230 protein-coding genes, 2 tRNA genes and 1 pseudogene (2 of these 233 running past the window's edge) are annotated in these 218236 nt (G+C 69.0%); 127 read left to right on the top strand and 106 right to left on the bottom strand.

Translation table 11 applies throughout. From position 1 onward, the window contains the following. Nucleotides 1-665 carry the 3' end of a sulfatase gene (locus tag HWV07_RS08235; protein WP_178333840.1) on the top strand. Its footprint begins 829 nt before the window's first position, so only the last 665 of its 1494 coding nucleotides appear in the window; its start codon lies beyond the left edge, outside the window; its stop codon occupies nucleotides 663-665. Between the two features lie 7 nt (nucleotides 666-672). Here HWV07_RS08235 and HWV07_RS08230 read toward each other — a convergent pair whose 3' ends face one another. The 7 genes and pseudogenes from HWV07_RS08230 to sufU all read right to left on the bottom strand — a co-directional run bounded on the left by HWV07_RS08230 (nucleotide 673) and on the right by sufU (nucleotide 4605). Then, nucleotides 673-1029, bottom strand: a complete 357-nt coding sequence (locus tag HWV07_RS08230) for a DUF7344 domain-containing protein (RefSeq protein WP_178333839.1) — start codon at nucleotides 1027-1029, stop codon at nucleotides 673-675. A 62-nt stretch (nucleotides 1030-1091) separates the two neighbouring features. Next, a complete protein-coding gene (locus HWV07_RS20090) occupies nucleotides 1092-1337 on the bottom strand; it encodes a helix-turn-helix domain-containing protein (protein ID WP_425487804.1) in 246 nt (81 codons plus the stop codon). A gap of 22 nt (nucleotides 1338-1359) precedes the next feature. Next, a pseudogene (locus tag HWV07_RS20085) lies at nucleotides 1360-1800 on the bottom strand (bacterio-opsin activator domain-containing protein); the annotation flags it as partial. Beyond that, nucleotides 1797-2696, bottom strand: a complete 900-nt coding sequence (locus HWV07_RS08220; protein ID WP_178333837.1) for a PAS domain S-box protein — start codon at nucleotides 2694-2696, stop codon at nucleotides 1797-1799. The pseudogene HWV07_RS20085 and the gene HWV07_RS08220, both read right to left, overlap by 4 nt. A gap of 205 nt (nucleotides 2697-2901) precedes the next feature. Beyond that, a complete protein-coding gene (locus tag HWV07_RS08215; protein WP_178333836.1) occupies nucleotides 2902-3804 on the bottom strand; it encodes a ketopantoate reductase family protein in 903 nt (300 codons plus the stop codon). Nucleotides 3805-3849: 45 nt separating this feature from the next. Continuing rightward, on the bottom strand, nucleotides 3850-4134 hold the full coding sequence (locus tag HWV07_RS08210) for a DUF7130 family rubredoxin-like protein (RefSeq protein ID WP_178333835.1): 285 nt from the start codon (nucleotides 4132-4134) through the stop codon (nucleotides 3850-3852). A gap of 54 nt (nucleotides 4135-4188) precedes the next feature. Continuing rightward, nucleotides 4189-4605 carry a Fe-S cluster assembly sulfur transfer protein SufU gene (gene sufU, locus HWV07_RS08205; protein ID WP_178333834.1) on the bottom strand — a complete coding sequence of 139 codons (417 nt, stop codon included), beginning with the start codon at nucleotides 4603-4605 and terminating at the stop codon, nucleotides 4189-4191. Nucleotides 4606-4712: 107 nt separating this feature from the next. On the opposite strand from sufU, the gene HWV07_RS08200 reads away from it, so the two are divergent. Next, nucleotides 4713-5132 carry a hypothetical protein gene (locus HWV07_RS08200; RefSeq protein ID WP_178333833.1) on the top strand — a complete coding sequence of 140 codons (420 nt, stop codon included), beginning with the start codon at nucleotides 4713-4715 and terminating at the stop codon, nucleotides 5130-5132. A gap of 111 nt (nucleotides 5133-5243) precedes the next feature. Next, on the top strand, nucleotides 5244-6620 hold the full coding sequence (locus tag HWV07_RS08195; RefSeq protein WP_178333832.1) for a winged helix-turn-helix transcriptional regulator: 1377 nt from the start codon (nucleotides 5244-5246) through the stop codon (nucleotides 6618-6620). Between the two features lie 24 nt (nucleotides 6621-6644). Here HWV07_RS08195 and HWV07_RS08190 read toward each other — a convergent pair whose 3' ends face one another. Both HWV07_RS08190 and HWV07_RS08185 read right to left on the bottom strand, forming a co-directional pair. Continuing rightward, the gene (locus tag HWV07_RS08190) at nucleotides 6645-7484 is read right to left on the bottom strand and encodes a hypothetical protein (RefSeq protein ID WP_178333831.1); all 840 of its coding nucleotides are present in this window, start codon (nucleotides 7482-7484) and stop codon (nucleotides 6645-6647) included. Nucleotides 7485-7556: 72 nt separating this feature from the next. Then, nucleotides 7557-8795, bottom strand: a complete 1239-nt coding sequence (locus HWV07_RS08185) for an aminotransferase class V-fold PLP-dependent enzyme (RefSeq protein ID WP_178333830.1) — start codon at nucleotides 8793-8795, stop codon at nucleotides 7557-7559. Nucleotides 8796-8951: 156 nt separating this feature from the next. On the opposite strand from HWV07_RS08185, the gene HWV07_RS08180 reads away from it, so the two are divergent. From HWV07_RS08180 to HWV07_RS08165, 4 genes are all read left to right on the top strand, one after another. Next, nucleotides 8952-10052, top strand: coding sequence for a tRNA (guanine(26)-N(2))-dimethyltransferase (locus HWV07_RS08180; RefSeq protein ID WP_178333829.1), 1101 nt, complete (start codon nucleotides 8952-8954; stop codon nucleotides 10050-10052). Nucleotides 10053-10136: 84 nt separating this feature from the next. Beyond that, nucleotides 10137-10934: a YihY/virulence factor BrkB family protein gene (locus HWV07_RS08175; RefSeq protein ID WP_178333828.1), complete on the top strand. Its 798-nt coding sequence runs from the start codon at nucleotides 10137-10139 to the stop codon at nucleotides 10932-10934. A gap of 21 nt (nucleotides 10935-10955) precedes the next feature. Further along, a complete protein-coding gene (locus HWV07_RS08170; RefSeq protein ID WP_178333827.1) occupies nucleotides 10956-12218 on the top strand; it encodes a YihY/virulence factor BrkB family protein in 1263 nt (420 codons plus the stop codon). Between the two features lie 35 nt (nucleotides 12219-12253). Then, the gene (locus HWV07_RS08165) at nucleotides 12254-13180 is read left to right on the top strand and encodes a phosphatase PAP2 family protein (protein ID WP_178333826.1); all 927 of its coding nucleotides are present in this window, start codon (nucleotides 12254-12256) and stop codon (nucleotides 13178-13180) included. 200 nt (nucleotides 13181-13380) lie between these two features. Here HWV07_RS08165 and HWV07_RS08160 read toward each other — a convergent pair whose 3' ends face one another. Further along, the gene (locus HWV07_RS08160; protein WP_178333825.1) at nucleotides 13381-14337 is read right to left on the bottom strand and encodes a succinylglutamate desuccinylase/aspartoacylase family protein; all 957 of its coding nucleotides are present in this window, start codon (nucleotides 14335-14337) and stop codon (nucleotides 13381-13383) included. A 133-nt stretch (nucleotides 14338-14470) separates the two neighbouring features. Here HWV07_RS08160 and HWV07_RS08155 point away from each other — a divergent pair, with 133 nt between their 5' ends. From HWV07_RS08155 to rio1, 3 genes are all read left to right on the top strand, one after another. Next, the gene (locus HWV07_RS08155; RefSeq protein WP_178333824.1) at nucleotides 14471-15364 is read left to right on the top strand and encodes a DUF7536 family protein; all 894 of its coding nucleotides are present in this window, start codon (nucleotides 14471-14473) and stop codon (nucleotides 15362-15364) included. A 61-nt stretch (nucleotides 15365-15425) separates the two neighbouring features. Continuing rightward, nucleotides 15426-16559 (top strand): citrate synthase, encoded by a 1134-nt coding sequence (gene citZ / locus HWV07_RS08150; protein ID WP_178333823.1) that lies wholly within the window; start codon nucleotides 15426-15428, stop codon nucleotides 16557-16559. Between the two features lie 202 nt (nucleotides 16560-16761). After that, nucleotides 16762-17631, top strand: coding sequence for a serine/threonine-protein kinase Rio1 (gene rio1 / locus HWV07_RS08145; RefSeq protein WP_178333822.1), 870 nt, complete (start codon nucleotides 16762-16764; stop codon nucleotides 17629-17631). Between the two features lie 28 nt (nucleotides 17632-17659). On the opposite strand, the gene HWV07_RS08140 is transcribed toward rio1, so the two are convergent. Beyond that, the gene (locus HWV07_RS08140; RefSeq protein WP_178333821.1) at nucleotides 17660-18049 is read right to left on the bottom strand and encodes a DUF2237 family protein; all 390 of its coding nucleotides are present in this window, start codon (nucleotides 18047-18049) and stop codon (nucleotides 17660-17662) included. Between the two features lie 88 nt (nucleotides 18050-18137). Between HWV07_RS08140 and HWV07_RS08135 the strand changes: the two genes are divergently transcribed. The 3 genes from HWV07_RS08135 to HWV07_RS08125 all read left to right on the top strand — a co-directional run bounded on the left by HWV07_RS08135 (nucleotide 18138) and on the right by HWV07_RS08125 (nucleotide 19785). Next, nucleotides 18138-18659 (top strand): metallophosphoesterase, encoded by a 522-nt coding sequence (locus tag HWV07_RS08135; protein ID WP_178333820.1) that lies wholly within the window; start codon nucleotides 18138-18140, stop codon nucleotides 18657-18659. After that, a complete protein-coding gene (locus HWV07_RS08130; protein ID WP_178333819.1) occupies nucleotides 18656-19156 on the top strand; it encodes a GNAT family N-acetyltransferase in 501 nt (166 codons plus the stop codon). Before HWV07_RS08135 ends, HWV07_RS08130 begins: the two co-directional genes overlap by 4 nt. 80 nt (nucleotides 19157-19236) lie before the next feature. Then, complete coding sequence (locus HWV07_RS08125; RefSeq protein ID WP_178333818.1) at nucleotides 19237-19785, top strand: KH domain-containing protein; 549 nt, start codon at nucleotides 19237-19239, stop codon at nucleotides 19783-19785. A 90-nt stretch (nucleotides 19786-19875) separates the two neighbouring features. Here HWV07_RS08125 and HWV07_RS08120 read toward each other — a convergent pair whose 3' ends face one another. Further along, entirely contained in the window at nucleotides 19876-20292 is a 417-nt protein-coding gene (locus HWV07_RS08120; protein ID WP_178333817.1) for a glutaredoxin family protein, read from the bottom strand. A gap of 251 nt (nucleotides 20293-20543) precedes the next feature. Here HWV07_RS08120 and thsA point away from each other — a divergent pair, with 251 nt between their 5' ends. Beyond that, the gene (gene thsA, locus HWV07_RS08115; protein WP_178336021.1) at nucleotides 20544-22226 is read left to right on the top strand and encodes a thermosome subunit alpha; all 1683 of its coding nucleotides are present in this window, start codon (nucleotides 20544-20546) and stop codon (nucleotides 22224-22226) included. Nucleotides 22227-22403: 177 nt separating this feature from the next. Here the strand turns inward: thsA and HWV07_RS08110 are convergent, their stop codons facing one another. Then, nucleotides 22404-23501, bottom strand: coding sequence for a DUF2157 domain-containing protein (locus HWV07_RS08110; protein WP_178333816.1), 1098 nt, complete (start codon nucleotides 23499-23501; stop codon nucleotides 22404-22406). 137 nt (nucleotides 23502-23638) lie between these two features. Here HWV07_RS08110 and HWV07_RS08105 point away from each other — a divergent pair, with 137 nt between their 5' ends. Beyond that, nucleotides 23639-24430, top strand: a complete 792-nt coding sequence (locus HWV07_RS08105; RefSeq protein ID WP_178333815.1) for a SprT-like domain-containing protein — start codon at nucleotides 23639-23641, stop codon at nucleotides 24428-24430. 158 nt (nucleotides 24431-24588) lie between these two features. Here the strand turns inward: HWV07_RS08105 and HWV07_RS08100 are convergent, their stop codons facing one another. After that, nucleotides 24589-25134: a CDP-2,3-bis-(O-geranylgeranyl)-sn-glycerol synthase gene (locus HWV07_RS08100; protein WP_178333814.1), complete on the bottom strand. Its 546-nt coding sequence runs from the start codon at nucleotides 25132-25134 to the stop codon at nucleotides 24589-24591. A gap of 94 nt (nucleotides 25135-25228) precedes the next feature. On the opposite strand from HWV07_RS08100, the gene HWV07_RS08095 reads away from it, so the two are divergent. After that, nucleotides 25229-26065: a proline dehydrogenase family protein gene (locus HWV07_RS08095; RefSeq protein WP_178333813.1), complete on the top strand. Its 837-nt coding sequence runs from the start codon at nucleotides 25229-25231 to the stop codon at nucleotides 26063-26065. Here HWV07_RS08095 and HWV07_RS08090 read toward each other — a convergent pair whose 3' ends face one another. Continuing rightward, nucleotides 26066-26707 carry a DUF502 domain-containing protein gene (locus tag HWV07_RS08090; protein WP_178333812.1) on the bottom strand — a complete coding sequence of 214 codons (642 nt, stop codon included), beginning with the start codon at nucleotides 26705-26707 and terminating at the stop codon, nucleotides 26066-26068. It abuts the gene before it with no gap. A gap of 220 nt (nucleotides 26708-26927) precedes the next feature. Here HWV07_RS08090 and HWV07_RS08085 point away from each other — a divergent pair, with 220 nt between their 5' ends. Next, a complete protein-coding gene (locus HWV07_RS08085; protein WP_178333811.1) occupies nucleotides 26928-27308 on the top strand; it encodes a gamma-glutamylcyclotransferase family protein in 381 nt (126 codons plus the stop codon). 138 nt (nucleotides 27309-27446) lie between these two features. Here HWV07_RS08085 and HWV07_RS08080 read toward each other — a convergent pair whose 3' ends face one another. After that, on the bottom strand, nucleotides 27447-28043 hold the full coding sequence (locus tag HWV07_RS08080; RefSeq protein WP_178333810.1) for a conditioned medium-induced protein 4: 597 nt from the start codon (nucleotides 28041-28043) through the stop codon (nucleotides 27447-27449). 99 nt (nucleotides 28044-28142) lie between these two features. Between HWV07_RS08080 and HWV07_RS08075 the strand changes: the two genes are divergently transcribed. The 7 genes from HWV07_RS08075 (at nucleotide 28143) to HWV07_RS08045 (ending at nucleotide 34123) form a co-directional block, all read left to right on the top strand. After that, nucleotides 28143-28727, top strand: coding sequence for a biotin transporter BioY (locus tag HWV07_RS08075; protein WP_178333809.1), 585 nt, complete (start codon nucleotides 28143-28145; stop codon nucleotides 28725-28727). Continuing rightward, nucleotides 28724-29422 carry an energy-coupling factor ABC transporter ATP-binding protein gene (locus HWV07_RS08070; protein WP_178333808.1) on the top strand — a complete coding sequence of 233 codons (699 nt, stop codon included), beginning with the start codon at nucleotides 28724-28726 and terminating at the stop codon, nucleotides 29420-29422. The genes HWV07_RS08075 and HWV07_RS08070 overlap by 4 nt, the downstream gene beginning before the upstream one ends. Then, nucleotides 29416-30138: an energy-coupling factor transporter transmembrane component T family protein gene (locus HWV07_RS08065; RefSeq protein WP_178333807.1), complete on the top strand. Its 723-nt coding sequence runs from the start codon at nucleotides 29416-29418 to the stop codon at nucleotides 30136-30138. Before HWV07_RS08070 ends, HWV07_RS08065 begins: the two co-directional genes overlap by 7 nt. Nucleotides 30139-30231: 93 nt before the next feature. Then, on the top strand, nucleotides 30232-32412 hold the full coding sequence (locus HWV07_RS08060) for a heterodisulfide reductase-related iron-sulfur binding cluster (protein ID WP_178333806.1): 2181 nt from the start codon (nucleotides 30232-30234) through the stop codon (nucleotides 32410-32412). Between the two features lie 50 nt (nucleotides 32413-32462). Continuing rightward, nucleotides 32463-32858, top strand: a complete 396-nt coding sequence (locus tag HWV07_RS08055) for a MaoC/PaaZ C-terminal domain-containing protein (protein WP_178333805.1) — start codon at nucleotides 32463-32465, stop codon at nucleotides 32856-32858. Between the two features lie 59 nt (nucleotides 32859-32917). Then, nucleotides 32918-33304 (top strand): hypothetical protein, encoded by a 387-nt coding sequence (locus HWV07_RS08050; protein WP_178333804.1) that lies wholly within the window; start codon nucleotides 32918-32920, stop codon nucleotides 33302-33304. Nucleotides 33305-33469: 165 nt separating this feature from the next. Continuing rightward, the gene (locus HWV07_RS08045) at nucleotides 33470-34123 is read left to right on the top strand and encodes a CRISPR-associated protein Cas4 (protein ID WP_178333803.1); all 654 of its coding nucleotides are present in this window, start codon (nucleotides 33470-33472) and stop codon (nucleotides 34121-34123) included. Nucleotides 34124-34188: 65 nt separating this feature from the next. Here HWV07_RS08045 and HWV07_RS08040 read toward each other — a convergent pair whose 3' ends face one another. Then, entirely contained in the window at nucleotides 34189-34527 is a 339-nt protein-coding gene (locus HWV07_RS08040) for a DsrE family protein (protein ID WP_178333802.1), read from the bottom strand. Between the two features lie 182 nt (nucleotides 34528-34709). Between HWV07_RS08040 and HWV07_RS08035 the strand changes: the two genes are divergently transcribed. Beyond that, nucleotides 34710-35000 (top strand): SUI1 family translation initiation factor, encoded by a 291-nt coding sequence (locus HWV07_RS08035; RefSeq protein ID WP_178333801.1) that lies wholly within the window; start codon nucleotides 34710-34712, stop codon nucleotides 34998-35000. Between the two features lie 29 nt (nucleotides 35001-35029). On the opposite strand, the gene HWV07_RS08030 is transcribed toward HWV07_RS08035, so the two are convergent. From HWV07_RS08030 to HWV07_RS08020, 3 genes are read right to left on the bottom strand one after another with little or no spacing between them, the layout of a single operon-like run. After that, nucleotides 35030-35617 (bottom strand): L-threonylcarbamoyladenylate synthase, encoded by a 588-nt coding sequence (locus HWV07_RS08030; protein ID WP_178333800.1) that lies wholly within the window; start codon nucleotides 35615-35617, stop codon nucleotides 35030-35032. An 8-nt stretch (nucleotides 35618-35625) separates the two neighbouring features. Beyond that, nucleotides 35626-36141 carry a redoxin domain-containing protein gene (locus HWV07_RS08025; RefSeq protein WP_178333799.1) on the bottom strand — a complete coding sequence of 172 codons (516 nt, stop codon included), beginning with the start codon at nucleotides 36139-36141 and terminating at the stop codon, nucleotides 35626-35628. Next, on the bottom strand, nucleotides 36138-36443 hold the full coding sequence (locus HWV07_RS08020; protein WP_178333798.1) for a glutathione S-transferase N-terminal domain-containing protein: 306 nt from the start codon (nucleotides 36441-36443) through the stop codon (nucleotides 36138-36140). Before HWV07_RS08020 ends, HWV07_RS08025 begins: the two co-directional genes overlap by 4 nt. 137 nt (nucleotides 36444-36580) lie before the next feature. On the opposite strand from HWV07_RS08020, the gene HWV07_RS08015 reads away from it, so the two are divergent. Further along, nucleotides 36581-37954, top strand: a complete 1374-nt coding sequence (locus tag HWV07_RS08015; RefSeq protein WP_178333797.1) for a hemolysin family protein — start codon at nucleotides 36581-36583, stop codon at nucleotides 37952-37954. Between the two features lie 16 nt (nucleotides 37955-37970). Here the strand turns inward: HWV07_RS08015 and HWV07_RS08010 are convergent, their stop codons facing one another. After that, entirely contained in the window at nucleotides 37971-39140 is a 1170-nt protein-coding gene (locus tag HWV07_RS08010) for an inorganic phosphate transporter (protein ID WP_178333796.1), read from the bottom strand. 93 nt (nucleotides 39141-39233) lie between these two features. Here HWV07_RS08010 and HWV07_RS08005 point away from each other — a divergent pair, with 93 nt between their 5' ends. After that, complete coding sequence (locus HWV07_RS08005; protein WP_178333795.1) at nucleotides 39234-39842, top strand: IMPACT family protein; 609 nt, start codon at nucleotides 39234-39236, stop codon at nucleotides 39840-39842. A gap of 222 nt (nucleotides 39843-40064) precedes the next feature. Here HWV07_RS08005 and upp read toward each other — a convergent pair whose 3' ends face one another. Continuing rightward, nucleotides 40065-40736, bottom strand: coding sequence for a uracil phosphoribosyltransferase (gene upp, locus HWV07_RS08000; protein ID WP_178333794.1), 672 nt, complete (start codon nucleotides 40734-40736; stop codon nucleotides 40065-40067). 102 nt (nucleotides 40737-40838) lie between these two features. Here upp and HWV07_RS07995 point away from each other — a divergent pair, with 102 nt between their 5' ends. Then, on the top strand, nucleotides 40839-41537 hold the full coding sequence (locus HWV07_RS07995) for a DUF5828 family protein (RefSeq protein ID WP_178333793.1): 699 nt from the start codon (nucleotides 40839-40841) through the stop codon (nucleotides 41535-41537). Nucleotides 41538-41550: 13 nt separating this feature from the next. On the opposite strand, the gene trpY is transcribed toward HWV07_RS07995, so the two are convergent. Further along, nucleotides 41551-42054 (bottom strand): TrpY family transcription regulator, encoded by a 504-nt coding sequence (trpY, locus tag HWV07_RS07990; RefSeq protein ID WP_178336020.1) that lies wholly within the window; start codon nucleotides 42052-42054, stop codon nucleotides 41551-41553. A gap of 220 nt (nucleotides 42055-42274) precedes the next feature. Between trpY and HWV07_RS07985 the strand changes: the two genes are divergently transcribed. Together HWV07_RS07985 and HWV07_RS07980 are read left to right on the top strand one after the other, a co-directional pair. Further along, nucleotides 42275-42808 (top strand): hypothetical protein, encoded by a 534-nt coding sequence (locus tag HWV07_RS07985; protein ID WP_178333792.1) that lies wholly within the window; start codon nucleotides 42275-42277, stop codon nucleotides 42806-42808. A 39-nt stretch (nucleotides 42809-42847) separates the two neighbouring features. Continuing rightward, nucleotides 42848-43276: a PaaI family thioesterase gene (locus HWV07_RS07980; protein WP_178333791.1), complete on the top strand. Its 429-nt coding sequence runs from the start codon at nucleotides 42848-42850 to the stop codon at nucleotides 43274-43276. Nucleotides 43277-43481: 205 nt separating this feature from the next. Here HWV07_RS07980 and glnA read toward each other — a convergent pair whose 3' ends face one another. Further along, nucleotides 43482-44855 (bottom strand): type I glutamate--ammonia ligase, encoded by a 1374-nt coding sequence (glnA, locus tag HWV07_RS07975; RefSeq protein ID WP_178333790.1) that lies wholly within the window; start codon nucleotides 44853-44855, stop codon nucleotides 43482-43484. 127 nt (nucleotides 44856-44982) lie between these two features. Between glnA and lrp the strand changes: the two genes are divergently transcribed. Further along, the gene (gene lrp, locus HWV07_RS07970; protein ID WP_178333789.1) at nucleotides 44983-45435 is read left to right on the top strand and encodes an HTH-type transcriptional regulator Lrp; all 453 of its coding nucleotides are present in this window, start codon (nucleotides 44983-44985) and stop codon (nucleotides 45433-45435) included. A 107-nt stretch (nucleotides 45436-45542) separates the two neighbouring features. Beyond that, nucleotides 45543-47558, top strand: a complete 2016-nt coding sequence (locus HWV07_RS07965; RefSeq protein WP_178333788.1) for an AMP-dependent synthetase/ligase — start codon at nucleotides 45543-45545, stop codon at nucleotides 47556-47558. A 250-nt stretch (nucleotides 47559-47808) separates the two neighbouring features. Here HWV07_RS07965 and hisH read toward each other — a convergent pair whose 3' ends face one another. From hisH to HWV07_RS07930, 7 genes are all read right to left on the bottom strand, one after another. Continuing rightward, complete coding sequence (gene hisH, locus HWV07_RS07960) at nucleotides 47809-48459, bottom strand: imidazole glycerol phosphate synthase subunit HisH (protein WP_178333787.1); 651 nt, start codon at nucleotides 48457-48459, stop codon at nucleotides 47809-47811. 55 nt (nucleotides 48460-48514) lie between these two features. After that, complete coding sequence (locus HWV07_RS07955) at nucleotides 48515-49573, bottom strand: PhnE/PtxC family ABC transporter permease (RefSeq protein ID WP_178333786.1); 1059 nt, start codon at nucleotides 49571-49573, stop codon at nucleotides 48515-48517. Beyond that, nucleotides 49570-50394 (bottom strand): phosphonate ABC transporter ATP-binding protein, encoded by an 825-nt coding sequence (phnC, locus tag HWV07_RS07950; protein ID WP_178333785.1) that lies wholly within the window; start codon nucleotides 50392-50394, stop codon nucleotides 49570-49572. Before phnC ends, HWV07_RS07955 begins: the two co-directional genes overlap by 4 nt. Before the next feature lie 26 nt (nucleotides 50395-50420). Beyond that, nucleotides 50421-51446 carry a PhnD/SsuA/transferrin family substrate-binding protein gene (locus HWV07_RS07945; protein WP_178333784.1) on the bottom strand — a complete coding sequence of 342 codons (1026 nt, stop codon included), beginning with the start codon at nucleotides 51444-51446 and terminating at the stop codon, nucleotides 50421-50423. A gap of 101 nt (nucleotides 51447-51547) precedes the next feature. Further along, the gene (locus HWV07_RS07940) at nucleotides 51548-52129 is read right to left on the bottom strand and encodes a uracil-DNA glycosylase (protein WP_178333783.1); all 582 of its coding nucleotides are present in this window, start codon (nucleotides 52127-52129) and stop codon (nucleotides 51548-51550) included. A 66-nt stretch (nucleotides 52130-52195) separates the two neighbouring features. Then, nucleotides 52196-52780 (bottom strand): endonuclease dU, encoded by a 585-nt coding sequence (locus tag HWV07_RS07935; RefSeq protein WP_178333782.1) that lies wholly within the window; start codon nucleotides 52778-52780, stop codon nucleotides 52196-52198. A gap of 1 nt (nucleotide 52781) precedes the next feature. Further along, nucleotides 52782-52955, bottom strand: coding sequence for a DUF5786 family protein (locus tag HWV07_RS07930; RefSeq protein ID WP_178333781.1), 174 nt, complete (start codon nucleotides 52953-52955; stop codon nucleotides 52782-52784). A gap of 292 nt (nucleotides 52956-53247) precedes the next feature. On the opposite strand from HWV07_RS07930, the gene HWV07_RS07925 reads away from it, so the two are divergent. Beyond that, nucleotides 53248-53862, top strand: a complete 615-nt coding sequence (locus HWV07_RS07925; RefSeq protein WP_178333780.1) for an MBL fold metallo-hydrolase — start codon at nucleotides 53248-53250, stop codon at nucleotides 53860-53862. A gap of 114 nt (nucleotides 53863-53976) precedes the next feature. On the opposite strand, the gene HWV07_RS07920 is transcribed toward HWV07_RS07925, so the two are convergent. Beyond that, on the bottom strand, nucleotides 53977-54126 hold the full coding sequence (locus HWV07_RS07920; protein WP_178333779.1) for a 50S ribosomal protein L40e: 150 nt from the start codon (nucleotides 54124-54126) through the stop codon (nucleotides 53977-53979). 91 nt (nucleotides 54127-54217) lie between these two features. Between HWV07_RS07920 and HWV07_RS07915 the strand changes: the two genes are divergently transcribed. Next, the gene (locus HWV07_RS07915) at nucleotides 54218-55255 is read left to right on the top strand and encodes a hypothetical protein (RefSeq protein ID WP_178333778.1); all 1038 of its coding nucleotides are present in this window, start codon (nucleotides 54218-54220) and stop codon (nucleotides 55253-55255) included. A gap of 34 nt (nucleotides 55256-55289) precedes the next feature. On the opposite strand, the gene HWV07_RS07910 is transcribed toward HWV07_RS07915, so the two are convergent. Together HWV07_RS07910 and HWV07_RS07905 are read right to left on the bottom strand one after the other, a co-directional pair. Next, nucleotides 55290-55511 carry a hypothetical protein gene (locus HWV07_RS07910; RefSeq protein WP_178333777.1) on the bottom strand — a complete coding sequence of 74 codons (222 nt, stop codon included), beginning with the start codon at nucleotides 55509-55511 and terminating at the stop codon, nucleotides 55290-55292. Nucleotides 55512-55572: 61 nt separating this feature from the next. Further along, entirely contained in the window at nucleotides 55573-56067 is a 495-nt protein-coding gene (locus HWV07_RS07905; protein ID WP_178333776.1) for a DUF367 family protein, read from the bottom strand. A 134-nt stretch (nucleotides 56068-56201) separates the two neighbouring features. Between HWV07_RS07905 and HWV07_RS07900 the strand changes: the two genes are divergently transcribed. Then, nucleotides 56202-56534 (top strand): nuclear transport factor 2 family protein, encoded by a 333-nt coding sequence (locus HWV07_RS07900; protein WP_178333775.1) that lies wholly within the window; start codon nucleotides 56202-56204, stop codon nucleotides 56532-56534. 113 nt (nucleotides 56535-56647) lie between these two features. Beyond that, nucleotides 56648-56935: a hypothetical protein gene (locus HWV07_RS07895; protein ID WP_178333774.1), complete on the top strand. Its 288-nt coding sequence runs from the start codon at nucleotides 56648-56650 to the stop codon at nucleotides 56933-56935. Between the two features lie 110 nt (nucleotides 56936-57045). Here the strand turns inward: HWV07_RS07895 and serS are convergent, their stop codons facing one another. After that, a complete protein-coding gene (gene serS / locus HWV07_RS07890) occupies nucleotides 57046-58419 on the bottom strand; it encodes a serine--tRNA ligase (RefSeq protein WP_178333773.1) in 1374 nt (457 codons plus the stop codon). 187 nt (nucleotides 58420-58606) lie between these two features. On the opposite strand from serS, the gene HWV07_RS07885 reads away from it, so the two are divergent. From HWV07_RS07885 to HWV07_RS07865, 5 genes are all read left to right on the top strand, one after another. Further along, the gene (locus tag HWV07_RS07885; protein WP_178333772.1) at nucleotides 58607-59467 is read left to right on the top strand and encodes a hypothetical protein; all 861 of its coding nucleotides are present in this window, start codon (nucleotides 58607-58609) and stop codon (nucleotides 59465-59467) included. Nucleotides 59468-59536: 69 nt separating this feature from the next. Further along, on the top strand, nucleotides 59537-60445 hold the full coding sequence (locus tag HWV07_RS07880) for an MBL fold metallo-hydrolase (protein ID WP_178333771.1): 909 nt from the start codon (nucleotides 59537-59539) through the stop codon (nucleotides 60443-60445). A gap of 87 nt (nucleotides 60446-60532) precedes the next feature. Further along, nucleotides 60533-62383 carry a cation:proton antiporter domain-containing protein gene (locus tag HWV07_RS07875; RefSeq protein WP_211694247.1) on the top strand — a complete coding sequence of 617 codons (1851 nt, stop codon included), beginning with the start codon at nucleotides 60533-60535 and terminating at the stop codon, nucleotides 62381-62383. Nucleotides 62384-62442: 59 nt separating this feature from the next. Beyond that, complete coding sequence (locus HWV07_RS07870; protein WP_178333770.1) at nucleotides 62443-64140, top strand: aldehyde ferredoxin oxidoreductase family protein; 1698 nt, start codon at nucleotides 62443-62445, stop codon at nucleotides 64138-64140. Between the two features lie 548 nt (nucleotides 64141-64688). Next, nucleotides 64689-65762, top strand: coding sequence for a pyridoxal-phosphate dependent enzyme (locus HWV07_RS07865; RefSeq protein WP_178333769.1), 1074 nt, complete (start codon nucleotides 64689-64691; stop codon nucleotides 65760-65762). A gap of 9 nt (nucleotides 65763-65771) precedes the next feature. On the opposite strand, the gene HWV07_RS07860 is transcribed toward HWV07_RS07865, so the two are convergent. Continuing rightward, nucleotides 65772-67076: a tRNA(Ile)(2)-agmatinylcytidine synthase gene (locus HWV07_RS07860; protein WP_178333768.1), complete on the bottom strand. Its 1305-nt coding sequence runs from the start codon at nucleotides 67074-67076 to the stop codon at nucleotides 65772-65774. Between the two features lie 149 nt (nucleotides 67077-67225). On the opposite strand from HWV07_RS07860, the gene HWV07_RS07855 reads away from it, so the two are divergent. The 8 genes from HWV07_RS07855 (at nucleotide 67226) to HWV07_RS07820 (ending at nucleotide 74859) form a co-directional block, all read left to right on the top strand. Continuing rightward, nucleotides 67226-68191: a transcriptional regulator gene (locus tag HWV07_RS07855; protein ID WP_178333767.1), complete on the top strand. Its 966-nt coding sequence runs from the start codon at nucleotides 67226-67228 to the stop codon at nucleotides 68189-68191. Between the two features lie 213 nt (nucleotides 68192-68404). Continuing rightward, nucleotides 68405-69469: a hydroxymethylbilane synthase gene (gene hemC / locus HWV07_RS07850; RefSeq protein WP_178333766.1), complete on the top strand. Its 1065-nt coding sequence runs from the start codon at nucleotides 68405-68407 to the stop codon at nucleotides 69467-69469. Next, a complete protein-coding gene (cobA, locus tag HWV07_RS07845) occupies nucleotides 69466-70233 on the top strand; it encodes a uroporphyrinogen-III C-methyltransferase (protein WP_178333765.1) in 768 nt (255 codons plus the stop codon). The genes hemC and cobA overlap by 4 nt, the downstream gene beginning before the upstream one ends. Nucleotides 70234-70296: 63 nt before the next feature. Then, nucleotides 70297-71016, top strand: a complete 720-nt coding sequence (locus HWV07_RS07840) for a uroporphyrinogen-III synthase (protein WP_178333764.1) — start codon at nucleotides 70297-70299, stop codon at nucleotides 71014-71016. Beyond that, nucleotides 71013-71591, top strand: a complete 579-nt coding sequence (locus tag HWV07_RS07835; protein ID WP_178333763.1) for an RNA 2'-phosphotransferase — start codon at nucleotides 71013-71015, stop codon at nucleotides 71589-71591. Before HWV07_RS07840 ends, HWV07_RS07835 begins: the two co-directional genes overlap by 4 nt. Nucleotides 71592-71626: 35 nt before the next feature. After that, nucleotides 71627-73063, top strand: coding sequence for a RecJ family nuclease (gene recJ, locus HWV07_RS07830; RefSeq protein WP_178333762.1), 1437 nt, complete (start codon nucleotides 71627-71629; stop codon nucleotides 73061-73063). Between the two features lie 163 nt (nucleotides 73064-73226). Next, nucleotides 73227-73985, top strand: coding sequence for a crotonase/enoyl-CoA hydratase family protein (locus HWV07_RS07825; protein ID WP_178333761.1), 759 nt, complete (start codon nucleotides 73227-73229; stop codon nucleotides 73983-73985). A gap of 64 nt (nucleotides 73986-74049) precedes the next feature. After that, nucleotides 74050-74859, top strand: coding sequence for a DUF8054 domain-containing protein (locus tag HWV07_RS07820; protein WP_178333760.1), 810 nt, complete (start codon nucleotides 74050-74052; stop codon nucleotides 74857-74859). 30 nt (nucleotides 74860-74889) lie between these two features. Here the strand turns inward: HWV07_RS07820 and ftsY are convergent, their stop codons facing one another. The 3 genes from ftsY to rpl18a are packed head-to-tail and all read right to left on the bottom strand — an operon-like array spanning nucleotide 74890 to nucleotide 76646. Beyond that, the gene (ftsY, locus tag HWV07_RS07815; protein ID WP_178333759.1) at nucleotides 74890-76008 is read right to left on the bottom strand and encodes a signal recognition particle-docking protein FtsY; all 1119 of its coding nucleotides are present in this window, start codon (nucleotides 76006-76008) and stop codon (nucleotides 74890-74892) included. 6 nt (nucleotides 76009-76014) lie between these two features. After that, nucleotides 76015-76476: a prefoldin subunit alpha gene (gene pfdA, locus HWV07_RS07810; RefSeq protein ID WP_178333758.1), complete on the bottom strand. Its 462-nt coding sequence runs from the start codon at nucleotides 76474-76476 to the stop codon at nucleotides 76015-76017. After that, nucleotides 76473-76646: a 50S ribosomal protein L18Ae gene (gene rpl18a, locus HWV07_RS07805; RefSeq protein ID WP_178333757.1), complete on the bottom strand. Its 174-nt coding sequence runs from the start codon at nucleotides 76644-76646 to the stop codon at nucleotides 76473-76475. The genes pfdA and rpl18a overlap by 4 nt, the downstream gene beginning before the upstream one ends. Nucleotides 76647-76740: 94 nt before the next feature. Between rpl18a and HWV07_RS07800 the strand changes: the two genes are divergently transcribed. Both HWV07_RS07800 and HWV07_RS07795 read left to right on the top strand, forming a co-directional pair. Further along, nucleotides 76741-77706 carry an NADPH:quinone reductase gene (locus HWV07_RS07800; RefSeq protein ID WP_178333756.1) on the top strand — a complete coding sequence of 322 codons (966 nt, stop codon included), beginning with the start codon at nucleotides 76741-76743 and terminating at the stop codon, nucleotides 77704-77706. Between the two features lie 2 nt (nucleotides 77707-77708). Continuing rightward, a complete protein-coding gene (locus HWV07_RS07795) occupies nucleotides 77709-78122 on the top strand; it encodes an SRPBCC family protein (RefSeq protein WP_178333755.1) in 414 nt (137 codons plus the stop codon). 42 nt (nucleotides 78123-78164) lie between these two features. Here the strand turns inward: HWV07_RS07795 and HWV07_RS07790 are convergent, their stop codons facing one another. Then, on the bottom strand, nucleotides 78165-78341 hold the full coding sequence (locus HWV07_RS07790; RefSeq protein WP_178333754.1) for a DUF8107 family protein: 177 nt from the start codon (nucleotides 78339-78341) through the stop codon (nucleotides 78165-78167). A 102-nt stretch (nucleotides 78342-78443) separates the two neighbouring features. On the opposite strand from HWV07_RS07790, the gene HWV07_RS07785 reads away from it, so the two are divergent. The 4 genes from HWV07_RS07785 (at nucleotide 78444) to HWV07_RS07770 (ending at nucleotide 82084) form a co-directional block, all read left to right on the top strand. After that, nucleotides 78444-78761, top strand: a complete 318-nt coding sequence (locus HWV07_RS07785; protein WP_178333753.1) for a hypothetical protein — start codon at nucleotides 78444-78446, stop codon at nucleotides 78759-78761. 61 nt (nucleotides 78762-78822) lie between these two features. Beyond that, nucleotides 78823-79119: a DUF7990 family protein gene (locus HWV07_RS07780; RefSeq protein ID WP_178333752.1), complete on the top strand. Its 297-nt coding sequence runs from the start codon at nucleotides 78823-78825 to the stop codon at nucleotides 79117-79119. Next, entirely contained in the window at nucleotides 79119-80081 is a 963-nt protein-coding gene (locus tag HWV07_RS07775; RefSeq protein WP_178333751.1) for an ArsA family ATPase, read from the top strand. The genes HWV07_RS07780 and HWV07_RS07775 overlap by 1 nt, the downstream gene beginning before the upstream one ends. Before the next feature lie 137 nt (nucleotides 80082-80218). Continuing rightward, nucleotides 80219-82084 (top strand): carbon starvation CstA family protein, encoded by a 1866-nt coding sequence (locus tag HWV07_RS07770; protein WP_178333750.1) that lies wholly within the window; start codon nucleotides 80219-80221, stop codon nucleotides 82082-82084. A gap of 48 nt (nucleotides 82085-82132) precedes the next feature. Here the strand turns inward: HWV07_RS07770 and HWV07_RS07765 are convergent, their stop codons facing one another. Continuing rightward, nucleotides 82133-82735 carry a DUF8052 family protein gene (locus HWV07_RS07765; protein WP_178333749.1) on the bottom strand — a complete coding sequence of 201 codons (603 nt, stop codon included), beginning with the start codon at nucleotides 82733-82735 and terminating at the stop codon, nucleotides 82133-82135. Nucleotides 82736-82995: 260 nt separating this feature from the next. On the opposite strand from HWV07_RS07765, the gene HWV07_RS07760 reads away from it, so the two are divergent. The 3 genes from HWV07_RS07760 to HWV07_RS07750 all read left to right on the top strand — a co-directional run bounded on the left by HWV07_RS07760 (nucleotide 82996) and on the right by HWV07_RS07750 (nucleotide 85156). Further along, nucleotides 82996-83223, top strand: a complete 228-nt coding sequence (locus HWV07_RS07760) for a DUF8007 family protein (protein ID WP_178336018.1) — start codon at nucleotides 82996-82998, stop codon at nucleotides 83221-83223. A gap of 16 nt (nucleotides 83224-83239) precedes the next feature. Then, on the top strand, nucleotides 83240-84166 hold the full coding sequence (gene ddh / locus HWV07_RS07755; RefSeq protein ID WP_178333748.1) for a D-2-hydroxyacid dehydrogenase: 927 nt from the start codon (nucleotides 83240-83242) through the stop codon (nucleotides 84164-84166). A gap of 69 nt (nucleotides 84167-84235) precedes the next feature. Beyond that, nucleotides 84236-85156: a 2-dehydropantoate 2-reductase gene (locus HWV07_RS07750; protein ID WP_178333747.1), complete on the top strand. Its 921-nt coding sequence runs from the start codon at nucleotides 84236-84238 to the stop codon at nucleotides 85154-85156. Here the strand turns inward: HWV07_RS07750 and HWV07_RS07745 are convergent. The 6 genes from HWV07_RS07745 to HWV07_RS07720 all read right to left on the bottom strand — a co-directional run bounded on the left by HWV07_RS07745 (nucleotide 85153) and on the right by HWV07_RS07720 (nucleotide 88278). Continuing rightward, complete coding sequence (locus HWV07_RS07745; protein WP_178333746.1) at nucleotides 85153-85368, bottom strand: hypothetical protein; 216 nt, start codon at nucleotides 85366-85368, stop codon at nucleotides 85153-85155. The two genes, HWV07_RS07750 and HWV07_RS07745, sit on opposite strands and share 4 nt — an antisense overlap. A gap of 51 nt (nucleotides 85369-85419) precedes the next feature. Further along, a complete protein-coding gene (locus HWV07_RS07740) occupies nucleotides 85420-86085 on the bottom strand; it encodes a translation initiation factor IF-6 (RefSeq protein WP_178333745.1) in 666 nt (221 codons plus the stop codon). Nucleotide 86086: 1 nt separating this feature from the next. Further along, complete coding sequence (locus tag HWV07_RS07735) at nucleotides 86087-86359, bottom strand: 50S ribosomal protein L31e (RefSeq protein WP_178333744.1); 273 nt, start codon at nucleotides 86357-86359, stop codon at nucleotides 86087-86089. Next, complete coding sequence (locus HWV07_RS07730; RefSeq protein WP_178333743.1) at nucleotides 86356-86508, bottom strand: 50S ribosomal protein L39e; 153 nt, start codon at nucleotides 86506-86508, stop codon at nucleotides 86356-86358. The genes HWV07_RS07735 and HWV07_RS07730 overlap by 4 nt, the downstream gene beginning before the upstream one ends. Nucleotides 86509-86619: 111 nt before the next feature. Beyond that, nucleotides 86620-87168: an RNA 2',3'-cyclic phosphodiesterase gene (gene thpR, locus HWV07_RS07725; protein WP_178333742.1), complete on the bottom strand. Its 549-nt coding sequence runs from the start codon at nucleotides 87166-87168 to the stop codon at nucleotides 86620-86622. Between the two features lie 93 nt (nucleotides 87169-87261). Continuing rightward, nucleotides 87262-88278 (bottom strand): sodium:calcium antiporter, encoded by a 1017-nt coding sequence (locus HWV07_RS07720; RefSeq protein WP_178333741.1) that lies wholly within the window; start codon nucleotides 88276-88278, stop codon nucleotides 87262-87264. A 162-nt stretch (nucleotides 88279-88440) separates the two neighbouring features. Here HWV07_RS07720 and HWV07_RS07715 point away from each other — a divergent pair, with 162 nt between their 5' ends. The 11 genes from HWV07_RS07715 to HWV07_RS07665 all read left to right on the top strand — a co-directional run bounded on the left by HWV07_RS07715 (nucleotide 88441) and on the right by HWV07_RS07665 (nucleotide 97907). Further along, complete coding sequence (locus HWV07_RS07715; protein ID WP_178333740.1) at nucleotides 88441-89181, top strand: tetratricopeptide repeat protein; 741 nt, start codon at nucleotides 88441-88443, stop codon at nucleotides 89179-89181. Beyond that, entirely contained in the window at nucleotides 89181-89471 is a 291-nt protein-coding gene (locus HWV07_RS07710; protein ID WP_178336017.1) for a DUF424 domain-containing protein, read from the top strand. The genes HWV07_RS07715 and HWV07_RS07710 overlap by 1 nt, the downstream gene beginning before the upstream one ends. Nucleotides 89472-89586: 115 nt before the next feature. After that, nucleotides 89587-91275, top strand: coding sequence for a sensor histidine kinase (locus HWV07_RS07705; RefSeq protein ID WP_178333739.1), 1689 nt, complete (start codon nucleotides 89587-89589; stop codon nucleotides 91273-91275). A gap of 55 nt (nucleotides 91276-91330) precedes the next feature. Next, nucleotides 91331-92440, top strand: coding sequence for a mandelate racemase/muconate lactonizing enzyme family protein (locus HWV07_RS07700; protein WP_178333738.1), 1110 nt, complete (start codon nucleotides 91331-91333; stop codon nucleotides 92438-92440). A gap of 52 nt (nucleotides 92441-92492) precedes the next feature. Next, nucleotides 92493-93023: an orotate phosphoribosyltransferase gene (gene pyrE / locus HWV07_RS07695; protein ID WP_178333737.1), complete on the top strand. Its 531-nt coding sequence runs from the start codon at nucleotides 92493-92495 to the stop codon at nucleotides 93021-93023. A 97-nt stretch (nucleotides 93024-93120) separates the two neighbouring features. After that, on the top strand, nucleotides 93121-93834 hold the full coding sequence (locus tag HWV07_RS07690) for a phosphoribosyltransferase family protein (RefSeq protein WP_178333736.1): 714 nt from the start codon (nucleotides 93121-93123) through the stop codon (nucleotides 93832-93834). A gap of 134 nt (nucleotides 93835-93968) precedes the next feature. Further along, nucleotides 93969-95447, top strand: coding sequence for an NCS2 family permease (locus HWV07_RS07685; protein WP_178333735.1), 1479 nt, complete (start codon nucleotides 93969-93971; stop codon nucleotides 95445-95447). Between the two features lie 49 nt (nucleotides 95448-95496). After that, nucleotides 95497-96924 carry an aryl-sulfate sulfotransferase gene (locus HWV07_RS07680; protein ID WP_178333734.1) on the top strand — a complete coding sequence of 476 codons (1428 nt, stop codon included), beginning with the start codon at nucleotides 95497-95499 and terminating at the stop codon, nucleotides 96922-96924. 105 nt (nucleotides 96925-97029) lie between these two features. Next, nucleotides 97030-97359 (top strand): DUF7344 domain-containing protein, encoded by a 330-nt coding sequence (locus tag HWV07_RS07675; protein ID WP_178333733.1) that lies wholly within the window; start codon nucleotides 97030-97032, stop codon nucleotides 97357-97359. Continuing rightward, nucleotides 97360-97512 carry a hypothetical protein gene (locus HWV07_RS07670; RefSeq protein WP_178333732.1) on the top strand — a complete coding sequence of 51 codons (153 nt, stop codon included), beginning with the start codon at nucleotides 97360-97362 and terminating at the stop codon, nucleotides 97510-97512. 134 nt (nucleotides 97513-97646) lie between these two features. Continuing rightward, nucleotides 97647-97907 carry a glutaredoxin family protein gene (locus HWV07_RS07665; protein WP_178333731.1) on the top strand — a complete coding sequence of 87 codons (261 nt, stop codon included), beginning with the start codon at nucleotides 97647-97649 and terminating at the stop codon, nucleotides 97905-97907. Between the two features lie 45 nt (nucleotides 97908-97952). Here the strand turns inward: HWV07_RS07665 and hemL are convergent, their stop codons facing one another. Then, nucleotides 97953-99293: a glutamate-1-semialdehyde 2,1-aminomutase gene (gene hemL, locus HWV07_RS07660; protein WP_178333730.1), complete on the bottom strand. Its 1341-nt coding sequence runs from the start codon at nucleotides 99291-99293 to the stop codon at nucleotides 97953-97955. A 643-nt stretch (nucleotides 99294-99936) separates the two neighbouring features. Here hemL and nasA point away from each other — a divergent pair. The 5 genes from nasA to HWV07_RS07635 all read left to right on the top strand — a co-directional run bounded on the left by nasA (nucleotide 99937) and on the right by HWV07_RS07635 (nucleotide 106428). After that, nucleotides 99937-101988 (top strand): assimilatory nitrate reductase NasA, encoded by a 2052-nt coding sequence (gene nasA / locus HWV07_RS07655; protein WP_178336016.1) that lies wholly within the window; start codon nucleotides 99937-99939, stop codon nucleotides 101986-101988. A 5-nt stretch (nucleotides 101989-101993) separates the two neighbouring features. Then, a complete protein-coding gene (locus tag HWV07_RS07650) occupies nucleotides 101994-103295 on the top strand; it encodes an MFS transporter (RefSeq protein WP_178336015.1) in 1302 nt (433 codons plus the stop codon). After that, entirely contained in the window at nucleotides 103288-103878 is a 591-nt protein-coding gene (gene mobA, locus HWV07_RS07645) for a molybdenum cofactor guanylyltransferase (RefSeq protein ID WP_178333729.1), read from the top strand. Before HWV07_RS07650 ends, mobA begins: the two co-directional genes overlap by 8 nt. Nucleotides 103879-104115: 237 nt before the next feature. Then, entirely contained in the window at nucleotides 104116-105870 is a 1755-nt protein-coding gene (locus tag HWV07_RS07640) for a nitrite/sulfite reductase (protein WP_178333728.1), read from the top strand. Between the two features lie 258 nt (nucleotides 105871-106128). Continuing rightward, on the top strand, nucleotides 106129-106428 hold the full coding sequence (locus HWV07_RS07635; protein WP_178333727.1) for a HalOD1 output domain-containing protein: 300 nt from the start codon (nucleotides 106129-106131) through the stop codon (nucleotides 106426-106428). A 428-nt stretch (nucleotides 106429-106856) separates the two neighbouring features. On the opposite strand, the gene HWV07_RS07630 is transcribed toward HWV07_RS07635, so the two are convergent. The 3 genes from HWV07_RS07630 to hemB all read right to left on the bottom strand — a co-directional run bounded on the left by HWV07_RS07630 (nucleotide 106857) and on the right by hemB (nucleotide 110437). Next, on the bottom strand, nucleotides 106857-107303 hold the full coding sequence (locus HWV07_RS07630) for an Lrp/AsnC family transcriptional regulator (protein WP_178333726.1): 447 nt from the start codon (nucleotides 107301-107303) through the stop codon (nucleotides 106857-106859). A gap of 1 nt (nucleotide 107304) precedes the next feature. Continuing rightward, nucleotides 107305-109041 (bottom strand): ammonium transporter, encoded by a 1737-nt coding sequence (locus HWV07_RS07625; RefSeq protein WP_178333725.1) that lies wholly within the window; start codon nucleotides 109039-109041, stop codon nucleotides 107305-107307. Nucleotides 109042-109456: 415 nt separating this feature from the next. Then, nucleotides 109457-110437 (bottom strand): porphobilinogen synthase, encoded by a 981-nt coding sequence (hemB, locus tag HWV07_RS07620; RefSeq protein WP_178333724.1) that lies wholly within the window; start codon nucleotides 110435-110437, stop codon nucleotides 109457-109459. 99 nt (nucleotides 110438-110536) lie between these two features. On the opposite strand from hemB, the gene HWV07_RS07615 reads away from it, so the two are divergent. Together HWV07_RS07615 and HWV07_RS07610 are read left to right on the top strand one after the other, a co-directional pair. Further along, nucleotides 110537-111172: a DedA family protein gene (locus HWV07_RS07615; protein ID WP_178333723.1), complete on the top strand. Its 636-nt coding sequence runs from the start codon at nucleotides 110537-110539 to the stop codon at nucleotides 111170-111172. A 350-nt stretch (nucleotides 111173-111522) separates the two neighbouring features. Continuing rightward, a complete protein-coding gene (locus HWV07_RS07610) occupies nucleotides 111523-112353 on the top strand; it encodes a TrmB family transcriptional regulator (RefSeq protein ID WP_178333722.1) in 831 nt (276 codons plus the stop codon). A 69-nt stretch (nucleotides 112354-112422) separates the two neighbouring features. On the opposite strand, the gene HWV07_RS07605 is transcribed toward HWV07_RS07610, so the two are convergent. Together HWV07_RS07605 and eif1A are read right to left on the bottom strand one after the other, a co-directional pair. Beyond that, on the bottom strand, nucleotides 112423-112770 hold the full coding sequence (locus HWV07_RS07605) for a hypothetical protein (RefSeq protein ID WP_178333721.1): 348 nt from the start codon (nucleotides 112768-112770) through the stop codon (nucleotides 112423-112425). Nucleotides 112771-112840: 70 nt separating this feature from the next. Further along, nucleotides 112841-113134, bottom strand: coding sequence for a translation initiation factor eIF-1A (gene eif1A / locus HWV07_RS07600; RefSeq protein ID WP_178333720.1), 294 nt, complete (start codon nucleotides 113132-113134; stop codon nucleotides 112841-112843). Between the two features lie 264 nt (nucleotides 113135-113398). Between eif1A and HWV07_RS07595 the strand changes: the two genes are divergently transcribed. Together HWV07_RS07595 and HWV07_RS07590 are read left to right on the top strand one after the other, a co-directional pair. Next, on the top strand, nucleotides 113399-114466 hold the full coding sequence (locus tag HWV07_RS07595; protein WP_178336014.1) for a zinc-dependent alcohol dehydrogenase family protein: 1068 nt from the start codon (nucleotides 113399-113401) through the stop codon (nucleotides 114464-114466). A 348-nt stretch (nucleotides 114467-114814) separates the two neighbouring features. Next, nucleotides 114815-115024 (top strand): DUF7470 family protein, encoded by a 210-nt coding sequence (locus HWV07_RS07590; protein ID WP_178333719.1) that lies wholly within the window; start codon nucleotides 114815-114817, stop codon nucleotides 115022-115024. Here the strand turns inward: HWV07_RS07590 and HWV07_RS07585 are convergent. Further along, nucleotides 115021-115254 (bottom strand): hypothetical protein, encoded by a 234-nt coding sequence (locus HWV07_RS07585; protein WP_178333718.1) that lies wholly within the window; start codon nucleotides 115252-115254, stop codon nucleotides 115021-115023. The two genes, HWV07_RS07590 and HWV07_RS07585, sit on opposite strands and share 4 nt — an antisense overlap. 31 nt (nucleotides 115255-115285) lie before the next feature. Further along, complete coding sequence (locus HWV07_RS07580; protein WP_178333717.1) at nucleotides 115286-117265, bottom strand: DUF460 domain-containing protein; 1980 nt, start codon at nucleotides 117263-117265, stop codon at nucleotides 115286-115288. A 102-nt stretch (nucleotides 117266-117367) separates the two neighbouring features. On the opposite strand from HWV07_RS07580, the gene HWV07_RS07575 reads away from it, so the two are divergent. From HWV07_RS07575 to HWV07_RS07565, 3 genes are all read left to right on the top strand, one after another. Then, complete coding sequence (locus tag HWV07_RS07575) at nucleotides 117368-117823, top strand: MaoC family dehydratase (protein WP_178333716.1); 456 nt, start codon at nucleotides 117368-117370, stop codon at nucleotides 117821-117823. A 78-nt stretch (nucleotides 117824-117901) separates the two neighbouring features. After that, nucleotides 117902-118162 carry a hypothetical protein gene (locus HWV07_RS07570; protein ID WP_178333715.1) on the top strand — a complete coding sequence of 87 codons (261 nt, stop codon included), beginning with the start codon at nucleotides 117902-117904 and terminating at the stop codon, nucleotides 118160-118162. A 112-nt stretch (nucleotides 118163-118274) separates the two neighbouring features. Then, on the top strand, nucleotides 118275-119204 hold the full coding sequence (locus HWV07_RS07565; protein ID WP_178333714.1) for a branched-chain amino acid transaminase: 930 nt from the start codon (nucleotides 118275-118277) through the stop codon (nucleotides 119202-119204). 13 nt (nucleotides 119205-119217) lie between these two features. Here HWV07_RS07565 and HWV07_RS07560 read toward each other — a convergent pair whose 3' ends face one another. Then, nucleotides 119218-119799 carry a response regulator gene (locus HWV07_RS07560; protein WP_178333713.1) on the bottom strand — a complete coding sequence of 194 codons (582 nt, stop codon included), beginning with the start codon at nucleotides 119797-119799 and terminating at the stop codon, nucleotides 119218-119220. A 169-nt stretch (nucleotides 119800-119968) separates the two neighbouring features. On the opposite strand from HWV07_RS07560, the gene rnz reads away from it, so the two are divergent. From rnz to HWV07_RS07540, 4 genes are read left to right on the top strand one after another with little or no spacing between them, the layout of a single operon-like run. After that, entirely contained in the window at nucleotides 119969-120895 is a 927-nt protein-coding gene (gene rnz, locus HWV07_RS07555; RefSeq protein WP_178333712.1) for a ribonuclease Z, read from the top strand. A 42-nt stretch (nucleotides 120896-120937) separates the two neighbouring features. Further along, a complete protein-coding gene (locus tag HWV07_RS07550; RefSeq protein ID WP_178333711.1) occupies nucleotides 120938-122008 on the top strand; it encodes a hypothetical protein in 1071 nt (356 codons plus the stop codon). Continuing rightward, the gene (locus HWV07_RS07545) at nucleotides 122005-123081 is read left to right on the top strand and encodes an ABC transporter permease (RefSeq protein ID WP_178333710.1); all 1077 of its coding nucleotides are present in this window, start codon (nucleotides 122005-122007) and stop codon (nucleotides 123079-123081) included. The genes HWV07_RS07550 and HWV07_RS07545 overlap by 4 nt, the downstream gene beginning before the upstream one ends. Further along, nucleotides 123074-123808, top strand: coding sequence for an ABC transporter ATP-binding protein (locus HWV07_RS07540; RefSeq protein WP_178333709.1), 735 nt, complete (start codon nucleotides 123074-123076; stop codon nucleotides 123806-123808). Before HWV07_RS07545 ends, HWV07_RS07540 begins: the two co-directional genes overlap by 8 nt. A gap of 83 nt (nucleotides 123809-123891) precedes the next feature. On the opposite strand, the gene ribB is transcribed toward HWV07_RS07540, so the two are convergent. Together ribB and HWV07_RS07530 are read right to left on the bottom strand one after the other, a co-directional pair. Continuing rightward, nucleotides 123892-124617 (bottom strand): 3,4-dihydroxy-2-butanone-4-phosphate synthase, encoded by a 726-nt coding sequence (gene ribB, locus HWV07_RS07535; protein WP_178333708.1) that lies wholly within the window; start codon nucleotides 124615-124617, stop codon nucleotides 123892-123894. Further along, on the bottom strand, nucleotides 124601-125329 hold the full coding sequence (locus HWV07_RS07530) for a DUF120 domain-containing protein (RefSeq protein ID WP_178333707.1): 729 nt from the start codon (nucleotides 125327-125329) through the stop codon (nucleotides 124601-124603). The genes ribB and HWV07_RS07530 overlap by 17 nt, the downstream gene beginning before the upstream one ends. A gap of 226 nt (nucleotides 125330-125555) precedes the next feature. On the opposite strand from HWV07_RS07530, the gene HWV07_RS07525 reads away from it, so the two are divergent. Continuing rightward, nucleotides 125556-126515, top strand: coding sequence for a hypothetical protein (locus HWV07_RS07525; RefSeq protein WP_178333706.1), 960 nt, complete (start codon nucleotides 125556-125558; stop codon nucleotides 126513-126515). On the opposite strand, the gene twy1 is transcribed toward HWV07_RS07525, so the two are convergent. Further along, complete coding sequence (twy1, locus tag HWV07_RS07520; protein ID WP_178333705.1) at nucleotides 126512-127474, bottom strand: 4-demethylwyosine synthase TYW1; 963 nt, start codon at nucleotides 127472-127474, stop codon at nucleotides 126512-126514. The genes HWV07_RS07525 and twy1 overlap by 4 nt on opposite strands. Nucleotides 127475-127650: 176 nt before the next feature. Here twy1 and HWV07_RS07515 point away from each other — a divergent pair, with 176 nt between their 5' ends. Both HWV07_RS07515 and argS read left to right on the top strand, forming a co-directional pair. Continuing rightward, complete coding sequence (locus tag HWV07_RS07515) at nucleotides 127651-128202, top strand: HTH domain-containing protein (RefSeq protein WP_178333704.1); 552 nt, start codon at nucleotides 127651-127653, stop codon at nucleotides 128200-128202. A 105-nt stretch (nucleotides 128203-128307) separates the two neighbouring features. Continuing rightward, nucleotides 128308-130050, top strand: coding sequence for an arginine--tRNA ligase (gene argS / locus HWV07_RS07510; RefSeq protein ID WP_178333703.1), 1743 nt, complete (start codon nucleotides 128308-128310; stop codon nucleotides 130048-130050). 163 nt (nucleotides 130051-130213) lie between these two features. On the opposite strand, the gene HWV07_RS19905 is transcribed toward argS, so the two are convergent. Continuing rightward, nucleotides 130214-130348 carry a hypothetical protein gene (locus tag HWV07_RS19905; RefSeq protein ID WP_281362334.1) on the bottom strand — a complete coding sequence of 45 codons (135 nt, stop codon included), beginning with the start codon at nucleotides 130346-130348 and terminating at the stop codon, nucleotides 130214-130216. Between the two features lie 93 nt (nucleotides 130349-130441). Here HWV07_RS19905 and prf1 point away from each other — a divergent pair, with 93 nt between their 5' ends. Beyond that, nucleotides 130442-131683 carry a peptide chain release factor aRF-1 gene (prf1, locus tag HWV07_RS07505; RefSeq protein ID WP_178333702.1) on the top strand — a complete coding sequence of 414 codons (1242 nt, stop codon included), beginning with the start codon at nucleotides 130442-130444 and terminating at the stop codon, nucleotides 131681-131683. A gap of 41 nt (nucleotides 131684-131724) precedes the next feature. Here the strand turns inward: prf1 and HWV07_RS07500 are convergent, their stop codons facing one another. The 11 genes from HWV07_RS07500 to ahaH all read right to left on the bottom strand — a co-directional run bounded on the left by HWV07_RS07500 (nucleotide 131725) and on the right by ahaH (nucleotide 143070). After that, nucleotides 131725-132114 (bottom strand): DUF6276 family protein, encoded by a 390-nt coding sequence (locus HWV07_RS07500; protein ID WP_178333701.1) that lies wholly within the window; start codon nucleotides 132112-132114, stop codon nucleotides 131725-131727. Between the two features lie 161 nt (nucleotides 132115-132275). Then, nucleotides 132276-132962: a V-type ATP synthase subunit D gene (locus HWV07_RS07495; protein WP_178333700.1), complete on the bottom strand. Its 687-nt coding sequence runs from the start codon at nucleotides 132960-132962 to the stop codon at nucleotides 132276-132278. 114 nt (nucleotides 132963-133076) lie between these two features. Continuing rightward, on the bottom strand, nucleotides 133077-134672 hold the full coding sequence (locus HWV07_RS07490) for an HTTM domain-containing protein (RefSeq protein WP_178333699.1): 1596 nt from the start codon (nucleotides 134670-134672) through the stop codon (nucleotides 133077-133079). A gap of 237 nt (nucleotides 134673-134909) precedes the next feature. Beyond that, on the bottom strand, nucleotides 134910-136322 hold the full coding sequence (locus HWV07_RS07485) for an ATP synthase subunit B (RefSeq protein ID WP_178333698.1): 1413 nt from the start codon (nucleotides 136320-136322) through the stop codon (nucleotides 134910-134912). 2 nt (nucleotides 136323-136324) lie between these two features. Next, on the bottom strand, nucleotides 136325-138082 hold the full coding sequence (locus tag HWV07_RS07480; protein WP_178333697.1) for an ATP synthase subunit A: 1758 nt from the start codon (nucleotides 138080-138082) through the stop codon (nucleotides 136325-136327). A 2-nt stretch (nucleotides 138083-138084) separates the two neighbouring features. Next, nucleotides 138085-138405 (bottom strand): V-type ATP synthase subunit F, encoded by a 321-nt coding sequence (locus tag HWV07_RS07475; protein ID WP_178333696.1) that lies wholly within the window; start codon nucleotides 138403-138405, stop codon nucleotides 138085-138087. Then, on the bottom strand, nucleotides 138402-139463 hold the full coding sequence (locus tag HWV07_RS07470) for a V-type ATP synthase subunit C (RefSeq protein WP_178333695.1): 1062 nt from the start codon (nucleotides 139461-139463) through the stop codon (nucleotides 138402-138404). The genes HWV07_RS07475 and HWV07_RS07470 overlap by 4 nt, the downstream gene beginning before the upstream one ends. Further along, the gene (locus HWV07_RS07465; protein WP_178333694.1) at nucleotides 139460-140041 is read right to left on the bottom strand and encodes a V-type ATP synthase subunit E; all 582 of its coding nucleotides are present in this window, start codon (nucleotides 140039-140041) and stop codon (nucleotides 139460-139462) included. Before HWV07_RS07465 ends, HWV07_RS07470 begins: the two co-directional genes overlap by 4 nt. A 22-nt stretch (nucleotides 140042-140063) precedes the next feature. Further along, nucleotides 140064-140333 (bottom strand): F0F1 ATP synthase subunit C, encoded by a 270-nt coding sequence (locus tag HWV07_RS07460; RefSeq protein ID WP_178333693.1) that lies wholly within the window; start codon nucleotides 140331-140333, stop codon nucleotides 140064-140066. Nucleotides 140334-140534: 201 nt separating this feature from the next. Next, entirely contained in the window at nucleotides 140535-142751 is a 2217-nt protein-coding gene (locus HWV07_RS07455; protein WP_178333692.1) for a V-type ATP synthase subunit I, read from the bottom strand. Further along, nucleotides 142738-143070 (bottom strand): ATP synthase archaeal subunit H, encoded by a 333-nt coding sequence (gene ahaH, locus HWV07_RS07450; protein ID WP_178333691.1) that lies wholly within the window; start codon nucleotides 143068-143070, stop codon nucleotides 142738-142740. The genes HWV07_RS07455 and ahaH overlap by 14 nt, the downstream gene beginning before the upstream one ends. 181 nt (nucleotides 143071-143251) lie before the next feature. Here ahaH and HWV07_RS07445 point away from each other — a divergent pair, with 181 nt between their 5' ends. Further along, complete coding sequence (locus HWV07_RS07445; RefSeq protein WP_178333690.1) at nucleotides 143252-143932, top strand: methyltransferase domain-containing protein; 681 nt, start codon at nucleotides 143252-143254, stop codon at nucleotides 143930-143932. Here the strand turns inward: HWV07_RS07445 and HWV07_RS07440 are convergent. Together HWV07_RS07440 and HWV07_RS07435 are read right to left on the bottom strand one after the other, a co-directional pair. Then, complete coding sequence (locus HWV07_RS07440; protein WP_178333689.1) at nucleotides 143929-144384, bottom strand: type IV pilin domain-containing protein; 456 nt, start codon at nucleotides 144382-144384, stop codon at nucleotides 143929-143931. The genes HWV07_RS07445 and HWV07_RS07440 overlap by 4 nt on opposite strands. 37 nt (nucleotides 144385-144421) lie before the next feature. Next, nucleotides 144422-145624 (bottom strand): DUF7096 domain-containing protein, encoded by a 1203-nt coding sequence (locus tag HWV07_RS07435; protein WP_178333688.1) that lies wholly within the window; start codon nucleotides 145622-145624, stop codon nucleotides 144422-144424. 152 nt (nucleotides 145625-145776) lie between these two features. Here HWV07_RS07435 and HWV07_RS07430 point away from each other — a divergent pair, with 152 nt between their 5' ends. The 5 genes from HWV07_RS07430 to HWV07_RS07410 all read left to right on the top strand — a co-directional run bounded on the left by HWV07_RS07430 (nucleotide 145777) and on the right by HWV07_RS07410 (nucleotide 151194). Next, nucleotides 145777-146913 (top strand): helix-turn-helix transcriptional regulator, encoded by a 1137-nt coding sequence (locus tag HWV07_RS07430; RefSeq protein WP_178333687.1) that lies wholly within the window; start codon nucleotides 145777-145779, stop codon nucleotides 146911-146913. Nucleotides 146914-147028: 115 nt separating this feature from the next. After that, complete coding sequence (locus HWV07_RS07425) at nucleotides 147029-147823, top strand: electron transfer flavoprotein subunit beta/FixA family protein (RefSeq protein WP_178333686.1); 795 nt, start codon at nucleotides 147029-147031, stop codon at nucleotides 147821-147823. Further along, nucleotides 147820-148788 carry an electron transfer flavoprotein subunit alpha/FixB family protein gene (locus HWV07_RS07420; RefSeq protein ID WP_178333685.1) on the top strand — a complete coding sequence of 323 codons (969 nt, stop codon included), beginning with the start codon at nucleotides 147820-147822 and terminating at the stop codon, nucleotides 148786-148788. The genes HWV07_RS07425 and HWV07_RS07420 overlap by 4 nt, the downstream gene beginning before the upstream one ends. 181 nt (nucleotides 148789-148969) lie before the next feature. Next, nucleotides 148970-149362 (top strand): DUF7344 domain-containing protein, encoded by a 393-nt coding sequence (locus HWV07_RS07415; RefSeq protein ID WP_178333684.1) that lies wholly within the window; start codon nucleotides 148970-148972, stop codon nucleotides 149360-149362. A gap of 62 nt (nucleotides 149363-149424) precedes the next feature. Continuing rightward, nucleotides 149425-151194 carry a site-2 protease family protein gene (locus tag HWV07_RS07410; protein WP_178333683.1) on the top strand — a complete coding sequence of 590 codons (1770 nt, stop codon included), beginning with the start codon at nucleotides 149425-149427 and terminating at the stop codon, nucleotides 151192-151194. A gap of 121 nt (nucleotides 151195-151315) precedes the next feature. Here the strand turns inward: HWV07_RS07410 and HWV07_RS07405 are convergent, their stop codons facing one another. Continuing rightward, complete coding sequence (locus HWV07_RS07405) at nucleotides 151316-151558, bottom strand: DUF8028 family protein (RefSeq protein ID WP_178333682.1); 243 nt, start codon at nucleotides 151556-151558, stop codon at nucleotides 151316-151318. A 270-nt stretch (nucleotides 151559-151828) separates the two neighbouring features. Between HWV07_RS07405 and HWV07_RS07400 the strand changes: the two genes are divergently transcribed. Continuing rightward, nucleotides 151829-154099: a heme-binding protein gene (locus HWV07_RS07400; protein ID WP_178333681.1), complete on the top strand. Its 2271-nt coding sequence runs from the start codon at nucleotides 151829-151831 to the stop codon at nucleotides 154097-154099. 380 nt (nucleotides 154100-154479) lie between these two features. Here HWV07_RS07400 and aceB read toward each other — a convergent pair whose 3' ends face one another. The 3 genes from aceB to HWV07_RS07385 all read right to left on the bottom strand — a co-directional run bounded on the left by aceB (nucleotide 154480) and on the right by HWV07_RS07385 (nucleotide 158287). Next, entirely contained in the window at nucleotides 154480-155784 is a 1305-nt protein-coding gene (aceB, locus tag HWV07_RS07395) for a malate synthase AceB (protein WP_178336013.1), read from the bottom strand. 145 nt (nucleotides 155785-155929) lie between these two features. Beyond that, nucleotides 155930-157000: an isocitrate lyase gene (gene aceA / locus HWV07_RS07390; protein ID WP_211694243.1), complete on the bottom strand. Its 1071-nt coding sequence runs from the start codon at nucleotides 156998-157000 to the stop codon at nucleotides 155930-155932. Nucleotides 157001-157336: 336 nt separating this feature from the next. After that, nucleotides 157337-158287, bottom strand: coding sequence for a ferritin family protein (locus HWV07_RS07385; protein WP_178333680.1), 951 nt, complete (start codon nucleotides 158285-158287; stop codon nucleotides 157337-157339). A gap of 105 nt (nucleotides 158288-158392) precedes the next feature. On the opposite strand from HWV07_RS07385, the gene HWV07_RS07380 reads away from it, so the two are divergent. Together HWV07_RS07380 and HWV07_RS07375 are read left to right on the top strand one after the other, a co-directional pair. Next, the gene (locus tag HWV07_RS07380) at nucleotides 158393-159040 is read left to right on the top strand and encodes a helix-turn-helix domain-containing protein (protein ID WP_178333679.1); all 648 of its coding nucleotides are present in this window, start codon (nucleotides 158393-158395) and stop codon (nucleotides 159038-159040) included. Between the two features lie 79 nt (nucleotides 159041-159119). Continuing rightward, nucleotides 159120-159494, top strand: a complete 375-nt coding sequence (locus HWV07_RS07375) for a hypothetical protein (RefSeq protein WP_178333678.1) — start codon at nucleotides 159120-159122, stop codon at nucleotides 159492-159494. Nucleotides 159495-159538: 44 nt separating this feature from the next. Here the strand turns inward: HWV07_RS07375 and HWV07_RS07370 are convergent, their stop codons facing one another. The 3 genes from HWV07_RS07370 to HWV07_RS07360 all read right to left on the bottom strand — a co-directional run bounded on the left by HWV07_RS07370 (nucleotide 159539) and on the right by HWV07_RS07360 (nucleotide 161882). Next, nucleotides 159539-160852, bottom strand: a complete 1314-nt coding sequence (locus tag HWV07_RS07370; RefSeq protein ID WP_178333677.1) for a TIGR00341 family protein — start codon at nucleotides 160850-160852, stop codon at nucleotides 159539-159541. Between the two features lie 242 nt (nucleotides 160853-161094). Next, nucleotides 161095-161166, bottom strand: a tRNA-Thr gene (locus HWV07_RS07365). 29 nt (nucleotides 161167-161195) lie between these two features. Further along, entirely contained in the window at nucleotides 161196-161882 is a 687-nt protein-coding gene (locus HWV07_RS07360; RefSeq protein WP_178333676.1) for a DUF7114 family protein, read from the bottom strand. A gap of 59 nt (nucleotides 161883-161941) precedes the next feature. On the opposite strand from HWV07_RS07360, the gene HWV07_RS07355 reads away from it, so the two are divergent. Next, complete coding sequence (locus tag HWV07_RS07355) at nucleotides 161942-162643, top strand: enoyl-CoA hydratase/isomerase family protein (RefSeq protein WP_178333675.1); 702 nt, start codon at nucleotides 161942-161944, stop codon at nucleotides 162641-162643. 111 nt (nucleotides 162644-162754) lie between these two features. Then, nucleotides 162755-163369, top strand: a complete 615-nt coding sequence (locus HWV07_RS07350; RefSeq protein ID WP_178333674.1) for a hypothetical protein — start codon at nucleotides 162755-162757, stop codon at nucleotides 163367-163369. Between the two features lie 18 nt (nucleotides 163370-163387). Here HWV07_RS07350 and HWV07_RS07345 read toward each other — a convergent pair whose 3' ends face one another. Then, a complete protein-coding gene (locus tag HWV07_RS07345) occupies nucleotides 163388-164215 on the bottom strand; it encodes an NAD+ synthase (protein WP_178333673.1) in 828 nt (275 codons plus the stop codon). A 183-nt stretch (nucleotides 164216-164398) separates the two neighbouring features. Between HWV07_RS07345 and HWV07_RS07340 the strand changes: the two genes are divergently transcribed. Both HWV07_RS07340 and HWV07_RS07335 read left to right on the top strand, forming a co-directional pair. After that, nucleotides 164399-164469, top strand: a tRNA-Gly gene (locus HWV07_RS07340). Nucleotides 164470-165031: 562 nt separating this feature from the next. After that, entirely contained in the window at nucleotides 165032-165694 is a 663-nt protein-coding gene (locus HWV07_RS07335; protein ID WP_178333672.1) for an HTH domain-containing protein, read from the top strand. A gap of 47 nt (nucleotides 165695-165741) precedes the next feature. On the opposite strand, the gene HWV07_RS07330 is transcribed toward HWV07_RS07335, so the two are convergent. Both HWV07_RS07330 and HWV07_RS07325 read right to left on the bottom strand, forming a co-directional pair. Further along, nucleotides 165742-166293 carry a hypothetical protein gene (locus tag HWV07_RS07330; protein WP_178333671.1) on the bottom strand — a complete coding sequence of 184 codons (552 nt, stop codon included), beginning with the start codon at nucleotides 166291-166293 and terminating at the stop codon, nucleotides 165742-165744. 99 nt (nucleotides 166294-166392) lie between these two features. Then, nucleotides 166393-167121, bottom strand: a complete 729-nt coding sequence (locus tag HWV07_RS07325; RefSeq protein WP_178333670.1) for an Nmad3 family putative nucleotide modification protein — start codon at nucleotides 167119-167121, stop codon at nucleotides 166393-166395. Between the two features lie 83 nt (nucleotides 167122-167204). On the opposite strand from HWV07_RS07325, the gene HWV07_RS07320 reads away from it, so the two are divergent. Then, a complete protein-coding gene (locus tag HWV07_RS07320) occupies nucleotides 167205-168521 on the top strand; it encodes an arylsulfotransferase family protein (RefSeq protein ID WP_178333669.1) in 1317 nt (438 codons plus the stop codon). 3 nt (nucleotides 168522-168524) lie between these two features. Here HWV07_RS07320 and HWV07_RS07315 read toward each other — a convergent pair whose 3' ends face one another. The 4 genes from HWV07_RS07315 to HWV07_RS07300 all read right to left on the bottom strand — a co-directional run bounded on the left by HWV07_RS07315 (nucleotide 168525) and on the right by HWV07_RS07300 (nucleotide 171194). After that, on the bottom strand, nucleotides 168525-169424 hold the full coding sequence (locus tag HWV07_RS07315; RefSeq protein ID WP_178333668.1) for an acyltransferase: 900 nt from the start codon (nucleotides 169422-169424) through the stop codon (nucleotides 168525-168527). A gap of 81 nt (nucleotides 169425-169505) precedes the next feature. Beyond that, nucleotides 169506-170231 (bottom strand): hypothetical protein, encoded by a 726-nt coding sequence (locus HWV07_RS07310; protein WP_178333667.1) that lies wholly within the window; start codon nucleotides 170229-170231, stop codon nucleotides 169506-169508. Nucleotides 170232-170309: 78 nt separating this feature from the next. Then, complete coding sequence (locus HWV07_RS07305; protein ID WP_178333666.1) at nucleotides 170310-170642, bottom strand: DUF5811 family protein; 333 nt, start codon at nucleotides 170640-170642, stop codon at nucleotides 170310-170312. Nucleotides 170643-170714: 72 nt separating this feature from the next. Continuing rightward, complete coding sequence (locus tag HWV07_RS07300; RefSeq protein WP_178333665.1) at nucleotides 170715-171194, bottom strand: pyruvoyl-dependent arginine decarboxylase; 480 nt, start codon at nucleotides 171192-171194, stop codon at nucleotides 170715-170717. Between the two features lie 231 nt (nucleotides 171195-171425). Between HWV07_RS07300 and HWV07_RS07295 the strand changes: the two genes are divergently transcribed. After that, the gene (locus tag HWV07_RS07295; protein ID WP_178333664.1) at nucleotides 171426-172664 is read left to right on the top strand and encodes a hypothetical protein; all 1239 of its coding nucleotides are present in this window, start codon (nucleotides 171426-171428) and stop codon (nucleotides 172662-172664) included. Between the two features lie 102 nt (nucleotides 172665-172766). Here the strand turns inward: HWV07_RS07295 and HWV07_RS07290 are convergent, their stop codons facing one another. Both HWV07_RS07290 and larC read right to left on the bottom strand, forming a co-directional pair. After that, nucleotides 172767-173876: an aldo/keto reductase gene (locus tag HWV07_RS07290; RefSeq protein WP_178333663.1), complete on the bottom strand. Its 1110-nt coding sequence runs from the start codon at nucleotides 173874-173876 to the stop codon at nucleotides 172767-172769. A gap of 154 nt (nucleotides 173877-174030) precedes the next feature. Continuing rightward, on the bottom strand, nucleotides 174031-175335 hold the full coding sequence (gene larC / locus HWV07_RS07285; protein WP_178333662.1) for a nickel pincer cofactor biosynthesis protein LarC: 1305 nt from the start codon (nucleotides 175333-175335) through the stop codon (nucleotides 174031-174033). A gap of 73 nt (nucleotides 175336-175408) precedes the next feature. Between larC and HWV07_RS07280 the strand changes: the two genes are divergently transcribed. The 3 genes from HWV07_RS07280 (at nucleotide 175409) to HWV07_RS07270 (ending at nucleotide 179654) form a co-directional block, all read left to right on the top strand. Beyond that, nucleotides 175409-176449 (top strand): zinc-dependent alcohol dehydrogenase family protein, encoded by a 1041-nt coding sequence (locus HWV07_RS07280; protein WP_178333661.1) that lies wholly within the window; start codon nucleotides 175409-175411, stop codon nucleotides 176447-176449. A gap of 114 nt (nucleotides 176450-176563) precedes the next feature. Then, on the top strand, nucleotides 176564-178786 hold the full coding sequence (locus tag HWV07_RS07275) for a CDC48 family AAA ATPase (RefSeq protein ID WP_178333660.1): 2223 nt from the start codon (nucleotides 176564-176566) through the stop codon (nucleotides 178784-178786). A gap of 118 nt (nucleotides 178787-178904) precedes the next feature. Then, nucleotides 178905-179654, top strand: a complete 750-nt coding sequence (locus tag HWV07_RS07270; protein WP_178333659.1) for a GNAT family N-acetyltransferase — start codon at nucleotides 178905-178907, stop codon at nucleotides 179652-179654. A 27-nt stretch (nucleotides 179655-179681) separates the two neighbouring features. Here HWV07_RS07270 and phoU read toward each other — a convergent pair whose 3' ends face one another. Together phoU and pstB are read right to left on the bottom strand one after the other, a co-directional pair. Beyond that, the gene (phoU, locus tag HWV07_RS07265) at nucleotides 179682-180362 is read right to left on the bottom strand and encodes a phosphate signaling complex protein PhoU (protein WP_178333658.1); all 681 of its coding nucleotides are present in this window, start codon (nucleotides 180360-180362) and stop codon (nucleotides 179682-179684) included. A gap of 76 nt (nucleotides 180363-180438) precedes the next feature. Beyond that, the gene (gene pstB, locus HWV07_RS07260) at nucleotides 180439-181293 is read right to left on the bottom strand and encodes a phosphate ABC transporter ATP-binding protein PstB (protein ID WP_178333657.1); all 855 of its coding nucleotides are present in this window, start codon (nucleotides 181291-181293) and stop codon (nucleotides 180439-180441) included. 265 nt (nucleotides 181294-181558) lie between these two features. Between pstB and HWV07_RS07255 the strand changes: the two genes are divergently transcribed. Next, entirely contained in the window at nucleotides 181559-182554 is a 996-nt protein-coding gene (locus HWV07_RS07255; protein ID WP_178333656.1) for a phosphate uptake regulator PhoU, read from the top strand. A 24-nt stretch (nucleotides 182555-182578) separates the two neighbouring features. Here HWV07_RS07255 and HWV07_RS07250 read toward each other — a convergent pair whose 3' ends face one another. Beyond that, entirely contained in the window at nucleotides 182579-184255 is a 1677-nt protein-coding gene (locus tag HWV07_RS07250) for an acyl-CoA mutase large subunit family protein (RefSeq protein WP_178333655.1), read from the bottom strand. Nucleotides 184256-184441: 186 nt separating this feature from the next. Here HWV07_RS07250 and HWV07_RS07245 point away from each other — a divergent pair, with 186 nt between their 5' ends. The 4 genes from HWV07_RS07245 to HWV07_RS07230 all read left to right on the top strand — a co-directional run bounded on the left by HWV07_RS07245 (nucleotide 184442) and on the right by HWV07_RS07230 (nucleotide 189780). Next, nucleotides 184442-185308, top strand: coding sequence for a hypothetical protein (locus HWV07_RS07245; RefSeq protein ID WP_211694241.1), 867 nt, complete (start codon nucleotides 184442-184444; stop codon nucleotides 185306-185308). Between the two features lie 82 nt (nucleotides 185309-185390). Beyond that, nucleotides 185391-186458 carry a DUF1616 domain-containing protein gene (locus HWV07_RS07240; RefSeq protein ID WP_178333654.1) on the top strand — a complete coding sequence of 356 codons (1068 nt, stop codon included), beginning with the start codon at nucleotides 185391-185393 and terminating at the stop codon, nucleotides 186456-186458. Between the two features lie 78 nt (nucleotides 186459-186536). Continuing rightward, the gene (locus tag HWV07_RS07235) at nucleotides 186537-186776 is read left to right on the top strand and encodes a hypothetical protein (protein ID WP_178333653.1); all 240 of its coding nucleotides are present in this window, start codon (nucleotides 186537-186539) and stop codon (nucleotides 186774-186776) included. Nucleotides 186777-187152: 376 nt separating this feature from the next. Then, nucleotides 187153-189780, top strand: coding sequence for a PAS domain S-box protein (locus HWV07_RS07230; protein ID WP_178333652.1), 2628 nt, complete (start codon nucleotides 187153-187155; stop codon nucleotides 189778-189780). A 13-nt stretch (nucleotides 189781-189793) separates the two neighbouring features. On the opposite strand, the gene HWV07_RS07225 is transcribed toward HWV07_RS07230, so the two are convergent. From HWV07_RS07225 to HWV07_RS07210, 4 genes are read right to left on the bottom strand one after another with little or no spacing between them, the layout of a single operon-like run. After that, complete coding sequence (locus HWV07_RS07225) at nucleotides 189794-190162, bottom strand: DUF5615 family PIN-like protein (protein WP_178333651.1); 369 nt, start codon at nucleotides 190160-190162, stop codon at nucleotides 189794-189796. Beyond that, nucleotides 190159-190434, bottom strand: coding sequence for a DUF433 domain-containing protein (locus HWV07_RS07220; protein WP_178333650.1), 276 nt, complete (start codon nucleotides 190432-190434; stop codon nucleotides 190159-190161). Before HWV07_RS07220 ends, HWV07_RS07225 begins: the two co-directional genes overlap by 4 nt. 57 nt (nucleotides 190435-190491) lie before the next feature. Beyond that, nucleotides 190492-191007: a metal-dependent hydrolase gene (locus tag HWV07_RS07215; RefSeq protein ID WP_178333649.1), complete on the bottom strand. Its 516-nt coding sequence runs from the start codon at nucleotides 191005-191007 to the stop codon at nucleotides 190492-190494. Beyond that, on the bottom strand, nucleotides 191000-191518 hold the full coding sequence (locus tag HWV07_RS07210) for an OB-like fold-containing membrane protein (protein WP_178333648.1): 519 nt from the start codon (nucleotides 191516-191518) through the stop codon (nucleotides 191000-191002). Before HWV07_RS07210 ends, HWV07_RS07215 begins: the two co-directional genes overlap by 8 nt. A 135-nt stretch (nucleotides 191519-191653) precedes the next feature. Between HWV07_RS07210 and HWV07_RS19635 the strand changes: the two genes are divergently transcribed. The 6 genes from HWV07_RS19635 to HWV07_RS07170 all read left to right on the top strand — a co-directional run bounded on the left by HWV07_RS19635 (nucleotide 191654) and on the right by HWV07_RS07170 (nucleotide 200911). Further along, entirely contained in the window at nucleotides 191654-195637 is a 3984-nt protein-coding gene (locus HWV07_RS19635) for a PAS domain-containing protein (protein WP_211694239.1), read from the top strand. A gap of 117 nt (nucleotides 195638-195754) precedes the next feature. Then, on the top strand, nucleotides 195755-197887 hold the full coding sequence (locus HWV07_RS07190) for a bacterio-opsin activator domain-containing protein (RefSeq protein WP_246279873.1): 2133 nt from the start codon (nucleotides 195755-195757) through the stop codon (nucleotides 197885-197887). An 87-nt stretch (nucleotides 197888-197974) separates the two neighbouring features. Further along, nucleotides 197975-198289 carry a DdfA family disk-determining factor gene (gene ddfA, locus HWV07_RS07185; protein WP_246279852.1) on the top strand — a complete coding sequence of 105 codons (315 nt, stop codon included), beginning with the start codon at nucleotides 197975-197977 and terminating at the stop codon, nucleotides 198287-198289. A gap of 122 nt (nucleotides 198290-198411) precedes the next feature. After that, nucleotides 198412-198651 (top strand): DUF7576 family protein, encoded by a 240-nt coding sequence (locus HWV07_RS07180; protein ID WP_178332310.1) that lies wholly within the window; start codon nucleotides 198412-198414, stop codon nucleotides 198649-198651. Nucleotides 198652-198872: 221 nt separating this feature from the next. After that, nucleotides 198873-199310 (top strand): hypothetical protein, encoded by a 438-nt coding sequence (locus HWV07_RS07175; protein WP_178333646.1) that lies wholly within the window; start codon nucleotides 198873-198875, stop codon nucleotides 199308-199310. A 260-nt stretch (nucleotides 199311-199570) separates the two neighbouring features. Then, nucleotides 199571-200911 carry a ribonuclease J gene (locus HWV07_RS07170; RefSeq protein WP_178333645.1) on the top strand — a complete coding sequence of 447 codons (1341 nt, stop codon included), beginning with the start codon at nucleotides 199571-199573 and terminating at the stop codon, nucleotides 200909-200911. Nucleotides 200912-200998: 87 nt separating this feature from the next. On the opposite strand, the gene HWV07_RS07165 is transcribed toward HWV07_RS07170, so the two are convergent. Next, on the bottom strand, nucleotides 200999-201796 hold the full coding sequence (locus HWV07_RS07165; RefSeq protein ID WP_178333644.1) for a TrmB family transcriptional regulator: 798 nt from the start codon (nucleotides 201794-201796) through the stop codon (nucleotides 200999-201001). 179 nt (nucleotides 201797-201975) lie between these two features. Between HWV07_RS07165 and HWV07_RS07160 the strand changes: the two genes are divergently transcribed. Further along, nucleotides 201976-202311, top strand: a complete 336-nt coding sequence (locus HWV07_RS07160) for a DUF7344 domain-containing protein (RefSeq protein WP_178333643.1) — start codon at nucleotides 201976-201978, stop codon at nucleotides 202309-202311. 29 nt (nucleotides 202312-202340) lie between these two features. Here the strand turns inward: HWV07_RS07160 and HWV07_RS07155 are convergent, their stop codons facing one another. Continuing rightward, nucleotides 202341-202592 carry a hypothetical protein gene (locus tag HWV07_RS07155; protein WP_178333642.1) on the bottom strand — a complete coding sequence of 84 codons (252 nt, stop codon included), beginning with the start codon at nucleotides 202590-202592 and terminating at the stop codon, nucleotides 202341-202343. A gap of 116 nt (nucleotides 202593-202708) precedes the next feature. Between HWV07_RS07155 and HWV07_RS07150 the strand changes: the two genes are divergently transcribed. Continuing rightward, a complete protein-coding gene (locus tag HWV07_RS07150; protein WP_178333641.1) occupies nucleotides 202709-202864 on the top strand; it encodes a hypothetical protein in 156 nt (51 codons plus the stop codon). A gap of 67 nt (nucleotides 202865-202931) precedes the next feature. Here the strand turns inward: HWV07_RS07150 and HWV07_RS07145 are convergent, their stop codons facing one another. The 4 genes from HWV07_RS07145 to HWV07_RS07130 form a co-directional block, all read right to left on the bottom strand. Next, nucleotides 202932-204170, bottom strand: coding sequence for a CehA/McbA family metallohydrolase (locus HWV07_RS07145; protein ID WP_178333640.1), 1239 nt, complete (start codon nucleotides 204168-204170; stop codon nucleotides 202932-202934). A gap of 121 nt (nucleotides 204171-204291) precedes the next feature. Then, entirely contained in the window at nucleotides 204292-204444 is a 153-nt protein-coding gene (locus tag HWV07_RS07140) for a hypothetical protein (RefSeq protein ID WP_178333639.1), read from the bottom strand. 124 nt (nucleotides 204445-204568) lie between these two features. Next, nucleotides 204569-204847: a HalOD1 output domain-containing protein gene (locus HWV07_RS07135; RefSeq protein WP_178333638.1), complete on the bottom strand. Its 279-nt coding sequence runs from the start codon at nucleotides 204845-204847 to the stop codon at nucleotides 204569-204571. 245 nt (nucleotides 204848-205092) lie between these two features. Beyond that, nucleotides 205093-205722, bottom strand: a complete 630-nt coding sequence (locus HWV07_RS07130; RefSeq protein WP_178333637.1) for a DUF7504 family protein — start codon at nucleotides 205720-205722, stop codon at nucleotides 205093-205095. A 410-nt stretch (nucleotides 205723-206132) separates the two neighbouring features. On the opposite strand from HWV07_RS07130, the gene HWV07_RS07125 reads away from it, so the two are divergent. The 3 genes from HWV07_RS07125 (at nucleotide 206133) to HWV07_RS07115 (ending at nucleotide 209103) form a co-directional block, all read left to right on the top strand. Beyond that, a complete protein-coding gene (locus tag HWV07_RS07125) occupies nucleotides 206133-206747 on the top strand; it encodes a DUF7504 family protein (RefSeq protein ID WP_178333636.1) in 615 nt (204 codons plus the stop codon). A 91-nt stretch (nucleotides 206748-206838) separates the two neighbouring features. After that, entirely contained in the window at nucleotides 206839-207864 is a 1026-nt protein-coding gene (locus HWV07_RS07120) for a DUF5305 family protein (RefSeq protein ID WP_178333635.1), read from the top strand. A 117-nt stretch (nucleotides 207865-207981) separates the two neighbouring features. Continuing rightward, nucleotides 207982-209103, top strand: coding sequence for a S26 family signal peptidase (locus HWV07_RS07115; protein ID WP_178333634.1), 1122 nt, complete (start codon nucleotides 207982-207984; stop codon nucleotides 209101-209103). A gap of 18 nt (nucleotides 209104-209121) precedes the next feature. On the opposite strand, the gene HWV07_RS07110 is transcribed toward HWV07_RS07115, so the two are convergent. Together HWV07_RS07110 and HWV07_RS07105 are read right to left on the bottom strand one after the other, a co-directional pair. Next, complete coding sequence (locus HWV07_RS07110; RefSeq protein ID WP_178333633.1) at nucleotides 209122-209799, bottom strand: hypothetical protein; 678 nt, start codon at nucleotides 209797-209799, stop codon at nucleotides 209122-209124. 241 nt (nucleotides 209800-210040) lie between these two features. Beyond that, nucleotides 210041-210613: a DUF7344 domain-containing protein gene (locus HWV07_RS07105; protein WP_425487803.1), complete on the bottom strand. Its 573-nt coding sequence runs from the start codon at nucleotides 210611-210613 to the stop codon at nucleotides 210041-210043. A 201-nt stretch (nucleotides 210614-210814) separates the two neighbouring features. Here HWV07_RS07105 and HWV07_RS07100 point away from each other — a divergent pair, with 201 nt between their 5' ends. Both HWV07_RS07100 and HWV07_RS07095 read left to right on the top strand, forming a co-directional pair. After that, nucleotides 210815-211318 (top strand): hypothetical protein, encoded by a 504-nt coding sequence (locus HWV07_RS07100; protein ID WP_178333631.1) that lies wholly within the window; start codon nucleotides 210815-210817, stop codon nucleotides 211316-211318. 305 nt (nucleotides 211319-211623) lie between these two features. Continuing rightward, nucleotides 211624-213615 carry a PKD domain-containing protein gene (locus HWV07_RS07095; protein ID WP_178333630.1) on the top strand — a complete coding sequence of 664 codons (1992 nt, stop codon included), beginning with the start codon at nucleotides 211624-211626 and terminating at the stop codon, nucleotides 213613-213615. Between the two features lie 172 nt (nucleotides 213616-213787). On the opposite strand, the gene HWV07_RS07090 is transcribed toward HWV07_RS07095, so the two are convergent. Both HWV07_RS07090 and HWV07_RS07085 read right to left on the bottom strand, forming a co-directional pair. Then, the gene (locus HWV07_RS07090) at nucleotides 213788-214846 is read right to left on the bottom strand and encodes a PAS domain S-box protein (protein WP_178333629.1); all 1059 of its coding nucleotides are present in this window, start codon (nucleotides 214844-214846) and stop codon (nucleotides 213788-213790) included. Between the two features lie 1132 nt (nucleotides 214847-215978). Then, nucleotides 215979-216776 (bottom strand): sulfite exporter TauE/SafE family protein, encoded by a 798-nt coding sequence (locus tag HWV07_RS07085; RefSeq protein ID WP_246279851.1) that lies wholly within the window; start codon nucleotides 216774-216776, stop codon nucleotides 215979-215981. 159 nt (nucleotides 216777-216935) lie between these two features. On the opposite strand from HWV07_RS07085, the gene aglF reads away from it, so the two are divergent. Further along, nucleotides 216936-217682 carry a UTP--glucose-1-phosphate uridylyltransferase AglF gene (gene aglF / locus HWV07_RS07080; RefSeq protein ID WP_178333628.1) on the top strand — a complete coding sequence of 249 codons (747 nt, stop codon included), beginning with the start codon at nucleotides 216936-216938 and terminating at the stop codon, nucleotides 217680-217682. A gap of 387 nt (nucleotides 217683-218069) precedes the next feature. Then, nucleotides 218070-218236, top strand: partial view of a HalOD1 output domain-containing protein gene (locus HWV07_RS07075; RefSeq protein WP_178333627.1) — the 5' portion only. The gene runs 85 nt beyond the window's last position; 167 of the gene's 252 nt are visible here — the first part of the coding sequence; the start codon lies at nucleotides 218070-218072; its stop codon lies beyond the right edge, outside the window.

The raw sequence follows: 218236 nt of genomic DNA, 5'->3' as shown, positions 1-218236 counted from the left end.
GGGACGACACCGTCGTCGTGGTCTGCGCCGACCACGGCGAACTCCACGGCGAGCACGGCCTCTACGGCCACGAGTTCGCCATCTACGACCCGCTGGTCAACGTTCCGCTCATGGTCAAACACCCCGACCTCGAGCCCGAACGGGCCGACGAGCAGGTCGAACTACTGGACCTCTACGACACCGTCCTCGAGAGCACAGCCGCGACCGAGGCGCCGGGCCGGGTCGACGCCCGACCCTACGAGCCGGGGCGGTCGCTGCTCTCCGAGGGTCGCGACGTCGACGACGGCGAGTTCGCCTTCGTCGACTACCACCGGCCGGTCGTCGAACTCCAGCAGCTGGAGACGAAGGCCGAGGGCGCGGGCATCACCCTCGAGGAGGACTCGCGGTTCTACTCGCGGATGCGCGCGGCGCGCCGCCCCGACGGGAAGTACATCCGCAACGAGCGCATCGACGACGAGGCCTACCGGCTGGACGAGGACCCGGGCGAGACGTCGCCCTCGACGGGCGACGACCCGGTCGTCGACGAGGTACTCGCGGCGCTGGAGCGCTTCGAGGCCGACCACGCCGGCGAGTGGGGCGACGCCGAGACGGACGCCGACGAGGCGCTCGACCACATGGACGACGACGCGAAGGAGCGGCTGCAGGACCTCGGCTACCTGGAGTGACGCCGACTCAGCGCCGTTCGAGGCAGCGTGCGACCGCGTCGGCGGTCCGCGTCGCGTAGAGGACGTCCCGTTCCCGGTCGTAGTCGACGAGGCCCGCCTCCGTCAGCTTCGGGAGGTGACGGTGGTGGAACCGGACCGCTATCTCGTCGTGCTGCGTCCCACCGGGGGACGTGCCGTCGTTCACGATCGTCGCGACGTGCTGGACGAGTTCGTCCCGCGAGACGGGTCGTTCCGATGCGGTGAGGTACTCGATAGCGACCCGTCGACTGACGTCGGCCAGCGCCTGGAAGATGGCGTCCATCGATTCCGGATCGACGCTCGGAATCGGTTCGACGACCGTCCCCTGCCTCGTGTCCTGTGACATTACTGGATGGTATCGATACGGGGCCAAAAGCCGTCTACCTCATTGGTGTGGTTACCAGTGACTCAGTCCTGCCTAGGCGAATCGAAGACGGCAGCGAGGACCTTCCTGAGGCCGGTCTGCAGATGCTGGTGGAACGTCGAGGACGAGACGTCGAGGGAGTCCGCCAGTTCGGTCCCGGTGATGGATCGCGGACGCTGGAAGTAGTCCCCGAAGAACGCCGCCTCGAGGGCCCGCTGCTGCTTCTCGGTGAGCCGATTCGAGGACCTGCTGGCGGAACTCCTGGGGGGTCTGGACCGGCCGCTCGACATCCCGCTGGGCGACCAGCGTCGCGTCGGGGAACGACCGCCGGAACAGCTCGACCGCGCGTCGCGTGTCGGCCTCGGCGGCGACCGTGCCGACGATGCGGCCCTTCCCCTCCTCGACGACGGCTCGCTCGACCCGGCCGCCGGCCTCCCGCATCGCCGTCGCCGGCGTCCGCCCGGTGACGGTCAGCAACAGGAGGCCGGCATCGCCGTCGGCGGTGGCGACCTCGGCGTCCGCGACTGCCGGGTGCGCGGCGGCCGCCTCGGCCGCCCGTTCGGGTTCGGCGCCGCTCACCGAGACGTAGGCGAGGACCGCCCCGTCGTCGCCGGGGACGATGGCCTCGAACTCGACGGTACCGCCCAGCCACTCTGTGAGTGCGACACCCAGTAGCTCGGAGTCGTCGTACCGGAACTCGAGTTCGGTGACGGTGTCGGCGTACAGCAGCCGTTTCGTCTCGAGGGCGTTCACCGCGAGCCCGATGGTCTCGCCGAGCTCCCGGAGCACCTCGAGCTCCCCGTCCCCGAAGCCGTCCGGACGGTCGGTGTAGACGTACAGCGAGCTGTAGACGGGTCGCCGTAGCCCAGCGGGATGGCCGCGGCCGACAGCGCTTCCGGCGCGCCGAGGGCAGTGGGAAGTGGGTCGTCCGTGGCGACGTCCGACACGGCCACCTCGCCGGTCCGGAACGGCGACTCGCCGTCGACGAGACCGTCGGTTCCTTCGATGTGGCCTTCGAGGGCCGCCGCGTCGACGCCCGCGCGGGCCACCGGCTCGATGCCGTCGTTCGAGGGGTCGCGGTCGCCGATCCAGGCGGCGAGGTACGCGTCCGAGTCCCCCAGCCGCTCACAGACCGCCTCGACGATCTCCGCCCGGTCCGAGGCGCTCACCAGCGTCCGGATGGTGTCGCGGATGATACCGTTGATGCGGTCGAGCCGCTCGAGTTCGTCGCGCTGGCTCCGGAGCTGCCGTTCCCGTCGCTTCCGCTCGGTGATGTCGCGGACGATGCCCGCGGACCCGAGGAACTCCCCGTCGGACTCCAGTACCGCCAGGCGGTTCTCGACCGGTATCTCCTCGCCGTCGGCGGTGACCAGGGTCATCTCCTGACTGGCGATGTTCTCCTCGGATCCCAGGAGTTCGCGTATCCGCCGTTCGGTCCGCCGGTAGCTCTCGTCGGTGAGCACGAGCCGCGCGCTCTCGCCGAGGAGCTCCTCGCGGTCGTAGCCGGTCACGTCCTCGACCGCCTGGTTGATCCGGACGAACCGACCCCGCTCGTCGAGCTGGTAGATGCCGTCGCCGACCGTCCGCGTGATGGCGTCGAACCACTGGGACTCCGCGACGCCATCCTCCCCGCCGGAGCCCGCGGTCATCCCGGTCGTCGACGGGTGTAGTCGTACCGTTCCGAGGTCCTCCTCTCCCGTGGCGAGTAACTCATGCTAGCACCTAACGTAACGCTTTATCGAGGAATAATCTGACGGCCGTAGGGAACGAATAATGCAGGTTCGGCCCGACGAATGCGGACCGGCTCCGCCTCGTGATTAATTTCGCAGCGGGTCCTTCTCGGCGACCGCCCGGTCAGTGCTCCGAATCGACGTTCTCGGCCTCCCAGGCGCGTAGCAGCCGGGCCATCGTCTCGTTGACGGGGACCGCGACGCCGAGTTCGGCGCCCCGGTCGGCGACGTAGCCGTTGATGGCGTCGACCTCCGTCCGCCGGCCGGCCAGCACGTCCTGCCGCATCGAGGAGGTGTTCGCGGCCGTGGCCTCGGCGACGCGCTCGACGGCCACCGCGGCCTCGTCCGTCTCGAGATCGACGCCCTCGGCGGTCGCGACCCTGGCGACCTCCCTGGCCGCCGCGATCGCCGTCGCGTTGGCGTCGCCGTCCAGCAGCGCGCCGTTGTCGACGTCCGCGAGCGCCGTCGTCGCGTTGATGCCGGCGTTGACCGCCAGCTTCTCCCACAGGCGGCGGGGCATGTCGCCGGCGACGGTGGTGACGATATCGGCTGCATCGAAGGCCGCGCCGACCCGGTCGGCCGCGTCGGACGGCCCGCCGTCGCGAGCGCCCAGGACGACCTCGCCGACGCCGGTACAGTGGACGACGCCGGGGTCGGTCAGCATCGCGCCGTAGGTGCAGGTGCCGGCCAGCACCGTCGCGTCGAGTCGGTCAGCCAGCGTCGCCTCGTTGCCCATCCCGTTCTGCAGCGAGAGACAGACGTCGAGTTCGACGTCCGCGAGCGCCTCGGCTGCCGCCGCGGTGTCGAAGGCCTTCACGCAGACGACGGCGAGGTCGGCGGCGTCGGGGACCTCGCGGCGGGCGTCCGGGTGGACCGTCGCCTCGACTTCGCCCTCGACGCGGAGCCCCCGCTCGCGGACCGTCGAGACGTGCGGGTCCCGCCCCACGAGGGTGACGTCGTGGGCGCGGGCGAGCAGGCCGCCGACGAGGCTCCCCAGGCTCCCGGCGCCGAAGACGACGACGTCCATGCCCGCGCTATCGGGTCCCGCGACAGAAAGACTCCGGTTTCCGGGTCAGTCTTCCTGCCAGTAGTAGATGCTTCCTCCGGACGCGCCGCAGGAGGGGCACAGCTGCGGGACGTCGTCGATGTCGCCGACCTCGCCGCACTCCCCGCAGCGCCACAGCAGCGTCTTCTCGCCGGCCTTGCTCGCCGCCTGCGACCGCGTCGAGACGCCCTCGGCGGTCGTCACGTAGAAGCCGCGCTCGTCGACGTCCTGGACCCGGCCGAGCCGCTCGCCGTTCGAATCGTAGACGGTCTCACCGAAGCTGACGCGCCGCTCTCGCTGTTCGGTGGCCATGTGGTGTGGTACGTCGTCACGAACCAAAAAACTGGGGCCCGGACCGAACGGCGCTCACTCGGTCGTCGTCTCGTCGACGTCCTTCTCGCCCTGATAGATGGCGATGCCGTCCTGTGCGACCTTCTCGGCGAGGACGGCGCACTTGATGCGCATCGGGCTGAGCTCGACGCCCAGCATGTCGATGATGTCGTCGCGGTCCATCTCCCGGACCGCCTCCAGCGAGGTGCCGCGCAGCTCCTCGGAGAGCATGCTCGCCGACGCCTGGCTGATGGCGCAGCCGTCGCCGATGAAGGCGACGTGTTCGATCGTGTCGTCGTCGTCCGCCAGCTTCACGAACATCTTGATGGTGTCGCCGCACATCGGGTTCTCGCCGACGTGCTCGATGTCCGCGTCCTCGAGCTCCCCGTAGTTGCGGGGGTTCTTGTAGTGATCGAGGATCTGCTGGCGGTACATGTCCGAGCCCATTCCCATTGTTGTCGGAGACAAGGTGAATGACGAGTAAAAGCCCACCGGTCGCGGGAACGCTCCGCACGGCGCGGAGCGCAAGGCGGATTACCCTCCCGCGTGCAGGCTGCGGCATGAGCGACGAGTCCCGGGACGACGCGGCGACAGCGGGGACGCCCGCCGACGCCGAACCGGGGGACGCGGACGACGACAGGCTCGCCCCGGGACTCAGCGACGACGGCATCCTCCTGTTCTTCGCCGCGCTGGCGTCGCTGCTGGCCGCGACGACCGCCTACAGCACCGGCCAGCCGCAGGCCGTCACCGTCTTCGCTGTCCTCGCGGGGCTCCCGGCGCTCGTGGCCTTCGTCGCGGACCTCGGCTCCGAGTTCGTCCCCGGGACCGGCCTCGAACTCCTGGTCGGCGGGGCGGCGCTCGTCGGCGGCGGCTTCGCCGTCCCCGGGCGCCACTACGCCAACGTCGCCACGCTGTTCGTCGCCGCTGCCCTGGTCCTCTGGCGGGTCGTCGACGTAGAGTTCCGCGACGCCGAGCGGTGACCGGCGTGGGACAGGCGCGAGCCAGCGCGGATTCAAATAAGGCCGGCTATCACCGGCGACGGCTCCTTCGTGGCGATCGGCTAGCGGGCCGTAAGGGGGAACTCCAGGGACATGGAACGGACCGGCCGGACGGTCGTCGCGACGTGCCTCGTCCTGCTCGTGGCGGCGGCGCCGTTCGCCACCACCGCGAGCGCCGCGATTTCGGCCACCGGTGCGGACGCTTCGTCCGGCGACGAGGGCGATGGACTCGGCCTCTCGATCACCGACACCATCGGGAACGTCACGAACGCCACGGGCGAGACGGTCCGGGCCACCGTCGACGCTACGGACGATGCGGTCGAGAACGCGACGAACGGTTCGCTGGCGGTCGTCGAGACCGAGACGGACGGCCGTTCGGACCCCGGACGCGAGGGACAGGACGACCTCGGTGGCGACGAGGGGGCCACCAGTTCAGGCGATGCTACTCGTCCCAGCGACGAGGCGGCCGACCCGCCCCAGCCGCGCTTGCGCTCGCTGCTGGCCCTCGAGGTGCCCCGCCTGACGGTCTCCGGCTCGGCGGTCGAGGTCGAGGTTCGTACTGGCTCGACCGTCGGGGACAGGACGTTGCGGGTCCCGCTCGACGGCGACGGGCTCGCTCCCCGGTCGCGGGGCAAGATCGCTCACGAGGAAACCACCGATACCGAGATAGCACCCGTAGTCGCTGCTGACGATACCGCAGTTGCGCACGGCGAGGCCTCGCCCCCGACCCCCACCCAGGACGTCGACGGGTCCGGGTCGGCCGAGGAGGGCTCCGGTGCGGGACCGGAGGCTGCCACCGGAACGGACGGATTCGACCCCGCGGCACCGCTCGACGTCGCACCGGCGCTCGGGACGGCGCTGTTCGCCGTCGCGGCGGGACCGTGGGTCGGCGCCCTCTCGGGGGCGGCGAGCGCCGCCTCCGGCTGGGCCGGGCGAGCGTTCGTCCTGTTCCGCTACCGCAGCCGCGACGGCTCGGACCCGCTCGAACACGAGACGCGCGAGCGCATCCACGACCTGGTTGGCGAGTCGCCGGGGCGGACGCTCACCGAACTCGCCGAGGCCCTCGATACGCCGCTGTCGACGGTCCGCCACCACGTCAAGATACTCGAACGCGAGCGGGTCGTCGTCTCCCGGAAGCTCCGGGGCAACCGGCGGCTCTACCCGCTCGGCGCGGAGAACGAGCAACTCGCGGCCGCACTCCGGGAGGAGTCCAGCGCCGCCGTCCTCGAGACGCTCCACGAGCAGGGTCGGGCCACCGTCGGCGACGTCGTCGACCGCGTCGAGAAGAGCTACAGCACGGTCTCCTACCACCTCTCGCGGCTCGCCGACGAGGGACTGGTCGTCCAGGAGCGGGACGGCCGCCGAACGGTCTCCAGGCTCGACCCCGCGGTCGAGTCGCTGCTCGACGCGCCCGACGAACGGCGCCGCGCCGGCGCCGAACGCGCGGGCCGGGAAGCCGGCGCGGACTGACCGCCGCCCGCGCCTCCTCGCCGTTCAGGCCGACGTCGGTTCGGCGTCGACGGCGTGGTACCGCCAGCGCTCGCGGTCGCCGTCCACCCGTTCGACCCCCGGCAGCGACTCCAGGGCGGGCTGGACGCAGTCGTCCCACCACTCGGTCGGCGACGGGTAGCCCGCGTCGTGGTCGGGGTAGACCTGCTCTATGGCCTCGGCCGACGACACCTCGCCGAGTTCCACGAGGAGGTCGAAGACCCGCCGGACCGCCAGCCGCGCCTCGTCGTCGAGGCCGAGTTCGGCGAGCGCGAACCTGACGCTGGCCTCGCCCGCGACCTCGCCGGCGACGTCCCGGCCGTCGCCGGACGCCTCGACGCCGGGCGTGCCGTCGTAGCGCCAGGGCTCGTCGGTCGAGTGCGAGGGTTCGACCTCGGGAAGTTCGGCGAGTCGGTCGCGGACGCACTCGCGCCACCACGAAGTGGGGGAGTCGAAGCCGGCCGGCGTCTCGCTGTAGACGCCGTCGACGATCTCGCCCGCGGTCGCCTCGCCCCAGTACTGCAGGAACGCGAAGGCCCCCCGGAGCGCCGACTCCTGGTCCGGCGGCAGGTCGAACGCGAGGATGCGACCCTCCACGGCGGGCGGCGTGTCGACGCGGTCGTCCATCTCGCCGGTGGCCTCGATCACCCGCTCGCCGTCGTCGGTCAGCGCGTAGGCGTCGCCCTCACGCTCGACGAGCCCGTTGTCCGCGAGTTCCGGCAGCCGGTCCTCGAGGTACTCGCGGTCGGCGCCGACGCCCTCGGCCAGCGCGTCGACGTCGGCACTCCCCTCGCGGAGCCGCTCGAGCGCCGCTCGGTCGCGCTCGTCGAGCGTGATGTTCTCCATACCTGCGGTAGGGACCTGAACGCCTTGACGGTGGCCCCGGCGGCAGGTAACGGGTAAGTTCCGCCCGTTCGCTCAGGCGAACAGCTGGCGGGCGTCGTCGACGGCCTCGACCAGCCGGTCGACCTCGTCCTTCGTGTTGTAGAGGTAGAACGAGGCGCGCGCGGAGGCGGTCGCCCCGAGGACGTCGTGCAGCGGCTGCGTGCAGTGGTCGCCGGCGCGGATGGCGACGGCGCTGTCGTTGAGGATGCTCGAGAGGTCGTGGGCGTGGACGTCCTCGAGGTTGAACGCGACGAGGCCGCCGCGGTCGTCGGCCGGCGGGCCGTACACCTCGACGTCGTCGTACTGGGTGAGCTGCTCGTAGGCGTACTCGGCGAGTTCGGCCTCGTGGCGCCGGATGTTCTCGAGGCCGATCTCGTCGAGGTAGTCGCAGGCCTCGGCGAACGCGATGCCCTGGCTGATCGGCGGCGTGCCGGCCTCGTACTTCCAGGGCAGCTCGTTCCACGTCGCGTCCTCGTAGGTGACCTTGAGGATCATCTCGCCGCCGTAGAGGTACGGCTCCATCTCCTCGAGGATGTGCTCCTTCCCGTAGAGGGCGCCGATGCCGGTCGGACCGCACATCTTGTGCCCGGAGAACGCGAGGAAGTCGGCGTCGATCTCCTTGACGTCGACCGGACGGTTCGGCACCGACTGGGCCGCATCCACGAACATGTAGGCGTCGTGGTCGTGAGCGAGGTCCGCGAGATCGGAGACCGGGTTGACGGTGCCGAGCGTGTTCGAGACGTGGACGGCCGAGACCATCTCCGTGTCGTCGGTGATCATGTCTTCGGCGGCCTCCATGTCCAGGTAGCCGTCGTCGGTGATCGGGATGTACTTGCACTCGGCGCCGGTGCGCTTGCAGATCTGCTGCCAGGTCACCAGCGAGGAGTGGTGCTCCATCTCCGTGAGGACGACCTCGTCGCCGGGCCCGAGTTCCTCGAGACCCCAGGCGTAGGCGACCAGGTTCATCGACTCGGTCGTGCCCTTCGTGAAGACGAGTTCCTCGCGGCCGTCGGCGCCGACGAACTCGGCGACGCGGTCGTGGGCGTCCTCGTAGGCGACGCTGGCCTCCTGGCTCAGCTGGTGGATCCCCCGGTGGACGTTCGCGTTGTACTCGTAGTAGTAGTCCGTGATCGTCTCCACCACCTGCCTGGGCGACTGCGTCGTCGCCGCGTTGTCGAGGTAGACGAGCTGCGTCCCGTCGAACTCCCGCTGGAGGATCGGGAAGTCCTCGCGGAGCCCCTCGACGTCGAGCGGCTCGGTCTGCTGGCTCATTGTCGGGCAGAGGGGTCGGAGGCTGGTTACTCCTTCGGTCGCGACACGCCGGCTGCTAGCCGGAGACGGTTATCCGGCGATCTCTGGGCCGCCCTCGGCCGACTTCGGCCACGGCAACCGGGTGGCTTTTCGGTCCGGGTGGGCGAACGGGGTGGTATGCAGGTCAGTGAGGGAGGCGTGACGGTCGAGGTGCCAGAGGAGCGCCACGGCGCCAGCGAGGGGTCGGGCTCGGGCGTGTTCTACAACCCGGTCCAGGAGCTGAACCGCGACGTCACCGTCGGCGTTCTCCGGGCGGTCGCCGACGACTGCGACTCCTACCTCGACGCGATGACGGCCAGCGGTATCCGCGCCGTCCGCGCCGCCGACGCGGGCTACGACGCGACCGGCTGCGACGTCGACCCCGACGCCGTCGAACTGGCCCGCGAGAACCTCGCGACCAACGACCTCGCGGGCGAGGTCGTCCACCGGAACGTGAACGCCCACATGCACGAGCACCACCACGACGTGGTCGACCTCGACCCGTTCGGGACGCCCATCCCGTTCGCGGACGCCGCCTTCCGGAGCGCAGACCGGTACGTCTGCGTGACCGCGACCGACACCGCCCCGCTCTGCGGCGCGCACTTCGAGAGCGGCGTGCGGAGCTACGGGACGGTCCCGCGGAACACCGAGTTCCACGCCGAGATGGGCCTCCGGGTCCTCCTCTCCGCGATGATCCGGACCGCGGCCCGGTACGACGTCGCCGCCCGCCCCGTCCTGAGCCACGTCTCCAGCCACTACGTGCGGACCTACCTGGAGCTGGAGTCGGGCGCACAGGCCGCCGACCGGCTGATCGAACAACTGGGCCACGTCGACCACTGCCAGCAGTGCCTCTGGCGCGAGCACGAGCCCGGGTTGATCGCCGACCCGACGCCGGAGTGTCCGAACTGCGGGCAGTCGACGTGGACCGCGGGGCCGATCTGGCTCGGGCCGAACCACGACGCCGACTTCGTCGAGCGGGTCGCCGAGTCCGTCCCCGGGTCGTTCGGCACCGCCGACGAGGCCGTCGACCTGCTGTCGACGGTCGCCGGCGAGCTCCACGAGCCCACCCACTACGACCAGCACAAGCTCTACAAGCGCTGGACGGAGCCGGCCATCGCGATGGACGAGTTCCTCGAGCGACTCCGCGAGGCCGGCTTCGAGACCTCCCGGGCCCACTACGGCGGGACGACGTTCAAGACCGACGCGGACGTCGTCGACATCCGGGAGGCCGTCCTCTGATGGCGGTCGGACAACCAACCGAACCCATCCGACAAGAACGCTATAATAGCCGCCAGCCGACGGCACAGGTGTCGGTGTTCTAAGGTGTTCACTGTCGAGACGGCGAAGGAGGTCGTCGCGGTCGCCCGTCGGGCGCAGCTCTCGATGCTCGCGGCCGGGCTGGCGTACTTCGCGTTCACGTCGCTCGTCCCCATCGTACTGCTCGGAGCCATCGTCGTCGCGTCGTTCGGCGGCGCCGAACTCCTCGACCGGGTCGTCGATGTCGCATCCTCGGTCTTCGGCGACCGGGCGGGGTCGACGCTGGCGAACGCGGTGTTCTCGAGCGAGGTCCGGACCCGGAGCACGGTCGTGGCGCTGGTCGTCCTGGGCTGGAGCGCGATCAAGATGTACGTCAGCTCGGACCGAGCGTTCGCGGCCATCTACGAGGAACGCGCGGGCCGCTCGCTCGCGACGACGGTCTGGAACGCGACGCTGGTGTTCGCGACGAACCTGGTGGCGCTGGCGCTGCTCGGCGGCATCGTGCTCCTCTTCGGGGAACTGGCCGGGCTCCTGTCGGTGCTCGCCCCGCTGGCGCTTCTGGTCACCCTCGTCGCCGTCTTCGTCCCGATGTTCTACGTGTTCCCGCGGGCGGACGTCACCGTCCGGGAGGTGCTGCCGGGGGCGGTACTGGCGGCGGGGACGTGGACCGCGGCGAGCGTCCTCATCGGCGCGTACGCGGCGGTCTCCGGGAGTCGCCTCTTCGGCGCCGCCAGCGGCCTGCTGTTGCTGTTCACCTGGCTGTACGTCGGGGCGCTGGCGATCCTGCTCGGGGCGACGCTCAACGCCGTCCTCGGCGGGCGCGTCGACCCCGACGGGGAGTGGGTTCCCACGGCTTATATGTAGGACACAGGCGTATCCTACAGCGTGCCTCAGTACCTCGACCGGGCGGTGACGGTGACCCGCGGCGTCGTCAACGGCGCCCAGTCGGACCGGATCACCTTCATCGCCGCGAGCCTGGCGTACTACGGCTTCATCTCGCTGCTGCCGCTGCTGCTGCTCGCGCTCGTCGGGGCCGCCGTCTTCGGCGACGCGGAGTTCGTGGGGACGGTCGTCGACGAGGTCTCGTCGACGCTGGGCGACCAGGCGGGCACGCTCGTCAGCGACGCGCTCACCGGCGCCGAGGGCCGCGGCGGCGCGACGGTCGTCGGTATCGCGGTGCTGCTGTGGTCCGGTCTGAAGCTCTTCCGCGGGCTGGACATCGCCTTCTCGGAGGTCTACGGCGAGCCCACGCCGGAGTCGATCGTCGACCAGCTCCGCAACGCCGTCGTCGCACTGGGCGCGGTCGCCCTCGCCGTCGTCGCGACCGTCGCCGTCGGGACGGCGCTGTACCGCTACGGGCTCCAGGAGGCTCTCGAGACGTCCGGCCTCGTCAGCGTCGCCGGGGTCGCGACGCTGGTCATCGGACTCACGGTCGCCTTCCTGCCGCTGTACTACTTCCTCCCCGGGACCGACGTCTCGATCCGCGAGGCGCTGCCCGGCGCCGTCTTCGCCGCCCTCGGCTGGGCGCTCCTGCAGACCGGTTTCCGCGTCTACGCCGCCAACGCCGGCAACTACGAGGCCTACGGCGTCCTCGGGGCGGTCCTGCTGTTGGTGACGTTCCTCTACTTCGGCGCCCTGGTGTTGCTGCTCGGCGCCATCTTCAACGCCGTCGTCGCCGGTCGCGCCGACGAGGAGACCGGCCTCGCCGAACCCGACGAACAGCCCACCCCGGAACCGACCGCCGTACTCGAAGGAATCATGAACGGAGACAGACTCGACGACGACGCATCGGACGCGGAGCTCCGCGAGGAACTGGAACGGCTCTACGACGAACTCGACCGCTTCGAGGAGCGGATCGACGACCAGACGGTCCACCGCGAGGAGATCGAGAGCGACCTCAAGCGGTACGTCCGCCGGCGGGTCCGCCGCGGGAAGGCGACCGGCTGGGGACCGTACCTCGTCCTGCTGTACGGGACGGCGATGACCCTCGGCGCCTTCGTCTCGCTGTCCAGCGGCTGGGCGGTCCTCGCGATGCTCGTCATCTGGCTGTCGACGCTCGGCCTCTACGCGCTGATGGTGCTGGTCGGGACGACGGTCACCGTCGCGGGGCTCCCCGGCCGGCTGAAGGACCGCTTCAGCGATCGATGAGAAGGTAAATACGATTCGCGGTCCGACGTCCGGCTATGGTTCGTGGGTTCGGAGAGGCGGAACTCGTCGCCGAGGCGCCGACGGTCCTGGTCGTCCTCGCGGCGCTGGTCACGCAGCTGGGGGACGTCTGGTTCCTGTTCGCGCTGCTCGGCCTGTGCTACTGGTTCGGCGAGACGCTGCCCGGCCCGCTGTCGTTCGACCGGCCGACGGCCGCGTTCCTGATCGCGCTCGGCCTCGGCGCCAAGGCCCTGACGACGACGCTCAAGCAGTGGCTCGCCTACCCCCGGCCGCCGGCCGCCGGGGAGGCCGTCGGCACCGACCTCCTCCCCGCGCTGCTCCGCGAGGGATACGTCTCCGCCGCCACCGCCACGGGGTTCGGCTTCCCGAGCGGACACGCCACCGGCGCCATCGCCGTCTACGGCGGCCTCGCGCTGGCGGTGAACACCCGCCGGGCGTACGCCGCCGCGGTCGCCGTCGTCCCCCTGATCGCCCTCTCCAGGGTGGTCCTCGGCGTCCACTACGCGGTCGACATCCTCGTCGGCCTCGCGCTCGGCGGCACCTACCTCGTGACGGTCTGGCGGCTCTGTGACCGCGGCACGAACGCCGGCCGCGCGTTCACAGCCGCGCTCCTCGTCGGCCTCGTCGGCGCCGCCGTCACCTACAACTTCGAGACGATGGCGTCGCTCGGCGGCGTCCTGGGTGCGCGCATCGCCTGGGGCGTCGTCGGGGACGCCATCGTCCACGGCGAGACGACCCGGACGGGGGGCGCGGTCGCGGCCGCCGTCGGCGCCGTCTTCGGCGGGCTCTTCGGCGTCGTCTACGAGTTCCACGTCGAGCCGTACCTCGCCTTCCTCGGCGTCGCGGTGGTCCTCGGCGGCGTCATCGCGGCGCCCCTGCTCGGCGAAGCGACGGCGAGACGACTGCCCCGCAGGTCGGCAGCCGGCACGTCGACCGGCGACTGAGAGACCAGCATCCGCGAGCGCTCCGCGCTCGCGGTTCCCGCTGGCGACCGAAGGGAGCCAGCGTAGCGCCCGACGACTAACGCGGCGCGAACGTAGTGAGCGCCGCGGCATGGAGGAGGGCGCGCATATTTTCCCCAAGTTTTTGCCCGACTGAGCGAGCGCCGGAGGCGCTCGCGAAGGAGGTGCAAAAAGTGGGTGTTCTAGAACTGATCGATGTCGGTCCCGATCGAGCAGACGTACTCGCCGGTGGCGACCTGCGGGAGGCGGCGGTGCCGCCAGAGGATGCCCTCGGAGTCGGCGGTGACCTCGGCCTGGACGGTGCCGAAGGGGTCGGTGACCTCGAAGAGGGTGTCGCCGCGCTCGACCTCGTCGCCGAGGTCGGCGACGAAGGAGACGAGGCCGCCGGCGGGGGCGCCGTACTGCTCGAAGCCGGTGGCGCGGGTCTGGGGGTCGGGGTCGACGTCGCCGTCGAGGAAGCCGTAGTGGTAGAGGACGTTGAAGACGCCCTTCAGGCCCTTCTGGATCGACTCCTCGTCCCAGCCGACGGCGCCGCCGAGTTCGGGGTCGATGGTGGGGATGCCCTCGTCGGGGGCGGCGCGGGCCAGCTGGCCGTCGGGGCCCTTCTGGTCGAGGATGTAGCCGCAGCCGAACACCTTCGCGAGTTCGAGGCAGTCGCGGTGGAGGCGGTGGCGGGGGCCGCAGCGGACGCGCGTCTCGTTGATCATACAGGAGGTCGACCCCTGGTGGAGGTCGAGGACGAGGTCGGCGCGGCTGGCGGCCTCGAAGGTGGCGGCCGCGATGCGCTCGGAGGCGGTGCCGGCGGCGTCGCCGGGGTACGCGCGGTTGAGCTTCGTGTCGTCGATGGGGTTGCGGTGCTCCGCGACCTGGAAGCCGTAGTAGTTGACGATGCCGACGACGAGTATCTCGCCGGCGATCTCTGCGGGGTCGAGCTGGGGGACGAGCCGCTGGACGACGCCGAGGCCGTTGAGTTCGTCGCCGTCGGAGACGGCCTGGACGTAGAGCGTCTTGCCGTCGCGCTCGCCGTTGACGACCGCGACCGGGAGACCAACCTCGGAGCCGTCACGCGCCTCGCCGACCGACAGCCGCCCCGTGTCCATCTCGCCGGGGCCCGCACTCGCCGTCCCGAGGGTTGTCATTGTTACAGTTCGTCGCCCGGGCGTTCTTAGACCTACTGATACCCGCCGGCTTTTCCTCAGTCCGCGACGGACTCGCGGGCGAATCCACGTCCGAATCGGAGCGGCTTTTAGGTCTCGCGGGGGAAGGCCGACCGTGTCCGCCGACAGACCGGACCGCCCGGGCGTCGCCGCACTGGTCGCCGAACTGGATGTCCGCCGGCACGTCCGGACGGCCGCCATCGCGGGCGCCGGCTTCGCGCTGGCGGTGTTCTTGCTGTTCGCCTACGCGCCGGGGACCGACGAGTCGCTGCTGTATTGGGCGGCGCTGGCGTTCGTCCTCGCGTTCGCGGTCACGGGGCTGGTCGCCACCGTCCTGCTCTCGTACGCGGCCTACCGGCACACCCTGGCTGTCACCGACGGCGAGCCGGGCCGGCGGTCGCCGACGACGCTGGCGGTCGTCTTCGGGCTGCTCGGCTGGGTGCTCGTCCCCGTCTCGGTCGCGCTGGCGTTCGACCGGGTGACCGAGGGGTTCGCGCTCGTCGTGGCGACGGTAACGGGCAGTTTCGTCGTCCTCGTCGTGGGAGGCCTCGGCCTACGACTCGTGACGGCGTTATCGCTGTCCCACGAGTGGCGGCCGCTCGACGGTGCCGTCGCCGCCGTGGCGTACACGGCGCTCGTCGTCGCGCCTGCGATCGGCTGTCCCTCCGGCGGCCCCTGCCTGGGGACGCCCGACCGGCTCGTCGCCGCGACGGTCGGCCTGAACCTCGGCGCGGTCGGGGTCGGCTACGCCGCGGTCGCCCTCGGCGGCGGACTGCTGCTGGGCGTCGTCCTGGGGCTCCGGCGGGCCGCTCCGCCGCACGGGTTCTTCGCCGGCATCGTCGCCGCCGTGGCCGCGCTGCCCGTCGTCGCCGCGGCGACGCGGGACCCCGCGGTCGTCCGGACGACGGCGCTGTACCTGCCGGTCGTCCTCGGGACGGTCGCCGCGCTCGGTGGCGGGGTGGTCTACGCCCTCGGAACCGGGAGTGGACGTTCGTCCACCGACGGATAGCGGCGGTTCTTGCTTACGCGAACGGTAACCCTTTTCTCCCGGGCATCGAAACCGATACCACATGTCCGAGGAGCTCAAGAAAGGGCTAGAGGGTGTCCTGGTCGCCGAGTCGTCGCTGAGCTACATCGACGGCGACGAGGGCAAGCTCGTCTACCGTGGCTACACCATCGACGACCTCGCGCGCGACGCGAGCTTCGAGGAGGTCGTCTACCTGCTGTGGCACGGCGAACTGCCCGACCGTGAGGAACTGTCGTCGTTCAAGGAATCGATGGCGGAGGAGCGCCACCTCGACGACGGCGTCCACCGGCTCGTCCGCGAGCTCGCGGAGGCCGACGAGGAGCCGATGGCCGCCCTCCGGACCGTCGTCTCGAATCTCTCGGCGTACGACGCCGACGCCGACGCCGACCCGACGGACGAGGACGCCAACCTCCGGAAGGGTCGCCGCATCACCGCCAAGATCCCGACGGCGCTGGCGGCGTTCGCCCGCATCCGCAACGGCGACGACCCGGTCTCGCCCCGCGAGGACCTCGACCACGCCGCGAACTTCCTCTACATGCTGAACGACGAGGAGCCGGACGACGTCCTCGCGGAGACGTTCGACATGGCGCTGGTCCTGCACGCCGACCACGGCCTCAACGCCTCGACGTTCTCGGCGATGGTCACCTCCTCGACGCTGGCGGACCTCCACGCCGCCATCACCTCCGCCGTCGGCGCGCTCTCCGGGAGCCTCCACGGCGGCGCCAACCAGGACGTCATGGAGATGCTCAAGGAGGTCGACGACTCCGGGAAGGACCCCCTCCAGTGGGTCCAGGACGCCATCGACCAGGGCCGCCGCGTCCCCGGGTTCGGCCACCGCGTCTACAACGTCAAGGACCCCCGCGCCCGCATCCTCAGCGAGAAGTCCAAGGCACTCGGCGAGGCCGGCGACATGAAGTGGTACGATTACTCGACCACCATCGAGGACCACCTCGTCGAGGAGAAGGGCCTCGCGCCGAACGTCGACTTCTACTCGGCGTCGACGTACTACCAGATGGGCATCCCCGTCGACATCTACACCCCCATCTTCGCGATGAGCCGCGTCGGCGGCTGGGTCGCCCACGTCCTCGAGCAGTACGAGGACAACCGCCTCATCCGCCCCCGCGGCCGCTACGTCGGCCCGGACGACCAGGACTTCACGCCCATCGACCAGCGGTAGGGCCTGCAGCCCCCGCGGTTTTCACGATCTTTTTCGCCCGTGCAGATACGCTCCGAGGACCCCGTCCGACGCTCCGGTGAACGTGGCGACGGATTTCGAGGTGTTCGCGGCCCGGTAGTGGTCACGCCTGGCTGAACTCTCAGCCTCGTAGTCACTTGAACGACCGGTGACGCTTTCAGGCGCGGACCTCTACCCCGTACCAATGACGGAGGAGTACGGCCTGCTCGAGGTCGAGGAGGACGAGGCGGTGGGCGACGAGTGGGAGGAGATCGACGTCGCCGACACGGAGGCCGACCGCATCGCCCGAAAGCAGGACCGTGAGTTCCTCGAGTTCCGCAAGCGGATCAAGAACACCGAGCAGTTCAAGGTGGAAGCGTCGGTGTTCGACGACGCGACGCTGGGGGCCCTCTACAAGCTGGTCCAGGACGGCTACATCGACGCCTTCGGCGGCCCCATCTCGACGGGCAAGGAGGCGAACGTCTACACGGCGCTGGGGCCGGACGGCGAGGTGGCCGTGAAGGTCTACCGCATCAACGCCTCGGACTTCAAGCAGATGCGCGACTACCTCGACGGCGACCCGCGGTTCGAGGGCATCGGCGCGGACAAGAAGAAGGTCGTCGTCGCGTGGACGAAAAAGGAGTTCGCGAACCTCTCGCGGGCGCGGAAGGCGGGCGTCCGGGTGCCGGAACCCATCGCCGTCGAGCGGAACGTGCTCGTGATGGAGTACCTCGGGGGCGACGAGAACCGCGCCAAGCGACTCAACGAGGTCACCGTCGAGAACCCGGAGACGGCCTACGAGGTCGTCCGGGAGTACGCCCGGCGGCTCTACCGCGCCGGCCTCATCCACGGCGACCTCTCGGAGTACAACATCGTGGTCCACCAGGGCGAACTCGCGGTCCTGGACCTGGGACAGGCGGTCACCGTCCACCACCCGAACAGCCGGGAGTTCCTCGAGCGGGACTGCCACAACGTGGCCGCGTTCTTCCGGCGGCAGGGCTTCGAGGTGAGCGACGACGAGATGCTGGAGTACGTCACGGAACCGGAGCCGGAGCCGTCCGGGGACGTCGAATAGCTGGCGTCGTTTCCTCGCCGCGGGAGCACTACACGTCGTAGGCGTGGGCTTCGAGCGTCTCCATCGGGACGGTCTCCAGGACCGACTCGTTGGTCGCCTCCAGCACCACCGGCGGGACGGTCGTCTCGGGGATGTGCCGCCGCCGGACCGCCTCGAGGGTCTCGACCCAGCGGGGGACGCAGACGCACCAGCGGTCGCCGGGTTCGAGTCCAGGAAACTGGAGTTCCGGCCGCGGCGTCGAGAGGTCGTTGCCCCGCTCGGCGCTGAACGACAGGAAGTCCTCGGTCATCACCGCACAGAGCTCGTGGCGACCGAGGTCCTCGTCGTGGCAGGAGCAGCGCCCGTCGCGCTCGTAGCCGGTCATCGGGTCGGTGCCGCAGGGCTGGAGCGCCTCGCCGAGGACGTTCTGCTGGGCCATAGCGACCGGAGGGGCGCCGGCCTCGAAAGTCCGGCGACGTTCCGCCTCGCCCCGAGGCTTCTTTTCGGAGCGGACGGAACCCACGGCCATGCAGGTCGGCATCGTCTCAGACACCCACGACAACGTTCCGGCCGCGCAGGCCGCGATGGACGTCTTCGAGGACGCCGGCGTCGAGGCCGTGATCCACTGCGGGGACTTCGTCGCGCCGCCGCTGATCCCCCACCTCGACCGCGACGGCGTCGAGGTCCACGCCGTCCGCGGGAACAACGACGGCGAGCGGGAGGGCCTCGTCGACGCCTTCGACGCCCTCTCCGGCGGGACGCTCCACGGTCGCTTCGCGGAACTGGAGTTCGGCGGCCGGAAGTTCGCCGTCCTCCACGGCGAGGAGCGGCCGGTCATCGAGTCGCTCGCGTCCGCGGGAGAATACGACTACGTCGTCCACGGCCACTGGCACGTCCGCGAGGAGCGCACCGTCGGCGAGACGACGGTGATCAATCCCGGCGCGCACTTCCCGACGGTCCCGGAGGACAACCGGACGGTGGCGGTCGTCGACACCGAGGCGGCGCCGGAGGAGGCCGTCGCCTTCCACGACGTCGAGTCGCCGCTATGAGCGACGCGGTGGCGGTCCGCGAGGCGACGGTCGAAGACGTCGACGCCGTCGCGGCCGTGGCCAGGGACTCCTGGTACGCCGCCTACGGCGGCTTCCTCGACCCCGCGACGGTCGAGCAGGCCCTCGGCGAGAACTACGACCCCGAACTCGTCGAGGCGGGCATCGAGCACGACGACGTCGCGTTCTTCGTCGCCGAGGTCGACGGCGAGGTGGTCGGCTTCGCCAGCGCCGAGCGGACCTGGGCCGACGAGGTGGAACTGCACACGATATACGTCCACCCCGACCGGTGGGGCGAGGGCGTCGGGACGGCGCTGTTCGAGCGCGTCGCGGAGTGGGCCCGCGAGCAGGACGTCGACCGCGTCGCCTGCGGGGTCTTCACCGAGAACGCGGTCGGCGTCGGGTTCTTTGAGGCGCTGGGGTTCGAGGCCGGCGTGGAGGCCCAGGCCGAGGTCGCCGGCGAACTCCACCCCGAGACCGAGTACGAGTACGACCTCTGAGGGCGGCGTGCCCGTTGGTACCGTGGCCTGCGGTGCCGCCGTCGCCGAACGCTTAAACCCCCGCGTGCCGAAACGGGGATATGAAACACGTCACTATTCCTGACGACCGGATCGGCGTCCTCATCGGCGAAGGAGGTGAGACGATGCGCGAGATCGAGGACCGCGCCGAGGTCCGGCTGGACATCGACTCCGAGACGGGGTCGGTGAAGGTCGAGTCCGTCGGCGATCCGGTGACCGGCCTGAAGGGCCCGGACATCGTGAAGGCCATCGGCCGCGGGTTCGCCCCCGAGGAGGCGATGCGGCTCCTCGAGGACGACATGCAGCTGTTCGACATCGTCGACATCGAGTCGGCCACCCGGAACAAGAAGGACCTCCGCCGCAAGAAGGGCCGGCTCATCGGCGAGCAGGGCCGCACCAGAGAGCTGATGGAGGAGCTCTCCGGCGCCAGCGTCGTCATCTACGGGACGACCCTCGGCATCATCGGCAGCCCCGACCAGGTCGACGCCGTCCGCAGCGCCGCGGAGATGATCCTCGACGGCGCGCCCCACGGCGCGGTCTACTCGTTCCTCGAGCGCCGCCACAACGAGATGAAGGCCAACGAACTGGAGTACCACCAGTACCCCGGCTGACCGCGCGGTTCCGTCTTCTTCCGCCTCCTTCGACAAGCCTGCTCGACGCTCGTAGACGGCGGTCTCTCCGCCACGAGCGCGGGTGACCCCTCAGAACGGCGCGTCGACGTCGCCGGCCGACGAAGTACTCCCGCCCGCCGGGGCGTCGTCGACCGTCTCGGGGTCGACGTTCAGCGTCTCGGCGAGCTCGCCGCGGTCCTCGAGTTCCGCGAGGATGTCGCTGCCGCCGACGAACTCCCCGTCGACGAACGCCTGCGGGATGGTCTCCCAGCCGCTGTGGGCCTCGAGGGCCTCCCGGAAGGCCTCAAGGTTCTGCAGGGCGTCGACGACCTCGACGTCGTCGCGGTACCGCTTGAGCAGCCCGAGGGCGCGGTCCGAGTAGCCGCACTGCGGCATCAGCTCGTCGCCCTTCATGAAGAGGACGACCTCGTGGTCCTCGATGGCTGCGTCCACGCGCTCCTGTACCTCCGCCGCGTCGAGCTCCGGCGAGCTGGGATCGAACGTCATGCTGGGAACGTGTTATCGACCGGCACGCATATGGGTTGCGTCGACGCGGGGCGACCGACCGGGCGGGCGACCCCCGCGGAACCCGTCGGCGGGGGAGGGTTCCGGCGGAACCGCAAGAAACTAGTATATAAATGTTGTGTGGTACTGATTGACAGCCGAATCCCGCACCCGTCCGGGGGTTTCTCCACCTGTGGTTCAGCAACCTTTATATAGAACCACAGACAATCATCCGGACGACCATGGCACAACAGATGGGCAATCAGCCAATGATCGTCCTCTCGGAGGAGAGCCAGCGTACCTCCGGGCGCGACGCGCAGTCGATGAACATCACCGCCGGGAAGGCGGTGGCCGAGTCCGTACGCACGACGCTCGGCCCGAAGGGGATGGACAAGATGCTCGTCGACTCGACGGGCAACGTCGTCGTCACGAACGACGGCGTCACCATCCTCGGCGAGATGGACATCGAGCACCCGGCGGCCAACATGATCGTCGAGGTCGCCGAGACCCAGGAGGAGGAGGTCGGCGACGGTACGACCACCTCCGTCGTCGTCGCCGGCGAGCTCCTCTCGCAGGCCGAGGACCTCCTCGAGCAGGACATCCACGCGACGATCCTCGCACAGGGGTACCGCCAGGCCGCCGAGGAGGCCAAGGAGATCCTCGAGGACGTCGCCATCGACGTCGGCGAGGACGACACCGACACCCTCGAGGCCATCGCCGCCACTGCCATGACCGGCAAGGGCGCCGAGGCCTCGAAGGACCTGCTGGCCGAGCTCGTCGTCGACGCCGTCCGCGCGGTCGCCGACGGCGACGAGATCGACACTGACAACGTGAAGGTCGAGAAGGTCGTCGGCGGCGCCGTCGACGAGTCCGAGCTCGTCGAGGGCGTCATCGTGGGCAAGGAGCGCGTCCACGACAACATGCCCTACTTCGCCGAGGACGCCAACATCGCGCTGCTCGACACGCCCATCGAGGTCAAGGAGACCGAGATCGACGCCGAGGTCAACGTCACCGACCCCGACCAGCTCCAGCAGTTCCTCGACCAGGAGGAACAGCAGCTCCGCGAGATGGTCGACCAGCTCAAGGACGTCGGCGCCGACGTCGTCTTCTGCCAGAAGGGCATCGACGACATGGCCCAGCACTACCTGGCCCAGGAGGGCATCATCGCCGCCCGCCGCGCCAAGAAGTCCGACATGAAGGCGCTGGCCCGCGCGACCGGCGGCCGCGTCGTCTCCAACCTCGACGACATCACCGAGGAGGACCTCGGCTTCGCCGGCTCCGTCGCCCAGAAGGACATCGCGGGCGACGAGAAGATCTTCGTCGAGGACGTCGACGAGGCCAAGGCCGTCACCCTCGTCCTCCGCGGCGGCACCGAGCACGTCGTCGACGAGGTCGAGCGCGCCATCGAGGACTCCCTCGGCGTCGTCCGCACCACCCTGGAGGAGGGCAAGGTCCTCCCCGGCGGCGGTGCCCCCGAGATCGCGCTGGCGCTGGGCCTGCGCGACTTCGCCGACTCCGTCGGCGGCCGCGAGCAGCTCGCCGTCGAGGCGTTCGCCGACGCCGTCGACGTCATCCCGCGCACGCTCGCGGAGAACGCCGGCCTCGACCCCATCGACTCGCTGGTCGACCTCCGCAGCCAGCACGCCGACGGTGACAGCACCGCCGGCCTCGACGCCTACACCGGCGACGTCATCGACATGGAGAACGAGGGTGTCGTCGAGCCGCTCCGCGTGAAGACCCAGGCCATCGAGTCCGCCACCGAGGCGGCCGTCATGATCCTGCGCATCGACGACGTCATCGCCGCCGGCGACCTGAAGGGCGGCAGCTCCGACGACGACGACGGCGAGGACATGCCCGGCGGCCCCGGCGGCGGTATGGGCGGCGGCATGGGTGGCGGCATGGGCGGTATGGGCGGCGGCATGGGCGGCATGATGTAATTCGACGGGAATTACGAACGCCCCTTCGCCCCCTCACCGCACTGCACCGCCTCCCGAACGATCCTTCCTTATTTCTCGCCGGGTAGCTCCCGCTGCGGCGTTCGACCGACGTGTACCTGGCAGATGTAATCGTCCGCGGCAGACCCGACAGCAGGGCGGCTCCGCGAGGTCCCGATTTCAGAGCCGCGACAGGAGCGTTCGTCGGCCCCGCTCGAGGGCGACGCCGGCGGCCAGCAGGATGAGGCCGGCGACGACGAGCGCGATGGACCCGGAGAGCGCCGAGACGACCGTCGCCTCGACGAACGACAGCGTCTGGACCAGGCCGCCGAGGGCGACGAGGTCGATGAGCGTCCGGGACCGCGAGCGGTAGCCCAGGTAGCCGGTGGCGATGAGCCCCGCCAGGGCGGCGACGTGGAGGCAGCCGAAGGCGAGCAGTTCCGGGACGGTCTCGGGGGCGAAGACGGCGACGGTGGTCGAGAGCAGCAGCGCCGCGAGGACGATGACCGACCACTCGACGGCCTCCCGCTCGTCGGCCTGGTGGAGCCACCACCCGCCGGCGACCGCGCCGGCGCTCGTGGCCACCAGCACCGGGATCGAGCCCACCTGGTAGAAGTCGAATTGCCCCTCCAGCATCGTCATCACGAGCAGGGTCCCGAGGCTCAGCACGACGCCGCCCATCCGGTAGACCCAGGGGACCCGCCCCGAGCGCATCCGGCCGAGCGAGAAGACGGCGACGCCGAGCAGTCCGACGGCGGGCAGCGGGTCGGCGGGCTCCGATACCACGACCACGACCCCCGCCAGCAGCGCGATGCCGAGGCCGGTCCCGGGCCGCGACTTGAGGCCGTGGCCGGTCGGGAGGGCGACGGCGGTCCACGCCAGCAGGAGCCACTCCGCGGCGATCCCGATCGAGAACAGGTCGTCGAAGAGGAACAGCGAGGGGCCGACGAGCAGCGCCCCCAGGATGCAGAGGGCGTGGCCGACGCGGGGGACGTCGTGGTCGTAGGCCTGCAGGCCGCCGTAGAAGGCGAGCCCCGGCCCGGCGAGCAGCACGAGCGTCCGCGCCGCCCGGTGGAGGTCCTGCCAGTTCGTCGCGAGGAACAGCAGGATGCCGGAGAAAACGAGCGCCGACCCGACGATGGAGAGGACGAGGACGGCCCGCGGTCGGCGCTCCTCGTCGGTCTCGTATCGGGAGAGGATCTCCTCGGCCTGGGCGTCGGTGATGATCCCGTCGCGGACCCACTCCTCGACCTCGTCGCGGAGGGCATCGGGGTCCATGGTCGGCAGTGGATTGGGTGTGCAATATAAACTTGGGTGCAACGTTCGACGGTCCACCAGCGGTCGAACCACCAGACGGCTATCGGGTCGATGCCAGAACAGCAGCTATATCCCCGCCTGCGCATAGCTACGACCGAGTGACAGCACCGACGGACGCGGGCGGGTTCGAGGGACGCCTCGCCGACGACCACGACCTGTCGCGACGGGCGCGCGCGTACGGGGAGGCGGTCGTCCTCGGCGACGAGTGGCCCCTGTCGGACCTCGACCTCGGGCGGCTCGAGTGGGCGACCAGCACCCGCGCGAGGCGGAAGAACGGGTCCTGCACCTACGAGGACGACGGTCGCTGTACCGTCACCGTGGCCGCGCACGTCTCCGAGCGCGCCGGGTTCGCGGCCTGCGAGGAGACGATCCGCCACGAACTCGTCCACGCTTGGCAGCACCAGCACGCGGGCGGCGTCGCGCTCGTCGGCGACGGCCCGCCCGAGGTTCGCGCCGGCGGGGGCGCCACCGGAGACGGCGGCGCCACCGGCGAATCGGTGATTCCGATAGAGCCCGGCCACGGCCCGTCGTTCCGGGCGTGGGTCGACCCCCTCGACCTCGACGGTCGGTGCAGGTCGCCGTACGAGCGGACGCCGGACGACTACGCCTACGTCTTCGAGTGTCCGAACTGCGGTGACTGGTGGGGACGCCACCGGCTCTGCAAGTCGGTCCGGCAGGCGGCCCACGGGACCGCCGGGTCGGCCGGCTACTGCTACTGCGTCGACTGCGAGGCGCTGGTGCACCTCCGCGCGGACGGCCGGTACCTCGAGCATGGCGACCACGCGGACGACGCGATCCGGGCGTTCGCCGACGGTGATGGCCAGGGGCTTCCGACGACCCCCGTCGACAGATTGACTGCCTCAACGCGGTCCGCAGCCGACGATGACTGACTCTCCTTCGGGCGGTTACAACGAGCCAGCATCCGCGTGCGACTGCAGGGAACACGCGGTTCCCGGCGGCGAGCGACCGTAGGGAGCGAGTCGCCGTAGCGCCTATTTTCCCCAAGTTTTTGCCGGGCCGGCGAAGCCGGCCCGTGCAAAAAGTGGGTTCACCAGGGTTCGTCCTTCAGTCCCAGGGCGTAGGCGATGGCGTTCGTGCCGACGTGGAGCAGCGGCGTGAGCACGACCACCGCGGCGACGACGGGCAGCGTGAACGTCTCGAAGAACCAGCCCGTCGCGACGACGGCGGTCAGCAGCAGCGCCATCACCACGAAGTCCAGCTGGTCGACGCCGGGGAAGGAGGCCCCGCGCTCCCGGCCGGTGCGGCGCTTGAGGAACGACGCGGTGATGTCGCCCAGCATCGCGCCGAACGCCAGCGCGACGGCGGCGTGGAGAGGGAAGACCGGGAGGTCGAACGCGGTGACGCCGTCGACGACCGGGTGGAGCTGGTTGAGCAGCAGCGCGACGACGACGCCGGCGGCGGTCCCGAAGGCCGTCCCGCGCCAGGTCTTCCCGTCGCCGAGGACGCGCTTGCCGTCGTTCCAGGTCTTGCCCGCGTCTATCGGCCGGCCACCGCCGGCCAGCACGGCGACGTTGTTCGGGATGTAGGCGGGGAACATCGCCCACACCGCCGTCGCGACCGTCTCGACTACCATATCCGGCGTGCGACCGGCGGGCGTATAATGGATTGGGGTTCCACGAGCCCCGAGACCCCGTAGGCTCTTGACGCGGGCGGCGGTATTCTCCGGCATGATTCCGCCCATCGCCCGGCAGTTCGTCGCCGGCGAGTCGGCCGCGACCGCGATGGAGCGCGCCCGCCGGCTGGATGACGACGGCGTCGGCGCGATACTCAACCTGCTCGGCGAGCACTACGGCGAACGGGCCCCGGCCGACGACGACGCGCGGACCTACTGCGAGCTGCTCGAGACCGTCGCGGCGACCGACCTCGACGCCTGCGTCTCCGTGAAACCGTCCCAGCTCGGCCTCGACGTCGGCGAGTCGGTCTTCCGGGAGAACCTCGAGCGCGTCGTCGACGCCGCGGCCGACTGCGGCGGCTTCGTCTGGGTCGACATGGAGGACCACACGACGACCGACGCGACGCTCGACGCCTTCGAGACGCAGGTCCGACGGCACCCCGGGATGGGCGTCTGCCTGCAGGCGAACCTCCGCCGCACGCGCGAGGACCTCGCGCGGCTAGCCGACCTCCCGGGGAAGGTCCGGCTCGTCAAGGGCGCCTACGACGAACCGTCCGAGGTGGCCTACACCGACAAGGCGGACGTGAACGAGGCCTACCGAGAGGACCTCGAACTGGCGTTCCGGACCTTCGACGGCGGCGTCGCGGTCGGCAGCCACGACCCCGCGATGATCTCGCTGGCCCGGGACCTCCACGCAGAGTACGGCACCGACTACGAGGTCCAGATGCTGATGGGCGTCCGCGAGGACGCCCAGCGCGACCTCGCGGCCGACGATGTCGACGTCTACCAGTACATCCCCTACGGCGACCGCTGGCTATCGTACTTCTACCGGCGGGTCGCCGAGCGGAAGGAGAACGCACTGTTCGCGCTGCGAGCGGTCCTCGGCCGGTAGTCAGTCGTCGTCGGTCGAGCGCTCCTCGGCGCGGGCGACGGGCGACTCCTCGCTGACGTCGATCTGGATGCCGCGTTCCTGGCTCTCGCCGAAGCCGGCGCTGAGGATGCGGGTCAGGGCGTCCTCGACGTTCTCGTCCATCTCCGTGTACCGGTCCGGCTCGACCTCCACGACGAACCCGGTGGTGATGTTCGGCGCGGTCGGGAGAAAGAGGATGTCGCGGCCGTCCTTCGTCGACTTGCCGGTTTTGAAGGCGGTCATCCGCATCCCGTTCCACGTCTCCAGCTTCACGGGCGTCTGCAGGTCCTCCGGGCCGCTGACGGCGGTCTCGACCGCCATCTTCGAGGCGTTGTAGACGATGCGGAGGCCCGGGAGGCGGTTCATCACGTTGTCGAGTGACTGCTCCAGGAGGTCGCCGACCGTCGTCCGCATCAGGTAGCCGACCGAGAGGACGAGGAGTGCGAACAGCACGAGCGTGACCAGCACCCGGACGGCGACCCGCTGGTTCTCCAGGGCGGTCCGGAGGAAGGGGAGGTTCGCGATGGACTGGTAGATGAACGCGACGACGTAGGCCGTCACGAGCAGGGGAACCAGAACGATGAGCCCGGACGCGATGTCACGTTTCCACGAGGACGACAGCATTCGTCCGTACATTCGCCCGCGCTGTAATCAGCGCTTCGACCGAGTCGCGGCTGAAACCCCCCGAACGACGGTCTGATCTCACCAGTCACTCCCTCGAGCCGCGCCTCCGCGCTACCGTCGTCGGCTGTCTCCCGGGTCCCCCAGGGGAAGCGAGCAGGCGGTCGGCGAGCGTCGGGGCGCCGGTTCGACCCTTCTTGTACCGCCGCCGCGAAGCGGTGCCATGGACGTCTTCGTCTACGGGACGCTCCGCGACCCGGGACGCGCTCGCGAGGTGCTGGGCCACGCCGACTACGGGCCGGAGGCGCGACTCGTCGGGCTGGGGCGGGCGAGCGGTCGCTACCCGACGCTCGTCCCGGGCGGCGAGACAGCGGGTCGGGCGCTGCGGCTCCGTGACGGCGATCTCTCGACGCTCGACGCGTACGAGGGGGTCGAGCGGGGTCTCTACGTCCGCGTCCGGATTCCGAGCGACGAGGATGAACTGTGGACCTACGTCGGGGACCCGGACGCCCTCGGCGTGGACGTCGAGTGGCCCGGCGCCGGCGCCTTCGAATCGCGCGTCGAGCGGTACGTCGGGACGAACGACGTGTACGTGGAACTGTAGCGAGCAGGCGGAACGGTCTCCCCCGTCAGCCCGTGTCCCGCGCTCCGGCCTCGGCGGACTGACGGCGATAACTCAGCGCACGGTCCGTCTGGCCGCGTTCCCCCGTATAAAATCGAGGGTCGTGTCTCGGCGGGCCGCTCAGAACGAGACGTTCGTCTCCATGCCGTCGGTGGCCTCGTCGAGGCCGTCGTCCTTCATGTCGCTGGTGAACTGCTCGGCGAGGTCGGCGTCGACGAGGGCGTCCTCGAACTCGCTGCGGAAGCGGTCGCTGACCTGTCGGGCCTCGTTTCGGGCCGCGACGACGCGGCGGTAGCGGCGGACGGTCGACGGCGAGACGTCGAAGTGGGCTGCGACCTCCTTCGTGGGGGTCTCCTCCGAGAGCAATTCGCGGAACTCCGCGAGTTCGAACGGGGCGTCGGTGTCCCGCTCGCGGACGAGGTGGAGGTCGAGGCGGGCCCGGAAGACGTCCCGCCGGGAGACGTCGAGGTCGTCGGCGATCTCGCTGTCGCTCGCCCCGGTGTAGAACCCCTCGACCACCCCGACGAGTTCGTCGTCGGTCAGTTCGGTGTCGAAGTCGTACCGTTCGCGCATCTGGGCGACGATCGCACCGATTCGCTCCCCGGCGTCGCGCTCGTCGGTCAGCGAGCCGCGCGACTCCTCCTGGCGCTCCGTCACGGCCTCCTCGTCCGTGACGTCCATGAAGATGTCGCGGAGCTCCTCGGTCTTCTCGTCCATCCTGGCCCTCAGATAACGGTCTTGATATATATAAACCCACGTTCGTTCGGGGTCCCGTCGACCGGTACAATCAAGTCGGTTGACGAGGTGTCTCCCGCCATGAGCAGTACGTCAACGGCCGACGTGGAACTCGTCGGAGAGGAGATGGCGCTGAACGTCGCCCGGACGGCGCTGTTCGCGGCACTCGTCGGGGCGTTCGCCTACGTATCGTTCCCCTATCCGCTTTCCCCGGCGCCGGTCACCCTCCAGGTGCTGGGCGTCTTCCTGGCGGGCCTGATGCTCGGTCCGCTGTGGGGCGGCGCGGCGATGGTGCTGTACCTGCTGGCCGGCGCGCTCGGTGCGCCGGTCTTCTCGCAGGGCGCTGCCGGGCTCGGGGTCCTCCTCGGTCCGACGGGCGGCTACCTGCTGTCGTACCCGCTGGCGGCGGCCGTAGTTGGCGCGATAGCCCACGGCGGACTCGAACTGCGGTCGCTCGCGGCCGCGTCCGTGCCCCGACTCGTCGGCGCCATGGCGGCGGCCGTCCTCGTCATCTACGGCCTCGGCGTCCCGTTCATGTGGTACACCCTCGAGATGTCGGTTCGGGCGGCTGTCATCACCGGCGCAGTCGTCTTCGTCCCCGCGGAGGCCGCGAAGATGGCGGCCGCAATCGGCATCATCCGGAGCGACGCGATCCGCGCCGAATGATCGACGTCCGGGACGTCGTCCACCGCTACAGTGGGACCACCGCGCTGGACGGCGTCTCCCTCGCTATCGACGACGGCGAGTTCGTCGTCCTCGCCGGCGCGAACGGCTCCGGGAAGACGACGCTCGTCAGGCACTTCAACGGCCTCCTCTCGCCCGACGAGGGTGCGGTCCTCGTCGACGGCCGGCCGGTCGAGGACGACCCCGTGGCGGCACGGACGACCGTCGGGATGGTCTTCCAGAACCCCCGGGACTGCTTCGTCACGGCGACCGTCGGCGCCGACGTCGCGTTCGGGCCGGAGAACCTGGGGCTGCCCCGCGAGGAGATCGACAGCCGGGTCGACGAGGCGCTCGAAGCGGTCGGGATGGCAGACCGACGGGACGCGCGCGTCGACCGGCTCTCCGGCGGCGAGCAGTCCCGCGTCGCAATCGCCGGCGCGCTCGCGATGGAGCCGGACCACCTCGTGCTCGACGAGCCGTTCGCGGGACTCGACTGGCCGGCCCGGCGGCGCGTCCTCGAGCACCTCGACGACCTCTCGGCGCGCGGGACGGGCGTCGTCGTCGTCACCCACGACCTCCGCGACCTGCTCGAGCGGGCCGACCGGGTGGTCGCGCTCTCCGGGGGACGGATAGCGTTCGACGAGCCGCCAGCGGCGGCCCGCGAGCGCCTCCCGGACGCGGACGTGCGACCGTGCTGACGTACGAGCCCGGGTCATCGCCGGCCCACCGGCTCGACCCCCGGTCGAAGCTGGCCGTCCAGATCGGGTTCGCCGCGGCCGCGTTCGCCTACACCACGCCGCGAGGCCTAGCCGTCCTGACGGTGCTGACTGCGGGCCTGCTGGCCGTCGCGGAGACGGCGCCGGGCCGCGTCCTCCGGGAGTACCTGTTCGTCGTCCCGTTCCTGCTGGCGGCGCCGCTGCTGGAGGGGTTGACCTGGGGGTCGCCGTGGTTCGTCGTCGGCGACGCGGTGCCGTCGGCGCTGGCGGGGTACCGGGTCCTGTTGGTGCTGTTCGTCGCCGCGGCGTACGTCCGGACGACGCCGGTCCGGGACTCCCGGGCGGCGGTGCAGTGGGCGATCCCCGGTCGGGTCGGCCAGTTCCTCGGGATGGGCGTCGCGTTCGTCTTCCGGTTCCTGCCCGTCCTGCAGGCCGACCTCGGACGGATCCGCGACGCCCATCGAGCCAGACTGGGGACGGAACGCTCGGTCCCTCGGCGGATGCGACTGCTCGCGGTCGCGGGGTTCAACCGCGCCTTCGAGCGGGCCGACCGCTTCGCGCTCGCGCTGCAGGCGCGGTGCTTCTCGTGGAACCCGACCCTCCCCGAATTACGATTCTCGCGACAGGACGCGGTGGCGCTGGCGGTCGCCGGAGCGCTGGCGGGCGCGGCGGCGATGCCGACAGTAACGGCCGTGTAACCGAGCAACTCGTGGACAATTTTTGCCGGAGCGCGGCCGTCTCGCGGCCTCGTGTGACAAAACTTAAGCAGGTACGCACCCCCGTTTCCCCGTATGCTACCGGCGCTTCCGATACAGGCGGGGAGTGAAGTCACCCGCGAGACCTACTGGCAGATCGGGCCCGTCCAGAAGGTCGTCTTCTACTTCCTCGCCTCGCTCACGATCCTCGTCTTCGCCATCGGCACCTACCAGCGCTTCGCGCGGTACGCCGAGGGGACCGACGACTGGTTCGAGCGCGTCGACGACCTGCCGACCCGGATCGTCGAGGCGACGAAGATCGTCGCCTCGAACGAGAAACAGTTCAACCGCGACTTCGTCGGCGGGCTGATGCACGCCTTCATCATGTGGGGCTTCCTGACGCTGTTCATCGCGACCGCCATCCTCACCGTCGACGTAGACCTCTACCGCCCGCTCACCGGCGAGTCCTTCTGGATCGGCGACTTCTACCTCTCCTACCAGCTCGTGACGGACGCGCTGGGGCTGCTGTTCGTCGTCGGGCTGGGCATCGCGCTGTGGCGCCGCTACGTCCGGCGCAACCACCGCCTCTGGGGCAAGCACACCAACTGGGAGGACGCCTTCCTCGTCTGGTCGCTGTTCCTGCTGGGCGTCGGCGGCTTCCTGCTCGAGGGGCTCCGCATCATCGGCCAGGGCGCCGAGTCCGTGAGCTTCGTCGGCACCGCCGTCGCGCTGGCGCTGACCGGCATCGGGTTCGACGCCGCCTCTGCCGCGGCGGTCTACCCGATCGGCTGGTGGTCCCACAGCATCCTCGCGTTCGTCTTCGTCGCCGCCATCCCGTACGCCAAGCCGTTCCACATGATCTCGTCGTTCGCCAACGTCGTCACGCGCGACGAGAAGGCCGGCGCCCGCCTGCCCGGCGTCCCCTCGGACCTCGACGCGACGAACGCCGAGTCCATCGACGACTTCTCCTGGAAGGAGATCCTCGACCAGGACGCCTGCACGAAGTGCGGCCGGTGTTCGTCGGTCTGCCCGGCGAAGGCCTCCGGCCGCCCCCTCGACCCCCGCGACGTCATCCTCGATCTGAAGTCCTACCGGCAGTCGGTCGACGCCGGCGGCGAGGAGAAGCCCATCATCGCCGACGGCGGCGCCAGCGTCATCGACACCGAGACGATGGAGTCCTGTATGGCCTGCATGGCCTGCATGGACGCCTGCCCGGTCGAGATCGAGCACCTCAAGAGCTTCACCCGGCTCAACCGCCAGATGGCCGACCAGGGCGACGTCCCGCCGACCATCCAGGACGTCTTCCAGAACGTCATGTCGAAGGGCAACACCTTCGGCGACTCGCCGTCCGCCCGCGGCGACTGGACCGAGGACCTCGACTTCGAGGTCACCGACGCCCGCGAGGAGTCCGTCGAGTACCTCTGGTACGTCGGCGACTACCCGAGCTACGACGACCGGAACAAGGAGGTCGCCCGCTCGCTGGCGAAGATCTTCGAGCACGCCGACGTCGACGTCGGCATCCTCTACGACGACGAGGTCTACGACGGCAACGACGTCCGCCGCATCGGCGAGGAGTTCCTCTTCGTCGAGCAGGCCGGCACGCTCGTCGACACCTTCGAGGAGTGCGACTACGAGAAGATCGTCTGTACGGACCCCCACTCCTACAACACGTTCAAGAACGAGTACCCGGAGGTCGACTTCGAGGAGTTCGCCGACGACCCGATGATGGAGTTCGCCATCGACGGCTACTGGAACCGCGACGGCGACGTCGAGGTCTACCACTGGACGCAGGCCGTCGAGGAGCTCGTCGACCGCGGCGTCCTCGGGCTCTCCGGCACCGAACTCGACTACACGGTCACCTACCACGACCCCTGCCACCTCGGCCGGTACAACGACGAGTACGAGGCGCCGCGCGAACTCGTCCGCGCGACGGGCTGTGACCTCCACGAGATGCCGCGCAACCGCGAGAACTCCTTCTGCTGTGGCGGCGGCGGTGGCGGCCTCTGGATGGACTTCGACGAGGAGTCCAAGCCCAGCGAGGAGCGCCTCCGCGAGGCCCTCAACGACACCGAGGCCGGCAGTTCGGTCGAGAAGTTCGTCGTCGCCTGCCCGATGTGCATGACGATGTACGAGGACGGCCGGAAGACCGGCGGCTACGAGGACGACATCGAGATCGTCGACGTCGCGGAGCTCATCGTCGAGGCCCTGGAGGCCAACGGCGCCACGGTCTCCGCCTCGGCCCAGACGGGCACCGACGCCGCGCCCGCCGACGACTGACCGCCCGCCTCGCCGTTTTATCTTCCTCGCTATCGTACGCGCCAACAGGCATGACCGACGGACCGCCAGCGGCCGGCGACACCTACACCTACGAGCGGACCTTCACCCGCGAGGACGTCGAACGGTTCTGCGAGATCTCCGGCGACACCCAGCCCATCCACACGGAACCCGACGAGGAGGGCCGCCTCGTCGTCCAGGGGTTGCTCACCGCCACGCTGCCGACGAAGATCGGCGGCGACCTCGAGGTGCTGGCCACCCGGATGGAGTACGAGTTCCGCCGGCCGGTCCGGACGGGCGAGACCATCACCTGCGTCTGGGAGAACGAGTCGGTGACCGAACGCGAGGACCGCTACGAGCTGTCCGTGACCCTCTCCTGTACGAACGAGTCGGGGACGGAGGTGCTGTCGGGCGAGACCGACGGCATCATCTGGAAGGACGACGCTTGACCGTATGTTCCGCCACAATAGACGGGAAAATATTTTAGCCGACCGGCGGTAGCGCCGTCGTGGCCGAGGTCGACGTCGAACCGGTGTTCAAGACGCCCCGCCAGCGGCTGGTCCGGGACGTCCTGACCGCCGTGGTCGCCTGCGCCGTGTTCTGGCTCTTCCTGGGGGAGGCCCCGGGACTGCTGGGAGCTCTACTCCTGGTCGGTGGCTGTGTAGTCGCTCCCGTCTTCGTCATTGCGCTCGCCCGCGGTGTCGTACCTCGGTGGCCGAATCGCGGTGGCTGGAACTTGGTGATCGACGCCGCAATCGTCCTGGGCACCTACCTCCTGCTGACCTCCGTGCCGAACGAGGTCGCCTGGACCGGCGTCGGGTTCGCGGTCGGCGGACTCGTCGCGAGGCTGGCGCTCTACGCCACCGGCGAGTGGCGGCCCGGCGATCTGTCGTGACGATAGCGGCCGGGAACCCGACGGTGACGGCAGCCCTGACAATCGTCCCCTGGCGAATGCAGGGCGAGGGCTTCGGAGGTACCTCCCTCCGTATTCCCAGGCCTGGAACGGTAATACTTCACATTTGGACCAGGATTCAAATACCAGAACGCGCTCAGACCCCCCGTGCAGTCGTTCACGGACCTGGCGACGGCGGCCTACTGCCCGCGGAAGCTCTACTACCGTCGCGAGCACGGCGACTACGAGCCCCCCGACGAAGTTGCGGAGATACAGGCGCTCGCCTACCGCTACGAGGACCTCCTGGACCCGGACGCCGGCCTCGACGACGAGCCCATCGCGGTGACGGCCACGCAGTACCGCTCGAACCTCGGGAGCGCGAAGGCGCGGCTGGACCGCTGGGACGAACTGGCCGACCCGCCCGAGCGTGACGTCCTCCTGGAGGGCAAGGACTGCCGGGGAATCGCCCACAAGCTCATCGAGGACCCGCCGCTGCCCGTGATCGTCTCCGCCGGCGAGCCGCCGGAGCGCGGCGTCTGGGAGCCCCACTCCGTGCGCGCGACCGCGGCCGCGAAGGCGCTGGCCTGGGAGCTCGAACGCCCCGTCGAGCGCGCCGTCGTGGAGTACCCGGCCCACGGAATCGTCCGGCCGGTCCGGCTCACCACGCGCCGGAAGGCGACCTACCGGCGGGCGCTCAGGATCGCCCGCTCCATCGACGGGCCGCCCCCGCGGCTGCACGACGACTCGCGCTGCGAGAGCTGCGAGTACCGCGACGAGTGCGGCGTCCGGACGCGGTCGCTGCGCTCCCGGCTGTCGCTGTGAGCGTGAGAGAAGGGGCGTGCGCCCTCGTGGGGACGCGCCACCGGCCCGGGCCCGCGACCCCTCCGTCAGGGTCGCATGTACGCGTAGCCCTCGTCCTGCAGGCGCGTCACCTCGACGGCCCCTTCCGGAACCGTCTCGACGCCGTCGACGAGGTCCGCCTCCTCGAGCCCGAACGCCTCGAGCGTGTTGCTACAGCCCTTGAACGAGACGCCGTCGTCGAGCAGCGATCGCACCCGGTCTCCGTACTCCCCGTCGGCCGTCACGGCCTCGATGCCGCCCGCCTGCGCGACGACGGCGACCTCGTCGATGCTGCCGCTCTCGTCGTCGAGGAGGTTCCTCGCGATGTTGAGCGTCGTCTCCTGTTCGTCCCCGTCCCCCGAGATGAGGTGGAGTACTGTCTCCATACACCGGACTAGCGGCTCCCGACGGCTACGATGCGTGCTTGCAAGTCACGGCCTCCTCCCACAGCCGTCATTTTAGCCGGTCTCGGGACTGCAGGGGTCGACGTTCCGGGCCTCCCGTGCTGTGGTCGGGAGGGTGCCGGACCGGGTAACCCTCTTCAGTCCTGGCAGCCTACACTCGGACAGTGTCACAAGACGACCCGTTCGAGGGGCTCGATGTCCCCGACGACCCGACGGCGGATCTGGACAGGGCGACCCAGCAGCTGACGGTCCGGACGGAGAAACGCCGCTACGACAAGCCGATGACCGTCGTCGAGGGCTTCGAGGGGAGCACCGACCTCGACGACCTCGCCTCGCAGTTGAAGTCCGCGGTCGGCGCCGGGGGGACCGTGAAGGACGACGCCATCGAGGTCCAGGGCGACCACCGCGACCGCGTCAGCGAACTGCTCGAGGAGCGGGGCTTCCAGGTCGCCTGAGCTAGCTTACGGCTCGTTTTCCGCGCGGATTAGTGCTCGGCCAGCCACGCCTCTATCTCGTCGGCGCGGGCGCCGCGCCGGACGATCTCGCCGTCGGCGACGTTCACGACCGTGCTCTCGGTGCCGGGGGTCTCGCCGCCGTCGACGACGACCGCGCGCTCGCGGATCCCGGCGTCGAGTTCGTCGACGGTGCGGGCGCTGGGGTTGCCGCTCCGGTTCGCGCTCGTCGAGGTGATCGGGCCGGTCCGCCGGGCGAGGTCGCGCGCAAGGTCGTGGTCGGGGACGCGGATCCCGACGCGGTCGCGGTCGGCGACGAGGACGTCCGGGACGCGGTCGGTGCGCTCCAGCAGCACCGTCACCGGCCCCGGGAGGAACGCCTCGCAGAACGCGCGCTCGCGTTCGGTGGGGTTCGTGTAGTCCTCGGCGACGTCGACGTCCGGCAGCGCCATCGAGACGGGTTTCTCGCGCGAGCGCCCCTTCGCCTCGAAGACCCGCTCGACGGCCTCGGCGTCGAGGGCGTCGGCGGCCAGGCCGTACACCGTCTCGGTCGGGTAGACGACGAGGTCGCCGCGGCGGATCGCCGCGACGGCCTCGGTGAGGTCGTCGTCGGATGCCATCTCCCCGCTCACAGGTCGTCGATGGCGTCCTCGAGTTCGTCGTACGGCGGGAACTCGGGCCACTCGGTGGCGACCCAGCCGGACGTGATGGTGCGGTCCTCGTCGATGACGAAGACCGCGGGCCTGGGCTCGGCGACGCCGGTCATCCCGTCGAGGTCGTGGACGATGCCGTACTTCTCGGCGACGCCGTTCTGGGGGTCCGAGAACAGCCGGAACTGCTCGACGTCCCACTCCTCGAGGAACCGCGAGTGCTCGTACGGCGAGGAGATGGACAGCCCGACGACCTGGGCGTCGTACTCGTCCCAGTCACGGTCGTCGATCTCCTGCCAGATGTACGTCGACGGGAAGTCGCCGTCCATCGGGTGGAAGACCAGGACGACCGGCCCCTCGTCGGTGAGTTCGGACAGCGAGGCGTCCTCCCAGTACTCGTCGTTGACCAGCGGGCGGGTGAAGTCCGGCGCCTGCTCGCCGATCTCGGGGTGGTCGGCCGACCCGAGTTCGACGACGTCGAAGCCGAGGTTCACTCGTCGTCACCTCCGGCGGCGCTGGCGGTGACGTGCTCGGGGTCGACGTCTCCGTCGCCGTAGGTGGTCTCCAGATATTTCACGATGTTCGCACTCTCGCTCATCGTGACGCCGGTGTTCTCGTCGACGATGGCGGGGACGGTCCGGGCGCCGGTGAGGCGCTTGACCGCGTCCCGGCGGGAGTGTCGGCCCTCGACGAACCGCGAGCGGTACGGCAGGTCGAGGTCGTTCAGGACGCGGGCGACGCGCTCGCAGAACGGGCACGCCTGGAGCCGGTAGAACGTGATGTCGGGGTCCGTCATGGACGACCGTTGTGGCGCTCGGCGCCTAAGGGTGTCGCCCGCGGCCAGCCGCCGCACACGACCCCGATGGCGAGCGATTCGAGTCTCGCTTCCATGACAAGCCTTAATCCCGGCGGCGGAGAAAACCGCACGTCCAGATGGGATCCCTCCAGTGGTACGTCGTCGGCGCGCTCCAGACCGCTACGGACGCCGGTGACCTCCCGTTCAGCACCACGACGATCGGCCTCCTCGGCGGGTCGGCGATCCTCCTGTTGCTCGTCCTGTCGGCGTTCTTCTCGTCGTCGGAGATCGCCATGTTCTCGCTGCCGCCGCACCGGGTCGACGCGCTCGTGTCGGAGAACGTCCCGAGCGCGGAGACGCTGAAGCACCTCAAGGACGACCCCCACCGGCTGCTCGTCACCATCCTCGTCGGCAACAACATCGTCAACATCGCGATGTCGTCGATAGCGACGGGGCTGCTGGCGATCTACTTCTCGCAGTCAATGGCCGTCTTCCTGGCGACGTTCGGCATCACGGCGCTCGTGCTCCTGTTCGGCGAGAGCGCGCCGAAGTCCTACGCCGTCGAGAACACCGAGTCGTGGGCGCTCCGCATCGCCCGGCCGCTGCGGTTCGCCGAGTACCTGCTGTTGCCGCTCATCGTCACGTTCGACTACCTGACCCGGCAGGTCAACCGCCTGACCGGCGGGCAGTCCTCCATCGAGTCCACCTACGTCACCCGCGAGGAGATCCGCGACATCATCGAGACCGGCGAGCGCGCGGGCGTCCTCGAGGAGGACGAACGCGAGATGCTCCAGCGCATCTTCCGCTTCACGAACACCATCGCCAAGGAGATCATGACGCCGCGGCTCGACATGGAGGCCGTCTCGAAGGACGCCACCGTCGACGAGGCGATCCAGGCCTGCGTCCGGTCGGGGCACACCCGCGTCCCCGTCTACGACGGCAGTCTCGACAACGTCATGGGCATCGTCCACGTCTCGGATCTGATCCGCGACAACGCCTACGGCGAGCGCGAGGACCTCGACCTGGAGGACCTCATCGAGGAGACGCTGCACGTCCCCGAGTCGAAGAACGTCGACGAGCTGCTGGCGGAGATGCGGGAGACCCGGATGCACATGGTCATCGTCATCGATGAGTTCGGGACGACCGAGGGGCTCGTCACGATGGAGGACATCACCGAGGAGATCGTCGGCGAGATCCTGCAGGCCGGCGAGGAGGAGCCCATCGAGTTCCTCGACGACCGGACGGCCATCGTCAAGGGCGAACTGAACATCGACGAGATCAACGAGGAACTCGACATCGACATCCCGGAGGGCGAGGAGTTCGAGACCATCGCCGGCTTCATCTTCAACCGCGCCGGCCGGCTCGTCGAGGAGGGCGAGGTCATCGAGTACGACGGCATCGAGATCCACGTCGAGCGCGTCGAGAACACCCGGATCATGAAGGCGCGACTCGTCAGGACCGAGGACTACGACGAGAAGCGGGAGGAAGAGCCGCCGGAAGAGGAGTCCTGAATTCTCGCGCCGCCGTTCAGAGCAGCGCGGTCACGCCCAGGTAGCCGCCGTAGCCGAGGACGCCGGCGCCCAGCAGCGAGCCGAACCACGCCAGCACCGTGTAACCCATCTTGCCGCCGCTGACGCCGCCGGAGCCCGCCGAGGCGCCGGCCCCCACGACCGCGGAGACGATGATCTCGTTGAACGAGATGGGGACGCCCAGGAAGATGGCGGTCTGGGCGATGACGAACGACGGGATGAGCGCCGCGATCGAGCGGCGCGGTCCCAGCGAGGAGTAGTCCTGCGAGATGGCCTTGATCATCCGCGGGGCCGCGGTCCACGAGCCGAGCAGGAGGCCGACGCCGCCGCCGAACAGCAGGGCGACGAGCGGGATCGAGAAGCTCGCGGTGTCGAACAGCGGCAGCAGCGGCCCGAGCGCGAGGCCGACCTGGCTGCCGCCCGCCGAGAAGGCGACGAGGCCGCCGAGGGCCAAGAGGAAGTGCCGCTGACCCGCCGGCTCGCTCTTCCGCATGTCGGCCGCGAGCAGGCCGGCGACGACCGCGGCGGCCAGCAGCGTCACGGCCGCCTGCTGGAGCAGCCCGGAGCCGACGGACGTCGCGACGCTCTCGGCCTCGCCGGGCGCCCCCAGCAGGACGAACTCGACGTTGGCGAGGATCGCACCGACGACGCCGGCCAGCGCCGGGATGGCCAGCCGCTCGGTGACGGCCTCGTTCCGGAGGAGCTTCGCGGTCCCGTAGGCGACGCCGCCGCCGACGAACGGCGTCAACGTCCAGACGGCCAGGATCTCGTAGTACTTCGCCCACGCCGGGCCGCCGCCCATCGCGAGGCCGGTACCGACGACGGCGCCGGTGACGGTGAACGCCGTCGCGATGGGGTAGCCGGTGAAGATGCCGACGGCGACGAGGCCGGCGGCGATGGACAGCGCGACGATGGCCGCGACCGGCGACAGCGTCGTCCCGACGACGAGTTCGCGGCCGACGGCCTCGGTGACGTTGGCGCCCTGCAGCGTGGCGCCGAGCAGCCCGAGGATGCCGACGAGGAACCCCGCCCGCATCACCGAGATGGCGTTGGCGCCCACCGCGGGCGCGAACGGCGTCGATCCCGAGGAGCCGGCGCCGATGGCCCACGCCATGAAGAGGCTCGCCCCCCCGGCAGCCACGAACGTCGCGACCGTCCCCGCGTCCATTGGCAGTCCGTACGCCGTCCCCCCGTATAAAGACCGGTCGAACGCGGCGACGAACGCGAAAACCGTTTCCCGGCCGCGCGCCCAGCCGGAGGTGTGTCCGACGACGGAGCGGACGACGCCTACCTGACGCTCGCCGACCGCGCGAGTGCCCGCTTCGCCGTCCAGGGCTCGGAGTTCATCGGCCACGCCGCCCCCGTCGAGAGCGTCGACGCGGCCGAGGCGTTCGTCGAGTCCGTCGAGGCCGAGTACCCGGACGCGACCCACAACGTCCCCGCCTACCGGGTGCGGGCAGACCCGTTCCGGGAGTACTCGTCGGACGACGGCGAGCCGTCGGGCAGCGCCGGGAAGCCGATGCTGTCGGTGCTGCAGGGCCGGGACCTCGAGAACGTCGCGGTCGTCGTCACCCGGTACTACGGCGGGACGAACCTCGGGGTCGGCGGGCTGGTCCGGGCGTACTCGCAGGCGACGAAGGACGCCGTCGACGCCGCCGGCACCGTCGAGGAGCGCCCCCACGAGCGGTTCGCCGCGACCGTCGACTACGACGACTCCGGGACGGTCCGGGGCGTCCTGGAGAGCGAGGCCGTCGAGTTCGACGCCGACTACGGCGAGCGCGTGACCTTCGAAGTCCGGGTCCCGGTCGCCGACGCCGACGCGGTCCGGGACCGCCTGCGGAGCGCGACCAGCGGCCGGGTGGAGCTGTAGTTCGAGTGCGCGGCGTCGCCCCGTTCCGATCGGTCGATCCCGCGCCGTGCGCCGGCCGTCTGACGCTTCGACAGGAGCGAAACCACAACCAGGCGGTAACTTCCAGGCGAAGGTAGGGGGTTCGACGGGCGGACGTGACCCTGAAGCGACGACGGAAAACGAGAATCTGGACCGGAAACGAGGGGCACTACGCCGGCGGGAATCGGAGTCGGGTCGCCGGGGTCAGGTCCCGAACGCGCGGTCGCCGGCGTCGCCGACGCCGGGGACGATGTAGCCGTCCTCGTCGAGGCGCTCGTCGATGCTGACCGTGAGGACGTCCGCCTGCGGGAACGCCTCGTCGACGCGGACGAGCCCCGGCGGGGCGCTGACCGCCGAGAGGATGACGAGCCGCTCCGGATCGCCCTTCGCGAGGACCTCCTCGAGGACGGCGACCATCGTGCTGCCGGTGGCGAGCATGGGGTCCGCGACGATGACGGTGTCGTCCTCGTCGATGTCCGGGAGCTTCACGTAGTCGACGGTGATCGGGAACTCGCCGGAGTCGTCCATCCCGGCGTCCTCGTCGCGGCCAGCCGAGATGACCCCCTGGCGGGCGTGCGGGAACGCCTCGACGAGCCCCTCGACGAACGGCGTCGCCGCCCGGAGGACGTTGACGATGACGACGTCGTCGAGGCCCTTGACCACCTCGCCGGTGGTCTCGGCCAGCGGCGTCGTGATGGAGACGTACTCGGTGTCCATCATGCCGTCGATGATCTCGTAGCCGCAGAGTCGCCCGAGTTCGACGAGGCCGTTGCGGAACGCCACCTGGTCGGTCTCGTCCGACCGAAGCTCCGAGAGGGTGTGCTTCGCCAGCGCGTGGGTGATGACGTGGGCGTCATCGCGGTCCTCGATTGGCATACCGGTAGCGCGTGCGCCGCGGGCTTAAAGCCAACCGAAGTGCCGGCTCGGCGACTGCCACGGCGACAAGACGTAAGGCCCCGCATATCCAACGGGGATTCGATGGAAGTCCAGGAGAGCGTCTCCGGGTTCAAGGTGCGCGGGAGCTGGGTCGACGTCGTCGAGCACGGCGAGCGGCTCACCCGAGCGCTCAAGGACGTCGCCGACGAGGGCCAGCCGGTCGAGGAGGAGGCCCTCGAGGCGTGGGACGAGTGGCGTCCCAAGGCCGACGAGCGCCTCGGCGAGGACGTCAACCAGAAGACCGCAGAGCAGGCCAGCGTCGGCGAGGGTACCGGCGAGAAGGCCGGCAAGGACCCCGACGAGGACCTCAAGACCGCCGGCGAGAAGCTCGCTGACTCCTACGACAACCTCGAGGAGCCCGGCGAGGCCGTCAACGAGTGGCGCGAGTCGATCAACTACGTCGCCCGCGCCGCCGACTCGGCGACCCGCAAGGCCCTCCGGAAGGTCGAGGGCAGCGTCTACAAGAACGTGATGACGCAGGTGTCGCCGTACTACTTCGACAACGAACTCGTCAGCGCGAACCTCCAGCGGGCCGACACCGACGACTACGTCTTCGAGGTGAACGTCAACGACGACGACCTCAAGATCCGCGTCTCCAACAAGCTGGCCGACTACGAGACCTCCGTCGACCGCTGGCACGTCGACACCCCCAAGGACACCGACGTCGCCGAGGCCGTCGAGGGCCACGCCCCGCCCGAGGAGCCCGAGACCGCCGGCGACTCCGACCCCAAGAAGAACTAGCGGCGACGGCCCCTCACTCCAGTTCGATCTTCCGGACGAAGTCCATCGAGCGGATCTCGTTGATGAGTTCGCCGTCCAGCGGTTCGTCCGTGATGATGTAGAGCTTCGGCTCGTCGGTGAACTCCGGGTCCTCGCTGATGGTCTGCCGGATCGAGATACCGGCGTCGGCGATGCGGCCCGTGATCTCGGCGACGATGCCGGGCTGGTCGGCATCGGCGACGCGGACGGTCAGGACGGTGAGGTCGAGGACCGGCGCGAGGTCCATCAGCGAGGGGATGGCCGAGATGTTCTGGAAGATGCGTCGCAGCTCCTCGTCGGCGAGGATGGCGTCGGTGGTGGCGTCGACGACGCGGCGGTCGACGTCGATCTCCCGGGCGATGCCGGTGTTCGGGATCTCGATGCCGCCGGAGACGACCCGCCCCTCGTCGTTGACCGAGAACCCCCGCTCGAGCAGCAGCCGGATGACGGCCTGCTGGCTCGGGCTGTCCTCGAACTTCAGCATGATCTCTTCGAACACGCTCACCACCTCTCGCGCCGATGGACTGCTGGTTCGCACATGGAGCGTCTACTCGACGTAGCGCGCCGCGACGACAAAAACGGTGTGCCGACGGCCGGGCGAAATCGGGCGTCGACGGTCGGAGGCGGACCGGTGGGTCGGTCGCGACGTGGGATCCGAGGCGGTCAGCGTTCGATTCCGGCGACAGAGGTATTAGTATATGGTGTCGAACAGGGTGGCAATGGGGGGCGTCAGGGGAGTTCCCGGACCGCAGCGTCGGGACGCGCTGGAGTTGCTGGAGTCAGCCGTCGAGTCGGTGACGGCCGGCGGGCCGACGCCGTTCCGGAGCGTCGAGTTCGGGCCGAACGGCGGCGAGCTCGGCTTCGACGTCCGCCGCGGCTCGCTGATCGTCGAGTACCAGACGCGGACGAACGCGCTGGAGGAGCCCCCCGACTTCGACGCCACGAACGGCGCCCTCGTCGACATCTCCGAGCACGTCCCGCTGGCCGAGGCCGGCGAGGAGTACGCGCAGGTCGAGGCCCAGGTCGTCGACCTCGTCGCGTCGGCGGTCCCGGCGGTCCCGGCCCCCGATGCCCTCGACGCCGTGATGGTCTGGCCGGTCCCCGACGAGGCCGGGCTCTACCTCGTCGGGTTCGACACCGGCCGGAAGAAGTTCATCTACGCCGGCGGGTTCCGCATCCCGTCGTCGGCGATGGCGGGCGGTCGTGCCGACGGCGGAGAGGCCGGCGGAATCACCCGCGGCAATTCTCGGTAGCAGACCAGCGCTTTTCCGCGTACGGCGTCCAGTTCGGGCATGGAACTCTCTGAGATGTTCGCGGAGATGCCGTTCAACGACCACCTGGGCATCGAGCTGCAGGAGGCGGCGGACGGCTACGCGGTCGGGCACCTCGAGCTCGAGGAGGAGCACTCCTCGAACCCGGGGAAGCTGATCGCCCACGGCGGCGTCACCTACTCGCTGGCCGACTCGGTCGCCGGCGCCGCCGTGGTCTCGGCGAACCACGAGGTGACGCCGACCATCGACATGCGCATCGACTACCTCGCGCCAGCGACCGGCGGGACGCTGGAGGCGTCGGCCCAGGTGGTCCACAACGGCGACAACGTCGCGACCGTCGAGGTCGACGTCACCGACGACGACGGGACCGAGATCGCGATGGCCAGGGGGACGTACAAGTCGGACGGCGGCGAGGGCGACTCGCCGTGGACCGACGAAGGCGACGCGTGACGGCCCCGGAGTGGCGAACAGGCGGTGCGGTCCGTCGGGCCGGCGCTGCACCGCGCTCCCGCGAGACGCCGGCCGGCGTCGGGTCAGGACACGGCGCCGATGGTCGCGGCTTCGTACGTAAACCGTCGTCCGCCGTGTCGTCGCGACGGCCGCGCTGGTCGTCGCGTGAAGAAATGTGGGGAGGAGAGACGGACTCGCTGGCCGTTCAGAAGGTCTCGAGGTAGCGGTCGAGTTCCCAGTCGGAGACGTCCACCAGGTACTCCTCGAACTCCTGGGTCTTCGCCTCGACGAACTTCTCGCCGACGTGCTCGCCGAGGGCGTCGAGGATGACCTCGTCTTCCTCGAGCGCTTCGACGGCCTGGCCGAGGTTCTGCGGGAGCGTCTCGATGCCGTGCTCCTCGCGCTTCTGCTCGTCGAACTCGTAGATGTTCTCACGCACCGGGTCCGGGCAGTCGAGGCCCTTCTCGATGCCGTCGAGGCCGGCGTGGATGAGCGCCGCGAAGGCGAGGTAGGGGTTACACGACGGATCGGGGAAGCGCGCCTCGATGCGGCTGGCGGCCGGGACGCGCGCGGCCGGCTTCCGGATGAGTGCCGAGCGGTTGCGGTCCGACCACGCGATGTAGACCGGGGCCTCGTAGCCGGGGACGAGGCGCTTGTAACTGTTCACGGTCGGGTCGGTGACGGCGGTGATCGCCGGCGCGTGCTCGAGGATGCCCGCGGTGAACTGCTTGGCCGTCTCGCTGAGGTTGAACTCGTCGTCCTCGTCGTGGAAGGCGTTCTCGCCGTCCTCGGTGAACAGCGACAGGTGGGTGTGCATCCCGGAGCCGTTGATCTTCGGGATCGGCTTCGGCATGAACGTCGCGTGCAGGTCGTGCTGGGCCGCGATCGCACGGACGACCGTCCGGAACGTCCCCACGTTGTCGGCGGTGGTGAGCGCGTCGTCGTACTCGAAGTTGATCTCGTGCTGGCCGCGGGCGACCTCGTGGTGGGAGGCCTCGATCTCGAAGCCCATCTCCTCGAGGCCGTAGATGATGTCGCGGCGGACGTCGGAGGCGAGGTCCTTCGGTGCCAGGTCGAAGTAGCCGCCGGCGTCGTTGGTCTTCGTCGTCGCGCGGCCGTCCTCGTCCTCCTCGAAGAGGAAGAACTCCGGCTCGGGGGCGGCGTTGACCTCGTAGCCCATGTCGTTGGCTCGCTGGATGGCCTTCTTGAGGACGTAGCGCGGGTCGCCCTTGAACGGCTCGCCGGTCGAGGTGTTGTAGACGTCGCAGATCATCCGCGCGGAGGCGCCCTCCTCGCGCTTCCGCCACGGCAGGACCGAGAAGGTGCTCGCGTCCGGGATGAGCCGCATGTCGGACTCCTGGATGCGGACGAAGCCCTCGATGGAGGACCCGTCGAAGTAGATACCCTCCGTGAAGGCCTTCTCGGCCTGCTCGGCGGGGACGGAGACGTTCTTGACCGTCCCGAGGATGTCGGTGAACTGCAGCCGCAGGAAGTCGACGTTCTTCTCGTCTATCTCGTCGAGCACGCTCTGTGCTTGGGGGGAGAGGCCACCGTCGGTGGCTACGTTGTCGTTCGTCATTTTTCTCGTCGTCCGCTTCGAAGCAGCCTACTACTTTAACCTTGCTGCTCTGCGCAAATCTCCCGTCTCTCACAGAAGAAGTGGATATTCGTAAAGTTCTAAACCCCTGGGGTAGTAGTAGGGCGTAATGACGTACGAAAATCTCGACCGCAAATTGGTGAACGCACTCCTGGAGGACGGCCGGGCCTCGCTGCGCTCGCTCGGGGAGGACCTCGACGTCTCCGTGACGACCGTCTCGAACCACATCTCGGACCTCGAGGACGACGGCATCATCGAGGGGTACGCCCCGCGCGTCAACTACGGCAAACTCGGCTACGACGTCACCGCCATCATCCAGATGAAGGTCGAGGGCAGCGCCCTGCCGGAGATCACCGACCGCCTCGCCGACCACAAGCACATGGTGTCGGTCTACGAGGTCACCGGCGACCACGACATCGTCGCCATCGGGAAGTTCAACGACACCGACCACATGAACGACCAGATCAAGGAACTGCTCATCGACCCCGACATCAAGGAGTCCAACACCAGCGTCGTGCTCAACACCGTCACCGAGAACGAGCAGTTCGACCTGGAGTACTGAGCGGCGCGGTAGACCATCGCCGTTCGACTCTCGCTAGTAATAAACCCTCAACGCGTGAGTTCGCTACGGTCACGCATGGTTAAGTGCGTCCTGTCGTATCACCGGGTATGACCGACTGGAGAGAGGTCGAACGTGAGTACACGGACGAGGTGATCGGGGAGACGACGATTCCGCGCCTCTTCTTCGACGCGGTCGGCCGATACGGGGACCGCCCCGCCCAGGAGTACAAGGGTGCCGTCTCGGACCGGTCGATGACGCCCGGGGTCCTCCCACAGCCGGCGGCCGGGGAGTACGAGGCGATCACCTACTCGGAGATGGCGAAGGCGGTGAGCCGGCTCGCGACCGGCTTCCGGGAGCTGGGCGTCGGGCCTGACGACCGCGTCGCCATCTACTCGGACACCCGGGCCGAGTGGGCCCAGACCGACCTCGCCGTCCAGACGGCCGGCGGCGTCGTGGCGACCGTCTACCGGGAGTCCTCGGAGGAGCAGGTCCGGTACCTGCTGGAGGACAGCGAGGCGATGGGCTGCGTCGTGGAGAACGAGGCGCTCTTGGAGACGGTGCTGGACGTCTCGGACGACCTCGACCTGGAGTTCGTCGTCGTCATGGACCGCGTCACCGCGGACGTCGACGAGGTGACCGCCGACCACGCCGCCTGGGAGAACGTCTACACGCTCGCGAAGGTCTACGAGCTGGGCGCCGAGCGCTACGACGACGCGACCCTCGAGTCGTGGCTCGGTGAGCGCGACTGGACGTCGCTGTCCTCCATCGTGTACACGTCGGGGACCACGGGGACGCCGAAGGGCGTCGAGCTGACCCACGAAAACTGGCGGACGTGCCTGAACCAGGTCCACCGGCGCGTCGGCCCGCGGCCCGACAAGGGGCCGGACGTCCCGACCCTGGAGGCCGGGATGACGTCGCTGTCGTTCCTGCCGCTGGCCCACGCCTTCGAGCGCATCGTCCACTACCTGGAGTTCGCGACCGGCGTGACCATCGCCTACGCCGAGAGCGCCGAGACCGTCGGCGACGACATCGAGCAGGTCGCTCCGGAGGCCGCCGCCTCGGTCCCGCGGGTCTACGAGCGGATCTACAAGCAGATGCGCGAGCAGGCCGCCGAGTCGCCCGTCCGCGAGCGGATCTTCGAGTGGGCGGTCGGGGTCGGCCAGCGGTACGACGAGGCCGACGACCCCGGCCTGGGGCTGAAGGCCAAGCGGGCGGTCGCCGACCGGCTGGTCTACTCGCAGGTCCGGGAGGCCCTCGGCGGCAACGTCCAGCTGCTGGTCTCCGGGGGCGGCTCGCTCTCGGAGGACCTCGCGAAGCTCTACGGGGCCATGGGGCTGACCATCGTCGAGGGGTACGGGCTCACCGAGACCGCGCCGGTACTGACGCTCAACCCGCCGGAGGACACCCGCCCGGGGACGATGGGCCTCGCGCTGTGCGACGTCGACCTGGCGCTCGACCCGTTCCCGTACGACCTCAACTCGGTCAACTCCGCGGAGACGGGCGAGGCGACCGATGGCGAGGTCGGCGAGCTGCTCGCGAAGGGGCCGAACGTCTTCGACCGCTACTGGAACGACCCGGAGGCGACCGACGCGGCGTTCACCGAGGACGGCTACTTCCGGACCGGCGACGTGGTCGCCCGCGACGAGGACGGCTACTTCACGTTCGTCGACCGGGTCAAGCAGCTGCTGGTCCTCGATACGGGCAAGAACGTCGCGCCGGAACCCATCGAGGACGCGTTCGCCACCTCGGCGCGCGTCGACCAGCTGATGGTCGTCGGCGACGACCGGAAGTTCGTCGCCGCGCTCGTCGTCCCGGACTTCGAGCTCATGGAGTCGTGGGCCGCCACCGAGGACGTCGACCTGCCCGAGGACCGCGCGGCCATCTGCCGGGACGAGCGCGTCCGCGAGTGGATCGGCGAGGACGTCGAGCGGATCAACGCGGACCTGTCGAAGTCCGAGCAGATCAAGGAGTTCCGACTGGTCCCCCACGGGTGGACCACCGACAACGACCTGCTGACGCCGTCGATGAAGAAGAAGCGCCGGCACATCCGCCAGGAGTTCGAGTCCGCCATCGAGGACATCTACGGCGAGGAGGACGTGGAGGCGGTCCAGGCCCACGACTGACGTCGGGACTCGCCCCAGGCCCCGCGGAATCCAGGGGCCGAGGAATTCCGGAAAGCTGCCCGAAACCGGGTTCACGGGGGCTCTCGAATCTCTTAGGCAGCCAATAACTAACCCGTAGCATCCCCGACACTCGCCTGCCACGCTCCGTGGCAGTACCCCTACCCAGCTGCCCCCATTTCTGCAGGCCGCGAGAACGAGAGCGACGGCGTCGACCGACCGAGGCGGCTCCGCTCGGAGATCTCGGACCGGACTATCGCTCGGTGCAGTAGTCGACGAAGTTCCGGAGGATCCGCAGCCCCACCTCGCCAGACTTCTCCGGGTGGAACTGCGTGCCGAAGACGTTCCCCGCCTCGTTGGCGACGATGGAGGGGAACTCGACGCCGTAGTCGGTCGTCGTCACCGCGGCGTCCGGCGACTCCGGTTTCGCGTAGTAGGAGTGGACGAAGTACGTGTACTCGCCGTCGACGCCCTCGACGAGGGGGTGGTCCCGCCGGACGTCCAGCTGGTTCCACCCCATGTGCGGGACCTTCTGGCCCTGCGCGAACCGGACGTTCCGGCCCGGGATCAGGTCCAGGCCCTTGACGTTGCCCTGGCCGTCGATGTCGGACTCCTCGCTCGAGGTGAGGAGCATCTGCATGCCGAGGCAGACGCCGAACAGCGGGCGCCCCTCGGCGGCGGCGTCGGTCAGCGCGCCGCGGAACGGCCCGGCGTTCTCCATCCCCTCGCTGAAGGCGCCGACGCCCGGCAGGACGATGCCGTCGGCGCGGTCGAAGTCCGCTGGGTCGTCGGTGAGCGTCACGTCCGCGCCGGCCCGCTCCAGCCCGCGCGTGACGCTGCGGAGGTTCCCGAGCCCGTAGTCGACGAGGACGACCTCGGCGGTCGTCTGGCGAGTGGTGCTCATGCCTAGCCGTCGGCGGGCGGGAAGGAAGTGGGTTTCTATCGAGGGAGTCGGCCGGTCACCTGGTCAGCGACTCCGCGAACCGCCGCGGGAAGCCGAGTATCAGCTCCTTCAGGCCCATCGGCTCGGTGTCCGACCGGAGCCGCGCGCGGATGCGCTGGCTGAACAGCTCCACCGAGATGATGAGCAGGAAGATACACAGCAGCGTCGCCATCGCGTTGGAGAACTGCAGGAGGTTCACCTGCGTCTCGACGACCTGGCCGAGGCCGCCCCCGCCCAGGACGCCGAGCGACACCGCGATGCGGACGTTGATCTCGAAGATGTACAGCGTCCAGGCGATGTAGGGGGTCGTCACCTGGCTCAGCATCCCGAAGGTGACGAGCTGCGACCGGTTGGCCCCGGTCGTCTCCATCGCCTCGATGGGGCCGTCCTCGATCTCCTCGAGCTCGTCGGTGAACAGCCGCCCGAGGTTGCCGACGGTGTCGGTGGCGATGGCGAACACCGCGGAGACCGGCGTGAGCCCGGCCAGCGGGATGTAGATGAGGATCCAGACGAGCGCCGGGATGGCGCGGATGGCCGACATCGTCCCGCGGAAGAGGAAGTTCAGCGGGAACGGCAGCACCCGTTCGGAGCCGAGGACGCCGAACAGCAGCGCGAGCGGGAAGCCGATGATCGTCCCGGCGAACCCCATCGCCAGCGTGATGCCGGCGACGCCGAACACCGAGAAGATCCCGTCCTCGGCGACGATGGTCGAGACCTCGCCGACGAGCGTCGCCGGGTCGCGCCACAGCAGCGTGACGTCGCTGGCGAACAGCAGGTTCCGCTCGCCGATGAACGCGAGGTACTGCCCGAAGTCGACGAACGGGACGACCCCGAAGTACAGGGTCAGGGGGACGAAGTCCCGGAGCGACTCCAGGAAGAACGCCGCGTTGTACTCGGTATCGAGGATGCCGGCGGCGGCGAGCGCCTGGACGAACAGGAGGCCGATGGCGGCGATCAGCACCAGGTAGCCGACCGCCCGGCGGCGCCTGGTGCGCTGGATCCGATCCAATCGGCCCGCGAGCGGCTCCCGGTCCACGTCGGTGGTAGTCCCGTCCGGCGTCGGATCGTCGCTCATGGAACGGGCCCCTCCCCGCCAGTCGGGCGGTCGACCGGGCCGGCGGCGCCGCCGGAGTCACCGTCGGTCGAGTCGACGTCGGTCTGGGCGAGCATCCCCTCGGTGTCGATGTCGCCGTAGATCTCGTCGACCACCTCGATGGTCATCTCGTCCTGGTAGCCGTCGAACACCTTCTTCCCGTCCCGCAGGCCGATGAACCGCTGGCCGAACTTCCGGGCCAGGTTCACCTGGTGGAGGCTGATCATCGCGGTGAGCCCCCGCTCCTCGGCGGCGGTCCGGAGGTAGCCCATCACCTGCTGGGCGCTGCCGGGGTCGAGGCTCGCGACCGGTTCGTCGGCCAGGAGGACGCTGGGCTGCTGGACGAGCGCGCGGGCGATGCCGACGCGCTGCTGTTGGCCCCCGCTCATCTGGCGGGCCTTCTGCTGGGACTCCTCGAGGAGGCCGACGGTCTCGAGGGCGTCCAGCGCCCGCAGCTTCTCCTCGCGGTCCTGTAGCTGGAGGAGGCTCTTGAGGAACCCCCACCGGTTCAGCGTCCCGGTCAGCGCGTTCGAGTAGGCGCTCATCTGCCCGATGATGTTGTGTTGCTGGAAGATCATCGCGACGTCGTCCCGCGGTTCGGTCACCAGCTCGTCGTCGATGTACACCTCGCCCTCGGTCGGCGTCGTCAGCCCGTTGAGACAGCGCAGCAGCGTCGACTTGCCGGACCCGGAGACGCCGAGGACGACGACGAACTCGCCGTGGGGGATCTCGAAGGAGACGTCGTCGAGCGCGACGACGTCCCCGTACTCCTTCGTGAGGCTATCGACCGTGATGCGACTCATGAACGTGAAATAGTGATTTGACCGCGTTACGAGATGTCGCCGAACTCGAGGCCGAGCTCGTCCATGATGGCGGCGATCGGCTCGAAGTCCTCGTGGGAGGCCTCCTGGACGCCCGTGAACCACAGCGGTTCGCCGTCGTAGTCGTCGTCGTGGGCGAGGTCCTCCTCGGTGGCCTCGAGGATGGCCGCCTCGATGTCCTCCCGGACCGGGTCGTCCCAGTTGGATCGCGACATCAGCGGCGCGCGCGGCAGCGGGTCGGAGACGGCCAGCAGCTGGAGTTCGGCCTCGTCGGTCGCCGACCCCGCGTTCTCGTACTCCGCGGAGATCTCGACGAAGTCCTGGGACATCTCGTCGAACTGCTCCTGGGGGACGTGCGGCGCCGTCGAGAACGCGCCGGTGGTCGCGGCGGCGACCGACGGGTTCTCGATCAGCTGTTCGCGGGCGGTGGAGTGGTCGGAGTACTGCGGGTTGAAGTCGACCGCGTCGCCGTCGGGGGCGTTCCCGACGTCGAGTCCGGCGTCCTTGAGCATCACCATCGGCGCCAGCGTGCCGCTGACCGACAGCGACGACGCCATCGCGATGTTCTCGCCCTCCAGCCCCTGCAGGGAGTCGACGCCGTTCTCGTCGGGCGTCGTCGTGATGAGCGAGAAGTACCGGGCCGCGCCGTAGGCGATGCGGATGCCGATGACGTCGGCGACCTCCTCGCCGGCGACCGCGGCGGACGGGGAGGTGTCGGCGACCTCGCCGCCGTCGCGGCGGATCTCCTGGAGCGTCGCCGCGTAACTGGACGTCGGCACCGGCTCGATGGCGACGTCGACCTCCGACTCGAGGTACTCGAACATCGGCTGGTACTGCGCCTCGATGTCGACGTCGGATTCGGCCGGGTTGAGGACGAACCGGACCTCGGTCGGCCCGTCCGAGTCGCCCCGGGTCCCGTTACCGTTGCCGTTGCCGTCGCCGTTCCCGCCGAGACAGCCCGCGAGCCCGAAGATACCTGCGGCCCCGGTGGACTTGATTACTGTGCGTCGATCGACCCTCGACCCCTTCGACATAGTTGACCCTGTGAGGAATCCGGGTTAAACGTTTCTAATAGTTGCTGACACCGGTAGCGTTTCGTACGATAAGGGGACCGATTCCGTTACAGTCTTGCGGTTCAGTACTCGCCGAGCCGGGACTGCCCGCCCTCCTCGTCGACCAGCGAGACGGCTTCTCCGAGGGCGGCGTCGAGGGTCTCCTGCTGGCTGGAGTCGTACAGCGTCGCCGCCGGGTGGACGCAGACGAGCAGCGGCCACGACCCCTCCCCGATTTTGGCCTCGTGGAGCTCGCCGGCCTCCTTCGTGACCGCGACGTCCCTGCCCAGCAGGTGCTCGCTGGGGACCTTCCCGAGCGTGACGATCACCTCGGGGTCGACGGCGGCGATCTCCCGTTCGAGGTACTCTCGGCAGTTCTCCAGTTCCTGCTTGTGCGGGTCGCGGTTCTCGGGCGGCCGACACCGGACGCAGTTCGTGATGCGGACGTCCCTGCGGTCGACGCCGTGGTTCCGGAGGGCGTCGTCGAGAACGCTGCCGGAGCGGCCGACGAACGGCTCGCCCTGGGAATCCTCCTGCTCGCCCGGCCCCTCGCCGACGAACAGCAGGTCGGCGTCGTTCGGGCCCGCGCCGTTGACGATGCGGCTCCGGCTCTCGCAGAGTTCGGGACACCGCTGGCACTCGATGACCGCGAGCTCGTCCTCCATACGCGCCGTTCGGCCGCCGGATTGTTAACCACGCGGGGTCCGGGCCGGCGCTGATCGATCCCTCGTTCACTCCGAGTGGAAGCCCGGCGAGCGTCGGAACTCGTCGACCCGGCCGGCGGCCCGCTGTGCGACCCGGAGCGGCTCCGGGCGGCGCTCGTGGGTGTACGCCTCGAGGACCCGGCGGACCTCGGCGTCGTCGATGCCGACGGTCCGGACGAACAGGTCCGCGCCCTCGACCGCGACCCGTCGGCGTTCCGGGAGCGCCTCGTAGGCGTCGAGCCGCCGCTCGCGCTCGCGGCCCTCGAAGGCCGCCTCGATGGCGTCGGTCAGGCCCTCGCTGGCCTCGAACGAGACCGCGAGGACGGGCCGGTCGGTCGCCTCGTGGAGCGCCCCGAGGTCGAGGAAGTTGTACCACGCCGGCGCGACGCCGGCAACGAGGAGGTAGCGGACGTCCGGACGGTCGAGCCGGTCCCAGGCGTCGACGATGGCGTCGGTCGCGTCGCTGCCGCCGACCGTGCACGAAGAGAAGACGAAGTCGTCGACGGCGCGGTCGGAGCTGACCACCGCGCCTGCGAGCGTGCTCGTCGCGGGGCCGTCGTCGGTCCCGCGGTAGGACTCGGCGACGCCCAGCGCGCGGCGGCCGGGTTTCACGTCACCCCTCGCGGATCTCCTGGTAGGTCTCCAGCAGGTCCTCGCTGGTCGCTTCGTCGTACTCGAACTCGACGTCGCCGTCGTGCGTCGGCAACGTCGACTGCCCGCCGTCTTCGAGATCGGTGTCGATCTGCTGGTTCTCCTGTTCGGATTCGTCGTAGCTGCCGAACCCCATGGCCAGCCGTGGGTAATGGCCACACGATTGTAAATTCCACGCCGGGTTCGGCGACTCGGGTCGGGACGGGGAACCCGCCCCCGGGTCCGGAATCGACGGCCGAACTGTGCAGTACTGTTATTCCCGACTTTCCCCTCGGGTCCTCGTATGTCAGGCGGAGTGGGTCCGGAGTGATCCGCCCCGGAGCACGTCTCCCACGCGGACTGCGTCGTCGCCGGAGTGACGGCGGGCCCGTCGACGGTCGGGCCCGCGGAGTCGCCAGCGTGAATACGCCCGCGTTCGAGGGACCGATATGGACGTCCACAACGTGACCGCGGACGCCGAGGGGTTCACCTGCAACGCCTACCTCGTCGAGGGGGAGCGGACGGTGCTGGTCGACGCCGGCGCGATGGAGGGCGTCGTCGACGAGATCGAGGGGTACACCGACCACCTCGACGCGGTGCTCCTGACCCACCAGCACGGCGACCACGTCTCCGAACTCGACGCGGTCCTCGACGCCTTCGACGCGCCGCTGTACGCCTACGGCGAGCACCCCCGCCGCCACACCGAACTCGAGGACGGCGACCAGGTGTTCGTCGGCGACGAGCCCTTCGACGTCGTCTACACGCCCGGCCACGCCGACGACCACGTCGCCTTCGTCTCCCCGACCACGCTGTTCAGCGGCGACGTGGTCGTCCACGACGACAGCGCCTTCGACTACGGGAGCTTCGGCCGGACCGACATGCCCGGCCAGTCTCGCGAGCGGCTCATCGAGAGCATCGAGACGCTGCTGGAGGCGATGCCGGAGGACGTCGAGAACATGTACGCGGGCCACGGCGAGGAGTTCCACGGCGACGTCCGTGACGTCGTGGAGACGGCGCTGGAGCGCGCGGAGCAACGCGAGCCGAAGTACCCCGACGACGAGTAGGCCGGAGCGACGGTACGGCGAGGGACGCCCTAGAGCCGTCGAGCGTTGGATTAGAAGAGAGCCAGAGCCGTAGCTGGCGGACGCGAAGCCGTTCGCGGAGAAGGGTGGCCGAGTTCAGGCCGCGCGGCGTTCCTTCGCCTTCGGGCGGAGTTTCTTGTAGCCGCACTTCCGGCAGCTGTCGGCGCGCTTGGGGTTGCGAGCGTTACAGCGCATGCAGATCATCTTGTCGAGGATGCGCGCCTCGGCCTCTTCGAAGCTAGCCATACGAGAGGTCTGACGGTCGCGCCGGATAAACCTAACCGTTCGTCGGTCCCCGGCGGGCGGCTTTTTCCCGCCGGCCGACGAAGTGCGGACGATGTACGACCGCCTCGCCGACCTGCCGCTCGCCGTCGACGGCTACGCCCTGGAGGCCGCGTCGCTGGACGTCTCCAGCGACTTCACGCGCGTGTCGACCGAGATCGCCCTCTCCGGCGGCGGCGAGACTGGCCGCGGCGAGGACGTCGGCTACGAGGCGGAGGACCACCACCGGTTCGTGGACGCCTTCGCCGACGGCGGACTCGAGTTGACCGGCGAGTACACCCTGGACTCGTTCTCCGAGCGCCTGGACGACCTCGAACTGTTCCCCGAACCGCCGGAGCGGGCCGCCGACCGTCACTACCGCCGGTGGGGCTTCGAGTCGGCTGCCCTGGACCTGGCGCTGCGGCAGAACGACGCCGACCTGGGGAGCGTCCTGGACCGCGAGTACGACCCCGTGTCGTTCGTCGTGAGTACGCGGCTGGAGTCCGCCGACCGCCTCGACGAGATCCGGTCGGTTGACCCCGACGCCGAGTTCAAGCTCGACCCCACCGCGGACTGGGACGACGACCTCGTCACCGAAATCGCCGAGCGCGGGGGCGTCCGCATCGTCGACCTGAAGGGCCACTACGAGGGCACCAGCGTCGACAACGACCCGATCCCGGGGCTGTACCGCCGGGTCGTCGAGGCGTTCCCCGACGCCGTCGTCGAGGACCCGCGCATCACCGACGAGACGCGGCCGGTGATCGACGAGGTCCGCGAACGGGTCTCCTGGGACGCCCCGATCACCGGCGTGGCGAGCGTCGAGGACCTCCCGTTCGAGCCGCGGTGGCTCAACGTCAAGCCCTCTCGGTTCGGCACGCTCGAGTCGCTGCTGGAGACCCTCGAGTACTGCGAGGAGCGGGACATCCGGTGTTACGGCGGCGGGCAGTTCGAACTCGGCGTCGGCCGCGGCCACATCCAGTTGCTGGCGTCGCTGTTCTACCCGGATTCGCCGAACGACGTCGCCCCGGGCGGCTACAACGCGGCGGAGCTCCCCGACGACCTCCCCGGGAGCCCCCTGGAGCCGCCCTCCGGGCCTGAGGGCTTCCGCTGGTGAGGAGTCGGGGACGGCGACCACAACGGCCGGCGCGCTACGCCCAGGGGTTCCAGATGGAGAGGAGCGTCGCGGCGGCCGCAGCGCCGACGATGCAGCCGACGGCGACGAGCAGGACGATGCGCTCGCGGACGCGGCGCTCGCTCCCCGACTGCGGCGGGCCGCCGTACCGGTGGAACACCAGCAGCCCCAGCACCGGCCGGAACCACAGTACGAGCCCCACTCCGAAGACGACGCCGGCGAGGCTCAGTTCGTACACGCGGGTCCGGTACGGCGCCGTCTCATAAGATTTCGGTCACGATATCGGCCGCTGAGTCCGGTCAGTCGCCGAGGTACTCCTCCTGGACCGCGACGACCTCCTCGGAGTCCGAACACTCGGCGTAGCGGCGCAGGGGCTCCTCGTTCAGCTCCAGGAAGGTGTGGCCCCACCGGAACTTCCCGAGTATCTCCTCGGCCCGCTCGCGGTGTCCCAGGATGCACAGCGCGCCCGCGAACGCCTCGACGGTGTTCAGCTGGAACGCCGTCCCGTAGTTGACGGGGTTGCCGGCGACGAGGAACGGGAGCGCCCGGTGGGGGCCGTCGAGCTTGAACGCCTCCGCCTCGGCGGTCTCCCACGAGCAGTCCAGCGCCACGAGCCGGTCCGACAGCTCCCGGTCGGCCGGCGACAGCGCCTGGTCGGCGTAGGGGTCGAGGACGATGCCGTGCGGCGTCGCCCGCGCCGAGCGGTGCAGCGCCGCGAGGTCGAAGCGTTCGAGCTTCCGCGCCGAGCACTTCTCCGGGTCGTCGTCGCCCTCGTACCGGACGTGCAGCTCCACGGTCGGAGCAGGGCACCCTCAGCTAAAAGGCGCTCGGGTGGCGGACGGGGGTGGGACAGATCGCCGCCGACAACTCCCGGAGTGGACCTCGGACGGCGACAGCGTATTTCAGGCAGGCGGCCGTCGGTGAGAGCATGGAGGCCGCCGACCTCGTCCGGGAGTACTACCGCGCGATAGACGACGGCGACTACGGGGCGCTGACCGACGCGCTGGGCGGCGGGTTCGTCCACCGGCGCCCCGACCGGACCATCGAGGGCCGCGAGGAGTTCGTCTCATTCATGCGGGGCGGTCGCCCCGAGACCGACACCGAGCACGAACTCGACGCCGTCTTCGAGACCGACGACGGCGGCCGGGTCGCGGTCGAGGGCCGGCTCCTCCGCGCCGACGGCAGCGAGTGGTTCCGCTTCGTCGACGTCTTCGCCGTCGGCGGCGGCCGGATACGCTCGCTGACGACGTACACGCACTGAACGCCCGTCGTTCGTCCACCCGGAGCGCCCCGGCGTCTCACTTCGATAACGGGTGTCAGACAGGTATTACCGCAACAGGAACGCCGAGGTACTCCGACGGAGATACCTCGCGTATGGAGGCGATCCTGATCGCCTGGCTGATCGTCGCCGCGATACTGCTCGGCCCGCCGCTCCTCGGCGTCCACCGGTCGACGTGGCCCCTCGAGAGCGAACAGACGGCCGACGTACCGTCGTCCGACGCCGAACCGACCGCCGTGACACCCACGCCCGTCGGTCGGTGTCGGGTCTGCGGCGAGGACGGGCAGGCCGGCTTCACGTACTGCCAGTCCTGCCTGACGCCGCTCCCACAGGACGAGGAAGGCGCGGCCGGCGGCTCCCGGGACGGTCACCCCGCCGACTGAAGAACGCGGTATTCTGTTCGTTCCGTTCGCTCACGGCTCGCTTCGCTCGCCGTTCGCCGTTCCGAGACTCCTCGCTGCGCTCGGAGTCTCGCGCTCCCTCCGACCCTCGGCTACTGCTCCCCGAGCGCCGACTCCCCGACCGAATCCTGCCCCTCGATGACCTCCGTCCCGCCCATGTAGGGCTGGAGCGGCTCGGGAACGACGACGGTACCGTCGTCGTTCTGGTAGTACTCGAGGACGGCGACGACGACCCGCGGGACGGCCAGCCCCGAGCCGTTCAGCGTGTGGACGTACTCCGCGGACTCGTGCTGTTCCGGCCGGTACTGGATACCGGCCCGCCGGGCCTGGAAGTCCTCGAAGTTCGACACCGACGAGACCTCGAGCCAGCGGCCGCCCTCCTCGGGGCCCTCGTCCATGTCGTCGCCCGGCGCCCACACCTCGACGTCGTACTTCTTCGCCTGCGTGAAGCCCATGTCGCCGGTGCACATCTCGAGGACGCGGTAAGGGAGACCGAGCCGTTCGAGGACCTCGGTGGCCTCGCCGAGCAGTCCCTCCAGGCGGTCGTAGCTCTCCTCCGGCCGGACGAAGTTCACCATCTCGACCTTGTTGAACTGGTGGACGCGGACGATGCCGCGGGTCTCCGTGCCGTGCTCGCCGGCCTCCCGGCGGAAGTTCGGCGAGTAGGCCTGGTGCTTCAGCGGGAGGTCCTCGTCCAGCAGGATCTCGTCGCGGTACATGTTGGTGACCGGCACCTCCGCCGTGGGGAGCAGCCACAGGTCGTCGTCGTCGTAGTCCTCGTCGTTGGCGCCGCCGATGCGGTAGGCGTCGTCGACGAACTTCGGGAACTGGCCGGTGCCGCGCATCGACGCCGAGTTGACCGGCAGCGGCGGGAAGACGTCGACGTAGTCGTGCTCCTCGCGGTGGAGTTCGAGCATGTACTGCACGAGGGCGTGCTCGAGGCGGGCGCCCTCGCCCTTCGCGAAGTAGAAGCCGCCGCCGGAGACCTTCGCGCCGCGCTCGAAGTCCAGGATCTCCAGTTGCTCGCCGAGGTCGTAGTGCGGGACGACCTCGTCGGGGAGTTCGCGGCGGCCGTCGAACCCCCAGCGGTCGACCTCGACGTTGTCGGACTCGTCGTCGCCGACCGGGGCGTCCGGGTGGGGGACGTTCGGCAGTTCGAGGAGCTTCTCCTCCAGTTCCGCCTCCAGTTCGTCGGCGCGCTTCTCGACGGCCTCGAGTTCCTCCTTCAGTTCCTGGGAGCGCTCGATGGCCTCCTGGGCCGCCTCCTCCTCCCCCTCGCGCTTGAGCTCGCCGATCTCGCTGGAGACCTCGTTGCGCTCGTGTCGGAGGCCGTCGCCCTCGGCCTTGAGGTCGCGCCACTCCTCGTCGATCTCGAGGATCCGGTCGAGGTCCACGTCGACGCCCTTCGTGTCGAGGGCGCGACGGACCTCGTCGGGGTTCTCCCTGACGAACTGCCTCGATAGCATTTGCCGGCGGTTCGCCCCTCCCGGGCAAAGTCGTGTCGGTCGCGTGTGAGGCCTTCAGGCCCGTCGGGCGACCGGATAGCCGCTCTCATGGCGCTGCAGGGAAGCCGCAACCAGCCCGGGATAAACCCCGAGTAATGTTCGTCCAGTTGGCGACAGAACGAAGTGCGGTGGACCGTAGCACACCACCATGATCGAACAGTACCTCGAGCGGCTCTTCACCTGGGAGAGCCTCGAGAACACCGAGCGAGGCGTCGAGTTCGAGCTGAAGAACCGCCTCGTCGAGGCCGAGTTCCAGGGGATCACGTCCGTCCGGCTCGACGGCGAGGCGGTCCCGCCCGAGGACGTCACCGTGGAGCTGTCGGAGTCGGAGCGCTACACCGCCGACGAGATCACCCCCGAGGACCCGCTGGGGCTCGACCTCGCGGAGAGGGTACAGCTGATCTGCGACACCGAGCGGCTCCGACTGGGCGTCCACGAACTCGGCGTCGACCTCCGCGTCGAGGGCTACGGCGAGGTCGGCTTCACGACCGACGACGAGATCACCGAGGACGACCTCGTCGACGTCGACCCGGCCGACGTGACCGTCGCCGAACTCGAGGCCCTCGCAGCCGACATCCGCGAACCGGAGACCTTCGAGCGCCTCCTTGAGCGCGAACGGGCGGGGAAGAACCGCAAGACGGCCGTCGAGGCGCTCGAGGAGGGCCTCGAGGCGGCCGAACCGCTCACCGAGGACGAGATGGTGCGGACGGCGGTCTCCGAGCGCGACGCCGGCGACGGCATCGTCGGCGAACTGCTCACCGAGGTCCTGGAGTCGCCCCAGCGCGTCTCGGTGTACCTCGCCGTCCGGGGCCCCGGCGGCGCGACCCCCGAGACCGTCGCCGGCCGGACGGTGTTCACCGAGGAGACGGTCCGCTCGACGCTCGAGGACTTCGAGGCCGAGGGCATCGCCGAGGAGCGCGAGGACGGCAGCTACAGCGTCGCCTCCCCGGTCACGGTCCTGCAGAAGCGCCAGAACCAGCTCTGGACCGCCCTCAAGAACACCTTCTGAGCGCCGGGCGCGTCCGGCGGCGCGGGCCACGACCCCGTAGTTTACCTCGATTCGGCTCCTGCCACCACCATGGGAATCGGCGACGTCTCCGCGGTCGCGGGGGTACCGGACTGCTACTACGTCGACACCGGCATGTTCGACACGCCGGAGTACGGCGCCGTCTACATCCTCGACGCCGAGCGCCCGGCCATCGTCGACGCCGGCATCGGCACGAACTACGAGCTGATCCTCGAGGCCCTCCGCGAGGTCGGCATCGCCCCCGACGACCTCGAGGTGATCGCCCTGACGCACGTCCACCTCGACCACGCCGGCGGCGCGGGGTTCATCGCGGCCGAGACCGGCGCCGAGGTCCACGTCCACGAGAGCGGCTCGAAGTTCCTCGTCGACCCCGACGGCATCTGGGAGGGGACGAAGCGGGCCGTCGGCGACCAGATCGAGCACTACGAGAAGCCGAAGCCGGTCCCGGCGACCGACATCGAGCCGTTCCACGACGGCGCGACGGTCGACCTCGGCGACCGCGAACTCGACGTCTACCACGCGCCCGGCCACGCCTTCCACCAGGTCCTCTTCCACGAGCGGGCCTCGGAGGCGGTCTTCGTCGCCGACGCCGCCGGCATCTACGTCCCCGCGCTCGACGCCATCCGGGAGACGTCGCCGCCGCCGGGGTTCACCCTCGAGGAGGTCGTCGACGACGCCCGGATGATCGCCCGGCTCGACCCGGAGACGCTGTGCTACCCGCACTTCGGCGACGTGCCGGCCGACGGCCGCATCGGCGAGTACGTCGACGTGATCACCCGGTGGGTCGAGGCCGTCGCCGAGAAGCGGGCGGAACTGGACGACGACGAAGCCGTCATCGAGCACTTCGTCGAGTCGGACGACATCGACGAGGTCTGGGGCGACGAGAAGGCCGACGGCGAGGTGGCGATGAACGTCAGGGGCGTCCTGCACTACCTCGACGAACGCGAGGCCGACGAGTAGCCGCCCGCGACGCGACGGCGCCGGCGACCGCTGTGAGGGGGATTTATTCGGCCGCTGTTCGAACCACCGTCCGGTGAAGTCGCCAGCGTGTCGAGCCAACTGATCCCACTGACCGCGGCGATCCTCGCTATCGGCGTCGCCGCGCAGTTGCTCGCCGACCGCTTCGAGGTGCCGAGCATCGTCTTCCTGCTGATCGCCGGGGTCGTCCTGGGTCCGGAGGGGTTGAGCATCATCACCGAGGACTCCTTCGCCTCGCTGCCGGCCATCGTCGGCCTCTCTGTCGCCATCATCGTCTTCGAGGGCGCCTTCCACCTCCGGCAGGAGGACCTCGAGCAGGCGACGAGCGCGAGCGTCCGGCTCGTCACCATCGGCGCGCTCATCTCGCTGGTCGGGACGGCGCTGGCCGTCCGCTTCGAACTGGGCGCGACCTGGGGGATGTCCTTCCTCGTCGGGTCGTTGCTGATCGCGACCGGGCCGACCGTCATCGCGCCCATCCTGCGGGTCGTCCCGGTCCGCGACCGCGTGCAGGCGGCCCTGGAGACCGAGGGCATCGTCAACGACGTGACCGCCGCCATCCTCGCCATCGTGGTGTTCAAGGTCATCCAGCTGGACGACCCGACCGTCGGCGCGTTCTTCTCGCTGTTCATCGAGCGTGTCGGGGCCGGTATCGGGATCGGCGTCATCGTCGCCGGCGGCGTCTGGTTCGTCCTCCGGTACATCGACCTCTCGCCGGGCGACGCGCCGCGGAACGCCCGCCTCGTGACGCTGGCGGGGGCGCTCGTCGCCTACGGCGCCGCCGACACCATCGCCAGCGAGGCCGGCGTCGCCGCCGTCGCGACCGCCGGCATCATCCTCGGCAACCTCGACATCCCGTACGAGGAGCAGATCGCGGACTTCAAGGGCGACATCACGCTGGTGGTGCTCTCGTTCGTGTTCATCGCGCTCGCGGCGCTGCTGGAGTTCGAGGACCTCATCTCGCTCGGCGTCCGCGGACTGCTCGTCGTCATCACCGTCGCCTTCGTCGTCCGACCGCTGCTCGTCTACGTCTCGACGATGGAGAGCGGCTTCACGACCGCCGAGCGGCTGTTCGTCGGCTTCGTCGGCCCGCGCGGCATCATCCCCGCGTCGGTCGCCACGCTGTTCGCCGTGGAGCTCCAGGCGGCGGGCCGCGGCGAGGACGCGACGCTGCTCGTCGGCACCGTCTTCCTCGTCATCTTCTCGACTGTCGTCCTGCAGGGCGGACTCGCCCGCTACGTCGCGGAGTACCTGGACGTGATACCAATGCGCGTGATAATCATCGGCAGCGGGCGCGTCGGCCGCGAGGTCGCCGCCCGCCTCGAAGAAAGGGGAGAGAACGTCGTCATCATCGAGCGCGACGAAGCAGCGGTCGAGAAGGCCCGCCAGCAGGGGTTCACCGTCCGCATCGGCGACGGGACCACCATCGACACCCTCCGGGAGGCCGGCATCGAGAACGCCCGGACCGTCGTCGCGGCGACCGGCGACGACGACGCGAACCTGCTGGTCGGCCAGCTGGCGTCGACGAAGTTCGACGTCGAGCGGATCATCTGCCGGGTCAACCAGCCCGAGAACGTCGAGGCCTTCGAGGAGCTCGGCGTCGACACCATCTCCTCGACGCTGGCGACCGCCCAGGCCATCGACGACTCCATCGAGCGGCCGGCGATGGCCCGCTGGTCCAGCACCATCGGCGAGGAGGGCGACGTCCAGGAGGTCACGCTCGGCAACGAGGCGTTCGTCGGGCGGCCGCTCAACGAGGTGGGCCCGGAGCTCCCCGGTCGCTGTCTCATCGTCCTGCTCACCCGCGACGACGAGACGTTCGTCCCGGAGGCGACGGAGGTCCTCCAGACGGGCGACCACGTCACGCTCGTCGGCGACCAGGACGACGTCCGCGAGGCGATGGCGCTCGTCCGCGGGGATTAACCGACCCCTCATCCGTTGCAGACGATTTAAGGGCGACGACCACGCCTATTCGACCGTCAATGATACACACGGAGGGCCCGCTGCTGTCCATCGACGTCGGCGCACAGGAGACGGCCGAGGAGGCCATCGACGACGTCCTGGAGACGTTCGTCGGCGGCCGCGGCGTGGGGACGAAGCTCGCGCACGACCGCATCCCGTTCGACGCCGACCCGCTCGGTCCCGAGAACAGTCTGGTCTTCGCGACCGGCCCGCTGCAGACCTCCATCATGAGCTACACCGGCCGGATGTCCTGTACCGGCCTCTCGCCGCTGACCGACGGCCTGCTGTCGTCGAACGCCGGCGGCTTCATGTCCCGGCCGTTCATCGACACCGGCTACGCCGCCGTCGAGATCACGGGCGCCAGCGACGAACTGGTCGGCGTCCACGTCACCGACGAGGGCGTCGAGTTCGAGGCCGTCCCCGAACTCGAGGAGGCGACCGTCGGCGAGACCAACGACTACATCGAGTCCGAGCACGGCCTCGACAGCGAGCACACCGCCGTCACCGGCCCCGCCGGGGAGAACGAGGTCCGCTTCGCCTCCATCATGACCTCCGGGTCGCGGGCGTTCGGCCGCGGCGGCCTCGGGGCCGTCCTCGGCGCGAAGAACGTCAAGTTCCTCACCTTCGAGGGCGACTCCCGCCCCGAGATCGAGGGCATCGACCAGGAACTGGTCATGGAGATCCACAAGGAGGCCTCCGAGTCCGGCAGCCCGATGAAGGACGCCGGCACCGTCTCCGTCTCCGACTACGCCAACTCCGTCGGCGCGCTCCCGACGAAGTACTTCGAGGAGCTCCGCTTCGACGACATCGACAAGATCGGCTCGGGCGCGGTCATCGAGCACAAGTACAAGAAGGGCACCTGCTCGTCCTGCGCGTTCGCCTGCAAGCTCCCCACCCGCGACGAGGAGTCCGGCCTCGAGACCGAGGGGCCGGAGTACGAGACGATGATGAGCTTCGGGTCGAACGCCCTCGTCGACGACTTCGTCGCCATCATGAAGTCCAACGAGCTCTGCGACCAGCTCGGGCTGGACACCATCTCCTGCGGCGACGTCGTCTCCGCGTACCTCGCAAGCGAAGACGAGTTCGGCAACGTCGACCTCATCCACGAGACCATCGAGCAGATCGCCTACCGCGAGGGCGTCGGCGACACGCTCGCGGAGGGCATCGACCGCTTCCACGACGAGCTCGGCGTCGAGAACTGGACGATGAAGGGCATGGAGTTCGCCGCCCACGACGGCCGAACGCTCAACGGCCAGGGCCTCTCCTTCGCCACCTCGAACCGCGGCGCCGACCACATGTACGCCGAGATGTACCAGCTCGAGTACCCGCTGGTCGCCCCCGACCAGGCGCTGGACTCCGACGGCGTCGCAGGCAAGTCCGACCGGCTCATCGAGATGGAGAACAAGAACGCCGTCCACGACTCCGGCGTCCTCTGTAAGTTCGCCTTCTCCAGTATGGACCACGACCGCTACGCGGCGCTGTTCGACACCGACTGGGAGACGCTCCAGGAGGTCGGCGGCCGGATCATCGAACTCGAGCGGCACTTCAACTCCAAGCGCGGCTTCGACCGCGCCGACGACGACGCCCTCCCCTACGAGCTGGAGGGCCTCGACGACGAGCTCTCGAACTACTACGACCTCCGCGGCTGGAACGACGACGGCACCGTCCCGGACGCCAACGTCGGTGACGGCGGCGGTGCGGCGCCAGCGGACGACTGACAACTCCCACTTCTAGCCCACTTTTTGCACCTCCTTCGCGAGCGCCTGCGGCGCTCGCTCAGTCGGGCAAAAACGTGGGGAAAATATGCGCGCCCTCCTTCAGCCGCCGCGCTCCCTGGGGTCGCGCGGCGTTAGTCGTCGGGCGCTACGCTGGCTCGGCCTCCGGCCTCGCCAGCGAGAACCGTACTCTCCCTCAGGTGGACTCCCTCCGCTCACGGCTCACTTCGTTCGCCGTTCGCGTGCCGCGGTTCTCGCTCCCTTCGGTCGCTCCGAACCGCGCACCGCTCGGCTTCCAACGCTTCCGCTCGCTTCCCTCGCGGGCCATCCGGTCGCTCGCGGATGCTCTGCTCGACCGACGATTTATAACTGAAGACGCGCCCAGACGGCCCGTGATCTGACCACAGCCGGCGGTCGGACGAGGCCGTAGCGCGGAACACGACCGCCGGTTCACTTTGCCGTCGCGGGCTGCTCTGTCGCCCACGACGCTCCCGTTCCGCCTGCTCGCCACTCACCGAAACCGACAGGGTTCCCTCGGCACATCTGTCGGTATGAACCTCCGCTGCTCCGAGTGCGGTCGGGAGTACGACGACCGGTGGCGCTGCGAGTGCGGTTCGCCGTTGCGGTTCGCCGAGCGACCGCTCCCGGACGCCGCAGACCCGGCGGACGCCGACGTCGATACACGGGACGGACTGTGGGCGTTCGACGAGTTCCTGCCCGTCGACCGGCACGTGACCCTCGGGGAGGGGTACACGCCGCTGGTCGACGCCCCCGAGTGGGACGCCCGGTTCAAGCTGGAGTACGTCTTCCCGACGGGCTCGTTCAAGGACCGCGGCGCGACCGCGACCCTCTCGCGGGCCGTCGAGGTGGGCGCCGAGACGGTCGTCGAGGACTCCTCCGGCAACGCCGGCGCGGCCATCGCGACCTACGCCGCCCGTGCCGGGCTCCCCGCCGAGATCTACGTCCCGGCGGACGTCAAGGAGTCGAAGCTGAAGGCGATCCGCCGCAGCGGCGCCGGCGTCGTCCGCGTCGAGGGGAGCCGCGAGGACGTCACCGACGCCTGCGTCGAGGCGGTCGAGCGCGGCGACGGCTGGTACGCCAGCCACGCCTGGAACCCCGCGTTCTTCGCGGGCACCGCGACGATGGCCTACGAGATCGCCCACCAGTCCGAGTGGTCGGTCCCGGACGCCGTCGTGATGCCGCTGGGCCACGGGACGATGTTCCTCGGCGCGTACCGGGGGTTCAGCGCGCTCCGTGAGGCCGGCTGGATCGACGACCTGCCGCGATTGCTCGGCGCCCAGGCGTCGGGGTACGCCCCGATAGCGCACGAACTGCACGGCGACGACACGGGCGAGGACAACGACGTCGCCGACGGCATCCAGATCCGTGAGCCGGTGCAACGGGACGCGATTCTAGAGGCGGTCGAGGAGACGGACGGCGACGTGGTCGCCCTCTCCGAATCCGCCGTCGCGACCGAACTCGATCGGTTGCACGACGCCGGCTTCTACGTCGAACCCACGAGCGCGGTCGCGCCCGCTGCACTCCGGGAGTACCGCGAACGGGGTGTTCTCGACTCCGACGACGACGTGGTCGTCCCGCTGTCGGGGAGCGGACTGAAGGGATAGCTTGGGGTCTCACTTCTCGGGGTGCGTCGTGTCGTCGAATCCGCCCCTGACGAGCGGTTTCGCGATGTGGCGACGCGCCCGCGGCGGGACCTCGTACCAGCCGAGCTCGAGGTCGCGGTCGACCCGCCGCTCGACCTTGCCGTCGGCGGTCGTCTCGCAGTCCCGGCACCGATAGCCCTGGCCTCGACCGGCGGACTCCATCCGCCGATTGCAGTCCGGACACGTCGGGGTGACCAGTTCGGTTCGATTCAGCTCCCGGACCGCGAACTTCTCGAGTTTCAGCGTCCCGTCGCCGACCTCACCGCAGACGGTGAGCCGGTCGCCGGGCCGGAGCGCCCGGACGCGGTCGCGGAACCGCTTGGTCGGTTCGAAGGCGGCGCACTGCAGTTCCGCGTCGTCGTCGACCAGCGGGAAGAAGACGTGGCCGCCGCGGCGGGTCTCCGGCGGCGCGGCCACGGTCCCGTCGAGCCGATAGGAGCGACCGCCGCGTGCGCCCTGGAGGGTTCCGTGCCGGAGGTGCGCGTCGGTCCCCTGGTTCGTGACGAACGTTCGGGCGTCGGCGACCGGTTCGCTCCCGATCGCGTCGGCGACCTGCCGACAGACCGACGGGTCGTCCCCCCGGATACCGTAGAGCACCGGTCCGGGCGTCCGGGGAACGCACACCGCCTCGCCGCTCGTGCGGTCGACCGTGTCCCAGACCGTCGGGTAGTGTTCGTCGGCGGCTTCGAAGACCGAGTCGTAGTCGACGTCCCGCTCGGTTCCCCAGCGGTCCGGTTCGCGATAGGTGATGTACTCGGCGGTCCAGTCGTCGAAGGCCCGCCAGGCGCCGACCGCCGCCAGCGCGCCGATGACTCCCCGGCCGTTCTTCCAGCCTCGAGACCGGTAGCCGACCTCGGAGACCAGTGTGGCCGCAGCGTCGCGAGTGAGGTGGTCCCGGACCGCCTCTCGGGCGAATCCGGCGATCGAATCCGGGACCGCCTCTCGGGCGAATCCGGCGATCGAATCCGGGACGGCCTCCGGGGCGTCGTCCGCGACAACGAGTCCCGGGTTGGTCCGGTCGTCGTCGGTCTCGGCGGCCTCGCCGACGACGTCGCCGGCGACGTCGAGAGCCGTCTCTACGTCGGCGTCCGCGTGGATCGCCAGCGCGGCGTTCCCCCGGGTCTTGTGCTCGACCGCGGGGTTACACCGGACGAGCAGCGTGCGCTCGACGGACGCGCCGGCGGCTTCGAGTCGTCTGGCGACGGTGTCGGCGACGTACGTCGTACACATCCCGCGCTCGCGGGAGTCGGTGTCGTCGAGGCCGATGACGGTCACTGGCCGGGATACGACCGGGGCGGATAACCGGGTTTCGGTCCGCGGGCTCGGGGAGTATGAGTGAGCGCCCCCCGCAGACCAGAACCGCCAGACGGCGGCGCTGTCCGCCGGGGAAACAGCTATATGCAGCGAAACCCTTACATACCACTATGTCACGGTCCGCACTGGTCGGCAACATCACCGCGATGCTCGAGGACGCAGGCTTCACGGTGAGTGACCGGTGTGCCATTCGACCGAAGAGCTTCGACATCGCGGCACGACGTAGCGACGACGTGCTGCTGGTGAAGGTACTCGCGAACATCGACGCCTTCGACGGCTACACCGGCGCGGAGATGCGCCGCCTCGGCGAGTACCTCGACGCGACGCCCATCCTCGTCGGCCTCCGGACGCGCAACGAGGAACTGAAGCCCGGCGTCGTCTACTTCCGACACGGCGTCCCGGTGTTCTCGCCGGACACGGCGATGGACTACTTCATCGAGGAGGTCCCGCCGCTCATCTACGCCGCGCCGGGCGGCCTCTACGTCAACATCGACGGGGAGCTGCTCTCCGACGTCCGCTCCGAGGAGGAGATGTCCCTCGGGAAGCTCGCCAACGAGCTCGGCGTCTCCCGCCGGACCGTCTCGAAGTACGAGGACGGCATGAACGCCAGCGTCGAGGTCGCGGCGGAACTCGAGGAGATCTTCGACGCGCCGCTGGCCAGCCCGGTCGACGTCCTCGAAGGGGCCGAGGACGTCCGCGACGACGTCGAGGACCCCGACGAGCCGGAGGCCGACCCGGACGACGCACGGCTCGTCACGGTCCTCACGCGCGTCGGCTTCGAGGTCCACCCGACGATGCGCGCGCCGTTCAAGGCCGTCAGCGAGGACGAGTCCGGCAAGCAGAAGATGCTCACCGGCCACTCGGACTTCAACCGGACCGCGGAGAAGCGCGCCCGGATCATGTCCTCGGTCGGCCAGGTCACCCGGACCCGGTCGGTGTACGTCGTCGACCGCGCCCGTCAGGACGCCGTCGAGGGCACGGCCCTCATCGAGCGCGAGGAGTTCGACCGCATCGACGACCCCGAGGAGCTCGAGAACCTCATCCGCGAGCGCGCCGAAGTCGAAGAACCCGCGTAACCCACTTCTGAAGCCTTCTCTATCCGATTTCTCGTTTCCCGAGACACCTCTATAGCGCCGGCCCTGTCGCTTCCGAGCCAGTTCTGTCTGTCACTACCGGTTTCCTATCGCCCTCTGCGGTTTATCGAATCGCGCGGAGCGGCACCGGTACGCCACAGATTCCCCCGGAGAGAAGCCGAAGGGCGTTTCAACCGCCGCGACGGACGGTCTGGTATGACAGAGACGATCCGGCTGGCGACGCGCGGCTCGGACCTCGCGTTGCGCCAGGCCCAGACCGTGGCCGAGGCCCTGGAGAGCCGCCGTCGGGAGGTCGAACTCGTGGAGGTGGAGACGACCGGCGACAGCGTCCGCGACGAGTTGATCCACCGGCTCGGCAAGACCGGCGCGTTCGTCCGCAGCCTCGACGAGAAGGTCCTCGACGGGGAGGTCGACGCCGCGGTCCACTCGATGAAGGACATGCCGACCGAGTTCCCCGAGGAACTGGTCGTCGCCGGCGTCCCCGAGCGCGGCTCCCCGGGTGACGTGCTCGTCACGCCGGACGGTGACACGCTGGAGACGCTGCCCGACGGGGCGACGGTCGGGACGGCGAGCCTCCGCCGGAAGGCCCAGCTCCTGGCGGCGCGACCGGACCTCGACGTCCGACCGCTCCGCGGCAACGTCGACACCCGGGTCCAGAAGCTGCTCGCCCCGACCCTGCAGGCGGAACACGAGCGACGGCTGGAGGCCGAAGAGGAGGAGAGCGACACCAGCTACGACCGGACGGCCGAGGAGTGGTTCGACGACCTCCCGGAGTTCGAGAAGCAGGCGCTCGGCCGGGAGGTCGACACGCGGTTCGACGCCATCGTGCTGGCCGCGGCGGGACTGGAGCGGATCGGCCTCCTGGACCGGATCGAACACGAGCGGCTCGATGCGTCGTTCGTCTCGGCGCCCGGACAGGGGGCGCTGGCGGTCAACGCGCGGGCGGACAGCGACGTCGGCGAGACCATCCGCCACGAGATCGACCACCCGCGGACGCGGGTCGAGACCACCGTCGAGCGGACGATCCTCGAGACGCTCGGCGGGGGCTGCGTCGCCCCGGTCGGCATCCACGCGGTCATCCGGGGCGAGTACGTCCACGCGCGGGTGCGCGTCCTCTCGCAGGACGGCACCGAGGAGATCGGCGGGAGCCGGGACCTCCCGGTGGAGCGCCACCCCGAAGCGGCCAGGGAGTTCGCCGACGAACTCGCCGACCGGGGGGCCGCCGACCTGATCCAGCGCGCCCGGAGGGAGTCGGAATGACCGGGAAGGTCTACCTCGTCGGCAGCGGCCCCGGCGACCCCGAACTCATGACCGTGAAGGCCCGCCGACTCGTCGACGAGGCCGACGTCGTCCTCCACGACAAGCTCCCGGGCCCGGAGATCCTGGAGTCCATCCCCGAGGAGCGACGGGAGGACGTCGGCAAGCGCGCCGGCGGCGAGTGGACGCCCCAGGAGTACACCAACCGCCGGCTGGTCGAGCTCGCCGAGGAGGGCAAGACCGTCGTGCGGCTCAAGGGCGGGGACCCGTTCGTCTTCGGTCGCGGCGGCGAGGAGGCCGAGCACCTCGCGGCCAACGAGATTCCCTTCGAGTACGTGCCGGGCATCACGAGCGCGGTGGCCGGCCCCGGCGTGGCCGGCATCCCGGTCACGCACCGCGATCACACCTCCTCGGTCTCTTTCGTCACCGGCCACGAGGACCCCACGAAGGAGGAGTCGGCCATCGACTGGCACGCACTCGCCGACACGGGCGGGACGCTGGTCGTCCTGATGGGCGTCGGCAAACTCCCGATGTACACCGAGGAGCTCCGTTCGGCCGGCATGCCGCCGGAGACGCCGGTCGCGCTGGTCGAGCGGGCGACGTGGCCCGATCAGCGAGTCGCCACGGGGACGCTGGAGACCATCGTCGACGTACGGGACGAAGAGGGTATCGATCCCCCCGCGATCACCGTCATCGGCGGTGTCGCGGCCTCTCGTGGCCGCGTGGAAGCGTTCCTGCAGAACGGCCGTAACGAGAACGAAAGATGATGGTGAACTGCATGACGCTATATCAAAAATCGACCGAATCGCCACCCCGGAGGCGGGAAAACCATGCCTGAGACGGTCGCGTTCTTCCGGCCAGACGACGAGAGGGCGGCTGAAGCCGCCGAAATCGTCGAGTCGCTCGGCGCCGAGCCGCTGTCGGACCCGATGCTCGCCGTCGAACCGACGGGCGCCGCACCCCGCGAGGACGCCGATTTCCTGATCCTGACGAGCAAGACCGGCGTCGAACTCGCCGACGAGGCCGGGTGGCAGCCCGAGGGTTCGGTCGTCGCCATCGGCTCGTCGACCGCCGCCAAGCTGCGCGAAGCGGGCTACGCGGTCGACCGGATGCCGGAGACATACACCTCGGCTGGGCTGGTCGGGGAACTCGAGGCCGACGCTCCCGGCGCGCGGATCGAGGTCGCCCGGTCGGACCACGGCTCGCCGGTGCTCACCGACGGCCTGAACGACGCCGGCGCCTACGTCCACGAGACGGTCCTCTACCGGCTGATTCGCCCGGAGAGGGCCGGCGAGTCGGCCATAGCGTCCGCGGAGGGCGACCTCGCGGGGGCCTGTTTCACCTCCTCGCTGACCGTCGAGCACTTCCTCGACGCCGCCGCCGACCGGGGCATCCGCGACGAGGCGATCGAGGGGCTGAACCGCGCGGTCGTCGGCACCATCGGCCCGCCGACGCGGGAGGTCGCCGAGACCCACGGCATCGAGGTCGACGTCGTCCCCGAGGTCGCCGAGTTCGAGGCCCTGGCCGAGGCGGTCGTCGACCGGCTGTGACCGACCCGGGAATCGACGAGGGCCGCCGAACGCGGCTCTCGAAGTTCCTCTCCGGGCTGCTCCGGCACTTCCCCGACGAGTACGGCGTGGACCTCGACGCCGGGGGCTGGGCAGATCGGGAGACGGTCGAGGCGGTCGTCACCGACCGCTACGACTGGGCGGACGCCGACGCCGTCGCGGCGGTGGTGACGGCGGACCCGAAGGGCCGGTTCGAGACGCGGGACGGGGAGATCCGGGCCGCGTACGGCCACTCTGTCGACGTGGATCTCGACGCAGGGGACGGCGAGGCGGCCGACCAGGGCGACGTTCCGACGACGCTCTACCACGGGACGGCGCCGGGCAACCTCGACGCTATCCTCGAGGAGGGCCTCCGCCCGATGGGCCGCCGGGAGGTCCACCTCTCGCCGGACGTCGAGACCGCCCGGGCGGTCGGACGGCGACACGCCGACGAGGCCGCAATCCTCGAAGTGGACGTGGGGGAGATGCGAGACGACGGGTTCCGTGTCTCCGAGCGCGGCCCCGAGACCTACACGGCGGACCGCGTCCCGCCGGCGTACCTCTCGCGGCTCGACTGAAGGTTTAAATCCGAACCCGGGCAAGTGACTGACGAATGGCTGCCGCCGACGCCCCCGTCCCCGAGTTGCAGGCCCGCGCGACCGCGTGCGCCGAGCGACTGCTCGCCGCCGACCGCGTCCTGCTGGCCTCGCACATCGACGCCGACGGACTGACGAGCGCCGCGGTCGCCTCCTCGGCGCTCGAACGTGCCGGAATCCCCTTCGAGACGGTCTTCGAGAAGCAACTCGACGCCGCCTCCGTCGCCGGCATCGCCGAACGGGACTACGATACGGTCCTGTTCACCGACTTCGGCAGCGGTCAGCTGGACGTCATCGCCGACCACGAGGCGGCCGGCGACTTCACCCCCGTTGTCGCCGACCACCACCAGCCCGCCGACGCGGACACGGAGTTCCACCTCAACCCGCTGCTGGAGGGCATCGACGGCGCCTCGGAGCTCTCCGGCGCGGGGGCGGCGTACGTCCTCTCGCGCGCGTTGGCCGAGGCGGGCGATACCGAACCGCGCCTCGGCAACCGCGACCTCGCGGCGCTGGCGGTCGTCGGCGCCGTCGGCGACATGCAGGCCTCCGGCGGCGAACTCCACGGCTCGAACAGCGGCATCGTCGCCGAGGGGGTCGAGGCCGGCGTCCTCGAGGAGACGAAGGACCTCTCGGTGTACGGCAAGCAGACCCGCCCGCTGCCGAAGCTACTGGAGTTCGCCTCCGACGTCCGGATCCCCGGCATCACGAACGACGAGCGCGGCGCGGTCTCGTTCCTCGACGACCTCGAGGTCGACTGCCGGGCCGACGGGCAGTGGAAGCGGTGGGTGGATCTCGCCGACGACGAGAAGCAGACGGTCGCCAGCGCGCTCGTCCGCCACGCCGTCAGTCGGGGTGTCCCGGCGTTCAAGATCGACCGGCTGGTCGGGACCTCCTACATCCTCGCCGAGGAGGAGCAAGGGACGGAACTCCGCGACGCCAGCGAGTTCTCGACGCTGTTGAACGCGACGGCCCGCTACGAGCGCGCGGACGTGGGGCTGGCGGTCTGCCTCGGCGACCGGGCGGGCGCCCTCGACCGCGCGCGCGAACTGCTGCGGAACCACCGTCGGAACCTCTCGGAGGGCATCGAGTGGGTCGAGAACACGGGCGTCACGAAGGAGGAGCACCTCCAGTGGTTCGACGCCGGCGACGAGATCCGCGAGACCATCGTCGGCATCATCGCCGGCATGTCCATGGGTGCCGACGGGGTGGCCCGCGACATGCCCATCGTCGCCTTCGCCCGCAAGAACGACGAGGAGACGAAGGTCTCCGGGCGCGGGACGGGCCCGCTCGTCGGCGAGGGGCTGGACCTCTCCGTCGTGATGCGGGAGGCCTCCCAGGCCGCCGGCGGCGACGGCGGCGGCCACGACGTCGCCGCGGGCGCCACCATCCCGGCCGGCAACGAGGCGACGTTCGTCGAGCACGCCGACCGCATCGTCGGCGAGCAGCTCGACTGAGGCCCTTCGTGGTCGATCCCGGCGGATTCGAAGCTCCGAGCCGCTGCTGGAGCCGTTCCGACGGAGGGCTCTCCAGCGATATTACCAGTTTGCTATCGCAGCATGCAGTTCATCGCGCAGGTGGGGCCGGCATTTTATACCGCCCTCGGCCGACTCCCGCGACATGTCCGACTCCGTCAGCTACGAGCGGGAGGGGCCGGTCGCCGTGGTCACGGTCGACCGGCCGCAGCGGCGAAACGCCATCGACGACGAAACCGCCAGGGCGCTCGGCGACGCCTGGGAGCGCTTCGACGACGACGAGGACGCCCTGGTCGGCGTGCTGACCGGCAGCGAGGGGACGTTCTCGGCCGGCGCGGACCTGAAGGCGATGGACCTGGAGGACCGCCCCGAGGGGTGGCTCGGGTTCACCCGCACGCGCGTCTCGAAGCCCACCGTCGCTGCCATCGAGGGCCACTGCGTCGCCGGCGGCCTCGAGATGGCGCTGTGGTGCGACCTCCGGGTGGCCGGCGAGACCGCCACCTTCGGCTGCTTCGAGCGCCGCTTCGGCGTGCCGCTGGTCGACGGCGGCACCCAGCGGCTGCCGCACGTCGTCGGCCTCGGGCGAGCGCTGGAGCTGATCCTGACCGGCCGCGAACTCGACCCCGAGACGGCGAAGGAGTGGGGACTCGTCAACCGGGTCGTCGGCGACGGCGAGGCGCTCGACGCCGCCGTGGAACTCGCCGAGACCGTCGCGGGCTTCCCCCAGGAGACCGTCCGGACCGACCGGGAGGCGGTGTACGACGGCCTCGGCGCCAGCCTCCAGCAGGGGCTCGCCGCGGAGGGGTGGCACGGCTCGCGCGCGATGGAGACGGCCGCGAGCGGGGCCGACCGGTTCGCCGGCGGCGAGGGCCGCGGCGGCGAGGGCGTCCCGGACGAGGAGTAACCGACGGGGCGACGGCGGAACGGGCCGGCGGCACGCTTTTGGTTTCCCGCGCGTACGCCCGACCATGTCGGTCGCACGTGACGCCATCGAGCGGGTTCGGCAGCCGGAGTACACGGGCGAGAACCGCTGCGTGCCGTGTACCGCGACGAACCTCGCCATCACCGGCGTCGTCGCCCTGGGACTGGCCGTGCTGTGGCTCCCGCTGGCGGTCGGCTTCGCCGCCGTCGGCGCCGCGAGCGTCTGGCTCCGCGGCTACCTCGTCCCCGGGACGCCCGAACTGACAAAGCAGTACTTCCCGGACTGGCTGCTCGCGAAGTTCGACAAGCAGCCCGCCCCGGAACCGATCCCGGACGACGAGTTCGACCCCGAGCGGGCGCTGCTGGAGGCCGGCGCGGTCGAGCCCTGCGAGGGCGTCGACGACCTCTGTCTCACCGACGAGTTCGAGCGGGCCTGGACGGACCGGATGGACGCCCTCGCCGACGAGGACTCCCTCCGCGCGGAACTGGCCGAACACCTCGACCTCGACGCCGACGGCGTAAGCTTCGAGTCCTACGGCGACGCCTTCGTCGCACGGGACGACGGCGCCCGCGTCGGCCAGTGGGAGTCCCGGACGGCGCTGCTCGCCGACCTCGCGGCCGCGAAGGAACTGCCGGACAAGGTCGAGAACTGGGAGGCCTACACCCCGCGGGCGCGAGGCCAGCTGCTCGGCGGGCTCCGCGTGTTCGTCGAGACCTGCCCCACCTGCGGCGGGGCGGTCACCGCCGACACGGAGACCGTCGAGTCCTGCTGTCGCTCGACGACGGTCGTCGGCGTGGCCTGCGAGGACTGCGGCGACAGGCTCCTGGAAGTACCGTACGACGAGCCTGCGGCGTGACCCCCGGAGGGTCGTCGCGGCCGGAGAAGCTCAGTCCTCGTCGCCTTCGAGCAGCCGGTCGACGATGACGTCGGGGTCGAAGCGCTCGAGGTCGTCGTACCCCTGGCCGGTGCCGAGGAAGAGGATCGGCTTGCCGGTCACCTGCGCGATGGAGATGGCGGCGCCGCCCTGGGAGTCGGCGTCGGCCTTCGTGAGGACGGTCCCGTCGATCTCGGCGGCGTCGTTGAACTCCCTGGCGCGGTTCGTCGCGTCCTGGCCGGCGACGGCCTCGTCGACGAACAGCGTCATGTCGGGGTCGACGACGCGGTCGATCTTTTCCAGTTGCGCCATCAGGTCGTTGGAGGTGTGGAGTCGACCGGCGGTGTCGCCGAGGACGACGTCGACGTCGTTGGCCTCGGCGTACTCGACGGCGTCGTAGATGACCGCCGCCGGGTCGCCGCCCTGCTCGTGGGTGATGATCTTGGTGTCGAGGGCACCCGCGTGCTCCTCGATCTGCTCGTTGGCGCCGGCGCGGTAGGTGTCGCCGTTGGCCAGCACCGACGAGAGGCCGCGCTCCTCGAGCCAGCGGGACATCTTCGCGATGGAGGTCGTCTTCCCGACGCCGTTGACGCCGGTGAAGACGACGACGACCGGCTTCTCCGCGTCGACGAGCCGCTGCTCGAAGTCGAACTGGCCGACGCCGATGACCTCCCGGAGGGCGTCGGCGATGGCGCGCTGGACGACCTGCTCGCCGGACTCGACCTGCTTGCGCGTCTCGCCGACCAGCCGCTCGCGGATCTGGTCGGTGATCTCGCGGGCGACGCTCATCTCGACGTCGCCCTGCAGCAGCTCCAGCTCAAGCTGCTCGAGGGGCTCCTCGAGCTCCTCCTCGGTGATGATCGTCTTGCCCGTCGCCGCCAGCATCGTCTTCTTCGCCAGCCCTGGGCCGTCGTCCGAGTCGGACTCGTCGGCGCCGCCGTCGTCGGCGTCGGCAGGTTCCGCGGGTGACTCCGCGGTCTCCTCGGCCGGCGCTGCTGGGTCGGCGGGCTCGGATTCGGCGTCGGGCGGCGATTCAGCCGCGGCTTCCGCCTCGGCGTCGTCCGGTTCGTCGGCCTGCTCCTCGACGTCGTCCTTGAAGCGGCCGAGCTTGTCTTTCAGTCCGTCGAACATCGGGCCTTACTCGTCGTCCTGCTGCTGCATCTGCTGCTGCATCTGCTGCATCTGCTGCTGCTGGGCCTGCTGGGCCTTCTGCTCGAGGTTCTCGGACTCCTCCTCGACCTCGTCGATCTCGCTCTCGAGCTCCTCGATGCGGTCGTCGAGGGTGTCCTTCTTCTGCTCGAGGGACTCGATGGCACCCTCGCCGTCTCGCTCGGCCGCGTAGCCGCCGCCGAGGCCGACGACGACCTCGTCCATGTCCTGGACCTCCGCGCGGACGTAGGCGCCGCCGCCGAGGGGCACCTGCACCGTCGAGCCCGTCTCCAGGGCCTCGATGGCCTCGATGGCCTCGTCGATCTCGGATTGCTCCTGGCGGACGCTCTCGATCTCGGCCTCGATGGCCTGCTTCTCCTCCTCGAGGGCCTGCAGTTGCTGCTGGATCTGCTGCATGGCGCCGCCGCCACCGCCGCCGCCGAGGCTCATGCGTCCACCCCGTCGATGGCGATCTGCGTGCGCTTGAGCCCGTGCTGGGAGCCGAACTCCGAGTAGACGCGTTCGACCGCGACGTCCTCGTTCGGGGCGTCGACCTGCTTCTCGAACTCCTGGTCGCCGTAGCGAGCCGGGAACGTGCCCCGGACGGTGAACTCACTCATGTAGGAAGGGTATCGCGCGAACGGGAAGTATCTTCCCTCTCCTGGTCGCTCGGCACGCATCCTTATAGCCCTCCGTCGCGTGCGAACGTCCACCATGAGAGCTGTACGCCTCTCCGAGCACGGCGGGACCGACGTGATGAGCGTCGAGGACGTGCCGCGTCCCGACCCGGGCGAGCACGAACTGCTGGTGGAGGTCGACGCCGCGGGCGTCAATCCGGTGGACACGTACTTCCGCGACGGCTCCTACGAGCCGGTCGGGCTCCCCTTCACGCCCGGCGTCGACGTCGCCGGCGTCGTCGTCGAACTCGGCGCGGACGTCGAGGGGGTCGAGACCGGCGACCGGGTCTTCGGCACCGGCATCGGCAACGCCGGCCACCAGGGCAGCTACGCGGAGTTCGCGACGGTGCCGGCCGATCGGGTCGTCCACCTCCCCGACGGCGTCGACGCCGCCGAGGCGGGCGCGGCGGGGGTCGTGGCCGGGACGGCCTGGCGAGCGCTGGTCGACCACGCGGCCCTCGACCCGGCGGAGTACTGCCTCGTCCACGGCGGCTCGGGCGGCGTCGGCCACGCCGCAGTCCAGATCGCCGACGCGGTGAGCGCGCGGACGATCACCACCGCCTCGCCGACGTACCACGACGCCGTCGCCGACCTGGGGGCAGACGTCGTCCTGGACTACGGCAGCGACGACCTCGCCGACGAGGTGCTGTCGGCCTCGGACGGCGGCGTCGACGTCGTGCTGGACCACCGCCTCGACGACTACCTCCAGTTCGACGCCGACGTCGCCGCCGAGCGCGCGAGGGTCGTCGGCATCGGCGAGAACGACCCCACCCCAGGGTTCACGAACGACGGCGCCGCCCGCTCGAAGGACGTCACCTACACGTTCATGTCGATGTTCAACACGCCGGACCTCCGGGTCCCGCTCCGCGGGGTCGCCCACCTCATGGACGTCGGGGAGCTCTCCGTCGAGGTCGCCCGGCGCTACGACCTCGAGGAGGCCGGGGAGGCCCAGCGCGCCGTCATGGAGGACAGCTTCCTCGGGAAGCTCGTCGTCGAGCCCTGAGGATGCGGACGGTCGAGGTCTCCCGGTTCGTCCGCGCCCAGCCCGCCCGGGTCGAGCGCGCCCTGGACCCGGCGTCCATCGTGGCCTACGAGGGGAGCTTCTCGGTGTTCGACGTCCGGGAGCGGGCCTCGGACACGCTCGTCGTCGCCGGCGGCTCGGGCCTGGAGCTGACCCTGCGGTTCGAGGAGCGCGAGGACGGCTTCTACTACGAGCAGGAGGAGGGAGAGGGCCAGCCCTTGGAGACCATGGAGACGACGCTGACGTACGCGCCGAAGGACGAGGGGACCGCCGTGACGGCGTCGTCGACGGTCGGGATGGGACTTCGGCCGGCGTTCCTCACCGACCGCCTGGCCGCCTGGAAGCGCCGCGGCGAACTCCGGCGGGCGCTCGACGCGCTCGCCGAGGACGTCGAGTGAGCGCCGCCGGGCCGACCGGTGTCCGTCCGATTCGCCCGGCCGTTACCGCGTCACGACGTGCGTGAGCAGCATCAGCGCGAGGGTCCCGACGACCAGCCGGGGGATCGTCAGATCCAGGGCGCCGACGAAGTCGAGGCCCCGGAGGACGACTGCGACGAACAGCGCCGACAGGACGAGGTTGAGCAGGAGGTGGACGCGCGGGTCGCCGTCGGTGGCCATCGTCCCACCGTGGAGGCGAGACCGACGTAAATCCCCCGCCCGTCGCGGCGAGGTTCGCGGCCGTCCGAGTCCTTATGCGCCAGCGGAACCCACTCTTAGGCGATGCGGCTCCGGAACAGCGACGGGACCCCCGTCGACCCGGTCCCGTTCCTCGTGGTCGCGCTGCTGGGCGTGATGATCGCGATAGCCTGGGGCCCGCTCTACCTGAAGTCCCACGGCGTCGGGCAGCCGACGGCGGTGACCGCGTCGGTCGGGCTGGCGGCCGCCACCGTCGGCAGTTCCTACTACCGCTACGTCTGGACCGCCAACCCACTCGTCCGCCGGACCGTCCCGGCCGCCGTCCGCTTCCGGAAGCTCGTCTACGCCATGGTCATCGGCGTCCTCGTGGTCCTCGCGCTCGTGGCGCTGCTCCACCTCTGACCGCGGGCCCGGTCCCGCAACGGGCGGTACCCTTATCCCGTGCTGTGCGGTACCGGGGGACATGTCGCTGGCCGACCGAATCGAGGACTTCATCGACCGGCTGCGGGTGTGGGCGCGGGGGCTGTACCACGGCATGATCGAGCACCCGGCCTTCGAGGCCATCGAGAACGAGGCCGAGGACCTCGCCGACGCCTTCATGCTCGCCTGCTTCCCGGACGCCTTCGGCATCCCGAGTCCGGTCTCCTACTACACCGCCGAACTGCTGCCGTTCCTCGGCGACGAGTTCGAGGCCTGGCAGCGCCGGATGTGGGACCGCGACTCCCTGGTCGAGCGGAAGGGCCAGACCTACCACTTCTGATGGCCGCGTTCACCTTCTTCGGCGGCAAGGGCGGCGTCGGCAAGACGACGGTCTCGGCGGCCTACGGGCTGAAGTGCGCCCGCGACGGCCTGGAGACCCTGGTCGTCTCGACGGATCCCGCCCACAGTACCTCGGACGTCTTCGACCAGCAGTTCGACGACGAACCCGGCCCCGTCGCGGGGTACGACGGCCTCTCCGCGATGGAGATCGACCCCGACGAGGCGGTCGACGAGCACTTCCAGGAGTTGCGCCGTCAGCTCGGCGAGCAGCTCAGCCCCGCGATGGTCAACGAGATATCGATGCAGCTCGAGATGGCCCACCGGACGCCCGGCGCCTACGAGGCGGCGCTGTTCGACCGGTTCGTCGAGGTGATGCGCGGCGCCGACGACTACGACCGCGTCGTCTTCGACACCTCGCCGACCGGCGGGACCCTCCGGCTGCTCGCGCTCCCGGAGTACCTCGAGCGGTGGATCGACCAGCTGCTCTCGAAGCGCCGCAAGAGCGTGGAGTACTTCGAGCGGGCCGCCATCGGCGAGAAGCGGACGGCGGAGCTGATCGAGTCCGACCCCATCGTCGCCCGACTGCAGGAGCGCAAGGAGACCTTCGCCTACGCCGGCGAGACGCTCCGCGAGGAGTCGTCGTTCACGCTCGTGCTCAACCCGGACGAGCTGTCGATCCGGGAGACCGAGCGGGCGCTCGCGTCGATGCGCGAGGCCGACCTGCGGGTGGACGGCCTCGTCGTCAACAGATTGACGCCGGAACCCGACCCCGAGGAGGAGGGCCGCGGCGCGCGGTTCCTCCGGGACCGCGTCGAGACCGAGCGGGCGCGGCTCGCGGAGATCCGCGAGCGCTTCGAGGTCCCGGTCGCCGCCGAGATCGAGACCCGCGTCCGGGAGGTGAAGGGCGACCTGCTCGAGGAGGTCGCCGACGAACTGGCGCTGTCGACCGCGCTGGGCCACTGACGGGTCGGCGGCGTGAGGCGGGACTGGCCGGGCGGCTGCCGATAGATGGCAGCGAGTGGGGTGAGCCGGCAACAACCGACAAAAACGTGCACATAATTTTATTACTGATACACCTAACAGTCGGGGTGTGGTAGCATATGGCAGGAGTAATATGGATCGTGGCGCTGGTGCTCTCGACGTTCACCGTCGCGTACGTTGGCTACGGACGGTACCTGTCCCAGTTCCTCGAACTGGACGACGAGCGTGAGACACCGGCTCACAAGTACGAGGACGGCCAGGAGTACGTACCGGCGAAACGACCAGTGCTGCTCGGGCACCACTACTCGAGCATCGCGGGCGGCGCGCCGATCGTCGGCCCCATCACGGCCGCGTTCGTGTGGGGGTGGGTCCCGGCGGTGCTGTGGGTCGCCATCGGGAACCCCCTGCTGGGCGCGGTCCACGACTTCAGTTCGCTGTCGAGCAGCGTCCGCCACGAGGGCAAGTCGATCGGGTACATCATCGGTCAGTACCTCGGCGACCGCGGGAAGAACATGCTGCTGTGGTTCGCCTTCCTGCTCATCATCCTCGTGGTGGCGGTGTTCGCGCTGGTCATCGGCCTCGTCTTCGACGCCTACCCCGCGGCGGCGACGTCGAGTCTGATCTACATCGGGCTCGCGGTCGTGTTCGGGGTCTGGCTCTACCAGCTGGACCTGCCGTTCGCCATCGGGACCGTCGTGTTCGTCGCGGGCGTGTTTGCGTCCGTCTGGGCGGGCATCCAGGCGCCGCTCGCCATCGTCGGCGAGCACCCCGAGGGGACCTTCGTGCTGCTCGACTCGGCGCCGTTCTGGATGCCGGAGCTACTCGGGAGCGCCAACATCGGCGCCTGGGTGCTGGTGGTCCTGCTGTACGGCGGGGCCGCCAGCGTCCTGCCGGTGTGGCTGCTGCTCCAGCCCCGGGACTACCTGTCGTCGTTCCTGCTGTACGCCGGCGTCGGCGGCGCCCTGCTCGCCGTGATCGTCGGGACGTTCGTCACCGGGATGGACGCGACGACCGGCGGCTCGGCGCTCAGCTTCGAGATATCGCTGGGCGCCTGGAACGGGTTCTTCGGCGGCGGCAGCCCGTTCGCCGACAGCCTCCCGCTGATGCCGCTGTTCCCGCTGCTGTTCATCACCATCGCCTGCGGGACGATCAGCGGCTTCCACTCGCTGGTCTCCTCCGGGACGACGGCCAAGCAGCTCGACAAGGAGACCGACGCCCGGCTCATCGGCTACGGCGGCATGCTCGCCGAGGGGCTGCTCGCGGCGGTGGCGCTGTGCGCCGTCGCGGTCGTCGCGGCCCCGGAGGCCACGGGCGGCATCGGGCTCGCACTCCCCAACTTCGCGCTCGGCGGCGGCGCCATCCTGACCGCCCTCGGCGTCCCGTTCGCCGTCGGCGAGGTGTTCATGGCGCTCGTGCTCTCGGCGTTCCTGCTGACGAGCATGGACACCGCCTGCCGGCTGGGGCGGTACATGCTCGAGGAGGTCGTCGGGACGCCACAGACGACGGTCCAGGAGTACGGCGCCAACCGCTACGCCAGCACCGCGATCATCGTCATCGCGGCGTTCTTCCTCCTCGGGAGCGGCCGCTGGGAGGACCTCTGGACGCTGTTCGGCGGCGCCAACCAGCTGCTGGCGGCGATGGCGCTGCTGACCGTCACCGTCTGGCTCGCCAACTGGGACGAGACCAAGCAGCTCGTCTCGACCGGCGTCCCGATGGCGCTGATGGTCGTCATCACCGTCGCCGGGCTGCTGTGGGTGTCGCTGTACCAGGTGCTCGGCGGCCGGCTGCTCGGCATCACCGCCGAGGCGGAGACGACGCTGCTCGGGCAGGTGTCGGCGGTCGTCCAGCTGGTCATCGCGCTGACGCTGGTCGGGCTGGCCGTGTCGCTGGTCTGGATGGGCTACGGCAACCTGCGCGATCTCGGACGGATCGGCGACGAACCGGCCGTGGCCGACGGGGGTGAGCCCGAAGCGGACGACGACTGACGACGCCGTCTCCTTCTTCGCCGCCGGCCGGAGCGCTCCGGCGACCGGTCAGAGCTGCAATCGGCGAGCGACGAGGTCGAGCAGTCCGGGCTCCTGCCGCTCGATCTCCGTCCACGTCCGGAACGCCTCCTCGACGTCGGCCTCGTCGCTGGCGACGAGGTCCCGGGCCTCCGGTGCGGCCACCACCAGGTTGACCTCGTAGTGGCCGTGGAAGCCGTACTTGAGAAGCTGCCGCTCGTCGAGGTCGGCAACGAACGACCGAACGTTCTCCGGGATCTCGGCTGCGATCACGACGAACGTGAACTCCGTGCTGTAGTGCTCCTCGTGGGGGTCGATCCACCGGTCGGCGAGCTCGTGGCCGAGGTCGACGAGCCGTCGCAGGTCGGCCTCGGTGACGCGCTCCGCGCGCCGGACGAAGAGGTGCTCGTGGGACTCGTGGTGGGCGAAGGAGAGGGCCGGGTGGAGGAAGTGCTTCTCGCTGTGGATCTCCATGTGGCCGTACAGGGGGAACGACTCGCCGTCGACGCGGTAGTCGGCCTCGAGGTCGTAGTTGTGGTGGAGCCGCCCGCCGACGGTCTCGAGGTACTCGTCGTCCCAGGTCGGCCGGTCGTCGCCAGCGCGCTCGGCGTCGGGGGTCTCGGCGTCACTCATGGCTGGTCGAGGGTGGCGCCGTCGGGAGCGACCCGTCCGGCGTGGCCGCGGTCCGTTCCGTTCGCGGCAGCCCGGATACCCTCCCGGCGACGTCGCACCGCACGTGCCACCGATTACCACTACCCGGATAAATAGTTCCCGCAGGTCGCGGGTCTGCCCAGGGGGTACCGGCCACGGTGAGACGGCATACGTGACGAGACATCGACAGGTCCGCCGAACATTTAACCGCCCGCTCGGCCTACTCCCTGTGAGTGATACGCATGGGAGGGAAACGAACGGAGGCCTGCGGGCGCTGTAGCGTCTCGACGGTGGTGGACGCCGCCGGGGGCGAGGAGGAGGACGACGACGGCGACGCCAGGAACCCCTTCGAGGGTGCCCGAATCGAGATCCAGGAGGCCGAACTCCGGCGGGTCGTCGGCCACGAGGTGCTCGTCCGCCGGGTGAAGGACCGCCTCGACGACCTCGCGTCCCGGTTCATCTACGGCTGACGCCCGACTACCTTTCATGCTCTCGCGTATCGGCATCCACGACTCCGTCGGCGCGGTGTTTCCGCCGGACGTGCTCCGGACGGAACTCGACGACCTCGACCTCGAGGTGTCGGTGGTCTCCACCGGTGCCGTCGACGGGTGCGACGCGCTGGTGACGTTCGACTACGAGGCGGCGTTCCTGGCGGCGGACCTCGGGTGGATCCACTCCATCCAGTCGGGCGTCGACCGCTTCCCCTTCGACGAACTGCGGGACGCGGGCGTTCGGCTGACCAACAGCACCGGCATCCACGGCGACGCCGTCGGCGAGACGGTCGCGGGCTACATGCTGCAGTTCGCCCGCGGGCTGCACCGCTACCGCTCGAACCAGGAGCGACGGGCGTGGTCGCGAGGGGAATGGGACGACGCGTTCACGCTCGACGGCGAGACCGTCTGCGTCGTCGGCCTGGGGACGCTCGGCCGTGGCGTCGCCAGGCGGGCCGACGCCCTCGGCACGGACGTCGTCGGCGTCAAGCGGACGCCGACCCCCGTCGACCACGTCCGGACGGTCCACCCCTCCACGGAACTCCAGGAGGCCGTCTCGGCGGCGAAGTTCGTGGTCGTCGCCGTCCCCCTGACCGACGAGACCGAGGGCCTCGTCGGCGAGGCGGAGCTGGCCGCGATGCGCGACGACGCCGTCCTCGTGAACGTCGCCCGCGGGCCGGTGGTCGACGAGTCCGCGCTGGTCGACGCCCTGGAGGCCGGCGAACTCGCCGGCGCCGCCCTGGACGTCTTCGAGACGGAGCCGCTCCCCGAGGACTCGCCGCTGTGGGGGATGGAGAACGTGGTCGTGACGCCGCACGTCGCGGCGATGACCGACGACTACTACGAGCGGATCGCCGCGCTCGTCCGGGAGAACGCCAGGCGGTTCGAGACCGGCGAGTCGCTGGCGAACCAGGTCGTCTGATCGGTCGTCGCCCCGCTCTTCGACGGCGGCTACCGAACTTCTATGGCGCCGTCGCCCCAACCGCGAGCCATGAAGTTCGCGGTGTTCGGAGCCGGCGGCGTGGGCGGTTACCTCGGGGCGCGCCTCGCCGACGCCGGCCACGAGGTCCACCTGATCGCGCGCGGCGACCACCTCGAGGCCATCCGGAACGACGGCTTGCGGCTCGAGAGCGTCGCCGGCGACACCGTCGTCGAGGTCCCCGCGACCGACGACCCCGCCGAGGTCGGCGCCTGCGACGCGGTCCTGTTCTGCGTGAAGGCCTACGACACGCGGTCGGCCGCCGCGGAACTCGACCCGCTGCTCGGCGACGACACCGCCGTGGTCTCCTTCCAGAACGGCGTCGACAACGAGCGCTGGCTGGCCGAGGCCGTCGGCGACGAGTACGTCTGCGGCGGCGTCGCCTACATCTTCTCCACCATCGCCTCGCCGGGCGTCGTCGAGCACACCGGCGGGCCGGCGCGGTTCGTCTACGGCGAACTCGACGGCGAGCGCACCGACCGCATCCGGCGGCTCGACGCGGCGCTCTCCGGCGCCGACGGCGTCGAGGCGGTACTGGCCGACGACGTCTCCGTCGAGCTGTGGCGGAAGTTCGTCTTCATCTGCGCGCAGGCCGGCGCGACGGCGACCAGCCGCCTGCCCGTCGGCGACATCCGCGAGTCCGAGCCCGCCTGGCGGTTCTACCGGCGGCTCATGGCGGAGGTCGCCGCGGTCGCGCGGGCGGAGGGCGTCGACCTCCCCGACGGGACGGTCGACGAGTGGCTCGCGTTCGCCCGGGACCTCGACGCCGACGCCTACTCGTCGCTGCACTACGACCTCGAGCACGGCAACCGACTCGAACTGGACGCCCTCCACGGGTCGGTCGTCCGGCACGCCGAGGAGGTCGGCGTCGACGTCCCGATGAACGAGGCCGTCCACGCCATCCTGTCGCCCTGGGCCGAGCGGCGGAGCTAGCGCTCGCGCAACCCCTCTCCAAGCAGGGAGGATATCCACACGACGGCGCCGAGGGCGAGGACCACTCCCAGGAGGCCGATCAGGTAGTCGCCGTCGGGGAGTCGCCTCGCGAGACCGACGCCGAGGATCCCGACGATGGCCAGCAGTGTACCGAGGGCGGTGCGGTGGAGGGACGAGGCGAGGTCGTCGACGCCGGAGGTATCGGACGGCATCCTGAGGGACGCTCGTAGAGCGGGTCGAAAAGCGTTCCGCCGATACGGCTCTCAGTCGATGAAGCCGAGGGCGTCCTCGATGCGACCCAGCTCGGGCCCGGTGGTCTCCTGGCCGGCGACGTAGCCGGAGGAGTTGGCGACCAGCCCGGAGCCGACCAGCGGGCCGCCGTAGTTGATGGTGCCGATGTCGGCGTAGACGCCGAAGAGCTCCTCGAGGAAGTCCAGTTCCTCGTCGTTGGTCTTCGGGTGGCAGAGCACGCCGTCGTTCGTGACGACCGCGGCGGTACCGACCGTCCGGACGTCCGCGATCATCCCGCGCTCGACGGGGACGTCGAGGGCGTCCTTGACGGCCTGGATTGCGTTCCGCGGGAGGTCGGGGTGGACGTACGCGCCCGCGTCGTTCGCGAGGACGACGTTGCCCGCTGCGTTGATGCGGCCGGGGAGCTCGACGACCGGGAGGTCGGTGCCCTCCTCGATGCGGTCGCGCTCGCGGTCGGTGACCCGCTCGCTGACGAGCAGGCCGTTCTCGTTGCCCGCCGCGAGGGCGCCGACGGTCGCCGACCCGGCGATGGTGGTGGGGACGGCCTCGACCTCCAGCTCCGCTTCGAAGTCGCTCAGGAGCGACTCGTCGAGGTCCGGGCGGGCGAGGAGACAGTCGTCGGTGGCCCGCATGAAGACGCCGACGTAGGCGGAGCCGGAGAGGGCCGTGCGGAGCACGTTACGCGGTCTCTGCTTCGACGACGGCCTCGCCCTCCTCCTCGAAGCGGGCGGCCCGCACGCGGAGCTTCCGCGGCGGCTTCGAGCGGCCGCGCGACCAGATCTCCTCGTTGATCGAGGGGTCCAGCCGGACCGCCTCGCCGTCGACGTTGAAGTGCTGTGCGAGGTGCTCGCGGACGAGCTTCATCGCCTTGTCGGCGCGTTCGCCGTTCGGCTCCGCGTGGACGTCGCGGAGCGGCACCGTCATGACGCGCTCGTCGAACTCGGCGCTCATTCGTCCGTGTCACTCCGCCGCCAGTTGCGGCGCTTGTGGTTCCGCAGCGTGTCGCGGTCGGTCTTCATGATGACCCAGGCCGGCACCCGGCTGTTCTGCCGCTCGAGCTTGGCCAGTCGCTGCTTCTTGGCCTTGGACTTCTTGCTCATAGTGGAGGCACCTTCCGTCGCGGCGTTTAAATTCTTGTCCATTGGCCGTGGGTAGCCGACGGCCGGCGACGGGACGGGGGCCGGCCGCCGGTGTCGACGCCCCTGCGCACCTCAGAACTCGAAGCGCTCTAATGTCTCGTATTCGGGTCCCTCGGGAGTCAGCGTGCTCTCCACGAGGCGCAGCTCCTCGACCCGGCGCGTCCCGGCCTCGGGGTCCTCCTCGCGGACGTACCGCTGGACGTCCTCCTTGGCGGCGGCGTGGTCCATCCGCGCGAGGGTGACGTGCGGCGTGAACTCGTGGGACTCCTCGTCGTAGCCGAGCGCCGTCGTTTCCAGCTCCAGGGCGCGGTGGAGGTCGGTCAGCGCCTCGGTTCCGTCGTCGACGCCGAGCCAGACGACGCTGATGTAGTCCAGCGACGGGAAGACGCCCAGCCCTTCGAACCGCGCCTCGAAGGGCTCGACGTCGGCGCCCTTCACCGCCGCTTCGACGGCGTCGGTCAGCGCCTCGAGGTCGTGGTCGCCCTCGCCGAGGAACTTCATCGTCACGTGGGCCTGTTCGGGGTCGGTGGGGTTCAGCCCGGGCAGGTCCCGCAGCGGTTCCTGGACGGCCGCGATCTCCTCCTCCAGTCCGTCGACGCCCACGCTGACGAACAGTCTCATGGCTCCCCGTACGCGGGCGGGTCGTAAAGTTTGCCAGGCCGTCGCACGGTTCGGTCCCTTCGGCAAGTCGGGGCCGGGGTGGGCCCGGGCGAGTCAGAATCCCCGGACGGTCTCGACGACGCCGGTGGTCTCCAGGGTCATCCAGAGGACGAAGAACCCGTACAGCCCCAGGAAGACGTAGGCCTCGGGGTCGGTGAGTTCGAGGTGGGTGCGCGTGAAGACGACGAAGAGGATGGTGGCGAAGGCGAGGAAGCCCAGCATCGGGATGGCGGCGAGGAAGTTGACGGTGGCCGACCCCGCGAGCAGGACGCCGACGGGGATGGCGACGAGCAGGTTGAACGTGTTGCTGCCGAGGACGTTCGTGAGGCTGGTGACGCTCTGGCCCTCCCGGGCGGCGCGGACGCTGACGATGGCGTCCGGGAGGCTCGTCGCGGCGGCGATGACCGTCAGGCCCCACAGGAGGCTCGGCGTCTCGAAGATGGCGCCGAAGCCCAGCGCGGCCCGGACGATGCCCTCGACGCCGACGGCGATGAGCAGGAGGCCGACGGCGAGGACGCCCCACTGCCGGCGGGCGTTCACCTCGACCTTCTCGGCGACGTGGTCTTGGGTGTCCTGGTACTGGAGGAAGACGTAGACGGCGTAGGTCGTCAGCGGTATCAGCGCCAGCACGGGCGTCAGGATGGCCTCGCGGTTCGTCCCGCCGGGGACGTAGGTGGCCCCGAGGGCGAAGACGAGGAAGAGGACGAGGATGCTGATGACGTAGAACTGGGCGTCCTTGTGGACGATGTCGCGGGTCGCCTCGAGGGTGTCGCTGGTGAGCCCCGACACCGCCGGGATGACGAGCAGGTTGAAGATGGCGCTGCCGACGATGGCGCCGACGCCGAGGGAGAACTCGTCGTGGACGAGCGTGCTGACGACGACGGAACTCAGTTCGGGGAAGCTGGACCCGACGGCGACCACCACGGCGCCGTGGACGGCGACGGGGATGCCGTAGTGCTTGCTGAGCCGCTCGGCGGAGCGCTCGAGGCGGCCGCTGCCCGCCCAGATGACCGCCGTCGAGACGATGGCGAGACCGAGGTAGAACGCGACGCCGCCCGAGAGACCGACCATCTACGTGGGACGTGTCGGCCCTCGAACAAAGGCCTGTCCCAGCGCGGCCGGTATGCCTCGAAGTTCCCCCACGTTCTTGCCGCGAGGCGCGGCTCCGCCGCGCCGCGCGTGCGAAAAGCGGGTCGCAACCCTTTACCCCCTCGGTAGGCTACACATCGTAACATGACCGACGAGGAGCCAGACGACTCCCACGAGTTCTCGGAGGGCCAGGGGTTCGGCGACCCCTACGAGGGGTTCGACCTCGACCCGCCGGAGCTCGACCCCGACCCGGAACAGGTGGACCCGGTGGACTCCCGCGTGGTGGCCGACACGCTCGACCGGCGACAGATCGCGTCCGAACAGGTCGACGCCGAGGAGCTGCTGGACGTGGCGATGGACTACATGCGGATCAACCGCCACGAGCAGGCGACGGACACCCTCCAGCGGGCGGCCCAGTACGCCGACGACGAGCTGATCGAGCAGGAGGCGTGGGTGAACAAGGGCGCCGCCCACGCGGAACTGCAGGAGTTCCAGCAGGCCATCGACTCCTACCGGGAGGCGCTCCGCATCGACGACGACTCCGAGCACGCCGCGTCGGCGGAGACGAACCTCGCGTACGCGCTGTGGAAGTCCGGCCAGACCGAGCAGGCCCTCGAACACGCCGAGCGGGCCGTCGAACTCGACCCGCGGTTCCCGCAGGGCTGGTACAACCGCGGGTTCTTCCTGCTGGAGCGCGGCCTCGCGGAGGACGCCGTCTCCTGCTTCGACAACGCGATGCGGCTGGGGTACCGCGACGCCGACGTCCTCGAGGAGAAGGCCCGCGCGCTCGAGGAGATGGGCGAGGACGAGGAGGCCGAGGAGGTCGCCGCGGAGGCCGAGGAGCTACGGCAGCGCGCCGAGGAGCAGTTCGTCGAGGAGCAATGATGCTGCTGTGCGAGCGGTCGACCCAGGAGGGACTGCTCGTCTCGGTCTGCGATCCGGACGTCCTCGGCGAGACCTTCGAGAACGGCGAGGCGTCGCTGACGGTCGACCCGGACTTCTACGAGGGCGAGGAGGCGACCGCCGAGGAGGTCGTCGCCAGCCTCGCGCGGTGCTCGGTGGCGAACCTCGTCGGCAGCGAGGCCGTCGGCGTGGCCATCGAGCACGGCTTCGTCGAGGAGGCGAACGTCCTCGAGTTCGACGGGACGGTCCACGCCCAGTACCTCCGGCTATAGTTATCCGGCTGTAGGATTCCGGCTGTAGTTTTCACGCACGGGACAGGGGGCAACTACCCGACGGCGCTAGAACTCCCGGTAGAGTTATGGCCGGCCGGGGTCACGGACCCACCGGATGACCGCGACCGCCACGTCGACGTTCCTGCTGCTCGTCGGCTACGGGGTCGCCATCGGCCTCGCGACGAGCCTCGCGATCTACTGCCTCCTCCGGCGGTCGACCCGCGTCGCGACCGCCTTCGGCGCCTGCATGCTCGCGGTGCTGCTGTGGTCGCTGGGCGCGTTCGGTCGGCTGCTCGCGCCGACGGAGGCGGTCTGGTACGTGTGGACGCTCGTCATGTACCTCGGCGTCTCGACCGCCGCGGTGCTGCTGTTCGTCTTCGCGGTGCTGTACACCGGCTGGGGGTCGCACCTGAACGCCCGTCGCGTCGCCCTGCTGTTCGTCGTGCCGGCGGCGTCGCTGCTGCTGCTGGCGACCGACCCGAGCCACGACCTGTTCTTCGCGGGCGTCTCCGAGGTGCCGTTCGGAACCGAGACCGTGTTCACGACCGAGTCGGGTCCCTGGTTCTGGGTGAACGCGCTGTACAGCTACGTGCTGTTCGGCGGCGCGACCGCGCTGCTGGGGCGGTTCGCCGCGAGCAACCACCGGGTGTACCGCCGGCAGGCGCTTTTCGTCCTCGCCGGCGCGGCGTTCCCGTGGGCCGTCAACGTCGCCTACCTCTTCTCGCTCGGCCCGGCGTTCCCGGTCGACCCCACGCCGGTCGGCTTCGCGGTCGGCAGCGCGCTGCTCGCCTACGCCGTCTTCCGGGTCGGCCTGGCGGACCTCACGCCGGTCGCACGGTCGGCGGTGGTCGACCTCAACCCGGCGGCCGGGTCGCTGCTGGATGGCCACGAGAGCTCCGCGAGCGGGGACGCCGTCGGCCGCCCGGTCTCCGAGGTCGCGCCGGACCCGCTGCTGGCGGCCGGCGACGACCCGGGGTCCGTCACCGTCGACGGCACGGAGCGGTGGTACCGGACCCGCGAACTGCCGCTGGAGGGCGACGGCTCCGTCCTGCTGGCCAGCGACCGCACCGACCAGATGCGGCGGCGGCGCCAGCTCCGCGAGCAGACCGGGCGCCTCGAGGAGTTCACCCGCGTCGCGGCCCACGACCTCCGGAACCCGCTGAACGCCATCACCGGCTACGCGGAACTGGCCCGGGAGACCGGCGACGTCTCCCACCTCGAGCGGGTGCCGCCGGCCGCCGAGCGCATCGAGACGCTCATCGACGACCTGCTCACGCTCGGCCGGGAGGGTCGCGCCGTCGAGGAGACCGCTCCCGTGTCGCTGCTGGACGCGGCCGAGACCGCCTGGGGGAACGTCGAGACGGGCGGGGCGACTCTCGAGACCGTCGACGACGGCGTGGTCCTCGCCGACGAACCGCGGTTCGTCCAGCTGCTGGAGAACCTCTTCCGGAACACCGTCGAGCACGGTGCCGGGGGAGCCGGCCGCGGCGAGGAAGTCACCGTTCGCGTGGGCGCGCTCCCGGATGGATTCTTCGTCGCCGACGACGGGACCGGCATCCCGACGGAGAGCCGCGCGGACGTCTTCGAGTACGGCTACTCCACCCACGGCGGCACCGGCCTCGGGCTGCCGGTCGTCCGGAGCATCGCCGTCGCCCACGGCTGGGAGGTCTCGGTCAGGGAGGCGGCCGGCGGCGGCGCCCGCTTCGAGTTCACCGGCGCCGAGGTCCGCGAGCCCGTTACCCGCGGCGGCGCGGAGAGAGCGGGCGCCGTCGGGGCCGACGGGCCGCGGCGCCGGCCACCTTAAGCGCCCCGGCGACGCCCGGGCGAACCTTGAAGCCGGACGCGTGCGCCTCGCTCCCATGCAGATCACCGGCGTCAACCAGTACCACCTCGAGCACCACCTCGAGGAGCCGTTCTACCCGACGTGGATCCCCGGCTACCCGCAGTCGAGCCACGAACTGGAGCTGTTCGAGATCGAGACCGACGAGGGCATCACCGGCTACGGCGCCTCGCCGTCGTTCGCCGGCGGCCTCGAGTACGAGACGCCCCTCGAGCTGTTCCTGACCGGCGAGGACCCCCACAACGTCGAGGGCATCCTCGGGAAGCTCGACACCGTCAACCTCGTCGGGCCACGCCCCTGGCACGTCGAGATGGCGCTGTGGGACATCATCGGCAAGGACGCGGGCAAGCCCGTCTACGAGCTGTTCGGCGCCGAGGCGACCGACATCCCCGTCTACGCCTCGACCGGCGAGGTCCAGCCGGCCGACGAGCGCATCGACTACGTCGAGGAACGGATCGACGAGGGCTTCGAGGCCGTGAAGCTCCGCGTCACCGAGGTCGACCACCTCGAGACCGTCCGCGAGGTCCGCGAGGCGTTCCCCGACCTGACGCTGATGGTCGACGCGAACAAGGGCTGGGCGGTCCGGGTCATGGAGGAGGAGGTCAAGTGGTCGTTCGCCGACGCCCTGGAGTTCGCCCGCGGCCTCGACGAGATCGGCGGCGTCGAGTGGCTCGAGGAGCCGCTCCCCCGGCGCGACTACGAGGGGTACGCCCGGCTCCGGGACGCCGTCGACGTCAACGTCGCCGGCGGCGAGTTCAACAACGGCGTCCACCACTTCCGGGAGTTCGTCGACCAGGGCTCCCTCGACGTCCTCCAGCCGGACGCCGCGCTGGCGACGGGCATCAGACAGGGCGTCGACGTCGCGCGGATGGCCCAGGCCCACGGCCTCCAGTTCGTCCCGCACACCTGGACGAACGCCCTCGGCTTCGCGGCGAACCTCCACGTGATGACCGCGGTCGGCAGCCCCTGGTGCGAGTACCCGATGGAGCCGCCGTGGACGCCCGAGGTCTGGTCGTTCATGCTCGAGGAGGGGTTCGCCCACGACGACGGTACCATCCGCGCGCCGGAGGAGCCGGGCCTCGGCGTGGAGATCCCCGACGACGTGCTGGCGGAGGCGGCCGACGAGTAGACCGCAGCGACGATTCCGCGCCGTTTTTCACCCGGACCCGCGAGGAACCGATATGGCCGACCAGGAACTCATCGACGCGCTCCGGGCCGCCGACGCGGTCAAGTTCGGGGAGTTCGAGCTCTCCCACGGCGGCACCTCCGAGTACTACGTCGACAAGTACGTCTTCGAGACCGACCCGGAGTGCCTCGAGCGCATCGCCGAGGCGTTCGCAGAGCGCCTCAACGGCCGCAAGCTCGCCGGCGTCGCCCTCGGCGCGGTCCCGCTGGTGGCGGCGACGGCCGTCGAGACTGCCACCCCCTACGTCATCGTCCGGAAGCAGGCCAAGGAGTACGGCACCGGCAACCAGATCGAGGGCTCTCTCGAAGCGGGCGAGGAGGTCGTCGTCCTCGAGGACATCGCCACCACGGGTCAGAGCGCCGTCGACGCGGTCGAGGCGCTCCGGGAGGCCGGCGCGACGGTGAACCGCGTGCTCGTGGTCGTCGACCGCGAGGAGGGTGCCCGCGAGAACCTCGCCGAGCACGACGTCGAACTCGAGTCGCTGCTGACCGCCTCGGACCTCCTGGCCGACGCCGACCGCGACTGAGCCGCCCGGCCGTCGCCGTCGGTATCCACCTCTGTGTCTATTGTCTCTTCGGGATACATCGAAGTATTCATGCGCGTGCGGGGCCGCCGTCTAGGACATGAACCGTTCGGAGAAGGCCGCCCTCCAGCTGCGGGCCGTCGACGTGCTGCGGACGCTGAAGGAGACGCACACGTACGAGGAGCTCGCCGCCGAGACCGGGCTGCCGGCCGGCGACCTGAACCGCTACGTCAACGGGCACGTCCTCCCGAGCGAGGCACGCGCCCGCGAGGTGGTCGACGGCGTCGGCGAGGAACTGCTCGCAGAGGAGCTGACCGCCCGCATCGCCCTCGACGACGAGGGGTACGTCGACAACTCCCGCGTCGTCTTCGACCAGTCGCTGCTGTCGCTCGTCCCGCCGGTCGCCACCGAGTCGCTGGGCATCGAACCGCCGGACGCGGTGCTGACGGCCGCGACCGACGGCATCACGCTCGCGGCGGCGATGGCCCGGCACTTCGGCGCGCGCTGTGCGTACGCCAAGAAGTCCCGGGAGACGGCCGTCGAGGAGTTCATCGAGGCCCGACAGCGGCTCTCCTCCGGCATCGAGATCGACTACTACCTCCCGGCGAACGCCGTCGACGCCGGCGAGTCCGTGCTGGTCGTCGACGACCTCATCCGGTCGGGGGAGACCCAGGAGCTGCTCCTCGACATCGCCGACTCGGCCGGCGCCGACGTCGCCGGCGTCTTCGCGCTCATCGCCGTCGGCGACGAGGGGATCGACCGCGCCAGGGCGCACACGGACGCGCCGGTCGGCTCGCTCGTCACCCTGGAGTGACCCGCAACGGTGCCTATCTCGTGGCGTCGCGGGCTCGCCGCCTACCCCCGAAGTATCCAAGTTCGTGCGTAGGAAAGCCAGAAATAGACGACAAGTATTAAGAACCACTCCCGCGGTATGCTCGAACGTGAATTATGGGTGTAACTGATTCGCTCGCGGAGTACTTCGACTTCGACGAGCACGACACGGATTTCGAGACGGAGACGCTGGCGGGGGTCACGACGTTCCTGGCGATGGCGTACATCGTCGTCGTCAATCCGAACATCCTCGCGCCGGCCATCGTGGGTGGGGTCCCCGAGGGCGGAGAGGTTCTGCGGACGGAGATCGCCGGCGAGACGTACACGTTCGCCCAGGTCGTCGAGATGCTGACCGTCGTCACCATCCTGGCGTCGGTCGTCGCCATCCTCGTGATGGCGCTGTACGCCAAGCGGCCGTTCGGCCTGGCGCCGGGCATGGGCCTGAACGCCTTCTTCACCTTCACCGTCGTGCTCACGCTGGGCGTCCCGTGGCAGGTCGCCCTCGCCGCGGTGTTCACCGAGGGCGTCATCTTCATCGCGCTGACCGCCGTCGGCGCCAGGGAGTACATCATCCGGCTGTTCCCCGAACCGGTGAAGTTCGCGGTCGGGGCCGGTATCGGCGTCTACCTGCTCTTCCTCGGCCTCCAGGAGATGAACGTCGTCGTCGCCGACGACGCGACGCTCGTCACGCTGGGGAACGTCCTCCAGAGCCCGGTCGCGGCGCTGTCGCTGCTCGGCCTCGTCGTCACGCTGCTGCTGTACGCCCGCGACATCAAGGGGTCGATCGTCCTCGGCATCCTCTCGACGGCCGTCGCGGGCTACGCGCTGACGCTCGCGGGCGTCGTCGACCGCGGCGTCCTCGAACCCGGCACCGTCTCGCAGGTCGAGTCCGACGGCCTCGGTTCGCTGCTGTTCGGCGTCCAGTACGACTTCACGCCGCTGTTCTTCGGGTTCGTCGAGGGCCTCTCGCTCATCACCGAGGACCCGCTGACGTTCGCGCTGGTCGTCTTCACGTTCTTCTTCGTCGACTTCTTCGACACGGCGGGGACGCTCATCGGCGTCTCCCAGATCGGCGGCTTCCTCGACGACGAGGGGAACCTCCCCGACATGGACGAACCCCTGATGGCCGACGCCGTCGGCACCACCGTCGGCGCGATGATGGGCACCTCGACAGTGACGACCTTCATCGAGTCGGCGACCGGCGTCGAGGAGGGCGGCCGCACCGGCTTCACGGCGCTGGTCGTCGGGATCCTCTTCCTGCTGTCGCTGCTCGTCGTCCCGCTGGTCACCGCCATCCCGACGTACGCCACCTACATCGCGCTGGTCGTCGTGGGGATCCTCATGCTGCAGGGAGTAGCCGACATCGACTGGCAGGACCCGGCCTGGGCCATCTCCGCCGGCCTGACGATCACGGTCATGCCCCTGACGGCCTCCATCGCCAACGGGCTGGCGGCCGGCATCATGAGCTACCCGCTCGTCAAGGCCGCGATGGGAGAGCGCCGCGACGTCTCGCCGGGACAGTGGGTGCTGGCGGCCGTCTTCGTCGTCTACTTCGTCGTCTACTTCGCGGTCAGCGCCGGGATGCTGGCGTTCTGACGGGCGCGGAACCGTAACACCTTCCTTCCGGTCACTCCCCTGTGGCACCATGGATTTCCCGCGAGCGAGCGGCCACTCCCGGCGTGCGGTACTCCGCCGGGTGCTCGCCGCCCTCGTCCTCGCGCTCCTGCTGCCCGCCGCCTACTCCGCCGTCGCGACCGACGCCGTCGAACTCGGCCCCGGGACGGTCGAGCAGCCGGCGGAGAACACGACGTACGTCAGCGTCCAGGGGTTCCACTTCGCTGGCTACGGCAAGCCGAAGAAACCCGCCCGCCTGGTCGCCGCCGACCCGGACGCCGAAGTCGAGTGGCGCTTCGACGGCGACTCCGTCGGGGCCAACTGGTTCTACGAGGTCGACACCCTGTCGAACGGGAACCTCTTCGTGACGGCCACGAACACCGACGGCACGGTCGTCTTCGAGTACGACCCCGCGACCGGGGAGCCGGTCTGGACCCACGAGCTACCGGGCGCGATGGACACCCACAACGTCAACCTGCTGTCCGGCCGCCGGCTGCTCGTCGCGAACATGCGGAACTTCGACGAGAGCACGGGCGTTAGCGACGACCGGCTCTACATCGAGGACACCGAAAGCGGCGAGACCGAGTGGGAGTGGCTGTTCCGCGAGCACTACCCGAACGACACCGACGGCGGCTTCTCGGAGGACTGGACGCACGTCAACGACGTGGACCTGATCGGTGACGACGAGCGCTACGTCCTCGCCTCGCCGCGGAACTTCGATCAGGCGATCGTCGTCGACCGCGAGACCGACGAGATCGTTATGCGGCTCGGCTCCGACGACGACCACGAGATCCTGTACGAGCAGCACAACCCCGAGTACCTCGAACGGGAGGACGGCACGCCCGTCGTCCTCGTCGCCGACAGCGAGAACGACCGCGTCGTCGAGTACGAGCGCGACTGCGGCGACGCGGACCCGCGGCTCGGCGCCGGCACCCCGCCCGAGGAGTGCGAGTGGGAGCGCACCTGGTCCGTCGACGGCTTCAACTGGCCCCGGGACGCCGACAGGCTGCCGAACGGCAACACGCTCGTGACGGACACGCTCAACCACCGCGTCGTCGAGATCACCCCGGAGGGCGAGGTCGTCTGGGAGTTCTACGCCGCGTGGGCGCCGTACGACGCCGAGCGCGGCGAGGAGGGCGCCAACGGCCCGACGATGGCCGACCACGGAACGGGCGGCAACTACACGGTCACCGGCGGCGGGGACAGCGGTCCGGCCAGCCAGTACACCGTCGGCGACGGCATCTCGGACTTCGGTTCTCACACGCCCTGGTCCGGCGCGTTCGACGAACTCGCGACGCGGTACTCCCACGTCGAGCCGTTCTTCCGCCCGGTCGGCATCGGCTCGTGGGCGTTCCTGTCGCTCGTCCTCGGATTGCTGGTCGCGCTCGGCTGGGGCGTCGGCGAGGCCGTCGTCCACCGCCGTCGCATCACGGCCGGTATCGGCGACCGGCTCGGGTGAGGGGCGGCCACGGGTGCGAAGAGACCGGCAGATATCCGGTTTCCAGATACTTACCTAATATCTTGGGAAAACCCCTTATCCCGAACTCCCCCATCCGTGGCGATAATGCAACTGGAATCGAGCCGGCGGACCGAGGGACGGGATCGGGACGAACTGTTCGAGGTACTCACCCACCGGCGGCGACGGCGGGTCCTCGCGCTGCTGCGAGGGGCGGACGGGCCGGCGTCGCTGTCGGAGGTCGCCGCGGAGCTGGCGGCCGACAGCGAGTGCGAGGACTCCGCCGAGCGGGTCGAGATCACGCTCTACCACCGCCACGTCCCCAAGCTGGCGGCGGCCGGTCTGGTCGCGTTCGACGCCGACCGGCGGACGCTGACGCTCACGGGCCCCGTCCCGGAGTCTGTCGAGGAGCCCGGCCGCACCCTGGAGATCGAGTAGATGGCCGGACTCGAGTGCTCGAACTGCGCCGCCGGCGACGACGGGGCGACCAGGACGCTGGTCGTCGAGGGGGACCGGCGACTCGAGGTGGCGCTCTGCGAGCCCTGCTACGACGAGTTCGTCGCCGAGGAGTGGATCGAGGCGGCTCGATAGCCGCCACCGCTCCTCCCTCCCATCGGCGGCGCCCGTTCCGTCAGACCGAGTACGCCGAAGGTACCTGCCCGGTCTGGTCACGGCCGGACACACGACCGCCGCGCTCTTTACGCCCGACGCCGTATCTACGGGCGATGGCGAACATCACGCTCTACGAGCTCCCCGGCTGTCCGTACTGCGCGAAGGTCACCGACAAGCTGGAGGACCTCGACGTCGACTACGACACCGTCGAGGTACCTGGCGACCACTCCGAGCGGACGGAGGTCGAGGAGGTCAGCGGCCAGACCGGCGTCCCCGTCATCGTGGACGAGGCGAACGGCGTCGAGGGGATGCCGGAGTCCGACGACATCGTCGAGTACCTCGAGGAGAACTACGGCGACGGCGCGAGCGCCTGAACGCCCGCCGGTACTTCTCCGGACGCTCGCCCCGAACAGCGGCGGCTACAGCGCCTCCTTGTACGCCTCGAGGGTCTCCTCGACGTCCGACTCGGTGTGGCCGTAGGAGACGAAGTTCGACTCGAACTGGTTCTGCGAGAGGAGGACGCCCTCCTCGAGCATCTGTGGGCGGAACAGTCGGGCGTAGCGCTCGGTCTCCGCCCGCTTGACGTCGGTGCCGCGCTTGGGACAGGACTCGTACCGGCTGCAGGAGGGGTCCTGCCGGCAGCCGTTCGCACAGCAGTCGTCCTGCGGGCCGTCGTCGGCGCGGGTGAAGATCACCTTGAACAGCGAGTCGGTCCCGACGACGGTGTACTCGGGGGCGTGGTCGGCGACGATGTCCGTGAGGCCCTCCCGTAGCTGCCGGCCGAGCTCGTTCACGTGGTCGTGGACGTCGTTCTCGGCGCAGAACTTGAGCGTCTCGAGGCCGGCGGCCATCGTCACCGGGTGTCCGGAGAAGGTGCCGGCCTGGAAGACGTCGCCGACGGGGCTGAACTGCTCGAGGTACTCGGTCTTGCCGCCGACGGCGCCGACCGGGTAGCCGCCGCCGATGATCTTCCCGAACGTCGTGAGGTCGGGGTCGATGCCGTACTTCCCCTGGGCGCACTGGAGGCCGCCGACGCGGAAGCCGGTGATGACCTCGTCGAAGATCAGGAGCGAGCCGTGGTCCTCGGTCAGTTCCCGCAGCGTCTCGTGGTAGCCGTTCTCCGGGGTGACGATGCCCATGTTCGCCTGGACGGGCTCGACGAGGACCGCGGCGACGTCGTCGCCGTGCTCCTCGAAGACCTCGCGGGCCGCCGCCTCGTCGTTGAACGGCACCGGGAGCGTGTGCTCGGCGAACGACTGCGGGACGCCGGCGCTGGAGGGGCTGGGGTGGTCGGCGTCGCCCTCGACGAGCGTCGTCTCCTGGGCGCCGTGGTAGCCGCCCTGCATGACGACGACCTTGTCCCGTCCGGTGACGCCGCGGGCCAGCCGGACGGCCGAGACCGTCGCCTCGGTGCCGCTGTTGACGAACCGGACCATCTCGACGCTGGGGACGTGCCGGCAGACGAACTCGGCGTGCTCGACCTCGATCTCGGTCGGCATGCCGTACATCGGGCCCTCGGCGGCCCGCGACTGGACGGCGGCCTGGACCGGTTCGGGCGTGTCGTGGCCGAGCAGCAGCGGCCCGAGCCCCTGGACCCAGTCGACGTAGCGGTTGCCGTCGGCGTCGACGACGTGGCCGGCCTCCCCGCGCTCGACGAACAGCGGGTACGGCTGCGGGGCGGCGCGGACCGACGAGTTCACGCCGCCGGGGAGCACCGACAGCGCCCGATCGTACAGCGAACGCGACGCGGAGTGGTTCATGGAGGGCGTTGACCGCCCGCCCCGAAAGAGGTTACCGTCTCGGGAGCCGCCGCTTCGGCGGATATGGGACCACCCCTCACTGGCCCGTCGGGCGGGCGCTCTGCCATCGAATGCAGCATTAGGCCAGAATAGATCCGTAGATATGGATGTTCGTAGCCAATACGCGCAGCTAGAACAGTTATTGCCGTGTTCGACACGGTGTTTATGCCCGGCCACCGACAGTCTGGTACCGCGGGTCACCGCGGTCTCCGGTACAGCACTGCTCACCAAGAGCCGCCACGGCTGGCACCAGCGGTTCCTCCGTGCGGGCCCCTCCTGCCGGGGCCCGATCTCGTTCCTCTGCCCGTCACCCACCGACAACCGCCGTTAGACGTCCGTCCGGTCGTCGGCAGAATACGTGATTAAAGAAGTAATATACCATTAGAAACCGGCCGGGCCGTCAGTTGTCGGGCCGAGAACTACAGGTCCGTCAACGATTACGGTTTTGCTATGGTGGTTCGTCTACTCGACCGTTCATGGATATCCGATTCGACGAGGTTACTGCGGTACTTCGATACGTCTGTGCGATTTGTGAGGCGAAACACTCGACGAGCGTTACAACCACTGGGGGTGTGCCGTGAGCGACCCGGTCCCCACCACCTGCATGCGCTGTGCCGTCGGCTGCGGGCACGTCCACCGCGGCGTCGACATCGGCGTCGGCGTCGACGTCGCGCGCGGCGACCCCGCCCACCCGACGAACGAGGGGCTGGCCTGCGGCCGCGGCATCAGGGAGAGCACCGACCCCGAGGGCGAGTGGCTCACCCGGCCGATGGTCCGCCGCGGCGACGAGCTCGTGCCGACGACGTGGGACGTCGCGCTCGGCGAGGCCATCAACGGGCTGCGGCGCGCCGCCGAGGACGACCCCGACGCCGTCGCCGTCCTCGGCAGCGGCCAGCAGACCAACGAGGCCGCCTACGCCCTCGGGAAGCTCGCCCGCGGCGCCCTCGGCACCCGGAACTACGGCGCCAACACGACGCTCTGTATGGCCAGCGCCGTCGCCGCCTACTACGACGCCTTCGGCAGCGACGCGCCGCCGCCGACGTACGACGACGTTCCCGACGCGGAGACCCACCTCGTGTGGGGCGCCAACCCCGCGGTCGCCCATCCCGTCATGTTCCGGTGGATCCACGACTCCGCCGGCGACGACGACAGCGAACTGATCGTCGTCGACCCGGTGGAGACGAAGACGGCCGGCGCCGCCGACCATCACGTCGCGCCCGACCCCGGGACGGACCTCGCGCTGGCCCGGGCGGTCCTCGCGCGCCTAGTGGCGGACGACGGCGTCGACCGCGCGTTCGTCGACGCCCACACCGAGGGGTTCGACGACCTGCTCGCGGTCCTGCCGGACGCCGCCGACGCCGCGGCTGAGGCCGGCGTCGACCTCGCGGACGTCGACCTGCTCTGTTCGGCCCTCGACGCGCCGACGCTGCTGTACTGGGGCATGGGCGTCAACCAGCACGTCCAGGGGACCGACACCGCGAGCGCGCTGGTCGACCTCTGTCTCGCCTCGGGCAACCTCGGGCCCGGGAGCGGCCCGTTCTCGCTGACCGGCCAGGCCAACTCGATGGGCACGCGCGTCTGCTCCTCGAAGGGCACCTGGCCGGGCCACCGCGACTTCGACGACCCGACGGCCCGCCGGGACGTCGCCAGCGCCTGGGGCGTCCCGGTCGACCGGCTGCCCGACGACCCCGGTCCCGGTCCGGTCGGGATGCTCGACTCGGTTGGCGACGAGGTGGAGGCGATCTACGCCGTCGCGACGAACCCCGCGGCTGGGATGCCGGACGCGACCGCCGTCCGCGAGGCCCTCGACGAGGCGTTCCTCGTCGTCCAGGACGCCTTCAGCACCGAGACGACCGAACTCGCCGACGTCGTCCTGCCGGCGGCGACCTGGGGGGAGAGCGAGGGGACGACCACGAACATGGAGCGGACCATCTCGCGGGTCCGCCGGGTGACCGACCCGCCGTCGGGCGTCCGGACCGACCTCGACCTGATCGCGACCGTCGGCGAGGCCCTGGAGCCCGGCCTCTTCCCGTCGAAGGCCCCCGCCGCGGTGTTCGAGGAGTTCGCCGCGCTCACCCGCGGGACGCTCGCTGACTGCTCGGGGATCAGCTACGAGCGCCTCGACGAGGAGCACGCGGTCCGGTGGCCGGCGCCGGACGCCTCGAGCCACGCCGGCTACCGGTACTACGACGCCGACGCGGACCCGTCGACCGGTGACGAGCGGTGGTCGTTCCCGACGCCGTCGGGGCGCGCCCGGTTCTCGGCGGCTACTTTCGAGGGCGTCGCCGAACCCGTCTCGGAGTCGTACCCGCTGACGCTGACCACGGCGCGGGAAGGCGACGGCTACAACACCGGCGTCCGGTCGCGGTCGACCGACCCCGACCCGGCGACCGTCCGCGTCCACCCGGAGAGCGCCCCCGTCGGCGACGGGGAGGCCGTCGAGATCGAGTCCCGCCGGGGCGCCATCACCGCCACGCTGGCGGTCGACGCGGCGGTCCCGGAGGGCGTCGCCTGGCTGCCGATCCACCACCCGGCGACGAACGTGCTGACGACGAAACAGCGGGACCCGACCGGCGAGCCGAACTTCAAGCAGTGTGCGGTCCGCCTGGAGCCGGTCGAAGTCGAGGAGCGCGTCCGCGAGGAGGTCCCGGCGTGATTCGGATGACGAAGTGGCGGACGCTGGCGCTGGCCACCGCGAGCTTCAACCTCTCCTTCCTCGTGTGGTTCTCCTTCGCCCCCTTCACCGGTCCCATCGGCGAGTCCTTCGACCTCTCGCTGGCCGAACTCGGCGTCCTCGCCAGCGCCGCCGTCTGGATCGTCCCGTTCGGCCGCGTCCTCACCGGCTGGCTCACCGACCGGTACGGCGCGACCCGGCTGTTCGCCGCCGCCCTCGTCTGCGTCGGCGTCGCCTCCGCCGCCAGCGGGTTCGCCGACTCCTACCGGACGTTCTTCGCGCTCCGGCTGGTCGTCGCCGCGGCCGGCGTCACCTTCGTCGTCGGCATCCAACACGTCTCCCAGTGGTTCCCCGAGGAGCAGCTCGGCACCGCCGAGGGCATCTACGCGGGCCTCGGCAACGCCGGGGCGGCCGCCGGGGCGCTCGTCCTCCCGCGCGTCTTCGGCACCGGGTGGCGCGGCCCGGTGTTCGACGCCGGCTGGCGGGCGGCGTTCTTCTACGTCGGCGTCGCGGCGGCCCTGCTCGGCGTCGTCTACTACGTCCTCGGCGAGGACGCCGCCACCGAGGAGCGAGCGCGGGCCGCCGCCGACGGTGCCACCCTGGAGGGGCTGGCCCACACCGCCACCCGCTACGGCGTGGTCGCGCTGGCGTTCGGCTACCTGCTGAGCTTCGGGATGGAGATCTCGATGAACAGCTGGCTGCCGACGTACTTCCGGACGGGCTTCGGCGCCGACCTCGTGCTGGCGAGCACCTTCGCCGCGGCGTTCTCGCTGTCGTCGGGCTGCCTGCGGCCGATCAGCGGCTACGTCAGCGACCGCCTCGACCGAAGCGAGCGCGCCCTCCTCCCCGTCTTCGAGGGGCGGTACCGCGAGCAGTGGACGTTCGTCTGCATGTGCTACCTCCTCGTCGCGCTCGTCGGCCTGACGCTGGCCGGCCGGACCGGGAACGTCGGCCTGACCGTCGGCGCCGTCGCGCTCGTCGGCCTCGGCTGCGGGTTCACCTCCGGCGCCATCTTCGCGCAGCTCCCCGCGATGTTCCCGGACCGCTCCGGGGCGGCCGCGGGCATCGTCGGCGGGTTCGGCACCGTCGGCGGCGTCGCCTTCCCGCTGGTCTTCTCGTGGACCGCCAGCCGGGGGCAGATCCACGCCAGCTACGCGCTCGTCGCGGTCGTCGTCGTCCCCATCGTCCTGCTGAACGCCTACGTCTACCGGCCGGAGGTCGCCCGGCGGGCCAACGTCGACGGGCTCGTCTCGTTCTCCGACGGCGAGGTGGTGAGCGCGGATGACTGAGGGCCGCCCGTCGACGGCCGTCGTCCTGCTCGCCGGCGGCCGCTCCCGCCGGTACCCCGAGGGTGACAAGGCGCTGGCCGACGTCGACGGCGAGCCGATGTGCCGCCGTGCCGTCGAGGGCCTGCCCGGCGACGAACTTGTCGTCAGCTGCCGGGCCGAGCAGCGAGACGCGCTCGCGTCGGCCCTGGAGGGGCTCGCCCCGCGGTTCGCGGTCGACCCGGTCCCGGGCCGCGGCCCGCTGGCGGGGCTCCTGACCGCATTTCGAGTGGCCGCCGCCGACCGCGCCGTCGTCGTCGGGTGCGACATGCCGCTGTTCGACGGGTCGACGGCCGACTCCCTGCTCCAGTCGCTCCCGGCCGCCGACGCGGCCGTCGTCGACGCCGACGGCCCCCCGTCGCCGCTCGGTGCGGCCTACCGGGTCGGCGCGGCGCGGCGGGCCTGCGAGACGACGCTGGCCTGCGGGTCACGACGGCTCGCAGACGCGCTCGCCCGCCTCGACGTCGCGCGCGTGGACGCCGACGCCCGCGCGGTGACGAACTGCAATACCCCCGAGGACGTCGCGGCGGCCCTCGAGGCCCTCTGACCGCGGACGTTCGTTCAGCGAACGACCGGGAAGCCGCCGTTTTATACAACTTATATTCTACATATCCGCTCCAATACGCCACGGTCGGAAGCATCGAGCGAGAGTATCTGGACACTCGTCAACAGCCACTGTTTTGGCCGAAAAGAGGGTATGCTCTACCGTGATGAACGACGCATTCGGACAGGAATTCGCGGCATCGGTAGACGGACAGTCAGACAGCGTGGGAGGTGACTGAAAGTGCACAAGAAAGAAGGATACAAGGAGGACTGCTACGGCGACGAGGTCCGCGAGAAGATCCTCGAGTTCGCCGAGCGGGGCTTCGACTCCATCCCGGACGACGAGAAGGCCGCGTGGTTCTCCCGGTTCAAGTTCTGGGGGCTGTTCCACCACCGCGACGGCCAGGAGAGCTACTTCATGATGCGGCTGACGAACTGCGGCGGCGTCCTCGAGCCCGGACAGTTGCGTGCCATCGGCGAGGTGGCCCGCGACTACGCGGAGGGCCCCGTCGAGAACCCCGAGTTCGGGAACGCCTGGGTCGACTTCACGACCCGGCAGTCGATCCAGCTCCACTGGCTGAAACTGGAGGACGTCCCAGAGATATGGGAGAAACTGGAGTCGGCCGGCGTCTCCTCGCGGTCGGCCGGCGGCGACACGATGCGCAACATCTCCGGCTGTCCCGTCGCCGGTAAGGCCGACGAGTACGTCGAGACCCGCGAACTGCTCGACGAGATCCAGGCGGAGATCCGCGGCGACGACGACCTCTGCAACATGCCCCGGAAGTTCAACATCTCCGTCACCGGCTGCAGGCAGGGCTGCGCCCAGGACTCGATCAACGACATCGGCCTGGAGCCCGCCCGCAAGCTCGTCGACGGCGAGCCGGTCAGGGGATTCAACGTGCGCGTCGGCGGCGGTCTCGGCGGTCGCGAGCCACGCCGCGCTCGCTCGCTCGACCTGTTCGTCCGGCCCGACCGGGCGAAGGAGACCGTCCGCGCGTTCGTCGAACTCTACCACGAGGAGGGCAACCGCGAGAACCGCTCGAAGAACCGCGCGCGGTTCTTCGTCGACGAGTGGGGCACCGACGAGATCCGCGAGGCCCTCGACGAGCGCCTGCCGTTCGAACTGGAGCGGGCCGGCACGGACTTCCGCGGGGAGTACACCTACAACGCCGGCAAGCCCGCCGAGCAGGGCGCCCACGACCACGTCGGCGTCTACGACCAGACGGACGGCCGGAACTACGTCGGGCTCTCGGTGGCCGTCGGGCGGATGCCGGCCGAGGACGTCGTCGAGCTCGCCGACCTCGCCGACGCCTACGGCTCGGGGGAGGTGCGCCTGACCCGCCGGCAGAACCCCCTGATCATGGACGTCCCCGACCGCAACCTCTCGAACCTGCTCAACGAGCCGCTGCTCGACACCTACAGGCCCGAGCCCAACCCGTTCGTCCAGGGGGCGATGGCCTGCACCGGGACGGAGTTCTGCTCGCTGGCACTGACCGAGACCAAGGCCCGGATGGCGCGGACGCTCCGGTGGCTCGGCGAGGCGGTCGACCTGCCCGACGACGTCGACCGCATCAAGATGCACTACTCCGGCTGTACGGCCGACTGCGGCCAGGCGATGACCGCGGACATCGGCCTGCAGGGCATGCGCGCCCGCAAGGACGGCGAGATGGTCGAGGCGCTAGACGTCGGCGTCGGTGGCGGCATCGGCGAGGAGCCCGCGTTCATCGACTGGGTCCGCCAGCGGGTACCCGCCGACGAGGTACCCGGGCTGATCAAGAACCTCGTCGAGGCCTACGCCGCGCTCCGCGAGGAGGGCCAGACGTTCCGCGAGTGGGTCGACGCCACCGGCCACGAGACGCTCGTCGAGCTGGCCGAACCGGAAGAGGTCGCGGGCTACGAAGACCCCTGTCTCACCGACGGGAAGCAGTCCTGGTACCCCTTCGCCCAGGAGGAGTCGTCGCCGCCGAGCGCGGGGGAGGTGGCGACCGATGACTGACGCCGATCCGGAGGCGTCCTACGACGCCGCGCCGGAGCTGTTCGATCGCGACGACGAGTAACGACGACAGTCATTCCCTCGTCGGTCCTTCCTGTACTTTTCACGGCGACAGATTCCGGGGCGCCGACCGTTTCAGGTGGTATTAACTGGTTAATTACTGTTACAGAGGGGTGGCTAGCGATTAATTACCAGTTATCTAGAAGTTCGGGCGTCGAACGAAGGTAAGGACTCAAGAGGAACCCTCCTGAGGGCTCTCCCATGGGAACGTACGGTTGGGGTGAGTCATCCGCCACGGTCGCGGTGGTCGAGGCGGTGGCTGCCGAAGCTGAGTGTGACGCCGACGAACTGCCCACGCTGTGCGACGTGGTCGACCCGGACGCGCTCGACCGGTTCTTCGAGGTGGGGCCGGAGCGCGAGCTCCCGGGGCGACGCGTCGTCTTCGAGTACGCGGACTTCGAGGTCGCCGTCAGCGGCGACCGGCGCATCGAGGTCTCGAAGGCCGACGTGGCCGCGACGGCCGACGGCCGTCGCTCCGCCGTCGCGGACGTCGACGGGTAGTCCGGGGACCGGAAACTTCTGCGGCGAACTCCGACGGACCAGCCGTGGCCGACGGAGGGCGAAGCCACGGCGCACCGACGGCGACCGACCGGAAGCTCACTGGCTACCATCCCGTCTCCCGTCTCCTGAGAGACCGTGCGAACGCCGCCAGAACGGTACGTGAGCGCCGACAGGGGCGTCGTATACTGACGACGTTTCGCATTCATCCCACGCGACTGCACCGCTCGTGTGGCGATCTCGAGGCTCGCTATAACGGTCGTGGAATGTCCCGATATTCGGCTCGGACGAGTACGTCTCCGGAGCCCCACCGCAGCATCGCGTAGGTACCGTAGTTGCTATGGTCTCACTTCGTCGCGAGAAAAGAAGTGGCCGCGTTCGAAGCGGCCTGGCGTGCATCCCCACGCGCGTCCCCACGGCCGCACGCGTGGTCAGTCGCCCAGGAGGGGCGAGCCGCCCTCGCGGACGACCGACGAGACCGCGTTCAGCCGCACCGAGTCGACGTCGGGGTCGTCGTGCAGATCGCGCAGGCAGTCGGCGACGGCCGCCTCGGATTCGAACTTGCCGACGGCGAAGACGGTGAACTCGCCTGTCGTCTGGTAGACGGTGACGAACTCGCGTCGGTCGCCGAGCCGCGTCACCACGTCGTCGACCGCCTCGAGTTCGACGGCCAGTTCGACGACGGCCGTCTCGTAGCCGAGCCGGCCGTAGTCCAGCCGGGCGGCGTAGCCCTCGATGACGCCGTCGGATTCGAGCGCCCGCAGGTGTTTCTGAACCGTCGTCGCGACCGCGTCGGTCCCCTCGGCGAGCGACCGGACGTCGGTGCGGCCGTCCCGACAGAGCGCCGCGACGATCTGCCTGTCGAGCGACTCGGTCACGTCACACCGCGCTGGTGCCGACCTCGCCGGTGCGGATCTGGTAGGCCTGTTCGACCGGGATGACGAACACCTTGCCGTCGCCCGGCTCGCCCGTCTTCCCGGAGTCGCGGATGGCCTCCGCGACGTCCGCGGCCGGGATGTCGGCGACGACGCACTCGATCTTCACCTTCTGGTGGAGGTCGACGCTGTACTCCTCGCCGCGCCACTGGCCCTTCTTGGCGGGCTGGCTGCCGCGGCCGGAGACGTTGGTGACCGTCAGCGACGGGGCGCCGACCTCGGCGAGGCCCTCCTTGATGTCGGAGAGCTTGTCCGGGCGGACGAACGCCATGACCATCTTGATGCCGCCGTCGTTCGGCTGGCCGCCGTCGGGGCGGACGATGCCGTTCCGCTCGGTGAACCCGCCGTCGGTGGCGACCGAGTCGCCGGCACCGAACTCGGGGTAGGTGTCGGTGCCGTGCTCGGAGATGTCGAGGCCCTCGCGCTCGTGGTCGGGGGTGACGCGGGCCTGACCGACGGCCTTGAACAGCCCCCAGACGACGAGGGTCGCGAGCACCGTCCACAGCGTGATGATCGCCGCGCCGGCGATCTGCGGGACGAACATCGACGCCTCGATGCTGAGGATGCCCTCCGGGACGAGCCCGGCGCCGATGGCGGTCCCGCTCGTCGACCACAGCGGGTAGAGGACGACGCCCAGGACCCCGGCGCTCCCGTGGACCGGGAACACCGCGCAGACGTCGTCGATCTTCAGGCGCTTCTCGACGAACTCGAAGACGACGGGCAGCTGGGCGCCGGCGAGGAAGCCGAGGCCGATGCCGCCCATCGGGGTGATGACGTCGGCGGTGCCGGTCACGCCGACGAGCCCGGCGAGCATGCCGTTGGCGACGTACAGCGTGTCGACCTTGCCCGTGCGGGCGAGGGCGACGAGTCCGGCGCCGACGGCGCCCATCGCCATGCCGAGGGTCGTGTTCAGTCCGACGCGTCCGACGACCTCCCAGCCGCCGCCGAGGCCGACGAACTCGCCGGCCTCGTTGACCGCGAACACCGGGACGGCCGTCCCGACGTTGAACCCGTACCAGCCGAAGCAGAGCACGAGCGTCCCGAGGACGGCGAAGGTCATCGAGTGACCGGGGATGACGTTCGCCGAGCCGTCCTCGTTGAACCGGCCGATGCGCGGGCCGAGGACGTAGGCGGCCGTCAGGCCGGCGATGCCCCCGACGCCGTGGACGATCATGCCGCCCGCGAAGTCGTGGAAGCCGAGTTCGGCGACGAAGCCACCGGCCCACGTCAGCCCGGTGACGACCGGGTAGATGACCGCCGCGACGAGGAACGTGTAGGTCACGTACGCGCGGAGCTTCGCGCGGCCGGCGACGGCCCCGGAGACGATGGTCGCCATCGTCATCGCGAAGACGGCGCCGTACAGCCAGTCGATCCAGCCGAAGTTACCGGCGCCGAACTGCGACAGCGCGCCGGCTCCGGTCTCCGGTCCGGTCAGGACGCCGACCAGCCCGGAGATCCCCGCGCCGAGCAGGAAGAACGTGACGACGCCGACCGACCAGGTCAGCATGTTCTTCGTCAGCTGGTTGGCGACGTTCTTCGCGCGGACCTGTCCGGCCTCCAGCATCGCGAAGCCCGCGTGCATGAAGAAGATGAGGAACGTCACCACGAGGATCCACAACCAGTTGACCCCCTCGGCGAGCGTCCCCAGGTCCGCGGCCTGCAGCGGCGTCGCCTCGATCATGCTACCACCCCGTTCGCGACCGCGGAACGTCCGACTCCGATACTACTCCTGCAATCGTGTGTAAATTCGTCCATGTTTTCTGCGTATTGCACCATGTTTGTCTTCCAACTCACGTGAGCACCTCATGGAATACCACTACATAAATCCTGCAGTTGAAGATGGGATATTCTTTCGCGTCCTAATGGACGACCGTCGGTTATCGGGTACAATAATATGTGTATAAGGTGGTCTATCGTCGAGGATTCGGACAGGTATCTCCTCGAATATTGGACGACTGTCGAGTGCAACACTTGCCAGGTGGTCGTCTCACCCCCGTCTCGCGGCGCGCGCGCCGAGGGTTCGAGGTCGGGCCGGACTCGATGCTCTGGGCGGACGTGCAAGACCAGCAGAATTCGACAGCGCAGGGACCGCCCGCTTACAGCTCCCGGGCGACGTCCTCGGCGAAGTACGTCACGATCAGGTCCGCGCCGGCGCGCTTGATGGAGAGCAGCGACTCGCGGGCGACGGCCTCCAGCGAGAGCCACCCCCGGTCGGCGGCGGCGTGGAGCATGGCGTACTCGCCGCTGACGTTGTAGGCGGCCACGGGGTGATCGAACTCCCGGCGGACGTCGGAGACGACGTCGAGGTACGGCAGCGCCGGCTTGACCATCAGCACGTCGGCGCCCTCTTCGACGTCGAGTCGGACCTCCCGGATCGCCTCCCGGCGGTTCCCGGGGTCCATCTGGTAGTGGCGGCGGTCGCTGAAGGCCGGCGCGCCGTCGGCGGCGTCCCTGAACGGCCCGTAGAAGGCCGACTCGTACTTCGCCGCGTAGCTCATGATCGGGAGGTTCTCGTAGCCGGCCGCGTCCAGGGCTTCCCGGATGGCGCCGACCATCCCGTCGGTCATGCTGGAGGGGGCGACCATGTCGGCGCCGGCCTCCGCGTGGGAGACGGCGATGCGCTGGAGCAGTTCGAGTGTCTCGTCGTTGTCGACCGTCAGCCGGGCGTCCTCGCGGGCGCCGTCCTCGAGGATCCCGCAGTGGCCGTGCTCGGTGTACTCACAGAGGCAGACGTCGGTGATGACGTAGGCGTCCGTGCGGTCGGTGATCCGGCGGACGGCCCGCTGGACGACGCCCTCCTCCGCCCACGCGCGGGAGCCTTCGGCGTCCTTCTCCTCGGGGATGCCGAAGACGATGACCGCCTCGACGCCGGTCTCCAGCACCTCGCGGACGCGAGCGACGCTCTTGGAGACGGGCACGCGCTCGTGGCCGGGCATCGACTCGATGGGCACGCGCTCGTCGGCCGTCGCGTCGACGAAGACGGGCGCAACGAGGTCGGAGGCGCGGAGGTCCGTCTCGCCGACCAGCGAGCGAACGCCGTCCGACCGGAGCCGCCGTGGACGGGCTGTCGGGTCCATACCGGCCCTCGGAGCCGGCGGGTCAAAGGCGCGTCGCTCCGGCGGACCCCCTCGGCGACGGAAACGCCTATAACGCCGGTGGGCGGAACACGGGCACGCATGGCCCATGGTACCCCGACCGGAACGGAGCGGCTCGGGCGGTTCTTCGAGCGCTACGCAGTCTATCTCGCGGGCGGGGTCACGCTCGCCTGCGCCGCCGTCGGAATCTACCTCTTCCTGTTCGCGGACTCGGAGTACGCCGCCCGGCTGCTGGACCGCTACGGCCTCGCGGCGCTGTTCTGCATCCTCGTCCTCGAGGGCGCGATGCTGCTGTACTTCGCGCCGAGCGAGGCGCTCGTCCCCGCGGGTATCGCGCTGCTGACGGGCGGCGCCGGCGATTACGTCGGCATCGCGACGGTCATCGGCGTCGCGGTCCTCGGCGCCACGGTGGGGCAGTACGCGCTGTTCACGGTCGCGAAGCGGGCCGGCCGCGAGTACCTGCTCGAGCAGTCGTGGTTCCGCGTCTCGCGGGACCAACTGGAGCGCTTCGACGGCTGGTTCGACCGCTGGGGGCCGCTGGCCGTCCCGGTCTCGAACTCGCTGCTGTTCACCCGCGGGATGCTCACGGTCCCCGCCGGGCTGGCCGACATGGACGACCGGACGTTCGTGGCGCTGTCGGCGCTCGGCAGTGTGATCTTCCAGTCGTGGCTCGCCGGGTTCGCGCTCCTGCTGGACGTCCGCTTCGGCGTCCTCTGAGCGTGGTCACAGCGAATCGGCCGGTCCGGTCGACGTCGGTGTCGCTCTCGGGGTAACAGACAGTCGGCTACGTCGGCGGCGGGCCGCGGAGCCGCGTTCACAAAAGAGCTGTCCAAGGACAGCTCGACGCCCGGTCGTGCTGATGGTTGGGACCACAGGCCGCCGGGCGCCGCTCGTGTATTCGGGGTCAGCCCGTATAACTTTACTGTGATAATTTGAGTAACAGGGTCGAACCGGACGACGGTGCCCCGTGATCGCCTCGAATCGGCCGCCCACGGCGACAGGAACGCACTTGTGTGTGGCCCGACAACCTACCAAGAAGCCGGGGCCGCCGGTTGATGGTTGGGACCATGTCAGATCGCACGAAACGGGAACAGTCGATAGAATTGCTCCAGCAGCTCGGGCTCAAGGAGTACGAGGCGCGGTGCTTCGTCGCGCTCTGCCGGCTCCCGAGCGGCACCGCGAAACAGATAAGCGAGATCTCCGAGGTCCCGCGGACGAGGATCTACGACGCCATCCGCGTCCTTGAGGCGAAGGGGCTGGTCGAGGTCCAGCACGCCAGCCCCAAGCAGTTCCGCGCGGTCTCCGTCGAAGAGGCGGCCACGACGCTCCGGGAGGACTTCGCCGACCGGACCGACGACCTCCTCCAGGAACTCCGGGGTCTCGAACCCGCCACTTCGGAGGACGGCGCCGACGTCTCCCACGAGGTCTGGTCGCTCTCCGGCGAGACGGCCATCGGGACCCGCACGCTGGAGCTGCTCGACGACGCCGAAGAGGAGGTCGTCATCGTCGTCGGCCACCCGGGCGTGCTCACCGAGGAACTCCTCGACGCCCTGGAGGACGGACAGAACGACGGCGTCGACGTCATCGTCGGGACGCTGACCGAGGAGATCCGAGAGCGGGTCCAGACGGACCTGCCGGACGCGGAGACGTTCGTCACCGGGCTGGAGTGGCTCAACGAGTCCATGGACGACACGGGCGACGACACCGTGATCAGTCGATTGTTGCTGGTCGACCGGCGGGCCATCCTGGTCAGCACGCTCCACGAGACGGCCAGCGGCGCCCCCGCCGACGAGAAGGCCATCTTCGGAACGGGCTTCACCAACGGTCTCGTGGTCGTCGCGCGCCGCCTGATGGCGACCGGCCTGGGGTCGTCGGCAGACCCCGGCCTCTCCCTGTAGCCAGGAACGACCGAACATCCGTCGCAGCCGCGACTGCTCGTCGCGTCCTCCTCCTCCGCTCGGAACCCGCTACAGGAACTCCCGGACCTCCGAGTACCACATGTCGTGGTGGTCGACGGCGTCGATGTGCCGGGCGACCTTCGCGGCGACGACGTGCCAGCACAGCTCCGTGGGGTCCTCCGGGTCGAGGTTGTAGTGGGCGTCGTCGCACTCGCAGCCGTCGTCCTCGACGACGTGCTCCTCGGAGTGGCCGACGACGACCGTGAAGTCGCGGTACTGCTTGACCCGCTCCTCCCCGACGGCCTCGATGGCCTTCACGCCGCGGTCGCCGTGGGTGGCGATGATGCGGTCGACGGCGTCGCTCGTGAGCTCGCCGGACTCCTCGAGGGCCGCCTCCCACTCGTCGACCGCGTTCACACTCGGTCCTAGAGACGCACGCGGCAAAACAGGTTCGGTCGTTCGACGCTCGAAACCGGCGGAGACGCGTTCAGACGCTGTCCTGGATGTGGCCCTCTTCGCGGAGCTGGTCGGCCTCCTGCTTGTCGTAGCGCCAGGTGACGTCGCCCTTCTCGTCCTGCCAGTCCCACGGCTCCACCAGCACCACGTCGTCCTCGCGGATCCAGATCCGCTTCTGCATCCGACCGGGGATGCGGGCGGTCCGCTCCTGGCCGTCCATGCACCGTACCTTGACCCTGTTGGCCCCGAGCATGTTCGTGACGACGGCGAACACCTCGTCGTCCTCGGGCATTCGGAGGTTCTTGCGTCCCTCGTTGTCGCTCATATCGGTCGCTTGGACAGCGAACCCTTTAACCCTTTATTCAGACGGGAGGCGGCCCGAACCGACCGCGCCCGAGCGCGCCACGCCGGAGGAATCGACGAAGTAGCGCCAACATTTGCCCGCGAACGCCGGCCGCCGGTTCGACAGCATAACCCCGCGGCCTGCCAAGCGCGGCCCATTAATATAGCGTAACAAGGATTAAACCCCTGGACGCGGTGTGTATCGTCGTCTATGAGTACTGCAGACACGGAGCAAGAGGCGGAGACGATGCGAGCCGTGGTCTTCGAGGAGGTCGGCGAGAAGATGGAGGTCCAGGAGGTCGACCGGCCCGAGGCCGACCCCGAGGGGATCGTCGTCGAGACGGAGGCCTGCGGCATCTGTCGGTCCGACTGGCACGCCTGGCAGGGCGACTGGGACTGGGTCGGGGTCATGCCGACGCCAGGGCTCATCTTCGGCCACGAGCCCGTCGGCCGGGTCACCGAGGTCGGCGAGGACGTCGAGAACTTCAGCGAGGGCGACCGCGTCTGCGTTCCCTTCAACCTCAGCGACGGCACCTGCCGCTACTGCAAGCAGGGTCGGGCCAACATCTGCGAGCGCGTCGTCCCGCTGGGCTTCGTCTCCTTCCAGCCCGGCGCCTTCGCCGAGGAGTTCCCGGTCCGCAACGCCGACCACAACGTCATCAAGCTGCCCGACAACGTCGACCCCGTCGACGTCGCCGGCCTCGGCTGCCGGTTCGCGACCGCCTTCCACGGTCTCGTCCACCGCGTCGACGTCACGCCCGGCGACTGGGTCGCCATCCACGGCTGCGGCGGCGTCGGGCTCTCTGCGGTCCACATCGCCGACGCCCTCGGCGCGAACATCATCGCCGTCGACCTCGGCGAGGACAAACTCGAGAAGGCCCGCGAGCTCGGCGCCGACGCCACCGTCGACGTCACCGAGGTCCAGGACGTCCCGCAGGCCGTCAAGAAGCACACGCCGTCCAGCCGCGGCGCCGAGGTCAGCGTCGACGCCCTCGGCGTCGCCGACACCTGCCGCAACTCCGTGAACTCCCTCTGCAAGGGCGGCCAGAACCTCCAGCTCGGCCTCACGACGAGCGAGGAGGAGGGCGAGGTCTCGCTGCCCGTCGACACCATCGTCATGGAGGAGCGGGAGTTCGTCGGCTCCTTCGGCATGCCGCCCCACGAGTACGAGGAGATCTTCTCGATGATGGAGCAGGGCAAGATCGACCCCGGAAAGATCGTCAGCGAGACGGTCGGCCTCGACGACGTCCCGGACGTCATCGCCTCCATGGACGACTACTCGACGGTCGGCATCCCGGTCTGCACGGAGTTCTAATAACACCCACTTTTTAGCACCCACTTTTTGCACGGGGTGACCTCGCTTCGCTCGGTCACCCCGGCAAAAACTTGGGGAAAATATGCGCGCGTGCTCCTTTCGCTCGCTGCGCTCGCTCCAGTCCGCGCGCGCTACGGCGACTCGCGCTTTGCTCACGGCTCGTTTCACTCGCCGTTCGCATCCGTGGCGCTCACTTCGTTCGCGCCACGCACCGCTCGTCGCCGGGAACCGCTCGCGCCTTCGGCGCTCGCGGATGCCGGTCGACTGTTCGAGAACGGTTGTCAGGGGTCTTGAACCGCCGCGTTTGCGAATCGCACCCTTTTACTCCCCGGCGAGGAATCCTCCGGTATGGACCGAGAGTTCATCCAGAAGTCGCTGGGGGAGACGGGGCAGGTCGGCGTCGCCGCCATCGTCGTCGGGTTCCTCGTCCTCTTCCGCGAGAACCGCCGCGCCGCCTTCGGCGCCATCGCCGTCGTCCTCGGCTACGCCCTCGTCGGGCACGGCCTCATGGGGTCGTTCCTCAAGTCCCTGGGCATGGACTACGAGGACCTCTACTAGTCGCGCTGCCAGACGTAGACCGCGACCACGACCATCCCACCGATGGGCGTCGCGACGATGCTCGCGAGGCCGGCGACGACCGCCCACAGGGCCGCGTTCTCCTCACCCCGTGACTCGGCGTGGTTGTACACCCAGTAAGCGATGACGAACGGGACGACCGTGACCAGTGCGATCACCAGCAGTTCCGGTCCGCCGGGGATACCCAGCTGGAGGGCGAGGTCCAGGACCATCACCGGGGGTGGACCCGGCTCCGACAAAAACCTAGCCGTGCTCGGGGTCCCGGGCCCGGTGCTCGCTGATGAGCTGGTCGAGCTGTTCGGACTTCTGCTCCTTGCGGCGCTCCTCGGCCCGGCGCTCCCAGTCGTCGATCACCGCCTCGACGTCGCTCTCGCTGGCGACGGCCAGCTCGTCGATCTCCTGGATCGTCACGTCGTCGGCGGGGCCGACGGGGATCTCGTGTTCGAACAGCACCTGGTCGGCCTGCTCCGAGAGGCCGCCGTCGCGCAGGACGACTCGCGGCTCGCGGTCGGCCAGTAGCTCGGCGGTCGTCCGCCCGGCGCCGCTGGCGTCCCTGAGGTAGACGACGTCGCCGGCCGCCAGCCCGTAGGCGGCGTCGGCCGACTCGATGGCGCCCTTGGTGAACTGCGCCACCGGCTTGACCGGGACGAGGTCCTCCTTCTCGCCGGCGACGTCGGCGAAGTTCGAGTGGTCGAGCTTCCAGAGCTCCTTGAGCCGCTCGAGCTTCCCGTCGAGTTCCTCGTTGGCCTGTTCGGCCTCCGCGAGCTCGCGCTTGAGGCGCTCGTTCTCCCGCTCCAGTCGCGTCACCTCGCGGCGCTCGCGGGCCTCGCGGCGCTCCTCGCGGCGGGCCTCGGAGAGCTCGTCCTCCAGTTCCGCGACGCGCTCGTTCTTCTGGCCGATGGTGTCCTTGAGGTCGTCGACGTGGTCCTCCAGGCGCTCGACGCGGGCCTTCAGCCGCTTGATCTCCTTCTCCTCGGCGGTCAGCTCCCGGGGGTCGTGCTCGGTGGCCTCCTCCTCGGGCTCGTCGTCCTCGGTGAGGTCGTCGAGGACGGCCTCGACGCTCTCCTCGCCGGCGACGACGCGGGCGATGACCTCGCCGCGCTCGAACTGCGGCGGGGTCTTGGCGGCGATGCGTTCGAACTGGTCGGCGTGGTCGTCGAAGGCGAACAGCGCCGCCGCCATCGCGTCCCGCTCGTGGTCGTTGTCGTAGGCCTCCTCGCGGGTGCGGTGGAGCTTCTCGTCGACCGGGAGGTCCGAGGTCGGGATCCACCGCGCCGCGTCGAAGCTCCGGCGGATCTTCTCGACGGTCTCCGGCATCGGCTCGACGTCGGCGGCGACGACGACGGGCCGGCCGTGCTCGACGATCCACTCGATGACCTCGGCGGTGTCGGCCGTCCGGGTCGACCAGACGTCCAGGACGTTGCCGTCGAGGTCCAGCAGGGCGACGGCGGTGGTCGTCCCGGGGTCGATGCCGACGACGACGTGGTCGCGGCGCTTCACGAGCGGGCGGTACTCGATGCCGTCGCGGCGCTCCCGCTCGATCTCGATCCGGGTGTCGCCGGAGCGCCGCGAGGAGACCGGGATCTCGGAGGGCTTGGCCTCGACCTCGAAGATGGCCCGCGAGTAGCCGCCGTACTTCTCGGTGACGTCCATCTCGTAGTCGAGGGCGGCCTCGTCGAGCTTGGACTCCACCTCGCGGGCGGCTCGCTTCACCGAGCCGTGGATGCGCCGGGTGAAGCGGTCCTCGCTCCAGCCGCCGCCTCCGCCGGTCGAGCGGCCGCGGGCGACCTTGATCTGCGTCGTGTTCGTGAAGGCCGTCACCTCGTAGCCGACGTTCCGGGCGGCCAGCCGGGCGGCCGCCTCCGCCTCCTTCATCGGCGGCTTGGCGTAGGGGACGCCGTGGCGGCCGGCGACCCGCGAGAGCGGCTCCGGGCGCTCGTCGCCCGTCACCTGCACCAGCTTCGTCTCCGTCGGCAGTTCCCGCAGGAGGTGGACGAGTGCGTCCTTGTCCGCGGCGAGTTCGAAGGTGTTGTCGGTCGCGACGATCGCCGGCTCCTCGGCGTCGATGCGCCGGAGGAGCTTCCGCCGGGAGACGACGTCCCGCTCGATCGACTCGCCGTCGAAGGTCACCAGGGCGTAGGAGGGAGCGTCCCCGCGGACGTCCCCGCTCTGGACGTCGACGCCGAAGATGACGTCGTCCAGCGCACTCGTTCGCGTGCTCACGGCCCCCGGTAGGGAGCCAGCGAGTATAAACTCCGTGCCGGGTTGGACGGCGGCGGCCCTCCGGGGTACGACTTTTTGTCCTCCCGGCTCGTCTCCCCGTCGATGGCACGCTACTTCGAGGACACGGAGGTCGGCGACGTCTACGAGCTCGACGGCCGCTACGAGGTCACCGAGGCGGAGGTCAAGGAGTTCGCCGAGAAGTACGACCCCCAGCCGTTCCACCTGGACGAGGAGGCCGCACGGGACTCCATCTTCGGCTCGCTGGCCGCGTCGGGCTGGCACACCGCGTCGATGTGCATGCGCCTGCTCGTCGACGGCTTCCTCGAGCCCGAGACGTCGATGGGCGCCCGCGGCGTCGACGAACTCCGGTGGAAGCGGCCGGTCCACCCCGGCGACACCCTCCGCGTCGAGGTCGAGGTCCTGGACAAGCGGGAGTCCGAGAGCCGACCCGAGGTCGGCCACGTCCGGATGGAGACCCGCGGGTACAACCAGGACGACGAACTGGTGATCCGGTGGGAGGGACTCGGCATGCAGCGACGGCGCGAAGCCGGAGAGTAGGCGGTACTGGGTCGTTCCTTCTACCCGGCGGTCCCACTCGCGATAGTTACAAGTATGGATCGCGTGTTAGTTTATCACATGGTATGGGGTCCCCTGTCCCGGCTCTGGCCGTTCGCGACCGACGACGGCGGCCCCGACGCCGTCGACGACGCCGACGGCGACACGGAGGACGACGGGCAGGTCCGGACGTGGGACTTCGTTCCCGCCTGGCAGTACGGCGGCTGGCAGGTCGAGACGGGCGGGCTGACCGTCGACGAGCAGGAGTCGGCCCTCTCGGATGTCAAGTCGCAGGCCGAGGCGGTCGAGGAGGCGGCGGCCGACGACCCGTCCGACCGGTGATGCCGGCACGACTAGCTGGACGTCGATAGGGGCACGGTCCCCGTGCCGGGTGCGTGCCAGCGGGTGGCAATAATCGTCAAGACTCATTACGGGGCCCCGCTAGGGACGGAGTATGTCTTTCGAGGAGATGGACGTCGACACCATCTGGATGGACGGCGAGTTCGTCGACTGGGACGACGCACAGACCCACGTGCTGACCCACTCGCTGCACTACGGGACTGCAGTCTTCGAGGGGGCGCGCTGCTACGACACCGAGCACGGCCCGAAGCTGTTCCGCTGGGAGGAACACCTCGACCGGCTGTTCGACTCCGCGAAGGTGCTCGACCACGACATCGAGCACACCCGCGAGGAGATCACGGAGGCGACCCTGGAGCTCATCCGCAGCCAGGACCTCGAGTCCTGCTACATCCGGCCGCTGGTCTACTACGGTTACAACTCCCTGGGCGTCTCGCCGAAGGACTGCCCGACCAAGACGATGGTCGCCTGCTGGCCGTGGGGCGCCTACCTCGGCGAGGACGCCATCGAGAACGGCGTCGACGTGATGGTCTCCTCGTGGCGCAAGCACGCCTCCAGTCAGATCCCGACGAACGTCAAGGCCACCGGCCCGTACATCAACTCGATGCTGGCCGGCGAGGAGGCCCGCACCAACGGCTACGTCGAGGCCATCGTCCTCAACAAGGAGGGCAACGTCGCCGAGGGGCCCGGCGAGAACATCTTCATGGTCAACGACGGCGAGATCTACACGACCGGGCTCTCCGAGTCCATCCTCGACGGCATCACCCGCGACACCGTCATCCAGCTGGCCCGCGACCTGGGCTACACCGTCCACGACGAGGCCGCCATCGCCCGCGGACAGCTGTACACCGCCGACGAGCTGTTCTTCACCGGCACCGCCGCCGAGGTGACGCCGATCCGCAGCGTCGACGACACCGAGATCGGCACCGGCTCGCGCGGCCCCGTCACCGAGGAGATCCAACAGCAGTTCTTCGACCTCGTGGAGGGGCGGCTCGACGGCTACGGCGACTGGTTCCTCGAGGTCTGAGGCGGCCTCGAACTCAGTCGCCCGCGGCGGGCTCGCGGTCGAACTCGTCCCAGCACTCCCAGTCGCCGACGTCGCCGGTCAGGGCGTCGAACTCCGCCTGCAGCTCCTCGAACCGGTCCTGGAGCGCGCGGTAGTCGGCGTTCCCCTCGAGTTCGCCGCGGTCGACGTGGGTCTCGAGGACCGCGATCCGCGAGGCGACGGTGTACAGCTCGTCCTGCAGTCGCCCGTAGTTGGCGTGTCTGAGCGCCTGCTCGAGGGCCGCCTCGAGGTCGTCGCGGGTGACCGGCTTCACGAGGTAGTCGTCGAACGGCAGCGGGACGGCCTCGCCGTCGAGGTCCGCCCCCGTCACCATCACGACGCGGCAGTGGCCGGGCCGGCTGCGCACGCGGGTGAGCACCTCGTCGCCGCTCAGGCCCGGCATGTTCCGGTCGAGCAACACGACGTCGACGGTCCGGTCGAACCGCTCCAGGGCCTCGGTGCCGTCGGCGGCCGTCAGGACGTCGTAGGCCCCCTCGAGCCAGATCTCGAACAGTTCCAGGTGCGATTCGTCGTCGTCGACAGCGAGTACCGTCGGTTCGTTCGTGGTCGGGTCCATCTCGGCGTTTCCTACCCGCCTCTGAGAGACCGACCCCTAAATACGTGGCAGCGCGGTTTCACGAGGAGAGAATCCGGCCGGGACCGGTCGCGGCCGGCGCGGCGATCCGTGGCCGCCACGTCGGCCGCGGTCCGACACCGGTTTATCACCGCCGCGTCTGGTCTCCGGTATGTCGCTGTGCGTGACGTTCCTCGGGACCAGCGGGGCCGTGCCGACGACCCAGCGGAACACCAGCGCCGTCTTCGTCCGCCGGGAGGGCGACCGCCTGCTGTTCGACTGCGGGGAGGGCACCCAGCGGCAGATGATGCGGTTCGGCACCGGTTTCGCCGTCTCGCACGTCTTCGTCACGCACCTCCACGGGGACCACGTCCTCGGCATCCCCGGCCTGTTGCAGACGATGGATTTCAACGAGCGGGACGACCCGATCGCCGTCCACGTCCCCGCGGGCACCCGGCGCGAGGTCGAGCGGCTCGTCGGCGCCACCGGGACCGACCCCGACTTCCCGGTCCGCGTCCACGGCGTCGAGGCCGGCGACGTCGCGCTGTCGGCCGACGACTACGAGGTCCGGGCCTTCGACACCGACCACGACGCCCGGTCGGTCGGCTACGCGCTCGTCGAGGACGACCGCAAGGGCCGGTTCGACCGCGAGCGCGCCGAGGAGCTCGGCGTCCCCGTCGGCCCGAAGTTCCAGCGGCTCCACGCCGGCGAGGCCGTCGAACTCGAGGACGGCACCGTCGTCGAGCCCGACCAGGTCGTCGGCGACCCCCGACCGGGCCGGACGGTCGTCTACACCGGCGACACCCGGCCGACGGGGGCGACCGTCGAGGCCGCCGAGGACGCGGACCTGCTGATCCACGACGCGACGTTCGCCGACGACAACGCGGGACGGGCGGGCCAGACCGGCCACTCGACGGCCGCCAGCGCGGCGGAGATCGCCAACCGGGCCGGCGCCGAGCGCCTCGCGCTCGTCCACGTCTCCTCGCGGTACGCCGGCAACCCGACGCCCCTCGAGCGGGAGGCCCGGGAGATATTCGAGGGACGGCGGGCGTTCGTCCCCGACGACGGCGACGAGCTAGACGTCCCCTACCCGGAGTGACCGTCCCACAGGTTTTTGTCCAGCAACGGTGACATTTCTACCATGACAGACGCTCCCGGCGGCGTCCGACTCGACCGACGGACCGTACTCGCGAGCGGGGCTGCCCTGGCGGTCGGCCTGGCCGGCTGCAACGAGGAGGGCGGCGACCGCGCCGAGCCCGACGACCTGTCGTCGTACGTCCCCGCGAGCGCCGGCGCCGTCGTCCACGCCGACATGGCGCTGACCGAGAGCCGGGCGACCCGCGACCTCCTGGCCGCCCACGCCGGCGACGACGAGGACCTCGTCGCCGAGGTCGAACGGGAGACCGGCGTCGACCCCGAGGACGTCGACGAGGTGCTCGTCTTCTCCCAGGAACCGGGCGCCGAGCGGAAGACGCTGGTCGTCGCCGCCGACCTCGACGAGTCGGAGGCCCGCAGCGCCGCCGAGGAGCGCCGCGACGCCGACTACGAGGAAGTCGACCACGACAACGGGACGGTGTACAGCGCCGACGACCCGGAGGCCCCCTCCGTCGGCACCATCGCCGAGGGCCAGTACGTGGTCGGCGACGAGGCCGACGTCAAGACTGCCCTCGACGTCTTCGCAGGCGACGAGGACGGCCTCCAGGACCCACTCGAGGGGGCCTTCCAGAACGTCCGGGCCGAGCAGGGCGGCGGTGGTTCCGGGACCGAGGGGCAGAGCGGCGAGAACGGGACCGACAGCGGCAACGAGACCGGCGGTGGCGAGACCGGCGGCGACGCCCTCCAGCAGTACGTCGCCTCCGCCACCGACCGACCGCGGGGGTACCTGCCGGACGACGACAGCGAGCAGGTGCCGGCGGGGGTGTCGCTGGACCTCTACGAGGAACTCGAGACCGCGACCGCGACGTACGCCGCGGGCGCCGGGGAGGTCGCCATCGACGTCGACCTGCAGGCGCCCGACGAGGACACGGCGGGTAGTGTCCGGGACTTCACCGGCACCATCCTGGCGGTCCTCCGGAGCACCGCCGAGGACCAGGCGGTCCTGGAGGAGCTGGCGCGGGTCGCCGTCGAGCGCGACGGCTCGGTGGTGACGGTCGACTACCGGAGCGACGCCGAGGGCACCGCGACGCTGGCCGGCTGGCTCGGCCAGATGTGACGGCCCTGGCGCTCCTCAAGAAGGAGCTTCTCACCGTCCGCCGGAACCTCGGGCTGTTCGTCGTCCTCCTCGTGGTCGTCCCGGCGGCGCTGGCCGCCGGCACCGCCGCATATCAGCAGACCGTCCCCCAGGACGTCCCCGTCGCGGTCGCGCCGGCCGACGACGCGACCGCCGAGGAGGACCTCTCGCTGGTCCGCGGCGCCGTCCAGTTCTTCGCCGAGCCGGAGGCCTACGACGACCGCGAGGCCGCGACCCGCGCCCTTGAGCGCGAGGAGGTGTACATGGCGTTCCTCGTGCCGCCCGGCTTGACCGAGGCGGGCAACGAGGCGACGGTCACCGTCCTCTCCGACCGGACCAACGCGCCGCTGCAGGACCCCGCGGAACTCGCCCTCGAGATGCTGGCGACGCAGTTCGACGCGCTGGCGCCGGCCGACGTGACCTTCGAGATGGAGGGGTTCGGCACCGAGCGGTCGCTGTCGGCGTTCATGCTCCCGTCGGCGCTGTTCGCGCTCGTCGTCCTCTACGCGCTGGTGTACCTGCCCTACCAGGTCCGCGAGGAGCGGCGCGTCATGGACCGCCTCCGGACGGAGACCAGCCTGGAACTCGTCGTCGCGAGCAAGCTGCTGTTCTACGGCGCGCTGGTCGTCCTGCCGGCGGCGACGGTCTCCGCGGCCGGCCGGTACTTCGAGTACGGCTTCGGCGCGCTCGCCCCGGAGACGCTGCTCGTGCTCGCGCTGACCTTCCTGTACCTCGCAGCCGCCGGCCTCGCGGTCCTCTTCTTCATGCGCCTCCGGCAGGCCGCGGTGTTCGTCAACCTCGGGCTCGCCATCGGCGCGCTGGCGCTGTCCGGGCTGCTCTACCCGGTCGGGTTCTACTCCGAGGTCCGGAAGACCATCGCGCGCTCGCTGCCGACGCACTACTCGATCGTGACGCTCCGCGGGACGATGCTCCGGGACGCCCCCCTGTCGCTGTACGGCGACTACCTCGGGTGGCTCGCCGCCAGCGTCCTGGTCGCCCTGCTCTTGCTCGGCGTCTCGCTGCGGCACTACGAGCGGGGTGGCGTCCATGAGTGACCGGGCGGCGGGCGGCGGAAGCGCCTCCGACGAGTCCGACGCCGACGCCCGGGCCGGCTTCGTCGTCGACGGCGTCTCGAAGCGCTACGGCGACGTCACGGCGCTCGACGGCGTCGACCTCGCCGTCCGGCCCGGACAGGTCCACGGCCTCGTCGGTCCGAACGGTTCCGGGAAGACGACGCTGTTCCACCTGCTGTCCGGCCTCGCCCGGCCGTCGGCGGGGACCGTCCGCCGCCCCGACCCGGGGCGCGTCGGCGTCGGCTTCCAGCAGCCGCGGTTCTACCCCGACCTCACCGTCCGCGAGAACCTCTCGGTGTTCCGGTCGTTCGCCGCCGACCCGCCGCCGGCCGACTGGACGGCGACCCTGCTCGAGGCCCTCCGGCTGGAACCCGCCGCCCACCGGCCGGGTAGGGACCTCTCCGGCGGCTTCCGAACCAAGCTCGACCTCGCGCTCGCGATGCTGAAGCGCCCCGACTTCCTCCTGCTGGACGAGCCGCTCTCCGACGTCGACGACCACTCCCGGGCGCGGATCGTCTCGTTCCTCGGGGAGTACTGCACCGAGGACCGCAGCATCGTCGTCTCCACCCACAACGTCGAGTCCTTCGACGACGTGCTCGACCGGGTGACCGTGCTGGTGGACGGCGAGATCGAGTACGACGGGCCCGCGCAGGCCGACGCCCTCGACCGGTACCGGGACGTCCTCGAGGCCGATCCGGTCGAGCGGTAGTCGCCCTCTTCGTTACTCTCGGGTGCAGCAGTCAGACCGATCGGGAACTCGAAAATACGGAAAACGACGGAACGGTCGGCAGACTACCGGAAGCGGGCGATCAGTTCGGAGCCCTCGACGTAGGCGAACCCGTTGCGGTCCGCGTAGGCCCGCGCGGCCGCCGGCGGGAGCGCCTCGCCGCTCTCGTCGTCGAGCATCTCGCAGACGACGACGGCGGGGGCGACGTCGGCCGCGTCGGCCAGCGCGAGGCCGAGTTCGGTGTGGCCCTCGCGGTCCTCGAGGCCGCCGGGGGCGGCCCGGAGCAGGTGGACGTGGCCGGGCGCGCGGAACGCCTCGGCGAAGCCCTCGGCGTCGGGGGCGATGGCGTCGGCGGCGTCGTCGCCGGCGACGGTGGTCGCCTGGTCGATGGCGCCGGCGGCCGCCCCGAGCTTCGAGATGGTGAGCGCGCGGTCGTCGTCGGTGATGCCGGTGAAGGTGTCCCGGTGGTTGACCGTCAGCGAGAACGACGAGCGCTCGTCGTAGCCGAGGTCGTGGGACGCGCCGGCGGGGTGGTCGACGAGCTCCTGGGCGAACGGCAGCGCCCAGGTCTCACAGACCGTATCGGAGAGCGCGACGCAGACGAGGCCGCCGGCGTCGTTGCGCAGGCGGGCGACGTCCTCGGGCTCGACGGCGGCGGCGGGGTAGACGAGGTCGACCTCGCCCTCGCGGTCGGCGGCGTCGTGGATGAGGACCGGCTCGCCGGCGGCGAAGGCCGCGACGGCGGCGTCGACGCCGCGCCGGGACCGGGCGGTGTTACTGCTCTGAGACATGGATGGTGAGGTGGTCGCCGTCGTCGAGTGCCAGTTCGTCGCGGAGCTTCTCGGGGGCGATGATCTCCAGCTGGTCGTCGCCGTGGTGGGTCCGCTTCGGCGCGATGACGTGGGCGTCCGCGTATCGGTCGCCGTCGGCTCCGTTCCGTCGCCCCTCCGGGCCGACGTGCTCGACGGTGGCCGGCCAGCAGAACGCGGGCCCGTAGGTGCGGTCGTCGTCCTCCCAGCCGTCGATGCCGATGGGGTCGAGGGCGTCCATCCGGGCGCGGGCCCGGGCGCTCTCCTCGTCGAGTTCGACGTTCAGCGTCCCCGCGAAGGGCTCGTAGCCGAGGCGGTCGCGGAACTGCTCCATGTAGCCGGACAGCGAGATGTAGTGGCGGCCCTCGCCCATCCCGCTGGTGACGACGCCGGAGAGGGAGACGTCCGCGTCGCCCTCGAAGAGCCGGCGGTAGTCGGCGTACTCCCGCTGGAGGGCCCGTTCGCCCTCGCTCGTGACGGCGACCCGCTGGCCGTCGCCGGTCATCTCCCGCTCGAGGTGGCCGGCGTCCTCGAGCCGCTGGAGGCGCCGGGAGGCGGTCTGGTTGGAGGCGTCGAGCCGGTCGGCGAGCGCGGCGCAGGTCACCGTCGCCCGGCCCTCGAGCGCGCCGTCGAGGGCGACGAGCTTCAGCGTCGCCAGCTCGTCGTGGCCGACGCGCCCGGTTGACTGGGACATACCCGGTGGTACGCGGGACGCACCCTTAACCGTAACGGAACTGGCATGCGTAACAGAAGTGGAACGAGACGCGCACCGCGAACGGTTTACAGTGGTAACTCCCCGCGCCGCCGGTAAAAGTGTGCCGAGTCTGGCAACGTTTCACGGGGGTGCGCGGGTGGTAAGCACGGACAACCCGGAATCTAAGTGGAAATTACTTAATGGAATGACACGCGGGAGTGGTGGTATGTCAGACCGTGACGATATCACGCGACGGAGCATCATCCGCGCCGGGGCGGCCGGCGCGCTCGGCGCCGCGGGGCTCACCGGACAGGCGGCAGGACTGACGGACGTCACCGACACGCTCGACTCGACGACCGACGTCTCCATCGTCGAGCGGATTCCGCTGCTCGATGTCGACGACCAGGTTCAGACCGTCGCGCCGACGGCGTTCCCGGAGCGGGCGACCGGCATCCGCCCGGGTTCGCAGATCCTCGTCGAGCGCGACGGGACGGTCGGCGGTTGCTCGGCGAACTTCGTCTGGGAGGACGGCGACGGGACGAAGTACCTCGGCGCGGCCGGCCACTGCTTCCTCGGGGACGCGCCGGCAAGTTCCGAATACGCCCAGGGCGAGGGCGACGACGTCACCGACGTGACGGTGACGGTCTGCATCGACTGCACCTTCGGCGGGCTGACCGGGATGAACGTGGTCCAGGGCGAGGGCGTCGAACTCGGCGACGTCGTCTACGCCCGCCAGGAGGAACTCGGCGGCGGCGAGGGCGTCGGCCACGACTTCGGCCTCGTCGAGATACCGGCCGAGGCAGAGCACCTCGTCGACCCGTCGCTGCCGCAGTTCGGCGGCCCGACGGGCACCGTCGATGGCGTCGTCCCGGCCGGCGACCCGGTCGTCCAGTACGGCGCCGGCGTCGTCAACGGCGAGACGTACCTCACGCAGGGGAGCCGCGGGCTCTCCCTGGGCGCCGGTCCGAGCGAGGGGAGCTGGATCGCGGGCATCCGCGCGACGCCGGGGGACTCCGGGTCGGCGCTGTCCGCCGCGACCGACCTGACGTCCTACGAGGGCGGACCTTCGGCCGGCGTCCTGACCCACATCACGACGAACGGGACGGCGGGGACGACCATCGACCGCTGCAAGGATATGGTCTCCGAGGACGGTTTCTCCGACAACCTCCAGGTCGTGCTGCCCTAGGAACTGGCGTAGGGGTCGGCCTGCCAGAACTCGCTGCCGCCCTTGAGCTTCGGCACCCAGGTGTCCTCCTCTCGGGCCAGCAGCGCGACCCGCGACTCCTCGACGTCGCGGACGACGGGGTGGGTCGGCAGGTACTCCTGGACGGCCTCGGTGAACGCGACGACGTCCTCGTGGTCGGGCATGACGTCGCGGTCCAGGCGGTCCCGGGAGTTGCCGACGTGCATGTACGCCTTCATCTCGACGAAGTCGGCGTCGGCGCGGTCGAACATCGCGGCGTACCACTCGGGGTGGCGCATGTTGTACCCGTCCAGCAGCGTCGTCCGGAGCACCGTCCGGGTCTCCTCCTTCGCCGCGAGCACGTCGATGGTCTCGATCAGCCGGTCCCAGGCGTCGTCCTCGACGGCCTTGACGACCTCGCCGAATGTCTTCCGGTCGGGAGCGTCGACGCTGACGTACAGTTGCGTCGGGTCGCAGGCCTCGAGGACCTCCGGCCGGGTGCCGTTCGAGACGAGGAACGTCGTGATGCCGCGGTCGTGGAACGCCTCGATCAGCTCGGGGAGGTATGGGTACAGCGTCGGCTCGCCGTCCAGCGAGATGGCGACGTGGCGGGGCTCCATCGCCTCCTCGAAGACCTCCTCGGGGACGGCGTCGTTGCCGCCGAAGCCGGACAGCAGCTTCCGCTGGAGCTCGATGGAAGCGTCGGCGACGGCCTCGGGGTCGTCCCACTCCACGTCGCCGAGTTCGTAGGCGTGGCCGGCGTGGTCCCGCCAGCAGAAGACGCAGCGCTCGTTGCACTTGACGACGGGCGTCATCTGGATGCAGCGGTGCGACTGGATGCCGTAGAAGTGGTTCTTGTAGCAGCGGCCCTCGCCGCGGAGGGCGTTGGCGGTCCACCCGCAGGTCTGGGCGGCCGTGTGGTTCTCGCTGTGGTAGTCCGGGTCGCTGACCTGCTTGGGCATACTCGCCGTTACCGCCAGGGCGCCCTAAAGGCCGCGGTTCGACGGACCGCGGGGCTCCGTCCGCGCCGCCCGGCGTCGACGTCCCGTGGCGATTGTTCACTCACCCCGGCCTAATATTGTTTGAACACCTACTACGGTACGTTTTTCACCCGCTCGGCGGGACGAAAGGCCAATCAATGCTCAGAGGGATCGATGCGCGCGGCGCGGCCGACGACGAACCGACGATCATCAGGGTCGCCGACCGGGACCCGGTGGACGCGGAGGTCACCGTGTTCCTCGACGCGAACGCGTCGGGCGCGGCCGCGGACCGACAGGACGACGTGACCGCGGAGTTCGAACGGCTCGAGGCGGCCGGCGTGATCGACGCCCCGTCCGTCGTCACCTGGCAGGACGCCGACGTCGGCGCGCGATTCAACGAGTTCCGCGACGCCGTCGGCGGCGGTTCGCTGGATCCTTTCTTCGAGGAGCTGGCGGACGGGAACGCACTGGACGTCCCGCACGTCTGCATCGCGCTCCGTTCGGACGGTTCGCTGACCGGCCTCTACCCGCGGACGGCGGACGGCGACGAGCAGACCGTCGAGGACTGCCTCCGGGCGCTCCGGACCGGCGACCACGCGGAGAACGTCGAGTACGGCCCGGACCGCTCCGTGAAGTCCGTCGACGTCAGGGACGACGAGTCCGCGACCGCGGAGATCGAGCAGTCGAGCGACGCGGCGAAGGCCGACTGACGGCCGACCCTCCCCCGCTTTCCGGTCCGTCCCGGACCGCCGCCGTAACCCTCGCCGTCGCCCCGAACCCGTTATCCCTATACCCGCCGCTCGGGAAGAGGCGGTATGTTCCTCACCTTCCGCGAATCGGTCGAGGCGGCGCTTCGCGAGGCCCTCCAGGCCCGCGGGCTGCCGACCGACGACCTCGGCATCGAGGAGCCGCCGGAGGACGTCGACTCGGTGCTGGCCTCCAGCGTCGCCTTCCGGCTGGCCGGCGAACTCGAGTCGCCCCCGCCGCAGGTGGCCGTCGAGCTGGCCGGCGACGTCGACGTCTCCGACCACGACCTCGTCGACCGCGTCGAGCCGACCGGCCCCTACCTGAACTTCTTCCCCTCGGACGCCTACTTCCAGGGCGCCCTCGAGGCCGGCCAGGCCGACGACTACGGCGCCCTCGCGGACCGCGAGACATCCGTCGTCGTCGAGCACACCTCCGCGAACCCGACCGGCCCGGTCCACGTCGGGCGCGCGCGCAACCCCATCATCGGCGACGCCGTCGCCAACGTGCTCGACTACGCCGGCTACGACGTCGACCGCCACTACTACGTCAACGACGCCGGCCGGCAGATCGCCGTCTTCACGTGGGCCTACGAGACCTTCGACGAGTCCGACCTCCCGGAACCGGCCCGCGACCGCGCGGAGTACCGCATGGTCCGCTACTATCGCAAGGGCAACGAGTACCTCGAGGAGGCCGACCCCGACGACGTCGAGGACGCCGAGGCCGAGATCCAGGCCATCCTCCAGGGGCTCGAGGCGGGCGACGAGGAGGCCTACGAGCGCGTCGGCGAGGTCGTCGACACCGTCCTCGGCGGGATGCGGGAGTGTCTCGCCCGGCTGCCCGCCGAGTTCGACGAGTTCGTCAAGGAGACGCGGTTCATGCGCGACGGCTCGACCGACGACGTCGTCGACCGGCTCAAGGAGCTCGACCAGGCCGTCTACGAGGACGACGCCTGGCAGCTCGACTTCGACGACATCGACAAGAACCTCGTCTTCCTGCGGGCCGACGACACCTCCCTGTACACCACCCGCGACCTCGCCCACCACGAGTGGAAGTTCGACAACTACGACCGGGCCGTCACCGTCCTCGGCGAGGACCACAAGCTGCAGGCCGAACAGCTCCGCCGGACCCTCGAACTGCTCGACAACGACGCCGACCAGCTGGAGAACGTCATCTACTCGTACGTCAACCTCCCCGAGGGGAAGATGTCGACCCGCCGCGGCACCGGCGTCCAGCTCGACGACCTCCTCGACGAGGCCATCGACCGCGCGCGCGACGAGGTCGAAGAGCGCCTCGACGACCGCCTCCGCGACGACGACCTCGACGCCGACGACGTCGAGCGCATCGCCCGCCAGGTCGGCGTCGGCGCCGTCCGCTACGACATCGTCTCCAAGCAGCCCTCCAAGGGCATCACCTTCGAGTGGGAGCGGGCGCTGGACTTCGAGGCCCAGTCCGCGCCGTACGTCCAGTACGTCCACGCGCGCTGCTGTGGGATCCTCGGTGAAGCGGGCGACGTCGACCCCGACCCCGACGCCTCCGAACTCACCACCGACGCCGAGCGGGAACTGCTCCGCGTGCTCGCGCGGTTCCCCGGCGTCGTCGACGAGGCCGCCGCCGACCTCGAGCCCCACCAGGTCGCCACCTACACCCGCGAACTCGCTGACCGGTTCAACAGCTTCTACCGGGAGTGTCCGGTGCTGACCGCCGACGACGCGGCCACCCGCGCCGCGAGACTCTCGCTCGTCGCCGCCTCGAAGCACGCCGTCGCCAACGCCCTCGACGTCCTCGGGGTCGAGGCGCCCGACTCGATGTAGGTACCCCCAGTTTTTGCACGCTCCGCGGCAAAAACACGGGTGTAAATAGGCGCGCGCTACGGCGACTCGCTCCCTGGGGTCGCTCGCCGCCGGGGAACCGCTCGGTCGCTCCGCTCCCTCGCGGCTGCTCTCGCCGGAGATACCGCGGGACCGCCGCTCGGAACTACGGGGCGGCCGCCGTCAGGTCGCCGCCGACTGCCAGGATGGCCGCCGCCCCGAGTCCGAGGGCGAGCAGCAGGAAGATGGCGATCCACGACAGCGGGACGTTCGAGCTTGATTCCTGGTCCGACATTGCCATGTGCGAGGGTACGGGCAACGGCCCGATAGTCCTTGCTTTCTCGCCTGCGTTGAAAGGACGAAGTTTTACCGCACGGACCTGTAACCCCACCCAATGAGCGAACAGGAAGGGGACCCGTCCGAAAAACAGAAATACGAGTTCAAGAAGGTCATCGAGGAGCTCGACGACTACTCGGGCTCGGGGACCCAGCTCGTCTCCATCTACGTCCCGGAGGACCGGCTCATCAGCGACGTCGTCCAGCACGTCACCCAGGAGCACAGCGAGGCGTCGAACATCAAGTCCAAGCAGACGCGGACCGCGGTCCAGGACGCCCTCAAGAGCATCAAGGACCGCCTGAAGTACTACGACGTCCACCCGCCGGAGAACGGGATGGTGCTGTTCTCCGGGGCCGTCGACGCCGGCGGCGGCCAGACCGACATGGTCACCGAGGTCCTCGAGTCGCCGCCCGAACCCATCCAGTCGTTCCGCTACCACTGCGACTCCCACTTCCTGACCGAGCCCCTCCAGGAGATGATGGGCGACAAGGGCCTCTACGGCCTGATCGTCCTCGACCGGCGGGAGGCCAACGTCGGCTGGCTGAAGGGCAAGCGCGTCGAACCCGTCAAGTCGGCCTCCTCGCTCGTCCCCGGCAAGCAGCGGAAGGGCGGCCAGTCCGCACAGCGGTTCGCCCGCCTCCGGCTCGAGGCCATCGACAACTTCTACCAGGAGGTCGCCGAGATGGCCGACGACCTCTTCGTCCCGCGCCGCCACGAGATCGACGGCATCCTCGTCGGCGGCCCCTCGCCGACCAAGGACGAGTTCCTCGACGGCGACTACCTCCACCACGAGCTGCAGGACCACGTCCTCGGGAAGTTCGACGTCTCCTACACCGACGAGTCCGGCCTCTACGACCTCGTCGACGCCGCCGAGGACGTCCTCGCCGAGACGGAGGTGATGAAGGACAAGTCCGAGATGGAGGAGTTCTTCGAGCAGCTCCACGACGGCCAGAAGGCCACCTACGGCTTCGACGCCACCCGGCGGAACCTCATGATGGGGTCGGTCGACCGGCTGCTCATCTCCGAGGACCTCCGGAAGGACGTCGTCACCTACGACTGCGGCGGCCGCGAGGAGTTCGAACTCGTCGACCGCCGGGCCGAGACGCCGAGTCACACCTGCGAGGACGGCGGCGAGGGCGAGGTCGAGGAACGGGAGGACGCCATCGACCACCTCATGGAGATCGCCGAACAGCGCGGCACCGAGGTGAAGTTCATCTCGACGGACTTCGAGAAGGGCGAACAGCTGCTGACGGCCTTCGGCGGCATCGCCGGCATCCTGCGGTACTCCACCGGCGTCTGATCGCGCCGGCCGCGACGGACGACGCTATCTCTCTTCCCCGCTCACTCGAACAGCTGTTCGACCTGGTGGCGCCGGCGCTCGAGGTCGAAGACCGGGTCGACGCCGCCCTGGACCTGCAGTCGGTCGAGGACGAGCAGCGGGTCGGTGCCGGCCTCGGCGACGGCATCGAGCAGCGCCTCGATGTCGCTGCGGTTGAGCGCCAGCGAGTCGAGCAGTCCGACGGCCAGCGCCAGCGGCACGGCCGCCTCGCCGGTCGGGAAGGCGTCGCTGATGCGGTCGAACCGCGGGTCGGCCGGCGCCGCGTCGGCCGCCGAGAGCGTGAGGCACTCCGGACAGAGCGCGGCGTGGGCCGACGACTCCGGGGCGTGCTCGCGGTACCGCTCCGGGACGTCGAAGGCCACCATCGGGGCCTGGCAGTTGGGACAGTCCATACGGGGACCAGCGGAGGCGCCCGGAAAGGACGACCGGTTCGTCGGGGGCCGTCAGGCACCCAGGGATAAGGCGGTCGCCCGCGGAACGGTCGCTCGGACATCGAGACGAGACGAGAACGGGTGGCGCGGCGAGAACGAGCGGCGTCGGCGGTCGGTCGCGGTCAGTCGTCGGCGGGGATCGGCTCGGCCTCGGTCGCCCGCTCGGCCTCCTCTTCGGCCTCGTCCTCCTCCTTCTTCGCCTTGATCTTCTTCATGCGGAAGATCTCCTCGCGTTCCTGCTCCTCGAGCTTCTGCTCGATGTACTCCTGGGCGCCCTTCAGTTCGGGGAGGAGCTTGAACTCCAGGGCGTTGACCCGGCGCTTGGTCTTCTCGATCTCGTCGAGCATCTTCTTCATCGCCGTCTCGACCTCGGCGGCGAGGATGACGTTCTCCAGCAGCTCCTCGTAGGCGTCGGCGGCCTCGTCGATGCGCGCGGAGGTGCCGACGAGCCCGTAGCCGCGCTGGTCGAGGGACTTCTGGACCTTCGTCGACTCGATCTGCGGGACGACGACGCCCATGATGTTCTTCGACTGCGTGGTGATCTCGGGGTGCTCCTTCAGCGCGGCCGCGGCGCCGCGGACCGCGACGTCGCCCTCCATCGCCCGCGCCATGTTGATGTTCCGCTGGGCGCGCTCGTAGCTGTCGTCGAGGTCCGACCGGACGTCCTGGGCCTGGTCGAGGATGTCCATGAACTCCATGATGAGGCCGTCGCGCTTCTTCTCGAGGGTGTCGTGGCCCCGCTCGGAGAGCTCGATGCGGTCCTCGATCGCCATGAGGTTCTTCCGCGTCGGTTTGACGTCCTTGCTCATTCTTGTGGAGGCCTTGAGTCCCCACCGGGTTAATCCTTTTCAGTCGAGACGGCCGAACACGCCGGCTCCCGGTCGCCCTGGCCTCCAGTCGGTCCGGCTACCCGGGCCTCCCCGTCACCCGGCTGCGGTCGCCGACGGGGAGCACTTTTGCTCCACGAGCGGGGTGACCGAGAGGGCGGGCGGGTCCTCGGCCGGCGCGTCGTACTGCGCCACCCGGTAGACGGTCACCCGCCGGACGTCGTCGCCGTGGACCTCGGTCGCGCGCTCGCAGGTCCACTCGGCGTACCGCTCGTCGAGGGGGTCGTCCTCGTCGGCCGCGGCGGCGTCGACCGAACTCATGAACTTCCGGTGGCGGAACGAGTCGTACGTCGCCGCGACGTCCGGCGGGCGGTCGACGGTCGCGTTCCCCTCGCCGAGGGCGTCGGCGGTCCCGCCGTCGCCCAGTTCCGCCTCGTGGACGTACCAGCTGTAGCCCGTCGAGGGGTCGGGCGCGTACAGGCCCCACCGCTGCTCGTTCGGCGCCTGCGACTCGACGGCGTCGGGGAGGTCGACGCCGGTTGCGTGGCTCGCGCTGAACAGGACGATCCACAGCAGGACCAGCACCCCGATGACGGTCAGCAGCGACCGGGCGTAGTCGACGGCGTAGGCGGCCGCCCGCTCGTGGCCGCGTCGCCGGAACTCCCCGAGGACGCGACGCTCCAGCGGCGGTCCCGCGAGGGCCCCGAGCGACGCCGCGGTGGGTCGTCGCTCGGCGAGATACTCGGCGAGTCGGTCGGGGACGAGTCGGCCCGCGGTCTCCCAGAACGGCGCCGTCAGGAACGGCAGCACCGACGCCGCCAGCACCAGCGGGAACAGCCCCACGCCCATCGTCGCCGCCATCCCCGCGAACGCGCCGAGGTACGCGAACACGGCGAGCGCCCGGAGCCGACCGTCGGTCCCCAGCAGGAAGAGCGCCGAGCCCGCCAGGAGGACGACCCACGCCCAGTTCAGCGTCGTGAGCAGTGCGGGGTACTCGCCGAGGTGGTTTCCGAGCCCGATGGTCATCGCGTCGTTGGCGAACGCGACGGTCAGGGCCTCGCCGGCGTACCACGTCTCGCCCTGCGCCTTCAGCAGCGCGTTCGAGGTGAACACGGCGACGGGCTGGACGAGCAGCGCGACGGTCGTGGCGCCGACGACCGTCCGGCGGGCCGTCCCGCGCCGGAGCGCGTCGACGGACCACCGCTCGCCCAGCGGCGCCAGGAGCGCGATGAACAGCAGGACCCGGAGCAGCCGGTCGCCGCCGTTCAGCACCGCCGGGTTCCGCAGTTGCACCGAGAACAGCAGCAGCAGGGAGGCCGCCCCGACGAGCCGCGTCCGGTAGCCGACGACGAACAGGAGCGCGAACAGTCCGGCGACGGCGAAGAGCAGCCACTGGAACCACGCCGCCCCCGACAGCGCGTGGAGCGAGAACTCCCCGCCAGTACCCGACGCCGTCATGACGGCCCGCGGGTAGACGCCGGCGTCCGTGTAGAACAGCTCCAGGTACCGGGCGCGGGTGAGCAGGTCGACCAGCAGGGCGACGCCCAGGGTGATCCGGAGCGCCGCCAGCGCCCGGGCGTCGACCGCGAACCGCGACTGGACCCGCCGCCGGAGCGCCGCCAGCGCCGTGTCCGCCCGATGGCGCCGCTCGTCGCCGTCGACCGTCCCACCCTGCGTCGGCGTCCGTTCCATGATTCGAGTTCCCTCCCGGCTGCCCGGCGTCGACCGCGGGACCGCAGGCTGCGGCGCCGCAGTCGACCGCGGAGGGCGTCCGGACAGCTTGGAGGGCTGTTGCTATCTCTCTTCAGGGGTCCGAAATAAGCCTTGTGTCGCCGACGCCGTGCGATATCGCCGCGGAGGGCGCCGGATGCGTCTCTCCGGGATGGCGCACGAGAGAAAGTAGACTGGCCGCGTACCGCGGACGACCGGTCAGTCGTCGGCCGTGACGGCTTCTTGCTCGTCGCCGACGTAGTACTCCTCGATGAGCTCCTCGTCGATCCGGTTGAGCTCCTCCTGGGGGAGGTCGCTCAGGAGCTTCCAGCCGAGGTCGAGGGTCTCCGCGACGTCGCGGTTGGTGTCGTACCCCTGCTGGACGAACTCCTCCTCGAAGCGGTCCGCGAAGTCGAGGTACTTGTTGTCGCGCTCGGAGAGGGCCTCGCGGCCGACGATGTTCACGAGGTCGCGGAGGTCCTCACCCTCCGCGTACGCCGCGTACAGCTGGTCGGAGACGTCGGCGTGGTCCTCGCGGGTGTAGCCCTCGCCGATCCCGTCGTCCATCAGCCGCGAGAGGCTCGGCAGGACGTTGATCGGGGGCTCGATGCCCTGGCTGTTGAGGTCCCGGTCGATGTAGATCTGGCCCTCGGTGATGTAGCCGGTGAGGTCCGGAATCGGGTGGGTGTCGTCGTCGCCCGGCATCGTGAGGATCGGGATCTGGGTGACCGACCCCTCGCGACCCTCGATCCGGCCGGCGCGCTCGTAGAGCTGCGCCAGGTCGGTGTACATGTACCCGGGGTAGCCCCGGCGACCCGGGACCTCCTCGCGGGCGGCGCCGATCTCCCGGAGCGCTTCGCAGTAGTTCGTCATGTCCGTCAGGATGACGAGGACGTGGTAGTCCTGCTCGAAGGCGAGGTACTCGGCGGTCGTGAGGGCCATCCGCGGGGTGACCGTCCGCTCGACGGCGGGGTCGTCCGCGAGGTTCATGAAGACGACCGACCGCTCCAGCGCGCCGGTGCGCTCGAAGTCGTCCATGAACTCGTTGGCCTCCTCGGCCGTGATGCCCATCGCGCCGAAGATGACGGCGAACTCGGACTCCTCGCCCTCGGCCTCCTCCTCGGGGACGGACGCCTGGCGGGCGATCTGGAGTGCGAGTTCGTTGTGCGGCAGCCCCGACCCCGAGAAGATCGGGAGCTTCTGGCCGCGGATGAGGGTGTTCATCCCGTCGATGGCGGAGACGCCGGTCTGGATGAACTCCTCGGGGTACTCCCGGGCCGTCGGGTTGATCGCCGCGCCGACGATCGGGCGCTCCTCGTCGGGTTCGATCTCGGGGCCGCCGTCGATCGGTTCGCCCGAGCCCGACAGGACCCGACCGAGCAGTTCCTCGGTCAGCGGCATCTGCAGGGTCTCGCCGAGGAACCGCACCGACGAGTTGCGGTCGATGCCGGAGGTCCCCTCGAAGACCTGGATGGCCACGTACTCCGAGGTGGACTCGAGGATCTGTCCGCGCCTGGTCTCGCCGTCCGGCGTCTCGATCTCGACCATCTCGTCGTAGCCGACGGGCTCGTCGATCTCGGCGAACACCAGCGGGCCGCTGATCTCCGTTATCGTCTTGTATTCTTTCTGCATGGTCAGTATCGCTCCCGGAGCTGGTCGCTGATGTCCTCTTTCAGCTCCTCGATGTACTCCTCGTAGTTCTCCTGGGTGTTCATCCGGTTCAGCCGCGGCAGCGCCTCGATGTCGATGATCTCCTCGACGGGGACGCCCGCCTCCAGCGCCTCGAAGGCCTCGTCGTTGAAGTGCTGGATGGCCGTCAGCATCAGGTAGGTCTTCTCGGGGTCGCAGTACGTGTCCACGTCGTGGAACGCGTTCTGCTGGAGCCACCCCTCCCGGATGTACCGGGCGACCTCGAGGGTCAGCTGCTGGTCCGGTGGCAGGGCGTCCTTCCCGACGAGCTGGACGATCTCCTGCAGTTCGCCCTCCTCGTCGAGGACGTCGACGGCCCACTGCCGGACCTCGGGGTACTCTTCGCTGACGTTCTCGCGCCACCAGGGGTCGAGCTGCTCGGTGTACAGCGAGTACGACTCGTTCCAGTTGATCGACGGGAAGTGCCGGCGCTCCGCCAGGTCGGCGTCGAGCGCCCAGAAGCACTTCACGATGCGCAGCGTGTTCTGGGTGACCGGCTCCGAGAAGTCACCGCCCGGCGGCGAGACGGCCCCGATGACCGAGATGGAGCCCTCGCTGCCGTTCATGTTCTGGAACTTGCCGGCTCGCTCGTAGAATTCCGAGAGGCGCGCGGCCAGGTAGGCCGGGTAGCCCTCCTCGCCGGGCATCTCCTCGAGCCGCGAGGAGATCTCGCGCATGGCCTCCGCCCACCGCGAGGTGGAGTCGGCCATCAGCGCGACGTCGTAGCCCATGTCGCGGTAGTACTCGGCGATGGTGATTCCGGTGTACACGCAGGACTCGCGGGCCGCGACCGGCATGTTGGACGTGTTCGCGATGAGGCACGTCCGGCTCATCAGCGGCTTGCCGGTCTTCGGGTCCTCCAGCTCGGGGAAGTCCTCGATGACCTCCGTCATCTCGTTGCCGCGCTCGCCGCAGCCGACGTAGACGACGATGTCCGCGTCGGCCCACTTCGCGAGCTGGTGTTGGGTGACGGTCTTCCCGGAGCCGAACGGACCCGGGATGGCGGCGGTCCCGCCCTTCGCGATGGGGAAGAGGCCGTCGAGGATGCGCTGCCCCGAGATCAGCGGCGTCGTCGGGGTCTCCTTCTCGACGGTCGGCCGGGGTTCCCGGACCGGCCACTCCTGGCGCATCGCGATCTCCTCGCCGGTCTCGAGTTCGACGACCGTCTCGTCGACGGTGAAGTTACCAGCCTCGACGCTGGTCACCTCGCCGCCCTCGTAGCCCGGCGGCACCAGGACCTTGTGGTCGATGCTCTCTGTCTCGGGGACGATACCGACGACGTCGCCGGAGGACACCTCGTCGCCCTCGGAGACCTCGGGGTTGAACTCCCAGGTCTTCTCGAGGTCGATGCCGGGCGCGTCGACCCCGCGGTCGAGGAAGGCGCCCATCTTCTCTTCGAGGACGTCCAGCGGACGCTGGACGCCGTCGTAGATACTGTCCAGCATGCCGGGGCCGAGGTCGACGGACAGCGGTTCGCCCGTGTTCTCGACCGGTTCGCCGGGGGCGACGTCGGAGGTCTCCTCGTACACCTGGATGGTGGTGAGGTTACCCTCGATCTCGATGACCTCGCCCATCAGCCCCTCGTCGCCGACGTAGACGACGTCGTTCATGCGGGCGTCGAGGTCCGTCGCGGTCACGACAGGACCGCTGACGCTCTCGATGACGCCCTCACTCGTGGTCTCTGTGTCTGTTGCTTGACTCATGGTTACTCGTCCATCAGGTCGATGCCGATGGCGCGTTTGATCTGCTCGCGGAGGTTGCCCGAACCGGTGCCGCCACCAAGCGTGACGACGACCGGTTCGACGCTCGTTTCGACGCGCTGTCGGACGGTGCGGGAGAGGTCCTCGACGTCGTCGTCGTGCATCACGACGATGCCGACCCCCTCGTCGTCGAGGACGGTCTCGACGGCGTCGTCGAGCCGTTCGTCCTTCTCGACGTCCGGGACGTTCTCGAACCGGCGGACGCCGGCGAGACGGAAGCCGGTCGTGAAGTCCGGACTGCCGACGACGGCGATCTCCTGGCTCATGTTATCACCAGCTCCTCTTCGATCTCCTCGACGGAGAGTCCTGCCTCGCGACCGCGGGCGATGGCCCGGACGTTCTCGATCTCGCGTTCCTTCGCGAGGATGTACGCGAGCACCGGGCACACCGACAGCGGGTAGCGGTTCGACAGCTTCCGGGAGTACTCAAGCAGCGCCGCGTCGAGGGCGTGCTCGAAGCCGATCAGGCTCTCGGCACCCTCGAGGTCCTCCAGTGCGACCGCGAGGTCGTCGCCGTAGGTGCTCTCCCGGATGCGGGCGACGAGTTCGTCCGTGCTCGAGGCGAGTTGCCGTAGTTCCTCGGCACGGAAGAGTCGACCGCCCTCGATGAAGTACGCCGCCGGGTCGATGTCGGCGCCGCTGCGGGCGATCCGCAGGGCGTTCCTGACGTTCCGGAAGTCGATCTCTGCCTGGAGGAACTCCCGGTACAGCGCGGTCGGCGTGTCGGGCTCGGGGGTCCCGACCTCGTCCATCAGGTGCGCGTAGAACGCGCGGTCGACCGCGTTCTCCAGCGGCACCAGGACGCCCTGGTTCTCGAAGTCCGCGTAGGCGTCCTCGAGCGGCCCGCCGAAGATGGTGTTCTCCAGGAGGTCGACGACCTCCTCGATGCTGCCGGCCTCGACGAGGCGGTCGAGCAGCCGGTCGGAGAACTCGCCCGTCCGGATGAGGTCGTCGCCGATGTCGTCGCGGTCGGCGTCGGTGTAGACGCCGCGGATGACCGTCTTGACGTTCCAGGCGTCGAACTTCCGGAGGTAGTTGGCGATGTAGCCGTACAGCGGCCCCGTGGAGTACGTCAGCAGGTCGTCGAAGTGCTTCGCGAGGTTCTGGTTGAGCGCGTACTCGACGAGGTCGACCCCGGAGTGTCGCGCGCCCAGCTCGTTCATCTCGCTCTCGTACTCCGTCTCCTCCATGAAGCGTGCGATCTCGCCCGGCCCCATCCGGACCAGCTTGCGGTAGTCGTCCTCGTCGAACAGCTTCGCCCGCCGCGAGCGCACTCGCGCCGTGACGTATTCGTAGTTCGAACTCCCTTCGGTCCTGACGTTCATTCTTCGAAGAGGCGCGCGCTGATCTCGCGCAGGTTGTCCTCCCAGACGTCCTCGAGGACGGAGTCGAACGTGTTGTTCACCCGGACGCGGGACTCGTCGGACTCGACGACGACGCCGCCGAGGCAGTCGACGGGCTCGCCGACCTCGTAGCCGTCGTACTCGTCGACGAGCGACTCCAGGAGCTCCTGGTCGTCGGCGGCGCCGTGGACGCGGACCGACTCGGCGTCCTCGAACTCCTCGACGGCGGCGTCGAGGAGCGACCGGGTCAGCTCCTCGCGCTCGTCGCCGGAGAGGCCGGCGATCTGTGCTTCGACGTCGTCTCGGACGTCCTCGAGCACCTCGCGGCGTGCCTCGAGGCGCTGCTGCTTGGCCTCGAGCTTCGCGCTGGAGAGCTTCTGCTCGCGCTCCTGTTCGATCGTCCGCTGGACCTCGCGCTCGGCCTCGGACCTGATGTCCTCGGCGTCGCGCTCGGCCTCGGAGACGATCTCCTCGTAGCGCTCCTCGCCCTCGGAGCGAATCTCCTCCGCACGCGCGCGGGCTTCTTCTCGGATGTCCTCTACGACCGTATCAAGGCTCATTGTTTGAAAAGTTGGGTGCGGTTTAGACGACGAAGACGACGACCAGCGCCAGGATCACGAGCGTCTCCGGCAGGACCGTGAGGATCAGGCCCCGACCGAAGAGGTCCTCGTTCTCCGCGATGGCGCCCATCGCCGCCGCACCGATGCCGCGCTCCGCGATACCGGCGCCGAGTGCGGCGAGACCGACCGCCAGTGCCGCAGCGCCCGACGATTCGAGGGCCGGACCGCCCTGTCCGCCCGACTGTTGGAGTACCAGTGCAACACTGCTCACGACATCAGCAAATTCCATCATGTTTATTAGTCCTCTGTAGCGGTTACTCGCTTCCGAACAGACGGATATGTTTCCACTGGCTTCATAAAACTTCCCAAACACCGCCGAGAGCGGCCTGATTCCCCGTATGCGAACACTCCGCACTCGCCGCTAGGGATGCTCGAACACCGCCCGTGGAGAATATCGGAGAACTGTTCGTTCCCGGGTCGAGGGGGCCCGAGTTCAGTCCTCGGTAGTGTACGTCCGCTCGTGACCGAACGGCGCGTACTTCTTGCCGCCGCCCTCGTAGAACTTCCCGAAGAACTCCACGTACTCGAGACGGATGCTCTGCAATCCGGCGCTCGTGATACCGAGCGCGAGCACGAGCAGGTGCCCGAGCACCAGGACGAGGATGCCGACCAGCGCCGCCGCGACGCCCCCGTGGAGCAGGCCGCCGAACATGATCTCGGTGACCTCGTGGCCGTGGTACATCACGCCGGCCTCCTGGGGCATCCCGCCGGTCCCGAAGTGCCACGCCTCGACCGTCTCGCCGTGGTGGTGTTCCTCGGTGACGTAGACGCCGAAGAACAGCAGGTTGGCGACGAAGGCCATCCCCGCCTTCGCGAGGAGGACCGCCGCGAGCCGGGTGTACGAGAGGACGTTCACCAGCACGTTCAGGAACTCGACGACCTCGATCGGTTCGCCGAGGTACAGCAGCACGACCCCGACGAAGAACGCGGCGAGGCCGGCGAAGCCGACGAGTTCCGGGAAGCCCGCGAACCCGAAGGCGAACGGCGCGCCGTCGAAGACGGCGGTGGTCTCTTCACCGCCGACGAGGAGGCCGGGGGACGCACCGGTCGGCGGCGCGTCGGCGAAGATCCACGCCCACAGGCCGAACATCATCAGCAGCCACGAGCCGCTCTCGGTGACGGCGTCCCAGAGACCGTGACCCAGGTTCTCGTAGAAGTCGATGATCCACCCGATCGCGAGGTGGACCATGCCGGCCAGCAGGCTCACGACGAGCCAGCCGAGAGCGTAGTCGGCGTGCTCGGGCGTCAACCCCTTGTGCAGCGGCGGGGAGCCGCCCCAGACGATCTCTCCGAGCTGGTGGAGCCCGAAGAACTCACCGTACAGCACACCGAAGACGGCCGTGAAGATCCCGGCCGCGATGCCGACGCCGCCGAGCGAGCGGATGGCGTCGGACTCGAAGCGGCTCATCAGGACGAAGCCGAGCCCCATGTAGAGGAGCCCGTAGCCGAGGTCGCCGATCATGAAGCCGAAGAACAGCGGGAACGTCAGGAACAGGATGAACGTCGGGTCGATCTCCGTGTACTTCGGCCGGTTGATGACCTCGACGAGCGTCTCGAAGGGCTTCACGCCCTTCGGGTTGTCCTGGACGACTGGCGGCTCGCCGCCGCTCATCGCGGTCCCGCCGTCGGCGGCGACCGGGTCGCCGGTGCTCTCGGCACCTCCGCGACCTTCAGCCCCGCCGACGTCTTCTCGCTCGTGTGCGTGGCCGTGCTCGTCGTACTCGGCGCGTTCGAGTTCCTCGACCTCGACGTGGTCGCCGACGGCCGAGTGCAGGGCGTCGGTCAGCTCCGAGTACCGTTCGCTCGGGATCCAGCCCTCGGCGACGAAGGCGTTCTCCGTCGTCGCGAAGGTCAGCGGCGCCTCCCGCTTCTGGACCTCGATGGCGAGTTTCTCCTCGGCGGCCAGCAGGAAGCCGGCCACGTCGTGTTTCGTCTCGGCGAGCTCCTTCTCGACGGTCTCGAGCTTCGACTCCACCTGGCCGCGGCGGTGCTGGAGGTCCTCGACGTAGTCCTCGGGACTGGTCGCCTCGTCGCTGTCGCCGAGGTCCGGGACCTCGTACTGGGTGAACGCGGCGCCGACGAGGACGTCCTGGAGGTCGACCGCGGGGTACGCGAAGATGGCGACGTAGCCGCCCTCCTCGAACAGCTCGTACTCCTCGACCTCGTCGGCGTCCGCGAGCGCCCGGCGGAGCGCCTCGGGGTCGCCCTCGCCGACGGCCGCCGTCAGGTTGTCGTAGCCGGACAGCAGGTCGAGGTCGATGCCGAGTTCGGCGAACGGCCTGGCAGCCTCGACGTTGTCGTCGATTTCGCGGAGCTCGTCCTCGAGCGACGACCGCCGGTCGTCGAGTTCGTTGACGCGCTCGCGGACCTCCTCGAGTTCCGCGTCGAGCTCGTCGTCCTCGATGATGCGGGTCCGGCCGGCGTCCTCCTCGGTGACGTCGAGGGTGCTCTGGAGCGCGCGGACGGTGACGAGCTTCTCGGCGGCTTCCTCGGCGCCCTCGACGGGGTTGCCGGGCTCGAAGCCCGCCCAGGTGTCGTCGTACTCCGTGACGTGCAGCAGGTTCAGACCGTGGACGGCCTCGATGGCATCGTCCATCACGCGCTTGGATCCCGTCACCGAGACCCGGCTCATCCGCTTAGGTCTGAGCATCTACCGCCTCCGTGAACAGGTTCACCGCGTAGCCTACCACCTCGTTTCGCTGGGATTCGGCGTGCGATTCGAGGGCCTGACGGTCGGCCTCGCCCTCCGCGATGATCTCCTCGCGCTCGGCCTCGATCTCCTCGCGGGCCTCATCGAGGCGCCGGGACTTCAGCTCCCGGGCCTCCTCGCGAGCCTGCTCGCGGATCTGCTCGGCCTCCGTTCGCGCCTCCTGGATGCGCGCCTCCCGCTGCTCGTGGGCATCTTCGACGATCTCGTCGGCCTCGCGTTCGGCCTCTTTGATCCGGTCAAGAACCTCTGGCCTGGCCATAATTATATCATCAGAAGGTTCGGAAAGGGCCTATTTGGTAGTTGCGAAACCGCGCTTCGGCCGCCGCGCGGTTCCGCCGGCCCGCGGGGGACGCCCATTCGTGGGCCGACAGGCCACTCCGTGCCGCCCCGCCGACGCCATTCCGGGGCAATTATGACCGGACCGGGCGTATCGGGGACCAATGGGAGTCCTCGAAGACAAGGGCCGCGCGCGCATCTTCTACAAGTACCTCTCGCGGGTCTACGACGCCATCAACCCGTTCATCTGGAACGAGGAGATGCGCGACGAGGCGCTCGGCTGGCTCGACCTCGAGGCGGGCGACCGCGTCCTCGACGTCGGCTGCGGCACCGGCTTCGCGACGGAGGGGCTGCTCCAGCACACCGACGACGTCTGGGGCCTCGACCAGTCGGCCCACCAGCTGGAGAAGGCCTACGGGAAGTTCGGCAAGCGCGGCTCCGTGAAGTTCCACCGCGGCGACGCCGAGCGTCTCCCCTTCGCCGACGACAGCTTCGACGCCTACTGGTCGTCGGGCTCCATCGAGTACTGGCCGAACCCGGTCGCCGCCCTCGCGGAGGCCCGCCGGGTGACGAAGCCCGGCGGCACCGTCCTGGTCGTCGGGCCGGACTACCCGAACTCCTCGCTGTTCCAGCGTCTCGCCGACGCCATCATGCTCTTCTACGACGAGGCGGAGGCCGACCGCATGTTCGCCGAGGCCGGCTTCGAGGAGTTCGAACACCACATCCAGCAGCGCGCCCCGGGGACGCCGCGGGCGATCACCACCGTCGCGACGGTGCCGGCGGACGAGGAAGCCGACGGCGACGACGGAACCGAGACCGACGCTGAGTCCGTAGAGGCCGCCTAGACCGTCGTTTCGAGGAGCGCGATCCGCTGGTCGTCGACGTAGAGCCGCACCTCCACCGCGGCCCCGGGTCGCAGTTCCGGGTCGTTCGTCGCGGCCACGCGGAACGACGCCGTCTCGCCCGCTCGCCACTCCCCGCCGGTCGCGCTGTTGAACGGCCCGGTCGGCCCGCTCTCGAACCCGCGCGCAGAGAAGAACGGCACCGGCGGTTGCTCGGCGAGCGGGTCGCCGTCGACGCGGACGCGCACCCGGAGGGCGTCGGGGTCAACCGCGTCGCCGCCCTGATGGGTGAGGCTGATCTCACCGGAGGCGTCGGCGGTCGCGTCGAACGACGCGGTGGGCGCCGGGTCCGGCGGGTCGACGACGACGGCGGAGCCGACGGCCGCCGCGGCGACGACGGTCACAGCGGTCAGCAGGACGACGCCGACGACGGGCGAGGTAGCGCGAGCGGTCATGCGGCCGGTGGCCGCGCCTTCGGACAAGAACGTTCGCCTACTCGAAGGTCGCCTCGTAGGACACCGTCTCGCCGCGGTAGGTGGCGTTTATCGTGGTCTCGCCACGGGGCGCGACGGTCCAGAGGCGCTCGCCCCCCGTCGAGCCGACCGACTCGTTGTCGACCTCGATCGTCGCGTCGACCGGTTCGTCCCGGTCGTCGTCGTAGAGCGCCACGCCGAGCGGGCCGCCGGCGCGCGTCCGGTTGAGGACCAGCCGGAGGTCGCCCTCGACGGTCTCGTCGGTCGTCGTGGGGACGGCGTCGGGCTCCTTGTACTGGTGCTCCAGCATGACGCGGTCCGTCTCGACGTCGAGGTAGGTCTCCAGGTTGCCCTGCGGGTGGGAGTACGTGAACCGCCAGAGCCGCGCGCCGTCGGGGCCGATCGGCGCCGCGGTGGGCGTGCTGTTGTTGGTCACCCAGGGGTACAGTTCGCGGAGCCGCTCCTCGGCCGCCGACAGCCCGGAGCCGCTCTGCTGGTCGAACTCGTCCGTCCGCGCCGACGGGTCGTAGGCCTCCCTGAGGTAGGTGGGCTCCCCGTTGGTCTCCTCCACCGTGGCGAGGACGAGCCCGTCTGCGCTCACGTCCACGTGGACGCGCGCGTCGTCCTGGCCGCTGATGGCCGCCTCGGCGTTGCTACGGACGGGGCCCTGCAGCGGCCGGAGGCGGCTCCGGTGGAGCGCGAGTTCGTTCTCGGTCTCGTACATCCCGAGGTTGTCGGCGCGCGTCTCCAGCCAGTCGACCGTCGACTCGAGGGTCCTGGACTCCTGGTCGATCACGGCGAGCTTCCTGACGAGTTCCCGCTGGCCGATCTCGCCGGCGCTGTACCTTTCGACGGCGCGCCGCTCTTTTTGCTCCAGTTCGTCGACCCGGTCGCCGACGCGTTCGGTCCCGTTCGTGACGATCGAGCGCCGCTCGGACCGCGACTCCGCCTCGCGGTAGGACCGCTGGAAACTGACCCGGTGGTAGGTGGAACGTACCTGGCCGACGTTCGCGCCGACGGCGCCGGCGACGTCTATCGACGCCGTCCCGAGGCTGCTCCGCTCGACGCGGTCGGCGGGCGGTGCGAGGTATTCCGCGGAGCCGTCCTGGGGGACGACCGTCATGGTGGCGTTCTGCTGGGTCTGCATCGCGCCGGCGGAGATAACGCCGAGCGGCGCCAGACAGAGGAGGAGGGCGAGTACGATGGCGCGGGTCCCGTCCATGTGGGGGGCGTCGTCGTCGGAGAACAAAAAGCCGCCGCCCCGAGTCACTCCCTAACGAGCGGAGCAAAGCTATCGAGACGCTTTATCGGGCGTGGAGACGTTTTATCACCTGATGGAAAGCGTTTTCCCGCGGGGGTGTCCATACCTCACGCATGCGGCGTCGGGTCCCCCTCCTGATCTGTGCCCTCCTCCTGACCGCGGTTGTGTGCGGGGCCGCGCCAGCGACCGCCCAGACCGATAGCGAGGAGCTACGCCTCGAGGCGCAGCTCCAGTCCGACGGCGACGCGCGCTGGAGCATCGTCGCCACCGTCCCCCTCGAGGACGACGAGGACATCCGGCACTTCCGGTCGTTCGCCGACTCCTTCGAGGAGGGCGAACGCGACTTCCAGCTCGGCAGCGACACATTCCGGCAGGCGGCGGCGGAGGCCTCGATGGCCAGCGGGCGCGACATGTCGATCCGTTCCGAGGAGCGCTCGGCCGCCATCGTCAACGAGACCGACGACGGCGAGGTCGACAGTTACGGGAAGCTCCGCGTCTCGTTCACCTGGACGTCCTTCGCCCGCATCGACGAGAACGGGACGATGTACGTCGACGACGCGTTCAACACGACCGACGGCACCTGGCTCCCGGGCCTCGACGAGGGGGAGACGCTCGTCATCAGGTCACCGCCGGGCTACGGCGGCCCGACGACGGCCCCCACCGGCGCCCAGGAGGGCGACCTGCGGTGGGAGGGCGAGCAGACGTTCGAGCCCGGGTACTTCGAGATCGTCTACCCGCCGACCAACTCGCCGTTGCCGCCCCTGAACCTCTCGACCATCCTGCTCGGCGGCGCCATGTTGTTGAGCGCCGGGGCGCTCGGCCTGGGCGTCTTCCTGCTGTGGCGTCGGGACGACGACTCCGAACGGACACCCGAACCCGTTCCGGCCGAAGCCTCGGCGGAGACCGGCGGGACTGCGGAGTCCGGCGGCGCGAACGGCGCGGGAGGAGCGGTCGCGGCGGCTGGCGCGGCCGGCGCGGCCGACGAGGACGAGGACGAAGACGAGGAGGAGGACCTCGAGTTACTCTCCGACGAGGAGCGCGTCGAGTACCTCCTCGAGCGGAACGGCGGCCGGATGAAGCAGGCGAACATCGTCAAGGAGACCGGCTGGTCGAACGCGAAGGTCTCCCAGTTGCTGTCGTCGATGGAGGACGACGAACGGATCGACAAGCTCCGGATCGGCCGGGAGAACCTCATCAGCCTCCCCGGCGAGAACGTCGGCGATCTCGCGGCCGGCCACGACGAGGAGTAGCCCGACGCTGTACGGCGTTGAACAGTGTTCAGTCCCCGATAAACGGGGCGCAAACACCGTACGATTCGGAAACGTTTAACCACGAACGGGCGTCACTTGCAGACGACTAGCCGCTATGAAAATACTCGTCACCGTAAAAGAGGTAGCCGAGGTCGACGACGAGTTCGATATCTCCGGACTCGACATCGCCGACAGCTCCCTCGAATACGACCTCAACGAGTGGGACGACTACGCCGTTGAGGAGGCCGTACAGATCAGCGAGGACAACGACGACGTGGAGGTCGTCTCGGTCACCATCGGGCCCGAGCGCTCCGAGGAGACCATCCGGATGGCGCTCGCGAAGGGCGCCGACCGCGCGATCCGCGTGTGGGACGACTCCCTCGAGGACGCCCAGTTCCTCGACGTCGACACGAAGGCCGAGATCCTGGCGGCAGTCGCCGAGGAGGAGGACCCCGACTTCATCCTCTCGGGCGTCCAGGCCGGCGACGACGCCAACGGCGCGACCGGCGTCGCCCTCGCCGAGAAGCTCGACTTCGAGTGGGCCGCGGTCGTCAACGCCCTGGACCTCGACGCCGACGCCGGCGTCGCCAGCGTCCGCCGCGAACTCGAGGGCGGCGTCGAGGAGCTGACCGACGTCGACCTCCCCGCCGTGCTCACCATCCAGACCGGGATCAACGAGCCCCGCTACGCCAGCCTGCGCGGCATCCGGCAGGCCCAGCGGAAGCCGCTCGACGCCCAGGGCCTCGACGACATCGGCCTCGACGCCGACGTCGTCGAGTCCCCGGTCGAGCGCACCGACATGTACGAACCCGAGTCCGAGGGCGACGCGACCCTCTGGGAGGGCGACGCCAGCGACACGGCCTCGGAGCTCGCTGAATTCCTCCGCGACAAGGGGGTGGTCGAGTCATGAGCGTCCTCGCGATCACCGAGCACCGCCGCGGGAGCCTCCGCGACGTCTCCTACGAACTCGTCACGGTCGGCCGCGAACTGGCCGACGAGCTAGGCGAGGACCTCGAACTCGCGGTCATCGGCGGCGACGTCGACTCCTTCGCCAGCGACGTCAACCGCGAGGGCGTCGACACCATCTACACCGTCGACGAGGGCGAGGAGTTCAACCACGGCATCTACGCGCAGGCCATCGAGCAGCTCCACGCCGAACTCGACCCGTCGGCGCTGCTGATGCCGAACTCGGTCAACGGGCTGGACTACGCGCCCGCCGTCGCCGAGAGCCTCGACCTGCCGCTGGTCACGGACGTCATCGGCCTCGAGGGCGGCTCGCCCGTCGAGGTCACCCGCGAGCAGTACGGTGGCAAGGTCGAGACGACCTACGACATCGGCGAGGACCAGTTCGCCATCACCATCCGCTCGGCCGAGTGGCCGCAGGCGGAGGCCGACGGCGACGCCGCCATCGAGGCCGTCGACGTCGACATCGACGAGAGCGCCCTCGGCAGCACGGTCAACGGCTTCGAGGAGGTCGGCGGCGGCGACGTCGACATCACGGAGGCCGACGTCCTCGTCTCCATCGGCCGCGGCATCGAGGAGGAGGAGAACCTCCCGCTCGTCGAAGAGCTCGCCGACGCCCTCGGCGCCACCCTCTCCTCGTCGCGCCCCATCGTCGACAACGGCTGGCTGCCGAAGAACCGCCAGGTCGGCCAGTCCGGCAAGGTCGTCACGCCCGACGTCTACATCGCCATCGGTATCTCCGGCGCCGTCCAGCACGTCGCGGGCATGAAGGGCGCCGACACCATCATCGCGATCAACAAGGACCCGAACGCCCCCATCTACGACCTCGCCGACTACGGCATCGTCGACGACCTCTTCGAGGTCGTCCCCGAACTCATCGAGGAGTTCGGCGGCGAGGCCCCCGACATCTGACGGCGGTACCCGTTTTCCCGCGACCCGGTTCGGGCTGCAGCTGCCCACTCGACGGCCCGGATCACCTTCTCTGCCCTCGGAAAATCGACTGGCTCCCTCGACCACACTGTACGGGTGTCCATATAATGGGCCTCCCGTGAGAGGGCTGAGGCTCATCCACGTGGGTCCGTAACGAGGGGCAATGAGCACCCACCGAGACCGTGAATCGGAGCGGAATGCCCTCGAGGAAACGAGCGCCTACCGCCTCATGAGCCACGTCTACCGCCGCGCGCTCGTGGACTGCCTCGGAGGCCGCCGGGAGGGGATCGCCATGGCCGACGCCGCCGCGGAGGTCGCCGCCCGGAACCTCGACCCCTCGGTCGCGGAGAGCAGCCACGAGACGGTCGCCGACGTCTACGCCGCCCTGCACCACTGTCACGTGCCAAAGCTGGCCGACGAGGGGATCGTCGCCCACGACCGCGACCGGAACGTGGTGTCGCTCACCGAGCGGGGCCGGGAGCTCGCCGCGGTCCAGGAGGGCATCGCGTCGGGCACGGACGGCGACGACGCGGCCGTTCCGGACGGCTACATCTAGTCCATCCGAACGGAGCCGCACAACGACGGACTTTTTGACGCGCGGAGCCCCTATCTCGCACAATGAGTACGCTGCTCTGGATACTCGTCGGTATCCTCCTCTACACGTCGGCGGCGATGGCCCTCAAGTCCCGGGGGGTGCTGCCGTCGTCGCTGACGGTCTCCGGACCGATCCTCACCATCCACACCCAGCGCGGGCGCTCGTTCCTGAACTGGCTGGCGACGCCGAAGCGCCTCTGGCGGGCCTGGGGGAACCTCGGGGTGGGCGTCGCCATCGTCATCATGGTCGGCTCCTTCTTCGCCGTGCTGCTCTCGGCGGTCAGCATCGCGACGAACCCGGAGGCGACGACCGGGTTCGTCCGCCCGCAGGACGCGCTGGTCATCCCCGGCGTCAACCAGTTCCTGCCGTGGGCGGCCGCGGTCGACATCCTCGTCGGCCTGCTCGTCGGCCTGGTGGTCCACGAGGGGGGCCACGGCCTGCTGTGCCGCGTCGAGGACATCGACATCGACTCGATGGGCGTCGCGCTCATCGCGCTCGTCCCGCTGGGCGCGTTCGTCCAGCCGGACGAGGAGAGCCAGGAGGCGGCCGACCGCGGCAGCAAGGTGCGGATGTTCGCCGCCGGCGTGACGAACAACTTCCTCGTCACCGCTCTGGCGTTCGCACTGCTGTTCGCTATCGTCGCGAACGCGGTGGCGGTCGTCCCCGGGGTCGCCATCGGCGGTGCCCTCCCCGGGTCGGCCGCCGAGGACGCCGGCATCGAGCGCGGCGACGTGCTGACCGAGGTGAACGGCCAGCCCGTCGCCGACGAGGAGGAGTTCGAGGCGGCGCTCGCCGAGGCCGACCGGGAGGTGACCGTCGACCGCCGCGACGGCGAGGCGGTCACCGTCGAGCGGGAGCTCATCGTCACGCGCGCGGTCGTCGACGCGCCGATCGGGACCGGGACGACCGTCCGGGCCGTCGACGGCGAGACGGTCTACACCGAGTCGGCCTTCGAGGCGGCGCTGAACGGCAGCGAGACCGTCGAGGTCGAGACGGAGAACGGCACGACGCAGTTCCCGGTCGGCGTCTTCGCCAGCACCGTGCCGGACGGCGACCCCCTCTCGGAGGCGGGGGCACCCGACACGCCCGTCTTGATCCACAGCGTCGGCGGGGAGCGGACGCCGACCCCGGAGGCGCTGTCGAGCGTCCTCTCCGAGACCGACCCCGGCCAGACGGTGGAGGTCGTCGCCTACCACGGCGACGGCGCCGACCCCTGGAACGGCGAGCGCCAGGTCTACGAGGTCGAACTCGGCGAGCATCCCACCGACGACCACGGCTACCTCGGCGTCGGCGGCATCCAGCAGGGGACCAGCGGCGTCGTCGTCGACGACTTCGGCATCGACACCTACCCCGCCGAGCAGTACCACTCGCTGCTGGGCGGCGGCGGCTGGGGCGACGACCCGCTCGTGACGTTCATCTCCCGGACCTTCGCGCTGCTCGTCCTGCCGTTCGCGAGCGTCGTCGACCCGAACCTCGGCTACAACTTCGCGGGCTTCAACGGCAGCGTCGCGAACTTCTACGAGGTCTCCGGCCCGCTGAGCGCCGGGGCGATATTCGGGCTGGTGAACGTCCTCTTCTGGACCGGGTGGGTGAACATCAACCTCGGGCTGTTCAACTGCATCCCATCCTACCCCCTCGACGGCGGGCACATCCTCCGGTCCTGCGTCGAGGCGATCCTGGCGCGGCTCCCCATCGAGGCGACGCCGACGCTGGCGAGCGCGGTGACGACCACTATCAGTGTCACGATGATCGTGAGCCTGCTGGGGATGCTGTTCGTCCCGCAGTTGCTCTGAGAACGTAAACGAGGAGAGCGGCGGGCCACCCGGGGGCGGGTATGCCAGCGATGGAAGGGGAGCGGTCGCCCCCGCGACGGCCGTCGGCGAGCGACTCGTCGGCGCGACTCGGAGCCGCGACTCAGTTCGGCGAGTGCCCGTGACCGATGACGGCGCAGACGACGTTCACGGCGAGCGAGCCAGTCAGCGCGGACGGGTATCGACCCGCGACGCCGGTGACCAGCGCGACGAGGACCAGCAGCGGGAGCAGGGCTGCGGCCCAGAACGCTATCGCGCGGACACCCGCGAAGCACTGCTCGATGCAGGATGCGAGGAATCCAGCCGGCCGGGCTGACGTCTGACGTGACGGTGTTGCGCTCGACATGGGGGCTCTCCTCGCTCCATCCTTGGCCCGCCCACCCCATATAAACGCGAGAGGGTTAGCATCAGTTCAACTCCGTTCGCGGAACCGTTCGCGTTTTACCGGCGACCTTCCGACCATTAACGACCCTTCCAGATTCTTTTAGAACCTTCAAGGGATTCTCTGAGGGAGTAACGAGTCGACGTGAGGGAGAAGGGGATTCGCCCGGCCGCTTCGCTGCCCCGACCCGCGGAACTCACAAACACCATTAGTCGCGCGTTCGAACCGGCCGCCATGGTACGACGGCGACCGCCGGGGACGGAGGAGGGGTGGTACGCCCTCCACGACCTCCGGCACATCGACTGGGACTCCTGGCGGGCGGCCCCCGACCGCGAGCGGGAGCGGGCCGTCGAGGAAGGCATCGACTACCTGCAGTCGCACGCGGCGCTGGCGGACGCCGAGGAGGGCGGGTCGGCGGTCTTCTCCATCGTCGGCCACAAGGCCGACCTGCTGATACTGCACCTCCGGCCGACGCTGGAGCACCTCGATCGCGCCGAGCGGCGCTTCGAGTCGACCGCGTTAGCGGAGGTCACCGAGCGCGCCTCCTCGTACGTCTCGGTCACCGAGGTTTCGGGGTACATGCACGAGGACCTTACCGACGGCCTCGACGACATCGAGGACGCGGGTATGCGCAACTACATGAAGCAGCGCATCTACCCGGAGATCCCGGACGCCGACCACGTCTGCTTCTACCCGATGGACAAGCGCCGCGGCCCCGAGGACAACTGGTACGACCTCCCCTTCGAGGAGCGCGCCGAGTACATGTCGGCCCACGGCGACATCGGCCGGGAGTACGCCGGCAAGGTGACCCAGATCATCACCGGCAGCGTCGGCCTCGACGACCACGAGTGGGGCGTGACGCTGTTCGCCGACGACCCGACGGACATCAAGCACCTGCTGTACGAGATGCGGTTCGACCCCTCCTCCTCGCGGTTCGCCGAGTTCGGCCCCTTCTACGTCGGCCGGCAGTTCCCGCCGGAGGACCTCCGGGCGGTCTTCGACGGCGAGGCCGTCCCGACCGACCGGTCGCTCGAGGGCGACACCCTGGACCTCGCCCCCGGTGCGGGCGAGGAGAGCCACCCGCCGACCGAGTCCGGACGGGACTCCGGCCGACACCACGGCGACGCCGACTCCGGGTCGTCCGGTGGCGGCGGCCGCCCCTCGCCGGGCGACGCCGAGCACGACGAGGTCGGCGCCGACGAGTTCCTCGAGCGGGCCGACCGCTTCGGCGTCGACGCGGGCGACGCGGGTTACGGCCTGCTCTTCGAGTCCGACGCCGACTCCGACGAACTCGAGGACGAGGTCGAGGAGCTGGCGGGGAACTTCGACCACTACGACACCCACGCGGGGACGACCGTCCACTCCGACGGCGAGACGACGGCGGTGGTGTCGCTGTGGGCCAACGAGCGCGCGGCGAACACCGCTTCCGGCTTCCTCTCGGAGCTGCCCGGCGTCGACGGCGGCGTCGGCGCGTCGCTGGATGCTGATTCGGAGGACGGCTCCGGCGAGGAAGACGACGACGGCGACGAGTCGGCCTCGGGCGGAGGCGGCCGCCCCGGCGGTGAGGCCAAACACGAGGAACTGGATCCCGAGGAGTTCCAGCGGCGGGTCCACCGCTTCGGCGTAAGCCTCGACGAGCACCCCGAGGCCGGCTACGCGCTGCTGTTCCGGTCGGAGACGGACGCCGAGGAGCTCGTCGAGGAGGTCGAGGGGCTCCGCGAGAACTTCGAGCACTACGACACCCACGTCCTGACGACGGTCCGCGCCGACTCCGGCGACACCGCGGTCGTCTCGCTGTGGGCCAACGAGCGAGCGGCGAACACCGCCTCGGGCTTCCTCTCGGACCTCTCGGGGGCCGGCCCGGGCATCGGCGCGAACCTCGGCGACGGGGAGTCCGAACCCTACGGCACCGACGAGGACGACGACATCCGCGGCGAACTCGCGGACCTCGACGTCTACGCGGGCAAGCCCCACGGCGAGGACGTCTACGCGATGGTGCTGTACTCCGAGGCCGACCCCGAGGAACTGGAGTCGGAGCTCGCCGACCTCGCCGAGCGCTTCGAGCACTACGACACCCACGTGACGTCGGCCGTCTACGCGGACGAACACGGCGGGGACCGGTCGGCGGTCGTCTCGGTCTGGGAGACGAAGGACGCCGCCGACAAGGCCGGCGGCTTCCTCTCGGACCTCCCGGGCATCGTCGCTCGCGCGGGCGAGTCCAGCAACTTCGGGACGATGGGGATGTTCTACACAGTCAAGCCCGAGCACCGCGAGGACTTCGTCGAGACCTTCGAGGAGGTCGGCGAGAAGCTGGCCGACCTCGAGGGCCACCTCGAGACCAGCCTGCTCGTCAACGTCGACGACGAGAACGACATGTTCATCGCGAGCCAGTGGCGCGAGCGCGAGGACGCCATGGAGTTCTTCCGCTCCGACGCGTTCCGCGAGACCGTCCAGTGGGGGCGGGACGTCCTCGCCGACCGGCCGCGGCACGTGTTCCTCGCGTAGTCGGCCCTCGCTTCCCTTCCTGAAATCCTCTTCGAGCGGTCTGATAACCTGACCGAAGATCCATCTAGAGCGGACGCCGCAGCCTCAATTCACCATCGGCCGGGAGCGCGTGTCGGCCGCCAGGCCGACCGCGCGACCCGGGAAAGGGCAGCGCGACGGCCGGTGGACGAATCGAACTCCTGGCGTTCTCGCGAGTGAAACGAGCGAGGGCTCGAGGGAGCCCCGCTCCCTCGGTGGACTGAAAGGGCGAGCGACCGCGAGCGGTCGAGGGCTTTCGGGGTAGTGTCCTCGGCGTCGTCGTCGTCACGCTCGATCGCTACAGCGGCTACTCTCGAAGGGTAGAATCCATCAAGAAAACAGCGGTAGCGGACCGACGCTCCTTACTCGCCGACTTCCATCGCGCGCTCGACGACGTCCTCGCTGTACAGCTCCGCGAGGTCGTCGTGCTGGTCGGGACGGTTCTGGTAGACGTCCTGGAACAGCGAGATCGGCGTCATGAGGGCCTGGTAGGTCGCCTCGTCCCACATGCGGTCCTTGGCGACGTCGACCTGGACGCCGTCGATCTCGACGGTGGCCGACTGGGTCATCGCGATGGCGCCCTTGCCGGCCTCCTTGGCGGCCTCGAACTCCTCCATGGAGTCGACGATGTCGTCCATGCTGGGGACGTAGTCGAGCAGGTCGAGGAGCTCCGCCTGGAGGTCCTCCTCGCTCTCGACGTAGATCTCGTCGCTACCGACCTCGAGCTCGTAGCCGTCGCCGTCCTCCTCGAGCTCGACGCGGTCGCCGTTGTAGACCTGGACGTCGCCCTCGTCGTCGAGTTCGACCTCGCGGCCGTCGGCGTCGATGATCCAGTAGCCCTCGGCGGGCGGCAGCGGGCTCTGGTTGGCCTCGACGACCTGGCCGGGGGTGAGCGACCAGATGCCGAGCATGCCCATCGCGTTGTTGGCGGTGATGCGCTCGTGGTAGCCGTCGACGTCACGGATGTCGTCGTACGGGCCGTCCACGGAGATCAGGCCGGCCGCGCTGGCCGCACGCGAGGTGTTGTGGCGGAGCTCCTTCCACTCGGGGAGGCCGCCGGTCGGCGTGATGGCGCGCATGTCCTTCGTGTAGTCGACCTCGCCGTCGACCAAGAGGAAGAGCCGCTCGAGGTTGTTGGATGCCTTGCCCATCTCCTCGCGGAGCTTCTCCATGGCGAGTTCGGCGGAGCCGGACTCGATGATGACGGACATCGCGAGGCTGCCCTCCTCGAGGCCGTACTCGTTCTCGACGATGGTGATGAACTCGTCGGCCTTCTTCCAGTCGTCGATGTCGCCGACCTCGGGGATGACGAAGCCGTCGATGTTCTCGACGGCGCCGTTCTCGGGGTCGGCGATCTCGAGCATGTGCTGGAAGCCGCGGTAGCGGGTCTCGGGGCTGTCGCGGTGCCAGACGACGCGGGGGTGGATCTCGCCGGGGAAGTCGGCGCCGCCCTCGGCGACGACCTCGGCGATGTTCTCGGCGCCCTCGTCGCGCATGTTCGGCGCGGTGGCGTCCTCGTTGTCCGGGACCCAGACGTCGGGGGCCTGCATGCCGCGGAGCTCGATGGCGCTGCGGAGCTTCTTCGCGGAGTCGTCCTCTCCCTGCTCTGCGGTCGGCGTGGTGAAGAACGTCCGCACGAACTTCCGGTCGTGGGAGCGTTTGTCGATTGCAGTCATCTCAGTCACTCGGAGGGAGCAGGCCGCGGGTATTAAAACTGGCCGAATCGGCTCGTTTGACGGTCGACGCGGGCCGTACAGTCGGGACTACGGGTGCGCGAAAGAAGGGGAAAACGCGGGTCGAGCGGCCGCTCGATCAGTCGTCGTCGTTGTTCGACGTGAGCGGCTCGTTCTCGTCCTCGGTGAAGCCGGCGGACTTCTCCATCCGCTCCTTCGCCTCGGGGTCGAACTGCGCCTCGATGTCCTGGAAGCGGGAGACGAAGGAGAGCTCGTGGTGGCTCTCGGTCTCGTGGCCCAGGTAGCGGCCCTCGAGGTCCCACTGCGCTTCCTCGTCGTTCTCGGCGATGTTCGCCATGTCCTCGTAGACGGCGTGGGCGCCGGAGTGCAGGGCGTAGAGAGTGATGAAGATGTACTGGTAGCCGAGGTCGCCCAGTTCCTGGAACGTGAGTGCGTCCTCCTCCTCGGACCACGCGAACGAGCTGGAGTAGTTGAACGCCAGGTCCAGGTCGGGGTGGGTCTCGTGGATGGTCTCGGCGTACTCGACGGCGTCCTCGCGGGACGGGTCGGGCATCTCGGGCCAGACCAGGTCGACGCCGCAGTCGGCGTAGAGGCGGCCGCGCTCGAGGTGCTCGTCCCAGTCGCCGTTCGAGGAGCCGTAGGCGTCGGTACGGGCGATGACGATGGTGTCCTCGCTCTGCTTGGCGTCGACGGCCGCGCTGAAGCGGGCCTCGGCCTCGTCGCGGGAGACGATCTTCTTGCCGGCGATGTGACCGCAGCGCTTGGGCGTCGTCTGGTCCTCGATGTGGACCGCGGCGACGCCGGCCTTCTCGTACTCGCGGACGGCGCGGCGGACGTTGTGGATGCCGCCGTAGCCGGTGTCACAGTCGGCGACGACCGGCAGGTTGGTCGCCTCGACGATGCGCTTTGCGTTCTCGACCATCTCGGTCATCGTGACCATCTCGAGGTCCGGGAAGCCGAACTGGCCCAGGACCGTCGAGTAGCCCGACATGTACGCGGCGTCGAGGCCGGCCATCTCGGCGAGGCGGGCGTCGAGCGCGTGGTAGAGACCGGGAGCGAAGGTGAAGTCCTGCTCGTCGAACTTCTCTCGGAGCTCGCGGGCAGCGGGGTTGTCGACGTCTCGGACGATCGATTCGGTGTTCTGGACTCGGCTTGCGACCTTGTCCTCTCCGTCGTTGTCGTGTGCCATGGTTAGTATCGGGGGTTACCGGGCTCGGACCGCAGCGCGGTCGAGACACCGGCGTTCGTTCCTGAGATCGCGCAGTCCGGCGCCGTCGACGGGCGTCGACTCGGGGACGCCTCGTCGCGGACGGCACCGGGGCTGCGGGTCACTCATCGTATGCATCCGTAGAGACCGGAGTGTGATACAAAACCCTTATGATTTTTAATGTTAATACTGGTTAGACTGTATTGACTCCTTAAGGGAGTGCCATTCTCTAGCACCTCGAAGCGGCGTCGCGGGCGTCGCCGCGCGACCCCGACCAATCGCAAAAATCGACTGCGAGAAGGGCTGCGACGGTGACGCTCAGTCCGCGGCCGCGGGTTCGTCGTCGAGGGCGACGAGCTCCTCGACGTCGGGGATCGCGGCGTCGCTGCTCGTGATGATCTCGATGCGGCGGGTGAGCTTGTCGCGGGCGTAGTTCACCAGCGGCATCGGGTTGACGACCTTCTCGGTGGCGCTGACCGTCTCGGCGACCAGGGGCATGAGGTCCTGGAGGGTTTCGCGGACGACCTGTTCGTCGACGCCGTCCTCGGCGAGGTGCTGCTGGACCTTCTGCATCCCGAAGCCGACGTGGCGACCCTCGTCGCTGCGGATGTAGGAGACGCCCTCGACGAGCCCCTCCAGGTGGGGGAAGTCCTTCTTCGGGACGTCGGGGTCGCCGCGCGGCGACATCGAGGAGGTGATGCCGTAGTAGCCGGTCTGGGCGAGGACGGACTCGACGACGAGGTGGTAGTGACAGTACGCACGCACGCGGTTCTCCGGGGTGTCCTCGCCGTCCTCGAGCAGTCGTTCCATCGCCGCTTCCGTGCGGTCGAAGAGGTCGATGTACCCGTCGACGAAGAACCGCTGGTCGGTCGGGTTCACCTTCTCCCAGCCCTGCTCCTCGGCGACGGGGTGGACGACCTCCCGCCAGTAGCGGTCGAAGAACTGGGTGTGTTTGGCCTCCTCGTAGATCTGGCTGGAGACGAACATCTGGTCGTTGATGTCCTCCAGCGTCAGCATCAGCGGTGCGAGGTCCTCGGTGACGGCCTCCTCGCCGGCGCCGAACAGCGCGACGGTCTGCATCAGGTCCTGGAACTCCGCCTCGCCGATGGCGTCGCTCTCGACGATGCGCTCGCGGTCCCGGGCCATCTTCACCGCGTCGATGTCCTCGTAGGGGTCCCAGTGGTTGTAGACGGCGTGCTTGAAGTAGCCGCCGCCGACGCTGTCAGGGTCGATTCGCAGGTCGCGGCTCGTGTCTCTGACCTGTGTCATGCCACCACATCGTGGCCGTCGAGCAATCGTCCTGTCGCCCGCGATTCGAGGGAAGTTTATCCGCGGTAACACAACAGGTAAGAAGTTCGCCGCGCATGCAGGCGTATGCGATACGCGACCGTCGTCATCGCCCCGGCGGGAGACGGCCTCCAGCCGGCGGACCGGGCCCTGGCCGCGGAGCCGACGGTCACCCGCGACTGCATCCAGCAGATCAACCTCCTCAACGACGGGACCTGCGTCACGCTCTACAGCGTCCGCGGCGACCTCGAGCGGGCGGCGGACATCCTGGACGGCCAGGACGACGTGTTCGCCTACGACGTCTCGGGGGAGCGCGAGGGGCTTTTGTACGTCCACTTCCAGCCGACCGACGTCGTCGAGCGACTGCTCTCCATCCCGCAGGACAACGAGATCGTCCTGCAGATGCCCATCGACTGCCTCGAGGACGGCAGCATCCGCACGACGCTCGTCGGCGACGACGCGACGATCCGGGCGGTCGTCGACGCCATCCCGGACTCCCTCTCGCTGTCGCTGGAGGGCATCGGCGACTACCACCCCGAGTCCGAGGAGCTGTTCTCGGCGCTGACGCCGCGCCAGCAGGAGATCCTCGAGGCCGCCGTCGAGATGGGTTACTACGAGGTGCCGCGCGGGACGACCCACCGGGAGATCGCCGAGGTCGTCGGCGTCTCCGCCGGCACCGTCGGCGAGCACCTCCGGAAGGTCGAGGGGAAGGTGCTGTCGACGCTCGTCCGGTAACGCGCCGTCCACGGTCCCGCGAGTCCGTGCGGCGTCCGGAGGGCGGCCATTTTTGTGCGCGGTCCACGAAGCGACGACGATGGCCGAGGGGGACTTCGAACTCCGGGAGATCGACTGGACGCCCGCCAGACTCGCGGTCGCCGGGCTCATGCTCGTCGTCTCCACGGTGCACTTCGCGCTGACGACGTCGACCGACCAGCTCCGGTTCGCGGTCCTCGCCCTCGGGCTGCTCGTCTGCTTCGTCGTCTACTTCACCGACCTCTGGCAGCCCCAGTACTACCTCGCGGGCGCGGGGTACGTCTGCCTGATGGGCGTCGTCTGGTTCGTCTCCGGCATGCCGATGACGATGGTCGGCTACGTCGATACGGTCCTGAAGGTCGTTCTGGTCGCACTGTTCGTCTACCTCGCGTTCGGCGAACGGCGCGGCATCGACCAGGAGAACCCGACGGGCTGACGCCCGCGCTCACGGATTCCGGACGACCGCTCCGGCAGTACCGCTCAGGCCCCCGCCGCGGAGGCGTTCGATCCGGAGACGTTCGAGCGCTGGTAGTCGACGAACTGGACCTGCACGATCACGTCGCGGTCGGTCCGCTCGGCGATGGCCGCCGCGAGTTCGTCCGACAGCCCGGGGAAGGACTCCCCGCTCGTCTTCGTCAGGACCACGGTGACGACGGTCCGGTCGGAGAACGTCGGCGCCGTGTACTGGATGGTGGTCGACCGGACGCCGAGGGCGCCGTACTCCTCCTGGCCGACGACGTCCGAGATGGCGGCGTTGGTCGACCGCTCGAAGGAGTGCTGGTCGGCGAAGGTGATGCCGGCGACCCCGACGATGGCGACCACCAGGAGAATGGTCCCCAGTACGACGGCCGCCTGGCGGGCGCTCTCGAAGGTGAACAGCCCGTCGTCGACGTCGTCGGGCCGGTAGTCGAGGTACAGCAGCATCAGGGCGCCGCCGGCGTTGACGCCGACGATGCTGATGACGAGCAACAGGAGCGCGCCGACGGCGACGACCGCGTTCCCCCACGCGATGCCGATGCCCGTGGCCGCCGCGGTCGGGATCAGGGCCGCCGCGATCATCACGCCGACGATGGTCGCCTGGCCCTTGGTCGCGAGGCCGTAGGCGCCCGCCGCCCCGGCGGTCAGGCCGACGACGAGGGCGAGGATGCTCGGCGAGACCCGGACGCTCATCAGCTCCAGTTGCTCGATGGAGAGCGTCGTCGGGATGATGCTGAGCTCGCGTGCGAACCACGCGAACGCCGCCGACGCCACGACGGCGACGACCAGCCCGACCAGCTGCATGTGGAGGCTCTCGACGAGCATGTCGCGGTCGTTACGGACCACGCCGACGTCGGCGGTCAGCACCGGGCTCACGATCGGCGCGATGACCATCGACCCCACGACGATCGCCGGCGACCCCGTGAAGATACCCGCCGTCGCCACGACGGCGCTGAGGATCATCATCCAGAGGTACGAGCGCATGTTCCGCCGCAGGTCCTTGGCCTTCGACCGCATCGCCGCCGGCGCGAGCCGGTTCGGGGTCTTCCCCCAGCGGTTCTGCACCTCGTCGACCTTATCGAAGTGGGCGAACTCGGTCTTCACCGACACCGTGAACTCACCTCTGTCGAAGCCCTCCTCCTCGAGGTCCTCGAGGACGGTTTCGACCGCGTCCGCCGGCAGCACGAACGATACGTTGGTGCGGTCGGACTGCTCGGCGGCGCCCTCGCTGACGGAGTACCCGAGGTCCCGCTCCCGCAGGACCTCCAGGACCGCGTCCAACCGGTCGTCGGCGACCGATATCTGTAGAAGCCGCATGGAGGCGGCTACGACCCGGCGGCGGAAAAGGACGGGCGGCGGCGGTAGCTATCTGGGTAGTAGCCGGACAGGGTGGGTAGCTCTCTCGTCGGCTTCGTCCGCTCGCTGGCCGCGCGTCGGTACTGCCAGTACGAGGTTGGCGATGGTGGTCTCTCGATATATCGAACGGAACAGGGAGGTACCGTATCGGGCACCTGCGAAGTCGAGACTATCGGAGAACGGACCTGTTAGAAGTCGAACAGAGCCTAGGCCGGGATTTGAACCCGGGCTCTCGTCCTTACCAAGGACGCGCTTTACCGCTAAGCTACCCAGGCAGGCACTCGGTGGTAGCCGGGATGCACCGTTAATCGTTTCGATTCAACGCCCGCCCGCCATCGATTGTCAGGCTGGACAGGCGGTCGCGTCGGCCGTCGTCGAAGAACGCGTCGGCGGGGGCGAACCCCGCGCGCTCGGGGGCGAAGTCGGTCGCGAGGCCGCCGGCGTCGTCCGGGCGGCCGCCGGCGGCGGCGACGCCGGTGGTGACGGCCAGTTCGAGGACGTCCGCCTCGAGGTTCCGGTCGAGGTCCGCGGCGCCCGCCTCGTCTGCGGCCTCGCGGTCGGTCTGGTCGCGGCCGAACGCGCGGACGACCGCGACGGCGTCCTCGGCGGCCTCGGTCCGCGCCAGCAGGTAGAACCCCCGGGAGACGAGGACGTCGGCGGCGAGGATGGCCATGTCGGCGTCGTCGCGGTCGACCTGGGCTTCGACGTCGCGGTCGGCCGGCGAGCCGCCGGTCGCGTCACCCCAGGGGTTGTCCTGGGCGAGCTCGCGTGTCAGCCGCAGGCCGTCGTAGATGAGCTGGACGCCGGCGGCCTGGCGGGCGAGCCCCTCGGGGTCGTCGCCGGCGACGGTCCGGGCGCTCAGGAGCGTCAGCACGCCGGGGACGACCGACCCGTCGGCGACGTACTCGTCGATGGTCGCGCGGAGCTCCTCGGGTACGACGTCCGCCGTCGCCTCGGACGCCGCCCGCCGGACCGCGGCGGCTTCCTCCATTGTCGATGCGTAGAGTAGCGAAGGGCAAAGACCTTTGGAAACGGTAATGATGACGCTACATGGTTCGGATCGAGGACGCGGACGACGTCCGCGTCGTCACGCTCGACCGTCCGGAGCGCCGCAACGCCCTGACCCCCGCGGCGCTCGACGACCTCGAGGCGGCGGTCGTCGACTGCACCGCGCCGGTCGTCTACCTCCGGGGGGCAGGCGAGGCGTTCTGCGCCGGCGCCGACCTCTCGGTGGTCGCGGACGTCGCCGACAGCGGCGAGGTCGAGCCGTTCGTCCGCCGGGGCCAGCGCGTCGCCGACGCCATCGAGAGCGCGTCGGCGGTCGTCGTCGCCGGCGTGGACGGCGCGGCCCGCGGCGGCGGCGTCGAGCTCGCCCTGGCCTGCGACCTCCGGCTCGCGACGCCCGACGCCACGTTCGGCGAACCCGGCGTCACCTTCGGCCTCTTCGGTGCCTGGGGCGGGACGGTCAGACTGCCCGAGGTGGTCGGGCTCGGCGACGCACTGGACTTCTCGCTGTCCGGTCGGGTCGTCGACGCCGAGGAGGCCCTCAGAATGGGACTGGTCTCCCGGGTGGTCGACGACCCGCGGGCGGTCGCCGAATCGCTGGCGGAGAACGACCACATGGCGATGGGGCTGCTCAAGGAGCGGGTCCGCGACCGCGGGTCGAAGGCCGACCAGGAGGACGCCGAGGTCGCGGCCTTCGAGGCGCTCGTCGAGGCCCACGCCGACGACCTGACGGAACTCGGAGAGTGAGTGCGCTCGGTCGCCGACAGACGCGGCCGGAGGGCTGCCGAATCGGCGCGACGAGCGGTCGTGTTACCTACCGTAAACGTTGTGCCGTTCGAATCGATATAGGTGGTAAGAATGCCAGAGTGTGATTACTGCGGCGCCTCCTTCGACAGCGAGGCGGCGGAACTGGACCACCTCGCGGCCGAACACCGCGACGAGCTCGGTCCCATCGACAAGCGCCGCGTCGGCGACGACGGGGGCGACGGGGGGCTGCCGACCGGCCCCATCGCCCTCGGGGTCGTCCTGCTGGTCTCCATCGGCATCGTCGGCTACGTCGTCTTCATCGCGGGCGGCTCCGGGGCCGACGCCCAGCCGGTCGCCGACGGCACCCACGAGCACGGGATGATGGAGGCGACCGTCGACGGCGAGGAGATCAACCTCACGCAGCCGAAGTACACCAGTTCGCAGGGTTTCTTCCACATCCACCCGGGCCAGGACGTCCAGTTGTGGCACACCCACGGTAGCCCCGTCACGCTGAAGTTCGCCCTCGGGCAGCTGGGGATGGAGGTCAACGACGACGGGAGCGTGCTGACCTTCGAGAACGAGACCTACCGCGAGAGCGAGGGCGCCGAGATCCGCCTCGAGGTCGACGGCGAGTCCGTCGACCCCGACTACACCCTGGACGGCGTCAGCGAAGCGGAGGCGCGCCAGGGTGGCGGCGACCACATCAGGGTCGTCGTCGAGACGTAGTCGCAGACCGGCGTTCGCCTACAGCGGTTCGGGCGCGGGCGGCATCGCACGCTTGTGCATGCTCTTCTCGTACAGTTCGACGACCCGCTCGACGGCCGACTCCGGCACGTCGAGGGTCCGGACCGTCGCGGACTTCGAGAACGGGCCGTCGACGTGGAGCGCGAGGATGGCGTCCAGTTCGTCGTAGCCGAGGCCCATCTCCTCCTCGTCGGTCTGGCCCTCCCACATCGCGGCGGTCGGCGTCCGCGTCACGAGGTCCTCGGGGACGCCCAGGTCGCGGGCCAGCTGTCTGACCTGGCACTTGTAGAGGTTGCCGATGGGGTGGCAGTCGACGGCGCCGTCGCCGTACTTCGTGAAGTAGCCCGTGGCGGCCTCCGAGCGGTTGCCGGTCCCGAGGACGAGACGGTTCTCCGCGTTGGCGACGAAGTAGTTCAGGACGCCCCGCGTCCGGACCCGGACGTTCCCCAGTGCGGTGCGGTCGTCCTCGGCACCCGCCGGCGCGGCGTCGACGAAGGCGTCCACGATGGGCTCGATCTCGACGACGTCGTACTCGATGCCGAGGTCCTCGGCGACCCGCTCGGCGTCGGTCCGGTCGGCCTCGGGGTTGACCTCGCTCGGCAGCAGCAGGCCGTGGAGGCCGTCCCGGCCGAGCGCCTCGACGGCGAGGTGGGCGACCGTCGTCGAGTCGATGCCGCCGGAGAGGCCCAGCACGGCCCCGTCGGCGCCCGCTGCGGCGACGGTGTCGTCGATGAACTCGACGATGTGCTCGCGGCGGGCCTCGAGTTCGGCCTCCGAGAGGGCCAGATCGACGTTCGTTCCTTCGAGAAGGGGTTCGGCGTCACTCATCGACCGAGGATTCGCCGGGTCCGCACTAATAAGCTGGCGTGGCGGCGCCGTTACTGGACGGGCGTCAGTTTCGAGCGGCCGCGGCGAGGCGCTACGTTCAAGTGCCGGCGCCGGATACGTTGGGCCGAGCGCGCCGTCGCCGAGCGACCACGTCGCGAGGCTCGGGGCGCGAACAGCGTGTGCGCGCCGTTGGTCCAGTGGTAGGACATTAGCTTCCCAAGCTAATAGCCCGGGTTCAATTCCCGGACGGCGCATTCTGCGACGAACGTAGGCCGGAGCGGATGCGCCAGGGCGATCGAACCCTGGAAGTCGCAACCGGGACCGGCCGAACGGAGTGAGTCGCGGGGTCGTTTTTCGAGGGGCCGGCCGATATCTGACGTGGTATCCGCCCGGAAACGACTCACTACCGACCGGGATCTTCTCCTTGGATCGGCCGTAAACTCCGTCGCCAGGTCCGTTCAGCCGGTATTCCGAAACTTATTGCGAATCGATAATTATTGACTGGTAACAAATCGTATTTCCGGTAACGATGATGTGGGTAACTGCCGGGCTGGTTACCTGGTGTGCAGAACCCCCCACCGACCCCCATCCCCCCGATCTACCTCTCTGGGGACTCGCCATCCCCCTTCCAGTTGCCGTCTCCTCACCGCCTCGAAATCACCCATCGGTCAGTGAACACTGCACTTTCGCTCCGATTCATCCCTCCGTCGACCTCCATCGTCCCGGGATGACCGTTCATAACCCGGTGGTACGACCGCGTTACCAGGGTGGACGGTCTGCTGGGTTCATATCCCGGAGTGGCGTTCCGACGGCTGTATGAGTGGGAGCGAACGTTCACCTGAATCTGCTGTCGAATCCGAACCGGAGGACCTCACGGTCGCGTGCTACGTCCGGGCGCCGATGCTGCTGGAACCGATCGACGCGCACGTCGAGACGCTGCGGGCCTGCGAGCGCGAGGGGACCATCGAGAGCCTGCTGCTGCGGAGCTGGCCCGAGCAAGTGCGGCTGGGGGACGACTCGCCCGACCGGGAGGTCCTCGAGCGGTTCGAGGAGTTCGAGTCGTGGGCCGACCGCCAGGGCGTGTCCATCAGGCCGCCGTTCGAGGTCCGCGAGCGCACCTCGTCGGTCACCGGCGAGTTCCGCGAGCGGCTCGTGACGCCGCTGATCGCCGTCGCGCTGTACGACGGGAGCCGCCTGACGGGCGTCTACCCTCACTCCGCGGCGGGAGAGACCTACACCGTCGAGGACGCCATCGCGACCATCCGGACGGGTCGGCTCCCCAGGCCGCTCTCGACGGCCGAGGCGCGGCCGGCGGGCGCCGACGACTGTCCGGAGTGCGACGGCCGCCTCGTCAGCGGTCAGGGGCTCTTCGCCTGCGAGACGTGCGGGTGGGTCGGCACCGCTCGCGCGGACGGCCGGTACGAGGCGCTGGAGGAGCAGGAACCGGTCGAGACCGAGCGGCGGACGGTCAGCCACTGACGTCCGGGCGGCGGTGCCGGAGCGTCGAAACCGACCAGCGCTGATTCTTACTCGACGACCCTGTCCGCGCGGGCGCGGTCGCGCGTCGCGTCGAGGACGTACTCCGTCACCAGCGCCGTGACCGGCCCCCAGCAGCGGTAGAGCCGGCGCGCCAGCGCCGCGAGGACGGCGAGGCCGACGACGAGGAACCCGAGGTGGTAGACGCCGCCGACGTCGAACGCGCGGAAGGTCGGGGTCGCGGCCGGCGCGAACCCGCGGTAGGCGACGACGACGGCGACGAACCCCACGAGGAGCTTCGCACCGGCGGCGGCGTCGCCGACCGAGCCCGTGGGGCCGTCGAGGGAGCCCTCGACGATCCGCTCGACCGCGGGGGCGACCCGGAGGAGGGCGCCGACGACCAGCGCCGTCGCCGCGGCGAGGCCGAGCGCCTCCAGGGGGACCGCCAGCCCGGCCAGCAGCCGGTCGATACCCGGCAGCACCGCCAGCAGGCCGAGCAGGAACAGCAGCCCCGCCAGCGCGAGGCCGGTCCGGACGATGCGACGGACGGCCGACGCCTCGAAGGTCGGGACGTACCGGAGCGTGCGTGATTCGTCGGGCATAGCAATCCAACTGGTAACCAGGAGTCGGATATAAGCCTCCTGGCCGTCGTGCGTCGTTGTCTCACGCTTTACCGGGTGGTCGCCACCCCGACTCCTCGGCTACTCGAAGGCCCGACCGACGTCCCGGTCGTCGTGGATCACCAGCAGTTCCTCGGTCGCCTCGTGGTCGAACTTCATCGGGCGCCGCCACCACAGGCCCTTCCCGGAGTCGCTGGAGAGGGCCGTGACGAGGCGGTTGGCGTCGGCGCCGGCCGCCCGCGTGGATAGCGGGACGGCGAGGTTGTACAGCTCCGAGTCGCCGTCGTCGCCGCACAGCAGGACCTCGGCGTCGAACGTCTCGCGCTTCGCGTGCGCGTTATCCGCGAAGACGGCCCGCTCGTCCGCCGGGAGGTCGCGGTACGCCTCGGGCGTCAGGGGGTCGCGATCGAGCCGGAAGTGGCCAATGACGTACGTCCCCCACTCGGGGGTGATCCAGGATTCGGGGTCGTCGTCGACGGTCGAGAGCGTCGCGTAGAAGAAGACGTAGTCGCCGGCCGCTAGTTCCAGGAGCGGTCGCGCCTTCACGCCGTAGGGGTCGCCGTAGGTGTAGCGCTCGCTGCCGTGGACGCCCGCGAAGGTCGGGTCGAGGTGGACCGGTTCGTCGGCGACCGCGCTGACGTCCACGCGATCGGAGAGGTCGAGGTCGGCGTAGGTGGGGACGTCGGCGTCCGCGCGCGTCGGCTCTGGTTCCGGGATCGGGACGTACTCGAAGTGGCCGTCCGCGTAGACGGGGCCGCGGAAGCCCGGGACGTTCGTGTTGGCTCCGACGTTGATGGCGACGCTCCGCATGCCCGAGTGTTGGCGCCGACGGTGAAAAGTCGCGCGGCGGGGGACCGTCAGGGATTTGCCGGTCGGCCCGAAGGCGGAACGTGATGAGACGACGACGGGCCGCTGGGTTCGCAGCGGTGCTCGCACTCTCGCTGGTCGCCCTGGGCGCCCTCGCCGTCACCGCCGACGACCCCGTCGAGGTCGAGGAGGACGACCCCTACCCCGGCGAGACGCTCGTGTCGGTCCAGGCGTACGGCTGGTTCGGCAACTACAACGGCGAGGTGTTCGTCGTCGACGAGGCGGGCGACCGGCAGTGGGAGTACCGCCCAGAAGACGCCGCGGTCTTCGACGCGGAGTTGCTGGACAACGGGCACGTGATGGTCTCGTACGGTCAGCGAATCCCCGACGAGGACTGCCCGGAGCGGTGGCGCGACACGCCGCAGGACCACTGCATCCGGAACGTCGTCGAGGAGGTCGACCCGGCGACCAACGACCGCGTGTGGGCCCACTCGTGGTACGACCGCTACATGTCCTACCACGAGGTCCACGACGCCGACCGTCTGGAAAGCGGCGAGACGGCCGTCATCGACATGGGCCAGCACCGCGTCTTCACCGTCGACCGGTCGGGGGAGGTCACCTGGGAGTGGTCGGCGATCGAGCACCTCGACGAGGGCTCGGCGTTCTGGACCGAACACGTCGAGGGGACGTCCCGGGACGACCACAGCTACGAGGGGCCGAACCAGGACTGGACCCACATGAACGACGTCGACCGCCTGGAGAACGGCAACTTCCTGCTGTCGATCCGGAACTTCGACGTCGTGATCGAGGTCGACCCGGAGACCGACGACGTGGTCCGGGTCATGGGCGAACCCGGGAACCACTCCCTGATGCAGGAGCAACACGACCCCAGCTACCTGTCGCTGCACGACACCCTGATCGTCTCCGACAGCGAGAACGACCGCGTCGTCGAGTACGACGCCGAGACGATGGAAGAGCGCTGGCGGTACGAGGGCCCGAGCGACGGCGACCGGCTCCAGTGGCCGCGCGACGCCGACCGGCTGCCGAACGGCAACACGCTCGTGGTCGACTCCCGGAACTTCCGCGTCCTCGAGGTCAACACGACCGGCGACGTCGTCTGGGGTCACGACATGACCGACGATCGGGCGATCGTCTACGACGCCGATCGGCTGGGCCCGAACCGGGACCTCGGCGAGGAGCCGGAGCACGTCCCGCCGGGAGACGACCTCGACGGGACGTACTACGGGGAGGGCGTCGGGGGGACGCTCGCGTACGCGAACTCCTGGATCGGGTTCGTCTTCCCCCACTGGGTCGGGCTCCCGGGGCTGCTGGCGATACTCGCGGCGCTGTCCTCGGGCGTGGGTCTGGCCTACGAGGGCTACCGGTACCGTCGCGCTACCTGACGGTCAGCCGGAGGGCTCGAGGTCGCGTTGGAACTCGTCGAACTGGTCGAGGTCGTCGGGGAGTTCGTAGGGGAGGCGCCGGTCGTCGCGGCCGTCGGGGTGGTCGGCGTCGAGGGGCTCGGCGACGTCCTCGAAGCCGGGCTTGATCCGGACGCTCTTGGCCGGCTGGCCGACGGCGACGTGGTGGGCGGGGACGTCGGACTGGACGACGCCGCGGGCGCCGACGACGGCGTTCTCGCCGACCTTGCAGCCGGCGCGGACCATCGCGTCGTAGGTCAGGCGGACGTCGTCCTCGACGATGGTGTGGAAGTTCTCCACCTCAGTCTGGTCGAGGAGGTCGTGGTCGTGGCTGTAGACGTGGACGCCGTCGGAGATGGAGACGCGGTCGCCGATGGTGAGCTTCCCGCGGTCGTCGAGGTGGACGTCGTCGTGGATGACGACGTTGTCGCCGACGGAGATGTTGTGGCCGTAGGTCACCGAGATGCCCTTGAAGAACCGACAGTCGTCGCCGCACTCGTCGAAGAGGTGCTTGGCGAGCATCTGGCGGAAACGGAGCGCGAACTCGACGTTGTCGGCCATCGGCGTCGCGTCGAACTGCCGCCAGAGCCACTGGAGGTGCTTGGACTCCTTGAACCGCTCTTCGTCCTTCTCGGCGTAGTACTCGCTCTCGAGGGTCGCGTTGCAGGGGTCGTACCCCTGCAGGCGGACGCGCTCGGCGGGCGAGACCGACTCGCCGGACTGCCACCGCTCGTAGGCCTCGCGGTCGCCGTGGAGGTCGACGAGGACGTCCTCGACGACCGCGCAGGTGTCCTCGTCGCTCGACAGCCGCCGGTCGACGTCCGCCAGGAAGGCCTCGAGGCCCTCCTCCGCCCCCGCCGGCAGCGAGACGTGACGCTTTGTCATTACCGTCCGACCACGGGTGCAGCGTTGTTAGGGATTGCTGTTCCGGCGTCGCCGGCCGCGGGACCTGGAAGCGGTCGGTTCCTACCGGCCGCCCCGGTGTCGCTCCAGGGCCTCGTCCATCGACAGTTCCCCCACGGCGACCCGCCGGGCCAGCTCCTCGTCGATGGTCCGGTCGTCGTCGCTGCGCTCCCGCGAGCGGTTCTTGATGAGCTGGATCTCCCCGGCGGTCGGCTCGACGTCGCGCTTCTCGATCTCCTCGCCCTCCAGGCGGGCGATGTTGACGGCGGCGAGGACGTCGCCCATCCCGCGGGCGCCGGTGCCGAGGTACGGCGACGTCCCGGTCTCGTCGACCAGTTCGATGGGGACGTCCTCGATGGCCTCGACGATCTTCGCGCCCTGCAGGCGAGCGCCGTCGCCGATGCGGACCAGCGGGTCCGCGGCGTCCTCGATCTCGCCGGCGACGACGCCGGCGGCCTCGTCGGCGGGCACCTGGAACGCGGCGACGACGGTGTCACCCGAGAGGACCGCGACGCCGGGCCGGTCGCCGGGGTCGATGCCGACGATCGTTCGGCCGCCGTCGCCGCGGAGGATCGCGACGGCCTCGTCGACGACGCGGCGGGGGTTCTCCGGATCGCCGCGGACCGTCTCGAGGTCGGGGTGTTCGTCCTCCGGGCCCACGACGGCGACGCGGGCGTCGTCCGGGAGTTCGTCGCCGGGCTCGACGGTGGTGAACCGGACGCCGCGCTCGCGGAGCTCCTCGACGACGCCGTGGTACAGCTCGAAGTCCTCGGTCGCGACGACGATCACTACCGGGGCAGTTTCGGGCGTGACCGCATAAGCGCGACGCCGCGCGGCGAAGTGCGGGGGTGTTCGAAAAGGGGCCGGTTATCGGGCGGCGCGGCTGACGTCCTGGGCGGCGTGTTTCGCCTCGAGGACGGCGCCGGCCGCGAGGTCGCGGGCCAGCGACTCGACGTCGTCGGCCTCGTCGCCAGCGGGGTCGAAGCCGGCGGAGACGACGGAGCCGGCTGGCGGCTGGACGGCGACGGTGGCGTGGAGGGCGCCGTCGTCGTCGGAGATCTCGCCGCCGACCACGAAGTCGTCGGAGAGGAGGTCGCGCGTCGACGTGGCGACGTCGACGAGGTCGCGGCGCAGGGCACGCCGGTCCTCGGGGGCGAACTCGGTTTCTACCGGGCCATCGTGGGGCGTGTTTCCGTGCATTGAGCTTTCGTGGCATACTCGGTACTGCGCTAAAAACCCGTCGGCTCCCGAAGCTGTTCGAGCGGGCGCGACCTACAGCAGCGGCGTGCTCTCGCCGTACACCGCGAGGACGACCGCCGTCGTGTAGCCGTCCGGGTCGGCGTCCGCCGAAACGACCCGCGTCCCGTGGTCGCCGAAGTCCCACTCGCGGAGCCGGCGTCCGGCCGCGAGGCCGTCCTCGACCTGCCGCCGGACGGCCTCCGGGTCGCCGCCAGACGACTCGTAGAAGATGCCGGGGCCGTCCGGCTCGCGGGACCAGCCGAGGGCGGCAGCGGCGCGGTCGGCGTCGCCCGGAGCGACGGTGGCCCGCCCCTCGACGACCGTGAGCCGCTCGCCGGCGGGGCCGAGGTCGGGGGCCTCGCCGACGACCTCGATCGACGCGTCGGCGGGGACGACCGACGACACCCGCACGAGGTTGTAATTGTGGACGTTGGCCTCGGCGAGTGCGGCGTCGTACGACGCCAGCTCCGTCGGCGCGGTCGCGGCCCCCCAGACGACGCGGATGACGCCCATACACGGGCTCTGCGACCGAGGTATAACCGCGTTACGGAACCCGCCGCGCCATCCCATCAACTCCCAAACAGGTTCCGCGAGAACCCGTCTATACCCGGCGAACGACCCTCTGACGGCGTAGCCGGGTACTCACATGGTAATGAATACTAGCTTAACACCAATTTAACCCAATTTATTCACTATCTAAGGGGCAGAATACTATTGTCCTGTTTGCGGTTTGATTGGAAGCAAATGTACGATTCGAAGCGAACGGTGGCAGTTCTGTTCGTCGCGCTGACCGTCGTCGGCCTCTCGATCGCGCCCATCGCGAGCGTGGCCGCGCCGGACGACGGATCGGATATCGACCAGCAGACGACCGACGTCGGACCGAGCACGCAAGCCAACGAGAGCGGGCCGTTCCCACAGGAGATCTGCACCGACCTCCTGGGGATGGCCCACGAGGAGATGCCGTACGACCAGATCGTCTGGGTTGACGACCTCCCGGAGAGTGCCCAGCCGCCGGGCGTCCCCTGGACCGTCATCACGCCCTCGGCGGTCGCCGGCATCGTCGTCGGAGCGACGCCGAACCAGTGCGACGTCCTGGATCCGAACGATCCGCCGTACGACCCGATACAGGACGACGAGGACAACCTCGCTCCCGACGCGGGCGGCGACGTCCAGCCCGGCGAGAACGGCGAGGTGCTCTTCATCGTCAACGGGACGCTCGACAACACCAGTGAGGGTCCCAGCGGCGTCGCCGAAGCCGACCTCGAACTCACCGAGAACGGGACGATCGACCCCAACGCGAGGCTGAACGACGGCGAGAAGGACTACGGCGTCGATCCGGGCCTCCAGTACTGGAGCGACGGGACGACATACTTCGAGACCGACGTCTTCGTCTTCGGCAGCCGCGTCGGCGTCGAGAACGACTGCTTCGGCCAGGAGTGCAACACCCGCCTGCGCGGACTCCCGACGTTCACCGAGATCCCCGCGCTCCCGTCGCACACCGACCGCGAGCGCCCGAACGAGGGCGGCAGCGACGACGGCAGTTCGGGCGTCGGGAACGGGACCGACGACGGGACCGGCAGCGACGACGGTTCGTCCGGCGGAACCGGTACCACGGGCGGGGACGGCTCGGGGACCGGCTCGGACGGGACAACCGATAGCCCGGACGGCGCCGGCGACGGCGGCGACGGCTCGTCCGACGACGGCGGCTCGGGCTCGAACGACGGTGGCGGCGCCGACGCCGGCGGCTCCGACGGAAACGACGGCGGTGACGGCGGCGACGGACAGAACAGCGGTGGCGACGGCGGCGACGCCGGCGGTGACGAGAACACCGGCGGCGCGGCCGACCAGCAGCAACAGTCGAACAGTAACGCCGGGAACCAGGGCGCCCAGCAGGCGGCGGCCGCAGACGGCTCCGGTCTCGGCGTCGTCGTCGCGCTGATCGTCTTCGTGGTCGGCGCCGCCGCCGTCGCGCCGCGCGACTGACGGCCCCGGCCCCGACTATCGATCGACGGTTCTCCCGATTCTCTCGATACGCGGCCGGAGAAGCAGTCTGCTGCTACGGTCTCGGAGCGGTAGCGACGCCGTTCAGCTACCGGCGCACTCCTTGTCCAGCCCCGCCGACTGGATGTCCTCGCCCTCGACGGACGAGCGCAGCGCGTCCATCCCGTCGTCGCCCTCGATGCCGAAGTCGTCGGCGTACAGCGCCTGCACGCGCTCGTACTCCTCGTCGGTCAGCGCGGGCACGTCGCTGGCGGCGGCCCACTCGTCGATGTCCTCGCGGGTGCGGAACGTCGGTGTCACGGTGGCGACGGCGTCGTGGTACAGCAGCCACTGGAGGCTCGCCTGGGCCATCGACCGCTCCCCGTCGCGCTCTCGCGGCTCCTCGCCGCTCGAGCCTTCCGCGGAGCGTGGCTCCGCGCGCTCCAGGAACCGCAGCGCCTCGATCTTCTCCCAGCCCGTCTCGTACCACTCGTCGGGGCGGTACGCGCGGTGGTCGCCCTCGCCGAGCTCCGTCTCCGGCGTCACCTGCTCGTTCAGCAGGCCGGAGGAGTGCGGCACCCGCGGGATGAGGCTCGTCTCCGAGCCGGTCTCTTCGAGCGTCTCGAGGAAGTGGTCGCCGACCTCCTGCTCGAGGACGTTCCAGACGAGCTGGACCGCGTCGAACTCCTCGACGATGGCCTTGTCGCCCTCGGCGAGCCAGCCGATGGAGGGGCCGAGCGCCCAGCCGACGGCGTCGACGCGGCCCTCCTCGCGCAGCTCGTCGAGGAACTCCAGGACGTCCGCGTCAACCTCGTCGACGTTGGCGTTGTGCAGCTGGAGGACGTCGACAGTCTCCATGTCGAGGCGGTCGAGGGACTTCTCGAAGGCCGCCTCGAGGTAGTCGCGGTTCATCTCCTTCGGCAGTTCGCCGTGGCCCGCCTGCGGGTTGTCGTAGAAGTCGTAGCCGATCTTCGTCGCGACCGTCACCTCGTCGCGGTAGTCGGCGAGGGCCTCGCCGACGAGCTCCTCGGAGTCGCCGTGGCCGTAGACGTCGCCGGTGTCGAAGTAGGTGATCCCCTGCTCGACCGCGTACTGCAGCATCTCCCTGGCCTGCTCGGCGGTCCGGTCGCCCCACCAGTCCGTGCCGACGACCCAGGCGCCGAAGCCGATCTCCGAGACCTCGACGTCCGAGGCGCCCAGCGTTCGGTAGTGCATACGCCCCCGTTGGGCGCTCGCCCACTTAACCCCCACTTTTCGGGCCCGGTGCTCCCGACCGCACGCTCTCGTCGGACGTCGCGAACGCTGGATACGACTCGCGATGCACCCACCCTCGGCAGAACCGTGGGGAAGTCCCGGTGTCGGGTGCCGCTCACTCGCTCCGGTAGACTGCCTCGGCCCGCCGGAGGACCTCACGGATCGGCACGTCGGTCAGGCTGGCGACCTGGGCGGCGTCGTCGTACTCGGCGCTCACGTCGTAGACCTCGCCGGCGTCGTCGGCCGCGACCTTCACCGTCACCTCGAAGGACTCGCCGTCGACGTCGAGTTCGACCGTCTCGAACGACCGGTCGGCGATCCAGCGGTGGCCGGCCGCGGTCTCCCGGATGCCCAGCGTCCCCGTCTCCTCGGCCAGTCGCCGCGCGACCGCCTGGACGTCGCCGGGCTTCACCACGACCTTCACGAGGTGGCCGGGCCGGGCCTTCTTCATCGTCGTCGGGACCACGGTGACGTCGCGGGCGCCGGCGTCCTTCAGTCGGTCCTGGAGACCGCCCAGGACCTCCGGGCTGGCGTCGTCGAGGTTCGTCTCCAGGACCCGGATGCCGTCGCGCCGCAGGCCGCCTCGAGCGTCGCCAACGGTCGCCCGGAGGACGTTCGGGTGCTCCTCGAAGGACTTGCGGCCGGCGCCGTACCCCGACGCCTCGACGCGCATCGCCGGGAGGGAATCGACCCCCTCGGCGAAGTGGGCGAGCACCGCCGCGCCGGTCGGCGTCAGGAGTTCGGTCTCGACCGGGCCGCCGACGAGGTCCCACGACGCTCCCTCGGCGACGTACGTGACCGCGGGCGTCGGAACGGGGTAGACGCCGTGGCTCATCGACACCTCGCCGCCGCCCGTCGCGACGGGGGTGGTCACCACGCGCTCGACGTCGAGGTCGTCGACCAGCAGTGCGGCGCCGACGATGTCGGCGATGGCGTCGTCGGCGCCGACCTCGTGGAAGTGCGTCTCCTCGAGGTCGGTGCCGTGGACGCGCGACTCCGCTTCGCCCAGGATGTGGAAGACGGCCTTCGCGTCGGCCTCGACGGCCTCGGGGAGGGCCATCGACTCGACGAGTTCGCGGCACTCCGCGTAGGTCCGGTGCGGTCCGTGACCCTCGGCGTGTTCGTGGTCGTGCTGGTGGGCGTCGTGTTCGTCGTGATCGTGTTCGTCGTCGACGTGGTGATGGTCGTGTGCGCGCTCGTCCTGGTCGCCGTGGTCGTGGCCCCCCTCGTCGCCGCCGACGAGGACGTCGACCGACGTCGCCCGGATGCCGTTCTTCGTCGTCTCGCCGACCCGGTACTCGACGTCGAGGGCGTCCTCGACGGGTCCGAGGGCGTCGGGATCGGCGCCGGCCGCGAGGAGCGCCCCGAGGAGCATGTCTCCGCTGGCGCCCGTCCGGCCGTCGAAGGCGAGCGTCTGCATACAGCCGGGTCCGGGTCGCGCCGCGAAAAAGGGTTGGGTGTACGCTTAACCGGCGGCGGGCCCACCGGACGGTATGCAGGCTGCCATCTACCGGGGCCCGGGCGAGATCGAGGTCGACGACGTACCGAAGCCGGAGATCGAGGCGCCGACCGACGCTATCGTCCGCGTGACCCACACCGCGATCTGCGGGTCCGACCTGTGGTTCTACCGGGGGCTGAGCGACCGCGAGGAGGGCTCTCGGGTCGGACACGAGCCGATGGGGATCGTCGAGGCGGTCGGCGACGACGTGCGGTCGGTCGAGCCGGGCGACCGCGTCCTCGCCCCGTTCGTGATCAGCTGCGGGACCTGCGAGTTCTGCCGGAAGGGGCTGCACACCTCCTGTGTGAACGGCGACTCCTGGAACGGCGCCAACGGGGGCGCCCAGGGCGAGTACGTCCGGTCGCCGCACGCCGACGGGACGCTCGTCCGGGTGCCGGACCGCCACGCCGACGACGAGGAGACGCTCCGCTCGCTGCTGCCGCTGACCGACGTGATGGGGACCGGCCACCACGCGGCGGTCAGCGCCGGCGTCGGCGAGGGCGACACCTGCGTCGTCGTCGGCGACGGCGCCGTCGGGCTCTGCGGCGTCCTCGCGGCTCGGCGGCTCGGCGCCGAGCGCATCGTCGCGATGGGCCACCACGAGGACCGGCTGGCGCTGGCCGAGGCGTTCGGCGCCACCGAGACCGTGAGCGAGCGCGGGGAGGCCGCCGTCGAGCGCGCCAGGGAGCTGACCTACGGCGGCGCCAACCACGTCGTGGAGTGCGTCGGCGCGGCGTCGTCGATGGACACCGCCATCGAGGTCTGCCGGCCCGGCGGCACCATCGGCTACGTCGGCGTCCCGCACGGCGTCGACGAGGAGGGGCTGGACCTCTACGGGATGTTCGGCGACAACATCGCGCTGCGCGGCGGGGTCGCGCCGGTCCGGGCGTACGCCGAGGAGCTGATGGCCGACGTCCTGCAGGGGACCCTCGACCCCTCGCCGATCTTCACGGAGACCGTCGACCTCGACGGGGTCCCGGAGGGCTACCGCGCGATGGACGAGCGCGAGGCCATCAAGGTGCTCGTGAAGCCGTAGCACGGCCGCCCGTCGGCGCGCCCGTCGCGCCGCGAGACCCATTTTTGCGGTAACGATATCCAACCAGGTGCGGCAAAAAGCATATCTCCCGGCGTCCCGGAGTTCGGGTATCACATGAACGAGGTCCAACTGGAGGTGGCGAAGGCCTACCCCAACGACTCGGGACGGGGCATCGCTCGCCTCGACCCGGACACGCTGCTGCACCTGAAGCTGTCGCCGGGCGACATCATCGAGATCGAGGGCGCGGACACGACGGCGGCGAAGGTGTGGCGGGCGGACCGGCAGGACTGGAACACCGACACGGTCCGCATCGACGGGTTCACCCGGCAGAACGCCGACGTCGGCATCGGCGAGCGCGTGACCATCCGGAAGGCAGAGGCGACGAAGGCCGACAAGCTCGTGCTGGCGCCGCCCGAGGAGGCCTCCGTGCAGTTCGGCTCCGACGCCGCCGGCATGGTCAAGCGGCAGATCCTCAAGCGGCCGGTCGTCGAGCGCGACATCGTCCCCGTGATGAGCTCGACGAACCACCCCTTCATGCGGTCGCCGGGCCAGGCGATCCCGCTGATCGCCGTCGAGACCGACCCCGAGGGCGTCTGTCTCATCACCGAGGACACCGAGGTCGAACTCCGCGAGGAGCCCATCTCGGGCTTCGAGAAGACCGGCGGCGGCATCACCTACGAGGACATCGGCGGCCTGCAGAACGAGATCCAGCGCGTCCGCGAGATGGTCGAGCTGCCGATGAAGCACCCCCAGATCTTCAAGAAGCTCGGCATCGAGCCGCCCCAGGGGGTGCTGCTCCACGGCCCGCCCGGCACCGGGAAGACGCTGCTGGCGAAGGCCGTCGCCAACGAGACGTCGGCGAGCTTCTTCTCCATCGCCGGCCCCGAGATCATCTCGAAGTACTACGGCGAGTCCGAACAGCAACTCCGGGAGATATTCGAGGACGCCAGCGAGGAGTCGCCGTCGATCATCTTCATCGACGAGTTGGACTCCATCGCGCCGAAGCGCGAGGACGTCACCGGCGAGGTCGAACGCCGCGTCGTCGCCCAGCTGCTGACGATGATGGACGGCCTCGAGTCCCGCGGCCAGGTCATCGTCATCGCCGCGACGAACCGCGTCGACAGCGTCGACCCGGCGCTCCGCCGCCCGGGCCGCTTCGACCGCGAGATCGAGATCGGCGTCCCCGACGAGACCGGCCGCAAGGAGATCCTGCAGATCCACACCCGCGGGATGCCGCTGGCCGACGACGTCTCCCTGGACGGGATGGCCGACGAGACCCACGGCTTCGTCGGCGCCGACATCGAGAGCCTCACCAAGGAGGCCGCGATGAAGGCGCTGCGACGGTACCTCCCCGAGATCGACCTCGACGAGGAGGACATCCCGCCGAGCCTCATCGACCGGATGATCATCAAGCGCGACGACTTCCGCGGCGCGCTCAACGAGGTCGACCCCTCGGCGATGCGGGAGGTCCTCGTAGAGCTGCCGAAGGTGTCGTGGGACGACGTCGGCGGCCTCGACGACGCGAAGGGCCAGGTCCAGGAGTCCGTCGAGTGGCCGCTCAACAAACCCGAGAAGTTCGACCGGATGGGTATCGAGCCGCCGGCGGGCGTGCTGTTGTACGGCCCGCCCGGCACCGGGAAGACCCTGATGGCGAAGGCCGTCGCCAACGAGACGAACGCCAACTTCATCTCGGTGCGCGGCCCGCAGCTGCTCTCGAAGTGGGTCGGCGAGTCGGAGAAGGCCATCCGCCAGACCTTCCGGAAGGCCCGACAGGTCTCGCCGACGGTCATCTTCTTCGACGAGCTCGACTCGCTGGCGCCGGGCCGCGGCGGCGAGACCGGCTCGAACGTCTCCGAGCGCGTCGTCAACCAGCTCCTCACGGAGCTCGACGGCCTCGAGGAGATGGACAACGTCATGGTCATCGCCGCGACGAACCGCCCGGACATGATCGACCCGGCGCTCATCCGTAGCGGCCGGTTCGACCGGCTGGTCATGATCGGCGAACCGGACGTCGGCGGTCGCCAGCAGATCCTCCAGATCCACACCGACGACACGCCGCTGGCGCCGGACGTCAGCCTCAAGGAGCTCGCCGAAATCACCGACGGCTACGTCGGCTCCGACCTCGAGTCCATCGCCCGCGAGGCCGCCATCGAGGCGCTCCGCGAGGACGACGACGCCGACGAGGTGGAGATGCGGCACTTCCGGCAGGCCCTCGAGTCGGTGCGGCCGACCATCACCGACGACATCCGCGAGTACTACGACCAGGTGGAAGACCAGTTCCGCGGCGGCAGCCCCGACGGCCGACGCCAGAGCGGCGGCCGGATCGGGTTCCAGTAACGCCACCCCCTCCACGTTCTCCGCGAGCTTTCGAGGATCCCCGACTGGTCATCGCAGCGCCCTTGATTGCCACTCGGTAACAATGCACAATATCTTGGCCCGAGAGGTACCCAGTGCTATGCAGGCCCAGGAGGGACTGGAGTTCGAAACCGAGGGGGATCGGCGACTGTACGAGTACGTGGAGCGCAACGGCCGCGTCGATCGCGAGGAACTCGAATCCGAGTTCTCGATGGATGCCGAGCGCCTCGACCAGGAGATCGGGGCGCTCCTGGAGGGCGACTACCTCGAAGAGCGGGACGGCGCCCTCCAGATCAAGATCGACTACGGCGAGGAGACGACCTACGAGACCGACGGCCTGGAGGTGACCATCCGGCCGGCCGAGCAGTCGGACCTCAAGGGGATCGTCCGGGTCATGCGCGAGGTCGCCGAGGAGGACGCGTACCTGACCGCCGAGACGGTCGTGGACCTCCTCGACCAGGAGGAGGTGGTCTTCCGGTACAACGACCGCGAGTCGCGGATGTTCTTCGTCACCATGGTCGACGACGAGGTCGTCGGCTGGGTCCACCTCCACTCGCCCAACTTCGCGAAGCTGAGCCACACCGCCGAGTTGACGATGGGCGTCCTGGAGGAGTATCGCGGTCACGGTATCGGCAGCCGACTGATGGAGCACGGCCTCGAGTGGGCCGAGGAGAACGGCTACGAGAAGGTCTACCAGAGTCTGCCGGCGACGAACCAGGACGGCGTCCGGTTCCTCGAGCGACATCGCTGGGTGACCGAAGCCATCCGCCAGGCCCACTTCAAGATCGACGACGACTACGTCGCCGAACAGCAGATGGCGATCATGCTCCAGGATCCGGTGATGGGGTGAGGACCGTCACGGAACTCGGGCGTGTAGTCAGTAGATGAGTTCGTCGCTGTTCTCGGTCATGTAGAGCGTACGGGCGGCGATGTTGACGGCGTGGTCGCCGACGCGCTCGAGGTCGCGGATGGTGAGGAGGAGTCGGGAGACTTCGGTCATGAGGCTCTCGATCTCCTGGTCGGAGGAGTCGGCGTCGATCTCGGTCTCGATGAGTTCGCGGACGACGGTGCTGGAGGCGCGCTCGCACATGGCGTCGACCTCGTCGTCGCGGTCGTCGATGGCGAAGCAGGCGGCGCTGTCCTCGTCGGCGTAGGCCTCCATCGCGTCGTCGACCATCTCGACGACGGCGTCGCCGATGCCCTGGACGTCGACGTCGGGGTAGAGGTCGCGTTCGGCCTGCAGCGTGTAGTCGCCGAGGTTGGTCGCGAGGTCGGCGACCCGCTCGAGGTCGGTGATGATCTTGAACGACGCGGCGATAAAGCGGAGGTCGCCGGCGACGGGCTGCTGGAGGGCGAACAGGTCGATGCAGTCCTGCTCCAGTTCCAGGTACAGTTCGTTGATCTCGTGGTCGCCCTCGATGACCTCCTGGGCGAGCGACTCGTCCTTCGTCTCCAGGGCGCGCAACCCCATGCGGATCCGCTCGAGGACGACCTCGCTCATGTAGAGGACGTCCTCGCGGAGTTCCTGAAGTTGCTCCTGGAACCCTTTTCGTGCCATGGTCGATGTACGTCGGATTCTCGTATGATTCTTCTGGGGGATGTCTGACGCACGGTGCACGATAACGGCGGACGGATCAGCCGAACTTGCCGGTGATGTAGTCCTCGACGCGGTCGCTGTCGGGGTTCTCGAAGACGGTCTCGGTGTCGTCGAACTCGACGAGTTCGCCGCCGGTGAGGAAGACGGCGGTCTTGTCGGAGATGCGGGCCGCCTGCTGCATGTTGTGGGTGACGATGACGACGGTGTACTCCTCGGCGAGGTCGTCGATCAGGTCCTCGATCTTGGAGGTGGCGACGGGGTCCAGCGCGGAGGCGGGCTCGTCCATCAGGATGACCTCGGGGTCGGCGGCGATGGCGCGGGCGATGCAGAGCCGCTGTTGCTGACCGCCCGAGAGGTCGAGGCCGGACTCGTCGAGCTGGTCTTTCACCTCGTCCCACAGCGCGGCGTTCTTCAGCGCGGTCTCGACGCGCTCGTCCATGTCCCCGTCGTAGCCCTGGACCTTGAGGCCGTAGGCGACGTTGTCGTAGATGGACTTCGGGAAGGGGTTGGGTTTCTGGAAGACCATCCCGATCTTCCGGCGGAGGGCGACGGGGTCGACGTCCTCGTCGTAGACGTTCTTCCCGCGAAAGAGTAGTTCGCCCTCGACGCGAGCGGCGTCGATGAGGTCGTTCATCCGGTTGATACACCGGAGGAACGTCGACTTCCCGCAGCCGGAGGGACCGATGAGCGCGGTCACCTGCTGTTCGGGGATCTCCATCGTGATGTCCTTCAGCGCCTGCGTCTGGTTGTACCAGACGCTGACGTCGCGGGCCTCGACGATGGTGCGCCCCGTCCCGCGGCTGTCGGTGTCCTCCAGCCCCGCGGTCGGGGAGTCGGCGAACGATTCGGTGTCGGCGTCGGTGACCGGGTCGGTGGTGTTCTCGGAGCTCATTGTTGGTGGGCCGCCGGCGGCTTCGGGGGTCGGGTCAGTGTCTGCTCGACGTCGCGCAGCCCTCGCGTCATTACGATATCACTCCGTCGGGAGTCCTAAATACCCCACTATGATAGATATATAGAGATATGTTTGGGAAGCATTAGCGCAATTCGGCGAGAGGGCGTTTTCGCGGGTAGCGGTGGACGAGAACGTCTCGGTCGGGTGCCCGAGCCGACTATATACTTCGGTAGTAATTTATATCGGGGTCTCCGTATGGTGGGGTATGGAGACGCGAAAGGTCCAGGTGACGGGCGGCTCTACGTATACCGTTTCCCTGCCGAAGGAGTGGGCGACCGGCAACGACGTCAGCGGGGGCAGCGTCGTCGAGTTCTATCCCGAGGAGGACTCGCTGCTGTTGACGCCACAGCAGGACGAGGAGAAGGTCGAGGGGACGCTGGACATCACCGGCCTGGAGGGCGACGAACTGATGCGCGCGGTCGTGACGATGTACGTCAGCGGCTTCGACATCATCACGCTGGAGACCGCCCGGGTCAGCGCGGCCCAGCGACGCACCATCCGCGAGGCGACCCAGGGGCTCGTCGGCCTGGAGGTCATCGGCGAGACCTCCGAGCGGGTCCGACTGCAGGACCTCCTTGACTCTTCGGAGCTGTCGATGCACAACGCCATCACGCGGATGCGGCTCGTCTCGACGACGATGCTCGCCGACGCGGTGACGGCACTGCTGGAGGACGACGACGACCTCGCGACCGACGTCGTCCAGCGCGACGACGACGTCGACCGGCTGTGGTCGATGGTCTCGCGGGTGTTCCGCTCGGTCCTCCGGGACCCCTCCGTCGCGGCGACGGTCGGGCTCGACAGAGAGACCTGCTTCGACATCCACTCCAGCGCCCGCCAGCTCGAGCGCATCGGCGACCACGCCGCCAAGATCGCGACCCACGCCGAGACGCTCGGCGCGCCGCCCGAGGAGGCCGCCGCAGCCATCGAAGACCTCCACGAGGAGGCCACCGAGATCGTCGAGATGGCGATGGACGCGCTGCTCGAGGAGGACTCCGACCGCGCGACGCGGCTGGCCCACGACGCCCGCCAGCGCATCGCCGAGATCGACGAGCTCGCCCGGCAGGTCGACGAGCGCATCCGCGAGCTCGACCCCCAGCAGGCGCAACTCCTCGGGCTGGTCGTCGACTCGCTGTCGCGCAGCGCCGACTACGGCGGCAACATCGCCGAGACGGCGCTGCAGAACGCCGCGCCGAAACCCTGACCCGGGGCGCTTCTACTCGCCTGGTCAGACGCCCGCGCGGTACTCCCCGAAGACGTCGCGCATCGCGTTGCAGATCTCGCCGGTCGTCGCGTAGGCCTTCACGGCGTCGACGATGTACGGCATGACGTTCTCGTCGCCCTCGGCGGCCGCCTTCAGGTCGGCGAGCGCGTCGTCGACGGCCTCCTGGTCGCGGTCGTCGCGGATCGCCTGGACGCGCTCGCGCTGCTGTTGTTGCTCCTCCTCGGAGACCTCCTCGATGTCTTCTTTGGGCTCCTCGTCGACGGTGTACTCGTTGACGCCGACGATGATGCGCTCGCCGCTCTCGATCTCGCGCTGGCGCTCGAAGGCGACGTCCTGGATCTGCCCCTGGACCCACTGGTTCTCGACGGCCTGGCGCATCCCGCCGCGCTCGTCGATGTCCTCGAGGATGTCGAACGCCTCTGCCTCGAGTTCGTCGGTCAGCGACTCGACGTAGTAGCTCCCCGCGAGGGGGTCGATGGTGTCGGCGGCGCCGGACTCGTGGGCGAGGATCTGCTGGGTGCGGAGGGCCGTCCGGACGGACTTCTCGGTCGGCAGCGACAGCGCCTCGTCCTTGCCGTTGGTGTGGAGGCTCTGGGTGCCGCCCAGCACCGCGGCGAGCGCCTGGTAGGCGACGCGGACGACGTTGTTCTCGACCTGCTGGGCGGTCAGCGTCGAGCCGGCGGTCTGGGTGTGGAACTTCAGTTGCTTGGAGCCGGGCTTCTCGGCGTCGAAGCGCTCCTCCATGATCTCGTACCACATCCGGCGGGCGGCGCGGAACTTCGCGACCTCCTCGAGGACGTTGTTGTGGGCGTTGAAGAAGAAGGAGAGCTGCGGGGCGAACTCGTCGACGTCGAGGCCGGCGTCGATGGCCGCCTCGACGTACTCGACGCCGTCGGCGAGCGTGAAGGCGATCTCCTGGGCGGCGGTCGCGCCGGCCTCGCGGATGTGGTACCCCGAGATGGAGATGGTGTTGAAGTTGGGGACCTCGGCGGCGCAGAACTCGAAGATGTCCGTGATGATGCGCATCGAGGGCTCCGGCGGGAAGATGTAGGTGTTGCGGGCGATGTACTCCTTGAGGATGTCGTTCTGGATGGTGCCGCGGAGCTCCTCGCGCGGGACGCCCTGCTTGTCGCCGACGGCGATGTACATGGCCAGCAGGACGGAGGCGGGCGCGTTGATGGTCATCGACGTCGACACCTCGTCGAGGGGGATGCCGTCGAAGACGGTCTCCATGTCGTCCAGCGAGTCGATGGCGACGCCGGCCTTCCCGACCTCGCCTTCGGCCATCGCGGAGTCGGAGTCGTAGCCCATCTGGGTGGGGAGGTCGAAGGCCATCGAGAGGCCGGTCTGGCCCTCGTCCATCAGGTAGTTGAACCGCTCGTTGGTCTCGCTGGCAGTGCCCATGCCGGCGTACTGCCGCATCGTCCAGAGGCGGCCGCGGTGCATCGTCGAGTAGACGCCGCGGGTGTACGGCGCCTCGCCCGGGAAGCCGATGTCCTCGTCGTACTCCTGGTCGGCGATATCGGCGGGCGTGTACAGCGGGTCGACCGTCTGGCCGCCGGTGTCGGTCGTGAACTGCTCCTTGCGCTCCCCGAAGCGCTCGACGGTGGGGCCGTAGGTCTCCTCGCGCCACTGTTCGTGGCCCTCGCGAATGGCTTCGAGGTCGTCGGGGTCGAACATTGTCGAAAGGGAGGGCGGCCAGGGCTTAAGGATTGACGGGCCCGACAAAGAGCGGCGACTCCCATTTCTCGGTCGCAGTCCACCTCCACGGGGAGCGGAGGCGCACTCCTTCCGTCGATTACAGCTGCTGAAACGGGCCGTGAGTTCGCCCGCCGGGATTTATCACCGGCGACAGAAGGAACGGGCGTGCAGAGTAGCGACGACGGCTTCCGCGGCTCGTTCACCGGGGTGCTCCGCTCGGCGGTGCGTCCGGTGGACCTGCTGGCAATCGTCGCGGTCCCGGCGGTCCTTGGGGGCGTCTTCCTCCTCCCCGAGGAGACGCGTCGCTCCCTCGCCTTCTCGTACACGGACCCGACGCTGTGGACCGCCTTCACCGCGAACTACGTCCACCTGGGCGCCGACCACCTGCTCGGGAACGTCGTCAGTTACGCGCTCGTCGTCCCGCTGGTCTACCTGCTGTCGGCGCTCAGCGGCCGCCGGCGCCGCTTCCTCGTCGCCTTCACGACGTTCGTCGTGGCCTTCCCCGCGGCGCTGTCGGTCCTGAACCTCGCGATCAGCCGCCCCGGTTCGACTGTCGGCTTCTCCGGGGTGAACATGGCGTTCGTCGGCTTCCTGCCGATCGCGCTGGCCGGCTTCCTCCGCGCGCACTTCGAGGTCGACGGCGAACTCGACCTCGCCGGCGGGCTGTTCTTCGCCGGCCTGGCGCTGGTCGCGGTGCTCAGTGTCCGGTCGCTGGCCACGGTCGGCGTCGCCGCGGCGGCGACGCTGGCCGCGTTGCTCTTCTTCCTCTCGGTGGCCGACCTCCACGAGCGGACCCGCCCGGACGTCCGCGCGGCGGTGCAGGCGGGGGGCTACTTCGAACTCGCCGCCGCCGCGTTCGTCCTCTTCGCGGGGCTGCCGATGGTGGCGTTCCCGATGGACCCGGTCGCCGACGGCAGCATCGTGAACCTCTACGTCCACCTGCTCGGCTACGCGCTCGGATTCATCGCCACCTACGCGACCGCGCACGTCACCGTCCGACTGCCCTCCGGGTCGACCGCCTCGCCGGCGTGACGGACGTCCCGCCGGGCGGCGACCCGCCGACCGTGTCTCGTCGACCGACTGATTTTTCCGGCGGTCCGCCGTTCCTCGACGCATGAACGGAGAGGGGCTCCGGCTGCTGTTACCCCGGCAGGTGCGCGAGCTACCGGCGGACCTGGTAGCCGTGCTCGCGCTCGTGGCCGCGACCGTCGCGGTCGTCTTCCTGCCGGTCGTCGGCGACTCGCCGGTCCGGGTCGTCGTCGGTCTGGCGTTCGTGCTGTTCGTCCCCGGCTACGCCTTCGTCGCGATGCTGTTCCCCGAGGCCGGCGACCCGCCGACGGGCGAGGAGCCGACCGACGTCGACGCCGACCCGGAGGGCGAGTCCGGGCCCGGATCGGGCGCTGGACCCGTCCCGAACGTCGACCGCGGCATCGACGGCGTCGAGCGCGTCGCGCTCTCGTTCGGGCTCAGCATCGCTATCGTCCCGCTGCTCGGCCTGGCGCTGAACTTCACGCCGTTCGGTATCCGGCTGGTCCCCATCGTCGTCACGCTCGGCGGTTTCTCGGTGATCGCGACGGTGGTCGCGGCCTGGCGCCGCCGGCAGCTCCCGGCCGAGGACCGGTTCCGCGTCCCCTACCGCGCGTGGCTCGCGGCGGCCAGACGGGAGGTGTTCGACCCGCCGACGCGGCTCGACGCGGCGCTGAACGTCGCGCTCGCCCTGGCCGTCCTGCTGGCGGCCTCCAGCGTCGTCTACGCCATCGCGGTCCCGCCGCAGGGCGAGCAGTTCTCGGAGTTCTACCTCCTGACCGAGGACGACGAGGGCGAACTGGTCGCGGACGGCTACCCGGAGTCGTTCACCGCCGGCGAGCCGGAGTCGCTGTACGTCGGCATCGAGAACAACGAGTACGAGTCGGTCGACTACACCGTCGTCGTCCAGCTCCAGCGCGTCGAGGGGGAGGGCAACCAGTCGCGCGTGACCGACCGCGTCGAGGTCGATCGCTTCTCGGCGAGCGTCGCCCACAACGAGACGTGGCTCCAGGAGCGCCGCCTCACCGTCGGCGGCGAACTGACCGGCGAGGACCTCCGGCTGACGTTCCTCCTCTACGACGGCGACGTCCCGGCGGCGCCCACACGGGCGAACGCCTACCGCGACCTCCACCTCTGGGTCGACGTCGCGCCGTAGGCGGCAGCAGGACCGCGCCGCGTTTCGACGCTCGATACAGGACGCGAGTTAAACTGGGATTGACCCGTTCTGACGGGCATGTCGCAGTTCCCACAGGAGGTCGACCTCCGGAGGACCTCGCACTTCCTCTTCGAGGTCGGCAGTCTGATGTCCCTGGTCTTCGGCGTGCTGTTCCTCGTCGGCGTGCTGCTGCTCTCGGCGGCGTACACGACCGGCGCGTCCGTCTCGGTGGGGGCCGCCGTCACCGGCCTGTTCGGATTGCTCGCGGTGAACGGCGTCGTGTTCCTCTACTGGAGCGCGAAGGTCGACCAGCGCTAGAAGGAGTCGTCGAACTTACTGCCAGAGGCCGCACTTCGCGGCCGTCTCCGGGTCGAGCTTGCTGTACGGGGGTTCGTCGTCTTCGTCCTCCTCTTCGTTCGGGGCCGACTCCTCGGCCAGTCCATCTGTGGTCATCCTTGCTATGTCTTCACGAGCGCTTGCCATTAATATGTAACTCGACTCAGTTCGTGAAGTGGGTAGTTAGTTGATAGTTGTGCGGCGCGGAGTGTCGACGGGGCGGCTGGGTAGCGATGGGGTGGATGGGCCGGGGCAGGCACGCGGTCGGGGGCCGACCCCCTCGCCCGCGCTTCCGTTCGAGGCGCCACCTGACAGACCGCCGAGTGATTTAACCGGTGGGAGGATATTGTATGTCGCAATGCCCGACGGGTCCGCGACGTCCGAAGGGGGGTTCCTGGACAGCGCGGGCGCCGAGCAGGCGCTCCGGAGCTTCCGGACGCTCGCCGAGGCGGTCGACGAAGGGGTCTACCAGCTCGACGCCGAGGGGCGCTTCCGAGCGGTCAACGACGCGCTGCTGGCGACGACGGGTCACGACCGCGAGACGCTCGTGGGCTCGCACGTCTCGACCGTCCTCGACGACGAGACGGTCGACCGAATCGAGAACCGGCGTCGAGACGAACTCGACGACGAGGCCGTTTTCGACGCCACCGTGCGAGCCGCCGACGGTCGATCCCTGCCCTGCGAGATCGAACTCCTCGACCCGATGGCCGGCGACGGGAGCGACGCCGTCGTGGGGTTGCTGCGGGAGCGCGAGGACCTGGGGCCGATCGCTCCCGCGGCCGCCGGGGACCGTGGGACGTGGCTCGAGCAGTACCGGGTGCTCACCGAGGCCGCCAACGACGTCATCATCACCATCGACGAGGACAGCGTCGTCACGTCGGTGAACCCGGCCGTCGAGGACGTCTTCGGCTACGAACCGGAGGCGGTGATCGGCGAGTCGCTGACGATGCTGATGCCGGACGAACTGACCGAGCGGCACCGCGAGGGCGTCGAGGAGTACCTGGCGACCGGCGAGCGGAACATCGACTGGGACTACGTCGAGTTGCCGGGTGTCCGCGCCGACGGCCGGGAGATCACGCTGGCCGTCTCCTTCAGCGAGGTCGAACACGAGGGCGAGACGTACTTCACCGGTATCGTCCGCGACGTCACCGAGCGCAAGGAACACGAGTGGGAGCTCGAGCGGACGGAGCGGCGCTTCGAGGCGATCTTCGAGGACCCGAACATCCTGGTGGGGCTGCTGGAACCGGACGGGACGGTCCTCGACATCAACCAGACGGCCATGGAGTACATCGGGACCGACCTCCAGGCAGTCCGCGGGCAGCCCTTCTGGGAGACGCCGTGGTGGAGCCACGACGAGTCGGTGCAGGCCGACGTCAGGGAGTGGACCGAGCGGGCCGCCGAAGGCGAGTACGTCGGCTTCCAGGCCGACCTGGAGCGGCCGAACGGCGGGTCCTACGCGCTCGAGGGCGTCTTCCGGCCGGTGACGGACGACGAGGGCAACGTCGTCTCGATCATCGTCTCCGATCGCGACGTCACCGAGCGCAAGGAGCGCGAGCGGGAACTCGAGCTGTTCCGGACGCTGCTCGACTACTCCAACGACGTCCTGCTGGTCGTCGACCCGGAGACAGGGCGGTTGCGCGACGCCAACGACACGGCCTGCGAGCGACTCGGGTACGGTCGCGAGGAGCTGCTCGAGATGGACGTCACGGACATCGAGATGCGGTTCCCGGACGTCGACAACTGGGAGTCCCACGTCGAGGACATCCGGGCGGAAGGGTCGGTGACGATCCGCGGGACCCACCAGCGGAAGGACGGGTCGACGTTCCCGGTGGAGGTCAACGTCTCCTACGTCGAGCTCGACCAGCCGTACGTCATCGCCATCGCCCGCGACATCACCGAGCGCCAGCACCGCCAGCAGGAGCTCGAGCAGTACGAGACCATCGTCGAGACGATCCCCGACGGCGCGTACGTCCTCGACGAGGACCACCGCTTCACGCTGGTCAACGAGACGCTCGTCGAGATGACCGGCTGCAGTCGCGAGGAGCTGCTCGGGTCCGACGCCGGCGTCATCAGCACCGACGGGGGCCACCAGCGCGGCCTGGAGCTCCGCGAGCAGCTGAAGGCCGGCGAGATCGACGTCGCCGTCCTCGAGGAGGAGATCCAGACCGCCGACGGCGGTACCTTCGACGCGGAGATCCGCTTCGACGCCCTCTACGACGAGGAGGGGACCTTCCGCGGGACCGCCGGCGTCATCCGCGACATCTCCGAGCGCAAGGAGTACGAGCGGAAGCTCGAGGAGTCCAACGAGCGTCTCGAGCAGTTCGCGTACGCGGCCTCCCACGACCTCCAGGAGCCGCTACGGATGATCACGAGCTACCTCCAGCTCATCGAGCGACGGTACACCGACGAGCTGGACGAGGAAGCCGAGGAGTTCATCGACTTCGCGGTCGACGGCGCCGAGCGGATGCGCGAGATGATCGACGCGCTCCTCGAGTACTCTCGCGTCGAGACCCGCGGCGACCCCTTCGAGCCCGTCGACCTGAACGCGGTCCTCGAGGACGTGCTGGCGGACCTCCAGCTCCCCATCGACGAGACCGACGCCGAGATCACGTCCGACGACCTCCCGACGGTAGCCGGCGACGCCAGCCAGCTCCGGCAGGTGTTCCAGAACCTCCTCGACAACGCCATCGAGTACAGCGGCGACGAACTACCGCAGGTCCACGTCGCCGCCGAACGCATGGGCGACCAGTGGCTCCTCGCCGTCGAGGACGAGGGCATCGGCATCGATCCCAGCGACGCCGACCGCGTCTTCGAGGTGTTCCAGCGGCTCCACTCCCGCGACGAACACGACGGGACCGGCATCGGCCTGGCGCTGTGTCGCCGGATCGTCGAGCGCCACGGCGGCGAGATCTGGGTGGAGTCCGAATCCGGCGAGGGGTCGACGTTCTACTTCACGCTGCCGGCGGCCGATGAACCTGCCGAGTAAATTGGCGCAAGCGTCACCTCTGCAACCAGTCGTACCACTCGTCGAGATCGACTAGTTCGTTCTCGACGCCGTCCTGGCCGTACTGGTTGAAGACTTCGTCGACCGTTCTGGCGAGCCCTTCGGGGTCCCTGTCGGGGAGTTCCTGGTCGTAGTACAGTAGCATCCCAGCGTGGTCATACTCCTGGTGCAGCGGTTGGAAATCCTTCGCGTTGTTCGTGAGGATGACGACGGAACGATCGACGCACCACTTCAGGAGCGCCCTGTCGTTCGTGTGTTCGCCGAACTGGTCTTTGGCCTGGTCGACTTCGTATCCCCGTTCCCGTAACAGCCGCTCGAAGATCCGTCCGACGTGTTCGTCGAGTAGGATTCGGACGCCTGTCACTGGACGGTCTCTTTCGGTTTCAGCGACGACTCTCGAACTCGCTCGAACGCGTCCTCGTTTTCACGCTCGAAGCTCCGCATCTCGTCGACGTTGTCGTAGTAGTACGAGAGGGCTTCGTAGACGCTGGACAGCGAGATATCGAGCTGGTCTGCGACGTACGCAGGCGACTGCCCACTGTCGATCACCCGTGTGGCGACGTGGCGAACACCGATACGAGTCCTCGCTAACCGTGGCTCGCCCCCGATGACGTCCTCGTCACGAGTGATGGTCATACCTTGCATTGGTGAGTTATCGTTTATATCCTTTCGGCCGAAGCGAGGTTAGAATTGCTAGCCATCTCGGTTTGCAGTCCTCGACTTGAGGGTCAATCGTCGATCGATCAGCCACACGCAGATGGCGGCGACCCCGGCGACGACGGCCGGCCACCGGTCGCTGGAGACGTAGATCCCCTCGACGGCGAACCGGTGGACCGTGAACGGCCACAGCAGCGGGCTCGTGAGCCCGGACGGCTTGTACAGCAGGAAGTCGAGCGCGTAGTGGGAGGTGGCGCCGGCCGCGAGGAGCCCGACGGCGAGCCGGCGGTGTCGCCGGTCGACGAGGAGCGCGGCGACGGTGACGACGAGGACGGTGCCGCCGAGGCGATGCAGCGGCACCCACGTCCACGGGATGCCGACCAGCGTCTCGACGGTCGGGTCCGGGACGAGGAGCTCGATGCGGTTGAGGTCCGGCGAGAGCGCGCCGACCATCACCAGCGTGACGAACGGGCCCGTGACGCGGTCGTCCCGCCAGGAGAGCGCCGTCCCGACGACGAACCCGACGAGCGCGTGGGTCAGCAGGTCAGGCATCGGCCTCACCTCGCCACCGCTGGAGGAGCGACCGTTCGCGCGGGACGACCCGGAGTCGGCGAGGCTGGACCCGCCACCCGTTGAGGAAGCGGGCGCCGACCAGGAGGACGCCGACGAACGAGATGGCGTACATGTACCCGAGCTCCCAGGGCTGGCGGACCAGCGCCCGGTCGCCGTCGACGGCCATCGAGCGGTCCGGCCGGAGTTCGCCGGAGACGTAGACGTCGTCGCCGACCGCGGCCTCCAGGTCGCCGACGAGTTCGAGCCGGAAGCTCGCCTCCTCGTAGACGCCGGTGTCGTAGCTGACCCTGATGACGACGGGGTCGGTCTCGACGACCGAGCCGCCGATGGACGTGGTCTCCCCGACGTGGGCGGCGTAGTCCCGGTCGAGTTCGGCCTCGGACGGCTCGACGTGGGGCGAGGCGGGCCAGGCGGCGCCGCCGAGGACGAAGAGCCCCGAGAGGGCGAGGAGGCACAGCGCGATCGCGGCGCCGCGGGGGACGTCGTTCATCCTGGTCCGGCTGCTCGCGCGAGCGGCGTAAATGTGGCCTTTCGGTCCGGCGATGGCGACCCAGCCGCCGCTACGACGAGTCGCTGCAAGCCGAGGTGTTTTATCGCCTGGACTACTGGTAACCTGTAGGACAGTATGGAGTCGTCTTCACCGACCGATCTCGACCTCGAGAGTCGACTCCACCGACAGGAGGTCGTCACCGACCTCGCACGCCGGGCGCTCGAGACCGGCGACCTCGACCGCGCGCTCGACGACGCGGTAGCCGCCGTCAACGAGACTCTAGGGTGCGGATACTGCGGGGTGTTCGAGTCGATATCGGGCGGTGAGACGGTCGCCCTCCGCGCCGGGAACGGGTGGGCGCAGGGGACGGACGGGCAGACGGTCGACGTCGAGACTGACTCGCTGCTGGGCGACGTCCTCGGTCGCGACGGCGCAGTGGTCGTCGACGACCTCGCGACCGACGAGCGCGACGCAGACGGCCTTTCGACGCTACTGGCGGAAGACGACGTCGTCGCAGCGGTCGCCGTCAGGATCGGCCCCGCGGCCGACCCGTGGGGAGTGCTGGCCGCGTTCGCGACCGAGCCGGGGGCGTTCAGCGAGGTGGACGGCGACTTCCTGGAGCGCGTCGGCGACGTCGTGACATCGGCCGCTGCCGGCGAGTCGTCCACCGCCGCCGCGGGACCGTCCGGGGACGGGCCCGTGGCGACGGAACTCGAGGAGATCTACGGCCGCATCTCGGACGCGTTCTTCGGGCTCGACGAGGACTGGCGGTTCACCTACCTCAACGACCGGGCGGACGAGCTGATCAACCCCGAGGGCCGGTCGCTCGTCGGCGAGCACATCTGGGAGGCGTTCCCGGAGGGCGCCGACCGGGCGTTCAAGCCGAAGTACGAGCGGGCGATGTACGACCAGGAGACCGTCTCCTTCGAGGAGTACTACCCCGAGCCGCTGGACACGTGGTTCGAGGTGCGGGCCTACCCCTCCGAGTCGGGGCTGTCGGTGTACTTCCGGGACATCACCGACCGGAAGGCGCGGGAGCAGGAGCTCGAGCGGACGGAGCGGCGCTTCGAGGCGATCTTCGAGGACCCGAACATCCTGGTGGGGCTGCTGGAACCGGACGGGACCGTCCTCGACATCAACCAGACCGCCATGGAGTACGTCGACGCCGACCTGGACGCCGTGGTGGGCGAGGCTTTCTGGGAGACGCCGTGGTGGAGCCACGACGAGTCGGTGCAGGCCGACGTCAGAGAGTGGACCGAACGAGCCGCCGAAGGCGAGTACGTCGACTTCGAGGCCGACCTCGAACAGCCGGACGGGGGCCGGTACACACTGAACGGCGTCTTCCGGCCGGTGACGGACGACGAGGGCAACGTCGTCTCGATCATCGTCTCCGATCGCGACGTCACGGAGCGTCGCGCGTACGAGCGGCGACTCGCCGAGAGCGAACAGCGCTACCGGACGCTGGCCGAGCGCTTCCCGAACGGCCTCGTCACGCTGTTCAACGAGGACCTGCGCTACACGCTGGCGACCGGCCAGGCCTTCGACTACCTGCCGGTGTCCAGCGAGGACGTCGAGGGGAAGACGGTGCGGGAGGCGTGGGGCGACGACGTCGCGGACGACCTGGAGCCGCTGCTCGAGGGCGTCCTGGCGGGCGAGTCGGGGTCCGTCGAGGTCTCCTACGTCGGCCGCGACTGGGTCATCTACGCGGAGCCGATCGCCGACGAGGCGGGCGACGTCTTCTCGGGGCTGACGATGGCCCAGGACATCACCGAGCGCAAGGAGTACGAGCGGAAGCTCGCGGAGAGCGAGCGGCGCTATCGGACGCTGGCAGAGCACTTCCCGAACGGCGCCGTCGGCATCTTCGACGAGGACCTGCGGTACACGCTGGCCGAGGGGACGGCGCTCGGCGAGACGATGCCGCCCTCGGCGGCGATCGAGGGCAAGCGGATGCCCGAGGTCTTCCCCGATGAGACCGTCGCGGACATCGAGCCGCTGTTCCGGGCCGCCATCGAGGACGGCGAGACCACCAGCACGACGACCCGACTCGACGGGCGCTACTGGCGGGTGTGGACGACGCCGCTGCAGGACGGCGACGACGAGACCTTCGCGGGGCTGAGCTTCACACAGGACGTCACCGAGCAGGTCGAACGCGAGAAGCGCCTCGAGCGCTACGAGACCATCGTCGAGGCTGTCAACGACGGCGTCTACGTGGTCGACGAGGACGGCTACTTCACGATGGTCAACGCGGCGTACGCGGAGATGCTCGGTTACCCGCGGGACGAACTCGTCGGGATGCACGTCTCGACGGTCGTCGACAACGACGCCCTCGAGGAGGCCAACGAGCTACAGACTGCCCTGGAGGAGGACCAAATCGAGGAGGCGGCCATGGAGGCCGAACTGCGGACGTCCAGCGGCGAGACGTTCCTCTCCGAGGCGACTTTCGCGCTGCTGCCGGAGGACGACGGCGACTGGCACCGCGTGGGCGTCGTCCGCGACATCAGCGAGCGGCGGGAGCGGGAGCGCCGCCTCGCCGAGAGCGAGCGGCGCTACCGGACACTCGTCGAGAACTTCCCGGACGGCGCGGTGGCGATGTTCGACGCGGACATGGAGTACACGGTCACGGGCGGCCAGCTCCTGGAGACGGTCGGGGTGGAGGCGGCCGACCGCGTCGGCAACAGCGTCTACGAGATCTACCCCGACGAGATAGTCGAGCAGGTGGAACCCTACTTCGAGGCGGTCTTCGACGGCGAGTCCAGCTCGTTCGAGATCGAGTTCCACGGTCGGGACCTCTACGCCAACACCCTGCCGGTCAGGAACGCGGCCGACGAGATCTTCGCGGGGATGCTCGTCGTCCAGGACGTCACGGAGCGCCGCGAGTACGAGCGGGAGCTGCAGGCCCGCGCTCACCAGCAGCAGGCCGTTGCCGAACTCGGACAGTTCGCGCTGGTGGCCGACGACCTCGACCAGCTCATGGCCGAGGCGGCCCGGCGCGTCTCGGAGGTCCTCGACACCGACTACTGCAAGGTGCTGGACCTCGACCCCGCCAGTCGCGAGCTGCTGTTGCGGCAGGGCGTCGGCTGGGACGAGGGCATCGCCGGGAACGCGACCGTCGGCGCCGACGAGGACGACTCGCAGGCGGGCTACACGTTGCGTTCCGACGGGCCAGTAGTGGTCGAGGACCTCGCGACGGAGTCGCGGTTCAGCGGGCCGGAGCTGTTGACCTCCCACGACGTGGCCAGCGGCATCAGCACGATCATCGGCTCGATCGACGACCCCTGGGGGATCCTCGGGACCCACGACACGGGGCGCCGCGAGTTCACCGATGAGGACGTCAACTTCGTCCAGAGCGTCGCGAACATCCTCGCGGAGGCCATCGAGCGCCACCAGTACCAGACGGAACTGGAGGACACCGTCGAGAAGCTCGAGGAGTCCAACGAGCGCCTCGAGCAGTTCGCGTACGCGGCCTCCCACGACCTCCAGGAACCGTTGCGGATGGTCTCGAGTTACCTCAAGCTCATCGAGAGCCGCTACGTCGACGAGCTGGACGAGGAGGCCGAGGAGTTCATCGACTTCGCGGTCGACGGCGCCGAGCGGATGCGCGAGATGATCGAGGCGCTGCTGGCGTACTCCCGCATCGAGACCCGCGGGGACCCCTTCGAGCCCGTCGACCTCGAGGACGTCGTCGACGACGTCCTCGCGGACCTGCAGTTGCAGATCCAGGAGACCGGCGCCGAGATAACTATCGAGTCACTCCCCACCGTCCAGGGCGACCGTGGGCAACTCCGGCAGGTCTTCCAGAACCTGCTGGACAACGCCATCGAGTACAGCGGCGAGGAGCGGCCGCAGGTCCACGTCGGCGCGGACCGGACGGGCAAGCGGTGGGTCGTCTCGGTCAGCGACGAGGGCATCGGCATCGACCCGGAGAACACCGAGATGGTCTTCGAGGTGTTCCAGCGGCTCCACTCCCGCGAGCAGTACGCCGGGACGGGGATCGGCCTGGCGCTCTGTGAACGCATCGTCGAGCGTCACGGCGGCGACATCTGGGTGGAATCGACGCCCGGCGAGGGGTCGACGTTCTACTTCACGCTGCCGGCGTCGGACGGTGATGCGGATGCCTGACGCGACGGTCGCCGAGGTAACCGCTCCGGCACCGTCTCTCGCCTCGACGCGGGCCGGGGAGCGACATCTGCGTTCGTCCGACCGGGTCGCGCGGGGAGGTGACCGGTAGTGTCGGCGATGGGGATCGACGTCCTCCTGATCGAGGACAACCCGGGGGACGCGCGGCTGGTCGAGGAGCTGCTCGTCGAGGGGGCCGAACGGTCGGCCGGGGGCGACGGAGCGGGCCTCCCGCAGGTCGACCGCGTCGCCAACCTGACCGACGGCCTCGAGCGGATCGACGAGAACGGGATCGACGTGGTGTTGCTCGACCTCGGGCTGCCGGAGAGCACGGGCCTCGAGACCCTCGAGACCGTCCGCGAGCACTCCCAGGAGGTGCCCATCGTGGTGCTGACGGGCCTCGACGACGAGACGGTCGGCGGGCAGGCGGTCCAGCAGGGCGCCCAGGAGTACCTCCTGAAGGACGAGCTCACGCCGCCGCTGCTGCGGCGGTCGATCCAGCACGCCATCGACCGCAAGCAGTTCGAGCGGACGCAGGTGGCCCTCCACAACGCGAGCCGGGAGCTGATCGGCGCCGAGTCGGAGGGGGAGGTCGGTCGCCTCGCCGTCGACACCGCCGTCGAGGTGCTCGGGCTCTCCGGCGTGGTCGTCTACCTGTTCGACGACTCCACGAACGTCCTCGAACCCGCGGCGTTCACCGACTACCTCGAGGGCGTCTTCGGCGAGATGCCGACGCTCGGCCCCGGCAACACGTCGATCGCCTGGCAGGCGTTCATCCGCGAGGAGACGATCACCCACGACGACGTCCGCGAGTCCGAGCACGTCTACCGCGAGGAGACGCCGCTGCGGAGCGGCATCTGGATTCCCCTGGGCGAACACGGGGTCCTGGCGATCGTCTCCGAGGAGGTGGGCCACTTCGATCAGCGGACCAACCGGCTGGCCGACCACCTCGCGGCGACCGTCGAGGCGACGCTCGACCGGGTCGAACGCGAGGCCGCGATTCACGAGCACGAGCGGGAGCTGGCCGCCCGCAACCGGCAGCTGGAGTCGCTGAACCGGACGAACGAGCTCATCCGCGAGATCGACCAGGCGCTCGTACAGGCAACGACGCGGGAGGCCATCGAGCAGGCCGTCTGCGACCTCCTCACCCAGGAAGACCGCTTCGCCTTCGCGTGGATCGGCGAGCCGGCCGACGGCGACCGCGACGAGGTCCAGCCGCGGACGCGCGGCGGCAGGGACGGCGGCTACCTGGAGGCGGTCTCGCTGTCGGTGGACGCCGAGACGCCGGCGCCGTCGATGTCGACGCTGACGACCGGCGAGGTGACGCTGGCGCCGAACGTCGCCGCGGATCTGCGCGGCGCGCCGTGGCGAAAGGCGGCGCTGGCACGGGACCTCCAGTCGGCCATCAGCGTGCCGCTGCAGTACAACGACATCTCCTACGGCGTGCTGACGGTGTTCGCCGCGGAGCCGGGGACGTTCGACGACCGGCTGGCCGACGTCTTCGAGGAGCTCGGCGAGACGATCGCGAACGCGATGAACGCCGTCGAGACGCGACAGGCGTTGTTGACCGACACGGTCGTCGAACTCGACCTAGAGATCCGCGACTCCGAGGACCTGCTCGGCCGGCTGGGCCGGGCGGCCGACTGCGAGATCGAGTACGGCGGCACCGTCCCGCAGTCCGATGGGACGACGCGGGTGTTCTTCACCGCTCGCGGCTGCCCCGCGGACGACGTCCGCGCCGTCGCCGCGGACGTGCCGAGCATCCGCAGCTTCGAGTTGATCGGGGAGGACGACGGGGCGGAGACCAACCGATTCGAGGCGTCGATCTCCGGGACGACGATCCCGCTGATGATCGTCCAGTGCGGCGCGGTCGTCCAGGACCTGGACGTCCGGGACGACAGCGTGCGCGCGATCGTCGAGCTCCCCGACACCACGGACGTCCGGACGTTCGTCGACCGCCTCGAGGCGACGTACTCCGAGACGGAGCTGCTGGCGCGGCGGGACCGCGAGCGCTCCGAGGAGGACACCCAGCTGCCGCGGGCGGCGTTCACTGAGCAGCTCACCGACCGCCAGCTCGAGGCGCTCCAGACGGCGTACCTGAGCGGCTACTTCGAGTGGCCGCGCGAACGGACCGGCGAGGAGGTCGCGGAGACCCTCGGCATCACGCAGCCGACGCTGAACGCGCACCTCCGGGCCGCAGAACGCAAGCTCTGCGAGATGGTTTTCGGCGGCGACCTCCCCCCGTCTGCGTGAGGACACTACGTATGTAGTGTGTGTTCTCCCCGGGATGCTACGGGTATTGAAGGTGGGCCTATGCCCCCGGAGGGTGTGAGTAGTGATATGGACACGATGACGCGAGCACTCGGCGACGCTGCACAACCAACCTCCAGCGACGAATCCGTCAGCGAGACGGTCGTCACCGCGGTCGCGGACGCGAAGGGCGTCGACCCCCTCGACCTCGATCCGCTGTACGACAGCATCGACCCCGACGCGCTGGACAGTCTCTTCGGCCACGCCGGTGCCGGGTCGTCGATCGCGAAGCTCAGTTTCGAGATGGCCGACTGCGAGGTCCTCGTCCGCGGCAGCGGCGAGGTCGTCGTCACGCCGACGACGGGAGCCGGCGACCGCGTGGAACGGGTCGCCTCCCACGAGTGAACGAATGTCGCGACGCAGGCGCGACGGGCCGGGCCCACGTGGCCGGACGCGCCTCCAGTTCGAGTGCAGCCGGCACGGACTCCCAGGAACGAGTCGGCGCGGTCCGACTCGGCGGGCTGTGCATGAGTGACGACCCCGACGAGGGGGAGCGCCCCTCGGCGAGCGAGAGCGACGCCGCCGACTCCGGGGCGACCGACGGGGCCGACGCGTCAGAGACGTACTGCGAGCAGTGCGGGGACCCCATCGAGACCAACGAGTGGTATCCCGTCACGTCCGACCGGGACGAGGACGGCTCGCTCCAGCTCTACCCCTTCTGTACCGAGGACTGCCAGTCGACCTGGCTCGACGAGCGGTCCGGGTAGCGGCTGGGAACCGAACTTCCGTCGTCTCCCTCGATTCTTTCGTTTTCAGCGTCACGTGTGTAGTACCGCTTCTCCAGATATTGCTGTACTACGTTCCAAACTGACTCACAGAACGTGAATAGTTCGTCCACGTTCGCCATAGCGCCTGTAGTCGCGAGGAAAAAGAATTACAATGTATTCGAGAGTATTCCTGAACATCGGTTGCAAGACCGAGGTACACAATGGGTTTCGAAAAGTTCGACGGCGGCGGTCGCGGGCGGAGTAGCTCCGGGCCGATGATCTCCCTGCGGAAGTCCGGGAGCATCGGCATCAACGGCGCCGCGATGTCCGAGTACTTCGAGGACGCCGAGGCCGCGGTGCTGTACTACGACGAGGATGACAACCAGGTTGGCCTCGAGCGCGTCGACGACACCGACGCGGACGGCGCCTACACGATCAGCAGGACGAACGATACCGGCTCGGTCACGCCCAGTGCGTTCCTGAACCGGTACGACCTCGTCCCCGATATCACGACGCAGTTCGAGCCGGAGGTCAGCGAGACCGACGACGGCCTCGAGCTGGTGACCATCGACCTCGACGAGCCGATCGGCACCTACGGCTCGCCGGAGGACGAAGACGCCGAAGACGCGGAAGCGGACGACGCCGAAGACGAGGAGTAGCGGAACGGCCGGGCAGAGGAGTGGGTCGTGGGAGTCGGCCCGACCCTCTCCGTGGGATTTTGGGACCGACCCAGCGCGGGTGGCATCCCGCGGCTATTTAAGGCTCCGCAATCAATGGTCGCATAACCGAAACACGTGCTGTCCCTTGGGAGAGCCGGCGTACGAGGCGGTCCGCGACAGTGACGGCCTTCTATTCTCGCCGCTCTTCCCCGTCTTCCCGTGTTGTATCGGGATTCGGGCCGCTCTGATCGGACTCAACTATGGAAATCGAAATCGCAACAATCGGCGGCTACGAGGAGGTCGGCCGGCAGATGACTGCCGTCCGGGCGGGCGAAGACATCGTCATCTTCGACATGGGGCTGAACCTGTCGAAGGTCCTCATCCACGACGACGTACGCACGGAACGGATGCACAGCCTGGACCTCATCGACATGGGCGCGATCCCCGACGACCGCGTCATGTCGGACCTCAAGGGCGACGTGCAGGCGATCGTGCCGACGCACGGCCACCTCGACCACATCGGCGCCATCTCGAAGCTCGCCCACCGCTACGACGCCCCCATCGTCGCCTCGCCGTTCACCATCGAACTCGTCCGCGAGGAGATCAACGACGAGAACAAGTTCGACGTCCAGAACGACCTGGTGAAGATGGACCCCGGCGGCACGATGCCGATCGGCGACGACTGCGAACTGGAGTTCGTCAACGTCACCCACTCCATCATCGACGCCATCAACCCCGTCCTCCACACCCCGGAGGGCGCCGTTGTGTACGGCCTCGACAAGCGGATGGACCACACGCCCGTCCTGGGCGACCCCATCGACATGGAGCGCTTCCGCGAGATCGGCAACGAGGGCGTCCTCTGTTACATCGAGGACTGCACGAACGCCAACAAGAAGGGCCGGACGCCCTCCGAGTCCGTCGCAAGGGAGCACCTCAAGGACGTGATGTACTCCCTGGAGGACTACGACGGCGGCATCGTAGCCACCACCTTCTCCAGTCACATCGCTCGGGTCTCCTCGCTCGTCGAATTCGCGAAGGACATCGGCCGGAAGCCGGTGCTGCTCGGGCGCTCGATGGAGCAGTACAGCGGCACCGCCGAGCGGATGGGCGCCGTCGACTACCCCGACGACCTCGGGATGTACGGCCACCGCAACTCCGTCGACAAGACCTTCGAGCGCATCATGAACGAGGGCAAAGAGAAGTACCTGCCCGTCGTCACGGGCCACCAGGGCGAGCCGCGCGCGATGCTCACCCGGATGGGACGCGGCGAGACGCCGTACGAACTGGACGAGGGCGACAAGGTCATCTTCAGTGCGCGGGTCATCCCGGAGCCGACCAACGAGGGCCAGCGCTACCAGGCCGAGACCCTCCTCCGCATGCAGGGCGCCCGCATCTACGACGACATCCACGTCTCCGGCCACCTCTGTCAGGAGGGCCACTACGAGATGCTGCAGGCCCTCCAGCCCGAGAACATCATCCCGGCCCACCAGAACATGAAGGGCTTCTCGGGGTACGTCGACCTCGCGAAGAACCAGGGGTACAACGTCGGCGACGACATCCACATCACCTCGAACGGCAACACGATCCAGCTCGTCGAATAACGGTCCGCGAGCCATTTTTCGGGCGGCGTCGACCCACCACGGAGAGCCATCGGTACCGTACTGTGAGTCAGCAGTCGTGGGTGACCGTTACTGCAGTTCGACGTCGACCTCGCGCTGGAGTTCGTAGGTCAGCACGCGTTCGGCGAAGGTCGCGAACCCGTGGTCGACGCCGTCGGTCCACGCGGCCGTCTCGTTGGGGACGCCCGGAAGCTCCTCCTCGTGGAGTGCGCTCGCCAGGATGGGGCCCCGGTCGACCATGAGGAGGCGGCCGATCCGCGGCGACCCCTCCATCGCCGTGAACCACTCCACGAGGTCCGTCGTGAAGACCGCGTCCGCGAGGCCGACGTCCCCCAGCGGGTCGTGAACCGTCTCGGAGTCGGTGCCCACGTAGAGACTGACGCCGCGCTCGTCGGCCGCCTGGAGGGCGTCGAGGGTGGTCTCGTCCAGGAGATCTTCATCGAGGACGACCAGGACGATCTCCCCGTCGGCGTCCTCGAGGAGGTCGACGACTCGACTGGTGACCTGGTCGTGGGTGTTGATCGCCCAGACGCCCTGCTCGGCCTTCTTGTAGGTGGGCTCGAGATCGCGGAGGGCCTCCTCGGCCGTCTCGAAGTACGAATCGTACTCTGCGCGGAGCTTATCGAGCGCCCTGTCGATGGAGATGGCCTGGTACTCTTTGGGCTCGGCGTTGTGGAGCGCGACGAGGCCCTTATCGTAGAGGCGGTCCATCGTCTCGTAGACGCGGGAGCGGGGGATGTCGGCGACCTGCCCGATCTCCTTGGCCGTCCCGTGGGGTAGCTGCGTCAACGCGACGAAACAGCGCGCCTCGTACTCGGTCAACCCGAACTGCATCAACGCGTCGACGGCCTCCTGCGGCTCTGCCATAGCGGGGGTAGGGTGTTCCGACGGTAATGGGTTCTGACTACTTGTTACTCCCCGAGGAACATCGGGACTGTCGCCCCGCCAGTAGTGTCGGGTTGCTTATACACGCGTGGCGACTGGATGGTGTACGAACGATTCGGCAGCCCCGGTGCTCCGCCGGCTGTCGATCTTCGAGACATCCCATGCACATCCAAGTTTATCCCCGATCCTCCGCCATCGACGAACCGTCAACAGATATCGCACTCGACGTGCTGGCCGACGAGTACCGTCGGCTGGCCGTCGAGGCGCTGTTCGGTCGGGACGGGCCGATACAGATCGCCGACCTCGCGGCAGCCGTCGCCGAGGGCATCCACGATGGAACGCCGGAGGATTCGGAGCGGGAGATCGCGACGGCGCTCCATCACGTCCACCTGCCGAAACTGGCCGACGCCGACCTCCTGGACTACGACGCCGAGTCGACGACCGTGACGTCGGTACGGACCGCCCCGCTTCGGAAGTACTTCGACGTCGAGAACTGATCGCTGAAGCGGTTGCGGCGTGGGTGTTTTCAGCAGTCTTCGTCGAACGCCGGGAGCGCCGCGGTCCGCTCCTCGGAGACCGACCAGCGAACGAAGAACGCGACGAAGCCGGCACAGAGCAGCGTCAGTCCCGCCGAGATGCCGAGGCTGGTCGTCGGGTCGGTCACGCCCGTCCAGAGGGTGGCGAGCGCCACGACGCCTACACCCGCGAGGAGTACCAGTTCAGCCGTCGAGAGGTACTCGTACCAGGGGTCGAACACGAACTCGTCGTCGCCGTCCATACCATCTGGGGGTCGTTCGGCGGTATAAGTCAGTTCGTCGAGTAACGAGTTGAGTCGCGCCATGTGGGGCGCTAACACTATGTATGTCGAGTGCTACTCTCCGGGGACTCAGGGGCATGTCGACCGAACCCTGCGGGATCTGCGAGGCGACGGTGCCGTACAGCGACACCGTCCACGTGACGATCCACACCAAGAGCGATGCCGGCGTGGTCGACGGCTACGTCTGCCGGAGCTGCTATGAGGCCCACCTGCAGGAGTATTTCGAGGACTGACGGTAGCAAAGAGGCGATTTCGGTGTAAGAGCGTTCGTCGGACAGTGATTCAGCCAGGCGAGACGAGTTACCTTCCGTCGAGCCAGATCGGTGAACTGTACGCGCTCCCGCGTGTGGGTCCCTCGCGACCGTCCGGCCCGACGACCTTCGCGACGTACCAGCGCGTTCCCTCCGGAGGGACGGTCGCCTCGTATGTGAGCGACGTCGAACTGGTCGGGCTGTCGAGCGTCGTCCGAGCGACCTCGGTGGCTCCGTTGGAGTAGAGGACGATCGCCTCGATGGCCGCGTCACTCACGGGATCGACGGCGTCCACATCGACCTGGATGGTATCGCCGGCCGGGGCGGTGACCGACTCGCCCATCTCCGCGCCGTCGGCCTGGAGACGGAGCTGCAGCGTCTCGTTGTATGTAGCGTAGAAGCGCCGCGCCTCGAGGGTCCGTCTGAGGGTCTCGCGCGACCACGCGTCACCTGCGGGCGTCACGAGGACCGTCTTCGGTCGGTCTGGGCGGTAGAGTTCCGCAGCGTGGTTGTCGGTGCTGCCGACGGCGCCGACCCGCCAGCCGGCGTCCAGGGCGCGTGCCAGTCCCGTCTCGAAGTAGTCGTCGTCGCGGTTGAACACCTCGCAGCCGACGACGCGGTCGGCCGTCTCGGGGACGTATCGGAAGTCCTCGAAGGTCTCGGGTTCGCGACCGGGATGGGCAAAGAAGGCGATGCCGTCGGCGCCGCCCCCGAGGGCGGGGTCGTGGGTGAACCACTCCCAGAAGCCGTGCATCGTCGCGCCGCCGGTCTCGATGGCTGTCGCGTAGTTGTCGGTCCCGTGGACGACGACGTGGCCCTGGTACGGCGAGGACCACTCGAAGCCGGGCAAAGCGAGGTAGTCGTCCGTCGTGGCTGCGGCTGCCTGTTCTTTGGTCGCCGCCCACTTCCGGAGGCCGTCGGGGTCGTCGGTCGGCGAGATGACGCAGTCGGTCAGACGTCGGTCGGTGGTAGGGTCCAGACAGTTCGTGTCACCGTGGACCGGCGCGGCCAGCCACTCGGAGTGGTCCGTGACGGCCTTGAAGTCGAGGCCACCATCCCGGCCAGTGGCGTACGAGTCGGCCGGACGGGTGTCGGGTGCGCCATCCGAGTAGGCGGTGTGGGAGTGGAGGTCGCCGATTCGGAGGCTCTCGGCTGTGTCGTCGTACGGGGCTGCTCGTGATGCGTCGTGCGTGTCTGCACTCGCCGAGCCGATGGCGAACGCTGCCGCGAGGCCAGCGGCGCCTCGACGGAGGACGCTGCGACGCGAGAGGGCGGACTCTCTGGCCATTGGATACTCGCGGTCGACGTGGATCGGGAATAGCCGTTGTGCCGTACACTCGGGGTATATTTGAGCCACCGTCACGCACGCTCGCTGTCGGGTGTGCTCGGCCAGTGGTCGCTGTCGTGGGCTATTCGAACCAGGTGACGTACTCGCCGCATTCCGTACACGTCGCGCGGGTCATCCAGTCGGCTCCTCGGTCGTGCTGGGAGGGCGGCACGGAGGCAACCTCGACCGAGATGCCCGAGCACTCGGGACACTGGGAGGGGATCTGTCGCTGCATCTCACGCGTGAACGGTCTCGAAGCGGGTTAGTTACGACCCACTTATTGTAATCGAGTTCACGATTACTTGTCGGGCGTGTAAGGTGTTTCTGGAGGTGCGCCGACTGAGGTGTCTGTTCGTGGGTCACCTTGGCCGGGACTGGTTGACCCGGACTGTGACGTCGTCGTCGCGTTCGACCATCACCTGATAGTCGCGGTATTCGAACGCGAGACTGACGGCGCCATCCCGGGGACAGTTGTCTGAAGGCGCCATGATGGCTTCGACCGCATCGAGGTCGATGACCGACTGCAGAGGCGGCTGTAGCTCGAGTGGGTCTTTGTCCTCCAGCAGAGCCACGTGCTCGACGATCTCGGCCGTGAGTGATTCGACATGCCCTCCGATCTCTTCGCCGTCCCTCGCCATACCTTCACATGACTCGGCCGACGGGGCATAAATTTCGTGGAACGGAACGAATCTAAAAGCGCCTAAATATTTCTAGGAGGTCTCGATAACTTTTCAGTGAAATCAGATGGGAATAGGTAATGGGGCCTCCTGATGGGGCCTGATCGATATCTCCGTCTCCGGTCTGGCGACGATGTGCCCGACCATCGTCCGTTCGGGTGGGCGCTCTCGTCGGTTTCCTGCTGTGCTATCCTGCTGATGGTCGCTCATTTATCGACTGGGGTGGTCTCTTCGGAGCGCGAGGGTGGCTGCTGGACGGCCAGGTCATCGTCGATCTCGATAACGCCGTCGAATAGCGGTCTGATCCTGGTGACACTATCGCCGTCCAGTTGGAAGTCGGCGACGTGATAGTGTGCGATCGCGTCGGCCGTCTTGAGCCGCGTGGTCAGTTTGTGCAGGAAGCGATAGGTGGGTTTCACCGCCGCGTACTGTACCACGGCATCGAGGGCCTGGAAGCAGACGACCAACTGGCCGCCTGCCGGCCGCTGTGTTAGTATCTCCGTGATGGCGATCTCGATGCCGGTCAAGTCTCCGGGATGCGACACCGGCCAGACCATCTCGGCTCGCGGGCTGCCCGTCGCGGGCTCTTGGCCTGCCGTCGACCGCGTCTCCTCCGCGACGCTCACGATGCTGACGTTCGCGGGCGGGTCGTCGTGAACACGTCGCCAGTTCGCCAGCGTCTCCTCGATCGATCGGGTGATCACGACGAGGTGTGTCTCGGCCGGGCGCACCGCCTCGAAGCGATCGAAACACGAGTCGTCCGTCGCAGGCAGCGTTGGTGAGACATACAGGTAGTTCCCGATCGGTGAATCGTCGCTTGACTGTGATGGAGGCATGATACTGGATAGCTGTTGAGTCCCGGCGCCGCACTGTCGACGCACAACTACTTCCTGGCATACAGAGCCGTAGCGCAAAAAGGGGCGACTCCCCTCACCTCCCGAAACGAGCGGCGACCGACGCACGGCGATTGTGGTCGGAGACACCCGAGGGAAAATGGTGGGCGGATGCGACTCCTCCGGGATAGAGACGGTTTGGCGTGAAACGCCATCCCGGATGTCAGCATGAATCGCACTCCGATTTGTTGGCTTGAAATGGGCGGTGTCTTTTTATCCAATTACTCCTAACACGGTTTCAGAACTCTCAACTGACGGTGAAACCGCCGTTATTGCGTCTCTGGGGTCGGGACGATCGCTAAATGCCAGAAAATATGAACAGTGGGGCTGGCGGGTCACTCGGGGGGACCAGAGTGGAATCCGCGACGCGATCATTCTTCGACTCCGGTGATATCACCGCCCTCGGCGAGGCCTCTGACGTCCTCGTGTTGGGGCCGATGCAGGGCTCGCTTGATGACCACGTCTGTGCAGCCCTCATCGATACGTGGCCGGTCGCCGACCGGAACATGCTCTTCGTGTCGTTCACGAAGACGGCTGACGAACGGATCGCGCTCATTCGGGACTCCATCGACGACTCACCGGAACACATCTGCGTCGTCAGTGGCGCCGACCGATACCCCTCCGAGACGACTGCGGCGACCCCGGACGGTTCGACGACGATCTCCGTCGAGGTCGCCGACCCCTCGGATCTGACCCGACTCGGAATGACCATCAGTCGCGCCGTCGACGAATGGGGCGACGGGAACGACCCGCTGGTGTGTTTTCACTCGCTGACCGCACTCCTGCAGTACGTCACCCCGAAACGGGCCTTCCGGTTCGTCCACCTGCTGCAGAACCGCCTGCACGCGACGGCCCACTATCACATGGATTCGATCGCTCACGAGCAACAGACCGTCGCGACACTCCGACCACTGTTCGACGTGATCGTCGAGTACGATGCCGAAGGCAACGTGACCGTGACCGCCTGAACAGCCAATCCATGCTCACTAACGTTACCACGCTCATCGAGGCACGGCCGGTACAGATGTCGATCCCGCCGCTCGACCGAACGGATCAGCCGTGACGCTCGGCGTCCGTGCCAAATGGGTCGTCGCACAGTACGGCGTCCTCATCGCCGTCGGGTTCGCCGTGATCGGCGTCCTCGCGGTTGGTGGCGCCTGGTCGGTCTACGCCTCCCCAGCCACCTACGAGGTCACCGAACCCGTCGATGAACAGCAGTTCGGGACCGGGCTGGCGACCAGCGCGGTCGTAACGGGGAACTCCACGCTCTACGAGCAGGGGACGACACTCCGGGACCGGCCGGCGTACTTCTACAACGCAACCCCCGACCTGACAGTCGGCGTGACAGCGTCGGTTCCGGACGACCGCGAAGTGGCCGTCGACCAGCGGCTCGTCCTCCGACACGTCGCCGAACGCGGTGGCGCGCCGTTCTGGGAGCGCCAGCGCGTCCTCGCGACCAGTAGCGACACCGTCACCGATGGCGAGGCGACGATGAACACCACCATCGACATGCAGGCGGTTCGACGGAATGTCGCCGAGACTCGCTCGGCGATCGGCGGCATCGGCTCGTTCCGGACGGAACTACACCTCCAGGTCGAGTATACGACGGAGTCGGCCGACGACGAACTGGCCGCCGTCTCGCCGATCGCCCTCACCGACCGGGCCTACTGGGTGGATGGCGACCTGACGGCGAATCAGTCGCATACCGACGAAGTGACACGAGAGGTGACCGAGTCACCCAATCTCGGCCGAACGCTGTTGTTCGGCGGGTTCGGTGGTGGCTTCCTCCTGCTGGCGATCGGCGTCGCCGCGCTCCAGCGCCGCGAGTTCGACCTCGAGAGCATCGAGATGGAGTTGACCCGTAGCCGATACGAGGAATGGATCTCGCGGGGGGAGATCCCGACGAAGGCGGAGAAACAGTACATCACGATCGACTCCCTCGAGGACCTCGTCGACATCGCGATCGACTCCAACAAGCGCGTCATCTATGACACGACCTACGAAACGTACGGCGTCGTCGACGGCGACGACGTCTACTACTATACCGAAGGCGCCGACGAGTTCGGAGAATGGCTCGAGATCTGATGGTGGGCGCGAACTGGGCCGATGGGCCGGTGAGGCGGCTCCAGCCGTTCCCACTCCATTCGATTGTCGAAGCGTCTCCAGCCGTGTTGGCTGACGGTTCCTCGGAGGGCTAAGTCGATGGCTGCTCGCTCGACGCTCTCCGGGGTGCTCACGGTTGCGGTCGTCCTCGCGGTCGCGCTGCTGGTTATCGGGCAGTTCCTTGGCCAGCCGCTGCTGTTCGGCTACGTGACGACCGGGAGCATGGAGTCCGCACTCGAACCCGGTGACGGCTTCGTCGCGGTGCCGTCGGTCCTGGCGGGGAGCCCGGAGCCAGGCGACGTCGTTGTCTTCGAGGCCGAGACCGTCCAGGGGGGTGGCCTCACGACGCATCGCGTAGTCGACGTGGACGACGACGGGTACGTGACCAAGGGCGATACCAACCCGTTCACCGACCAGGACGGAGGTGAGCCACCGGTCGCCGAGGACACCATCGTCGCCCACGCACTGCAGGCCAACGGCGAGGTAGTCGCCATCCCGCATCTCGGGACGGCCGCGACGACCGTGCGCGATATCGCCGCCGCACCGTTCGGCGCACTGGGCGAGGAGCGAGCTGGCACGATCCTCGTCTTCCTCGGGATGGCCCTGTTCGTGCTCGCCGGCGCCACCGGCGAGCGTGGTCGACGTGATACCTCTCGGTCACGTAGCCGCGAGAACGTCGTCGCCGTCTGGCTGATCGTGTTGTTGGCGGCGTCCATTGTGGCGATGGGGGCGACGGCCGCGATGGTCGTCCCCGCCGGCACCTACGATATCGAGGTGCTAGCCACGGAGGACCCCTCGGACGAACCGCAGGTCGTCGCCCCCGGTGAGACAGCGACGGCGACCTACGAGACGCACTATACTGGAGTCGTCCCGACGCTGGTGGTGACCGACCCACTCGATGACGGCGTGACGGTGGAGCCGGACCGGACCGTCCTCGGCTACAGCGACAGCACCAAGGTGACCGTCCAGATCGAGGCGCCCGAGACCGCGGGGACGTCCACTCATCGCGTGCGTGAATCGCGCTATCTGTTGATTCTCCCGCAGAGTGTCCTGCTGGCGTTGCACTCCGTGCACCCATGGTTGGCGCTGCTCGCGCTGAACCTCGTCGTCGCTGCACTCGTCGTCACATTGGCGGTCGCGGTGTTCGGAACGGGCTATCTACGGATTCGGCCCGGTCCCGACGTTCCGCTGAAGGTGCGGCTTGAGCGACGGTTCAGGTAGCCTTGACGGGGCAGCTGACTACGTGGTGACCTCCCTCGTCGCGAACGCCGAGTTCCCGTCCGCGTCGTAAGCGATGATCGTGAGCTTGTACGTTTCGCCGCCAGTCACGGAGTAACTCGAGTCGTCAGGGACGATTTGCACTGAAGGATTACCGCTCGGGGCGTATTTGCTTCCGCCGTTGCAGCCACAGCCGTCGACCCGGGTCGCTCTGACTGTCCCGGAGCTGTCCGTGATTTCGAACTCGATGCGATCGAGGTCGTCGTCCCCGTCGTTGTCGCGAATATCGACGTTCTTGATCGTCCAGCCGTCGTTCCCGATGTCCGCATTGAAACCGTCGAGCTTCTTCATCTGTATCGCGCCGGCGGTGTTCCCCGACACTGCGGTGGTCTCCCTCGTCGCCTCGAACCCGAATTCGGTAGAGCTACCGGTGATGGTGAAGGGGATCGTCGTATCCTTGACGCTGGCCTCGATATCGACGGTCGTCGAGACTCCAGGCGAGAGTGAGAAACTGACCGTGCAACCGGACCCGTTCGGGCCGTCCAATGTCCCCTGGCTGCAGTCGTTGAGCGAGACGGTGAAGTCGACCGGGGAGCCGGTCCCGTTCTCGATATCGACGAGGAAGTTCTGGTTGTTCCGCTTGACGGAGTCTGCGACCATGAGCCCGACGATTGCGTCGGGATCGTCGGCGACGCTCACGTTCGTCGACCGTGAGGCATTGGTAGCGCTGAACGCTACCGTGTCGACCGCAGAGGATACACCGGCACCGACCAGCAGAGTCCCGACTCCTGAAAGGACGCGTCTGCGGGTCAGTCCTGCCAGTGAGCCTCGATTGTCCATCTGGGGTGTCACGGTATCACCGCCTCCGGAAATCTTGTTCTGCCGCAACGACAGCCGATTGCTGCTCGCTGGCCGGTGGTCGTCTCATCGTTTCTGTCTCTCAGGTGGGTGTCTCCATCTCTCCGAGCCGGTACTTCCGATTCTGGTAGACGTGGACGGCTGCAGATACGGCGAATAGACTGACCAGCATCGTCGCCCAGGCGAGCGTCGACACGGGTTCCGTGGGGACGATTCCTGCCCACAGGCCTGTGAGGACGAGGGTACTGAATCCCGACAGTCCGAGGTAGTAGACGCCCCACGGTACGGAGTCACCGGGTACGACGTCGAGGTAAACGTCGAGTTCCTCCACACGGTCGGTCAGCTCCACCTCGCCACGTTCGAAGGTGATCATCCCCGCATCCTCGAGTGTCGGAAGGTGGGTCTGTTGAAGGGACGTGTAGACACGCTTGCGCTCCGCGGAGTCGATTTCGGCGATATCCTTCTCTAACTCCCAGGCGGCCACCTGTTCGGCGAGGTCGCCCAGTTGAACGGGACACTCCTCTCGCTTACAGTAGTGAATCGCGTAGCGCCGTCGATGGTTGCTCAGGAGGTCGAAGATCTCCCCCTGTTGGGGGACCTCCTGCTCGTTCGGCAATGCCACCCCTCCGGTCGTCGTCTCTTCAGAAGTCGCCATAATCCCCAATTGCCTCCAAATTGACGACGAACGACGAACGAGTTTACATCGTATCGAAAGGTGAGTCACTCCAAAGCCATTTGGTGGATAAACGGTTTCAGCGGCTTCAAGCCGGGCTTTCAGCGGTTCAAGCGGGTCAAGACAAAGGAGATGGGCTGGAGATGGAGGGTATACGCAAACTGCGTACCAGGTGATTCAACAATGTCAATGAACAGACGAAACGTCTTGATTGGGTTGGGAGCGACTGCAGCCGGTGGCGGAGCTGTGCTGGGTTCGGGTGCGTTCAGTCAGGTGGAAGCGGACCGAACAATGGAGGTCCAGTTCTCGGATGACAGTTCCGCCGAACTGACTCTGAGTCCCACGAGTCAATATGCTTCAACGGAGTCAAACAATGATAGTCCGAACGGAGCGAATACGCTATTCATCCAACTTAGCAATCTGAACGACAATGCTCTCTCGACATTCGACGGGGTATTCGAGATAACGAACAACGATTCGACAGGCGCAGAACACGATATTCAGGTGCTGAGCAACGGCGATGTCGACGGTACAGTGATTGACTTCCAAGATAGTAGTGGCACTAGCCTTGTTGGCTCTTCACAAACACTGGCCCATGGCGGTACAATATCTGTATCGATTGAAATCGATACGAGCGGCGGGACCACGATCGATCAAACCCAGACAGTCACCTTCAGAGCTAACTGAATTCTGAGAGCAATATTTTCTACTTCACTACGGCTGGTTGGACAGATATTAGGACAGCCGCAAGGGTTGGGAAAGTGACGTCTAAACTAGAATCAGAGGAATAGTAGTCATGTTGGTTTTTATAGGGGGTTGGCAGATTCCGGCTTCTTCTATCATTCGTGAATTCTCGGGCTGCCGGCCGATAAAGTCGGCTTTCAAGCAGAGCTTGCTGGCCTACCAGCTCTCGAATGGATATCTCAAGCGTACCGTTCACTCTTTCTGCCAACCTAATACAAAGCCAATCTATACCTTTGTAGCTGACAACGATGCGCCCCCGACTCTTCGCCGTAATAATCCTCATCGTCGCTGCCACGCTGGCAGTGCCGACGGTGGCGATGACGACGAGCGGGAGTGACCAGATTGACTCTGCCGTCGAACTCGCTCCACACGATGGCCCCAATGGCAAGTACGCCACTGTCGAGGACGGCGAGCTTAGAGTCGACTTCGATCGGCTGAACAAGGATGCCGTGACTCGGGCGCACAACGTCTTCGAGATCACCTCGACCGCAGACGAGCCGATCGAGGTGTGGGTTGAGGCAGACGTCGGTGGGAGCGTCACCGCCTACGAGAGCGACGATCCCAAAGCCGACCTGGAACAAGGCGACTGGCGCGAGCTCCAGCCGGGTGAGACCCTCTCGGTCGGGTTCTCGATCCATACGTACGGCGAGGCGCCTGATTCGGGCACGGTATCCATCGGCGTACGAAGTGCCGACGAAGACTCCTCCAGCGGCGGGTCTGGTGAGGAAGAGGATACCCCTGATTGGGAAGCCGGTAACGGAGAGAGTACTGATGACGGCGGTACTCCGACGCCCGCGCCGGCTCCAGGTGACTCAGAGGTACAGAACCGGACCGCTGGTGTTGAGGTCGTCTTCGAAGGCGAGGGAGACTACGCAAATACGACCGTTCGAGAACTCGGCTCGCTGCCCGAGGACGGCCCAGCCACGACCCCTCGCGCCACGATAGATCCGGGACGCCTCGACGCGACCGTAGAGGACGATGGCCTCGAGGTCCACGGAACCGAGTTCGTCGCCCAGCAACACGAGCCCATCCGTTTGACAGGGACCCAATCCTACGTCTCGACGGCCGATAGCATTACCACACAGCACCGACCTGCGACGATTGTCGAGATAACGCCACCGCGGGAACTCCGTGAGAGCCCCGCACTGGTCCGCATCCGCGTCGATCGGGACGCGTTCCCGGCGACGAATTCCGTCGACACTCGGATCGGTCGACATACGGCCGAGGGCTGGCAGTTACTGCCGACGCGGGTCATCGAGGAGACCGACGACACTGTGCTACTGGAGGCTCGCACGCAGGGCTTCAGCGTCTTCACCGTGTTAGCGGAGAGCGACGTAACCTACGAGTGGACGCTCCCTGACGGTCACACGGTCGTGGACGACAACATCCGGACGTCGTTCGTGGAGGCCGGTACCAGGAACGTCACGCTGACCGTCACGGATGCGTTCGGGCGCTCCGACGACGCCACCCAGGAGATCCTCGTCAACGACCCGCCGTCCGTAGCCATCGACCAATCGCGGAACGAGACGGATGGCGATCTGACGATGCTGCGGGCGAACGTCACGAACGAGTACGGCAACGCGACCGTGACGTGGACGCTCCCCGATGGCTCGACGGCGACCGGCGAGACGGTTACTGGCGCCTTCGAGACGGGCGAGACCGTCGGTGTGACGGTCGAAGACGACTACGGGGCCACGGCGACGACCGAGACGACCATCGGCGCTACAGGGCCGAGCACTTCGGGCATCACGGAGCTTCCACTCTCCCTACCCGCCTGGCTGTACGTGCTGCTGGCTCTCACTGCAGTCGCACTCGTCGTGGTCGTCGCTCGGTCGGAGATGGTACTGCGGCTGGGACAGGGGAGTCGGTCGTTAGTCACGTCGGTCGTCGATCGGTTCGGCGCTGACTCGCCGCGGATCACCAGGTTCGAGAACCCGCGCTGGAACCCCGCCGAGGACCGCGTCGAGATCGGCGCGCTGGAGGTGACCGCGCCGAGCGGGCTGCTCCGCGCCGTCGAACTCTCGGTCACCGATGCCGAAGGAGCGTCGATCGTCACCCGGACGATCGAACTGGATGCGACCGGGTCCTACACCGCGAGTCCCGAGTACATCCCGGTCTACGGTGGCTTCGAGCTCTCCGACGGAGGGAGCTATCACGTCGAGGTGCGAGCCATCGACGACCGAGAACAGGTGGGCGCCGTCGACCAGACGCAACTCTGGACGACCGCCACGACGCCGTAGCTCGAGTGCGAGGCTGCGCCGATTCGCATTCAAGTGGCTCCGGATCACAAGAGCTGTTTCATCCGGATCTTCTCTTGCAGCGCTACTCTGAACGGTGAACGTGAGACGAGACGAGACGAGACGAAACGGAGAACCCGACTCTCACCCGAGCCGCCGAGAAACGATAGTGGTGCTACCGGCGGTAGACTTTCACGCCGGTGAACTCGATGCGAGCGCCGCCATCCGGGGCGTCACGCAGGTGCATCTCCCACCCGTGTTCGTCGGCAACCTGACGGACAATCTGTAGTCCATAGCCGTCGCCGTATTGCCGGCTGAGTCCACTGGGCGCCTCCATCTGGATCTTCACGTCCTCGGGGTATCCCGGGCCGTCGTCTTGCACGTAGAAGCCATCTGCCGACTCGAGGACGTCGATCTCGACGGTCACGTCGGTGCCCGCGTGCTCGACGGCGTTCCGGATGAGGTTCTCGACGAGCTGACACAGACAGCTCTCGTGGGCGCGAATCTTCCAGGCCGGCTCCGGCAGGACCAGCGTCGCGTCGGGTGTCGGGACCGAATCCCACGCCATCCGCATCACGTCGCTGAACGGCATCACCTTAGATGACCCGTTTACCTCCCCATTCCGTGCCCGGGAGAGCGTATCGTCGATGATCTGCCGCATCCGACCGAGTGCGTCCTCGACGTTGTCGAGATCGTCCCAGTCGTTGTTCTCGCGGGCCAGATCGATGTACCCCTCCGCGACGGTCAGCGGGTTCCGGAGATCGTGGGCCAATACGTCCGCGAACTCCTCGAGCTCGTGTTTCTGTCTGCGGAGCTTCTCCTCCTGACGTTTCCGCTCGGTGATGTCCGTGATGATCCCCGTGAACAGCCGTTCGCCGTTGTACTCGTGTTCCTTCAGGCTCACCGCAACCGGTACCTCGTCGCCGTCCTTGTGGAGCGCGGGTAGCTCGACGCCCGTCCAGTCGATGTGCTTCTCCCCGGACTCCAGGTACTGCTTCAGGCCGGCTTGATGGACCGGACGCAGTCGCTCCGGAATGATCTTCATCTTCGGGCTGCCGATCAACTCTTCGGGTTCGTATCCGAGGATCTCCTCGAGGGCCGGATTCGCGAAGATGATCTCGCTGTCCGTATCGATCGTCAACAGCCCCTCCGATGTGTTCTCGACCAGCGCGTTCAGGAACGCTTCGTCCTCCCGGATTGGCTCCCCCTTTCGAACCACTTGTGTTCCACCCATCTCGTGGGAGTATCAGCCTCACCGGAATATAAGCCCCTCAGCCTTTTCACAGAGAGAATCGACCGCCGATTCAAACTGGATCTCTCGAGGAAGACGGTCTTTCTCGGTCGGTCTCTCTCGCTGGCCAGTTGGGGTTGCCATTCGGCTATTCGTGTCTCGTGACCACGATGGGGGGTTCTTGCCGACTAAGACGACGCCTCAGACGAGGATGAGCGACCACGCCATCAGCGAGAACCGATATGTCATCGTGAGGTTGGCACATCGGGTTTCGTGACTTTGCCGCCTCAGAGGACAGTTCTGGGGATGCCTCGGGGCCGGGAGGATCGAATAGCGGTGGCCGTCGGATAGTGCTGCAACTTCCAGCCTGAACACGGTATCTGAAGGTCACCGAGCGCTTTATCGAGGATTTTCTTGATCTGTGTTTGGGGTTCACACTGTGTATTGTAGTCGGCGTCAGCTCTGACTTGGGGGATCGATTGCCGAAGATAGAGGGAGTGATGTAGTCGCCGTGACTCCCAGACCGTGTCGATGTATTCGACTCTAACGGCGACTACAGTCCAAGGTTTGGTGGTGGCCAGATAAACCTCGCTTCGAGTACAGGAGGCGAAAATGTGTGGACGACGCGAGTGGACGAGGTTTGAATCATTAGCTGACTGGATCTCTTGTTACTTGCTCGATTGGTATCGGTGGATACGCTGAGGGACATTATTACATATATGATTATCAGGAACAGAATATCGTCGAATGGCTTCTTTTAACACCGGGTGCAATAGCAATCTGATGGGAACTACTGCAATGAACGGGGCCGTGGAGATGCCGTGTGACTGCGGTCGAACCGTAGAATTCGACTGGAGTGAAGAAATGGTGGCGTGTGACTGTGGCGCCACGTTCGCCGTGACCATCACAACCCTCAAACGATCGCCCGAGGCTGATGCAAACTAACGGCCTCATCGTCGCAGACGGAGCTGTTATCCAATCGGAGTAGCGCTGCTTGGTGGCCCTTCCTGGGCATCTATTCAGTAGCCACTAGACAATGTTCTATGCGAATTAGAGGGAGGGATAATTCAGTCCAACACATCTTCTCCTGGCGCGGTACGGGTCTTCAGATGTGTGGATGTTGCGCTGTCGCCGTTTACAGGAAGAAGTACGGAGTGAGGAGAATCAGCGTCCCGGCGAGGACGAGTTTCAATCGGCCGGCATCGATCTGGTGGGCGATCTTCCAGCCGACGTAGAGGCCAGCGATCTCGGGGATGACGAACAGCGCGACCAGCGGCAGCGAGATGGCGCCTTCGAGCAGATACGCGATGGCTGCGGGTGCAGCGATAAACACCGATTGGACCTGCGCCGCTGCCACCCCCGAGAGCAGCGGGACGCCGACGGCAACGAGCAGCGGGACCGCGAGAACCGGGCCACCGACGCCGAGCAACCCGCCCGGGATACCGACGAACACCCCCAGGATCGCGACGATTGCGAGGCCGCGGGTGGTGTCCAGCGAGATGTCGAGGACGCCAGAATCGTACCGGACGCGATACCAGGTCAGCAGGCCCGTGACGAGGAGGACACCGCCGAGGACGGCCATGAACTCCGGCTTCGAGACGTGGCCGTTCAGCCATTGCCCGGCGAGCGCGCCGGCGACACTGCAGAGGCTCAACACGACCGTGAGGCGCTTGCCCGAACCGCTGCGGAGTTCGCCCGACTGGGCGTACATCCCGCTGCCGATCGTCCCGGCGACGACGTTCGTCGCACTCCCTGTCCCGGCGATCAGTGCGGGTGAGAGCGGCGTCATCGACAGGGCTATCGTGATGAAGATGCCGCCCGGGCCGATCGCCGTGATGCCCACCCCGGCGAGGAAGGCGACCACGACGATGAGGAGGAGCATCGTCGGGTCGAACGCGGCGAGGACGGCAGAAGTCAATGGAAGCGTCAGCATACCTCTCTGTTGGCGATGGGGGGTAAATCCCTTCGAACAGACTCAGATCGTGACCGCCCGATGAGCAAGTGGTAAACTCGATACGAGCCCCTGTTGTCGCTGACTGGACCGCTGGAAACACGAGAAGCGTTATTGTGCTCTGGCCGAGACGATGCTGATATGCAAGCGGTAGCACTCGCGGCGGGGAAGGGAACCAGGCTCCGCCCGTTGACCGACGACAAGCCGAAAGCGCTCGTCGAGGTCAACGGTGAGCCGATCCTCACCCACTGTTTCGACCAGTTGCTCGAGCTCGGCGCCGACGAGCTCATCGTCGTCGTTGGCTACATGAAAGAGAAGATCATCGACTACTACGGCGACGAGTACGAGGGCGTCCCCATCACGTACACCCACCAGCGCGAACAGCAGGGCCTGGCCCACGCGCTGTTGACCGTCGAGGAACACGTCGACGACGACTTCATGCTCATCCTCGGGGACAACATCTTCCAGGCGAACCTCCAGGACGTCGTGCGGCGCCAACAGGAGAGCCGCACCGACGCCGCCTTCCTCGTCGAGGAGGTGCCCTACGAGGAGGCCTCCCGGTACGGGGTCTGTGATACGAACGACTACGGCGAGATCACGGAGGTCGTCGAGAAGCCCGAGGACCCGCCGACGAACCTCGTGATGACCGGCTTCTACACGTTCAGTCCGGCGATCTTCCACGCCTGCCACCTCACGCAGCCTTCCGATCGTGGCGAGTACGAGCTCTCCGACGCCGTGGACCTGCTGATCCAGTCGGGGCGGACGATCGACGCGATCGGCCTGGATGGATGGCGTGTTGACGTCGGCTACCCCGAGGACCGCGACGAAGCCGAGAAGCGCTTGCAAGAGAGCGCTGACGAGGGCTCGACTGCGACGGCCGACGATTGAACTAAACCTCTCGCTAGCCCACCGACGAATCGGCGCTCACGGTTTATACCGATGGTCTCTAGGTGTATCGGAGGTCTTACCGAGCCATTTCACGTCATTTTGCAGGTGGCTGTTCTGACGCGGGTCCCAGCGATTCTGGCGGATGCAAACCATCCCGGGTGAAAGGTGGTAAGCCCAGCAAAACTATGGAGATGAGGGCTGTCACTCCGGGAAAGCCGAGTTCCCCACGGATCGAGAGTAGCTTCTGAAGCGCTAGGTTCAGCACTTCGCCGTCGCGGCTGTAGCACCGACTTTCCATCCTTCAAGCTAACCGTGCAAGGACATTATTTCTAAATAGCGGGGAAATTTCGAGGGTTCTTATGGCTGTATAGTACCCATCGATGAGTGATGTCACAGATGATGGTGGGTCAAACCGAGTCAGTCACTGCGAGTATCGTCGAGAAGATAGCCGCCGCCGAAGGCGCCAGCGAGGTCGATATCACACCGTTGTTCGAGAGCATCGATCCGGACGCTATCGATACGATGTTCGCCGACGCCAGAGCCAGCGCGCATGT

Source organism: Natronomonas salina (assembly GCF_013391105.1).
GTDB classification, from domain to species: Archaea; Halobacteriota; Halobacteria; order Halobacteriales; family Haloarculaceae; genus Natronomonas; species Natronomonas salina.
The sequence above is the reverse complement of the archived record's forward strand: the minus strand, read 5'-3'. Positions and strand labels throughout refer to the sequence as shown.

Bases quoted from the DNA above. Each gene is read 5' to 3' on its own strand.
- HWV07_RS08180 (WP_178333829.1), top strand. From the start codon at position 8,952: ATGCAGGTCAGTGAGGGAGGCGTGACGGTCGAGGTGCCAGAGGAGCGC.
- HWV07_RS07215 (WP_178333649.1), bottom strand. From the start codon at position 191,007: ATGCCTGACCTGCTGACCCACGCGCTCGTCGGGTTCGTCGTCGGGACG.
- HWV07_RS08055 (WP_178333805.1), top strand. From the start codon at position 32,463: ATGACCGACGGACCGCCAGCGGCCGGCGACACCTACACCTACGAGCGG.
- HWV07_RS07485 (WP_178333698.1), bottom strand. From the start codon at position 136,322: ATGCAGAAAGAATACAAGACGATAACGGAGATCAGCGGCCCGCTGGTG.
- HWV07_RS08130 (WP_178333819.1), top strand. From the start codon at position 18,656: ATGAGCGACGCGGTGGCGGTCCGCGAGGCGACGGTCGAAGACGTCGAC.
- HWV07_RS08095 (WP_178333813.1), top strand. From the start codon at position 25,229: ATGATTCCGCCCATCGCCCGGCAGTTCGTCGCCGGCGAGTCGGCCGCG.
- rnz (WP_178333712.1), top strand. From the start codon at position 119,969: ATGTCGCTGTGCGTGACGTTCCTCGGGACCAGCGGGGCCGTGCCGACG.
- HWV07_RS07375 (WP_178333678.1), top strand. From the start codon at position 159,120: ATGGCCGAGGGGGACTTCGAACTCCGGGAGATCGACTGGACGCCCGCC.
- ddfA (WP_246279852.1), top strand. From the start codon at position 197,975: ATGGACACGATGACGCGAGCACTCGGCGACGCTGCACAACCAACCTCC.
- HWV07_RS07400 (WP_178333681.1), top strand. From the start codon at position 151,829: ATGGTACGACGGCGACCGCCGGGGACGGAGGAGGGGTGGTACGCCCTC.
- HWV07_RS07115 (WP_178333634.1), top strand. From the start codon at position 207,982: ATGGCTGCTCGCTCGACGCTCTCCGGGGTGCTCACGGTTGCGGTCGTC.
- HWV07_RS07240 (WP_178333654.1), top strand. From the start codon at position 185,391: ATGAACGGAGAGGGGCTCCGGCTGCTGTTACCCCGGCAGGTGCGCGAG.
- HWV07_RS07170 (WP_178333645.1), top strand. From the start codon at position 199,571: ATGGAAATCGAAATCGCAACAATCGGCGGCTACGAGGAGGTCGGCCGG.
- HWV07_RS08190 (WP_178333831.1), bottom strand. From the start codon at position 7,484: ATGGAGAACATCACGCTCGACGAGCGCGACCGAGCGGCGCTCGAGCGG.
- HWV07_RS07710 (WP_178336017.1), top strand. From the start codon at position 89,181: ATGCTGCTGTGCGAGCGGTCGACCCAGGAGGGACTGCTCGTCTCGGTC.
- HWV07_RS07500 (WP_178333701.1), bottom strand. From the start codon at position 132,114: ATGGACTGTCCCAACTGCCAGGCCCCGATGGTGGCCTTCGACGTCCCG.
- HWV07_RS08100 (WP_178333814.1), bottom strand. From the start codon at position 25,134: ATGGTAGTCGAGACGGTCGCGACGGCGGTGTGGGCGATGTTCCCCGCC.
- eif1A (WP_178333720.1), bottom strand. From the start codon at position 113,134: ATGAGCGACAACGAGGGACGCAAGAACCTCCGAATGCCCGAGGACGAC.
- HWV07_RS07680 (WP_178333734.1), top strand. From the start codon at position 95,497: ATGGATTTCCCGCGAGCGAGCGGCCACTCCCGGCGTGCGGTACTCCGC.
- argS (WP_178333703.1), top strand. From the start codon at position 128,308: ATGTTCCTCACCTTCCGCGAATCGGTCGAGGCGGCGCTTCGCGAGGCC.
- HWV07_RS07735 (WP_178333744.1), bottom strand. From the start codon at position 86,359: ATGAGCGCCGAGTTCGACGAGCGCGTCATGACGGTGCCGCTCCGCGAC.
- HWV07_RS07360 (WP_178333676.1), bottom strand. From the start codon at position 161,882: ATGGAGGAAGCCGCCGCGGTCCGGCGGGCGGCGTCCGAGGCGACGGCG.
- HWV07_RS07250 (WP_178333655.1), bottom strand. From the start codon at position 184,255: ATGTTCGACCCCGACGACCTCGAAGCCATTCGCGAGGGCCACGAACAG.
- HWV07_RS07750 (WP_178333747.1), top strand. From the start codon at position 84,236: ATGAAGTTCGCGGTGTTCGGAGCCGGCGGCGTGGGCGGTTACCTCGGG.
- sufU (WP_178333834.1), bottom strand. From the start codon at position 4,605: ATGGGAATGGGCTCGGACATGTACCGCCAGCAGATCCTCGATCACTAC.
- HWV07_RS07455 (WP_178333692.1), bottom strand. From the start codon at position 142,751: ATGCTCAGACCTAAGCGGATGAGCCGGGTCTCGGTGACGGGATCCAAG.
- HWV07_RS07870 (WP_178333770.1), top strand. From the start codon at position 62,443: ATGATACACACGGAGGGCCCGCTGCTGTCCATCGACGTCGGCGCACAG.
- pyrE (WP_178333737.1), top strand. From the start codon at position 92,493: ATGGCCGACCAGGAACTCATCGACGCGCTCCGGGCCGCCGACGCGGTC.
- HWV07_RS07460 (WP_178333693.1), bottom strand. From the start codon at position 140,333: ATGATGGAATTTGCTGATGTCGTGAGCAGTGTTGCACTGGTACTCCAA.
- HWV07_RS07295 (WP_178333664.1), top strand. From the start codon at position 171,426: ATGTACGATTCGAAGCGAACGGTGGCAGTTCTGTTCGTCGCGCTGACC.
- HWV07_RS07885 (WP_178333772.1), top strand. From the start codon at position 58,607: ATGATCGAACAGTACCTCGAGCGGCTCTTCACCTGGGAGAGCCTCGAG.
- HWV07_RS07800 (WP_178333756.1), top strand. From the start codon at position 76,741: ATGAGAGCTGTACGCCTCTCCGAGCACGGCGGGACCGACGTGATGAGC.
- HWV07_RS07915 (WP_178333778.1), top strand. From the start codon at position 54,218: ATGTACGACCGCCTCGCCGACCTGCCGCTCGCCGTCGACGGCTACGCC.
- ddh (WP_178333748.1), top strand. From the start codon at position 83,240: ATGCTCTCGCGTATCGGCATCCACGACTCCGTCGGCGCGGTGTTTCCG.
- HWV07_RS08060 (WP_178333806.1), top strand. From the start codon at position 30,232: ATGCTACCGGCGCTTCCGATACAGGCGGGGAGTGAAGTCACCCGCGAG.
- HWV07_RS07175 (WP_178333646.1), top strand. From the start codon at position 198,873: ATGGGTTTCGAAAAGTTCGACGGCGGCGGTCGCGGGCGGAGTAGCTCC.
- pstB (WP_178333657.1), bottom strand. From the start codon at position 181,293: ATGAGCTCCGAGAACACCACCGACCCGGTCACCGACGCCGACACCGAA.
- mobA (WP_178333729.1), top strand. From the start codon at position 103,288: ATGACTGAGGGCCGCCCGTCGACGGCCGTCGTCCTGCTCGCCGGCGGC.
- HWV07_RS08160 (WP_178333825.1), bottom strand. From the start codon at position 14,337: ATGACAACCCTCGGGACGGCGAGTGCGGGCCCCGGCGAGATGGACACG.
- HWV07_RS07700 (WP_178333738.1), top strand. From the start codon at position 91,331: ATGCAGATCACCGGCGTCAACCAGTACCACCTCGAGCACCACCTCGAG.
- aceA (WP_211694243.1), bottom strand. From the start codon at position 157,000: ATGGCACACGACAACGACGGAGAGGACAAGGTCGCAAGCCGAGTCCAG.
- HWV07_RS08210 (WP_178333835.1), bottom strand. From the start codon at position 4,134: ATGGCCACCGAACAGCGAGAGCGGCGCGTCAGCTTCGGTGAGACCGTC.
- phoU (WP_178333658.1), bottom strand. From the start codon at position 180,362: ATGGCACGAAAAGGGTTCCAGGAGCAACTTCAGGAACTCCGCGAGGAC.
- cobA (WP_178333765.1), top strand. From the start codon at position 69,466: ATGACCGGGAAGGTCTACCTCGTCGGCAGCGGCCCCGGCGACCCCGAA.
- HWV07_RS07420 (WP_178333685.1), top strand. From the start codon at position 147,820: ATGAGCGTCCTCGCGATCACCGAGCACCGCCGCGGGAGCCTCCGCGAC.
- HWV07_RS07690 (WP_178333736.1), top strand. From the start codon at position 93,121: ATGAACCGTTCGGAGAAGGCCGCCCTCCAGCTGCGGGCCGTCGACGTG.
- HWV07_RS07840 (WP_178333764.1), top strand. From the start codon at position 70,297: ATGCCTGAGACGGTCGCGTTCTTCCGGCCAGACGACGAGAGGGCGGCT.
- HWV07_RS07235 (WP_178333653.1), top strand. From the start codon at position 186,537: ATGTCGCAGTTCCCACAGGAGGTCGACCTCCGGAGGACCTCGCACTTC.
- HWV07_RS07160 (WP_178333643.1), top strand. From the start codon at position 201,976: ATGCACATCCAAGTTTATCCCCGATCCTCCGCCATCGACGAACCGTCA.
- HWV07_RS07230 (WP_178333652.1), top strand. From the start codon at position 187,153: ATGCCCGACGGGTCCGCGACGTCCGAAGGGGGGTTCCTGGACAGCGCG.
- HWV07_RS07370 (WP_178333677.1), bottom strand. From the start codon at position 160,852: ATGCGGCTTCTACAGATATCGGTCGCCGACGACCGGTTGGACGCGGTC.
- HWV07_RS08215 (WP_178333836.1), bottom strand. From the start codon at position 3,804: ATGGACGTCGTCGTCTTCGGCGCCGGGAGCCTGGGGAGCCTCGTCGGC.
- HWV07_RS08140 (WP_178333821.1), bottom strand. From the start codon at position 18,049: ATGGCCCAGCAGAACGTCCTCGGCGAGGCGCTCCAGCCCTGCGGCACC.
- HWV07_RS07920 (WP_178333779.1), bottom strand. From the start codon at position 54,126: ATGGCTAGCTTCGAAGAGGCCGAGGCGCGCATCCTCGACAAGATGATC.
- HWV07_RS07615 (WP_178333723.1), top strand. From the start codon at position 110,537: ATGGCCCATGGTACCCCGACCGGAACGGAGCGGCTCGGGCGGTTCTTC.
- HWV07_RS07765 (WP_178333749.1), bottom strand. From the start codon at position 82,735: ATGAGTGACGCCGAGACCCCCGACGCCGAGCGCGCTGGCGACGACCGG.
- hisH (WP_178333787.1), bottom strand. From the start codon at position 48,459: ATGAGCACCACTCGCCAGACGACCGCCGAGGTCGTCCTCGTCGACTAC.
- HWV07_RS08015 (WP_178333797.1), top strand. From the start codon at position 36,581: ATGGGATCCCTCCAGTGGTACGTCGTCGGCGCGCTCCAGACCGCTACG.
- HWV07_RS07480 (WP_178333697.1), bottom strand. From the start codon at position 138,082: ATGAGTCAAGCAACAGACACAGAGACCACGAGTGAGGGCGTCATCGAG.
- HWV07_RS07670 (WP_178333732.1), top strand. From the start codon at position 97,360: ATGGCCGGACTCGAGTGCTCGAACTGCGCCGCCGGCGACGACGGGGCG.
- HWV07_RS07300 (WP_178333665.1), bottom strand. From the start codon at position 171,194: ATGGGCGTCATCCGCGTCGTCTGGGGGGCCGCGACCGCGCCGACGGAG.
- HWV07_RS07345 (WP_178333673.1), bottom strand. From the start codon at position 164,215: ATGAGTGACGCCGAACCCCTTCTCGAAGGAACGAACGTCGATCTGGCC.
- HWV07_RS07270 (WP_178333659.1), top strand. From the start codon at position 178,905: ATGCAGGCCCAGGAGGGACTGGAGTTCGAAACCGAGGGGGATCGGCGA.
- HWV07_RS07595 (WP_178336014.1), top strand. From the start codon at position 113,399: ATGCGAGCCGTGGTCTTCGAGGAGGTCGGCGAGAAGATGGAGGTCCAG.
- HWV07_RS08220 (WP_178333837.1), bottom strand. From the start codon at position 2,696: ATGACCGCGGGCTCCGGCGGGGAGGATGGCGTCGCGGAGTCCCAGTGG.
- HWV07_RS07305 (WP_178333666.1), bottom strand. From the start codon at position 170,642: ATGCACGGAAACACGCCCCACGATGGCCCGGTAGAAACCGAGTTCGCC.
- HWV07_RS07320 (WP_178333669.1), top strand. From the start codon at position 167,205: ATGAGACGACGACGGGCCGCTGGGTTCGCAGCGGTGCTCGCACTCTCG.
- HWV07_RS07445 (WP_178333690.1), top strand. From the start codon at position 143,252: ATGGGAGTCCTCGAAGACAAGGGCCGCGCGCGCATCTTCTACAAGTAC.
- HWV07_RS07275 (WP_178333660.1), top strand. From the start codon at position 176,564: ATGAACGAGGTCCAACTGGAGGTGGCGAAGGCCTACCCCAACGACTCG.
- HWV07_RS07590 (WP_178333719.1), top strand. From the start codon at position 114,815: ATGGACCGAGAGTTCATCCAGAAGTCGCTGGGGGAGACGGGGCAGGTC.
- HWV07_RS07895 (WP_178333774.1), top strand. From the start codon at position 56,648: ATGGAGGCGATCCTGATCGCCTGGCTGATCGTCGCCGCGATACTGCTC.
- HWV07_RS07315 (WP_178333668.1), bottom strand. From the start codon at position 169,424: ATGACAAAGCGTCACGTCTCGCTGCCGGCGGGGGCGGAGGAGGGCCTC.
- HWV07_RS07100 (WP_178333631.1), top strand. From the start codon at position 210,815: ATGTCAATGAACAGACGAAACGTCTTGATTGGGTTGGGAGCGACTGCA.
- HWV07_RS07470 (WP_178333695.1), bottom strand. From the start codon at position 139,463: ATGAACGTCAGGACCGAAGGGAGTTCGAACTACGAATACGTCACGGCG.
- HWV07_RS07565 (WP_178333714.1), top strand. From the start codon at position 118,275: ATGTCTTTCGAGGAGATGGACGTCGACACCATCTGGATGGACGGCGAG.
- larC (WP_178333662.1), bottom strand. From the start codon at position 175,335: ATGCAGACGCTCGCCTTCGACGGCCGGACGGGCGCCAGCGGAGACATG.
- HWV07_RS07425 (WP_178333686.1), top strand. From the start codon at position 147,029: ATGAAAATACTCGTCACCGTAAAAGAGGTAGCCGAGGTCGACGACGAG.
- HWV07_RS08165 (WP_178333826.1), top strand. From the start codon at position 12,254: ATGGTTCGTGGGTTCGGAGAGGCGGAACTCGTCGCCGAGGCGCCGACG.
- HWV07_RS07825 (WP_178333761.1), top strand. From the start codon at position 73,227: ATGTCCGACTCCGTCAGCTACGAGCGGGAGGGGCCGGTCGCCGTGGTC.
- HWV07_RS07280 (WP_178333661.1), top strand. From the start codon at position 175,409: ATGCAGGCTGCCATCTACCGGGGCCCGGGCGAGATCGAGGTCGACGAC.
- recJ (WP_178333762.1), top strand. From the start codon at position 71,627: ATGGCTGCCGCCGACGCCCCCGTCCCCGAGTTGCAGGCCCGCGCGACC.
- hemB (WP_178333724.1), bottom strand. From the start codon at position 110,437: ATGGACCCGACAGCCCGTCCACGGCGGCTCCGGTCGGACGGCGTTCGC.
- HWV07_RS08195 (WP_178333832.1), top strand. From the start codon at position 5,244: ATGGAACGGACCGGCCGGACGGTCGTCGCGACGTGCCTCGTCCTGCTC.
- HWV07_RS07745 (WP_178333746.1), bottom strand. From the start codon at position 85,368: ATGCCGTCCGATACCTCCGGCGTCGACGACCTCGCCTCGTCCCTCCAC.
- HWV07_RS07210 (WP_178333648.1), bottom strand. From the start codon at position 191,518: ATGAACGACGTCCCCCGCGGCGCCGCGATCGCGCTGTGCCTCCTCGCC.
- HWV07_RS07290 (WP_178333663.1), bottom strand. From the start codon at position 173,876: ATGCACTACCGAACGCTGGGCGCCTCGGACGTCGAGGTCTCGGAGATC.
- HWV07_RS07730 (WP_178333743.1), bottom strand. From the start codon at position 86,508: ATGAGCAAGAAGTCCAAGGCCAAGAAGCAGCGACTGGCCAAGCTCGAG.
- HWV07_RS07760 (WP_178336018.1), top strand. From the start codon at position 82,996: ATGGGAGGGAAACGAACGGAGGCCTGCGGGCGCTGTAGCGTCTCGACG.
- HWV07_RS07140 (WP_178333639.1), bottom strand. From the start codon at position 204,444: ATGCAGCGACAGATCCCCTCCCAGTGTCCCGAGTGCTCGGGCATCTCG.
- HWV07_RS07440 (WP_178333689.1), bottom strand. From the start codon at position 144,384: ATGACCGCTCGCGCTACCTCGCCCGTCGTCGGCGTCGTCCTGCTGACC.
- HWV07_RS07585 (WP_178333718.1), bottom strand. From the start codon at position 115,254: ATGGTCCTGGACCTCGCCCTCCAGCTGGGTATCCCCGGCGGACCGGAA.
- HWV07_RS07865 (WP_178333769.1), top strand. From the start codon at position 64,689: ATGAACCTCCGCTGCTCCGAGTGCGGTCGGGAGTACGACGACCGGTGG.
- HWV07_RS07635 (WP_178333727.1), top strand. From the start codon at position 106,129: ATGGGAACGTACGGTTGGGGTGAGTCATCCGCCACGGTCGCGGTGGTC.
- HWV07_RS07925 (WP_178333780.1), top strand. From the start codon at position 53,248: ATGGACGTCCACAACGTGACCGCGGACGCCGAGGGGTTCACCTGCAAC.
- HWV07_RS07255 (WP_178333656.1), top strand. From the start codon at position 181,559: ATGGAGACGCGAAAGGTCCAGGTGACGGGCGGCTCTACGTATACCGTT.
- HWV07_RS07410 (WP_178333683.1), top strand. From the start codon at position 149,425: ATGAGTACGCTGCTCTGGATACTCGTCGGTATCCTCCTCTACACGTCG.
- rio1 (WP_178333822.1), top strand. From the start codon at position 16,762: ATGACGGAGGAGTACGGCCTGCTCGAGGTCGAGGAGGACGAGGCGGTG.
- HWV07_RS07525 (WP_178333706.1), top strand. From the start codon at position 125,556: ATGTCAGACCGTGACGATATCACGCGACGGAGCATCATCCGCGCCGGG.
- HWV07_RS07880 (WP_178333771.1), top strand. From the start codon at position 59,537: ATGGGAATCGGCGACGTCTCCGCGGTCGCGGGGGTACCGGACTGCTAC.
- prf1 (WP_178333702.1), top strand. From the start codon at position 130,442: ATGAGCGAACAGGAAGGGGACCCGTCCGAAAAACAGAAATACGAGTTC.
- HWV07_RS07145 (WP_178333640.1), bottom strand. From the start codon at position 204,170: ATGGCCAGAGAGTCCGCCCTCTCGCGTCGCAGCGTCCTCCGTCGAGGC.
- hemL (WP_178333730.1), bottom strand. From the start codon at position 99,293: ATGAACCACTCCGCGTCGCGTTCGCTGTACGATCGGGCGCTGTCGGTG.
- HWV07_RS07980 (WP_178333791.1), top strand. From the start codon at position 42,848: ATGGAACTCTCTGAGATGTTCGCGGAGATGCCGTTCAACGACCACCTG.
- pfdA (WP_178333758.1), bottom strand. From the start codon at position 76,476: ATGAGCCTCGGCGGCGGCGGTGGCGGCGGCGCCATGCAGCAGATCCAG.
- twy1 (WP_178333705.1), bottom strand. From the start codon at position 127,474: ATGCCCAAGCAGGTCAGCGACCCGGACTACCACAGCGAGAACCACACG.
- HWV07_RS07785 (WP_178333753.1), top strand. From the start codon at position 78,444: ATGCGGCTCCGGAACAGCGACGGGACCCCCGTCGACCCGGTCCCGTTC.
- HWV07_RS07405 (WP_178333682.1), bottom strand. From the start codon at position 151,558: ATGTCGAGCGCAACACCGTCACGTCAGACGTCAGCCCGGCCGGCTGGA.
- HWV07_RS07985 (WP_178333792.1), top strand. From the start codon at position 42,275: ATGGGGGGCGTCAGGGGAGTTCCCGGACCGCAGCGTCGGGACGCGCTG.
- HWV07_RS07550 (WP_178333711.1), top strand. From the start codon at position 120,938: ATGACAGACGCTCCCGGCGGCGTCCGACTCGACCGACGGACCGTACTC.
- HWV07_RS07705 (WP_178333739.1), top strand. From the start codon at position 89,587: ATGACCGCGACCGCCACGTCGACGTTCCTGCTGCTCGTCGGCTACGGG.
- HWV07_RS07220 (WP_178333650.1), bottom strand. From the start codon at position 190,434: ATGACCATCACTCGTGACGAGGACGTCATCGGGGGCGAGCCACGGTTA.
- HWV07_RS07945 (WP_178333784.1), bottom strand. From the start codon at position 51,446: ATGTCGAAGGGGTCGAGGGTCGATCGACGCACAGTAATCAAGTCCACC.
- HWV07_RS07530 (WP_178333707.1), bottom strand. From the start codon at position 125,329: ATGTCCCAGTCAACCGGGCGCGTCGGCCACGACGAGCTGGCGACGCTG.
- hemC (WP_178333766.1), top strand. From the start codon at position 68,405: ATGACAGAGACGATCCGGCTGGCGACGCGCGGCTCGGACCTCGCGTTG.
- aglF (WP_178333628.1), top strand. From the start codon at position 216,936: ATGCAAGCGGTAGCACTCGCGGCGGGGAAGGGAACCAGGCTCCGCCCG.
- HWV07_RS07995 (WP_178333793.1), top strand. From the start codon at position 40,839: ATGGAAGTCCAGGAGAGCGTCTCCGGGTTCAAGGTGCGCGGGAGCTGG.
- HWV07_RS07965 (WP_178333788.1), top strand. From the start codon at position 45,543: ATGACCGACTGGAGAGAGGTCGAACGTGAGTACACGGACGAGGTGATC.
- HWV07_RS07715 (WP_178333740.1), top strand. From the start codon at position 88,441: ATGACCGACGAGGAGCCAGACGACTCCCACGAGTTCTCGGAGGGCCAG.
- HWV07_RS07475 (WP_178333696.1), bottom strand. From the start codon at position 138,405: ATGAGCCAGGAGATCGCCGTCGTCGGCAGTCCGGACTTCACGACCGGC.
- HWV07_RS07940 (WP_178333783.1), bottom strand. From the start codon at position 52,129: ATGGAGGACGAGCTCGCGGTCATCGAGTGCCAGCGGTGTCCCGAACTC.
- HWV07_RS07335 (WP_178333672.1), top strand. From the start codon at position 165,032: ATGAGTGGGAGCGAACGTTCACCTGAATCTGCTGTCGAATCCGAACCG.
- HWV07_RS07330 (WP_178333671.1), bottom strand. From the start codon at position 166,293: ATGCCCGACGAATCACGCACGCTCCGGTACGTCCCGACCTTCGAGGCG.
- HWV07_RS07575 (WP_178333716.1), top strand. From the start codon at position 117,368: ATGGCACGCTACTTCGAGGACACGGAGGTCGGCGACGTCTACGAGCTC.
- HWV07_RS07720 (WP_178333741.1), bottom strand. From the start codon at position 88,278: ATGGTCGGTCTCTCGGGCGGCGTCGCGTTCTACCTCGGTCTCGCCATC.
- HWV07_RS07665 (WP_178333731.1), top strand. From the start codon at position 97,647: ATGGCGAACATCACGCTCTACGAGCTCCCCGGCTGTCCGTACTGCGCG.
- HWV07_RS08125 (WP_178333818.1), top strand. From the start codon at position 19,237: ATGAAACACGTCACTATTCCTGACGACCGGATCGGCGTCCTCATCGGC.
- HWV07_RS07685 (WP_178333735.1), top strand. From the start codon at position 93,969: ATGGGTGTAACTGATTCGCTCGCGGAGTACTTCGACTTCGACGAGCAC.
- HWV07_RS07610 (WP_178333722.1), top strand. From the start codon at position 111,523: ATGTCAGATCGCACGAAACGGGAACAGTCGATAGAATTGCTCCAGCAG.
- HWV07_RS08120 (WP_178333817.1), bottom strand. From the start codon at position 20,292: ATGACGTTCGATCCCAGCTCGCCGGAGCTCGACGCGGCGGAGGTACAG.
- HWV07_RS07085 (WP_246279851.1), bottom strand. From the start codon at position 216,776: ATGCTGACGCTTCCATTGACTTCTGCCGTCCTCGCCGCGTTCGACCCG.
- HWV07_RS08200 (WP_178333833.1), top strand. From the start codon at position 4,713: ATGAGCGACGAGTCCCGGGACGACGCGGCGACAGCGGGGACGCCCGCC.
- HWV07_RS07435 (WP_178333688.1), bottom strand. From the start codon at position 145,624: ATGGACGGGACCCGCGCCATCGTACTCGCCCTCCTCCTCTGTCTGGCG.
- HWV07_RS07350 (WP_178333674.1), top strand. From the start codon at position 162,755: ATGCCAGAGTGTGATTACTGCGGCGCCTCCTTCGACAGCGAGGCGGCG.
- ftsY (WP_178333759.1), bottom strand. From the start codon at position 76,008: ATGTTCGACGGACTGAAAGACAAGCTCGGCCGCTTCAAGGACGACGTC.
- HWV07_RS07385 (WP_178333680.1), bottom strand. From the start codon at position 158,287: ATGACACAGGTCAGAGACACGAGCCGCGACCTGCGAATCGACCCTGAC.
- thpR (WP_178333742.1), bottom strand. From the start codon at position 87,168: ATGAGACTGTTCGTCAGCGTGGGCGTCGACGGACTGGAGGAGGAGATC.
- HWV07_RS08185 (WP_178333830.1), bottom strand. From the start codon at position 8,795: ATGAGCCAGCAGACCGAGCCGCTCGACGTCGAGGGGCTCCGCGAGGAC.
- thsA (WP_178336021.1), top strand. From the start codon at position 20,544: ATGGGCAATCAGCCAATGATCGTCCTCTCGGAGGAGAGCCAGCGTACC.
- HWV07_RS07625 (WP_178333725.1), bottom strand. From the start codon at position 109,041: ATGATCGAGGCGACGCCGCTGCAGGCCGCGGACCTGGGGACGCTCGCC.
- HWV07_RS20090 (WP_425487804.1), bottom strand. From the start codon at position 1,337: ATGTCGAGCGGCCGGTCCAGACCCCCCAGGAGTTCCGCCAGCAGGTCC.
- HWV07_RS19905 (WP_281362334.1), bottom strand. From the start codon at position 130,348: ATGGCAATGTCGGACCAGGAATCAAGCTCGAACGTCCCGCTGTCGTGG.
- HWV07_RS08135 (WP_178333820.1), top strand. From the start codon at position 18,138: ATGCAGGTCGGCATCGTCTCAGACACCCACGACAACGTTCCGGCCGCG.
- rpl18a (WP_178333757.1), bottom strand. From the start codon at position 76,646: ATGAGTGAGTTCACCGTCCGGGGCACGTTCCCGGCTCGCTACGGCGAC.
- HWV07_RS07900 (WP_178333775.1), top strand. From the start codon at position 56,202: ATGGAGGCCGCCGACCTCGTCCGGGAGTACTACCGCGCGATAGACGAC.
- upp (WP_178333794.1), bottom strand. From the start codon at position 40,736: ATGCCAATCGAGGACCGCGATGACGCCCACGTCATCACCCACGCGCTG.
- HWV07_RS08075 (WP_178333809.1), top strand. From the start codon at position 28,143: ATGAGCAGTACGTCAACGGCCGACGTGGAACTCGTCGGAGAGGAGATG.
- HWV07_RS07775 (WP_178333751.1), top strand. From the start codon at position 79,119: ATGGCCGCGTTCACCTTCTTCGGCGGCAAGGGCGGCGTCGGCAAGACG.
- HWV07_RS07180 (WP_178332310.1), top strand. From the start codon at position 198,412: ATGAGTGACGACCCCGACGAGGGGGAGCGCCCCTCGGCGAGCGAGAGC.
- HWV07_RS07130 (WP_178333637.1), bottom strand. From the start codon at position 205,722: ATGCCTCCATCACAGTCAAGCGACGATTCACCGATCGGGAACTACCTG.
- HWV07_RS07795 (WP_178333755.1), top strand. From the start codon at position 77,709: ATGCGGACGGTCGAGGTCTCCCGGTTCGTCCGCGCCCAGCCCGCCCGG.
- HWV07_RS07955 (WP_178333786.1), bottom strand. From the start codon at position 49,573: ATGAGCGACGATCCGACGCCGGACGGGACTACCACCGACGTGGACCGG.
- phnC (WP_178333785.1), bottom strand. From the start codon at position 50,394: ATGAGTCGCATCACGGTCGATAGCCTCACGAAGGAGTACGGGGACGTC.
- HWV07_RS07150 (WP_178333641.1), top strand. From the start codon at position 202,709: ATGTCGACCGAACCCTGCGGGATCTGCGAGGCGACGGTGCCGTACAGC.
- nasA (WP_178336016.1), top strand. From the start codon at position 99,937: ATGCGCTGTGCCGTCGGCTGCGGGCACGTCCACCGCGGCGTCGACATC.
- HWV07_RS07105 (WP_425487803.1), bottom strand. From the start codon at position 210,613: ATGGCGACTTCTGAAGAGACGACGACCGGAGGGGTGGCATTGCCGAAC.
- HWV07_RS08085 (WP_178333811.1), top strand. From the start codon at position 26,928: ATGGACGTCTTCGTCTACGGGACGCTCCGCGACCCGGGACGCGCTCGC.
- HWV07_RS07355 (WP_178333675.1), top strand. From the start codon at position 161,942: ATGGTTCGGATCGAGGACGCGGACGACGTCCGCGTCGTCACGCTCGAC.
- HWV07_RS08020 (WP_178333798.1), bottom strand. From the start codon at position 36,443: ATGACGGACCCCGACATCACGTTCTACCGGCTCCAGGCGTGCCCGTTC.
- HWV07_RS07415 (WP_178333684.1), top strand. From the start codon at position 148,970: ATGAGCACCCACCGAGACCGTGAATCGGAGCGGAATGCCCTCGAGGAA.
- HWV07_RS07930 (WP_178333781.1), bottom strand. From the start codon at position 52,955: ATGGGGTTCGGCAGCTACGACGAATCCGAACAGGAGAACCAGCAGATC.
- HWV07_RS07465 (WP_178333694.1), bottom strand. From the start codon at position 140,041: ATGAGCCTTGATACGGTCGTAGAGGACATCCGAGAAGAAGCCCGCGCG.
- HWV07_RS07380 (WP_178333679.1), top strand. From the start codon at position 158,393: ATGCGATACGCGACCGTCGTCATCGCCCCGGCGGGAGACGGCCTCCAG.
- glnA (WP_178333790.1), bottom strand. From the start codon at position 44,855: ATGACGAACGACAACGTAGCCACCGACGGTGGCCTCTCCCCCCAAGCA.
- HWV07_RS07855 (WP_178333767.1), top strand. From the start codon at position 67,226: ATGTCACGGTCCGCACTGGTCGGCAACATCACCGCGATGCTCGAGGAC.
- HWV07_RS08090 (WP_178333812.1), bottom strand. From the start codon at position 26,707: ATGCTGTCGTCCTCGTGGAAACGTGACATCGCGTCCGGGCTCATCGTT.
- HWV07_RS07540 (WP_178333709.1), top strand. From the start codon at position 123,074: ATGAGTGACCGGGCGGCGGGCGGCGGAAGCGCCTCCGACGAGTCCGAC.
- HWV07_RS07090 (WP_178333629.1), bottom strand. From the start codon at position 214,846: ATGGGTGGAACACAAGTGGTTCGAAAGGGGGAGCCAATCCGGGAGGAC.
- HWV07_RS07515 (WP_178333704.1), top strand. From the start codon at position 127,651: ATGCTCAGAGGGATCGATGCGCGCGGCGCGGCCGACGACGAACCGACG.
- HWV07_RS07675 (WP_178333733.1), top strand. From the start codon at position 97,030: ATGCAACTGGAATCGAGCCGGCGGACCGAGGGACGGGATCGGGACGAA.
- HWV07_RS07770 (WP_178333750.1), top strand. From the start codon at position 80,219: ATGGCAGGAGTAATATGGATCGTGGCGCTGGTGCTCTCGACGTTCACC.
- HWV07_RS07095 (WP_178333630.1), top strand. From the start codon at position 211,624: ATGCGCCCCCGACTCTTCGCCGTAATAATCCTCATCGTCGCTGCCACG.
- HWV07_RS07155 (WP_178333642.1), bottom strand. From the start codon at position 202,592: ATGGACGGCGACGACGAGTTCGTGTTCGACCCCTGGTACGAGTACCTC.
- HWV07_RS08030 (WP_178333800.1), bottom strand. From the start codon at position 35,617: ATGGCATCCGACGACGACCTCACCGAGGCCGTCGCGGCGATCCGCCGC.
- HWV07_RS07495 (WP_178333700.1), bottom strand. From the start codon at position 132,962: ATGAGCAAGGACGTCAAACCGACGCGGAAGAACCTCATGGCGATCGAG.
- HWV07_RS19635 (WP_211694239.1), top strand. From the start codon at position 191,654: ATGGAGTCGTCTTCACCGACCGATCTCGACCTCGAGAGTCGACTCCAC.
- HWV07_RS08230 (WP_178333839.1), bottom strand. From the start codon at position 1,029: ATGTCACAGGACACGAGGCAGGGGACGGTCGTCGAACCGATTCCGAGC.
- HWV07_RS07820 (WP_178333760.1), top strand. From the start codon at position 74,050: ATGTCGGTCGCACGTGACGCCATCGAGCGGGTTCGGCAGCCGGAGTAC.
- HWV07_RS07560 (WP_178333713.1), bottom strand. From the start codon at position 119,799: ATGGACCCGACCACGAACGAACCGACGGTACTCGCTGTCGACGACGAC.
- HWV07_RS07780 (WP_178333752.1), top strand. From the start codon at position 78,823: ATGTCGCTGGCCGACCGAATCGAGGACTTCATCGACCGGCTGCGGGTG.
- HWV07_RS07490 (WP_178333699.1), bottom strand. From the start codon at position 134,672: ATGGAACGGACGCCGACGCAGGGTGGGACGGTCGACGGCGACGAGCGG.
- HWV07_RS08110 (WP_178333816.1), bottom strand. From the start codon at position 23,501: ATGGACCCCGATGCCCTCCGCGACGAGGTCGAGGAGTGGGTCCGCGAC.
- HWV07_RS07790 (WP_178333754.1), bottom strand. From the start codon at position 78,341: ATGGCCACCGACGGCGACCCGCGCGTCCACCTCCTGCTCAACCTCGTC.
- ribB (WP_178333708.1), bottom strand. From the start codon at position 124,617: ATGTCTCAGAGCAGTAACACCGCCCGGTCCCGGCGCGGCGTCGACGCC.
- ahaH (WP_178333691.1), bottom strand. From the start codon at position 143,070: ATGGCCAGGCCAGAGGTTCTTGACCGGATCAAAGAGGCCGAACGCGAG.
- HWV07_RS07650 (WP_178336015.1), top strand. From the start codon at position 101,994: ATGACGAAGTGGCGGACGCTGGCGCTGGCCACCGCGAGCTTCAACCTC.
- HWV07_RS07135 (WP_178333638.1), bottom strand. From the start codon at position 204,847: ATGGCGAGGGACGGCGAAGAGATCGGAGGGCATGTCGAATCACTCACG.
- HWV07_RS07325 (WP_178333670.1), bottom strand. From the start codon at position 167,121: ATGCGGAGCGTCGCCATCAACGTCGGAGCCAACACGAACGTCCCGGGC.
- lrp (WP_178333789.1), top strand. From the start codon at position 44,983: ATGACGTACGAAAATCTCGACCGCAAATTGGTGAACGCACTCCTGGAG.
- HWV07_RS07165 (WP_178333644.1), bottom strand. From the start codon at position 201,796: ATGGCAGAGCCGCAGGAGGCCGTCGACGCGTTGATGCAGTTCGGGTTG.
- serS (WP_178333773.1), bottom strand. From the start codon at position 58,419: ATGCTATCGAGGCAGTTCGTCAGGGAGAACCCCGACGAGGTCCGTCGC.
- HWV07_RS07430 (WP_178333687.1), top strand. From the start codon at position 145,777: ATGCGGCGTCGGGTCCCCCTCCTGATCTGTGCCCTCCTCCTGACCGCG.
- HWV07_RS08080 (WP_178333810.1), bottom strand. From the start codon at position 28,043: ATGGACGAGAAGACCGAGGAGCTCCGCGACATCTTCATGGACGTCACG.
- HWV07_RS08040 (WP_178333802.1), bottom strand. From the start codon at position 34,527: ATGGAGACAGTACTCCACCTCATCTCGGGGGACGGGGACGAACAGGAG.
- HWV07_RS08010 (WP_178333796.1), bottom strand. From the start codon at position 39,140: ATGGACGCGGGGACGGTCGCGACGTTCGTGGCTGCCGGGGGGGCGAGC.
- citZ (WP_178333823.1), top strand. From the start codon at position 15,426: ATGTCCGAGGAGCTCAAGAAAGGGCTAGAGGGTGTCCTGGTCGCCGAG.
- HWV07_RS07570 (WP_178333715.1), top strand. From the start codon at position 117,902: ATGGTATGGGGTCCCCTGTCCCGGCTCTGGCCGTTCGCGACCGACGAC.
- HWV07_RS08070 (WP_178333808.1), top strand. From the start codon at position 28,724: ATGATCGACGTCCGGGACGTCGTCCACCGCTACAGTGGGACCACCGCG.
- HWV07_RS07190 (WP_246279873.1), top strand. From the start codon at position 195,755: ATGGGGATCGACGTCCTCCTGATCGAGGACAACCCGGGGGACGCGCGG.